This window comes from Acinetobacter sp. NEB149, from assembly GCF_012516415.1.
GTDB classification, from domain to species: Bacteria; Pseudomonadota; Gammaproteobacteria; order Pseudomonadales; family Moraxellaceae; genus Acinetobacter; species Acinetobacter lwoffii_V.
In genome coordinates this window covers 1,845,483-2,076,168 of sequence record NZ_CP051208.1, presented here as the reverse complement: position 1 = coordinate 2,076,168, position 230,686 = coordinate 1,845,483, and the positions used below count along the sequence as shown (strand labels likewise).

At 42.1% G+C, this 230,686-nt stretch carries 205 protein-coding genes, 1 tRNA gene, 16 pseudogenes and 2 other annotated features (1 of these 224 running past the window's edge); of the genes and pseudogenes, 129 read left to right on the top strand and 93 right to left on the bottom strand.

Annotation, left to right across the window (positions count from 1 at the left end; genetic code table 11):
• The 3 genes from HGD77_RS09905 to HGD77_RS09895 form a co-directional block, all read left to right on the top strand.
• On the top strand, nucleotides 1–647 hold the end of the coding sequence (locus HGD77_RS09905; protein WP_004278963.1) for an adenylosuccinate synthase. 673 nt of this gene lie to the left of the window's left edge; only the last 647 of its 1,320 coding nucleotides appear in the window; the start codon falls outside the window, past its left edge; it ends in the stop codon at nucleotides 645–647.
• Nucleotides 648–807: 160 nt separating this feature from the next.
• The gene (locus HGD77_RS09900) at nucleotides 808–1,116 is read left to right on the top strand and encodes a hypothetical protein (protein ID WP_005263419.1); all 309 of its coding nucleotides are present in this window, start codon (nucleotides 808–810) and stop codon (nucleotides 1,114–1,116) included.
• A 112-nt stretch (nucleotides 1,117–1,228) separates the two neighbouring features.
• The gene (locus HGD77_RS09895) at nucleotides 1,229–2,002 is read left to right on the top strand and encodes a M48 family metallopeptidase (protein WP_004278961.1); all 774 of its coding nucleotides are present in this window, start codon (nucleotides 1,229–1,231) and stop codon (nucleotides 2,000–2,002) included.
• A 166-nt stretch (nucleotides 2,003–2,168) separates the two neighbouring features.
• Here HGD77_RS09895 and slyD read toward each other — a convergent pair whose 3' ends face one another.
• Together slyD and HGD77_RS09885 are read right to left on the bottom strand one after the other, a co-directional pair.
• Nucleotides 2,169–2,651, bottom strand: coding sequence for a peptidylprolyl isomerase (slyD, locus tag HGD77_RS09890; protein ID WP_004278960.1), 483 nt, complete (start codon nucleotides 2,649–2,651; stop codon nucleotides 2,169–2,171).
• A 136-nt stretch (nucleotides 2,652–2,787) separates the two neighbouring features.
• On the bottom strand, nucleotides 2,788–4,074 hold the full coding sequence (locus HGD77_RS09885; protein WP_168730806.1) for an NAD(P)/FAD-dependent oxidoreductase: 1,287 nt from the start codon (nucleotides 4,072–4,074) through the stop codon (nucleotides 2,788–2,790).
• Nucleotides 4,075–4,157: 83 nt separating this feature from the next.
• Between HGD77_RS09885 and HGD77_RS09880 the strand changes: the two genes are divergently transcribed.
• The gene (locus HGD77_RS09880) at nucleotides 4,158–4,859 is read left to right on the top strand and encodes an IS1 family transposase (protein ID WP_004282341.1); all 702 of its coding nucleotides are present in this window, start codon (nucleotides 4,158–4,160) and stop codon (nucleotides 4,857–4,859) included.
• Nucleotides 4,860–5,110: 251 nt separating this feature from the next.
• On the opposite strand, the gene HGD77_RS09875 is transcribed toward HGD77_RS09880, so the two are convergent.
• On the bottom strand, nucleotides 5,111–6,424 hold the full coding sequence (locus HGD77_RS09875; RefSeq protein ID WP_168730805.1) for a D-alanyl-D-alanine carboxypeptidase family protein: 1,314 nt from the start codon (nucleotides 6,422–6,424) through the stop codon (nucleotides 5,111–5,113).
• A 175-nt stretch (nucleotides 6,425–6,599) separates the two neighbouring features.
• Between HGD77_RS09875 and HGD77_RS09870 the strand changes: the two genes are divergently transcribed.
• The gene (locus HGD77_RS09870; protein ID WP_153566973.1) at nucleotides 6,600–8,303 is read left to right on the top strand and encodes a M61 family metallopeptidase; all 1,704 of its coding nucleotides are present in this window, start codon (nucleotides 6,600–6,602) and stop codon (nucleotides 8,301–8,303) included.
• 77 nt (nucleotides 8,304–8,380) lie between these two features.
• On the opposite strand, the gene paaI is transcribed toward HGD77_RS09870, so the two are convergent.
• Nucleotides 8,381–8,773, bottom strand: a complete 393-nt coding sequence (paaI, locus tag HGD77_RS09865) for a hydroxyphenylacetyl-CoA thioesterase PaaI (protein ID WP_004278956.1) — start codon at nucleotides 8,771–8,773, stop codon at nucleotides 8,381–8,383.
• A 170-nt stretch (nucleotides 8,774–8,943) separates the two neighbouring features.
• Between paaI and HGD77_RS09860 the strand changes: the two genes are divergently transcribed.
• Nucleotides 8,944–9,657: a hypothetical protein gene (locus HGD77_RS09860; RefSeq protein WP_153566972.1), complete on the top strand. Its 714-nt coding sequence runs from the start codon at nucleotides 8,944–8,946 to the stop codon at nucleotides 9,655–9,657.
• Between the two features lie 5 nt (nucleotides 9,658–9,662).
• Here the strand turns inward: HGD77_RS09860 and uraH are convergent, their stop codons facing one another.
• Both uraH and HGD77_RS09850 read right to left on the bottom strand, forming a co-directional pair.
• Nucleotides 9,663–10,058 carry a hydroxyisourate hydrolase gene (gene uraH, locus HGD77_RS09855; protein WP_044113019.1) on the bottom strand — a complete coding sequence of 132 codons (396 nt, stop codon included), beginning with the start codon at nucleotides 10,056–10,058 and terminating at the stop codon, nucleotides 9,663–9,665.
• 117 nt (nucleotides 10,059–10,175) lie between these two features.
• Nucleotides 10,176–10,964 (bottom strand): rRNA large subunit pseudouridine synthase E, encoded by a 789-nt coding sequence (locus HGD77_RS09850; protein ID WP_004731551.1) that lies wholly within the window; start codon nucleotides 10,962–10,964, stop codon nucleotides 10,176–10,178.
• Between the two features lie 194 nt (nucleotides 10,965–11,158).
• Here HGD77_RS09850 and icd point away from each other — a divergent pair, with 194 nt between their 5' ends.
• The 3 genes from icd (at nucleotide 11,159) to HGD77_RS09840 (ending at nucleotide 13,549) form a co-directional block, all read left to right on the top strand.
• Entirely contained in the window at nucleotides 11,159–12,415 is a 1,257-nt protein-coding gene (icd, locus tag HGD77_RS09845; RefSeq protein ID WP_153566971.1) for an NADP-dependent isocitrate dehydrogenase, read from the top strand.
• A 301-nt stretch (nucleotides 12,416–12,716) separates the two neighbouring features.
• Entirely contained in the window at nucleotides 12,717–12,848 is a 132-nt protein-coding gene (locus tag HGD77_RS17155) for a hypothetical protein (RefSeq protein WP_004645538.1), read from the top strand.
• Nucleotides 12,849–12,991: 143 nt separating this feature from the next.
• Nucleotides 12,992–13,549: a M23 family metallopeptidase gene (locus HGD77_RS09840; protein ID WP_005103568.1), complete on the top strand. Its 558-nt coding sequence runs from the start codon at nucleotides 12,992–12,994 to the stop codon at nucleotides 13,547–13,549.
• Here the strand turns inward: HGD77_RS09840 and HGD77_RS09835 are convergent.
• Together HGD77_RS09835 and HGD77_RS09830 are read right to left on the bottom strand one after the other, a co-directional pair.
• Complete coding sequence (locus HGD77_RS09835; protein ID WP_168730804.1) at nucleotides 13,528–14,739, bottom strand: YbfB/YjiJ family MFS transporter; 1,212 nt, start codon at nucleotides 14,737–14,739, stop codon at nucleotides 13,528–13,530. The genes HGD77_RS09840 and HGD77_RS09835 overlap by 22 nt on opposite strands.
• A gap of 212 nt (nucleotides 14,740–14,951) precedes the next feature.
• Entirely contained in the window at nucleotides 14,952–16,382 is a 1,431-nt protein-coding gene (locus tag HGD77_RS09830; protein ID WP_168730803.1) for a pyridoxal phosphate-dependent aminotransferase, read from the bottom strand.
• 229 nt (nucleotides 16,383–16,611) lie between these two features.
• Here HGD77_RS09830 and msrB point away from each other — a divergent pair, with 229 nt between their 5' ends.
• Nucleotides 16,612–17,031 carry a peptide-methionine (R)-S-oxide reductase MsrB gene (gene msrB / locus HGD77_RS09825; protein WP_004645533.1) on the top strand — a complete coding sequence of 140 codons (420 nt, stop codon included), beginning with the start codon at nucleotides 16,612–16,614 and terminating at the stop codon, nucleotides 17,029–17,031.
• Nucleotides 17,028–17,504, top strand: coding sequence for a glutathione peroxidase (locus HGD77_RS09820; RefSeq protein WP_004278946.1), 477 nt, complete (start codon nucleotides 17,028–17,030; stop codon nucleotides 17,502–17,504). Before msrB ends, HGD77_RS09820 begins: the two co-directional genes overlap by 4 nt.
• Nucleotides 17,505–17,604: 100 nt before the next feature.
• On the opposite strand, the gene dapC is transcribed toward HGD77_RS09820, so the two are convergent.
• The 6 genes from dapC to HGD77_RS09790 form a co-directional block, all read right to left on the bottom strand.
• Entirely contained in the window at nucleotides 17,605–18,774 is a 1,170-nt protein-coding gene (gene dapC, locus HGD77_RS09815; protein ID WP_168730802.1) for a succinyldiaminopimelate transaminase, read from the bottom strand.
• A gap of 17 nt (nucleotides 18,775–18,791) precedes the next feature.
• On the bottom strand, nucleotides 18,792–21,464 hold the full coding sequence (gene glnD / locus HGD77_RS09810; RefSeq protein WP_004731539.1) for a [protein-PII] uridylyltransferase: 2,673 nt from the start codon (nucleotides 21,462–21,464) through the stop codon (nucleotides 18,792–18,794).
• A gap of 26 nt (nucleotides 21,465–21,490) precedes the next feature.
• Nucleotides 21,491–22,705, bottom strand: a complete 1,215-nt coding sequence (gene purT / locus HGD77_RS09805; RefSeq protein ID WP_171064269.1) for a formate-dependent phosphoribosylglycinamide formyltransferase — start codon at nucleotides 22,703–22,705, stop codon at nucleotides 21,491–21,493.
• Nucleotides 22,706–22,820: 115 nt separating this feature from the next.
• On the bottom strand, nucleotides 22,821–23,465 hold the full coding sequence (locus HGD77_RS09800; RefSeq protein WP_004731534.1) for a hypothetical protein: 645 nt from the start codon (nucleotides 23,463–23,465) through the stop codon (nucleotides 22,821–22,823).
• Nucleotides 23,466–23,558: 93 nt separating this feature from the next.
• Nucleotides 23,559–23,906 (bottom strand): L-valine transporter subunit YgaH, encoded by a 348-nt coding sequence (gene ygaH, locus HGD77_RS09795; protein WP_004278941.1) that lies wholly within the window; start codon nucleotides 23,904–23,906, stop codon nucleotides 23,559–23,561.
• A complete protein-coding gene (locus tag HGD77_RS09790; protein ID WP_004278940.1) occupies nucleotides 23,903–24,655 on the bottom strand; it encodes an AzlC family ABC transporter permease in 753 nt (250 codons plus the stop codon). The genes ygaH and HGD77_RS09790 overlap by 4 nt, the downstream gene beginning before the upstream one ends.
• A 103-nt stretch (nucleotides 24,656–24,758) precedes the next feature.
• Here HGD77_RS09790 and HGD77_RS09785 point away from each other — a divergent pair, with 103 nt between their 5' ends.
• Entirely contained in the window at nucleotides 24,759–25,256 is a 498-nt protein-coding gene (locus tag HGD77_RS09785; RefSeq protein WP_004645527.1) for a hypothetical protein, read from the top strand.
• 76 nt (nucleotides 25,257–25,332) lie between these two features.
• Here the strand turns inward: HGD77_RS09785 and HGD77_RS09780 are convergent.
• Both HGD77_RS09780 and ychF read right to left on the bottom strand, forming a co-directional pair.
• A pseudogene (locus HGD77_RS09780) lies at nucleotides 25,333–25,461 on the bottom strand (superoxide dismutase); the annotation flags it as partial.
• A 210-nt stretch (nucleotides 25,462–25,671) separates the two neighbouring features.
• Nucleotides 25,672–26,763 carry a redox-regulated ATPase YchF gene (gene ychF, locus HGD77_RS09775; RefSeq protein ID WP_168730801.1) on the bottom strand — a complete coding sequence of 364 codons (1,092 nt, stop codon included), beginning with the start codon at nucleotides 26,761–26,763 and terminating at the stop codon, nucleotides 25,672–25,674.
• Between the two features lie 294 nt (nucleotides 26,764–27,057).
• Between ychF and HGD77_RS09770 the strand changes: the two genes are divergently transcribed.
• Nucleotides 27,058–27,822: a glutathione S-transferase family protein gene (locus HGD77_RS09770; protein ID WP_004645522.1), complete on the top strand. Its 765-nt coding sequence runs from the start codon at nucleotides 27,058–27,060 to the stop codon at nucleotides 27,820–27,822.
• A 64-nt stretch (nucleotides 27,823–27,886) separates the two neighbouring features.
• On the opposite strand, the pseudogene HGD77_RS09765 reads toward HGD77_RS09770, so the two are convergent.
• A pseudogene (locus HGD77_RS09765) lies at nucleotides 27,887–29,284 on the bottom strand (hypothetical protein).
• 204 nt (nucleotides 29,285–29,488) lie between these two features.
• Nucleotides 29,489–30,038: pseudogene (locus HGD77_RS09760) on the bottom strand (IS5-like element ISAba31 family transposase); the annotation flags it as partial.
• Between the two features lie 92 nt (nucleotides 30,039–30,130).
• Here HGD77_RS09760 and HGD77_RS09755 point away from each other — a divergent pair.
• Nucleotides 30,131–30,993, top strand: a pseudogene (locus HGD77_RS09755) (IS982 family transposase).
• 21 nt (nucleotides 30,994–31,014) lie between these two features.
• On the opposite strand, the pseudogene HGD77_RS09750 reads toward HGD77_RS09755, so the two are convergent.
• Nucleotides 31,015–31,239 (bottom strand): annotated as a pseudogene (locus HGD77_RS09750) (transposase); the annotation flags it as partial.
• 279 nt (nucleotides 31,240–31,518) lie between these two features.
• Here HGD77_RS09750 and HGD77_RS09745 point away from each other — a divergent pair.
• On the top strand, nucleotides 31,519–31,989 hold the full coding sequence (locus HGD77_RS09745) for an Lrp/AsnC family transcriptional regulator (RefSeq protein WP_004645518.1): 471 nt from the start codon (nucleotides 31,519–31,521) through the stop codon (nucleotides 31,987–31,989).
• Between the two features lie 68 nt (nucleotides 31,990–32,057).
• On the opposite strand, the gene HGD77_RS09740 is transcribed toward HGD77_RS09745, so the two are convergent.
• The gene (locus HGD77_RS09740; RefSeq protein WP_004731522.1) at nucleotides 32,058–32,807 is read right to left on the bottom strand and encodes a YebC/PmpR family DNA-binding transcriptional regulator; all 750 of its coding nucleotides are present in this window, start codon (nucleotides 32,805–32,807) and stop codon (nucleotides 32,058–32,060) included.
• 248 nt (nucleotides 32,808–33,055) lie between these two features.
• Nucleotides 33,056–33,610 carry a 1-acyl-sn-glycerol-3-phosphate acyltransferase gene (locus tag HGD77_RS09735; protein ID WP_004278932.1) on the bottom strand — a complete coding sequence of 185 codons (555 nt, stop codon included), beginning with the start codon at nucleotides 33,608–33,610 and terminating at the stop codon, nucleotides 33,056–33,058.
• Nucleotides 33,611–34,409: 799 nt separating this feature from the next.
• Here HGD77_RS09735 and HGD77_RS09730 point away from each other — a divergent pair.
• Nucleotides 34,410–34,486: transfer RNA gene (locus HGD77_RS09730), tRNA-Ile, on the top strand.
• A gap of 666 nt (nucleotides 34,487–35,152) precedes the next feature.
• On the opposite strand, the gene HGD77_RS09725 is transcribed toward HGD77_RS09730, so the two are convergent.
• Entirely contained in the window at nucleotides 35,153–36,025 is an 873-nt protein-coding gene (locus tag HGD77_RS09725; RefSeq protein WP_168730800.1) for a hypothetical protein, read from the bottom strand.
• 109 nt (nucleotides 36,026–36,134) lie between these two features.
• On the opposite strand from HGD77_RS09725, the gene HGD77_RS09720 reads away from it, so the two are divergent.
• Both HGD77_RS09720 and HGD77_RS09715 read left to right on the top strand, forming a co-directional pair.
• Nucleotides 36,135–36,314, top strand: a complete 180-nt coding sequence (locus tag HGD77_RS09720; RefSeq protein ID WP_168730997.1) for a helix-turn-helix domain-containing protein — start codon at nucleotides 36,135–36,137, stop codon at nucleotides 36,312–36,314.
• A 146-nt stretch (nucleotides 36,315–36,460) separates the two neighbouring features.
• A complete protein-coding gene (locus HGD77_RS09715; RefSeq protein ID WP_228761432.1) occupies nucleotides 36,461–38,638 on the top strand; it encodes a DUF3987 domain-containing protein in 2,178 nt (725 codons plus the stop codon).
• Here the strand turns inward: HGD77_RS09715 and HGD77_RS09710 are convergent.
• Both HGD77_RS09710 and HGD77_RS09705 read right to left on the bottom strand, forming a co-directional pair.
• A pseudogene (locus HGD77_RS09710) lies at nucleotides 38,631–39,378 on the bottom strand (IS5 family transposase). The gene HGD77_RS09715 and the pseudogene HGD77_RS09710 overlap by 8 nt on opposite strands.
• Before the next feature lie 315 nt (nucleotides 39,379–39,693).
• Nucleotides 39,694–40,014 carry a hypothetical protein gene (locus tag HGD77_RS09705; protein WP_168730799.1) on the bottom strand — a complete coding sequence of 107 codons (321 nt, stop codon included), beginning with the start codon at nucleotides 40,012–40,014 and terminating at the stop codon, nucleotides 39,694–39,696.
• A 396-nt stretch (nucleotides 40,015–40,410) separates the two neighbouring features.
• Between HGD77_RS09705 and HGD77_RS09700 the strand changes: the two genes are divergently transcribed.
• The 3 genes from HGD77_RS09700 (at nucleotide 40,411) to HGD77_RS17150 (ending at nucleotide 42,273) form a co-directional block, all read left to right on the top strand.
• Nucleotides 40,411–41,501, top strand: a protein-coding gene (locus HGD77_RS09700; protein ID WP_155118356.1) for an IS4-like element ISAba33 family transposase whose coding sequence is annotated in 2 segments (ribosomal slippage) — nucleotides 40,411–40,951 and nucleotides 40,951–41,501 — 1,092 coding nt in all. Because the reading frame shifts where the segments join, the coding sequence is not laid out codon by codon here.
• 51 nt (nucleotides 41,502–41,552) lie between these two features.
• Nucleotides 41,553–41,810 (top strand): helix-turn-helix domain-containing protein, encoded by a 258-nt coding sequence (locus HGD77_RS09695; RefSeq protein ID WP_228761431.1) that lies wholly within the window; start codon nucleotides 41,553–41,555, stop codon nucleotides 41,808–41,810.
• A 340-nt stretch (nucleotides 41,811–42,150) separates the two neighbouring features.
• Nucleotides 42,151–42,273, top strand: a complete 123-nt coding sequence (locus HGD77_RS17150) for a hypothetical protein (protein WP_267463973.1) — start codon at nucleotides 42,151–42,153, stop codon at nucleotides 42,271–42,273.
• 37 nt (nucleotides 42,274–42,310) lie between these two features.
• On the opposite strand, the gene HGD77_RS09690 is transcribed toward HGD77_RS17150, so the two are convergent.
• Nucleotides 42,311–43,243 (bottom strand): IS5 family transposase, encoded by a 933-nt coding sequence (locus HGD77_RS09690; RefSeq protein ID WP_168730797.1) that lies wholly within the window; start codon nucleotides 43,241–43,243, stop codon nucleotides 42,311–42,313.
• 211 nt (nucleotides 43,244–43,454) lie between these two features.
• Between HGD77_RS09690 and HGD77_RS09685 the strand changes: the two genes are divergently transcribed.
• The 8 genes and pseudogenes from HGD77_RS09685 to HGD77_RS09650 all read left to right on the top strand — a co-directional run bounded on the left by HGD77_RS09685 (nucleotide 43,455) and on the right by HGD77_RS09650 (nucleotide 51,057).
• Complete coding sequence (locus tag HGD77_RS09685) at nucleotides 43,455–44,390, top strand: ABC transporter substrate-binding protein (RefSeq protein ID WP_168730796.1); 936 nt, start codon at nucleotides 43,455–43,457, stop codon at nucleotides 44,388–44,390.
• A 32-nt stretch (nucleotides 44,391–44,422) separates the two neighbouring features.
• The gene (locus tag HGD77_RS09680; protein WP_168730795.1) at nucleotides 44,423–45,286 is read left to right on the top strand and encodes an ABC transporter permease; all 864 of its coding nucleotides are present in this window, start codon (nucleotides 44,423–44,425) and stop codon (nucleotides 45,284–45,286) included.
• On the top strand, nucleotides 45,279–46,079 hold the full coding sequence (locus HGD77_RS09675) for an ABC transporter ATP-binding protein (RefSeq protein ID WP_168730794.1): 801 nt from the start codon (nucleotides 45,279–45,281) through the stop codon (nucleotides 46,077–46,079). The genes HGD77_RS09680 and HGD77_RS09675 overlap by 8 nt, the downstream gene beginning before the upstream one ends.
• Nucleotides 46,080–46,428: 349 nt before the next feature.
• Nucleotides 46,429–46,581 (top strand): annotated as a pseudogene (locus HGD77_RS09670) (RNA 2'-phosphotransferase); the annotation flags it as partial.
• Between the two features lie 53 nt (nucleotides 46,582–46,634).
• Nucleotides 46,635–47,854 (top strand): IS3 family transposase gene (locus HGD77_RS09665; RefSeq protein ID WP_153566658.1). Its coding sequence is split into 2 segments (ribosomal slippage): nucleotides 46,635–46,911 and nucleotides 46,911–47,854, totalling 1,221 coding nucleotides; the frame shifts between segments, so codons are not numbered across the junction.
• Nucleotides 46,910–47,026: a sequence feature (AL1L pseudoknot), on the top strand. Its footprint overlaps the gene before it by 117 nt.
• Nucleotides 47,855–48,135: 281 nt before the next feature.
• Nucleotides 48,136–48,459 carry a helix-turn-helix domain-containing protein gene (locus HGD77_RS09660; protein ID WP_168730792.1) on the top strand — a complete coding sequence of 108 codons (324 nt, stop codon included), beginning with the start codon at nucleotides 48,136–48,138 and terminating at the stop codon, nucleotides 48,457–48,459.
• A gap of 37 nt (nucleotides 48,460–48,496) precedes the next feature.
• Nucleotides 48,497–50,083: a type I restriction-modification system subunit M gene (locus HGD77_RS09655; protein ID WP_168730791.1), complete on the top strand. Its 1,587-nt coding sequence runs from the start codon at nucleotides 48,497–48,499 to the stop codon at nucleotides 50,081–50,083.
• A gap of 5 nt (nucleotides 50,084–50,088) precedes the next feature.
• Nucleotides 50,089–51,057: a type I restriction-modification system subunit M gene (locus HGD77_RS09650; RefSeq protein ID WP_228761430.1), complete on the top strand. Its 969-nt coding sequence runs from the start codon at nucleotides 50,089–50,091 to the stop codon at nucleotides 51,055–51,057.
• Here HGD77_RS09650 and HGD77_RS09645 read toward each other — a convergent pair.
• Nucleotides 51,048–52,076, bottom strand: a complete 1,029-nt coding sequence (locus tag HGD77_RS09645; RefSeq protein ID WP_080591915.1) for a transposase — start codon at nucleotides 52,074–52,076, stop codon at nucleotides 51,048–51,050. The two genes, HGD77_RS09650 and HGD77_RS09645, sit on opposite strands and share 10 nt — an antisense overlap.
• Before the next feature lie 42 nt (nucleotides 52,077–52,118).
• Here HGD77_RS09645 and HGD77_RS09640 point away from each other — a divergent pair, with 42 nt between their 5' ends.
• From HGD77_RS09640 to HGD77_RS09620, 5 genes are all read left to right on the top strand, one after another.
• Nucleotides 52,119–52,682 (top strand): N-6 DNA methylase, encoded by a 564-nt coding sequence (locus HGD77_RS09640; RefSeq protein ID WP_228761429.1) that lies wholly within the window; start codon nucleotides 52,119–52,121, stop codon nucleotides 52,680–52,682.
• A complete protein-coding gene (locus HGD77_RS09635) occupies nucleotides 52,679–53,782 on the top strand; it encodes a restriction endonuclease subunit S (RefSeq protein ID WP_168730790.1) in 1,104 nt (367 codons plus the stop codon). The genes HGD77_RS09640 and HGD77_RS09635 overlap by 4 nt, the downstream gene beginning before the upstream one ends.
• Nucleotides 53,783–53,795: 13 nt before the next feature.
• Nucleotides 53,796–56,858: a type I restriction endonuclease subunit R gene (locus tag HGD77_RS09630; RefSeq protein WP_168730789.1), complete on the top strand. Its 3,063-nt coding sequence runs from the start codon at nucleotides 53,796–53,798 to the stop codon at nucleotides 56,856–56,858.
• A gap of 185 nt (nucleotides 56,859–57,043) precedes the next feature.
• On the top strand, nucleotides 57,044–58,450 hold the full coding sequence (locus tag HGD77_RS09625; RefSeq protein ID WP_228761428.1) for a DUF262 domain-containing protein: 1,407 nt from the start codon (nucleotides 57,044–57,046) through the stop codon (nucleotides 58,448–58,450).
• A complete protein-coding gene (locus tag HGD77_RS09620; RefSeq protein ID WP_168730788.1) occupies nucleotides 58,443–60,437 on the top strand; it encodes a DUF262 domain-containing protein in 1,995 nt (664 codons plus the stop codon). The genes HGD77_RS09625 and HGD77_RS09620 overlap by 8 nt, the downstream gene beginning before the upstream one ends.
• A 161-nt stretch (nucleotides 60,438–60,598) precedes the next feature.
• On the opposite strand, the pseudogene HGD77_RS09615 reads toward HGD77_RS09620, so the two are convergent.
• From HGD77_RS09615 to HGD77_RS09590, 6 genes and pseudogenes are all read right to left on the bottom strand, one after another.
• A pseudogene (locus tag HGD77_RS09615) lies at nucleotides 60,599–60,949 on the bottom strand (DNA mismatch repair protein MutS); the annotation flags it as partial.
• 251 nt (nucleotides 60,950–61,200) lie between these two features.
• On the bottom strand, nucleotides 61,201–63,207 hold the full coding sequence (locus HGD77_RS09610; protein ID WP_168730786.1) for an esterase/lipase family protein: 2,007 nt from the start codon (nucleotides 63,205–63,207) through the stop codon (nucleotides 61,201–61,203).
• A gap of 96 nt (nucleotides 63,208–63,303) precedes the next feature.
• On the bottom strand, nucleotides 63,304–64,950 hold the full coding sequence (locus HGD77_RS09605) for an IS66-like element ISAba17 family transposase (RefSeq protein ID WP_001094416.1): 1,647 nt from the start codon (nucleotides 64,948–64,950) through the stop codon (nucleotides 63,304–63,306).
• Nucleotides 64,951–65,024: 74 nt separating this feature from the next.
• Nucleotides 65,025–65,360, bottom strand: a complete 336-nt coding sequence (gene tnpB, locus HGD77_RS09600) for an IS66 family insertion sequence element accessory protein TnpB (protein ID WP_000618090.1) — start codon at nucleotides 65,358–65,360, stop codon at nucleotides 65,025–65,027.
• Nucleotides 65,357–65,785, bottom strand: coding sequence for an IS66-like element accessory protein TnpA (tnpA, locus tag HGD77_RS09595; RefSeq protein WP_000364662.1), 429 nt, complete (start codon nucleotides 65,783–65,785; stop codon nucleotides 65,357–65,359). Before tnpA ends, tnpB begins: the two co-directional genes overlap by 4 nt.
• 77 nt (nucleotides 65,786–65,862) lie before the next feature.
• Nucleotides 65,863–67,605, bottom strand: a complete 1,743-nt coding sequence (locus HGD77_RS09590; RefSeq protein ID WP_228761427.1) for an ankyrin repeat domain-containing protein — start codon at nucleotides 67,603–67,605, stop codon at nucleotides 65,863–65,865.
• 125 nt (nucleotides 67,606–67,730) lie between these two features.
• On the opposite strand from HGD77_RS09590, the gene HGD77_RS09585 reads away from it, so the two are divergent.
• Complete coding sequence (locus tag HGD77_RS09585; protein WP_004282326.1) at nucleotides 67,731–68,612, top strand: IS982-like element ISAba9 family transposase; 882 nt, start codon at nucleotides 67,731–67,733, stop codon at nucleotides 68,610–68,612.
• A gap of 8 nt (nucleotides 68,613–68,620) precedes the next feature.
• On the opposite strand, the gene HGD77_RS09580 is transcribed toward HGD77_RS09585, so the two are convergent.
• Nucleotides 68,621–69,040, bottom strand: coding sequence for a hypothetical protein (locus tag HGD77_RS09580; RefSeq protein ID WP_228761426.1), 420 nt, complete (start codon nucleotides 69,038–69,040; stop codon nucleotides 68,621–68,623).
• A 438-nt stretch (nucleotides 69,041–69,478) separates the two neighbouring features.
• Complete coding sequence (locus tag HGD77_RS09575) at nucleotides 69,479–70,723, bottom strand: tyrosine-type recombinase/integrase (RefSeq protein WP_168730785.1); 1,245 nt, start codon at nucleotides 70,721–70,723, stop codon at nucleotides 69,479–69,481.
• An 867-nt stretch (nucleotides 70,724–71,590) separates the two neighbouring features.
• Here HGD77_RS09575 and HGD77_RS09570 point away from each other — a divergent pair.
• Nucleotides 71,591–71,827 carry a hypothetical protein gene (locus HGD77_RS09570; RefSeq protein ID WP_017397818.1) on the top strand — a complete coding sequence of 79 codons (237 nt, stop codon included), beginning with the start codon at nucleotides 71,591–71,593 and terminating at the stop codon, nucleotides 71,825–71,827.
• A gap of 7 nt (nucleotides 71,828–71,834) precedes the next feature.
• On the opposite strand, the gene bioB is transcribed toward HGD77_RS09570, so the two are convergent.
• The 3 genes from bioB to queG form a co-directional block, all read right to left on the bottom strand.
• Complete coding sequence (gene bioB, locus HGD77_RS09565; protein WP_004731515.1) at nucleotides 71,835–72,836, bottom strand: biotin synthase BioB; 1,002 nt, start codon at nucleotides 72,834–72,836, stop codon at nucleotides 71,835–71,837.
• A gap of 133 nt (nucleotides 72,837–72,969) precedes the next feature.
• Nucleotides 72,970–73,188 carry a hypothetical protein gene (locus tag HGD77_RS09560; protein ID WP_168730784.1) on the bottom strand — a complete coding sequence of 73 codons (219 nt, stop codon included), beginning with the start codon at nucleotides 73,186–73,188 and terminating at the stop codon, nucleotides 72,970–72,972.
• Between the two features lie 109 nt (nucleotides 73,189–73,297).
• Nucleotides 73,298–74,392: a tRNA epoxyqueuosine(34) reductase QueG gene (gene queG / locus HGD77_RS09555; RefSeq protein WP_168730994.1), complete on the bottom strand. Its 1,095-nt coding sequence runs from the start codon at nucleotides 74,390–74,392 to the stop codon at nucleotides 73,298–73,300.
• Nucleotides 74,393–74,415: 23 nt separating this feature from the next.
• Here queG and HGD77_RS09550 point away from each other — a divergent pair.
• Together HGD77_RS09550 and HGD77_RS09545 are read left to right on the top strand one after the other, a co-directional pair.
• Nucleotides 74,416–75,872: pseudogene (locus tag HGD77_RS09550) on the top strand (NAD(P)H-hydrate dehydratase).
• 10 nt (nucleotides 75,873–75,882) lie between these two features.
• Complete coding sequence (locus tag HGD77_RS09545; protein WP_004278926.1) at nucleotides 75,883–76,155, top strand: acylphosphatase; 273 nt, start codon at nucleotides 75,883–75,885, stop codon at nucleotides 76,153–76,155.
• A 3-nt stretch (nucleotides 76,156–76,158) separates the two neighbouring features.
• Here HGD77_RS09545 and ruvC read toward each other — a convergent pair whose 3' ends face one another.
• On the bottom strand, nucleotides 76,159–76,704 hold the full coding sequence (ruvC, locus tag HGD77_RS09540; RefSeq protein WP_004278925.1) for a crossover junction endodeoxyribonuclease RuvC: 546 nt from the start codon (nucleotides 76,702–76,704) through the stop codon (nucleotides 76,159–76,161).
• 125 nt (nucleotides 76,705–76,829) lie between these two features.
• Between ruvC and HGD77_RS09535 the strand changes: the two genes are divergently transcribed.
• A complete protein-coding gene (locus HGD77_RS09535) occupies nucleotides 76,830–77,396 on the top strand; it encodes an FxsA family protein (RefSeq protein WP_004278924.1) in 567 nt (188 codons plus the stop codon).
• A gap of 116 nt (nucleotides 77,397–77,512) precedes the next feature.
• Nucleotides 77,513–78,151, top strand: coding sequence for a LysE family transporter (locus HGD77_RS09530; protein WP_004278923.1), 639 nt, complete (start codon nucleotides 77,513–77,515; stop codon nucleotides 78,149–78,151).
• Here the strand turns inward: HGD77_RS09530 and HGD77_RS09525 are convergent.
• From HGD77_RS09525 to ahpF, 3 genes are all read right to left on the bottom strand, one after another.
• Nucleotides 78,135–78,341 carry a hypothetical protein gene (locus tag HGD77_RS09525; protein ID WP_004731506.1) on the bottom strand — a complete coding sequence of 69 codons (207 nt, stop codon included), beginning with the start codon at nucleotides 78,339–78,341 and terminating at the stop codon, nucleotides 78,135–78,137. The two genes, HGD77_RS09530 and HGD77_RS09525, sit on opposite strands and share 17 nt — an antisense overlap.
• Before the next feature lie 144 nt (nucleotides 78,342–78,485).
• On the bottom strand, nucleotides 78,486–78,731 hold the full coding sequence (locus HGD77_RS09520) for a hypothetical protein (RefSeq protein ID WP_004278921.1): 246 nt from the start codon (nucleotides 78,729–78,731) through the stop codon (nucleotides 78,486–78,488).
• Nucleotides 78,732–79,017: 286 nt separating this feature from the next.
• Nucleotides 79,018–80,583: an alkyl hydroperoxide reductase subunit F gene (ahpF, locus tag HGD77_RS09515; RefSeq protein ID WP_138742514.1), complete on the bottom strand. Its 1,566-nt coding sequence runs from the start codon at nucleotides 80,581–80,583 to the stop codon at nucleotides 79,018–79,020.
• 233 nt (nucleotides 80,584–80,816) lie between these two features.
• Here ahpF and HGD77_RS09510 point away from each other — a divergent pair, with 233 nt between their 5' ends.
• Nucleotides 80,817–81,035, top strand: a complete 219-nt coding sequence (locus HGD77_RS09510; protein WP_138742535.1) for a DUF1653 domain-containing protein — start codon at nucleotides 80,817–80,819, stop codon at nucleotides 81,033–81,035.
• Between the two features lie 24 nt (nucleotides 81,036–81,059).
• The gene (locus HGD77_RS09505; RefSeq protein ID WP_138742515.1) at nucleotides 81,060–81,650 is read left to right on the top strand and encodes an O-methyltransferase; all 591 of its coding nucleotides are present in this window, start codon (nucleotides 81,060–81,062) and stop codon (nucleotides 81,648–81,650) included.
• A gap of 11 nt (nucleotides 81,651–81,661) precedes the next feature.
• Here the strand turns inward: HGD77_RS09505 and HGD77_RS09500 are convergent, their stop codons facing one another.
• Both HGD77_RS09500 and ahpC read right to left on the bottom strand, forming a co-directional pair.
• The gene (locus tag HGD77_RS09500; protein WP_004278917.1) at nucleotides 81,662–81,868 is read right to left on the bottom strand and encodes a KTSC domain-containing protein; all 207 of its coding nucleotides are present in this window, start codon (nucleotides 81,866–81,868) and stop codon (nucleotides 81,662–81,664) included.
• Nucleotides 81,869–82,159: 291 nt separating this feature from the next.
• Nucleotides 82,160–82,723: an alkyl hydroperoxide reductase subunit C gene (gene ahpC, locus HGD77_RS09495; RefSeq protein ID WP_004278916.1), complete on the bottom strand. Its 564-nt coding sequence runs from the start codon at nucleotides 82,721–82,723 to the stop codon at nucleotides 82,160–82,162.
• 489 nt (nucleotides 82,724–83,212) lie between these two features.
• Between ahpC and HGD77_RS09490 the strand changes: the two genes are divergently transcribed.
• The 6 genes from HGD77_RS09490 to HGD77_RS09465 all read left to right on the top strand — a co-directional run bounded on the left by HGD77_RS09490 (nucleotide 83,213) and on the right by HGD77_RS09465 (nucleotide 93,454).
• A complete protein-coding gene (locus HGD77_RS09490; RefSeq protein ID WP_034618976.1) occupies nucleotides 83,213–87,169 on the top strand; it encodes a DUF3418 domain-containing protein in 3,957 nt (1,318 codons plus the stop codon).
• Between the two features lie 30 nt (nucleotides 87,170–87,199).
• The gene (locus HGD77_RS09485; protein ID WP_004278914.1) at nucleotides 87,200–88,309 is read left to right on the top strand and encodes a beta-ketoacyl-ACP synthase III; all 1,110 of its coding nucleotides are present in this window, start codon (nucleotides 87,200–87,202) and stop codon (nucleotides 88,307–88,309) included.
• A 26-nt stretch (nucleotides 88,310–88,335) separates the two neighbouring features.
• Complete coding sequence (locus HGD77_RS09480) at nucleotides 88,336–89,088, top strand: 1-acyl-sn-glycerol-3-phosphate acyltransferase (protein WP_004278913.1); 753 nt, start codon at nucleotides 88,336–88,338, stop codon at nucleotides 89,086–89,088.
• A 196-nt stretch (nucleotides 89,089–89,284) separates the two neighbouring features.
• The gene (locus tag HGD77_RS09475) at nucleotides 89,285–91,291 is read left to right on the top strand and encodes a hypothetical protein (RefSeq protein WP_138742516.1); all 2,007 of its coding nucleotides are present in this window, start codon (nucleotides 89,285–89,287) and stop codon (nucleotides 91,289–91,291) included.
• A 90-nt stretch (nucleotides 91,292–91,381) separates the two neighbouring features.
• Nucleotides 91,382–93,097 carry an AAA family ATPase gene (locus tag HGD77_RS09470; protein WP_129716622.1) on the top strand — a complete coding sequence of 572 codons (1,716 nt, stop codon included), beginning with the start codon at nucleotides 91,382–91,384 and terminating at the stop codon, nucleotides 93,095–93,097.
• A gap of 30 nt (nucleotides 93,098–93,127) precedes the next feature.
• Nucleotides 93,128–93,454, top strand: a complete 327-nt coding sequence (locus HGD77_RS09465) for a gamma-glutamylcyclotransferase family protein (protein ID WP_071851983.1) — start codon at nucleotides 93,128–93,130, stop codon at nucleotides 93,452–93,454.
• A 258-nt stretch (nucleotides 93,455–93,712) separates the two neighbouring features.
• Here HGD77_RS09465 and HGD77_RS09460 read toward each other — a convergent pair whose 3' ends face one another.
• Nucleotides 93,713–94,165, bottom strand: a complete 453-nt coding sequence (locus tag HGD77_RS09460; RefSeq protein WP_114542515.1) for a DUF441 domain-containing protein — start codon at nucleotides 94,163–94,165, stop codon at nucleotides 93,713–93,715.
• Nucleotides 94,166–94,305: 140 nt separating this feature from the next.
• Here HGD77_RS09460 and HGD77_RS09455 point away from each other — a divergent pair, with 140 nt between their 5' ends.
• Nucleotides 94,306–95,013: a pseudouridine synthase gene (locus tag HGD77_RS09455; RefSeq protein ID WP_138742517.1), complete on the top strand. Its 708-nt coding sequence runs from the start codon at nucleotides 94,306–94,308 to the stop codon at nucleotides 95,011–95,013.
• 43 nt (nucleotides 95,014–95,056) lie between these two features.
• Here HGD77_RS09455 and HGD77_RS09450 read toward each other — a convergent pair whose 3' ends face one another.
• The 3 genes from HGD77_RS09450 to HGD77_RS09440 all read right to left on the bottom strand — a co-directional run bounded on the left by HGD77_RS09450 (nucleotide 95,057) and on the right by HGD77_RS09440 (nucleotide 96,968).
• Nucleotides 95,057–95,500: a GNAT family N-acetyltransferase gene (locus tag HGD77_RS09450; RefSeq protein WP_138742518.1), complete on the bottom strand. Its 444-nt coding sequence runs from the start codon at nucleotides 95,498–95,500 to the stop codon at nucleotides 95,057–95,059.
• A 97-nt stretch (nucleotides 95,501–95,597) separates the two neighbouring features.
• Nucleotides 95,598–95,945 (bottom strand): type II toxin-antitoxin system RelB/DinJ family antitoxin, encoded by a 348-nt coding sequence (locus HGD77_RS09445; protein ID WP_004278906.1) that lies wholly within the window; start codon nucleotides 95,943–95,945, stop codon nucleotides 95,598–95,600.
• A 114-nt stretch (nucleotides 95,946–96,059) separates the two neighbouring features.
• Nucleotides 96,060–96,968 (bottom strand): pseudouridine synthase, encoded by a 909-nt coding sequence (locus HGD77_RS09440; RefSeq protein WP_138742519.1) that lies wholly within the window; start codon nucleotides 96,966–96,968, stop codon nucleotides 96,060–96,062.
• Between the two features lie 126 nt (nucleotides 96,969–97,094).
• On the opposite strand from HGD77_RS09440, the gene tsaE reads away from it, so the two are divergent.
• The 4 genes from tsaE (at nucleotide 97,095) to hfq (ending at nucleotide 101,102) form a co-directional block, all read left to right on the top strand.
• Nucleotides 97,095–97,574 (top strand): tRNA (adenosine(37)-N6)-threonylcarbamoyltransferase complex ATPase subunit type 1 TsaE, encoded by a 480-nt coding sequence (gene tsaE, locus HGD77_RS09435; RefSeq protein ID WP_004645485.1) that lies wholly within the window; start codon nucleotides 97,095–97,097, stop codon nucleotides 97,572–97,574.
• A complete protein-coding gene (gene mutL, locus HGD77_RS09430; RefSeq protein ID WP_138742520.1) occupies nucleotides 97,564–99,531 on the top strand; it encodes a DNA mismatch repair endonuclease MutL in 1,968 nt (655 codons plus the stop codon). The genes tsaE and mutL overlap by 11 nt, the downstream gene beginning before the upstream one ends.
• Nucleotides 99,532–99,537: 6 nt before the next feature.
• A complete protein-coding gene (gene miaA / locus HGD77_RS09425) occupies nucleotides 99,538–100,482 on the top strand; it encodes a tRNA (adenosine(37)-N6)-dimethylallyltransferase MiaA (protein ID WP_004645483.1) in 945 nt (314 codons plus the stop codon).
• Nucleotides 100,483–100,574: 92 nt separating this feature from the next.
• The gene (gene hfq, locus HGD77_RS09420; RefSeq protein ID WP_004278899.1) at nucleotides 100,575–101,102 is read left to right on the top strand and encodes an RNA chaperone Hfq; all 528 of its coding nucleotides are present in this window, start codon (nucleotides 100,575–100,577) and stop codon (nucleotides 101,100–101,102) included.
• Between the two features lie 119 nt (nucleotides 101,103–101,221).
• Here the strand turns inward: hfq and HGD77_RS09415 are convergent, their stop codons facing one another.
• Complete coding sequence (locus tag HGD77_RS09415) at nucleotides 101,222–102,529, bottom strand: peptidylprolyl isomerase (RefSeq protein ID WP_044109557.1); 1,308 nt, start codon at nucleotides 102,527–102,529, stop codon at nucleotides 101,222–101,224.
• Nucleotides 102,529–104,982, bottom strand: a complete 2,454-nt coding sequence (locus HGD77_RS09410; RefSeq protein ID WP_138742521.1) for an LPS-assembly protein LptD — start codon at nucleotides 104,980–104,982, stop codon at nucleotides 102,529–102,531. Before HGD77_RS09410 ends, HGD77_RS09415 begins: the two co-directional genes overlap by 1 nt.
• Nucleotides 104,983–105,103: 121 nt before the next feature.
• On the opposite strand from HGD77_RS09410, the gene HGD77_RS09405 reads away from it, so the two are divergent.
• From HGD77_RS09405 to pyrF, 28 genes and pseudogenes are all read left to right on the top strand, one after another.
• Nucleotides 105,104–106,117, top strand: coding sequence for an aminoglycoside phosphotransferase family protein (locus tag HGD77_RS09405; RefSeq protein ID WP_138742522.1), 1,014 nt, complete (start codon nucleotides 105,104–105,106; stop codon nucleotides 106,115–106,117).
• Complete coding sequence (gene murU, locus HGD77_RS09400; RefSeq protein ID WP_138742523.1) at nucleotides 106,118–106,807, top strand: N-acetylmuramate alpha-1-phosphate uridylyltransferase MurU; 690 nt, start codon at nucleotides 106,118–106,120, stop codon at nucleotides 106,805–106,807.
• An 85-nt stretch (nucleotides 106,808–106,892) separates the two neighbouring features.
• Nucleotides 106,893–107,525, top strand: coding sequence for a 16S rRNA (guanine(527)-N(7))-methyltransferase RsmG (gene rsmG, locus HGD77_RS09395; protein ID WP_129716636.1), 633 nt, complete (start codon nucleotides 106,893–106,895; stop codon nucleotides 107,523–107,525).
• A 25-nt stretch (nucleotides 107,526–107,550) separates the two neighbouring features.
• A pseudogene (locus tag HGD77_RS09390) lies at nucleotides 107,551–108,332 on the top strand (ParA family protein).
• Nucleotides 108,329–109,216, top strand: a complete 888-nt coding sequence (locus HGD77_RS09385) for a ParB/RepB/Spo0J family partition protein (RefSeq protein ID WP_004645475.1) — start codon at nucleotides 108,329–108,331, stop codon at nucleotides 109,214–109,216. Before HGD77_RS09390 ends, HGD77_RS09385 begins: the two are co-directional and overlap by 4 nt.
• Nucleotides 109,217–109,247: 31 nt before the next feature.
• A pseudogene (locus HGD77_RS09380) lies at nucleotides 109,248–109,885 on the top strand (MotA/TolQ/ExbB proton channel family protein).
• A 10-nt stretch (nucleotides 109,886–109,895) separates the two neighbouring features.
• Nucleotides 109,896–110,318 carry an ExbD/TolR family protein gene (locus HGD77_RS09375; RefSeq protein WP_004278885.1) on the top strand — a complete coding sequence of 141 codons (423 nt, stop codon included), beginning with the start codon at nucleotides 109,896–109,898 and terminating at the stop codon, nucleotides 110,316–110,318.
• Nucleotides 110,318–112,044 (top strand): annotated as a pseudogene (gene msbA / locus HGD77_RS09370) (lipid A export permease/ATP-binding protein MsbA). The gene HGD77_RS09375 and the pseudogene msbA overlap by 1 nt, the downstream one beginning before the upstream one ends.
• A gap of 3 nt (nucleotides 112,045–112,047) precedes the next feature.
• On the top strand, nucleotides 112,048–113,052 hold the full coding sequence (gene lpxK / locus HGD77_RS09365; RefSeq protein WP_138742526.1) for a tetraacyldisaccharide 4'-kinase: 1,005 nt from the start codon (nucleotides 112,048–112,050) through the stop codon (nucleotides 113,050–113,052).
• Nucleotides 113,053–113,064: 12 nt separating this feature from the next.
• Nucleotides 113,065–113,826, top strand: a complete 762-nt coding sequence (kdsB, locus tag HGD77_RS09360; protein WP_138742527.1) for a 3-deoxy-manno-octulosonate cytidylyltransferase — start codon at nucleotides 113,065–113,067, stop codon at nucleotides 113,824–113,826.
• Between the two features lie 14 nt (nucleotides 113,827–113,840).
• Complete coding sequence (locus HGD77_RS09355; RefSeq protein WP_138742528.1) at nucleotides 113,841–114,821, top strand: DNA polymerase III subunit delta' C-terminal domain-containing protein; 981 nt, start codon at nucleotides 113,841–113,843, stop codon at nucleotides 114,819–114,821.
• 15 nt (nucleotides 114,822–114,836) lie between these two features.
• The gene (locus HGD77_RS09350; protein ID WP_004278877.1) at nucleotides 114,837–115,178 is read left to right on the top strand and encodes a PilZ domain-containing protein; all 342 of its coding nucleotides are present in this window, start codon (nucleotides 114,837–114,839) and stop codon (nucleotides 115,176–115,178) included.
• 27 nt (nucleotides 115,179–115,205) lie between these two features.
• Nucleotides 115,206–115,979 carry a TatD family hydrolase gene (locus HGD77_RS09345; protein WP_004278875.1) on the top strand — a complete coding sequence of 258 codons (774 nt, stop codon included), beginning with the start codon at nucleotides 115,206–115,208 and terminating at the stop codon, nucleotides 115,977–115,979.
• A gap of 41 nt (nucleotides 115,980–116,020) precedes the next feature.
• Nucleotides 116,021–116,635 carry a TetR/AcrR family transcriptional regulator gene (locus tag HGD77_RS09340; protein ID WP_004278873.1) on the top strand — a complete coding sequence of 205 codons (615 nt, stop codon included), beginning with the start codon at nucleotides 116,021–116,023 and terminating at the stop codon, nucleotides 116,633–116,635.
• A gap of 9 nt (nucleotides 116,636–116,644) precedes the next feature.
• Complete coding sequence (locus HGD77_RS09335) at nucleotides 116,645–117,196, top strand: type II secretion system protein (RefSeq protein WP_004278872.1); 552 nt, start codon at nucleotides 116,645–116,647, stop codon at nucleotides 117,194–117,196.
• 133 nt (nucleotides 117,197–117,329) lie between these two features.
• Nucleotides 117,330–117,755, top strand: coding sequence for a type II secretion system minor pseudopilin GspI (gspI, locus tag HGD77_RS17005; RefSeq protein ID WP_392389738.1), 426 nt, complete (start codon nucleotides 117,330–117,332; stop codon nucleotides 117,753–117,755).
• Nucleotides 117,752–118,393 carry a type II secretion system minor pseudopilin GspJ gene (gspJ, locus tag HGD77_RS09325; protein WP_004278869.1) on the top strand — a complete coding sequence of 214 codons (642 nt, stop codon included), beginning with the start codon at nucleotides 117,752–117,754 and terminating at the stop codon, nucleotides 118,391–118,393. The genes gspI and gspJ overlap by 4 nt, the downstream gene beginning before the upstream one ends.
• 6 nt (nucleotides 118,394–118,399) lie before the next feature.
• The gene (gspK, locus tag HGD77_RS09320; RefSeq protein WP_138742529.1) at nucleotides 118,400–119,371 is read left to right on the top strand and encodes a type II secretion system minor pseudopilin GspK; all 972 of its coding nucleotides are present in this window, start codon (nucleotides 118,400–118,402) and stop codon (nucleotides 119,369–119,371) included.
• Between the two features lie 152 nt (nucleotides 119,372–119,523).
• Entirely contained in the window at nucleotides 119,524–120,120 is a 597-nt protein-coding gene (locus HGD77_RS09315; RefSeq protein ID WP_004278864.1) for a 6-pyruvoyl trahydropterin synthase family protein, read from the top strand.
• Between the two features lie 46 nt (nucleotides 120,121–120,166).
• Nucleotides 120,167–120,879: pseudogene (gene ung / locus HGD77_RS09310) on the top strand (uracil-DNA glycosylase).
• Nucleotides 120,876–121,997 (top strand): enoyl-CoA hydratase/isomerase family protein, encoded by a 1,122-nt coding sequence (locus HGD77_RS09305; RefSeq protein WP_004278862.1) that lies wholly within the window; start codon nucleotides 120,876–120,878, stop codon nucleotides 121,995–121,997. Before ung ends, HGD77_RS09305 begins: the two are co-directional and overlap by 4 nt.
• A 6-nt stretch (nucleotides 121,998–122,003) precedes the next feature.
• Nucleotides 122,004–122,519, top strand: coding sequence for a tRNA adenosine(34) deaminase TadA (gene tadA, locus HGD77_RS09300; protein WP_004278860.1), 516 nt, complete (start codon nucleotides 122,004–122,006; stop codon nucleotides 122,517–122,519).
• Between the two features lie 60 nt (nucleotides 122,520–122,579).
• Complete coding sequence (locus tag HGD77_RS09295; RefSeq protein ID WP_004278856.1) at nucleotides 122,580–123,011, top strand: SRPBCC family protein; 432 nt, start codon at nucleotides 122,580–122,582, stop codon at nucleotides 123,009–123,011.
• A 17-nt stretch (nucleotides 123,012–123,028) separates the two neighbouring features.
• A complete protein-coding gene (gene cmk / locus HGD77_RS09290; protein WP_004278855.1) occupies nucleotides 123,029–123,712 on the top strand; it encodes a (d)CMP kinase in 684 nt (227 codons plus the stop codon).
• Between the two features lie 110 nt (nucleotides 123,713–123,822).
• Nucleotides 123,823–125,499, top strand: a complete 1,677-nt coding sequence (rpsA, locus tag HGD77_RS09285; protein ID WP_004278854.1) for a 30S ribosomal protein S1 — start codon at nucleotides 123,823–123,825, stop codon at nucleotides 125,497–125,499.
• A 163-nt stretch (nucleotides 125,500–125,662) separates the two neighbouring features.
• Nucleotides 125,663–125,968 (top strand): integration host factor subunit beta, encoded by a 306-nt coding sequence (locus HGD77_RS09280; protein ID WP_004278853.1) that lies wholly within the window; start codon nucleotides 125,663–125,665, stop codon nucleotides 125,966–125,968.
• Between the two features lie 24 nt (nucleotides 125,969–125,992).
• A complete protein-coding gene (locus tag HGD77_RS09275; protein ID WP_004278852.1) occupies nucleotides 125,993–126,352 on the top strand; it encodes a lipopolysaccharide assembly protein LapA domain-containing protein in 360 nt (119 codons plus the stop codon).
• A gap of 36 nt (nucleotides 126,353–126,388) precedes the next feature.
• A complete protein-coding gene (gene pyrF / locus HGD77_RS09270) occupies nucleotides 126,389–127,069 on the top strand; it encodes an orotidine-5'-phosphate decarboxylase (RefSeq protein ID WP_004278851.1) in 681 nt (226 codons plus the stop codon).
• A 435-nt stretch (nucleotides 127,070–127,504) separates the two neighbouring features.
• Here pyrF and HGD77_RS09265 read toward each other — a convergent pair whose 3' ends face one another.
• Together HGD77_RS09265 and HGD77_RS09260 are read right to left on the bottom strand one after the other, a co-directional pair.
• On the bottom strand, nucleotides 127,505–128,413 hold the full coding sequence (locus HGD77_RS09265) for a lysine exporter LysO family protein (protein WP_138742530.1): 909 nt from the start codon (nucleotides 128,411–128,413) through the stop codon (nucleotides 127,505–127,507).
• A 67-nt stretch (nucleotides 128,414–128,480) separates the two neighbouring features.
• A pseudogene (locus HGD77_RS09260) lies at nucleotides 128,481–129,999 on the bottom strand (flavin-containing monooxygenase).
• Nucleotides 130,000–130,143: 144 nt separating this feature from the next.
• Here HGD77_RS09260 and HGD77_RS09255 point away from each other — a divergent pair.
• From HGD77_RS09255 to HGD77_RS09235, 5 genes are all read left to right on the top strand, one after another.
• The gene (locus HGD77_RS09255; protein WP_004645451.1) at nucleotides 130,144–131,151 is read left to right on the top strand and encodes a helix-turn-helix domain-containing protein; all 1,008 of its coding nucleotides are present in this window, start codon (nucleotides 130,144–130,146) and stop codon (nucleotides 131,149–131,151) included.
• 84 nt (nucleotides 131,152–131,235) lie between these two features.
• Nucleotides 131,236–132,387 (top strand): cell division protein ZapE, encoded by a 1,152-nt coding sequence (gene zapE / locus HGD77_RS09250; RefSeq protein ID WP_138742531.1) that lies wholly within the window; start codon nucleotides 131,236–131,238, stop codon nucleotides 132,385–132,387.
• Nucleotides 132,388–132,753: 366 nt separating this feature from the next.
• Nucleotides 132,754–134,919: a malate synthase G gene (locus HGD77_RS09245; RefSeq protein ID WP_004278846.1), complete on the top strand. Its 2,166-nt coding sequence runs from the start codon at nucleotides 132,754–132,756 to the stop codon at nucleotides 134,917–134,919.
• 128 nt (nucleotides 134,920–135,047) lie between these two features.
• Complete coding sequence (locus HGD77_RS09240) at nucleotides 135,048–136,496, top strand: aldehyde dehydrogenase family protein (protein ID WP_138742532.1); 1,449 nt, start codon at nucleotides 135,048–135,050, stop codon at nucleotides 136,494–136,496.
• A 92-nt stretch (nucleotides 136,497–136,588) separates the two neighbouring features.
• Complete coding sequence (locus HGD77_RS09235) at nucleotides 136,589–137,251, top strand: SOS response-associated peptidase family protein (protein ID WP_005247305.1); 663 nt, start codon at nucleotides 136,589–136,591, stop codon at nucleotides 137,249–137,251.
• A 77-nt stretch (nucleotides 137,252–137,328) separates the two neighbouring features.
• Here the strand turns inward: HGD77_RS09235 and HGD77_RS09230 are convergent, their stop codons facing one another.
• Complete coding sequence (locus tag HGD77_RS09230; RefSeq protein WP_004278843.1) at nucleotides 137,329–137,793, bottom strand: MarR family winged helix-turn-helix transcriptional regulator; 465 nt, start codon at nucleotides 137,791–137,793, stop codon at nucleotides 137,329–137,331.
• A gap of 742 nt (nucleotides 137,794–138,535) precedes the next feature.
• On the opposite strand from HGD77_RS09230, the gene HGD77_RS09225 reads away from it, so the two are divergent.
• The gene (locus HGD77_RS09225; RefSeq protein ID WP_005247303.1) at nucleotides 138,536–140,059 is read left to right on the top strand and encodes a TerC family protein; all 1,524 of its coding nucleotides are present in this window, start codon (nucleotides 138,536–138,538) and stop codon (nucleotides 140,057–140,059) included.
• Between the two features lie 615 nt (nucleotides 140,060–140,674).
• Nucleotides 140,675–141,426 (top strand): IS5 family transposase gene (locus tag HGD77_RS09220; RefSeq protein WP_138742533.1). Its coding sequence is split into 2 segments (ribosomal slippage): nucleotides 140,675–141,011 and nucleotides 141,011–141,426, totalling 753 coding nucleotides; the frame shifts between segments, so codons are not numbered across the junction.
• Between the two features lie 21 nt (nucleotides 141,427–141,447).
• On the opposite strand, the gene thiM is transcribed toward HGD77_RS09220, so the two are convergent.
• The 3 genes from thiM to HGD77_RS09205 all read right to left on the bottom strand — a co-directional run bounded on the left by thiM (nucleotide 141,448) and on the right by HGD77_RS09205 (nucleotide 143,907).
• Complete coding sequence (gene thiM, locus HGD77_RS09215; RefSeq protein WP_138742534.1) at nucleotides 141,448–142,296, bottom strand: hydroxyethylthiazole kinase; 849 nt, start codon at nucleotides 142,294–142,296, stop codon at nucleotides 141,448–141,450.
• 31 nt (nucleotides 142,297–142,327) lie between these two features.
• Nucleotides 142,328–143,488, bottom strand: coding sequence for a hypothetical protein (locus tag HGD77_RS09210; protein ID WP_005106588.1), 1,161 nt, complete (start codon nucleotides 143,486–143,488; stop codon nucleotides 142,328–142,330).
• A 161-nt stretch (nucleotides 143,489–143,649) separates the two neighbouring features.
• Nucleotides 143,650–143,907 carry a hypothetical protein gene (locus HGD77_RS09205; RefSeq protein ID WP_004278839.1) on the bottom strand — a complete coding sequence of 86 codons (258 nt, stop codon included), beginning with the start codon at nucleotides 143,905–143,907 and terminating at the stop codon, nucleotides 143,650–143,652.
• Nucleotides 143,908–144,268: 361 nt separating this feature from the next.
• Between HGD77_RS09205 and pepN the strand changes: the two genes are divergently transcribed.
• On the top strand, nucleotides 144,269–146,875 hold the full coding sequence (gene pepN / locus HGD77_RS09200; RefSeq protein ID WP_138742536.1) for an aminopeptidase N: 2,607 nt from the start codon (nucleotides 144,269–144,271) through the stop codon (nucleotides 146,873–146,875).
• 215 nt (nucleotides 146,876–147,090) lie between these two features.
• Nucleotides 147,091–147,300 (top strand): hypothetical protein, encoded by a 210-nt coding sequence (locus tag HGD77_RS09195; RefSeq protein WP_004278836.1) that lies wholly within the window; start codon nucleotides 147,091–147,093, stop codon nucleotides 147,298–147,300.
• Between the two features lie 33 nt (nucleotides 147,301–147,333).
• Here the strand turns inward: HGD77_RS09195 and HGD77_RS09190 are convergent, their stop codons facing one another.
• Nucleotides 147,334–147,780: a universal stress protein gene (locus HGD77_RS09190; protein ID WP_004278835.1), complete on the bottom strand. Its 447-nt coding sequence runs from the start codon at nucleotides 147,778–147,780 to the stop codon at nucleotides 147,334–147,336.
• Nucleotides 147,781–147,915: 135 nt separating this feature from the next.
• Nucleotides 147,916–148,359, bottom strand: coding sequence for a universal stress protein (locus HGD77_RS09185; RefSeq protein WP_004731460.1), 444 nt, complete (start codon nucleotides 148,357–148,359; stop codon nucleotides 147,916–147,918).
• Between the two features lie 280 nt (nucleotides 148,360–148,639).
• On the opposite strand from HGD77_RS09185, the gene HGD77_RS09180 reads away from it, so the two are divergent.
• Together HGD77_RS09180 and HGD77_RS09175 are read left to right on the top strand one after the other, a co-directional pair.
• Complete coding sequence (locus HGD77_RS09180) at nucleotides 148,640–149,611, top strand: alpha/beta hydrolase (protein ID WP_228761476.1); 972 nt, start codon at nucleotides 148,640–148,642, stop codon at nucleotides 149,609–149,611.
• Between the two features lie 145 nt (nucleotides 149,612–149,756).
• Nucleotides 149,757–150,689 (top strand): IS5-like element IS17 family transposase, encoded by a 933-nt coding sequence (locus HGD77_RS09175; protein ID WP_000743272.1) that lies wholly within the window; start codon nucleotides 149,757–149,759, stop codon nucleotides 150,687–150,689.
• Nucleotides 150,690–150,731: 42 nt separating this feature from the next.
• Here HGD77_RS09175 and HGD77_RS09170 read toward each other — a convergent pair.
• The 4 genes and pseudogenes from HGD77_RS09170 to HGD77_RS09155 all read right to left on the bottom strand — a co-directional run.
• Nucleotides 150,732–151,109, bottom strand: a pseudogene (locus tag HGD77_RS09170) (benzoate/H(+) symporter BenE family transporter); the annotation flags it as partial.
• A gap of 109 nt (nucleotides 151,110–151,218) precedes the next feature.
• Nucleotides 151,219–151,878: a leucine efflux protein LeuE gene (leuE, locus tag HGD77_RS09165; protein ID WP_004278829.1), complete on the bottom strand. Its 660-nt coding sequence runs from the start codon at nucleotides 151,876–151,878 to the stop codon at nucleotides 151,219–151,221.
• A gap of 75 nt (nucleotides 151,879–151,953) precedes the next feature.
• Entirely contained in the window at nucleotides 151,954–152,931 is a 978-nt protein-coding gene (gene tal / locus HGD77_RS09160) for a transaldolase (protein WP_004645437.1), read from the bottom strand.
• Between the two features lie 89 nt (nucleotides 152,932–153,020).
• Nucleotides 153,021–153,911, bottom strand: coding sequence for a LysR family transcriptional regulator (locus HGD77_RS09155; protein ID WP_004278827.1), 891 nt, complete (start codon nucleotides 153,909–153,911; stop codon nucleotides 153,021–153,023).
• Between the two features lie 98 nt (nucleotides 153,912–154,009).
• On the opposite strand from HGD77_RS09155, the gene aceI reads away from it, so the two are divergent.
• Both aceI and HGD77_RS09145 read left to right on the top strand, forming a co-directional pair.
• Nucleotides 154,010–154,447, top strand: a complete 438-nt coding sequence (gene aceI, locus HGD77_RS09150; protein WP_004278825.1) for a chlorhexidine efflux PACE transporter AceI — start codon at nucleotides 154,010–154,012, stop codon at nucleotides 154,445–154,447.
• A 175-nt stretch (nucleotides 154,448–154,622) separates the two neighbouring features.
• A pseudogene (locus HGD77_RS09145) lies at nucleotides 154,623–156,805 on the top strand (hypothetical protein).
• 53 nt (nucleotides 156,806–156,858) lie between these two features.
• Here HGD77_RS09145 and HGD77_RS09140 read toward each other — a convergent pair.
• Nucleotides 156,859–158,376: an acetyl-CoA C-acetyltransferase gene (locus HGD77_RS09140; protein ID WP_004278822.1), complete on the bottom strand. Its 1,518-nt coding sequence runs from the start codon at nucleotides 158,374–158,376 to the stop codon at nucleotides 156,859–156,861.
• A 240-nt stretch (nucleotides 158,377–158,616) separates the two neighbouring features.
• Between HGD77_RS09140 and HGD77_RS09135 the strand changes: the two genes are divergently transcribed.
• The 5 genes from HGD77_RS09135 to dnaX all read left to right on the top strand — a co-directional run bounded on the left by HGD77_RS09135 (nucleotide 158,617) and on the right by dnaX (nucleotide 165,173).
• A complete protein-coding gene (locus tag HGD77_RS09135; protein WP_004278820.1) occupies nucleotides 158,617–160,008 on the top strand; it encodes a 3-oxoacyl-ACP reductase in 1,392 nt (463 codons plus the stop codon).
• Nucleotides 160,009–160,205: 197 nt separating this feature from the next.
• Nucleotides 160,206–161,060, top strand: coding sequence for a MaoC family dehydratase (locus HGD77_RS09130; protein ID WP_004278819.1), 855 nt, complete (start codon nucleotides 160,206–160,208; stop codon nucleotides 161,058–161,060).
• A gap of 59 nt (nucleotides 161,061–161,119) precedes the next feature.
• A complete protein-coding gene (locus tag HGD77_RS09125; protein WP_005103470.1) occupies nucleotides 161,120–162,385 on the top strand; it encodes a serine hydrolase domain-containing protein in 1,266 nt (421 codons plus the stop codon).
• Nucleotides 162,386–162,463: 78 nt separating this feature from the next.
• Nucleotides 162,464–162,907, top strand: coding sequence for a copper resistance protein NlpE N-terminal domain-containing protein (locus HGD77_RS09120; RefSeq protein ID WP_004278816.1), 444 nt, complete (start codon nucleotides 162,464–162,466; stop codon nucleotides 162,905–162,907).
• A 133-nt stretch (nucleotides 162,908–163,040) separates the two neighbouring features.
• On the top strand, nucleotides 163,041–165,173 hold the full coding sequence (gene dnaX / locus HGD77_RS09115) for a DNA polymerase III subunit gamma/tau (RefSeq protein WP_004278814.1): 2,133 nt from the start codon (nucleotides 163,041–163,043) through the stop codon (nucleotides 165,171–165,173).
• A gap of 8 nt (nucleotides 165,174–165,181) precedes the next feature.
• Here the strand turns inward: dnaX and HGD77_RS09110 are convergent, their stop codons facing one another.
• Both HGD77_RS09110 and HGD77_RS09105 read right to left on the bottom strand, forming a co-directional pair.
• Nucleotides 165,182–165,616, bottom strand: a complete 435-nt coding sequence (locus tag HGD77_RS09110; RefSeq protein ID WP_004645428.1) for an acyl-CoA thioesterase — start codon at nucleotides 165,614–165,616, stop codon at nucleotides 165,182–165,184.
• A 44-nt stretch (nucleotides 165,617–165,660) separates the two neighbouring features.
• On the bottom strand, nucleotides 165,661–166,821 hold the full coding sequence (locus tag HGD77_RS09105; protein WP_004278811.1) for an iron-containing alcohol dehydrogenase: 1,161 nt from the start codon (nucleotides 166,819–166,821) through the stop codon (nucleotides 165,661–165,663).
• 120 nt (nucleotides 166,822–166,941) lie between these two features.
• On the opposite strand from HGD77_RS09105, the gene HGD77_RS09100 reads away from it, so the two are divergent.
• Genes HGD77_RS09100 through HGD77_RS09085 form a run of 4 tightly spaced genes read left to right on the top strand, consistent with a single transcriptional unit; the run spans nucleotide 166,942 to nucleotide 170,676 of the window.
• Nucleotides 166,942–167,448: a low molecular weight protein-tyrosine-phosphatase gene (locus HGD77_RS09100; RefSeq protein ID WP_004278810.1), complete on the top strand. Its 507-nt coding sequence runs from the start codon at nucleotides 166,942–166,944 to the stop codon at nucleotides 167,446–167,448.
• Between the two features lie 3 nt (nucleotides 167,449–167,451).
• Nucleotides 167,452–168,492: a UDP-N-acetylmuramate dehydrogenase gene (gene murB / locus HGD77_RS09095; RefSeq protein WP_004278808.1), complete on the top strand. Its 1,041-nt coding sequence runs from the start codon at nucleotides 167,452–167,454 to the stop codon at nucleotides 168,490–168,492.
• A gap of 1 nt (nucleotide 168,493) precedes the next feature.
• Complete coding sequence (locus HGD77_RS09090) at nucleotides 168,494–169,633, top strand: YdcF family protein (RefSeq protein WP_168730782.1); 1,140 nt, start codon at nucleotides 168,494–168,496, stop codon at nucleotides 169,631–169,633.
• Nucleotides 169,633–170,676, top strand: a complete 1,044-nt coding sequence (locus HGD77_RS09085; protein WP_004278806.1) for an alpha/beta hydrolase — start codon at nucleotides 169,633–169,635, stop codon at nucleotides 170,674–170,676. The genes HGD77_RS09090 and HGD77_RS09085 overlap by 1 nt, the downstream gene beginning before the upstream one ends.
• Nucleotides 170,677–170,744: 68 nt before the next feature.
• Here HGD77_RS09085 and HGD77_RS09080 read toward each other — a convergent pair whose 3' ends face one another.
• Both HGD77_RS09080 and HGD77_RS09075 read right to left on the bottom strand, forming a co-directional pair.
• A complete protein-coding gene (locus HGD77_RS09080) occupies nucleotides 170,745–172,415 on the bottom strand; it encodes an FMN-binding glutamate synthase family protein (RefSeq protein WP_004278804.1) in 1,671 nt (556 codons plus the stop codon).
• A 501-nt stretch (nucleotides 172,416–172,916) separates the two neighbouring features.
• Nucleotides 172,917–173,924 carry a helix-turn-helix transcriptional regulator gene (locus tag HGD77_RS09075; protein ID WP_004278803.1) on the bottom strand — a complete coding sequence of 336 codons (1,008 nt, stop codon included), beginning with the start codon at nucleotides 173,922–173,924 and terminating at the stop codon, nucleotides 172,917–172,919.
• A gap of 240 nt (nucleotides 173,925–174,164) precedes the next feature.
• Here HGD77_RS09075 and HGD77_RS09070 point away from each other — a divergent pair, with 240 nt between their 5' ends.
• The 5 genes from HGD77_RS09070 to HGD77_RS09050 all read left to right on the top strand — a co-directional run bounded on the left by HGD77_RS09070 (nucleotide 174,165) and on the right by HGD77_RS09050 (nucleotide 178,386).
• Nucleotides 174,165–175,724, top strand: a complete 1,560-nt coding sequence (locus tag HGD77_RS09070; RefSeq protein WP_004278802.1) for a circularly permuted type 2 ATP-grasp protein — start codon at nucleotides 174,165–174,167, stop codon at nucleotides 175,722–175,724.
• A 22-nt stretch (nucleotides 175,725–175,746) separates the two neighbouring features.
• The gene (locus HGD77_RS09065) at nucleotides 175,747–176,349 is read left to right on the top strand and encodes an alpha-E domain-containing protein (RefSeq protein WP_004278801.1); all 603 of its coding nucleotides are present in this window, start codon (nucleotides 175,747–175,749) and stop codon (nucleotides 176,347–176,349) included.
• The gene (locus tag HGD77_RS09060; RefSeq protein ID WP_004278799.1) at nucleotides 176,346–177,125 is read left to right on the top strand and encodes a transglutaminase family protein; all 780 of its coding nucleotides are present in this window, start codon (nucleotides 176,346–176,348) and stop codon (nucleotides 177,123–177,125) included. Before HGD77_RS09065 ends, HGD77_RS09060 begins: the two co-directional genes overlap by 4 nt.
• 13 nt (nucleotides 177,126–177,138) lie before the next feature.
• Complete coding sequence (locus HGD77_RS09055) at nucleotides 177,139–177,873, top strand: proteasome-type protease (protein WP_004278798.1); 735 nt, start codon at nucleotides 177,139–177,141, stop codon at nucleotides 177,871–177,873.
• A gap of 81 nt (nucleotides 177,874–177,954) precedes the next feature.
• Complete coding sequence (locus HGD77_RS09050; RefSeq protein WP_004278796.1) at nucleotides 177,955–178,386, top strand: BLUF domain-containing protein; 432 nt, start codon at nucleotides 177,955–177,957, stop codon at nucleotides 178,384–178,386.
• A gap of 47 nt (nucleotides 178,387–178,433) precedes the next feature.
• Here HGD77_RS09050 and alr read toward each other — a convergent pair whose 3' ends face one another.
• The 12 genes from alr to ppsA all read right to left on the bottom strand — a co-directional run bounded on the left by alr (nucleotide 178,434) and on the right by ppsA (nucleotide 191,552).
• Complete coding sequence (gene alr / locus HGD77_RS09045; RefSeq protein WP_004278795.1) at nucleotides 178,434–179,504, bottom strand: alanine racemase; 1,071 nt, start codon at nucleotides 179,502–179,504, stop codon at nucleotides 178,434–178,436.
• A gap of 49 nt (nucleotides 179,505–179,553) precedes the next feature.
• The gene (gene dnaB, locus HGD77_RS09040; protein WP_004278794.1) at nucleotides 179,554–180,996 is read right to left on the bottom strand and encodes a replicative DNA helicase; all 1,443 of its coding nucleotides are present in this window, start codon (nucleotides 180,994–180,996) and stop codon (nucleotides 179,554–179,556) included.
• A gap of 216 nt (nucleotides 180,997–181,212) precedes the next feature.
• Nucleotides 181,213–181,659 (bottom strand): 50S ribosomal protein L9, encoded by a 447-nt coding sequence (rplI, locus tag HGD77_RS09035; RefSeq protein ID WP_004278793.1) that lies wholly within the window; start codon nucleotides 181,657–181,659, stop codon nucleotides 181,213–181,215.
• A gap of 9 nt (nucleotides 181,660–181,668) precedes the next feature.
• Nucleotides 181,669–181,896: a 30S ribosomal protein S18 gene (rpsR, locus tag HGD77_RS09030; protein WP_004278792.1), complete on the bottom strand. Its 228-nt coding sequence runs from the start codon at nucleotides 181,894–181,896 to the stop codon at nucleotides 181,669–181,671.
• A 12-nt stretch (nucleotides 181,897–181,908) separates the two neighbouring features.
• Complete coding sequence (gene rpsF, locus HGD77_RS09025; protein WP_004278789.1) at nucleotides 181,909–182,295, bottom strand: 30S ribosomal protein S6; 387 nt, start codon at nucleotides 182,293–182,295, stop codon at nucleotides 181,909–181,911.
• Nucleotides 182,296–182,731: 436 nt separating this feature from the next.
• Nucleotides 182,732–183,610, bottom strand: a complete 879-nt coding sequence (cyoE, locus tag HGD77_RS09020) for a heme o synthase (RefSeq protein ID WP_004278788.1) — start codon at nucleotides 183,608–183,610, stop codon at nucleotides 182,732–182,734.
• A 10-nt stretch (nucleotides 183,611–183,620) separates the two neighbouring features.
• Nucleotides 183,621–183,947, bottom strand: a complete 327-nt coding sequence (locus HGD77_RS09015; protein ID WP_004645410.1) for a cytochrome o ubiquinol oxidase subunit IV — start codon at nucleotides 183,945–183,947, stop codon at nucleotides 183,621–183,623.
• Complete coding sequence (gene cyoC / locus HGD77_RS09010) at nucleotides 183,947–184,567, bottom strand: cytochrome o ubiquinol oxidase subunit III (protein WP_004278786.1); 621 nt, start codon at nucleotides 184,565–184,567, stop codon at nucleotides 183,947–183,949. Before cyoC ends, HGD77_RS09015 begins: the two co-directional genes overlap by 1 nt.
• A 4-nt stretch (nucleotides 184,568–184,571) precedes the next feature.
• Nucleotides 184,572–186,560: a cytochrome o ubiquinol oxidase subunit I gene (gene cyoB, locus HGD77_RS09005; protein WP_004278785.1), complete on the bottom strand. Its 1,989-nt coding sequence runs from the start codon at nucleotides 186,558–186,560 to the stop codon at nucleotides 184,572–184,574.
• Between the two features lie 3 nt (nucleotides 186,561–186,563).
• Nucleotides 186,564–187,658: a ubiquinol oxidase subunit II gene (gene cyoA, locus HGD77_RS09000; RefSeq protein WP_004278784.1), complete on the bottom strand. Its 1,095-nt coding sequence runs from the start codon at nucleotides 187,656–187,658 to the stop codon at nucleotides 186,564–186,566.
• A gap of 298 nt (nucleotides 187,659–187,956) precedes the next feature.
• A complete protein-coding gene (locus HGD77_RS08995) occupies nucleotides 187,957–188,754 on the bottom strand; it encodes an RDD family protein (protein WP_004278783.1) in 798 nt (265 codons plus the stop codon).
• Nucleotides 188,755–189,173: 419 nt separating this feature from the next.
• Nucleotides 189,174–191,552, bottom strand: a complete 2,379-nt coding sequence (ppsA, locus tag HGD77_RS08990; protein ID WP_004278782.1) for a phosphoenolpyruvate synthase — start codon at nucleotides 191,550–191,552, stop codon at nucleotides 189,174–189,176.
• A 154-nt stretch (nucleotides 191,553–191,706) separates the two neighbouring features.
• Between ppsA and HGD77_RS08985 the strand changes: the two genes are divergently transcribed.
• A complete protein-coding gene (locus tag HGD77_RS08985; protein WP_004278781.1) occupies nucleotides 191,707–192,543 on the top strand; it encodes a pyruvate, water dikinase regulatory protein in 837 nt (278 codons plus the stop codon).
• Nucleotides 192,544–192,789: 246 nt separating this feature from the next.
• Here HGD77_RS08985 and HGD77_RS08980 read toward each other — a convergent pair whose 3' ends face one another.
• From HGD77_RS08980 to HGD77_RS08965, 4 genes are all read right to left on the bottom strand, one after another.
• Nucleotides 192,790–193,353 (bottom strand): hypothetical protein, encoded by a 564-nt coding sequence (locus HGD77_RS08980; protein WP_004278780.1) that lies wholly within the window; start codon nucleotides 193,351–193,353, stop codon nucleotides 192,790–192,792.
• Nucleotides 193,354–193,701: 348 nt separating this feature from the next.
• On the bottom strand, nucleotides 193,702–194,706 hold the full coding sequence (locus HGD77_RS08975) for an LLM class flavin-dependent oxidoreductase (protein WP_004278779.1): 1,005 nt from the start codon (nucleotides 194,704–194,706) through the stop codon (nucleotides 193,702–193,704).
• Nucleotides 194,707–194,875: 169 nt separating this feature from the next.
• The gene (locus HGD77_RS08970; protein ID WP_004278778.1) at nucleotides 194,876–195,331 is read right to left on the bottom strand and encodes a hypothetical protein; all 456 of its coding nucleotides are present in this window, start codon (nucleotides 195,329–195,331) and stop codon (nucleotides 194,876–194,878) included.
• A 245-nt stretch (nucleotides 195,332–195,576) separates the two neighbouring features.
• The gene (locus HGD77_RS08965; protein ID WP_004278777.1) at nucleotides 195,577–195,993 is read right to left on the bottom strand and encodes a glycine zipper domain-containing protein; all 417 of its coding nucleotides are present in this window, start codon (nucleotides 195,991–195,993) and stop codon (nucleotides 195,577–195,579) included.
• Nucleotides 195,994–196,338: 345 nt separating this feature from the next.
• Here HGD77_RS08965 and prfA point away from each other — a divergent pair, with 345 nt between their 5' ends.
• Nucleotides 196,339–197,427: a peptide chain release factor 1 gene (prfA, locus tag HGD77_RS08960; RefSeq protein ID WP_004278776.1), complete on the top strand. Its 1,089-nt coding sequence runs from the start codon at nucleotides 196,339–196,341 to the stop codon at nucleotides 197,425–197,427.
• Entirely contained in the window at nucleotides 197,427–198,245 is an 819-nt protein-coding gene (gene prmC / locus HGD77_RS08955) for a peptide chain release factor N(5)-glutamine methyltransferase (protein WP_004278775.1), read from the top strand. The genes prfA and prmC overlap by 1 nt, the downstream gene beginning before the upstream one ends.
• A 182-nt stretch (nucleotides 198,246–198,427) precedes the next feature.
• On the opposite strand, the gene HGD77_RS08950 is transcribed toward prmC, so the two are convergent.
• Nucleotides 198,428–198,781, bottom strand: a complete 354-nt coding sequence (locus tag HGD77_RS08950; protein ID WP_004278774.1) for a hypothetical protein — start codon at nucleotides 198,779–198,781, stop codon at nucleotides 198,428–198,430.
• A 228-nt stretch (nucleotides 198,782–199,009) separates the two neighbouring features.
• A complete protein-coding gene (locus HGD77_RS08945) occupies nucleotides 199,010–200,032 on the bottom strand; it encodes an AraC family transcriptional regulator (RefSeq protein WP_174893667.1) in 1,023 nt (340 codons plus the stop codon).
• Nucleotides 200,033–200,170: 138 nt separating this feature from the next.
• Between HGD77_RS08945 and HGD77_RS08940 the strand changes: the two genes are divergently transcribed.
• The 3 genes from HGD77_RS08940 to HGD77_RS08930 all read left to right on the top strand — a co-directional run bounded on the left by HGD77_RS08940 (nucleotide 200,171) and on the right by HGD77_RS08930 (nucleotide 204,156).
• Nucleotides 200,171–200,941 (top strand): SDR family NAD(P)-dependent oxidoreductase, encoded by a 771-nt coding sequence (locus tag HGD77_RS08940; RefSeq protein WP_004278772.1) that lies wholly within the window; start codon nucleotides 200,171–200,173, stop codon nucleotides 200,939–200,941.
• Nucleotides 200,942–201,105: 164 nt separating this feature from the next.
• Nucleotides 201,106–202,242 (top strand): acyl-CoA dehydrogenase family protein, encoded by a 1,137-nt coding sequence (locus HGD77_RS08935; protein ID WP_004278771.1) that lies wholly within the window; start codon nucleotides 201,106–201,108, stop codon nucleotides 202,240–202,242.
• A 267-nt stretch (nucleotides 202,243–202,509) separates the two neighbouring features.
• On the top strand, nucleotides 202,510–204,156 hold the full coding sequence (locus tag HGD77_RS08930; protein WP_004731435.1) for an AMP-binding protein: 1,647 nt from the start codon (nucleotides 202,510–202,512) through the stop codon (nucleotides 204,154–204,156).
• 254 nt (nucleotides 204,157–204,410) lie between these two features.
• On the opposite strand, the gene HGD77_RS08925 is transcribed toward HGD77_RS08930, so the two are convergent.
• Nucleotides 204,411–204,941 carry a pyridoxamine 5'-phosphate oxidase family protein gene (locus HGD77_RS08925; protein ID WP_004731434.1) on the bottom strand — a complete coding sequence of 177 codons (531 nt, stop codon included), beginning with the start codon at nucleotides 204,939–204,941 and terminating at the stop codon, nucleotides 204,411–204,413.
• 483 nt (nucleotides 204,942–205,424) lie between these two features.
• Here HGD77_RS08925 and HGD77_RS08920 point away from each other — a divergent pair, with 483 nt between their 5' ends.
• The 6 genes from HGD77_RS08920 to HGD77_RS08895 all read left to right on the top strand — a co-directional run bounded on the left by HGD77_RS08920 (nucleotide 205,425) and on the right by HGD77_RS08895 (nucleotide 210,013).
• Nucleotides 205,425–206,195: a HesA/MoeB/ThiF family protein gene (locus HGD77_RS08920; RefSeq protein WP_138743055.1), complete on the top strand. Its 771-nt coding sequence runs from the start codon at nucleotides 205,425–205,427 to the stop codon at nucleotides 206,193–206,195.
• Between the two features lie 58 nt (nucleotides 206,196–206,253).
• On the top strand, nucleotides 206,254–207,552 hold the full coding sequence (locus tag HGD77_RS08915; protein WP_004731431.1) for an ABC1 kinase family protein: 1,299 nt from the start codon (nucleotides 206,254–206,256) through the stop codon (nucleotides 207,550–207,552).
• A gap of 124 nt (nucleotides 207,553–207,676) precedes the next feature.
• Nucleotides 207,677–208,057: a dihydroneopterin aldolase gene (folB, locus tag HGD77_RS08910; protein ID WP_004645388.1), complete on the top strand. Its 381-nt coding sequence runs from the start codon at nucleotides 207,677–207,679 to the stop codon at nucleotides 208,055–208,057.
• Nucleotides 208,014–208,451, top strand: a complete 438-nt coding sequence (locus HGD77_RS08905) for a 2-amino-4-hydroxy-6-hydroxymethyldihydropteridine diphosphokinase (RefSeq protein ID WP_004731425.1) — start codon at nucleotides 208,014–208,016, stop codon at nucleotides 208,449–208,451. The genes folB and HGD77_RS08905 overlap by 44 nt, the downstream gene beginning before the upstream one ends.
• A gap of 83 nt (nucleotides 208,452–208,534) precedes the next feature.
• Nucleotides 208,535–208,708, top strand: a complete 174-nt coding sequence (locus HGD77_RS08900) for a hypothetical protein (protein WP_004731424.1) — start codon at nucleotides 208,535–208,537, stop codon at nucleotides 208,706–208,708.
• Nucleotides 208,709–208,984: 276 nt separating this feature from the next.
• Nucleotides 208,985–210,013: a transposase gene (locus HGD77_RS08895; protein WP_080591915.1), complete on the top strand. Its 1,029-nt coding sequence runs from the start codon at nucleotides 208,985–208,987 to the stop codon at nucleotides 210,011–210,013.
• A gap of 137 nt (nucleotides 210,014–210,150) precedes the next feature.
• Here HGD77_RS08895 and HGD77_RS08890 read toward each other — a convergent pair whose 3' ends face one another.
• Nucleotides 210,151–210,852 (bottom strand): VIT family protein, encoded by a 702-nt coding sequence (locus HGD77_RS08890; protein WP_004645386.1) that lies wholly within the window; start codon nucleotides 210,850–210,852, stop codon nucleotides 210,151–210,153.
• 297 nt (nucleotides 210,853–211,149) lie between these two features.
• On the opposite strand from HGD77_RS08890, the gene HGD77_RS08885 reads away from it, so the two are divergent.
• Together HGD77_RS08885 and HGD77_RS08880 are read left to right on the top strand one after the other, a co-directional pair.
• Nucleotides 211,150–211,896 (top strand): IS5-like element ISAba31 family transposase, encoded by a 747-nt coding sequence (locus tag HGD77_RS08885; RefSeq protein ID WP_004645384.1) that lies wholly within the window; start codon nucleotides 211,150–211,152, stop codon nucleotides 211,894–211,896.
• Nucleotides 211,897–211,994: 98 nt separating this feature from the next.
• The gene (locus HGD77_RS08880; protein WP_004645383.1) at nucleotides 211,995–212,696 is read left to right on the top strand and encodes a DUF1003 domain-containing protein; all 702 of its coding nucleotides are present in this window, start codon (nucleotides 211,995–211,997) and stop codon (nucleotides 212,694–212,696) included.
• Nucleotides 212,697–212,842: 146 nt separating this feature from the next.
• On the opposite strand, the gene coq7 is transcribed toward HGD77_RS08880, so the two are convergent.
• A complete protein-coding gene (gene coq7 / locus HGD77_RS08875; RefSeq protein ID WP_004645382.1) occupies nucleotides 212,843–213,478 on the bottom strand; it encodes a 2-polyprenyl-3-methyl-6-methoxy-1,4-benzoquinone monooxygenase in 636 nt (211 codons plus the stop codon).
• Between the two features lie 3 nt (nucleotides 213,479–213,481).
• Nucleotides 213,482–214,801, bottom strand: coding sequence for an MFS transporter (locus tag HGD77_RS08870; protein WP_004645381.1), 1,320 nt, complete (start codon nucleotides 214,799–214,801; stop codon nucleotides 213,482–213,484).
• 174 nt (nucleotides 214,802–214,975) lie between these two features.
• On the opposite strand from HGD77_RS08870, the gene HGD77_RS08865 reads away from it, so the two are divergent.
• The 6 genes from HGD77_RS08865 to HGD77_RS08840 all read left to right on the top strand — a co-directional run bounded on the left by HGD77_RS08865 (nucleotide 214,976) and on the right by HGD77_RS08840 (nucleotide 224,141).
• Complete coding sequence (locus HGD77_RS08865) at nucleotides 214,976–217,732, top strand: autotransporter assembly complex protein TamA (RefSeq protein WP_004645380.1); 2,757 nt, start codon at nucleotides 214,976–214,978, stop codon at nucleotides 217,730–217,732.
• 35 nt (nucleotides 217,733–217,767) lie between these two features.
• Complete coding sequence (locus tag HGD77_RS08860; protein WP_004731420.1) at nucleotides 217,768–222,288, top strand: translocation/assembly module TamB domain-containing protein; 4,521 nt, start codon at nucleotides 217,768–217,770, stop codon at nucleotides 222,286–222,288.
• 325 nt (nucleotides 222,289–222,613) lie between these two features.
• Nucleotides 222,614–222,817: a hypothetical protein gene (locus HGD77_RS08855; RefSeq protein ID WP_004278758.1), complete on the top strand. Its 204-nt coding sequence runs from the start codon at nucleotides 222,614–222,616 to the stop codon at nucleotides 222,815–222,817.
• A 309-nt stretch (nucleotides 222,818–223,126) separates the two neighbouring features.
• Complete coding sequence (locus HGD77_RS08850) at nucleotides 223,127–223,396, top strand: hypothetical protein (protein WP_004278756.1); 270 nt, start codon at nucleotides 223,127–223,129, stop codon at nucleotides 223,394–223,396.
• A 157-nt stretch (nucleotides 223,397–223,553) separates the two neighbouring features.
• The gene (locus HGD77_RS08845) at nucleotides 223,554–223,694 is read left to right on the top strand and encodes a hypothetical protein (protein WP_004645377.1); all 141 of its coding nucleotides are present in this window, start codon (nucleotides 223,554–223,556) and stop codon (nucleotides 223,692–223,694) included.
• 159 nt (nucleotides 223,695–223,853) lie between these two features.
• Complete coding sequence (locus tag HGD77_RS08840; protein ID WP_004278754.1) at nucleotides 223,854–224,141, top strand: hypothetical protein; 288 nt, start codon at nucleotides 223,854–223,856, stop codon at nucleotides 224,139–224,141.
• A 458-nt stretch (nucleotides 224,142–224,599) separates the two neighbouring features.
• Here HGD77_RS08840 and HGD77_RS08835 read toward each other — a convergent pair whose 3' ends face one another.
• Nucleotides 224,600–225,628 (bottom strand): transposase, encoded by a 1,029-nt coding sequence (locus tag HGD77_RS08835; protein ID WP_080591915.1) that lies wholly within the window; start codon nucleotides 225,626–225,628, stop codon nucleotides 224,600–224,602.
• 270 nt (nucleotides 225,629–225,898) lie between these two features.
• Here HGD77_RS08835 and HGD77_RS08830 point away from each other — a divergent pair, with 270 nt between their 5' ends.
• Nucleotides 225,899–226,132 (top strand): hypothetical protein, encoded by a 234-nt coding sequence (locus HGD77_RS08830; protein WP_168730781.1) that lies wholly within the window; start codon nucleotides 225,899–225,901, stop codon nucleotides 226,130–226,132.
• 1 nt (nucleotide 226,133) lies between these two features.
• Here the strand turns inward: HGD77_RS08830 and HGD77_RS08825 are convergent.
• From HGD77_RS08825 to xseA, 4 genes are all read right to left on the bottom strand, one after another.
• Nucleotides 226,134–227,353, bottom strand: a protein-coding gene (locus HGD77_RS08825) for an IS3 family transposase (RefSeq protein WP_121980446.1) whose coding sequence is annotated in 2 segments (ribosomal slippage) — nucleotides 226,134–227,077 and nucleotides 227,077–227,353 — 1,221 coding nt in all. Because the reading frame shifts where the segments join, the coding sequence is not laid out codon by codon here.
• Nucleotides 226,962–227,078, bottom strand: a sequence feature (AL1L pseudoknot). It overlaps the preceding gene by 117 nt.
• Nucleotides 227,354–227,593: 240 nt before the next feature.
• Nucleotides 227,594–228,898, bottom strand: coding sequence for an IS4 family transposase (locus HGD77_RS08820; RefSeq protein ID WP_004729329.1), 1,305 nt, complete (start codon nucleotides 228,896–228,898; stop codon nucleotides 227,594–227,596).
• A gap of 147 nt (nucleotides 228,899–229,045) precedes the next feature.
• A complete protein-coding gene (gene xseB, locus HGD77_RS08815) occupies nucleotides 229,046–229,240 on the bottom strand; it encodes an exodeoxyribonuclease VII small subunit (RefSeq protein WP_004278752.1) in 195 nt (64 codons plus the stop codon).
• The gene (gene xseA, locus HGD77_RS08810; protein ID WP_004645376.1) at nucleotides 229,230–230,501 is read right to left on the bottom strand and encodes an exodeoxyribonuclease VII large subunit; all 1,272 of its coding nucleotides are present in this window, start codon (nucleotides 230,499–230,501) and stop codon (nucleotides 229,230–229,232) included. The genes xseB and xseA overlap by 11 nt, the downstream gene beginning before the upstream one ends.
• Nucleotides 230,502–230,686 lie beyond the last annotated feature (185 nt).

Sequence of the window (230,686 nt, the reverse complement as noted above, 5' to 3'; positions counted from 1 at the left end):
CGCAAGGTTCACTTCTTGACGTTGACCACGGTACATATCCGTATGTGACTTCTTCGAATACCACTGCTGGTGGCGTAAGCTCTGGTTCAGGTCTGGGTCCTTTGCATCTTGACTATGTACTGGGTATTACCAAAGCGTATACAACGCGTGTAGGTGCAGGTCCATTCCCAACTGAGTTGGTGTATGACGCTGCAAATGACACGGGTGATGCGATTGGTAAACACCTCGGTACGATTGGTAATGAATTTGGTGCCTCTACTGGCCGTCAACGTCGTTGTGGCTGGTTCGATGCTGAAATCCTACGCCGTTCAGTTGATGTAAACTCACTTTCTGGTATTTGCCTGACTAAACTTGACGTTCTTGACGGTTTAGAAGAAGTGAAAATCTGTGTGGGTTATGAAGCTGCAGATTCTGGTTGTGTCGGTTCTTCTGATGCGCTTGCATTCGAAACTTTAAAACCGATTTACGAAACTATGCCAGGCTGGTCTGAGTCAACTTTCGGTGCGAAATCACTGGATCAATTGCCAGAAGCTGCATTGAACTATGTAAAACGTCTTGAGCAATTGATTGAATGTCCAATCGACATCATTTCAACAGGTCCAGACCGTGAAGAAACGATTGTTCTTCGCCACCCGTTTGATGCTTAATCTTCATTTGATTAAAGCTTGAATGATAAAAACCCATTTCCGGATGGGTTTTTTTATATCCTGAATTTATGCAGCTATTTCAAGACTAAAGTTGCATCGGTAATACCACGTGATGTGCTTTAACATAGCGGTATATAAAGAAAGAAAAATGAGCAGCAGGATGCAAAAAAATATATCGGCGACCATGTTTTATTCATTGTTATTCGCGATGGGCGGGGCGCCAACAATGGCCATGATGATTATTCGTGCGCAAACCCAAAACCCCGAAGTGATTTATGCGGTGCTGATTGGTCTGAGTGTCATTATTGCATGTATATTAGTGCCTATTATTTTATTGCAAAATGCTTTTTTATATTTCAAACGTAAAGACGAAGTGCTTGAACAGAAAATCAAACCACTGAGTCAGGTTTACTTGGGCCTCAATATTATTTGTCTGATTTATTGGTTGGCGATACAGTATTTGGCTTAAAAATTACATAATTTATAAGAAGATGAATGAATTAAGCGTTTAGCTGCTGCGCGCTTTCACTTATAATTTTTACAATGTAAATTGCCCTTGAGCTAAGGCGGAGTAAATTATAATGAAGAATAAACTTTTATTGAGTATGGCGGCTGCTACAGTCGTAACATTATCAGGTTGTACCACCATTGCCGATATGGCAGGGGCAGATACTGCGACCTTAAATGCATCTGCGAGCCAAAGCTATAATGCCATGGTCAATGATGCGAAGAACAAAGGTCAACTGGATACCAGTTCAGCGACCTATAAACGGATTAATAATGTATTTAACCGTTTGAAACCGGTTGCTAACCAGATGAATCAAACCGGTACGGCATTCCAGTGGCAATTGGCTGTGCTCAAATCTGACCAGGTTAACGCCTTTGTTGCGCCAGGTGGTAAGGTTGTATTCTATACGGGTATCGTGAATAAACTGAATCTGACCGATGCTGAAATTGCAGCGATTATGGGTCATGAAATGGTGCATGCTTTAGAAGAGCATTCTAAGCAGAAAATCGGTGCTCAGGCCCTGACTGATCTGGCCTTGGGTATTGGCTTAAATGCAGCAGGTGTGGGTCAAGGTGGTGCTGCAGCCGCACAATTGGGTAGTCAAATCGGGATTGGCTTGCCATACTCGCGTAATCTGGAAAGCCGTGCTGACCAAGGCGGTTTAATGCTGATGGCGCGCGCAGGTTATAACCCAAATGCAGCCATTACCTTGTGGGAAAAAATGAACAAACTCGGTGGCGGCAGTGGTGCAACCTTCCTGTCTACGCATCCATCGAATAGCCAGCGTATTGGGCAAATGCGTCAACAGTTGCCAGCAGCTATGCAGATTTATAACCAAAACAAATAATCCAGTGATCATCCTCTGAAAGGAGATCTTGATCGGATTGAAAAGGCAGGGCAATGGCTCTGCTTTTTTTATAGCTAATTGGATGGTTAATATTCTGCGGGCTATTTTCAGGCAATAAAAAAGGCAAAGTCTGACTTTGCCTTTTTTCACTCAAGATCAGAAGATCTTAGTGCTGGTGACCGCCTACACCGTGTACGTGGCCGTGATCTAATTCTTCTTGAGAAGCTTCACGAACAGATACGATTTCAACTTCGAAAGTCAGGTCTTGACCAGCAAGTGGGAAGTTAGCATCAACAACAACATTGTCGCCTTCAACTGCTTTAACAGTTACGATTTGCACGCCGTCATCAGTTTGAGCTTGGAACTGCATACCTGCCTGAATGTTGTCTACGCCTTGGAACATTTGCGCAGGAACTTCTTGAACTAGGTCAGGGTTGTATTCGCCATAACCTTCAGCAGCAGGAACGTTTACAGTGAATTTTTCACCTACAGTTTTGCCTTCTAACGCATTTTCTAAACCTGGGATGATGTTACCTGCACCGTGCAAATAGGCAAGTGGTTCACCTTGAGATTGGTCGAGAGTTTCACCCTCTGCGTTAGTCAATGTGTAGTGGAAAGAAACCACGAGGTTATTTGCAATAGCAGTCATGTTAATTGATCCATTCAATTTTTTAAGGGTACATCATAAAGTGAAATTGCATTTTTGTAGACTAAAATTAGCAAAAAAACGCAATTTGACAATTTTGTTGACGATTTTTTCATTGATTGGGCCAAATTCTGGAATTTCAATGCAATTTCAGCTTTGGAGAAATTTTTCGTGTAACAAAATCTTTTGCGGTGAGAATGCCAGCATGCGCATAACCATGAATGGTCGCCTGATGAATTCGATATAAAGAAACATACATCGATTTGGCAACAAAGCCTTGCACATTGACCTGACCGAGCAACTCGCCGACGGCTTTATTCTGGCTTAAGGAAATCAGTGAACCTTTGTCAGAAAATTTAAACATCGGTAAATAACTTTCTTCATTGACACGTGCTTTCAAGGCATTGGCCAGGAAATTGGCCTGTTGGCTAGCCACTTGTGCGCGTGGACCCAAGACCGGTTCATCTGCAGCAGGCTGGCAGTGAGCACAATCACCAAAAGCAAAAATGTCTGGATCAGATTTGGTTTGCAGGGTGGAGAAGACTTTCAAGCGGTGAATATTGTCCTTTTCCATATCTTGCAGTTGTGCCAAGACTTCAGGTGCTTTGATACCTGCGGCCCAGACTTTAATCTCGGCATCCAGACTTGAGCCATCTGCAAAATAAATTTTGTCTTCATCTACCTTGGCCACACGATGACTGGTAAGGACTTCAATACCGAATTTTTCCAGCTGTTGCATGGTATGTTCAGCAACTTTCGGCGAGAGCGCAGTCAAAATACGATCCGCCGCTTCAATTAAGGTAATTTTGACTTTATTTGGATCGACCTTGTTTAAGCCATATTTAAAGAAATTGTGTTTGGCCTCCACCAACTCGGCAGCCAATTCTACTCCAGTCGCACCGGCGCCAATAATCGCGATATTCAGTTCACGGCTCGAAGCTTCATGTTGAGCATTCAAGTAGAGATGCAACAGATCCTGCTGAAAGATATCAGCTTGTGGACGGCTGTCGAGAAAATGACAGAACTGTTTGACGCCTTCGGTATTAAAGTCATTCGAGGTAGAACCCAAGGCCAGTACCAGGGTGTCATAGTCGATGCGCTGGTTCTTCTTGGCTTGGGCTTTTTTGGAGAAATATTCTGTTTCTACCACAATCTGTTTCGCTTCACGATCCAGACCGGTAAATGTCCCCAAGACAAATTCATAATGATGTGTGGCTGAATGGGCAAAATAATTAGTTTCTTCTTCATGTGGATTTAAGGTGCCTGCGGCAACTTCATGCAGCAGCGGTTTCCAGATATGCGTCAGTTTTTGATCGACTAAAACAATCTGCGCTTTGCCGCTTTTACCCAAGCTCTCACCCAGCTGAGTTGCCAGTTCCAGACCACCGGCACCACCACCCACAATCACGATTTTATGAGCTGTCATATATGATTAACCTGTTTATTTTTTGGTGGTGTTTCAAAAAGTATGCTGAAAAAAAGCAGGTTGGATTTTGATAAAATAGAGAAATGCGAATAACTCTAGAAATCAAGTGTCCAGCCTGCCTAAGTGACAGTATAAAGAAAAATGGCACAAAAGTAGATGGTAAGCAAAATTACCAATGTAAAATATGCAGACGTCAATTTATTGGTGATCATGCTCTCAGTTATCAAGGCTGTCACTCAGGTATCAAAACCAAAATATTACACCTCATGGTGCGAGGCAGTGGTGTCAGGGATATAGCAGAAATTGAAAGAGTAAGTATCGGTAAAGTTCTACGGACACTTAGCCAATCAAAATATCAACTTCGAGCACAGCAAAGTCATTATGAAACCCTTGAAGTAGATGAGTTTTGGACTTTTGTTGGTCATAAGCAAAATAAACAATGGCTAATTTATGCCTATCATCGAGAAACAGGTGAAATTGTTGCTTATGTATGGGGTAACCGAGATTTAGCCACTGCAAAACGACTTAAATTAAAATTGAAGCAGTTAGGTGTAAGCTATACATGTATATCAAGTGACCATTGGGATAGCTTTGTTACGACCTTTAAAGAATGCAAACAGTTGATTGGTAAATTTTTCACTGTGGGTATAGAAGGCAATAATTGTCGATTACGGCATCGAATCAGGCGAGGCTTTAGGAGAAGCTGCAACTTCTCCAAAAAGCTTGAAAATCATTTCAAAGCCTTTGATTTAGTGTTCTTTTATATCAATAATGGATTCGTTTAATGCCAGCATACTTTTTGAAACACCACCTATTTTTTAATAAAAATAAGAGAAATAGAGAGAAAATATACTATGGCATGGGCCAGATCGCGTCTTGGTTAAAATTGTTATACACATTACAAAACGTAGCAATTCTGTGAGGGCAGGTAAGTTTCCCTGTCTTGGGGAGTGATGCAGGGAGAAAAGAAAATCTGCCAGAAGATCAGCGAGTAGATCTTCTAGCTTAAAGAAAAGTAACTTGAGATGTAGGGCTATTATCTATCTAAAGGATAAAGCTTTACGCTTGGCGTATTGTCTGAAAACAAACCGAATAAGCCTTGTAGCCAAGTAAAGAATTTCTGAAACAGGTTGGCTTCTTCAATTTCGACATGATCCTCAATCTGAATGGTACGAATCAACTGATTATTCTGATAAACCTGAATAGTCGCCAAAGGCATCATGGTCGCCAAAGGTGCAATGAGTTCAGATGCTTTCACTTCAACATTGATATGAGTTTGCGTTTCCTGTAAAGGCTCGATACTTTTTAAAACGCCATCACCTGTATTCAGCATGACACGCTGTTGGGTTTGATCAAACTGGTTCAGGTCAATACTGTAGCCCTGATCATATAAAGAAGTGGTAATGATCTGCGGTTGCTTGGTTTGCACCTTAAACATTTTTAAGGTGGATTTGATCACAGGCAATTCAGCCAGTAGCTGTTGATCTTTGATCGCTACTTCATTGCGGGTATAGGTATAAGCGAGATTCATCAGCTTATGTGATACATCAGCGCGTTTTGCGGCACTTTTAGTACCCAGCACCACCACAATCAGACGGCGATTTGGCATTTCAAAATCTGCTGTGACACGATTGGCCGTCAGCGCCAGATTGTAGCCTGCCGCACGGGTAAAACCGGTTTTTAAGCCATCTACGGTTGGATCGACCTGAAGCACACGGTTGGTCGCACGATGAAAATGCTGATTGTAGGTAAAGCTTGGCTGCTTGGAATAATACAGATAATCTGGAGTTTCATTCACCACCGCCATAGACAGTCTGGCCAAATCGGCGGCAGTCGAATAATGCTCAGGCATGGTAATGCCGGCCGGATTCTGGAAATTGGTATGCTGCATGCCCAGCGCTTTGGCTTCCTGATTCATACGTTCAACAAACTGCGGAATACCACCCGAAATTTTCTCAGCCAGCGTGACTGCGGCATCATTAGCAGACATGATAATTAAGCCCGCCATAAGCTGATCGATTGAAATCTGATCACCTTCTTTCAGGTACATTTGTGACTCATCCCACATCACAGTTTTCACCACAGAGGTCGCGGTTAAAACTTCATTTTTATCTAATTTTCCGGCCTCAATTTCCTTTAAGGCAATATAAGCCACCATCATTTTGGTCAGCGAAGCCGGAGCGCGTTGCACATCGGCATTATGCTCTGCAATGACTTGACCAGACTGTGAATCCAGAATGGTCCAGGCTTCAGCTTCAACGCTTTCAGGCACAATATTGAGTAGGGCAGCATGTGAAAATGCAGGAATAAATAAACTGAAAACCGCAATCAGTGAGATGATGTATTTCAATGGTGTTCCTTGATAACCCGGCGGGTGTTGAACGATTTAATTTTCACGCATGCTATGCCTTTTTTATACAGATAGCTAGTCGTAAATGTAGACAAATAAGACAGCTAAACCATACTGGCTTAAAAAATGCTAAGCTAAGCTATATCTCATTTATTTTAATTTTATATCGTTCATTATGTTGCATTATCAAATTGAATTTGACGATTATCGTCAGCATCTTATTCACGTGACTGTTCGTTTTCTTGCGGACCCGACTCAAGTCTTGTCATTACCGACCTGGATTCCGGGAAGCTATCTGATTCGAGAGTTTTCCAAGCACATTGAAGCGGTCAAAGCCTATGATGAAGATGGGCGCCAGTTACAGATCCAGAAATTTGAAAAGAACAAATGGCGTTTATTCAATACCGATCATGAGCTGATTACGGTGGAATATGATGTGTATGCCTATGATCTGTCCGTTCGTGGTGCATATGTGGATCAAAATCGTCTCTATGTGAATCCCGCTTGTGCATGTTTAGGGCTAGAAGGTCAGGAAAATAAAGAAATTGAACTGGAAATCTTCCTGCCAGATGAATTGAAGCATTTTCAATTGGCAACAGGAATGCAGGCTAAAAGTCTGGTCAAAGGCCGTTTCACCCTGAAAGCTAAAAACTATGCCGAACTGATTGATGCGCCATTTGAGCTGGCAGAACAAACCCGTTTCAGTTTTGAAGCAAATGGTATTCCACATGAGTTTGTGGTGTCAGGCAAACACGCGATGAATGCGGCGCGTATGCAGCAGGACATTGAAAAAATCTGTGCTACAGAAATTTCAATGTTTGGTTCGGCGCCGTTTACAGACTATACCTTTATGACCATGGCAACCGGCAATAGCTATGGCGGTCTGGAGCATCCAAATTCTACCAGCCTGATTTCACCACGTGATGACTTGCCGAAAGCCAATGAGCCAGAAGAGCCATCTAAAGATTATCAGCGTTTCTTGGGCTTATGTAGCCATGAATATTTCCATTCATGGTTGGTGAAATTCATTCGCCCTGAAAACTTCGTCAATTATGATTTAAACAGAGAAGGCTATACTTCTTTGTTGTGGATCTTTGAAGGTTTCACCTCGTATTATGACGATTTGATCTTGCTACGCAGCGGCGTGATTAATCAGGAATCATATATTACTTTGTTAAAAGCACAGATTGACCGCTATTTGCAAAATCCGGGACGTGCGATTCAGTCAGTCTCTGAATCCAGTTTTGATGCCTGGGTGAAATTCTATCGTCAGGATGAAAACTCGAATAATGCGGGTACCAGCTATTATAACAAAGGCTGTTTAGTTGCATTGTGCCTGGATTTGGGTCTGCGTTTACGTGGTTCAAGTCTGGATGCCCTGATGCGTCGTTTGTATGAAAACGCTCAGAAGGGTGTTCAGGTACATGAACGGACAATCTTTGAATTATGCAAAGAGCTGACAGGAGATGATTGGTCAGAACAGATTAATCACTTGATCAATACTACAGATGAATTGCCGCTCGATCAGCTATTCCCTGAATTTGGTATGGCTTATAGCCTGAGAAATGAAAAGTCTTTGCCATTCGGTTTAAAACTGGCAGATAAGCCGGAAGGTGTGCTGGTTCAATCTGCGCGTCGTGATGGGGTTGCTGTACTCGCTGGCCTTTCTGCCAATGATGTCATTATTGCAATTGATGGCTTAAAAGCAACGACCAAACTTGTTGAAAGCTATGCAAAACAGCAAGGTACTTTTACAGTGTATGCATTCCGTCGTGATGAGCTGATGACCTTCGAGGTTCAAGCTGCGGGTTCTGAACTGACCGAAGTTGAACTGAAAGTGGAAGATCCGGCTAAAGTCGAGAAATGGCTTAAAGTTTAAATCCGAAATTATTCTTAATTTAAAAAAACCGGTGCATCGTCACCGGTTTTTTATTGAAGTGCATGTTGAAAGAACATCTATTTAATGATCAGTCGTGATGTACCACGGAATTCTGCCACGATTTGATTATGTTGATTCATCACTTGAATGTCATAAATGCCACTACGGCCACTGCTGGTTTTGTGTTCGGCTACAGCAGTCAGCGTGTCGCCAAGCAATCCCGGTTTTAAATAATGAATACCGCAATGTTGACCGACTGCCGGATGTTCACCGGTATTGCAGGCAATTGCAAAAGCTGCATCTGCCAGTGCGAAAATCACGGCACCGTTACAGGTCTGATGACCTTGTAAATGTTGTTCAGTCACCTTTAATTCGATCTTTGCATAATTGTGATTATAAGAAACCAGATGAGCACCAAGATGCTGAATTAACCGGTCCTGATTAAACATCTGGTTGACTTGCTGATCCATTGCAAAACTCCTTATTTAGATATGTTTTATTTTAAATTATTAAATATATGAATCATAAATAACATCGGATAGTCAGAATGACAAGATGGAAGAGTTAGAAATCTTGTTTGCACACATAAGAAAAAGCAGGTAAAACCCATATTTAGGAATGGCTTTTTTATTATTAGAAGATGAATCAAAATAGTTTAAATTGGGGGATTAGAATTACAGTTGTATGGCTAGCTGTAATTTTTCTATTTTGGTTTTTTGGTGATTTGAAAAATCCAACATCTTTAAATGAATTAGGGGATTTTCTTGCAGGTATAGTTGCACCTATCGCTTTCTTATGGCTGATTTTAGGCTATGTGCAGCAAGGTAAGCAGCTAGAGCAAAATACAAAAGCATTAGAACAACAGGAAAGAGCATTACAGCTCCAAATCCAGGAAATGAAAGAAAGTGTTGAATATCAAAAACAACTTGGTGAAATTCAGAAAATTCAATTACAAGAAGTACAAAAAACATTAGAACCACGTTTTCTTATATTGAGTTCTAGAGTTAGGACTGTATTTTCAAATAAGGAAATGACTATTAATTGTTATGCGAACTTATATTTGATAATCGAAAACTTGGGTGAAGATGCGTTTGATTTTAAAATACAATCAGGTGAAAAAAACGCAGTTATAGCTAAAGAAAATAAATTTTTAGCTAGTGAGGTTAAACATATTAAGTTTGAACTAGACCAAACGAAATTAGATGAATTAAATAAGCATAAAGAAGTTGACGCTGATTTTATAATTGAGTATCAGAGTAAAAATGGAAGAGACTATAAGAAGTTACTAAAAACATATATTTATCAATCTAAGCATCCATTTTATGAACTTGAATCTAACATGATTGATAAGTAATAAACTCAATTCCCCCGATACGTTGAATAGCCATAAGAACTTAATAACAGTGGAATATGGTAATGCTCCAACGTGCCATCAATCACAAAAACTACCGGCACTTCAGGGAAGAACGTCCGTTGATTATTGGCCTTAAACCAATCACTCGTTTTAAACGTTACTTTATAAACGCCTTTTTGTAACGCGGTGTCTTTAGGATAAAATTCTTTAATACGACCATTACTGTCTGTCTTGGCTTCATTGAGCTTGACCCATTTCTCACCTTGTTGAGCTTCTAGGGTGACCGTGACATTAGCAGAGGGTAGGCCGGTTTCCTGATTAAGTACATGCACACTCAGCGGATTGGCAAAGCCAAAAGTTGAAAGGGAAGTCGCAGCTAAAGCGAAAATTATTTTTTTCATGAGACTCACATTAAAATGAATACTTTAATTAATTCTAATAGATTGAAAAATAAAAAAATATTTAAGTTATGTAATAAAAAAGCCCACCGAAGTGAGCTTGATTGAATCTATTCAAACTTAGCCACGACCGCGGCCGCGACCACGTGGTGCTTTGGTATTTGGACGAGTTGTGCCATTGGTCTTACGACGCGGCTTTTCACTTTCATCCATTTGCCAGATACGTTTGGTGCCAGACTTTTTCACAGAACCATCTTTGTTCTTGCGAACCATTGGCTTACCACCCGTACCACCCGGCTTTTTCACATAAGAGCGTGAACGGTATGGTTCTTCCGCAGGAACATTCTGGAAGTCTGGATAAAGTAATGGTTCAATTTCTCTGGTTTCACCCGGTTGCAATCCCATACGAACCAAATCAATCTCACCAATTTTGGTACGGATCAAACGCAGTGTAGGGAAGCCGACAGCAGATGTCATACGACGAACCTGACGGTTACGACCTTCACAGATTGAAATCTCAACCCAAGACGTCGGAACAGAGGCACGGAAACGTACAGGAGGATTACGCTCCCACAACCATTCCGGTTCAGACACTTTTTCAGCACGTGCAGGAAGCGTCATGCCATCTTTCAGTTCAACGCCTTTACGAAGCTGTTCAAGTGCTTCTTCGGTCACATCACCTTCCACTTGCACCATATAAGTTTTAAACTTTTTATTGGCAGGATTGGTGATATATTGGTTGAGACCACCGTGATCGGTGAGGAAAACCAGACCTTCTGAGTCCATGTCCAAACGACCCGCAAGACGTAAATCTTTGTCGTTGACAAAATCAGCCATGGTTGGGTGCTTTTCATCCGCACGGAATTGGGAGAGGACGTCATAAGGTTTGTTTAGAATGACGATTTTCATAGGAAATAACTTCTATAATTACATTAATTTAAAAAATGTAGAGGTTTATTTAAAAGGGAAATTTAGTTATTTCCCGTATAAATCTCAAAAACAACAAATCTGGATTAGAATATTATGCGTTAAGAACAGTTGAAAGTATTGCCTAATTGGCAATTATTTTAGATTTGTCAGCGGCATCCGGGAGAATACTAATAATGGGATATCAAAAAATCGTAGTACCTGTGGATGGTACCAAAATTACCGTTAATGCAGACCTGTCACTCAACGTACCAAATAATCCAATTATCCCATTTATCGAAGGGGATGGAATTGGTGCAGATATTACACCAACAATGCGAACTGTGGTAGATGCTGCTGTGCAAAAAGCATACGCCGGGAAGCGTTCCATCGAATGGATGGAAGTCTACTGCGGTGAAAAAGCTGACAAAATTTACGGCACCTATATGCCTGAAGAAACTCTCGAAGCACTGCGCGATTATGTGATATCGATTAAAGGTCCACTGACCACGCCAGTCGGTGGTGGTATTCGTTCCTTGAATGTGGCTTTACGTCAGGAACTGGATTTATATGTCTGTGTACGTCCGGTGCGCTGGTTTGAAGGGGTACCTTCGCCAGTACATAATCCGGAACTGACCGACATGGTGATTTTCCGTGAGAATTCAGAAGATATTTATGCCGGTATTGAATGGAAAGCAGATTCTCAGGAAGCGAAAAAGGTTATCAAGTTTTTGAAAGAAGAAATGGGTGTAACCAACATCCGCTTTGAAGACAATTGTGGAATCGGAATCAAACCTGTCTCCAAAGAAGGTAGCCAGCGTCTGGTACGTAAAGCGATTCAATTTGCCATTGAGAATGACAAGCCGAGTGTGACCTTGGTGCACAAAGGCAATATCATGAAATACACCGAAGGGGCATTTAAAGAGTGGGGCTATGAGGTCGCATTGGAACGTTTCGGCGGTGAGCTTTTAGATGGTGGTCCATGGGTTAAAATCAAAAATCCAAGAACAGGCAAAGACATTATTATTAAAGATGTCATTGCTGATGCCTTCTTGCAGCAAATCTTGATGCGTCCGGCGGATTATTCTGTAATTGCGACACTGAACTTAAATGGTGATTATATTTCTGATGCGCTGGCTGCGGAAGTCGGCGGGATCGGGATTGCACCGGGTGCCAATATCGGCGGTTCGATTGCAGTTTATGAAGCAACCCACGGTACAGCGCCTAAATATGCTGGACAAGATAAAGTAAATCCGGGTTCGATTATTCTGTCAGCAGAAATGATGTTGCGTGATATGGGCTGGACAGAAGCTGCCGACTTGATCATCAAGGGGATTTCGGGTGCGATTGCGGCAAAAACGGTGACCTACGATTTTGAGCGCTTAATGCCAGGGGCGACCTTGCTGCGTTGTTCCGAGTTTGGTGAAGCGATTATTGCCAATATGGATGCCTGAAATTGCGATGCAATTTATGAATAAAAAAACCCGCAATTACGGCGGGTTTTTTTATCACTTTATTGGGAAGCAAAGGCTGAACGGTTTAAGGTTAAACGTTAAAATAAGTATCAGGCTGCAAGATCATGTAAGAAGTGTAATGAGCCTAGAAATGATTCGTTCTAAGCTGAATAACTTAGTAAACACTGTATTACATTGACGTATTTGGATACAGCTCAGCGATTGGCTTATTTTGTATAAACGTTACAGTGATGAATGGAACTTCCAGTGATATAGAGACGTTTCTCCAAAGGAGTAAATCATGGCTAAAGCTAAAGCGAGACATAAGCAGGTCCAACAAAAAGACAAGCAGGACAATGCTCAGAATGAAGAGCAGCAACAGCAACAACAGCAACAACCATCGAAACCATCTCGTGCTAAAAAACGTAGATAATCTCCTATCCACCTAAAATAACAAAACCCTCATTTGAGGGTTTTGTTATTTGAACGCTTGTATAAAATCATCACTAAAAATAACAGGATTGTGACTTTAAATTAGGCGGTTGTGATTAAGATAAAAGTCATCTATTTAATTTAATGCGAATATTGGTGAAATTTCTCCGGATTATAAGCTTACTGTTATCTATAGGTTTTCTACTGACTGCCTGTCAACCACCGCCTTCAGGGGAGGCAGCAGGTTGGAAAAGCCCTTATCTGTATTGGCAATTACAGAGAGCCCAGTTGGAAGCTCCGCTACAGATTCCGGTTGAAGGCGTCAGAGTTGGTCAAATTAATGATACCTGGGGAGCAGCCCGTAGTGCCGGTCGTAAACATGAAGGGACGGATATTTTTGCCAAACGCGGTACGCCAGTATTCAGCGCGACCCCAGGTATTGTGCGTAGGATTGGTACCAACAATCTGGGTGGGAAAATTATCTGGGTGACTGGCCCCAATATGAGTCAGCATTATTATGCACATCTGGATGATTATGCAGCGGATATTCAGGAAGGCGACTGGGTCGAAGCAGGTGAAGTCATCGCTTATGTGGGTAATACGGGCAATGCTAAAAATACCCCACCGCATTTACATTATGGGATTTATCTGGGTGGGCAAGGAGCAACCAATCCTTATCCTTATTTAGTTCCTTCTCCATGAGCAGACACTGGCTGAGTTTGTTGTTCAGGCTTGAGTCTGGCAGGACGTGTACACCAGAACAATTGCAATGTTCCTAATAAAAGAACCAATGTGGCCAGTATGAACTGTTGATGATAGCTCAATCCAAAATATTGCAGCGCACTAAAGCTGAGTCCACCGATCAGCTGAATCGAGGCAAAACACAAGGTAGCAATACTCCAGAGCTTTTTATAAGCCAGTCCATACAGTTGCAAAATGGTATAGGAGGTCAGGAAGACCACAGCCGGATTTAGCATCCCAGTGAAAAAGGAAGAGCTAAAAGTGAGTAAGGGATAAGCATTTAGAGTCGCAATAAAAATAGCCCCAATATAAAGACTATAAAGAATTTTCAGGGCAGCAAAATTACCCCATTTTCTGGCCAGCACATAAGCACTAAAGGCACCCAAGGCACTGCCTATTCCATACAGAATCCAGTTGAAATTAATCCAGAACAAGCTCAATCCCAACTGCTGGCTTAAATAATCAATCCAGAAGAGTGAATGCGGTATATAGGCGAAAGCACTACAAGCATAAACTGTCAGTAAACTATAAAAGATGCTATTCAGAGATAGAGTAGAGATAACAGCAGGGGCTTGTACGGACAAATACGGCTTAAATTTCTGAATCAGTAAACTTAAAACGATACAGATGAGCAGGGCAAAACCACATAAGATCAGCCAGGCCGTCTGTATGGAAATTTGATCCAGATAAGGCAGAAACAGGGTAGCAATTAAAACGCCTAGTCCAATCCCACTAAAACCAATAAAGTTGATTTTAAGACGATCCTGAAGTTCACAACACTGCGCGACCACACTCGGCGATAAGATCATCATCAGTCCACCGCTGATCCCTGAAATGATACGCCAAGCGATATACCACGCTTCAGAAAAACCAGAAAACGCACAACACATCAGGCTGAACATGCCAGCAAAGGCTGAAATTTGAATATAGGTACTCATACTGCGGTCTTGAGGAAGACGCATCGCGGTAAAAGCACCGATTAAATAACCCAGCAAATTGGCACTGCTCAAGAGGCTGGCAAAATCTGTACTCCAGCCAAAGGCTTCTCGTGTGCCAGGTAACAGTGCAGTATAAGAAAAACGAAGAATGCCAATGCCCAAGCACATACTAAGACAAAGAAAAAGGCTGAGCTTGATTGTGTTTGAGGACATCCGTGCACTCATAGAATTTTATATTTGGTCAAAAAATAACATGAATCTTCATGATTGAGGGGAAATTGCCTGAGAAGAAACCATTGAGTGCAGAAATTTGCTCAAAGAAACCGGTATGATTTTTAAGATTTCATCAGTCAAAAGCCTGAATTTTTTCAGAGAAATAAAAAACCGCGTATCAACGCGGTTTTTTATATTGTCTATTTCAAGAATTAACGCATCTTGGCCAGGAAACGGCCAACACGGGTAATGGCTTCACGCAGTTCATTTTCAGCCGGCAGGAATACTACACGGAAATGATCCGGTGTCGGCCAGTTAAAGCCTGTACCTTGAACCAGAAGCACTTTCTCGGCACGTAACAAATCCAGCATCAGTTTTTCATCGTCCTGAATTGGATACACATTCGGATCCAGTTTCGGGAAACAGTACATTGCACCTTCAGGCTTGACACAAGATACACCTGGAATCTCGTTCAGCATTTCCCAGGCAATATTGCGCTGTTCATATAAACGCCCACCTGGGCGAATTAGGTCGTTAATTGACTGATAACCGCCCAGTGCAGTCTGAATCGCATATTGAGCCTGATGGTTGGCACACAAACGCATCGATGCCAGCATATCCAAACCTTCGATATAGTCTGCGGCACGTGCTTTATCGCCGGTAATGGCCATCCAGCCGGAACGGAAACCAGCAATACGATAGGCTTTAGATAAACCGTTAAACGAAACACAGAGCTGATCGCCAGCCAGAGCTGCTACAGCAACATGCTCGATTCCATCGTAAATAATTTTGTCGTAGATTTCATCAGCAAATAAAATCAGGTCATATTTCTTGGCCAAGTCGACGATTTGCTGCAACACATGACGTGGGTAAACCGAACCGGTCGGGTTATTCGGGTTAATAATCACAATACCACGGGTATTTGGCGTGATTTTGCTTTCCATGTCAGTAATATCTGGATACCAGTGATTTTCTTCATCACATTTATAGTGAATCGCTGTACCGCCAGACAGATTCACTGCTGCCGTCCAGAGTGGATAATCCGGCATTGGAATCAGCATTTCATCGCCATCATCCAGTAGACCTTGCATGGCCATCACGATCAGTTCAGACACACCATTGCCGATATAGACGTCATTGACGTGCATATCTAGAATGCCTTTTTGCTGATAATACTGACAGATCGCCTTACGCGCCGGGAAAATCCCTTTGGAATCCGTGTAGCCAATCGCATTCGGCAGGTTTAAAGCCACATCGTTGATAATTTCCTGCGGCGCTTCAAAACCGAATGGGGCAGGATTGCCAATATTTAATTTGATAATTTTGTGACCGGCTTCTTCCATCTCGATGGCCGCTCGTAACACAGGTCCGCGAATGTCGTAGCATACATGCTCGAGCTTAGATGATTTCTTGATCTCGCGAGGGGTTTGGAAAGTGTTCGGCATTTTGATGTTCTCGGAAGAAGTGGAGGTCACTTTTGCATAACGATATAAATAACTTTTAAATGTCTCAGTTGTGACTAGATCGAGATCATGTTCATCTCGAAGTAGTGCAACAATTTTTTCATGCGTAAATCCAAGCTGCTGATATTGTTTGATCACAGGCAGCAGATTTTTAAAAATTACGCTCTTTTTTTGCGACATTTTTTAATCCTGAGCAAATTTAGAGCTAAGAATACCATTAAATTTGCTCACTAAAAAACATTTAATGTAAAAATTGCTTACTTTTATTTTTATATTTGCTTTCTTTTTGCTTTTTTTCGGCATTATATGTCTTTTGTAAAATGTTGAATAAAGACTAGAATTTTTAAAATGAATCACGTAAATATAGGATTATCCTATTTTAAATAGCAAGATAAAAAGGTATGTGATCATGGGAAAACTCAATAAATCAGACCGGGAATGGCAAAGAGAGTTATCACCTGAGGAGTTTCGCATTACGCGCGAGAAGGGAACCGAGCCGGCATTTACTGGAAAATACTGGAATACCAAGCAAGATGGCACCTATGTATGCCGTTGCTGCGGCACGCCACTGTTCTCGTCTGAGACCAAGTATGACAGCGGCTGTGGCTGGCCAAGTTTCTACCGTCCTGTCAGCAGTTCAGTGGTAGAAGAATTACCTGATACTTCACACGGAATGGTCAGAACTGAGATTGTTTGTCATCATTGTGACGCACACTTAGGGCATGTTTTCCCGGATGGCCCAGAACCGACCGGTTTGCGTTATTGTGTCAACTCGGCTTCTTTGGACTTAGAAACACAAGAAAAAAATGATGAGGAAACCTATCCATGACTAACATTTATCAGTTTGAAGCTGAATTGTTAGATGGCAAAAGCAAGCCACTTGCAGATTACGAAGGCAAGGTACTTTTGATCGTCAATACAGCGAGTAAGTGTGGTTTTACCCCACAATTTTCAGGATTAGAAAAACTTTACGAAAAATATAAAGATCAAGGTCTGGAAATTTTGGGATTTCCATGCAATCAGTTTGGTGGTCAAGATCCAGGTTCCAATGAACAGATTGGTGAATTTTGCCAGAAGAATTACGGGGTATCTTTCCCGATGTTTTCCAAGGTGGATGTCAAAGGCCCTGAAGCGCACGCCATTTTTCGCTATTTGACTAACAATTCCAAAGGTATTTTAGGCAATGGAATTAAATGGAATTTTACCAAGTTTCTGATTGGCCGTGATGGCAAGGTATTGAACCGTTTTGCTCCGACCACCAAGCCTGAAGATCTTGAAGATGAAATTGCCAAAGTCTTGTAAGAATCAGCGTCATCTTCTCAGTATGAGATGAAGATAGAGCTCATCTGATTTCAATTAAAAACCCACTTATCTAAAGTGGGTTTTTAATCATGATTAAAATTTAGAGAATAGCTTTCAGGCGTTGGATAACTTCTTCACATTGCGCCAGATCGGCCACAAGTGCCAGACGTACATGATTTTCACCCGGATTACCCTGTTCAGTATCGCGGGATAAATAACGACCCGGAAGTACTTTAATATGTGCCTCTTCCATCAAACGTTTGGCAAAGGCTTCATCATTGTCAACTTTTAGCCAGTAGTAGAAACCGGCATCCGGTTTTTTGAGTGGCAGTAGGTGACCGAGTTCTTTCTGGAATAAATCAAACTTGGCACGGTATTGCACCCGGTTTTCTTCCACATGTGCTTCATCATCCCAGGCAGCGATTGAAGCCAGTTGATGTTGTACCGGCATCGCTGCACCGTGGTAAGTGCGGTATTGCAAATAAGGTTTTAACAGGCTGGCATCACCGGCAACAAAACCTGAACGCATGCCCGGAAGGTTAGAGCGCTTAGACAGTGAATGGAACACCACACAGTTTTTATAGTCATCCCGGCCAATTTCAGCACAAACTTCCAGTAAACCTACGGGTGCCTGATCAAACCACAGTTCCGAATAGCATTCGTCTGAAGCAATCACAAAGTTGTATTGATCCGACAGGGTAATCAGTTTTTTAAACTGCTCTTTTGATAATACTGCACCGGTTGGATTGCCCGGGGTACAGACAAATAGCAATGCCGTTTTTTCCCAGACTTCTGCCGGAACAGCATCAAAATCACCAAGGTAGTTATTTTCCTCAGTACAGTTGATGAAATAAGGTTTGGCACCTGCGAGCAGTGTTGCGCCTTCATAAATCTGATAAAACGGATTTGGCATCACCACATAAGGTGCATCTTCACGATTCACCAAAGCCTGTACAAACGAGAAAATCGCTTCACGTGTACCAGAAACAGGCAGGATATTGCTGTCTGCACTGATGCTATTTAGGTGAAAACGGCGCGTCAGCCAGTGAGCAATACTTTCACGTAGTTCCGGCAAGCCTTTACTGTTTGGATAGGTCGACAAATGTTTAAAGTTATCAATAATCGCTTGTTTCACAAACTCCGGTGCAGGATGCTTCGGTTCACCAATCGACAGGGGAATTAAGGGCATATTTGCAGGCTGGATATCCGCAAAAAGCTGATTTAACTTTTCAAACGGATAAGGATGCAGTAGAGACAAGCTAGAGTTCATGAATAAGTAACCGCGTTTTAATGTGAGTGTTGACTACAAACCTGATGAGAAGCTTCATCCAGCGCAGTTTTAAGTGCAGCTGCAAATTCGGCAGATTCTCCAGGTGTCATAGGGTTGCCATCTTTTTTGGTGACAAAGAATATATCTTCGGCACGTTCGCCAAGGGTGGCAATTTTGGCAGAGTGGATATCCAGCCCTTGCATCATAAATAAACCACCGATTTTGGCAAGTAAACCGGGATGATCGAGAGTGGCAATTTCGACCATATTCTGATTCAAGGCAGGATTGACACTGATATCGACTGTATTTTCAATATCAAAATGACGTAATTGACGCGGAATCCGGCGCTGCATCAAGCCCGGATATTCATCTGAATGACTCAAGGCATCTTTCAGAGCCTCAATCACTGTGGCCTCGCGTTCCGGATCGGTCAATAAGGTGCCAAAACGGTCCAGTACTACATAGGTATCCAGACTGAAGGCTTTAGTCGCTGTAATAATCCGTGCGTCTTGTACATCCAGATTCATACGATCCAGAATAGCCACGGTGGTGGCAAACAGGTTGGGTTGATCCTGCGTATAAATAAAGATCTGTACCGCATCCTGCGCATATTTACGGTGCGCCCGCATCAGCACCAGTGGGGCAGGATTATCGCCGTGTTGTAAAATGGCACGGGTATGCCAGGCAATTTCATCTGCTGTTTCTTTGAGGAAATAGTCATCACCAAGTTCCTGCCAGACTTTTTCTACCTCATCCAGTGAGAAGTCCTGAACCAGAAGTTCACTGGCTGCAAATTTAGTATCTTCAATCAGCATTTGATAATCAACCGGACGGCCCAGACCAGAACGGATTACATCGCGCGCCTGAGTGTACAGCTGACGCATCAGCGAGGCGCGCCAGGTATTCCATAGCTTCGGATTGGTGGCGTTAATATCGGCAACTGTCAGAGTGTATAAATAATCCAGATGTTCCATATCACCCATTTTTTCGGCGAATTCTTTGACCACATCCGGATCGGAGATATCTTTTTTCTGGGCGGTGACAGACATCACCAGATGATTCTGGATCAGCCAAGCCACCAGATTGCTTTCGCGTTCAGTAAAGCCATGGCTACGGCAGAATTTAATCGCATCGCTGGCACCGAGTTCACTGTGGTCACCGCCACGACCTTTAGCAATATCATGGAAAATTGCTGCCAGATAGACGATGTCACGACGGGTCAGACGCTGAAACACTGAACTGACCACTGGAAATTCCTTGGCAAATTCAGGTTCTTTAAAGCGGTTTAAGTTCCGCAGCAGCAATAAGGTATGCGCATCGACTGTATAGATATGGAACAGGTCATATTGCATTAGTCCCAGAATCTGTCCAAAGGCCGGAATGTAATTTCCAAGCACACCATAACGCTTCATGGCAACCATGGTGTCATAGAGTCGATGCGGTGAACGGATAATCGCCATAAACAGTGCCTGATGCACCGGATTATCACGGAAATCCTGATCAATACGTTTTCCAGCCAAGGTCAGCAGGCGTAAGGTACGCGCACGAATGCCTTCGATTTCAGGACGATTGGCCAGCAGATAGAAAATTTCCAGAATTGCGCTTGGATTTTCCGAGAAAATCTTATGATGTTGCACAGCCAGTTTGCCATCGACCAGTTTAAAGTTCTGGTTGATTTCTTCGATCTGGCGTTCATATTGCGGTAAACGTGGCGTAATGACCGATTCATTAAAATAGGCCAGCAGCATTTCGTTCAGTGTAGACACTTGCTGCGCACTGCGGTAATAGCGCTTCATGAACTGTTCAATTGGATAGTTCGGATGATGCGCCTCTTCACGTACATAGCCAAATTTGGCTGCAATGTCGCGCTGATAATCGAACAGTAAGCGGTTTTCATCGCGCTTGGTCAGGCGGTGCAGGTGATGACGGATTTCCCAGAGAAAACTCTCTGCTTCCTCGAGCACACCGAGTTCAAATTCTGAAATAAAACCGAGGTGCACCAGATCGTAAATGCGATTGACGCGGAAATGCCGTTTGGCAATCCATCCAATCTGGTTGATGTCACGAATACCGCCCGGCGCATTTTTAATATCCGGTTCCAGATTGCTTTCGGTATTGTTGTGCTGAGCATAGCGTTTATGCTGCTCATCCATCTTGGCATCAAAAAAGGTTTTGTCGGTCCAGGTACGTGACACGATGCGACGTGGCCATTTGCACAGGTTTTCATTGCCAATAATCAGACGGGCTTCAATCAGGGTCGTGGCAACGGTCAAATCACTGCTGGCCTGATTGACACATTCATTGATGGTGCGAACACTGATACCGGGTTTGAAATTCCCTACGTCCCAAAGCGATGAAATGAATGTAGAAATCAGTTGTTCCTGTTCCGGGTTAATCTCGTCTTCTGACAAGATCATGATGTCGACATCAGAATAAGGCAGCATTTCACGACGGCCATAGCCCCCGACAGCAAACAGGGCCAAATCAGTTTGATCCAGTTCGGCATGCTGCCAGAGAAACTGCAGGGCTTCATCGATCAGATTGGAACGCGCCAGAATAATATCCCGAATCGACTGCCCATTTTCAAAACTTTCCTGAAGCTGATTTTCGACATCACTGCGCCATTGATTGATGGCTTTAATGTCATGGTTGCTTTTAGCGTAATTCAGCAGTGGATGGGTGTTGATCATGTACAGTCGTCCGTTGGTATTTCAGCTTAGTTTTGGTTGACGCTAACTTGGTTTGCGACCTGTAGGGCTAGTTCACGTGCCTGTTCAATGTTTTCCGCACGTGATGTGGCAACGCCCATACGACGACGTTTAAAACCTTCAGGTTTGCCAAACAGGCGCAAATCGGTATTGCCGTCTGCTAAAGCAAGATTCAGGCCAGAAAATGAAAGATTACGGCCATCTACTCCAGCATAAATTACCGCACTGGCAGCCACACTATGTCGTGCAGTATTCACCGGCAAGCCTAAAATAGCACGTGCATGCAGCTCAAATTCACTTTGAAATTGGGAGGCTAAAGTCACCAGTCCAGTATCGTGTGGACGTGGGGAAACCTCACTAAACCATACTTTGTCGCCTTTTACAAAGAGTTCCACTCCAAAGATTCCGCAGCCACCAAGTGCTGTAGTGACCTTGTTGGCAATGCGCTTGGATTCTTCCAGCGCGGCTGGAGTCATCGGTTGAGGCTGCCAGCTTTCCACATAATCACCTGAGTCCTGACGATGTCCGATCGGGTCGCAATAAGACGTTTCGATTTCGCCGGTTTCTGGATTTTTTGCACGAACAGTCAATAAGGTAATTTCAAAATCAAAGTCAATTTGTGATTCTACAATCACAGTACCCTGATTGACCCGGCCACCGGTTTGCGCATATTCCCAGGCAGCATCGACTTCATCAAAACGGGTAACACGAGACTGACCTTTGCCTGAAGATGACATCACCGGTTTCACAAAGTTTGGATAGCCGACATCGTCACAGGCCGCGCGGAAGGATTCTAAACTGTCGGCAAAACGGTAAGCTGAAGTTGGCAGACCGAGTTCTTCCGCAGCCAGACGACGAATACCTTCACGGTTCATAGTCAGATTGACGGCTTTAGCAGAAGGAATGACTGTAGCAATGTTCTGGGCTTCTATTTCAAGCAGAACTTCGGTCGCAATCGCTTCAATTTCAGGAACAATTAAATGTGGCTGGATTTGATTGATGAGTTGTTTGAGTTCTACAGCATCTGCCATATTCAAGGTATAGGAATAATGCGCAACCTGCATGGCAGGGGCATGATCATAACGGTCAGCAGCATGAACTTCGACTCCAAGGCGTTGTAGTGAAATCACCACTTCCTTGCCCAGTTCACCAGAACCCAATAATAGAACTTTATAGGCAGAAGATTGAAGGGGAGTACCAATAGTCACGCTCATGTGGATCATCCATGCTTGATTTTATGGACTTTTAGCATAGCAGAACTGAGCCGACAGTTAAGCTAAGATTCATACAAAATTGTGATATTGACCAACAGTTTTATTTATAAAGTTTTTCTAGATTTTAATAAGGAGGCGCTGTCATTTTCACATCGCTGTCAGACTGCGTTTGCAGAAGATAAATCCCGCTTTGAGACTTGAGCTTTTCTATTTGTGCAACTTGTTCAGTATTGATATTTAGCATCTTTAACAGACGTAATGTACGAACATGCAGGAAATACGCATAGGGCAATACAAAAGGCAGTACAAAGCACAGCAAAAATAACAGTAGCCCAAAAACTGTGAATTGAATGCAGTCTCGCAAGATGGTGGTGAGCTGGAACTGATCTGCTGAAAAGGCGGTAGCTGAAAAAAGAATAAAAAGGAGCGCAAATAAACCAGCAAAAATTTTTAGAGTATTCGGCAGGACACGATGTCTGAAGCTCCATTTACCCAAAATCAATGTCAAAGGATGAAGATGCAGCACGTGTTGGCTCTGATTAAGCATAGCAATAATTTGATGGGTGCTATTCTTTTTAATATAAACCACCCGAACTTGATCTGCTGGTTGAGCATGTATTTCGACAAAATGTCCGGTAAAATTTTGAGCATTGATAAAACATTCAAAATATTGTGCCGGCACTTCATGTCGATGGAATACGGTTAACATTTCATCGCGCCGATGATGAATAAAGATTTTGCCTTCAATCACCTGTTTGACCTCAAACATGCGCATCCTTCCTTGTTTTTATTGTTATATAAAAAAGACCTATACTATGAGTTTAGCATAAGTCTTTGTTTCGATTGATCAACGAGTTAAAGCTTAAAAGGGTACTGGAACATAGGTGTAAACCAGGCCATAGGTGAGCGCTGCGGTCAGTGTCGCCATCACAATACGTTTAAACTTAAAGTACAAAACCGTGAGCACAATAAAGCCAACCAGCATCGCAAAACTTTTATTCGGCGTTTCTAATAAAGGTGGCAGGGTAGCAACTACCAACATGGAGCTGATCGCAGCGATGCCAATTGAACCCAAGGCAATTTTTAGCCACAACGCTCCGCGTTTTTGCGAACCTTGCTGAAATTTTTGAATGACAAAAAAAGGACCAAAGCGCGAGGCAAAATTGGCAATCCCGACTAAAATCCCGACCAGAATAATCTCTAGATTCATGCTTGATCTCCTGCGTGTTCAGGATCTGGCTGTTTCAAAATATAGTGCTTGAACAGGCCTGCGAAAATACCAGAACTGATACCGATAAAGATCGCGGCAGACAGGTCGATAAAATAACAGGCAATCGCAGACACCAGAATTGTGACAGCTACAACAAAAGTATGTTTTTTCTCAAAAGCGGCTAACAAGAAGCTCAGGAACAGCGCAGGTAACAAGAAATCCAGCGCAGCCTGTAAGAATTGCGGCAGGTTGCTGACCTGATCGGCAAACAATCCACCGAGGAAAGATCCGAGTGCCCAAGACATCCAGCTAAACAGGCTTAAACCGAGCATCCAGGATTCTGACCATTCCTGTCGCCGTTGCGAGAGCTTGATCATGCCGGAGGCAAAAACTTCATCGGTCAAACCCCAAGACCAGATTGCCGTTTTCTTTAAATTCAGCCGGTCTTGAATCAGATTTTGTAACGCAGGGCCATAAAGCAGATGACGAATGTCCAAGGCAATCACGGTTAATGCCGTCATCCAGATAGATGTTCCACTACCTAAGAGAGCGACCACCAGGAACTGGCTGGCACCTGCATACATCGAGCAGGACAGGAACAGTGCTTCCCAGGCGGTAAAGCCAAACTGAGTAGCTGACACACCAAAAGCAAACGACACTGGTAAATAAGTGAAGATAATCGCTTGGCTATCTTTTGCACCTTGCCAGAAGCCAGCAGGTTGCGTAGCGAGTTGATTCGGTTCAGACACGACACACCTTGAAGGAGAGTTGAACGATGGGTCAAATGAAGATTGTGTATTCTACGTGAATTTAATAGCATAGTGCCGAAATGTTTAAATTGGCGAGCCTGATATGTGGATGTTCAAGACACGTGCGATGCTGATTGCTGCTTTAATAAGCACGGCAATATTGTTACAAGCGTGTGGGAATGACAGTCAATCGACTGATAAGCCAGAAATTAAACCGGCACCTAAATTGACTAATGATGCGACGACTTATGCCAATGCCGCATGGCAACTGATCAATGAAGTGGATCCACTGGTCTATAATAAAGAAGTGGATCAGCTGGAAACACAGGTACGTCAACCAGCACGTAAATTGAGTACAGACTGGCGTATTAATGTCAAAATGACCGATTCGGTGACCGAAGGCAAATATGCTCTGTGTCGTAAAGCTTTGACCAGTCTGGAAATCTGGGCGCGGACGACCATGGAAAATGGCAACAGCCTGCAACAAAAACAGGCGGATTATGAGCGGGATAAACTGCAATGTCAGAATGCCATTGCCCATCCTGCACTCGGAAATACCGATCCTAAGCAAAAAGGTACTGCAATTGCCAATATGCAATAAACCTTTGCCCATTTAAATGTACTTATAAAAAGCCAGTCTGAATGACTGGCTTTTTTAGCAAAATAAGCTTTAAAAATAGGGCATCCACGATATTATTGATATAGGTTTGATGATGCTTGCTATGATGAATTTCCATAGTCTTGCTATCGATATGAGGCTCTAGCGCATCATAAGCATAAGGCAGTGCAGGCAAGGTGTAGCTCATTGGCAGGATTCCTTGGTGAGAATGGAATTAGGTTATTTTTCATTAGATTTAAGATACGCTCTAATTCAATATTTTTATATGAGAATAGTTATCATTATTGTTGATATGTATTGATCTTATGCGCTTCTAGCAAGCCTGTTATACGTATGAATCCTCTTTTTATAAGCAATAAAAAAGCCCCAAGAAGGGACTTTTTCAAACAGCAAATACTTAGACGTTAAAACGGAAGTGTAAAACATCGCCATCCTGAACGATGTAAGTTTTACCTTCTAGACGCCATTTACCTGCTTCTTTCGCACCGGCTTCGCCGTTGTACTGCACGAAATCATCATAAGCGATACATTCTGCACGGATAAAGCCTTTTTCAAAGTCGGTATGAATCACGCCTGCTGCCTGTGGTGCAGTTGCGCCAACTTTTACGGTCCAGGCACGAACTTCTTGCACGCCCGCGGTGAAGTAAGTTTGTAGGCCCAGTAATGAATAACCTACACGAATTACGACGTTTAAACCCGGCTCTTCCATGCCCATTGCTTCAAGGAATTCAGCACGGTCTTCATCTTCAAGCAATGAAATTTCAGCTTCAATCTGGTTGCAAAGTGGAACTACAATCGCATTTTCTTCAGCGGCCAATTTTCTCACTGCATCTAAATGCGGGTTATTTTCAAAACCGTCTTCAGCAACGTTGGCAATATACATGGTTGGTTTAAGCGTCATTAAACCAAAGCCACGTACCAGTTTACGCTCGTCATCATCTAGGTCCGCTGCGCGTGCCGGTTTACCTTCATCCAGTAAAGGCTGGATTTTTTCCAGAACGGCTTTAGTCGCTAAAGCTTCTTTGTCGCCACCTTTGGCAGATTTGGCCAAACGGGTAATCGCTTTTGCTACTGCATCCAAGTCTGCAAGCGCAAGTTCGGTATTAATCGTGGCAATATCATCTAATGGATCAATACGACCATTCACATGAATAACGTTTTCATCTTCAAAACAACGTACCACATGAGCGATTGCATCAGTTTCACGAATGTTGGCCAAGAACTGGTTACCCAAGCCCTCACCCTTAGAAGCACCCGCTACCAGGCCTGCGATGTCTACAAATTCCATAGAAGTCGGAATAACACGTTGCGGTTTAACAATTGCAGTCAATTTGTCTAAACGTGGATCAGGAACAGGTACAATTCCGGTGTTTGGTTCGATCGTACAGAAAGGGAAGTTTTCTGCAGCAATAGCAGCTTTGGTTAAGGCATTGAAAAGTGTAGATTTACCAACGTTCGGCAAGCCGACAATACCGCAATTAAAACCCATGAAATAACTCACAAAAGCGTTATATAAAAATTGCCCCCGATTTTACATGAAAGCACGACTAAAGTCAGGTCATGCGCTTGTGGTTTATTGCAATCAAATGCTTCTGGCGACCTAAAATGACTCGCTGAGCTTTCCGGGATGTGTAGTGAGTCCACCAACCATAGAGGAATAATCAGCCAGTATTTTACTTTTGAATAAAAATCACATTGTTTTTCTAAAAGTGAGTGACTAAAGTATCTGAATAAAACAGCGGCCTACACGCCCTGATCCAATAACGATAAACATGGAGCATACATGCGAACTTTATACCAGTTTCCTTTATCTCACTTTTGCGAAAAAGCACGTTGGATGCTGGACCATAAAGAGCTGTACTATGTTGCTCACAATCTGATACCCGGGGTACACCGCGCTTTTGCCCGCCTGAAAACAGGCCAGAATCGTCTGCCTATTTTGCGTGATCAGGATCGATGGATCGCAGATTCCACCCAGATTGCTCTGTATTTGGATGATACTTATCCAGAACATCGTTTACTGCACGCAGAAGGGTATTTTCGAAATAAAGCTTTAGAAATTAATGAAATTACTTTGGAATTGGGTCGTCATGTCCGTCGCTGGATGCTCTCTCAAGCACTGACTTCTGATCATGAATCTCTGGATATTTTAATTGGTGAGCAGGGCTATCTGCGCCAGTTTGAAAAATTTTCTAAACCTTTATTGAAAGCGATGGTGGCCAAGGGTTATGCATTGAATGAGGAAACCGTGGCGGAATCTAAACAACACATCGATGTTGCTGTACAGCAGCTCAATCAGATGCTGGTCAGCCAAGGTGGGCATTATTTTGTCGGAAATCGTTTAGGTCTGGCGGATATTGCAGTCTGTTCCATGTTGGCACCGCTTCTGGCGATTCCAGGTACGCCGTGGGAAAAAGAAAATTTTGAAACCTTGTCCGAAGAATATCGCGACTATCAGCAGTATTTGAATGAGCTACCACTGGGTGAATATATTTGCCGTATTTACCGAACCGAACGCAATGCACGGGTAGACTGGCGTGGTGTATAAGTTTAAATGCTAATTCAAGAATTAAAAAAACGCGCATGAAGTGCGTTTTTTAATGAGATTATGATTAACCCCAAGGATTAGGCTGGTCGATATCAATATTTTTAGTAAAATTATTGAGGAGTGAACCAAAATCAAATCCGGATGAAGAACCGCCACTGCCGATATTCTGAATTGTATCTTTAATGCCCGGCAGGATAGCAGACAGATTAATATTGGAATCAGTCGTACCCACACCTTGGACAAGATCACCGAGGTCAGGCAATTCAATCGAAGAGCCACTACCAACCAACTGACCAACACCTTCGGCAATACTGCCTAAGTCAAAGCCGTTTGAAGCAGAGGAAATACCTTCGATCATACCACCCAGATCCAGATCGCTACCGAGATTGAGATTGCCTAATAATCCACCTAAATCTATGCCATTTGAACCATTCGCAATCAGACCGCTCAGTAAGTCAGTGAAGCCACCGACATCAAAACCACCTGTTGCATTTCCGCCTACAAAGCCGCTAATTAAATCGGTAATAGCACCAAGATCAAAATCACCGCCTGCATTGCCACCGATTAAGCCACCTACCAGACCTGCAATTGCTCCAATATCTATATCACCTAAACCGTCAGAACCATCGATCAGACTACCGACCAATTCAGCAATTTGTGCGATATCAATTTCACCATTACCGCCAATCAGGTTGCCGACCAGACCTGCGATGGCACCAATATCTACACCGCCCAATCCGCCAGAACCACCGATCAGGCCACCAACGAGCTGAGCAATTTGTGCAATATCAATCTCGCCATTGCCACCGATTAAGCCACCCACCAGACCTGCAATTGCTCCAATATCTATATCACCTAAACCGCCAGAACCACCGATCAGACCACCGACCAATTCAGCAATTTGTGCGATATTAATCTCGCCATTACCACCAATCAGGTTGCTGACCAGACCCGCGATCGCACCGATATCAATATTGCTTGAACCGCCGATCAGGCCACCGACCAGTTGAGAAATTTTACCAATATCAATATTGCCTGTACTGCCGCTCAATAAGCCGCCCACCAGTTTAGAAATAGCCCCAAGATCCAGGCTGCTGCTATTGCTCCCCATTAAGCTCTTTAATAAGTTGGTGACCTGGGTAATATTAAAGCTACTGCCATTGGATTGAGTTAAGCTACTGATCAGGCTTTAAATATTTAAATTTGAGGCATTCGAACCAGAAAACTGAGTTAATAAATTGCTGAGATTTGTCGTACTCAGGCTGCTTCCAGAAAGGAGATTATTTAATAATGAGCTGACTGAAGGTTGAGTATTGGATCCGGTGAGATTGCCAATAAGATTGGTGAGGGTGCCTGATGTCGTTCCACCGAATAAGCCGCCCAATAAGCTCTTCGTTTGGGTTTCGACGGTTAAAACAGGACTCACTTTTGTTTTTATCAAGCTTAAAAGTTTAGAAGCCATGACCGTTCCTTGTGTAATATTTTTGAAATGCGCTATTTTTGTTTTTAAAGCGCCTTTGTTTTAATCTATTTCTATACACTTGTAAAAGATGGACGGTTAATTCGTGTAGGGGCTGAGAGGAATAGCCTATCTGTTGTCGTGTTTACCCAATTTAAATAATTTAAATAATTTAAAAATAAAGATTTAATTAGGGTCTGTTGACACTTACTGTTCATAATTAACCCTATAAAGGTAGCCATAAAAATATACAGGCTAAAGCAACAGAACTTTGATAATTTCTCTTGAGCTTGTCATATCGAGTAGCTATTCCTCTAAATTGCTTTAATCTACAAAACATATTTTCAACTAAATGCCTGATTTTATATAAATACCAGTCCATATGGTCATTGTTCGATTGGCTATTTGTTTTCTTTGGTATATTCGCTTTAGTTCCTGTTTTCCTGATCTGTTCACGCAGTGGTTCTGAATCATAGCCTTTATCTGCGCATACCACTTTTGTCTCTTTTAAATCTAATGTTGATATTAAATCAGGCGCAACTTTAACATCATGTGTGGTTCCATCGGTAATCATGAAATCAATAGGGTTGCCATGTGCATCAACAATCAAATGTATTTTTGAGGAGTTTCCTCCTACACTTTTAGAAATAGATTGATTCGCTATGCCGGCAGAATGTTGATGAGCACGTACATGAGAGCCATCGATAAAAATCCACTCCATATCGGGGCATGAGGCTAGTAATTTGAATAATCTAACCTGAGTTCGACATAAAAAATAAATAAAAAAAAGCCTTAGCATCTGTAATATCTTGGTTACGAAGACAAAACATTTCAGAGCAAGGCTTTTTCATGGACTATATTACCGAATTATTTTGTATCTTGGATGATTTCTGCAAAAAGTTTAATGAATCTTTAGAGAAAGCTCTAATTTCTGATCAAAAAACAACAATGAAAAAGTCAGCTTTAAGCTTGTCTGAAGTCATGACCATTGTCATTTTATTTCATAAATCCGGGTTTAGATTTTTCAAATATTTTATTGTCATATGATCATCCCATTTTGGAAATCAGCTTTTCCCAAGCTTCTTAGTTACAATCGTTTTATTGAAATTATGCCGCGTTGTTTGCAAGCTTTGAGTAGTTTCTTCCATCAAGTTAAAGGAGAAGATACCGGAATTTGTATTATTGATTCGACTAAATTGGTCGTTTGCCATAATCTTAGAATTAAAAGACATCGTGTATTTAAAGGCTTAGCTGGTCGTGGTAAAAGTAGCACAGGTTGGTTTTATGGATTTAAAGTCCATATTGTTATCAACAACTTGGGTGAAATTATTAATCTCAAGATTACATCGGGAAGTGTTCATGATGTTGCTGTACTTGAATCTTTAACCCAAGAGTTAAAAGGTATTTTACTGGGCGATAAAGGCTATCTGAGTAAAGCAAAAACTGAAGCTTTAGCAGCAAGGGGGCTCAGACTATTAACCCCGTCACGCAAGAATATGAAAAATAAACCCATCCAAACTGAAGAAGAAAAACAATTGCTTTGCAGAAGAGGATTGATCGAAACAGTGAATGATCAGTTAAAAAACTTACATCAAATTGACCATTCACGTCATCGTTCGGTGAATAACTTTATGGTGAATATTATGGCTGCTATAGTGGCTTATTGCTTAAATCCAAATAAGCCAACTTTCCAAAACTTGCTAAAAAGCTAAAATATTTCATCGAACTCAGGTTAATCTAAGTAACTTACCGCTACTTGACCAACGATTAAAACGTTTGAAAATAGAGTTTGAATAACCAAAATAGGAAGGAATATCTCGCCACGGACAGCCTGTTCTAATTCTATAGAGAATAGCTTCAATAAAATTGCGTAAATTTGAGTTGTGGTGAATGGATAAATTACGCAGAATAACTTTCAACTTTTGCCAGTGTTGATCTGTCAGCATGGTACGAGGCATAGCGAATAGTAAAATTGGGTTTGGCGATTTGATTTTACTACTTCGCTATTTTTTTAAGCTAAAAGTGTCAACACACCCTAAAAATACCATTGGTCATATTTTTAATTAATGCGATTAACGGTCATTTAAACCCTCCTGAAAACCGTATTTATAAAATGAAATCCCATTTGGAAAAAAATTTCAGAATATGAAAATTTTGTGAAAAATAAATAAATATTGTATAACAGAGATGGCGCAAAATTTTCTGCATCTATTGATTATTGATATAAGAGTATAAAAATGGAACTGGATCGTTTCGATAAACATATTCTAGAAATATTGACCCATGAAGATGTCAATCTGAATGAACTGTCCGAGCGGGTGAATTTATCTGTCAGTTCGGTGCATCGCAGGATCAAACACTTAATCGATCATAATATTATCAGTGGCTTAAAACGTGAAATCAATTACCAGAAATTAGGTTTCAGCCTGCATGTGCTGTTACAGGTATCCTTAAGCAAACATGATAGCGATACTTTTGCTAAATTCCTGGAAGAACTGGAAAGTATTCCCGAAGTGATTAATGCCTTTTTGGTCACCGGTCAGTCTGCGGACTTTATTGTCGAAGTGGTGGCAAGGGATATGGAAAATTATAGTGAAATCCTGCTTAAGCGGATTGGAAAAATTGAGCATGTGGTGGCACTGCATTCCAGCTTTGTCATTAAAGAATATAATGTCTTTAACTGTAGCGGATTACTCAATAAAGTTTAATCAAAGCTAGGGTGGTCGACAGCCACAAAAAAACGCACCCTAAGGTGCGTTTTTTGAATCAGTGACAGTTAAGCATCAAGTTCTGCTAAAACAGCATCTGAGAATTCAACGTTGGTATATACGTTCTGTACATCATCCAGATCTTCAAGCATATCAATCATTTTCATGATTTTTTTCGCTTGATCGATGTCGGTGATTTCTGCTTTGGTTGAAGGACTCATCACCACTTCAGCATTGTCAGATTTTAAACCTGCAGCAGTTAAAGCATCTTGAACATCACCGAAAGCTTCAGGTGTAGTAATCACCAGGATTTCATCTTCAGTGACTTCGATGTCTTCCGCACCTGCTTCTAATGCCACTTCCATGATTTGATCTTCCAAAGAAACATCTTCAAAAGTAATCTCGCCACGTTTCGTGAACAGGAATGCCACCGAACCGTTAGTGCCTAGGTTACCATCAGTTTTAGAGAAGCAATGACGTACGTCAGGCACAGTACGGTTCAAGTTGTCAGTCATGGTTTCAACAATAACCGCAACACCACCTACACCATAACCTTCGTAGGTCACTTCTTTCAGGTCGTCGTTATCTTCGCCACCAGCACCACGTTGAATGGCACGGTTGATCACGTCACGTGTCATATTCACTGATAATGCTTTTTCAACCACAGCACGTAGACGAGGGTTGCTTGCAGTATCTGGACCACCAAGCTTTGCAGCAGTGGTTAATTCACGAATGTATTTGGTAAAAACTTTACCACGACTCGCATCTTGTTTTGCTTTGCGATGTTTAATATTGGCCCACTTGGAATGACCCGCCATGCGAACTATGCTCCTTGTAGATTGGCTGTATGCCTATCAGAATGCCGAAATTCTACCATAAGCGTTTTTTTAAAAAAAAGTGCCTGGATTTGAGATTTCAGGATAAAAACAAAAAAAGTGCAATATCGAGGAAAAATAGAAAGAGGATAGGGGGATTTATAATTCTATTTATACATTTATATGGACAGATGACTTGGACATAAACAGCAGAATCGCTGATTATGTCCGTGCTTTTATTTTTAAAAAGCTTATTCTGGAATAACGATATCCAGGCCAACCTTGTCTTTATATAGTTGCTTGATCAAAGCCAGGTCATGCGCAAGGTCTGTCGGATAGATCTTGCCAAGAATGCCACCTTGCTTGGTTTTGGAATTGGCGTATAACAACACGATTGGTACATTGGCAGCCTTGGCAATATGCCAGAAACCGGTACGGATTGGTTTGCGTGCTTCACCTTGTTTAGCCCGTGTTGCTTCGGGAGCAATCACCAGATTGAACTTTTCATTGTTCTGAAAATGTTCCACCATCTGGGTCACGATATCTTTACTGGCCTTGCGGTCAACCGGAATACCACCCACAGCGTTCAATAGCGGTTTAAACGGTCCTTTAAATAATTCTTTTTTAATCAAGGTATGAACCTTGAGGTCATAAATCTGGAACAGGGCAATTGACAGTACCGCATCCATCATTGAGGTATGTTCAAACCCAATAATGACCTGTTTATCTTCAAGCACATCGGGTTCGACATGATATTGCCAACCTGCAAGTTTAAATGCAGATTCGCCAAGGAATTTATTTAGCATAAGTACGGAGAAGTAAAAGCTGTATGTAGAGAACTGCATAATTTCATCTTGTTCGCCCATACAGTCAATAGGCTTTCCAATAAAATCAGCGAATAATGTAAAAATCTATGATTTATTCATCTTTTTAAGCTGCAAGATTAAGAGTTAATATATATAAATAAAACAATATTAATATCTTAAAAATATTAGTAGATACAAAAAAAGTCTTAAAATGATGAAAAAATGACTATCCAGAGCACACTTTAGTTATTAGACTTTTGTCGAAGAAGAAGACTGATACAGGTCTTTTCTATTTTCTTATTCTTTCTACTCTGAGATTGAAAAGTATGACGTACATGACAGCCTTCGTAGTCTCCCTATTGATTTTTGCGCTTATAATTGTATGGTCTTTGATCGAAATTAAGCAGGATTTACATAAAGACGAAGAAATGAAGTCTGAATTCTAGTCATTCTATCTTCTTGAGCTCAAGGCTATTCCTTTAACAGTGCTGCCTGAGCAATAAAGAATTTTAATACCTTATAGATATACTAAGACCTTAAATCTATCGGTTTTACCCTTAGTAGACCGGATTAAATTCAAGATGGCAGGCTCATTTGTCTTAAATGATGCAGCATGTATCTCATTTTTCTATATGCCTCCTATACTGAAGTCTTAAGTAACTGAATTTTGACTAAGACAAGTCGCCCATGATTGCTGCCTAAATGTTCAAGCAGTTATAAAAGCACTTGTCTTTCCAAAAAATCTTAGCTAGTATTCATGGCGCCTGAACTTATTGATAAATAAAGTTTTCAGCATATAGGGCCTATAGCTCAGTTGGTTAGAGCAGCGGACTCATAATCCGTTGGTCGACAGTTCAAGTCTGTCTGGGCCCACCATATAAAACAACCACTTACGTGTACTAATCGTAAGTGGTTTTTTTGTTTTTGGATTTTAGTAAGCACATGGTAAGCAAAATAGATCAACTATTACATCTCGAGGGTTTTGTTTCGAAAATATATGAAAGACAAGCCTTTATTGCATTCATAGCAGTTAGGGCATAACTTTTACATGATGTACATCTCATTCGGTAAATCTTAGACTACTAAAAGCCTTTTGGTATTAACTAAGAATTGGCAAGGGTATCTGAGACATCGACTTACTAGAGTATGGAGCGACGTTTCGGTGTGGTTTCTCATCAGTTGCACACAGTGGAGTAGCTTACAGATAATGGCAGTTGTTTATTGTTCGTCCAACAGTACGTGTGCTTAGTCACAGGGATTTCATATTTGTACAACACCGATTCGCAGTCCACAAAGTTGATGGAATAGCTGAAGCTTTTGTTAAAAAGTTTAAACGCGATTATATGTATATTTGAATGATGTGCCTAATGCACAAGCCGTGATGAAGTGCTTACCTATTTGGATTAAAGATTACAATTGCAATCATCTGTATAGTGGGCTAAAAATGAAATCCCTTCGGGAGTTTCGATCGTTAAAATTAGCAAGTTAACTGTCCGTTTTACGGGGGTAATACAAGTATGGCTTGGTTGTTTAGTAAATTTTTTATTTTAACAATTGAAGTACCTCTAAACTAACATAGAAACATCCATTATCTTCGATATCAATATAAACTTTAGAACCTTGATATTGTTCACCATCGAGTCGAAAATTCTTGAATCTGCTTTCTAAGGGATTATATTTTAGTGGGTTTTTTGTAATAGCATTCACTATGTGTTCTAGTAAACCTATTTCCCTTAGACAATTTTCAGCATCTATATTCTTGAGATTTAGTTCTTTAGGTGGAGTGAAATGTAGAAAAAGTAATTTTAAAAAGTAATATCCAATTGCACCAAATTGATCGATTATTGGATTTGTGTTTATTTCAAAATATTTTATTACATGTTTTATCATTGGGGTATTTAATTCAAATTTAGCCTTATAGTATTGATAAACAATAAAACAATAAAACAATAAAACAATAAAACTATAAAACTCTAATACGTTTTCAAACATTGAAAAATCATGATTAAAATTAATATTTGTTTTTTCAATAATTTTCTGTGTTTGGTAACTTAACTGATTGTAAAAGTTGTGAAGGTCTATTTTTCCCCTTGGCAATATTTCTAAGAAATTCCATATTGGGTGATTGAAATAAGTAGAGGAGTTAGGGATTTTATGGTTTACAAACTCTACAGTCTTTTTACTTGGAGTATGTGATGCTATCGAATATGTGTACCAAGTGTTGGATCCTTCTTGATCAAAATAATCATCTAATTTTTTCGTGCTTGCCTGCAAATTAAGTATTTCATTCTCTGAAGGGTGAATATTTCTTGTTAGATTAGAGAATAAAACTTTTTCACTTACGTATTCGTACCAAATTAAGGTTTTTAGAGTAACTATAAAAGTTTTTTTGGGACGACCTGATTTTTGATTCATGTTTTTTACTATTAGTCAAGTGTGAAGAAATTCAATTATATCATTACACTTATTAAAACAACTAAAAAATATTAAAAAGTACTCAATTTATTCAAAAAGGTACTTCATGATGAAGCAAGAAAGCTTATTACTTACAACAGTCGAAGCAGCAAAACTTCTCGGTATGCAACCGCAAACTTTGCGAAAGTGGGCTATTTATGAAAATGGACCTATTGTTCCTAGACGCCATGGTCGTCTGTTACGTTGGAATCGGAATGAAATTTTGAAATTTGCTGGAGAAATTAAATAATTTTCTCCTGAAAATCACGATTTTTTGAAATTAATTCCCTAGCATAGATCTCTCTTAAAAATTTTATATAAAGTGTTCTACTTGTTAATTTTATAAGTGGAGGGGAGGGATTTTGCTTTAATTTAAGATTTAATAGGCAGTATAGAATGCTTAAAGATGATTCTAAAAAAATTAAAGTTATTGTTAATCGAAGCGAATGTGATGATCGTGTCTTCTATGTTGAAGATGCTGACCCTTTGGTTGTTAACACTGATCCAATGACGTGTTTCAAAACCGAATATTTTTCTTTAGAAGAATTTTCTAAAGATTGTCTTGATTTAATAAGATTTGTTGTTAAACAAGAGTGCTATATTTATTCAAAATATCCCTTTCATGATTGTGCGGGTTGTATTGTTTTACCTTTAGTTAATCCTAAAAAATTAATAGAAGTAACAGGTTATCAAATTTCAGGAACTATCCATAAATATGACATGGCAAAAGAGCCATTTAAATTGATAGATTCTCAAAAAGTATCCTTTTCAATTGGAAGGGGTGAAATAGCGGCAAATATTAATAAGAAATATATGCCTCATGTAATAAGTACTGACAACATGGATCTATTCCTTCAAATCGCTAAAGCTGGTGAGGCTGTTCTATTTCATAAAAATATTGATGTGGCTTATCAAATTATAAATAGGGGGATGCCTGAATCGATGTTTCGTATGATGGTAGGCCTTAATGAGCCTAAGCACAACCAAGATCTATTTATAAAACTGGATGCTAGCTTTAAGGCGCTTTCAAGAGCTGGTATCAAGAAACTCTTTATAGAAAAAGTTAATTATCTCAAAAAGGCAATTGATGCTGATACATTTAAACAGTATTCAACAGAGGAAGTAGAAGAGCGGCATAAAGTTTACTGGGGTGACTTAATCCCTTTGGTACAGGCAGATGCATCTACCACAATTCCCTACCCAATACATGCACTACCCCCAATGGCGAGAGGAGCTATGTACGCTATTGCTGAGCATGTGCAAGCACCTATTGCCATGACTGCCCAATGTGTCATCGGTGCAATGTCACATATCGCACAGGCACACGTAAATGCACCCCACCCATTCAATGATAAGGGCGAACCGTGTGGACTGTTTTTACTGACTGAGGGGCAAAGCGGAAGCCGTAAAAGCACCAGCAGAAGCCTAGCAGATAAAGCCATTATTGAGTATGAGCGCAAGCTGTACGAAGAATATCGCCGTGAGCTTGAACAATGGAAAAGTATGGTGGCTGGATTGGATAAAAAAGAGAAAACCGAATTTTTAATTACCAACCCACCACCAGCCGACCCCATTACACGGTTCAGCGACATAACGCTCGAATCACTGGCAGGGTTATATGTGGACGGCGTTATTAAAAATGCCTCAATCTCAAGCGATGAAGCGGCTCAATTCTTTGGTGGTCACACCATGAAGTCAGACACGCGTAACCAAGCACTAGGCGGTTATGCAAAGTTATTTGATGATGGAACGGTAGAGCGTACACGCTCAAAGTCAAACCTCAATGGAAGTGGTCGAGCGTATGACGTTCGATTAACTTTCAATTTACAAGGTCAGCGCGAAGTATTGGCTGATGCGCTCAAAGACCCAGTGTTAAGGGGGCAAGGTTTTTTACCTCGATTTATTTTGACCATTCCAGAAAACCTAGCTGGAACGCGCCTACAGGATGAAACGCACAAAACCAATGATGCTAACCACGACCAGAGATTAGTTGCTTACTGGGCAAGATGCGCTTACTTGCTCGATGAATGTCCCCTACCACGTACAGCAGAGCATCCTCATGGTGAGCGTTACGTCATTCCAATGAATAAGGAAGCCGAAAGTTTAGACTTGGAGTTCTACAACGAAATCGAGCGTTTACAGGCCAAAGGTCAACGTTATGAATATCTACAGGCCTTTGCTAGTCGTGCAAGCCAATTGGCACGCCGTGTGGCGACTGTATTTGCATTCTTTGAGGGATTGACTGAGATAGACAGTAAAACATTATCAGGTGCATGCGAGGTTATCCGTTATTCATTAGGTGAATGGGAGAGATATTCAGAGATTGAACGCGCTAAAGAAAGTGAAGCTGAAAAACTCTTTAAAAATATTTTAGCTAAATGCATCAAAGCTAAAACAAATCGCATCTTAAAAACTTTAGCTTTAAAAGGTGCGCCATCAAACTTGCGAAAAGTTAGACAATTTGACTCATGTTTAAATGAGTTGATTGATTTTCATTATGTTCGAATGGTGACTGTGAACCGATCGATCTACATCGAGTTAAATCCTTTATTGCTAGGGCGTGTCATTAATTAAGCCATATCATGATTGAGGCAAGGTAGATCGCTGACAGGAAGTTTTGAGCTAATTTATCGTAGCGCGTAGCAATACCTCGATATTGCTTGAGCTTAGCGAAGAAATTCTCGATCAGATATCTTGCCTTGTAGAGATCTTGGTCGTAATCACGCTGATCAATCGCATTACTTTTGGACGGCATCACGATCTGACTATCGATCTTATGGATCGGATTAATCACCCGATCCTTGGAATTGTAGGCTTTATCCATGAGCCAAGTCTGACTTAATGATAAGTCCAGCAGCACATCAGCACCATTTAAGTCATGAACCTGCCCAGCAGTGAGATAAAATCCAGTTGGGTTACCCAAGGCATCAGTACGGGCATGAATTTTGGTACTTAAGCCACCTTTACTGCGTCCGATCGCCTGTTCTTTTTTTTCCGGCACTATGTTGATGAGCGCGTACAATGGTTGAGTCCAGCATGGCATATTCATTATCACTGTCATGTGATAGCACTTCAAAAACTCTCTGCCACACGCCTGTTTTAGCCCAACGGCTAAAACGAGTATGTACGACTCTAAAATCACCGAACCGTTCGGGTAAGTCTCGCCACGGAATACCTGAACGATAACGAAAGAGTAGTGCTTCAACAAATAATCGGTTGTCTTTAGCGGTTACACCAACAGTACCCACCCGTCCAGGCAACAGATTCTTAATCCGTTCCCACTGATCATCTCTTAATGCATAGCGTTTAGTCATGAAAAAATAATGAGGACAAGTTAGGTTTTCTCAAGCTAATTGATGACAGGCCCTAAAATAGCCGCGATTTTTAGATTTTTGGTTGTAATGTTTATTTACTAAGGCCTTTTATGTCGCAAAGTGATTGCGACACGATTGCGAAACTATGGTTTAAATTGCGACAGTCAAAGTAAATCGCAATACAGTGCAAAGATATTGCGAAGCAAAAAGCCTTGCAGTGCAAGGCTTGCAGAGGTAATCGCAGAATCGCAGGGAACTGCACGACAAGACGTCATGTAACATTGTAAGCTTTGAATCGAAATATGGTCACGTAAGTTACGTTATATAGGTATCAAGATGAACTGTGGTGGAAAAATCAGAAAAAAGTTGTTTATATACAGTTTGTATATTAATTAACGTGAATTGCTGAAAACCATACTTTTCAAAATACCGATTATCAACGTAATAAGCTAAAGCTTCATACGTGTTCAGGTCTGTAGCAACATTGAGCTGCCTGCAAAATGATGAGTTATATTGCAAATTTAATTCAGTTTTTTCAATAATCTTCGTTGCAATTATTTTAGAAATATGACGTACATTCAGATTTTTAATTGCTGGATGGATAAAAATAGGGATATGGCTAGGTGAGTTGCTCATAATAGACTCCAAGCGAATTTACTTAAATCGTCTGTTATGAAAGAATGTAAATGTAAAAGTTCGAAATTTTACATCTTTCATTTCAGTGTATTGAGATGAAAAGCATGAGTGCTTTATTGTCGAGATAAGGCACTCATGCATATACAATACTATTCATATAATTTTCCTCCTTAAATTTCTTTTAAAGATGTCTTTTTATCGAAATAGACAATAAAATACTGTCAATATATATATGAAAACTTGTCTATATAGTCAAGTTTTTATTGTCGATTTATGGTGTTTTATGTTGATTGAGATGGATTCTGAGCTGTTTTGTAAAAGGCTTCTTTGTACACGACAAAAAAAGATAACTCATTGAAATAATGGCATAATACTTGTTTTCTGAAGACGAATATAATGACACATTTCAATGAGTTATATCTCATCTTAAACAAATATCTAAAGTGGAACAAGTCACATGCAAAATGTTTTACACTGATTATGCTTGCATTAATTGTAAAACAGACATGTAATCTTTCTTCTGCATCTAAAGCCTTACCCATCAAGTGCTTACCACAATCATTTTATCGACGTATACAACGCTTCTTTGCAGATCAGTATTTCGATTATCGTCAAATTTCTCAGTTAATTTTCAATATATTTTCATTCGATAAAGTCCAATTAACTTTGGATAGAACTAATTGGAAATGGGGAAAACGAGATATCAATATCTTGATGTTAGCCATCGTCTATCGTGGAATAGCGATACCTATTGTTTGGACATTGCTCAATAAACGTGGAAATTCAGATACAAAAGAGCGTATTGCTTTGATTCAACGCTTTATCTCCATTTTTGGTAAAGATCGTATTGTGAAAGTGTTTGCAGACAGAGAATTTATCGGTGAGAAATGGTTTACATGGTTAATTGAAAATGACATTAACTTCTGTATACGTGTTAAAAAAACTTTATTGTGACCAATCACTTGGCCAAGAATCATAAAATTAGTGATTTATTTCGTCATCTTCAAGTTGGTCAAACTGAATGTCGTAAACGACGTATTTGGGTTGGTCGAGTGAAACTGTATATTAGTGCGCTACGATTAGAAGATGGAGAACTTTTACTTGTTGTTTCTCCTATGTTTAATGCTTCTGCTATTCGTGATTATGCATTACGCTGGGAAATCGAAACGTTATTTAGTTGTCTCAAAGGACGTGGATTCAATCTTGAAAATACTCGTTTAACAGACCCTAGACGAGTCAAGAAATTGATAGCAGTGCTAGCTATGGGTTTCTGTTGGTGCTATTTAACAGGTGAATGGCAACATGATCGGAAAAAAGCGATAAAAATAAAGAAGCATGGACGACTTTCAGTAAGTTTATTTCGCTACGGTTTGGACTATGTTCAAATGGCTATTCTACGTTTGATTGGTTTTGGAAAAAAAGAAGAATTTAAGAAAGTGCTAGCAATTTTAAGAAAGAAAAAGCCTGATAGGACAAGGGTCCTATGAAATTTGTCGTGTACAGAGAAAAGGCTTAAAGAAATAAGAGCACAAAGGAAAATGACACAGCAGGATATTTCTGAAAAAACAGGGATTCCATCGACCTCAATTTCCCATATTGAAGCTGGCTCTCGAAAGCCATCTTTGGAAAATTTTTATAAGCTTATTGTTGTTCTGAATGTGTCTGGTGATTATCTCTTAGGGCGTACAGATCAATACTCAGATTTAGGCACCGATCCTATTTCAAAATCAATTCAAGGTTTACCAGAGTCTGAGCGAGAGATAATCGAGAAATTTATCTTATCTCTACGTTCTTGAGAGAAAGTCCTGATGAAAAAATTAGAATATTCTAGTTAAAATTATGAGTAAATTGCTTAAAATTCATGACAAAGTATTTAATAATGAGAAATATCTCACGGTCTTTTGATTAAGCTCGAAGTGGAATTTACTATTATTTTACTATTGCTGTAATTAACAGGTTAAAAGACTGCTCAAGCAGAAATTGCTGGGTATTTATTACGAAAGTGGAATGTTGATTGTTTAGTAGGTTATCAGATAAAAAGCAGAGATTTATTCATGACTAAAAAAACGAAACAATTTATAGTCTTTCAAGCACAAGCCTAGCACTTGGCTATGAAATGTTAAGAGGAATAAAATAATGGAAAATGTATTCAACTTTAGAGATGAATTAATAGATGAATACAGTTCGTTTTCCAGAAGCTTTGTATCTATTGCTGCCAGCGACATAAAACAATTAGTTGAGCAGGGCTTTGTTGCATAAAGGTTTGAAAGGCTGAGTTCCCTTAAGCTACTCAAATTTAAGAGACAACTTGGGTATGAGGGCGACCTAATTCTGTGAATTTATTCAAGACTGCCATGCGTGCATGGATCTCATTCACCTGACTTGGAAAACTCCGCGCTGTTAATTTATCGCCTAATAATTTGATGCAATGCATCTTGGTTTCAACCAAACTTCGACGGTGATAACCAGACCACTTTTTCCAAAGCGATCTGCCTAGCCGTTTGACTGTCTTTAATAATTCGTTCCGCTCTATAGACCTCGCTTGCTGATCCTTCCAAGGCTTTGCATTCTTTCTAGGTGGAATGATCGCATGTGCATCTCGATCTAAAATGACTTGTCGGCAGTGCTTTGTGTCATAAGCACCATCTGTATAAACAGAATCAATTGGTTCATCCAAGGGAATTTGAGCAAGTAAATCTTCGAGTACTTGAGAATCACTGACATTATTTGTGGTGAGTTGTACTGCACGTATTTGCAGGGTTTTAGCATCTATAGCAATGTGAAGCTTACGCCATTGGCGACGATATTCAGCCCCATGTTTCTTGCGTTTCCATTCACCTTCACCAAGAAACTTCAAACCAGTAGAGTCTACGAGTAGATGCAGTCCATCACTACTTTTTTGATAGCTAATCGCAATATCAATATGCTTTTGTCTACGACAAAGGGTGGAATAATCCGGAGCTGTCCAATCTAATCCGGAGAGTTTAATCAGACTTTGAACAAAACCTGTGACCATACGTAAAGAGAGTCGGAATAGTAATTTGATCATTGAGCAGCATTGAATCGCTGTATCGGAGTAGGTTTGATTTCGACCTTGCTTGCCTTGTGATTGTGCATACCACTGAGTCTTTGGATCAAACCAAATGGAAATATTACCTCGGTTAATTAAGGCTCGGTTATAGGATGACCAATTGGTTGTACGGTAGATTTTAGAGGCAGGCTTATTCATTTTGAAATTATATTGCTGAATAAGCTTTTGATGCTAGGTTTGTGCAACAAAGCCCCAAAATAATAATAATATTTTCTTAACATACCATTATGATGTTTAATTTATTTAAAATAAGTGCAAATAATTGGCATAAATCATGCTTTAACCCAAGTGATTGAAAAATCTTGTATACAACAAAGTGTACAAAAACTATAGCTTTGGGGGTCAAACCATGTCTTTACGTAAATATTTAATGCCATCTTTATTTATTTCTAGCGTTATTTTATCTCCTGCAAGTTATGCAGCCGATCAAGTAATTAAAGTAGGCACCTTAAAAGTGATTAACTCCATTGTGCCGCATTTTTATGAAAAATTTACCCCACCAGGTTACAAGATTCAGGTCATCCCTTTTGAAACCCCTACAGATGGTAAAAATGCGGTTGTCACCAAATCGGTAGACTTTGGAACTTATGGTGTGGCAGCGGCTATTTTGGGTGCCAGCGTTGGTGAACCTGTAAAAGTAATTGCACCAAGCGGTAATGGTGGTGTTGGCATTGTGGTTGCTAAAAATTCAACTGTGCAGAAGTTTAAAGATCTCAAAGGCAAGAAAGTAGGGATTTTACCCGGTTCAACTCAGGAAGCTATTTTTCTTGAACGCCTAAAAGAAGAAGGCATGACACTAAAAGACATTAAACCTGTCCGCCTAGCGTTTAGTGAAATGGCAGGTGCATTAGAACGTCATGATATTGATGCCTATGCAGGTTCAGAACCAGGACCTTCTGTCAATATTACACGTGGCACAGGCAGAGTGCTTGAATATCCCTACAAAACAGGAGTGGGTAATTTAAATACTGTCATGACTACACATGCCAATACCCTTAAAACCAATCCTGAACTGGTTAAAGTTTTCTTACAGGTTCATAAAAAAGCCACCGAATATGCCAATAACAACCGTCAGGCAGTGGCAGAAATGGCCAGCAAAAGATTGGGGTTATCTGCACCTGTGGCTGATTTAGCTTCTAAAAACGTATCTTTTAGTTGGAAAGCAGATGCAACATGGAATAAACGTGTTCAGTACTACAGCACCATGATGCTTGAGCGCAAACAAATCCGTAAATTACCGACCTTTAACCAGTTTGTAGATACCAGATTTATTCCTGCAAATTAATTGAATTTAATCAAAATCGAGGGGATATTCTCATGGGAAAATCAAATTCTGGTGCGATCACAGCAGATACAGCAGTGAGTTTCTCAGCGCCTGCACAGCAAAAACGTAAATTTAAAAATTGGGCGTTTACTTGGTTAGTTCCTATTATTTTGCCAATTCTTTTATTAATCGCTTGGGACATGACTGTACGGGCAACAGGAACCATGTTAGTGCCATCACCCAAAGAAGTGGTGCTAATGATTTGGGATTATGCTTTTGGTGGTATTTATGATGATGCCTTCAGTGGCAGTCTTGCCACCAACTGGATTCATTCTATCAGTCGAGTATATGGCGCATTTGCGCTTGCTGCATTGGTTGCCATTCCACTTGGCTTACTGATTGGTAAAAATGCAAAAGTTCGTCAGTTTATAGATCCAACCTTACAAATTTTACGCCCTATTCCTGTCACAGCATGGCTTCCGCTTTCTATGATTTTCTTTGGTGTGGGACCAAATGCAGCAATTTTCATTGTATTTCTTGGCGCGTTTTTCCCCATCGTCATTAATACGACTTTTGGTGTGAAATCCGTAGAAGGACGTCTTTTTGAAGCAGCAGCTATGTTGGGTTGTAAAGGTCCATCCATGTTCCACCAAGTGATTTTACCTGCATCTTTACCCTCTATTTTTAATGGTTTACGTCTAGGACATGGCATTGCATGGTTTTTAATTGTCGTAGGTGAAATGACAGGTGTCCAAGAAGGCTTAGGCGCCTCAATTATGGATGCCCGTATGTTGTCACGTACGGATGTGGTGATTGCCGGCATGATCGTCATTGGTGTAAGTGGTTATATCACTGATCGCTTATTGGTTGCACTCAATAACTATTTATTAAAATGGAGCCCACAACATAATGTCTAATCTCTCTAATTCAACAACTGCAAAACCGATTTTAGATATCCAACATGTCAGCAAAGTGTTTGATTTAAATGGTCAATCTATCCATGCCCTTAAAGATGTTGATCTTAAAATTCAAAAGGGGGAATTTATTTGCTTGATTGGTGCTTCAGGCTGTGGCAAATCGACTTTACTCCGCATTATGGGTGGTTTTGAAACGGTTTCAACAGGCAGTGCCACCATGTATGGTGCAGAAATTACCGAACCTGATTCTCAACGTGGTATGGTGTTTCAGGATTATGGTTTATTCCCATGGCTCACTGTCCGTCAAAATATTGCTTTTGGCCCCAAACAACGTGGCTTATCTGAAGCAAAATTAAAAGAACTGACCGACCATTATCTTGAAATGGTCGGACTCACCAAATTTGCCAATCACTTCCCGAATCAATTATCAGGTGGGATGAAACAACGTGTATCCATTGCACGTGTACTTGCCAATGATTGTGAAGTGTTATTAATGGACGAACCTTTTGGTGCCTTGGATGCTTTAACTCGAGAAAGTCTACAAAATGAATTATTAGATATTTGGGAAAAAACCAATTTAACGGTGATTTTTGTGACGCATGCGGTTGAAGAAGCTGTTCTGCTTGCCGATCGTGTGGTGGTCATGACTGCAGGACCAGGGCGAATCGAACGCGATTATTCGATCCCGCTTGCGCGACCACGACAAATTACTTCACCTGAATTTAACCAAGTCCGCCAAGAATTAACTGATATGCTCAGTAGTCATGTCGGTCATCATGGCAAATCCCATTAACTGATTAAACCTATTTTGCCACGGTTTAAAGGCTATCAAATTTACCTGTGATGATATGGGTCATAGGTAAATTGATACCCTTAAAGAACGGCTATGCTTCTATCTTATTTAAAAATTCAGAAAAATAAATAGTGTAAAATCTAAACATTATCTTAAAGCAACACAGGTTTCTTTTGATATTTCCTCACCCTCTTATAAGGCCACTACGGTAAACAAATTTAAACATTTAAGTCAAACAACAAATGATAAGCTTTTCAAACAACATATAGACAACATATAGATGTTCATTTTAATCTCCATATATCCTAACAAAGTACAACGCTTACGCCACAAAACCGATTAAAGAACCATGAATACAATTGAAATCAGTAAATATCTAAGTTTTATTTTAAGACATAAACCCGAAGAAATTGGTTTAACCCTAGATGCCGAAGGCTGGGCAAATATCAATGAACTTCTCGAAAAATCACCACCTATTAAGAACGTTCATCTTACTACTGAAACTTGAACCGTACCGGGTTTGTCGGAGACCAACTTTCCTGAGAGAATGTTCCGATGAAAAAACCAAAATATACCCCTGAAATCCGAGATAGAGCGGTTCAATTATTGATTGAATCCGAAAAAGATTATCCATCGAATTGGGCTGCAATCACTGCTATTGCGCCTAAGATAGGTTGTACTCCTGAAACACTGCGTGTTTGGTATTTAAAACATCTCGATCAACAAAATCCTATCAAAGTACAACAGGCATCAGATCAAGAAAAAATGAAGCAGATGGAACGTGAAATCAAAGAATTAAAGCGTACCAATGAAATTCTACGTAAAGCAGCTGCTTTTTTCGCCCAGGCGGAGCTCGACCGCCCACACAAATAATGGTGGATTTCATCCATAACAATAAAGACTTATATGGTGTTGATGCGATTTGTAGGATTTTACCGATCGCAGCTTCAACCTATTACCGAACTTTAGATCTCGCGGACAATCCAGAACATCGAGCGAAGCGAAATTTACATGACTTGCATCATGCTGAACAAATTAAACGAATTTGGAAGGAAAGTTCAGGTCGATATGGTGTACGTAAAGTCTGGCAAAAACTGAAACGTGAAGGCTATATTATTGCACGCTGTACTGTTGCTCGATTAATGAAAAAGCTAGGTATACAAGGTGTTTGGCGTGGTAAGAACAAACAAACCACCCGTAGCCGAGATGACCAAAAACGAGCAGATGATTTAGTGAAACGGAATTTTAGTGCTGATCGACCTGACCAATTATGGGTCAGTGACTTTACGTATATTCAAACAAATTCAGGCTGGGTCTATACCGCCTTTATTATTGATGTGTTTTCACGAGCAATTGTTGGATGGAAAGTATCTACACGGATGAATACAGATATGGTGCTCGATGCATTGGAGCAAGCATTGCATGATCGCGGCATGCCAAAGAATGTGATTCATCATTCCGACAGAGGTGTGCAATATCTTTCCATTCGCTATACCAATCGTTTAGAAGCAGCAAATTTACGAGCATCAGTCGGTACGACTGGTGATTCATACGATAATGCTTTGGCTGAAACGGTGAATGGCTTATACAAAACAGAGGTGATTGAATATCTAAAAGCAGATTGGCAAGGTTTAGCAGATGTACAACTTGCGACACTAAACTGGGTAGATTGGTTCAATAAAAAGCGTGTACACAGTGCACTGGGTTATGTATCGCCTTTTGAGTTTGAAGCAATGTACTATGATAAGATTAACCCGTTAGGTCAGGTGGCCTAACTTAAATAAAAAAGTCTCCGACAAACCCGGTACGGTTCAGAATGTAGTAGTAAAACGTCGAAATTTTACATCTTTCATTTCAGTAACTTGAGATGAAAAGCATGAGTGTTTTATTGTCGATATAAGACACTCATGCACATACACTATTCTTCATATTAAATTTCCTCTTTTAATTTCGTCTGATGATGTCTTTTTGTCGAAATAGACAATAAAATACTGTCAATATATATATGAAAACTTGTCGATATAGTCAAGTTCTTATTGTCGATTTATGGTGTTTTATGTTGATTGAGATGGATTCTGAGCTGTTTTGTACACGGCTCAAAGAAATAAGAACCCAAAGAAAAATGACACAGCAGGATATTTCTGAAAAAACGGGTATTCCTTCAACATCTATTTCACATATTGAAGCAGGCTCTCGAAAGCCGTCTTTAGAAAATTTTTATAAATTGGTGGTGGTACTGAATGTTTCAAGTGATTACTTGCTTGGGCGTACCGATCAATACTCAGATCTAGGTACAGACCCAATTGCTAAATCGATTCAAGCGTTACCAGAGACCGAAAGAGAGATGATTCAGAAATTCATCCTGTCTTTGCAAAAGTAACCTATCCATATTCATATAAATTAAATGTAGTAAACCTATGACTCTTCTTGATTTAAAAGACTTAGAAACCCATTTATGGGAAGCGGCACATATTATTACCGGTCCGATTGATGCCTCAGACTATAAGACCTATATTTTCCCGATTCTGTTCTTCAAGCGTATTTGTGATGTTTACGATGAAGAATTAGTAGATGCGATTAAAGAAATAGGCGATGAAGAGCTTGCTCGTGGGCCCATGTTTCACCGTATTGATATTCCTGAAGGCTGTCATTGGAATGATGTCATCGCACATACGCAAGATGTAGGTCAGCATTTAAAAGACGCCTTCAACAAAATTGAACAGGCAAATGAAAACTTATATGGCATTTTTGGTGATGCTAGCTGGACCAATAAAGATCGTCTATCTGACGAGCTTTTAATTACCTTGCTTGGGCATTTCAATAAATATCATCTCGGTGTGAGTAAAGTACGTAATGATGATATGGGCCGTGCGTACGAATATCTGATTAAACGCTTTGCTGATAAAGCTAATAAAAAAGCAGGGGAATTCTATACGCCACGTTCAATTGTACGCTTACTGGTTAATATTCTTGATCCAAAGCAAGGTGAAAGTATATATGACCCAGCTTGTGGTACTGGTGGTATGTTATTGGAAACGATTCACCACGTTGCAGAGAATGGTGGTGATCCGCGATCCTTAACTTTAAAAGGACAAGAAAAAAACCTGACTACTGAAGCGATTGCCCGCATGAACTTGTTCTTGCATGGACAAGAAGACTTTCAAATAGTCCGTGGTGATACTCTACTTGAACCTAAATTCCTTAAAAACGATCAGCTTGAGCAATTTGACTGTGTAATTGCGAACCCGCCATTTAGCTTAAAAGAATGGGGCTATAACAAGTGGTCTTCAGACCCGTATGCACGCAATGTCTATATGGTAGAAGAGCCTGATTTAAGCAGTGAAGACCCTGAAAAAACCAAATTAGTACGTAAGACGTTCTTAGCACCAAAAACCAACGGCGATTTTGCTTGGATTCAACATATGTTGGCTTCAGTTAAAGATGATGGTCGTATGGCTGTGGTATTGCCCCACGGCGTATTGTTCCGAGGTGGTTCTGAGCTTGAAATACGTAAACAGCTTTTATTGTTGAATCAGCTTGAAGCAGTGATTGGTGTTGCGCAAAACCTCTTCTATGGGACAACTATTGCGGCCTGTATCTTAGTCCTTCGTAAAGATAGAGCACCAACGCAGCAAAAAAATGGAACAGTATTAAATGCACCTGTGTTGTTCATCAATGCTGAAGAGATCTTTACCAAAGGCCGTGCGCAAAACACATTGAGTAATGAACAATCTGATGAAATTTATGATCTTTACATCAAAGCAAAAAACGAAGGGCAGGAAATAATTGGTCAATCTCGTTGGGTGCCATTTTCTGAAATTGAAGAAAATGAATTTAACTTAAATATTGCACGCTATGTTCAAAAGCCTTTAGAACAAGAGACCATGACACTCGAACAGGCTTTAAGTGATTTCATCAACAAAATGGCAGATTTAGAAAAAGCTGAGCTAGAGTTAGAAATGTTGCTAAAAGCCCAAGGTTTTAAGTTTAAGGATGTAGGTTAAGTCAAATGGCAAATGAAAATGCAAAATTAGAAGACCTACTTTGGGGTGCTGCTGAGTTCCTCCGTGGGCAAATTGATGCTTCTGACTATAAACAATATGTGTTTCCGCTTTTGTTCTTTAAACGGTTGTCAGATGTGTATGATGACGAGCTTGAAGATGCCAAAAAAGAAATGGGTACGGATGAACTATTTGATGCCGAGTATTTTCATCGTTTTCAAATTCCTGTTGAAGCAAGTTGGCAAACCGTAAAAGAAACGACGCAGGATATCGGTAAGGCCATTCAAACGGCGCTACGAACCATTGAAGCGAGAAATGAACGCTTAGCAGGTGTTTTTGGTGATGCGCAGTGGACCAATAAAGAACGTCTGCCAGACCATCTATTGAAAGACCTGATTGGGCACTTTAGTAAGATTGATTTGGGTTTACATAAGGTCAAGCAAGACGATCTTGGTCAGGCTTATGAATACTTGATTAAGAAATTTGCGGATGACTCAGGTCATACGGCGGCTGAATTCTATACCAATCGTACTGTGGTGCATTTCATGACCCGTATCATGGAATTAAAACCAGGTGAAACCGCTTACGATCCAACTTGTGGTACAGGTGGAATGTTACTGAATGCAGTCATGGATTTGCGTGAGAAAGGTGAAGAATGGCGTAGCGTGAAGCTCTATGGCCAAGAGGTGAATTTACTCACCTCTGCGATTGCCCGTATGAATATGTTCCTGCATGACATTGAAGAGTTTGATATACGCCGTGGTGATACTTTAGGTGAGCCGAAGTTTATTGAAAACGATCAGCTCAAACAGTTTGATGTGATTTTGGCTAACCCGCCGTACTCGATTAAAAAATGGGATCGTAAGAAATTCTCAGCAGATCCTTTCCATCGCAATATGTATGGTGTACCGCCACAAGGCTGTGCCGATTATGGTTTCTATACACATATCATAGGACTTACGCACTGTTATTTATAGACTCTCTGTGGTAGCAGATGATTTTTATCGAGAATAAAGTCATCAATGAAGTTTTTGATCATTGGTCTAAATAATTTCTTCTGCCAACGATATACATTTTCAAAGATCCCCTCAAACTGGTTCTTTTGTATCTCAACGTAGGCCATTAAGGCTGAAAAAATATGATTCAAAATCAGTTTAGACCGTCTTACTTGAAACTTTTCAATATGACAAACCTGTTTAATCACTCGGTGATATTGTTCTATTTTCCAATGACTTGAATGTAATTCATGAAAACCCTCAAAGGACAATAAATCATCTTCATCTTGATACACAATATAAAACCTCTGCTGTTCTTTTAACTGAGTCTTAAATAATTGTACAAAGCCAAAATCTTTGAGCCAGACCACTTGACCCTGATGGAAATTCGGCAATAAACGCAGTTGAAACCATTGTCCTTTTTCAGGGGAAACCTTACGGTTACAGTCGATACCAAACATAAATCGAATACCATGTTTTCTTATGGTTTTTAGATTTGCAGTCGATGAATACCAACTATCACCTGTAATAAATTGAATCTTTGCACCCCAACTAAGTACTTCACTTAACATATCCATAAAGTAATCATTCTTGGTTTTACCCTCAGATTTGTCATAAATTCGGAAATTAATTGGAATATTTTGACCATTCTGATCTGTCGCATACAAGGTAATGAGATTAATCCCCTTGACGGATCGGTGGTGTTTGCCTGACCAAAAATAGCTAACCAAGTCCATATGTTGACTATATGGTTTATCTAAAACAGTATCATCAATACTGACTATAAGTTTATTATTATCAATATGTTGAATTGCTTCTTGATATAGGTCGTGAGGTGTGTAGTCTTCACGCTCTAGAAAGCGATTTACACTATCATGCGAGATATTATAAGTCTCGGCAAGTTGTGTGCAGCTAATAGAGTTCGGTTCTGTCATGAGAAAGCCCATATAAATGGGTAATGTACAAGTTGCTGTAGAAGCATGTTTAGTTCGTCTGATCACAGATACTTTATAAACTATTTTAATACTTTTTTGAATCCGTCAATGCGTAAGTCCTATATCATTAAGAGTTTAAAGCCGGATACAGGTCGTGGTGCGATGTTATGGCCACACGGTGTATTGTTCCGTGATTCAGAGTTTGAAATTCGTAAGCAAGTGATTGAATCAGACATTATTGATGCCGTCATTGGTTTAGGTCCAAACCTGTTCTATAACTCGCCAATGGAGTCTTGTATTGTTGTTTTGGGAACTAATAAGCCCAAAGAGCGTAAGAATAAGATTCTCTTTATCAATGGTGTAGAGCATGTGACACGAGAGCGTGCGCATAGCCGTCTTTCTGAAAAAGACTTAGAAGTATTGATGAATGCTTACTTTAAGCCTGAAGAGAGTGAAATTGCACGCTTGGTGGATTTAGATGAGGTTCGTCAAAACAACCATAACCTTTCTATTCCCTTATATGTGTCTTTAAAGAAAGAACAAGAAACGGTATCTATGGATCAGCTTTTGGGTGATTGGGTAGATAATCGTAAACAGTTAAAAGATTTAGTTGCAGATTTGATGAAAGATTTAAAAAGCTTAGATGTTCAATCAGTGGAGCAAGATGTATGAGTACTGATTTGAATATGGAATACAAAGAAGTAAAGTTTGGTGATATTTGTCGTGAAGTGAAATTGACGACCAAAGACCCGATTGCAGATGGCTACGATAAATATATTGGTTTAGAACATTTAGACTCAGGTTCGTTAAAAATTAAACGTTGGGGATTAATTGCTGAAGATAAGCCAACTTTTACACGTGTATTCAAAAAAGGACATATCTTAATTGGTAAACGCCGTCCTTATCTTAAAAAAGCGGCAATTGCTGAGTTTGATGGTGTTTGCAGTGGGGATATTATTGTTATAGATAAAAAGGATAATGTTATTGATAATATAGTAATTTTATTGATTATTCATACTGATAGATTCTGGGAGCATGCAGTACAGACATCATCAGGTTCCTTATCACCACGTACTAAATTTTCATTATTAAATGAGTTTATAGTTTCACTTAATCCAATTGATGCTCAAAAAAGGATTCTGAATTTATACGACTCTTATCAGAAAATTGATAAAGCCCACGATGAGCTGATAGCTTCAATTTACAATCTTAAAAACAACATCGTTCATAAATGTCTAATTGGTGATTATGAAAAATTTAGTAATGTAGAATTTAGTATAAGTAACAAAAAGCTGAAAGATCTTATTAGTATCAATTATGGGAAATCACCATTAGGCATTAAAAAAGATAATGGTGAATATCCTATTTTAGGATCAAGTGGTGTTGTTGGTTATTCTGATGAATATTTGGTTGATTCAGATGAGCTTATCTTGTTAGGTCGGAAAGGTACGATTGATAAACCAATTTATTTTAAAGGTGCCTGTTGGCCAATTGATACAACTTTTTACTGTTTAAGTAAAAAAAGTGAAAGATTAAATTTAAAGTGGCTTTTCTTTTTTCTAGAAGGTATCGATCTTCGGTCATTGAATGAGGGGTCTGGGGTACCTTCATTATCTAGAGCTACATTGGAGAAAATTGACATTTCAGTACCTGATAAATTTGTTCAAGATGTAATTGTTAATATTCTTGAAAAAATAGAAGCAGTAGAAGCTACGTCATTAAATAAAATTATCAATGTCTTGAATATATTAAAAACATTTAAATTTATATAGAGGGTATCTTGCATTGTTTAATGAAGCAAATGGACCAGAAGAAGCAATTGTCCAAAAACTACAAAATTTAGATGGGGTGAAGTGGGAATATGTATCGGGGGATACAATTCCTAAATCTCCACAAGATGTCTTGGTTGGTACTTGGCTCAAGCAGGCATTGATGAAACTCAACCCTGCTATCCATGCCAATCCAGACTATGCGGATGAAGTGATCTACAAACTTCGTGCGGTATTCTTAGATGCAAAACATACAGGTTTGGTCAAAGCCAATGAAAACTTCTACGAATGGCTAAAAGCAGAGAAGTCATTACCTTTTGGTGAGAATGGTGAGCATGTCACCATTCATATGATTGACTACAACAATCTCGAAAACAACCATTGTGTGGTATCAAAACAAGTCCATTTTATTGCAACGACTGAAGCATATTTCGACATAGTTTTATACGTAAATGGTATACCGCTTGTGGTTGGTGAAATGAAAACGGCAACCCGTCCTGCTATAAGCTGGGAAGACGGCGCTGCTGATTTCTGTGGTGGAGCAAAAAATTATTGGAGTAACGTTGCTCCTTTTTTTGTGCCTAACTTACTGTGTTTTGCATCAGAAGGGAAAACATTTGCCTACGGCGCAATCAACGCACGCTTAAAAGATTGGGGCCCATGGCATAAAACTGAACAGCGAGATGAAATTTTACCGGGCTTGGCATCAGTTCTTGAAAGTGCAGCAGGCCTACTCAATCCGAATACACTGTTAAAGCTACTACAATCATTCACGCTATATTCATCGGTGAAAATTGGTAAGAACTTAGTACCGACAAAAATTAAGATTTTGCCACGTTACCCACAGTTTGAAGCCGCATCGCAAATTGTAGACCGTGTAAAAGCAGGCTATCCAAAGAAAGGCTTAATCTGGCACTTCCAAGGTTCAGGTAAATCCTTACTCATGCTGTACGCAGCGCAAATGCTACGTGCCGATGCAAAGCTGAAGAATCCAACTGTATTGGTAGTAGTAGACCGTAAAGACTTAGATGGTCAGATCAATGACACCTTTGGTGGTGCAGATATTAAAAATCTTGTGCCTGTAAAAAGTTGTAAAAAGCTTGGTCAGCATATTGAACAGGACAGTCGTGGCATTCTCATTACCACCATCTTTAAATTCCAAGATGTTGAGATTGAACAAGACAATGCCAAAGGCTTAAATGACCGAAGTAATATTATTGTGCTTGTGGATGAAGCACACCGTACTCAAGAAGGCTCATTGGGTGAGAAAATGCGTTGGGCTTTACCAAACGCATTCTTCTTCGGTTTGACGGGCACACCAATTTCAGGACTAGAAAAGAATACCTTTAAGCTCTTTGGTGCAGAAGAGGATGAAGGTCGCTATATGAATAAATACAGCTATAAACAGTCTATTCGTGATGCTGCAACCAATCCTGTGAAGTTTGAGCCTCGTTTGGCTGAGTTGCGAGTAGATCGTGAAACCATTGATGCTGAATTCGAAAAGCTTGCTCAAGAAAATGATTTAAGTGAAGAACAAAAAGCTCAGCTTTCACGCCGTGCGGGTAAATTGGCACTGATGCTCAAAGCACCTAAACGTATGGCACGTATTAGTGAAGATATTGTTGAGCACTTTAATGCTCACGTAAAACCGAAAAAGCTCAAAGCAATGGTGGTAGTCTATGACCGTGATGCTTGTGTGCAAATGTACTACTTACTGAAAGAAAAACTGGGTAAGGACAGTATTGAAGTCATTATGAATGTGGACCGTGCCCCAATTGAAGTGACTGATGGTGATAAGAAAGGAAAGTTCAATAAAGACTGGCGCCGTTGGAAAGAAGAGCTTAAGTTGCCGGTAGAAAAGGATGATTTTGAGCGTTGGCAAAAAATTGATGCTGATAGCCAAACACAGAAAGATATTTTAGAAGGTTATAAAGATTCAGAGAATCCATTACAAATCATTATTGTGACGGCAAAGTTGCTGACTGGTTTTGATGCACCAATCTGCTATTGCATGTATTTGGATAAACCACTTCGGGATCACACTTTACTCCAGGCAATGTGCAGAACGAACCGTCTCTATGAAAAAGACGGATTTAAAAAAGAGATGGGCTTAATTGTCGATTATCTTGGTGTGTTTGAAAACTTACGTACGGCGCTTGCTTATGACCCTGAAGATATTGATAAGGTGGTTGAAGCAATTGAGAGTTTTAAAGAACTATTCCAACCAGCCTTACAGAAGTGTTTAGATTTCTTCCCGGGAGTAGATCGGGCAGTAGAGGGCTTTGAAGGCATTATGGCTGCACAGGAATGCCTACCTACCAATGAAAAGCGAGACAATTTTGCTCGTGCATTTGGTGTAGTCAATAAATTATGGACAGCGATTTACCCAGATAACTTCTTAAATCCGCATCGACAAGATTTTAGATGGCTTGCACAGATTTATGAAAGCATTCGTCCTGCAACAGGTACAGGTTCGTTAATCTGGGCAGCACTTGGTCCTCAAGTGATTCAGATGATTCATGAAAATACGGATGTAAACCGTATTCGTGATGATATTAGTTCATTGACCATGGATGAGCATGCAATCTTTACCCTTACAGAAAAAGAGCAAGAGCGTAAAGCAAGACAGCTTGAAATCAATTTACTTGGTCGCTTACGTGGTCATGATGATCCGCGTTTTGTGCAACTTGGTGAGCGGTTAGAAAAGCTCCGTCAAGACTATGAAGCAGGGGTAATCAAGGCTATTGATTGGTTGAAAGGCTTGCTTGAAACAGCTAAAGAAACGGTTCAGGCTGAGCGTGAAACAGGGGAGGCACCTGTGACACAGCTTGATAACAAAGAAGCATTAACGAAGCTATTTATTGAAACCCGACCTGAAAAAACACCAGATATTATCCGTCAGATTGTTGAGCAGATTGATGAGATTGTGAAAGTCACTCGTTTTGATGGATGGCAGACTTCGGTAAGTGGTCCGCGTGAGGTGCAAAAGGCCTTGATTATTACCCTGAATAAGTTTGGTTTAGGGAAAGATAAAGAGCTTTTTGATAAGGCTTATGGGTATATCAAGGAGCATTATTGATAAGTTAGATAGAGACGCTTTATTACAAGGTGTCTTTAATAACTTGATTAACCTAAATTAAAGTCTTTCATTTACCCTTGTGGATATGAGCGATTAAATTTATGCAAGAGTTCGATATAGTTTTTACAATATGGGGAATTAAATGCTTGAAAAAAATAATTTGAGCAAAATTGAGGATATTTTTAGTGTCACTCGATAAAACTATTCTATCTGTTAAACAATTATTAACCTTACCTAATTTAGGTATTCCAGCTTATCAAAGGCCATATAAATGGACACAAAAAAATCTAAATTTATTATTTAATGACTTACGTGAATATCGAGATAAATCAGCATATCGGCTAGGTTCGGTCGTATTTCACCAACATTCTGATCAAGAAAAAATGCAACTTGATATTGTTGATGGTCAACAACGTACTTTAACTCTGCTTTTGATTGTACAAGCAATTATTGAGGAGAAATCAGCAAAATTACAAAGAAACAATCTAAAACAAACTCTTTCTGAATTAAATCCGATTCTTCAAGATTTTATGAAGCGTCAATATTTCTCAAATGTAATAACTCATAAAAATTTACATGAAAATTACTTAGCAGCTAAACGGATAGTATCACGTTCAGATTTTACTGAAGCTGATATAGATTTTTTATTAAATAGATGTCAAATCGTTATTTTTGTTTTGGATGATGTTTCTGAGGCATTCCAGTTTTTTGACTCTCAAAATGCACGTGGTCGTGACCTTGAACCTCACGATTTATTGAAGGCATATCATTTACGAGAGTTTACAGATGTAGATAATCACTTAAAGGCTCTCTCGGTTGCACATTGGGAAGGCTTAAACAGTGATGATTTAGCACGATTGTTTGCTAATTATTTATATCGTATTCGCCAATGGACACGTGGAAAGTCTGCTCGTTACTTTGGTAAAAATGAAATTTCTATATTTAAAGGCGTTAATCTAGATCAAGTGGGACATTACCCATACGTAGAGTCACTTCGTATTGCTCATCACTATGTAGATGATTACAACAATCAGTATCACCGAAAAATCGATCATCAGATCCTTGATTTTCCTTTTCATCTCGATCAAATGGTTATAAATGGGCGCCGTTTCTTTGAGATGGCTAAGCACTATCATCAGCAGATTTCAGCTATTGTTTCAAAAGACTATTCTTTTAATGATAAACATCCAGTTCAGATACTAGGTATAACACTTGAACCACTATCAAGTAGGATTGTAAATACTCTCAACAGTTATTCGAGTCGCAACAGAACTGGAGATAGATATATTCGAGTTATATTTGATTGCGCAGTCGTATTTTATTTGGACAAATTTGGATCAGAACTGCTCTCACAAGCGATCGAGAAAATATTTATATGGGCATATAGTTGCCGACTTCGTCAGCAAGTAGTACAACTTGCAACTATTGATAATTATGTACTTCAAAATAATGTATTTAGTCTGATTAAGCATGCTGTGACACCAAATGAATTATTGGTATGGTCATTAGAATCGATTACAGTCTCTGAAAGTCGAAATAAAAAAGGAGATGAGCTAATTACGCTGTTTAAAGAGATGAAATATTATGAATGAAATATTACAAGCCTTAACTGTAAAAGAGTTACTAAGTGACGTTTGTCGTTATGTGGTGCCAATGTATCAACGGAATTATGCTTGGGGTGAAGGCGAAATTAATCAACTTATTCAGGATATTCATGATTATCAGAAAAAAAATAATAAAAAGAGACCTGAAAATATATCAACTTACTACATAGGTACTCTGGTCGTATTCAAACGTCTTGACCATAGTTTTGAAGTTATTGATGGTCAACAAAGATTCACAACTTTGTCCCTGTTGGCAAATTGTTTAAAAGTGTTGGCGAAAAATAATGAATCAATCCCAGATATGAGTTGGTATCAAAAATCAAATATAGACTTTGAAAGCCGCCCCAAATCTACTGCAACTTTCTCTGCACTTACGAATGGAATAGAAACCTATAACTTGAAGGGTGATGAATATAATCATGATCTAATAAATGGCTTTGACTTATTGTGCAAAGGATTGCTTGGTTTGGGCAATCATTTGACTGATTTTTGTGAATATCTATTCAATCATGTGCAAATTACTCGTGTGCATGTGCCAAAAGATACTGATCTTAATCATTATTTCGAGGTAATGAACAATCGAGGTGAACAATTAGAAAAGCATGAAATCGTAAAAGCTCGCTTGATGTCCGAACTCAATATGATTCAAAGTGATTCTGAAAAAGAAGCCTGCACTCAAGTTCTAACTACAGTTTGGGATGCTACAGCGAATATGGAAAGATATGTGCAGTATGGATTCTCACCTAAAGAGAGACACTCTATTTTTGGAATCAATGATTGGGGAGTTTTTGTACCTAAAAATTTTAATGAATTGATGCGTTGTGTTGATATAAGTTCGAAATCTTCGCAAGATACGGATGAGACTCATATAAGTTTGATGCAAATGCTCAAACAACCACCTAATATTATTCGTGATAATAATACCGAATTAACTTCAGAGCGCTTTAGCAGCGTTATAAACTTTTCTAATTTCTTATTACATGTATTACGTATATGGGCCAAAAAAGATATTCCGTTAGATGATAAGCGCCTTATTGAACAGTTTGAAGAGCATATTCTAAAAACTGAAAACCCTATTGAGAAAATAAAAGAGTTCACATTCACCTTGCTGAAATGTAAGTTTATGTTTGATCAGTTTATTATTAAGCGAGATTTTGCAACTGATAAAGACAGCTGGAGTCTAAAACGACTGCATTGGTATTCTGAAAAAAGTAGTAGCTATAGTAATACCTTTAGTGAAGACGAAGATGGTTACAAAGGAATCAATCGCCGTATTTTAATGTTGCTCAGTGCTTTTCACGTATCTACCCCAACATTAGTTTATAAACATTGGTTAAATGGGACTCTTTATTATTTATATCAACAAGAAGAGGTTAATGCACAAGACTATTTAGCGGCTTTAGAAAAATTAGCAAGACAGTTCATATTCTTAAGGTTTTTAAAATTTGGTGTCGGAACTGATTACTTTGCAATGATTTATGAAAATCTAGAAAGTGGCTCAAATGAAATTAATTTTTCTAAATTAGAGTTTGAGAATATTGAGAATAACTTTGTATTTAACTATCTCGATTATTTAATTTGGTGTAAAGAACTTAATTCTCCAAACAATGAGAAGATAGAAATTATAGAAAAATTTGAATTTACATTCCGAAGTTCTGTTGAACATTTTTATCCGCAACATCCTATAGAAGGTCATACTGCTCTATCAAAAAATTCTTTAAACAGCTTTGGGAACCTTTGTTTAATTAGCCATAGTAAAAATTCACGCTTAAGTAATTTTCAACCTAATGCTAAACGAGAACATTTTAAATCCTCTATCGCTGATAAAAAAATCGATACACTTAAACTATTTAGAATGATTCAACTGCTTGAGATTGATGGGACATGGTGGGAAGAGCAAATTAAAAAACATGAATCAGAAATGTTTAATTTACTGGTAAATGACAGGGCTTTGCTAGAAAATGAAAAATTATAAAAAGGCTTAATATTTAAATACTTGGTTGTTAAATCTAAAATTCCCCACTACATAATTACTTGTAATGGGGAACATTAATTAAGAAACTCCAATCAAAGTTTTAACTTGATTAGCATTAAAGTAATCAGCTATTTCCTGTAAAAAAACACGGCGTCCTTCATCGTAATAATCCGGACAACGCCACGTTCAACAGGGGCCTTACCTGTGACTTCACCAATTTGCTCGCAAATAACGACGGTTTCGCCTTTTTTCACCAAGCGAGCAAGGTAGCCTTCAGCTGCATGGTAAGGAACACCTGCCATAGGGATGGGTTCACCATTGGCTTTGCCACGATGGGTCAGGGTAATCCCGAGAAGTTTAGCGGCCTTGTGTGCATCTTCAAAAAATAGCTCGTAGAAGTCACCCATACGATAGAACATCAAAGAGTGCGGATGTTGCATTTTGACGCCCATGTACTGTTGCATCATGGGAGTGAGGGTGGACAAATCAGTTATGATTCCCGAATTGCTCATGTAGGTGAAATCCTTAAATCTTTGAAAATACACAATATAAAAATAGACCGAGCGACACCGCTTACCGTGTGTATTTATGCGCTATGAACAGCTATTGTATGAATGGCAATATCTTAGCAAAATTGAAAACGACTAAACAATAAATCATCTATAAAGCGAACAGTTGTTAAACAGCCAAGTGATTATTGTTGTAGGCGTTAGGTGTAAAGCAAAAATAAAAAGCCTAAACATCTGTTTAGGCTTTTTAAGATTTAAGGCTTATACAGACCGAGTTCAGTCAGGTGCAACCGCAGGATACGACGTAACTCAAGAACGGCTTCAGGCGTTTCTTGAATAGAATGTCCACCTTTAATAATCTTCTCAGACAATGCACCATCTAGATGGGCACTCGTATAAGGCACGACATCGTCTGTAATGATATTGAGGTCATCACTTTTGGTCGCATTCCCCATGATGCTGTGGAATTTCATGCCTTTGTATGGAACGACGTTTTTAGTTAACCGAGTAAAATTAGAGTTTTTGCTGAGATCACTTGGTCCATTTTGAATGAGTCCATTATCGACATCTTTAATGAAGGCTTGTAGGTCAGGGTCACTACTTTGTATAACATCGGTCAGTGCCCCCAAAAACGCACCTGGTAGACGAATAACTTTACGTGCCGCAAGAGTAAACCAGCGGTCAGCAAACTCTGTCCCACGATGTGGCGCTGCTAAGAAAATGGCCCGACTGAAGTTTGGAATCGGTTGAATGTCGAGACGTGATTTAAACAGAGGGTCATTTTTAAATTGTTGCACACGTCGATTGGGTAGCAGTTTCATTGCCGCAGGGGTTAAGTCAGCATCGCTTACCAAAAGCCGTGCAATAATGCCGCCCATACTATGTCCCACTAGTACAGCATGCTTTTTGGCAGGCGCTTTGCTGTCGATCAAATTAAAACTTTGTTGAATGATTGCATAGATTTGGAAACGACTTTCCAAAATTGGCATATTGGTCGAGTAGAACACTTGCCAGACTTGATAGTGTTCACGTAGCACGGGATCGCCCATGACATCATTCGTCAGGCGAATCCATGCTTCTGGACTACTGGCTAGTCCGTGAACGAGCACCACCACTTTTTTATTTGGGTTGTACGGCTCAAGCATGTATAGGTGCGGCATGGTGAGGCGTGCATCACGATCAATCAGTGATAAATACGCGGCTTTACCTAAATTGTTTTGTGCCAACCATAAGCCATAAGGTGCAGAAAAGTTTGCAGCAAGAGGGTAACTTTTGCCTGCAATTTTCGCAGATTCAAACTTATAGGGATCATAAGCTGAGATTTCAAACTCAGGGTTGTTTAAGATCTCATCGATACTGGATGCAGAGCGTGGCTGTGCGGTAATGGTTGCCGCCAAATAACGGGCATTGTGAATGTTGGGATTACGACCATTGGTATACTGATAATGCAGTGGATCGACAATATATTTGGCTTTTTCGGGTGAGGTGTCGTTGTGCTCAGGTGGGAGGACAATCAGAAACTCTGAACCAAAACCATCGCGACGTGTGATAGAGCGCAGGCCGGAAAAGTTCATATTGTAAGTTGACATCAGTTGTTCAACTTGACGGTTTTTTAAAAGTGGGTAGTTATCATAATTTATGCGGTAAATACTTTGTCCCACTTTGATTTGATTACCGACTTCAGAAGGTCTATGGCGTAGTCCATAACTATGTACAAGTTTAGCGATAGCTTGGTTATAAAAGTCACGGAGTTGGACTTGTCGGTTATCAAAAATACGATCTTGGGGGCCACGTTTGGTGTTAAACATGTAGGCGTAACTATAACGAATACTTTTATCTAGCATGCCGAGTTGCTGATCTAGGCAGCTTTGGTAGTTTTGTTTTTGTAGCGCTTTTTTTTCTGCAGACTGGGTCTTGGCTAAAATACTCACTTTACAGGCAGATGATTTTTCTAAGGAAATTGCTTTAGCGAGATACAGTTCGCTGGCAGTAGAGAGAAGTTGTTCATCCTGAATTTGTGGAATTTGTCTGAGTTCGCTGACACATTCTTCAGGTTGCTCTGAACAGATTTTGGCTTCTCGACCTGTCATAGACAGTACGTTTAGACTCGCTTCACTGAGCTTATCCCGCGTTAAAATACTCTCACGCTCATTGGTAATTGTGACGTTCAGTGATTGATTTTTCACACTGACCACTTGGCAACCACTCAAAAGCGAAACGAGAGTGGTCATCATCAAGGTGCTACGGATGTATTTAGGCATAAAAAGCGTCGACTACCGTTTATTCTTTTGAATTTTTTAAATCATACGATAATTCTCGGATTTATGTAAGCATCCGCTGAACGCCATCGCCAAGTTTTAACGGGGTTCAGGTTTCCAGCGGTGAGGTAGTAATTCTTCTATTTGGGGCACTTTATGTGTTGGCAACCTTTTCAGCACATCACTTAAATAGGCATACGGATCCAAGCCATTCAGCTTTGCTGACTGGATTAAAGTCATGATATTGGCAGCTCGTTGACCACTGCGCAGCGAACCTGCAAATAGCCAGTTCTTACGCCCCAAGGCCCAGGGACGCATTTGGTTCTCTATCCAATTATTGTCAATGGGTAGATTGCCATCATCCAGATAGCGGCTTAAAGCAGTCCAACGTTTTAGGCTGTAATTGATCGCCCGGGCGGTTGGAGAACTCGATGGCACCGTCAGCTGATGTTGGTTGAGCCATTCATATAGTTGTTGCATGACCGGTTGACTATGCTGTTGTCGGTATTCGCAGCGGTCTTCCGCTGTACCATCCGTCTTTTTTCTTAATTCTGCTTCTATCGCATATAATTTCTGAATCAGCACTAATGCCTGTTCAGCGACCTGACTTTTCTTGGTCACATGTAGTTCATGGAATTTACGACGTGCATGTGCCATGCAGCCCACCTCAATGACCTGACCTGATCTAAAGCGTGCTTTATAACCACTGTAATCATCACAGACCAAATGACCCTGCCAGCCTTTCAGGAAGTCTTCAGCATGCTGGCCAGAACGGCTATCTTGAAAGTCATAGATCACTGCCTGAACTGGATTGTACTGTGTGCTGGCATAGGCCCAGACATAACCTTTTTTGGGCTTTTTCTCATTTTCACCCATCTGCATGACCGTCACCGGTGTTTCATCTGCATGGATCACCTGCTGTTGCAGTACCACCTGTTTTAAGGCATTGGCCAGAGGTTCCAGTTCCACCCCACAGCGGCCAATCCAGTCAGATAACGTTGATCTAGACAGATCAACACCTGCGCGTAGAAAGATTTGACGTTGACGGTACAAAGGCAAATGATCGGCATACTTTGACACCAGCACATGGCTAAGCAATTCAGGTGAAGCAATGCCTTTATCAATCACATAGGCTGGCATCGCTTGCTGAGTCAGAGTGTCACACTGATCACAGACCCATTTACCACGCACATGCTGTTCCTTATAGAACTGTGCCGGTCTGAAATTCAGTTTTTCACTGACATCTTCACCGATACGACGCAAGGTACAGCCACAACTGCATTGTGTTGATTCAGGTTCATGCTCAATACGGAGGGTGTGTAGATGATCTGGCAACAGCCGACGTTTAGGTTTGTTGACTGGGGCTTTCTGTGCAGCTGCATTGGTTTTATCTGCATTCAGTCGTTCCAGTTCCAGATCAACCGCTGCAATATCTTCTTCAACCGCTTCATCCCAGAGATGGATTTGTTTTGCGGTTAGATGTTCGTTTTTACTGCCGAATTTATGCTGTTTAAATAGTGCAAGCTCATGCTCGTATTTTTGATTGAGAATAGAAAGATGTTGAACTTTAGAATCTAATTGCTGATTGGTGACTTCAAGATGTTGAACTCTGGCATCTAATTGCTGATTTGATTGTTCCAGTTGTTGTTTAGATTGTGCCAGAGACTGATGCTGCATCGCCAACTGTCTGGTAAATTCCAGCAGTTGTTCATGGGTCAGTTGGCTTAAATCAGGCAGCGTATTCATGACCGCAGTATGCCTGAGGTCATGATGCAGAGGAAATAGAACGTTTGGAGAATAGCAGAATGGATGAGCCTGGTTTAGAGCATTGTTACCACTTGCTGCAGTCCGATTCTTTGCCAGGGCAAACCCTGGATCAGTGCCTGTAACTGCTCCGGGCTGATCGCCATACTTTCACCCTGGTGAACTTTAGCCCAGTGGAATTTCCCCTGTTCCAGCCGCCGGGCACACAGCCAGATACCCAGTCCATCATGCACCAGCACTTTCATACGATGGCCACGCTTATTACAGAACAGGTAAGCGCAATGCGGTTTGATGTAGCCAAAGGCTCTCAGCACCTGAGCCATGGCTGTATCCATCCCTGCACGCATGTCCATCGGCTGGGTAGACAACCAGATCTCATCAATACGAATCATTGAGTCAAACCCTGGATCAGCAACAGTAATTCAGTTACTGACTCCACCGGCCAGTCGATCTCGATCATCTGATCCCTTGCGGAACTTGGTGCCTCATGTAATGGAATCCTGATATGAGCGACAGCTTTCTTCTCTGGCACAGGTGGTAGAGGTGCTTCTTGTTTGACTGGAGTCGGGTGAAGAATGACCGGAAGAAAGTCAGTCTGTGGAATGGATGGGGTTTTTAATGCAGGGGGCATTGATCTGGACTGACGAATCCATTTATGTAGCAGATTGGCATTGATCTGATGTTGCATTGCTACCTTGGCCACTGATGTATCTGGCTGCTGGCATTGCTGAATAAGTTGATGTTTAAATTCAGCTGTGAAGGTTCGACGGGGCTTTTTTAGCGTTGGTGCACTGTCTATAACTGTCTTTAAATCCATAAATAGGTGTCCACTTAAATTTAAGTGGACACTATCGCGGTATTAATGAGTTAGAAAAAGTGGGGTTCAGCGGACGCTTACCCTTCATCAGCTTTTACATAGCTTTGTTCCAATTGAGCGCCGTGCTTGAGCATAAGATCGACAGCATAAGCATTATCTTTTTCAACGGCTAGCATGAAGGGTGTATAGCCTTTGATTGGATACTGAGCTGTATTTTGATTTGGATCGGCACCATATTGTAAAAGTAACTCGAAAATCTCGTAGGCATCGCAAACTTTCTTGTCTCCAAGAGAGATTCGCTTCACCTCCTCAAATAATACCTTTCTAGGGTCATGGCTTGGTAGGCTCTGGAGTTGCTTATAACTTTCGATATCGCTACCACCGTTAGAATGACGTCTAATCGAATCTGCAAGATATTTATCATTGGCTTGTTCAACTTTATGACCATTCAATAGACCAATCACACCTAAGTTTTGGTAAAGCATGGAAATACCATAAAGACCAGTAATATTAGGATTAGCCCCATTTTCCAATAAGAGTTTTACTAGTTTTGGCAGATTTTCTTCAATAGCGAGGTTTAATGGGGAAGTCTGCTTTTTCGCTGTGCATTCATTTAAAAGCTCTTTATCAAAACCACATTCGAATACATATTGGATGAATGCGTATGTTTCATCGAATTTAGCAGCAATGTGGTTCAATGCCAAAAGCACAATACTTTCTTTATTTGAAGTTAATGCATTTATGTTTGCACCAGCTTCAATGAGCTTTCTAGCCGTAGAAAAATCTCCGATAGCGACAAAGTAGTGAGGTTGAGGCCATTTACGTCTTTGTTCAATATCAATGTAAATGCTTACATTTACTTTTTTAAAGTTAGGGCTAATATCCATAGGAACTGCTAGTTTGCTGATTTTTGGAATTAATTTCTTAATTTCCATACCGTTGTCACTAAAAGTCTCGGTAGTAAAATATTTAAAGAATCCAACTAGGGTTGCTTCTTTTTCCCATTCTTCAAAAACAAAGTCGGTTTTAAAGCGGTCAGGGCGCTCAATTGGATCAAAGATTCCAACTTTAAGGTCAAATTGGATCGCTAAATTTGAAATCTTTCCAATGAGTTTATTTTGGCTCTCCACAAGTGAAGCAATACAAAGTATCTCATTCAGCAGTACTTCTAAATAACGCATATCACGATATAACAAACCATCTAGGCATAGTTCATATTCAGCGAGTGCTTCCTTAAATTGATATTGATATACCAAATTAATTGCTTTAGCCCAATGAATATATGGCAGGAGATGACTTACTTCTTGGTGCTCAGTAAGGTACTTATCTATTTGGTTTATCATCAATGTATTTAGTTGAAAAGTAGTCTCACCTGTTGAGCTATATACCATTGATGCTAAGCGAGTGTCGGTTTGATCAATACGTTTAACATGCGTTTTATCAAAAAACACTTGAGTCAACTTCTGATATGAAAGAGGGATCTCCATCAAAAAAGGAAAATGTGTTTGTGCATTGGCACTAGCCATCGCTCTAAATGTAAGTGCTTGGGTGTCATGTTGCGAAATACGATGAGACTTCAATTTTTGGTTGTGTTGTTCGGCCAAAAACTGGATAAAGTTTCCATGTTGCAAGGAGAACCCATATTTAATTTTTAAGGCTTGTAGTAATCGCGCAAAACACAACAGCTCATAATGTGCCTGCGATGCTTCTGTATCGGTCAAAAATAGGCGTTTTAAGGTCGACGGCGTAGGTAATGCATCTGGGCGACCAAATTTACTAATGTAATTTTTGTCATCAGGACTTAAAACGTCACTTTCCAAAAAGTGAGCAAAGTTTTGGTCAGTATTTTTTAGGTAATCTAAACCCCAATCTCAACTTTTTAAGTGATTGAAATAAAAAGGACATAACCCTATTTTAGTTTCCACCAAGAAATTAAAGCAAAGTTATGTCCATTGAAGAATTTATCATTTTTGTCTATGTAATCATAGAAGAACTTTATCCCATTGTTGTTACTCAGCCCCTGAGAACTCGTGGTTTTCCGCCTGCTGTTACTGATGCAGAAATCATCACTATGCAAATAGTAGGTGAATTTCTTGGTTTAGATACAGACAAAAATATTTGGATGTATTTCAAAAACAATTGGTTAGAATGGTTTCCAAAATTAGGATCTTATCCCAATTTCTGTAAACATTGTGCAAACCTGTGGCATGTCAGTCAATCCATTATGGCACAGCTCATTCAGCGTTATGGTTCAGATAACATTCACTTTATTGATGGCTTCCCACTCCCTGTCTGTAGTTATACCAGAGCTAGAAAGCATAAAAACTTTAAAGAATACGCAGGTTTTAGTTATTGTGCTGCAAAACAAGAAAAATATTATGGTTTCAAAGCTCATATCGTCATTAATCTTTCAGGCATGATTTCGGGTTATACCTTTGCACCTGCTCATTGTGATGAGCGAGATGTTGCACCTGAAATTACGAATGATATTTACGGTTTACTGGGAGCAGATAAGGGCTATTTAAGACCAGAATTGAAACGATATTATGAATATCAGGGTATTGATTTACAAACACCCTTTAGAAAAAACATGATAGATTTCAGACCTAAAGAGACACTGCAAATACTGATGAAAGCCAGAAGAAAGATTGAAACAGTGATTGGTCAATTAACAGATCGCTTTCACATTCAGAAAGTGAGGGCAAAAGATCTATGGCATTTAACCCACCGCATAACTCGTAAAATTCTGTCGCATACAATTTGTGTGGTGCTAAATAAAAAGCTTGGTCATTCACCAATTCAATTCGAAAATCTTATTTTAAGTTGAGATTGGCGTTAATCTAAGCTTTCTTTAATAAAGTTTTGACCTTTCCAGTGCTTGGCGATCCCCATTTGTGTAATGCAAAACGTTATGAGTTGATGTAGTGATGGAACTAAGTAATTTGACCAGAGAGAGGTACGAATAGACTCAACATTCATCAATGAGGTTAAGCGAGCGTGTAATAGCATTGCCTTATAGCGGTCTAAAACATTACGTTTAAGCAATGTTATGAATTGTAAATCTGTACGATCAGAAAATTCTTTTGGGCATAACTGATCTAAAAATAAGTCTACATCATAGTGTGAAGTGAATAGTTTGTTTGATGAACCATCTAAGTGTTTAGAGTCTGTCTCCGAGAGTTGGCTCTTGGTATCCATGTGACTAAATAAATCACGAACAATTTCTATAGTTGTTGGAAAGGTATTCTTTGGCATTGTAAAGCTCTGCGTATATCTGTCTTAAAGTTTAAATAGGCTTTTCGGTCACTAGGTGTACCTGGTATCGTAATCTTCTGTATTTGGTTTACAAGCAAAAAATCATGTTTTTTGCCAGGTCTAAAAGATGCGACACCATCCTTAATAAGTTGCCGAATAAATTTGTTCAGCTCTTTGTCATTACTGTACTTTTTCATCGGTAATCCTGGATTAAGGGGATTGCTCCCCTTAATGATTATTTGGCATTACCACGACCACCACCTGATGGGCGACCTGTTGTACTTGGCCAATTGCCACCAGGGCCAGGATGGGATGATGGTGGGCGGTTGTATTGAATGTGCATGAAGTATTATCCTTCGTGTGCATAGCGAAATTGCTATGAATCGAAGAATATAGAAATGCAAGATTTTCTTCCTCTGAGAGAATGGAGTTTAATTTTTAAAAACTAATTTTGGCTTGTTCTAATACCCAGTTTTCATACTTCTGTAGATGCCCTCGCAACATATCCATGGGGCGAACGGTATAGTGCTTTTCTGCTAAAGCACTTGGTTTATGTCCAGATATTTGTGCAGTGACACCTACAGGAATATCTACCCATTCTGCCAATGATTTAAATGAACGTCTAAGACCATGTATTGTTAGCTGAATATCTATTTCATTACAGATTTTCTTAAACTCTTTGTAAGGATTAACGATGTATCCCGTCGCAGAGGTATTACTGCTAAATATATAAGATGAATCGCTGGTTTTTTTTAAGTCACGTAGTAATTTTTCTACGTATTTTGTCATAGGTATAATACGCCCATTATCTTCAACTTTATCCTTCAGATGGATCGTTTTCCACCTAAAATCTAAGTCTTCCCATGTAAGTGATAGAAACTCATCTTTTCTGGCCCCAGTTAATAGACAACAAATATAAAATGTGGCCAAGGCCTTATTTTGAGAAGTGAGAACGGTAGAGAACCATATGTCTAACTGTTCTCTTAGGAGGCAATCTTTTCTTGCTTGAACTGGCTTTACTTTGGATCTTACTTTTTTAGATTTAATTGCATTTGTAGGTGCTATTCCTTGGAATCTATCATCTTCTTCACACCAATTTAAAAAGGCTCTAACGAGACGGAAAGCTTTACTAGCTGTAGTTTCTCGGTAATTATTATTCTGAAGCCATTCAGAAAAAAAGTTGTTATCAAGATCTGATAACCTTTTTTCTAATAATTCAAAAATAGGCTGAGGTTTATAGTGAAATTTTTTGATTTCATCAAATCCACCTTTTGATAGTAATAAATGATCGAGATAGGTGCGTTCTCTCCATCTTTCTTTATTTTCTTCAAGATAAATATTCCAAGCTTCTTTGAATAAAGTTTCTTTTCGTTTTTCAGTCTTAAGATATTCTTGGTCTGATTGAATGCGCTTATTTTTTTCAACTTTGGGGTCGATCCCTTGCGTACACATTACAGCAAGCTCTTTAGCTTTTTCACGAGCTTCAGTTAGTCGCCAATCTTTAATATTCCCAATAGTTATACGTCGTGTTGTAGACCCTACACGTCCCTGAAAGATATATGTCTTTTTATTGTTTGGGGTTACTTTTACCCCAAAACCACTGGTAGAGCTATCCCAATAGAAAGAAGGCTTTGAGTCAGATCGGCATTCTAGTTTTTCAATTGCTGGTTTTGTAAAATTCATATAGATACCAAAAAAATAAGCAATTAGTAAGCATATTTAAGATACTATAATCAACTTTAAAGGCCAATGGTTTAAAGAAACAGTTTCGTATCTTATTGTATATAAAAATATATTTGATTTTTTTCTTGTGTGTCATTGTGTAGGTTGTAGAACTCATAATCCGTTGGTCGACAGTTCAAGTCTGTCTGGGCCCACCATATAAAACAACCCCTTACGTGCATTAATCGTAAGGGGTTTTTTGTTTTTGGATATTATGAAATCTGAAGTAAGCAATTCACTTAATTGATCGTCGTTCTTATCTCGAAGGACTTAAAATGGGTTGCCTCCACTGATAATGAACTTTTCTAGTTTGCCTTTCAATAAAGATTCTTCGTTACCAGCTTAATAAAAAAGCATCTCCCTCAGATATTACTTTTGTTATCTAAATTCCATAAACATCTTCTTTAATCAAAAAAAAAGTTCATATTTATGAAATAATTGTGATGTAGTTCAAAGAATATCTGCAAAAAAAGTGAAAAGTAGATGAAATGCATTTTACAACTGAAAAAATTATGCTAATTAATATGAGATGATTTTTTAGTCAAAAATCATGATGTTTCAGGACGGAATATCTTAAGAAGCGTATTAAAAAATGATTAAACAGGAGTTTCAATGATGCTTCAGCTTTTAAGAAAATTGTTTTGTTTGCATATTTATGAGTATGAGCAAATGCAAGAGATCGGGGAACACAGGGAGTGTCGTAAGTGCGGTACGAATAAGGATTAAAGTTTTTGCAAGAAAAGTGAGCAATGGCTCACTTTTTTTATGCTTGTTATGGGCTAATTTCCGTTAAAATTAAAGGGAAATTTCATCACGATGAACAGGCATATGAGTAAAGATTTTCATGCAGATACCTATATCGTAGACAGCAAGCTGGCAGATACGCTGCACTGGCTCAGCCTGCATCAAGATAGTTATGACTCCTTTAGTTATGATGCAGTCACGCAAGCGCTGATGGTGCATCATGCTAATGGAGTAGATCAAATCCGAGTCGGAGATTATCTGAATACCCGTTATGGTATTTTAATTACTGCACATAACTTTTCTGCAAGTTCATCAAGTTAAACAGTTGTTAGCTTGCCATGGCATCTGTAGCCAGACTGCGAACACTCGGTTTTGGCTGTTCTGCAACTAAACCTAATTTTGCAAAAAGTTGCTGATCTCGACCTTGGGATGTATTAGGGGTCGTCAGCAGTTTTTCACCAGAGAAAATAGAATTGGCACCAGCCATAAATGCCAAAGCCTGATCCGAATCGCTTAAGGATTCACGCCCTGCAGAAAGGCGAATATAGCTTTTAGGCATCAACAACCGTGCTACTGCAATGGTACGAATCCACTCAATCACATCCAGTTTTTCTACATCTGCCATCGGTGTACCTTCAATCGGCACTAACATATTAATCGGCACAGATTCAGGATGAATTACCAGAGTTGCAAGCTCATATAACAAACCAATCCGGTCATCACGACTTTCGCCCAGACCCACAATACCGCCACTACAGACTTTCATACCAGCTTGACGCACATGATCCAGAGTATCCAGACGATCATCAAAGCTACGCGTGCTGATGATATGTGAATAGTATTCACGAGAAGTGTCCAGATTATGGTTGTAATAATCCAGTCCTGCATCTTTCAAGCGTTCAGCCTGTGATCCATTTAGCATCCCCAGTGTCATGCAGGTTTCCAGACCGAGTGCTTTAACTTCACGTACCATTTCCAGCACATAAGGCATATCGCGTTCATGCGGGTTGCGCCATGCAGCCCCCATACAAAAGCGTGAACTGCCTGATGCCAGCGCCTGTTTGGCTTCCTGAATCACTTTATCGACTGCAATGCGTTTTTCAGCTTCCAGTTTGGAATCATAATGCGCTGATTGTGAACAGTATTTACAGTCTTCAGGACATTTACCGGTTTTAATCGAAAGCAGGGTGCTCACCTGAACGGTATTCGCAGTGAAATGTTCACGATGAACCTGTTGCGCCTGGAACACTAAATCCATTAAAGGCTGTTGATATAGAGCTTGTATTTCTTCACGTGACCAATCATTACGTACCGCATCACTACTGTTCATCTCTTTCCCTATCTGTGCTTATTTATCATTCGGTTCATCTTAATAAAAATAAGCTTTTGCTTCACTAGCAAAATATGACCTTATATAAATGGCAAAGCCCACACGAGGTGAGCTTATTTTTTCAGTTGCCAGATTATTTATTACTGTGATTTCCATGAATATCCTGGCCATGCAGATCACTACGGTGCTGCTTGTTAAACACGCGCTGATCCTGTTCATGCTGATTGTTTTTTGGGGAATTAATCGGGCCATGTTGCGGCTGCTGTTGTTGTTGCTTCTGCTGGTCATGCTGAAGCTGCTCAAGCAGTTCTTGATTTGGATTTTTGATGACATCATCTTTCCTCCACTTCATTTCTGACTATTTTTATTTATGCCATAGTCTGAAACACGGGTGTGTAAGGCTTTTAAGTGAAACTGTGAATCTAGGTAAAGTTGAAATATATTTCAATAGTGAGAGAAAATTAGCTGGATTTTGCCAGTTGTTCTTGAACGGCCCAATCGATATGTACCTGCACAATTTCATCATGCTGATTACGCTGTTGCTGAAGAGCCTGAATAATCTGCCCATCAAAGGGCGCATTGCCCAAACCAATGGCGACATTGCGCATAAAGCTTTGATAACCTGTACGACGCATCGGGCTGCCTTCAGTCGCACTTAAAAAGATGGCTTCATCCCATTGCCATAAATCCAGTAAACTCATCTGATCCAGACCATGACGCGGATGAAAATCCTCTATCGAGGTGACTTGGGCAAAACTGTTCCAGGGACAAATCAGTTGGCAGTCATCACAACCAAAAACACGGTTGCCAATTCCGCGTCGTAAATCTTCTGGAATAATGCCTTTATATTCGATCGTCAGATAGGCGATACAGCGTCGTGCATCCAGCATGTACGGTTCGACAATCGCTTGAGTCGGACAGATGTCGATACAGGCGGTACAGGAGCCACAATGTTTAGTCGCGGGTTCATCAAAGGGCAGTTCGAGTGAAGTAAACAGTTCACCCAAAACAAAGAATGAGCCTGATGTTTTATGAATCAGCAAGGTATGTTTCCCTGTCCAGCCCATACCGGCAGTTTCAGCCAGCGATTTTTCAAAAATGGGCGCAGAATCGGCAAATGGGCGTGATTCAAAATCTCCGACTTTTTCCCGGATTTTTGTCGCCAGAGTTTTCAGGCGACCCCGCATGGTTTTGTGATAATCTCGGCCACGGGCATAACGCGCGATAATGGCAGAGTTGGGTGCATAAGAGATATAACGTGGTTCTGGTACCTCGACCAGATAATCCATACGCACACAGATAATGCTGCGTGTGCCGGGAACTAGCAAAGTGGGATTGGCACGTTTTTCCAAATTCTCTTCCAGAAACTTCATGTCACCATGATAACCACGATCCAGATATTCCTGTAAGCGTGCTAATTCTGCTTGAGCATCCGGTTTGGCAATGACACAATCAGAAAAACCCAATTCTAAAGCCTGCGCTTTAATCCATGCTTTTAGCTCAGCTGGATCTTGTTGATAAACTTTAATTTGCGCTTGAGAATCGGGAGTTGCCATAAACCAAAGACAGGGAATAAGAAATGCAGCAACAAGTTTACCATAGCCGTGATCTACAAGCATGGGAGCAGCGCTGGTTTCAACAGCAAAATAGTTCCTACGGTTTAATGCAACAAGTCGCCTGGGGGATTAGTCAGCGGCTGATCACTTTATTTTCCCAGCAAAAAATAAAAAAAATCGCTGTCTGCTGTGGTCAGGGTAATAATGCCGGCGATGGCTATCTTGTGGCCAAATATCTCAAACAGGCGGGCTTCAGTGTTGATATTTATGCAGTTGAGTTGGGTAATTCCAAAGATTTAGCATCGGCTGTGCAGGAAGCTCAGCAAGCTGGCTTGCAGCCTTATTCGCATTTTGATTTTCAATCTGAATGTGAGGTCTATATCGATGCATTATTCGGAATTGGTCTGAACCGTCAGCTGGACTTTGACTGGCAAAATGTTATTCAAACGATCAATCAGCAAACTGGATTAAAAATCTCAATTGATATTCCGAGTGGATTGGATGCCAATACCGGCCAGCCTTTGCCTGTTGCGATTAAAGCTGACTACACTTTCACGGGTTTAGGGCTTAAGGCAGGACTGTTTACCGGACAAGGCAAAGAATATGCGGGCAAGATCGAACTGATTTCTGCTATCCCGACAGATACTGAGCTTCAACCAATTGCTTGTCTTTCATCACATCAGATTCAATTGCCGAAGCGTGAAGCCTTTGGTCATAAAGGCAGTTATGGTCATGTCTTGGTTGTAGGTGGTCATGCCGATATGGGGGGGCAGTGATCATGGCAGCAGAGGCAGCATTTGCTGCCGGAGCAGGTAAAGTGACGATCGTCTGTGATGCAAAACACCATACTGCGATTTTGTCACGTGCACCGAATATCATGCTGCGTGATATCAATCTTTTAACTCAGGAGCAACGCCAAGCACTGATTCAGCAGGTCGATGCAGTCTGTTTTGGCATGGGATTAGGTCGTGATTCTTGGTCAGAGCAACAATATACAGCTTGGTTTGAGCTGACTCAGCAATCTGATCTGGAGGTTGTTTTGGATGCGGATGCCTTATGGTTTCTGGCCAAGCAGCCTCAAGTTTTGAATTCCCAGACTTATGCCACACCACATCCAGGAGAAGCTGCAACTTTGCTAGCATGTAGCACTGCGGAAGTTGAAATGGATCGGATTGCAGCCATTCATGCCCTGCAACAAAAATATCAGGGACAGTGGGTGCTAAAAGGTTCAGGTAGCCTGATTCTGGAAGAAAGGCTTTACATCTGCAATGCCGGGAATGCCGGTATGGGAACTGGCGGAATGGGGGATGTGCTGGCCGGCATGATTGCCAGTCTAAAGGCGCAATTTGCGCAAAAAATTTATTTGCATGAAATTGTGACGCTGCATGCACTTGCAGGTGATGAACTGGCCAAAAATGGCGAACGTGGCTTGCAGGCACAGGATATGAAACATGCGATTTATCAGGTCGTGAATCGCTAAGGAGAATAGTGTGCCAGTCATCAAACTGAATATTTCAGGCCAAGTTCAAGGAGTCGGATACCGTTACTGGTTTGCCGAGCAGGCTCAGGCGCTTGGACTGAAAGGATATGTGAAGAACTTGAGCACAGGTGAGGTGGAGGCCGTTATTGCTGGAACAGACTCCCAACTTCAGGAAATGATTACACGAAGTTGGAAAGGGCCTGCTCGTGCAATCGTACAAGCGGTTATTCAAGAGTATCTGGAATCTGAGCTAGATGCTCAAGACTTTATAATATTGCGTTAAACCTTATCGACGACGGCTACTGACGCGACTCCGGCCGCGTGCCATACCACCCAACGCATTTAATACCGCCATTTTACTCATACTGCCTGAGGCGTGGGCATGACAAATAGCAGCAGCTAAAGCATCGGCGGCATCCTGTTGCGGTTTGATGCTGAGTTTTAGAATATTCATTACCATCATCTGCACCTGTTCTTTATCGGCAGCGCCATAACCCACTACCGACTGCTTGATCTGGCGCGCAGTATATTCAGCGACTTTCAAATCCAGATTGACCAATGCCGCAACAGCAGCACCACGAGCCTGACCGAGTTTTAAGGCAGAATCCGGATTTTGTGCCATAAAGACTTGTTCGACCGCAGCTTCAGTGGGGCCATAAAATTTTACAATACGCTCCACCCCGGCAAAGATGCGTTTTAAACGTTCAGGCATTTCTGTCGTTTCTGTTCTGATGGTGCCGGCATCAACAAAAGTCAGTTTGGAGCCGTCTTTTTCGATAATTCCGTAACCGGTTAAACGAGAACCGGGGTCAATCCCAATAATTAATGACATGCCCGCACTTTAAAAATAGAATAATGCCCATATTGTTACATAAGCGTATCAAAAAAGCTTGATCCTGATGAAGCAGTTGATTCCAGCATCCTATTATTTATTTTACTGAGATTAGATTAATTTTCATGAAATTATTTCTTATTATCCTTGCAGGCTTAATCCTAGAAGTATTTGTCTGGATTGGCGTGGGTGACCTCGTCGGGAGCATGTGGTACGTATTTTTCTGGTTTGTGGCCGCATTTTTTATTGGTATGAATCTGATCCGTAAATACTCGGCCGGTGTAATGCCACAAATGCAGCAAATGCAGATGGGACAGATGAGTGCAGATCCTGCATTAACAGGAAATTTACCTAAAATTCTGGCAGGTTTCTTTCTGCTTATTCCTGGATTGATTACCGACGTATTGGCCGTATTGATGCTCATTCCAGCGGTTCAGCAGGTTTTTAAGGCTGCCATAATGAAAGCGATGATGAAGCGTCAGCAACTCATGATGGAAAAAATGATGGGGGGCATGATGGGCGATATGGGTGGGGCACAAGGCCAGAATCCATTTGCCGAAATGATGCGTCAAATGCAGGATATGCAAAATCAGCAATCAGGTCGCGGCGATTCCACCATTATTGATGGTGAAGCACGTGAAGTGAGACCTGAGGCGAAAAAAATTGAAATGAAAGATATCAATCCGAAATAATTGTTTTATTAAAAAACTCTATTTAAGCCGAATCTGATGATTCGGTTTTTTATTGGAACTTTCTAATATCTTTGAACAAACGCTATAATATATTTTTATAAATTTACCTGATTTTAATGTCTCTGCTTTTTACGATCTGTCTCCTGCATTTTGTTGCTCAACTCAGTCCCGGTCCCGATGTTTTGCTCATTGCCAAAAGTGCCGCATCCACCACACGCCAGAATGCCCTGAAAGTTATTGCAGGGATCTCTGCCGGTATCGTGGTTTGGGTAATACTGACACTTGCGGGTTTTACCGTGTTAATTGACCAGTTTCCATGGATTCAACAGGTATTGATGGTGCTCGGTGGTGTGTTCCTGGCTAAAATGGGATGGGCCATGTTAAAGGGTGGTGTGCATAGCTTTAAACATAGACATCAGACCGACGACGATACAAATGGACAGGTGCAAGCTAAAAACTATTTTATGTTGGGCTTATGGACCAACCTTTCTAATCCCAAAACACTGATCTATTTTAGTAGCGTATTTTCACTGGCCTTAAGTTCATCTGCTTCAGATTATTTGAAAACACAGCTGGCAGTGATTATTCCTTTGCAGACCTTTATCACCTTTGCTTTATTGATGCTGTTGATTTCCCAACCAAAAATTAAAACCTTGTACCAGCGTTCGGGGAGTTATATTGATATGATTTCAGGCGGACTATTTCTGCTATTTGCATTGTGGTTATGGTATGACGCACTTATTCTGATGAATTAAGTGGTACATCTTCATTTAATGCTGGAGATATTGGTGAGGTCGAGGCAGGAGAGGCTGAGTTGTCTGGTGTTTTAACCGCCGTTTGATAACGATTAGGCTTTAAGGTGGTTTCAGTATTTTCAGAGCCTTGATAACTGCGACTACGGTTAGCGCGCTCACGCAATCCACCTTTTTTAATTAACTGAACCATGGCACATCTCTCATTCAAATCCACAGCTATTGTAAATCAAAGCTGGATTTGATGAGGTTATTTTCCGCATCTCTATTTGAATTATTTAAGAGTAATAAAAAGACTTGTTTGAACTAACAGGTCTTTGCTGTGAGATGCATGAAATTAGCGAAGTCTTTTATCTTCTTCTTTTAAAACATCCAGTATAGAGTGTTGTATAGGAACTTCTTGTTGTGATTGCACATACAAATGCACGACTTTAAATACGATTGCTGTAACGAGGCAGGCCACAAGACAAAAAATCCAGAAACCAAAAGGGCTGCGAATATGATGTGAGCCACAGTTTGAGCATGATTTTTCTGTAGAGTCGACTACTTTTTCGCAGCAAGCACAATGATATTGATACTGCATTGTTCTTCTCCCAGGATGTTATCCTTTTTATTCTTCGATCATGAAAGATGATTCAATTGGTTTTTTATCATAGGTAGAGCAGCATCAGCTTGCAATAAGCAATTGCTGATAATTACATAGAGACAATAGAGTATAAAAATTCATTACACAAGCAGTAGGATTTTCTTAAAATGTAAGAAATATTTTCATTAATCAAATAATAATCAATGAATTAAGAGTTAATTCTCTTGAAAATATACATAATAAAGCCCGCATCAAGCGGGCTTTATTTGAGCTAGTCTAAAACTTACTGCCCAGAACGGATGATGTAATCAAAAGCAGACAGTGATGCCTTGGCACCTTCACCGGTGGCAATGATGATCTGCTTGTACGGCACTGTGGTACAGTCACCTGCAGCAAATACGCCTTTCACATTGGTTTCGTTGCGGTCGTTAATCACAATCTCGCCACGGTTGGTTAGCTCAACAGCTGTTTCTTTCAGGAAATCCGTGTTTGGCAACAAACCGATCTGCACGAAGATCCCCGCAAGTTCTACCGTATGCTCTTCATCAGTCGCACGGTCTTTATATTTCAGACCGGTCACCTGTGAACCATCACCCAGCACTTCAGTCGACAAGGCATTCTTGATCACGGTGGTATTCGGCAAGCTGTTCAGCTTGTCTTGCAACACCTGATCCGCACGCAATTTGGTATCAAACTCCACCAGGGTGACATGCTCCACAATCCCCGCCAGGTCAATCGCCGCTTCGACACCCGAGTTACCGCCACCGATGACCGCAACACGTTTACCCTTGAACAAAGGACCATCACAGTGCGGGCAGTAGGCTACACCACGAGTTTTATATTCCTGCTCACCCGGAACGTTCATCTCTCTCCAGCGTGCGCCGGTCGACAGAATCACGGTTTTAGATTCCAGTTTGGCACCATTCGCTAAAGTCACTTCCACCAGACCATTGGCCGTTTCGTCTGCCCCTTTGATATCAGACACACGTTGCAGGTTCATGATGTCGACACCATATTCACGCACGTGGGCTTCCATCTCGGCTGCAAATTTAGGACCTTGGGTCTTCTGTACAGACGTAAAGTTTTCAATGTCCATGGTATCCATGACCTGACCGCCCATGCGCTCCGCCACGATCCCGGTCTTAATGCCTTTACGCGCTGCATAGATGGCTGAAGTATTGCCTGCAGGTCCACCACCAATCACCAGGACATCAAAGGTGTCTTTGGCATTCAGCTTTTCCGCATCTTTGGCAGCGGCATTGCTATCCAGCTTGGCAATGATTTCTTCCAGTGTCATACGACCCTGACCGATATGCTGGTTGTCCTGGAATACCATCGGCACCGCCATGATCTTGCGTTCTTCCACTTCTTCCTGGAAGAAAGCACCATCAATCATGGTCGCTGTAGTGCCCGGGTTATAGATGGCGATCAGGTTGAGTGCCTGAACCACATCCGGACAGTTATGGCAACTTAATGATACGAACACGTCAAAGTTAGATTGAACACCCAGGCTCTTGATATTCGCCAGCACTTCATCAGAGACTTTCGGTGCATAACCTGAAGTTTGCAGCAATGCCAGAATCAGCGAAGTGAACTCATGGCCCATTGGCAAGCCTGCAAAGAATACACGTGGTTCTTCACCAGCTTTAGCAATACCAAAGCTTGGCGCACGTGCATTGTTCCCGTCAAAGCGTGCAGTCACCAGGTCAGACAGTGCAGCCACTTCGGACACCAATTCCTGGATTTTGGCTGATTTGTCAGAGCCATCTAAAGTCGCGACCAGTTCAATCGGGCCTTCTAGGCGTTCTAATAGGGTTTTAAGTTGAGCTGAAGTATTTTGGTCTAACATTGCTAACGTCTCCAAAGGAGTAAATGTTTATTTGATAAGAGGATATTAAATGAATTGAAAAAATAGGTAAAACAGTTTGTTTTTATTTTATTGATCGGATTTACAGATTTGTTGAAAAATTCATTATTAATTTCAAAGTCCTATATGGGGTCGAAAGATTAATCTTCAAGTAGTTTAGAGCAAGAATAAGGATTTTCAGCTAAGATTAAAACAAGATATTTGAGAATTGAATGATGGAATTACAACGCGGTATTTATCAACATTATAAGGGACAGCTTTATCAGGTGTTTCATGTTGCCACGCACAGTGAAACTGAAGAAAAGCTGGTGGTTTATCAATGTCTCTACGGTGATTATTCAATTTGGGTACGTCCTTTAACGATGTTCATTGAAACCATTACCACTAACGATGATCGTGAAGTAGAGCGTTTTAAATTGATTCAGGCACTTTAAGCCCAACAGACTCAGGGAAGAGTGATGCAAAACTCAGATGAATTTGAAAGATTCATGCAGGAATTATATGAAAAGTTTCATAGGCATGATCTTAAGCAGGCAGATCGCCTGCACCGATATCGCAATATAGAACCAGAATCCGGTCGATTTTTATCTATGCTGATTCGTGCGCAACAATCGAAAAATATTCTGGAAATTGGGACTTCTACTGGTTATTCCACTTTATGGCTGGCAGAAGCGGCTCGGCAGACTCAAGCCATGATTACAACACTTGAAGTTGATGCAGAACGGGTTGCTCAGGCAAAGCAATATGCGACAGAAATAGATCTTGCAGATTTAATCAATTTTAAAGTGATTGATGCACAAGTTTATCTGAAGGAAGAACAGGAAATATTTGATTTTATCCTGTTAGATGCTGAACGAGATGCTTATGTCAGTTACTGGCCACATTTGAGTCGATTACTTAAAGCAAAGGGCGGGTTACTGGTAGTTGATAATGTCATTTCACATGCAGCAGAAGTCGAAGAGTTTATTGCCTTAATTCAGCAAGACCCACGTTTTATCATGAGTACTGTACCCATAGGCGCAGGTTTGCTGATGGTGGGATTTCGTTAATTTGATTCGCTCTAATCCATGCAAATTTTATTAAAATGTAAATTATATTCGAGATACTTTTCTACAAATGCAGCTTTATCTTGGCGTCTTAACAGGTTGTCATAAATAAATTCAGGTACGGGATGATACAGTTCAGTATGACCATTACTGTATACAATTTTCAGGTGGCGGCTTGAGGGATTGTATTTCCAAGAAATCACGGTAAGCAGTTTTTGCATATGCGTTCCTCCACTGAATATTTCTTATCTTATCATTTGAACTTATGCCATATGGCTCTGCAGATGTATAGCTCAATTGTAAGAATGGGTAAGGATTATGAGAAAGCGAAGCAAAAGATATGCCTGAATTTTTATATGATGGATCAAGAAAAAAATAGGACTGCAATATTTAAAGTCCTAACAAAATCATTTTAAAAAATAAAATCCCGTATTGCGCTGAGATAAAAGCTTAAACCATAAAAAACCACGCTAAAAAGCGTGGTTTTTTGAATCAGTTCAATCTAATTAAAATTAGATTTTACCTACTAGGTCGATTGAAGGAGCAAGAGTTGCATCGCCTTCTTTCCATTTAGCTGGGCAAACTTCGCCTGGGTGAGCGTGTACATACTGAGCTGCTTTAACTTTACGAAGAAGTTCTTGAGCGTCACGGCCGATACCACCAGCGTTGATTTCAACGATTTGGATTTTACCTTCTGGATCGATCACGAAAGTACCACGATCAGCAAGGCCGTCAGCTTCGATTAATACGTCAAAGTTTTTAGCAAGAGTCCAGTTTGCATCACCAACCATTACATACTGGATTTTTTTGATTTCTTCTGAAGAATCGTGCCAAGCTTTGTGAGTGAAATGCGTGTCAGTAGAAACTGAGTAGATTTCAACGCCTAGTTTTTGGAATTCAGCGTAGTTGTCAGCAAGGTCACCAAGTTCAGTCGGGCAAACGAAAGTGAAGTCAGCTGGGTAGAAGAATACAACAGACCATTTGCCTTTCAGGTCAGCTTCAGTAACTTCAATGAATTTGCCGTTTTGGAATGCAGTTGCTTTAAATGGTTTAACTTCAGTATTAATTAAGCTCATCATTGTCTCCATGATTGAGGTAGTCTTTGATTTTGAATAAGAGTATCGAAATTTTGGTTGATGCTAAAATGGTATTTTTACATTACAAACATCGGAAAAACCGAATTAAGTAAAAATGCGCCACTTCGGCAAAATCGCTTTGTTCATTCAGCAGCATCAAGATGATGGCCTGATGACAAAATTATCTCTTTTTCCTCGTGCTAGCAAACATGATGTTGAAACCAAAAAATTCAAGGGTGAATCAGGAAAAAAGCATGTTTTCCGCAAAATAATTTAAATATCAATTTCAAAATTAAACTGATGATTAAATCTACTCAGGAAAATTCAAGCGTGTCATATAGATATTTTGATAGGTTTATGGCGCTGAATTGAGGGAAATCAGGCAGCCAAAGCCAATTTGTCCGGCACTTAACAGAACTACGACTATCTGAAATCTAATGAACCAAGTAAAATAAACCTTTCCTGTTTTTTGATGTGGGTGTTTTCTCTGTGCAGAGTCATTTAAATGTAGATCAATGGATAATGGCGCGTGACCGTCACCGTTTAAATCGACTGAAAAAGGGGAAAGACGCAGATGCCAAGCAGTATCAGGAATTATTTGAAAAATCCAATCTGAAAGTACGGCAACGGCTTGAACGTCTTCCGAACATCAAGCTGAATCAGGATCTACCGGTTACTCAGTACACTGATAAGCTGATTGCCGCGATTCAAAAGCATCAGGTGATTATTGTGGCTGGCGAAACCGGTTCTGGTAAAACCACCCAGTTACCGCAAATTGCTATGCTGGCTGGATGTGGCCTGACCGGAATGATCGGACATACCCAGCCGCGTCGACTGGCAGCCCGTAGCGTATCACAGCGTATTGCCGAAGAAGTTGGCGAAAAACTCGGTGAATCAATTTCCTTTAAAGTACGTTTTACGGAACAGGGTTCACAAGACTCAATTGTGCGTTTGATGACTGACGGTATTTTACTGGCCGAACTGACGCATGACCGCTACCTGACCAAATATGACACGATTATTATTGATGAAGCGCATGAACGCTCACTGAATATCGACTTCATTATGGGTTATCTGAAGCAACTGTTGCCGCGTCGTCCCGATCTGAAAGTCATCATTACTTCTGCAACCCTGGATGTAAACCGTTTTAGCAGTTACTTCAATGGTGCACCAATTTTTGAAGTAGAAGGCCGCAGTTTCCCAGTCGAGCTACGTTATCGCCCGATCTCGGAAATGAGCATTGGCGGTAGTGATGATGACGAGTTTGATGACTTTGAAGAAAATCTGCCTCGCGCTGTGGTCAAAGCAGTCGAAGAATGCTTTCAGGATGCACAGGAAAAAGGCCATCCTGAACATGCCGACATCCTTATTTTTGCCAGTACTGAACAGGAAATTCGCGAGCTACAGGAAACCCTGATCAAACATGGGCCACGCCATACGGAAGTATTAACTTTATATGCGCGTCTGGCGCTGGCTGAACAGCAGAAAATCTTTAATCCTTCTGGTGGTGGGCGACGCATTATTATTGCCACCAACGTGGCAGAAACGGCTTTAACCGTTCCGAATATCCGTTATGTAATTGATAGCGGTTTTGCGCGTATTTCACGTTATAACTATCGTTCACGGGTGCAACGCCTGCCGATTGAAGCTGTTTCTCAGGCAGCCGCGAACCAACGTAAAGGTCGTTGTGGCCGTATAGCGCCGGGTGTCTGTATCCGTTTGTATAGCGAAGATGATTTTCTGAGCCGTCCTGAATTTACTGAACCGGAGATTAAACGGACCAACCTGGCATCGGTGATTTTGCAGATGCAAAGTCTGGGCTTGGGTTCACTGGAAGACTTCGATTTCATTGAGCCACCAGATCATCGTCTGGTAAATGATGGTCGTAAATTGCTGATTGAACTCGGGGCAATGAGTGAAAAGAAAGCGTCTCATTCTCAAGATAATTCCCCTGAAGTTACAGATGAAAAGCAATCTCAATCTGCAACTTCTGCCCCCTTAAAAAAAGGGGGAAATGTTAAGGTGGGAGATGCACTAACCAAAATTGGTCAGCAAATGGCGAAAATGCCGATCGATCCACGTCTGGCCCGCATGATTCTTGGTGGTGCACATTTTGGCGTGCTGAACGAAGTTCTGGTGATTGTGGCAGCGCTTGCAGTTCAGGATCCGCGTGAACGCCCTGCGGACAAGCAGATGCAGGCAGATCAGAAACATGCACTATTCCGTGAAGCTGATTCTGATTTCCTGTTCTATATCAAGCTCTGGGAGACGCTGCACAATAACCGCGAAAGCATGAGTGAAAATAAGCGCCGTACTTTTGCGCGTAATCACTTCCTGAGCTGGCTGCGTCTGCGTGAATGGAAGAAAACTCATGAGCAGCTGGTGGAGTTGGCTAAGGGTTTAAAACTGTCATTTAATGAAAAGAAAGCCAGTTATGAAAATCTGCACCGTGCCTTGTTGACCGGTCTCTTATCGTTTATCGCCAACAAGACCGATGAGCGTAATGTTTTTATGGCGGTGCGTCAGCAAAAAGCACGGATTTTCCCGGCTTCTACCTTGCACAAGACCAATACGCCGTGGGTGATGGCTTTTGAGATGGTGGAAACCTCTCAGGTATATTTACGTACCCTGGCCAAGATTGAGCCGGAATGGATTCTGCTGGCCGCGCGTGACCTGCTCAAGCATCATTATTTTGAACCGCACTGGTCGAAAAAAGCCGGTGTGGTGAATGCCTATGATCAGATTTCATTATTTGGTCTGATTATTGAGCCGAAACGCCCAATCAATTATGAAAAAGTAGATCAGGCGGCCGCACATGAAATTTTCTTGCGGGATGCTTTAACCACTGGGCATTTAGGCATTACTCCACCATTTTTAAAGCATAACTTGCTTAAACTGGAAGAAGTCGAGCGAGTAGAAGACAAATTACGCCGTCGTGATCTGGTGGTTGATGAAGAAACCATTTACCAGTTCTATGCCTCGAAAGTGCCGCCTGAAGTGGCTAGCCGGCGTAGTTTTGAAGACTGGCGTGCCACAGTAGAGCCTCAGAATCCGCGTTATTTATTTGTTGATGATGATGCGCTGTGGCTGAATGACCGTCCGACGACACAGCAATTCCCAGACTATTTGCAGAATGGTAGCCTGCATCTGGCTGCAACCTATCGTTTTGACCCGAGTCATGATGAAGATGGCGCGACAGTTAAAATTCCACTGCAAGCTTTGGCCCAGGTCGATGAAGGTATCTGGTCATGGGGAATTCCGGGATGGCGTCTGGATCTGATTGAAGCATTGCTAAAAGCTTTGCCGAAGGACAAGCGCCGTAATCTGGTGCCGATTCCGGATACTGCACGAAAACTCATGGCAAAAGTAGATGCGCAGGATTTACAGAAGCATATTTTTAGTTTTTTGGCATTCCAGTTGCGTGGTGATCAAATCACTGAGAAAGATTTCAGTTTTGACCGGGTCGATCAGTATCTGTTGCCATTTATTAAAGTGACTGATGAAAAAGGCCGTGTCATTGAACAGGGGCGTGATCTGGCGGAGCTGAAAGCACGCTGCCGCACTGAAACGCATAGTCCGGTTAAACAGCTTAAAGGTGAATTTAAAACCTTCCCGGAAAGTTTCGTATTTGAAGCCTCGCAAAAAGTCACCGGTGTCGTGGTCAAGCAGTATCAGGCGCTGGTTCCGACCAAAGCTTTTGCTGCCCTGGAGCAGAAAGATGAATCGGGTGTAGTGATCCAGACTTTTAATGATCAGGCTGAAGCGATCAAAAAACATCGTGAAGGGGTGATCCGACTGGTGCATATGCAACTCGGAGACTTGACTCGTCAGTTGAAAAAACAGATTTCCAAACCTCTGGCGCTGGCTTATTCGCCACTCGGTGATAAGGCACAACTGGAACAAATGTTAGTTTATGCCACACTACACATGTCCATAAATGAGCTGCCTGTCAATGCGCAAGAGTTCCAAAAGCTAGTTGAAGATGTAAAAAAATCTTTCCTGACTTATGGCCAAATTGCCCTGAAAGAGATCACGGATATTTACATCCAGTGGCAGGAAATTCGCCGGAAATTATTGGTTTTAGACCATTCTGTGTTTGAAAAAAATATCAATGATATTGAAGATCAGCTTGATTTAATGAGCCTTTCTGACTTTGTATATCGTAAACCTTCCGATGTGTGGAGCGAATTTCCACGTTATTTAAAAGCCTTGATATTGCGTTTAGAGCGCTTGCCCAATAATCTACAAAGGGACAATTCCGCCATTGACCAAATTGATCAATGGATGGAAAAATTATTCAAGTTTAAAGATGACCCTCGCCTGAAAGAATTGTATTTCATGGTCGAGGAGTTAAGAATCTCATTGTTTTCACAACCGATGAAAACAAAAGCACCCGTGTCTCCAACTCGCTTGCAAAAAGTATGGGATCGTCTTGGAATCAGTTAAGATATAGGTAATTCAGATAAGGAATTTTACATGGGCATCCGCATTACGGGTACGGGCTTATTCCATCCGGAACACGTCATCACCAATGAAGAATTAGTTGAAAGTTTAAATGCTTATGTGGAACTGTTTAATCACGAAAATGCTGACAAAATCGCTGCAGGCGAAGTTGAAGCGCGTCGTGGTTCTAGTGCAGACTTTATTGAAAAAGCATCTGGCGTACAACGCCGTTATGTCGTAGAAAAATCAGGTATTCTTGATCCAAAACGCTTACGTCCAAATTTACGTGAACGTGCAGATGATGAAATTTCACTGCAGGCAGAATGGGGCGTAATTGCAGCCAAACAGGCAATGGAAAATGCCGGTGTGACTGCCGAAGACATTGATATCGTGATTTTGTCATGCTCGAATTTGCAACGTGCTTATCCTGCTGTCGCCATCGAAATTCAGACTGCTTTAGGCATCAAAGGCTATGCCTATGACATGAATGTGGCCTGCTCGGCAGCAACATTTGGTCTGAAACAGGCTTATGATGCGATCAAAGCTGGCGCGCGCCGTGTGTTATTGGTGAATGTGGAAATTACTTCTGCACATACCGATTTCCGTTCACGTGATTGTCACTTTATTTTTGGTGATGTGGCAACCGCTTCAATTATTGAAAATACTGACAGCAAAACCGGTTTTGAAATTCTGGATTCTGAGTTGTTTACCCAGTTCTCGAATAACATCCGCAATAACTTTGGTTTCTTGAATACTTCTGAAAATGCTGACATTGACGACAAACGTTTCCGTCAGGATGGTCGTAAGGTATTTAAAGAAGTCTGTCCACTGGTTGCGAAAATGATTACTGCGCAACTGGAGAAGAACCAGATTGAGCCGACAGGTGTTAAACGCTTCTGGTTACACCAGGCCAATGCCAGTATGAATGAACTGATCCTGAAACTGGTGGTTGGTAAAGAAAATGCCAAACCTGGTCTGGTACCGATCATTCTGAACGAGTTTGCCAACACGTCTTCTGCCGGGGTGATCATTGCCTTGCATCGTACTGCACATGAAGTTGAAGATGGTGAATACGGCGTGTTGTGTTCATTTGGTGCGGGTTATTCAGTAGGTTCGATTCTGGTCCAAAAACGCGTGGCATAATCCGGAGTAGATAGGGAGCAGACAGCTTGCAGGTCAAACATGATGGGCAATGGATTAGACGCTTAAGTGCCTTATCCAAATTATATTTTACCCCTACCTTTTTAGGGGCTGAATATATTGATGCCAGTCGGCCTGCAATGTATGTCGGTAATCATTCCATGTACGGCATCTTTGATTCGCCGATGCTGATTGATTACCTCTATAACGAACATAAAGTGGCTGTGGTCAGCATTGCGGATCATAGCCATTTTTATGTGCCCTTATGGCGTGAAGCCGTGAAGAAGTTTGGGGCAGTTGATGGCATCCAGCATTATGTACGTGCTGTGATGCAGCAGGGTTATTCTATTCTGGTCTTTCCGGGAGGTGGACGCGAAGTACTCAAACGTCAGGGTGAACAGTATCAACTGATCTGGAAGCAACGCTACGGATTTTTAAAGCTGGCTCAGGAATTCAACTATGATATTGTCCCTTTTGCTGCGCTTGGTGGGGATGAAGTCTATGAGATTGGCTTTGATGCCAATAAGATCATCCAGCATAAATATTTTCAAAAACTCCTCAAAGTACCACAACTCAATAAATTATTACGTCAGGGCGATGTGATTCCATCTTTGCCTAAACGATTATTCCCAAAACGCCTGCCATTTTATTTTCAGTTTATGCCGCGACAATCGATTGCTCAGGTTCAGACTCAGGAAGAGCTGATTGCATTTCGACACAGCTTGCAGCAACATATTTATACCGGCTTGGCCGAGCTTAAGGCGCTACGTCAGCAAGACTAAAAAAGAAAAATTCTTCCTGTAAAATCTAGGCTATGATCTATTGAAATGTTCTATTTTTAGCAATGAGGATGCATGGACGGTTTTATAGTGCAAGTGATGCCATAATGTATTTTTAAGTGTTCACTGATTGGCGATCAAGGACTCAGCATGATCCAATATAAAAATAAGATGATTCTAAGATGACCGAGGTGTACGTATGGAACAGGAAAGCTTGGTAGCATCTTTAAGGTTATTGGCACAACAATGTTTACGGATTTCTCTGGAGCTCAACCAGCTTTATCTTGATCAGATGGCAATAATTGGTCATCTGAATGCACAAAATTTAATAAAAATTCAGCAGGATCAGCATCGGATTGAATTGCTGGATGGCCTGTTTTATATCCAGTTTTGTACTCCACGTGCATTAGACTCTGGAACTGCGCCTGCTTTGGTCGACAGTCATTTTTACTTCCAGAAGTACAAAGCAGAAGCGCTAGAGGAATTCTTTTTACAGGACATCTATTTCCTGACCGGGGATTTAAAACCGCAGCATTCGCTATATTTACGCGACAAAGCCAAACAGTTGCGTCAGCTTATCCTGGCTCAGGTTTATGCGTGGGTTAATGGCCCGGAACGGGTGTCCGAATTTTTGCGACAGATGTCGGTTGTTCAGGCTGAGATTATCGACCACCAGCTGATCAAGGCCGGGTTGTATACAACACCTATCATGCAAAACTTTGTTCAGAATGAACAAGAGATTCCACAGCAGATTCTTGAAAGCTTGCAACAGGCTTTTTCTTTGGAGTGCCTGCAGCAGGATGAATTCTTTTCGATCCAGTCATTGATGGATAGTCTGGATGAGTTCTGTTTTAGCGCCGCACAGTTTTTGCCTCCGGCGATGTTCCGGATTATGTCGCTGTCTTTTGAAGAGCGCTTTAATCTGCATGAATTGAAAGATCACACTGATGATATCTGTTTGCTATATCGGCATGCTGAGGAGCAAAGTAATCTGCTCGGTTTTGTCCGATTGATGAACCGGGACGTGTGGCATCGGGATGATTTATTATCCAAACGGAATTTCCTGGAAAATCATCCGTATTTATGGCAGAAAAAAGTAGCCCGATTGCCACTATTTGACTGTCATCGTGCCGTGAATTGGATCTTCAAGCAACCGGCCGAGGTACTGGACTGGATCAGTAATAATATCCAGCATAGCAGTGTGCGGGTCGCAGTAACGGCCCTAAGTTTTATAGACAGCCACCATATTCATCCACAGATTATTCTGGCGACTCTACAATATTTTCAATATGTCTCAGCGCGACTGTTTATTCATAGCATGCATGAATATGCAATCCAGCATGACTGGTTTCAGCATCAGTATAATCAGGCGGTGGTATTAAAAGGCACACGTCAATCAATTGAGGATCAACGGATTGCGATTAGTCCCTCAATTCTGTATCTGGACGAATGGATGGAGCTGCTGCGCAATGTGGTTAAAATGGATGATCAGCTGACTAAAAAGGTTTATCTGAACTTGAGCCGGATGATGCAGGCTTATATGCAGCATTTATATAAAATTACGGCGCATTTACCCGATGAGGTTCTGGTGTATATTCAGCCTCAAAGCCAGCAGAATCGTGATTTCTATAATGTTCTGCACCGCTATCGCATTCCTTTTACTGAGTTCAGGCAGCTGTTTTATTTGCAAAGCGGGCATGTACGTGAGTCGCTATTTGACAGTTATGTGCGTGACTATCTGGTAGAGTATTTTTCCAGCCATACAGAAATACCGAAAAATCTGAGCTGGACCAGTTTGTTTAATCAGGCGGTCGTCTGGCATGATCAGGTTCAAAAGCAGGAAATGATCGCCAAGCTGAAAAAACAGTTCGCACTGGTGAACTGGACACCAATCACTCAGGTTTCATTTTTACTGTATTTCAACTGGCGTTTTGAAGAACTTAAAACTTTGGATCGGATTTTAGAGGAATCTAAAATTTTCAGGAACTGTCTGGCGGCAAGCTATGCTCAGCAAATTTTGGAAGGGCAGTATGTGGCCTTTCGTATGTCTCATCCTGCTGTGCGCCTACCCTTGATCTTGGGGTGTCAATTAGTGAATGGACAGGTGATTTTTGATCAGCTGGAATATCCGAATAACCACAAAGCAGAAGCTGAATACAGCAATATCGCCATGCATTTTATTAACTGGCTCAACTTGCAGGCCTGACAGTTCAATACAGCTTGTTTTCCGCTATGACGCTTAACTTTTCCGCTAAAAATCGTTAGGCTATAGCCGTTCTTTTACGGTATTGCTCTTATGAAACAGGAAACTGCCCTTAAGTTACTCAAAGCAGGAGAAAATGTCTTTTTAACCGGTTCTGCCGGTGCGGGAAAAACCTATACGCTGAATCAATATATTAATTATTTAAAGGCACGTAAGGTCGCCGTCGCGATTACCGCATCGACCGGTATTGCAGCCACACACATGAATGGTATGACTATTCATACCTGGGCAGGCATTGGCATTAAAGACTTTTTGTCTGAAGAAGACTTAAAGCGGATGAAAGAGCGCAAATACTTAAAAGAACATCTGGAAAATGCGCAAGTCCTGATTATTGACGAAATTTCAATGCTGCATGCCAAGCAGCTGAATCTGGTCAATCAGGTATTGAAATATTTCAAGGAAAGTGATGAAGCTTTCGGTGGTATTCAGGTGATTGTAGCAGGGGACTTTTTCCAGTTACCGCCAGTCGGTAAAAATGATGAGCGCAACCGCGACAAATTCTGCTTTATGTCGGATGCCTGGGTCGAAGCCAAGTTTCGCGTTTGCTACCTAACTGAGCAGCATCGTCAGGGCAATGATTATTTGAATGACATTCTGAATGCGATCCGTGCGCAGGCGATTAGCCATGAACACCGCACTGCTTTACAGGCCACGCGACATCAAGAAATTGGTGATACCTATACGCGCCTGTATACGCATAATATGGATGTGGACAGTATTAACTTTAAACATCTGAATGAAATTGACAATGATCCGCGCCAGTTTGATGCGCAGTGTGATGGCAATGAAAAGCTGATCGAGACTTTAAAATCGTCAGTGCGAGCGCCTGAAGCCTTAACCCTGAAAAAACATGCCAAAGTCATGTTTGTGAAAAACAACTTTGATATGGGTTATATCAACGGCAGTTTGGGCGAAGTGATCAGTTTTGAAGAAGATGATGAATATGGTGTGCTGCCTAAAGTCAAACTGACCGATGGCACTACATTGGTGGTTGAGCCTGAAACCTGGTCGGTAGACAATGAGGCCGGTAAAACCATTGCCAGTTTCCAGCAGATTCCATTGCGTCTGGCCTGGGCGATTACCATTCATAAATCACAAGGCATGACCCTGGAAGCTGCCGAGATTGACCTGAGCCATACTTTTGAAAAAGGACAGGGCTATGTCGCGTTGTCCCGTTTGAAAAGCTTAAATGGCCTACGATTAAAAGGTTTTAATGAGCAGGCTTTGGAACTCGATAGTCTGGCAATTAAAGCCGATCGCCGTTTTCAAGAACTTTCTGATGAAGCCGAAGCGAATTTTGAAAATGTCGATTTGACGGCACAGCATAAGGCCTTTATCCGACATTGTGGCGGGACTTTGAATGAAGTTGAAATCCAGCGCAATGAGAAGAAAATTTCCAAGAATGGGGGTAAGCAAAGCTATGCCGCTGCAACGCTAGACGAAACGCGTGAACTGTTTGAAGAAGGTTATGAAATTGCCGATATCGCGACTGAACGTGGTTTGACCCCGGCAACCATCATCAATCATTTGGGGCGTTTGCATAAAGAGCAGGGGCTGGATATCTCGCTGGCACATCCGGGTGAGGAAGTGGTGGAGCAGGTTCGCAAGATTTATAAACGCCTGACCAAGCGTCAAAACTCGGAGCATTTTAATGATGACGGTTCTATTAAGTTGCGTCCGATTGTGGAATTGACTACGCCTAAAATGGCTTATGACCAGGTGCGTCTAGCACTACTATTTGTAGAGTAATCATCAAAATGATGTTTAAGAGTTCTTAAGATGCACAGTTTATTCGTATACGGCACGCTTCGTCCGCAGCAACCCAATGCCCATGTGATGGAACGGATTGGGGGAAGCTGGAAAGCCGGTTATATTCGTGGGCATTTGCAGCAGCGCGGTTGGGGTGCTGAGCTGGGCAGTCCGGGTATTCAGCTCAGTGATTCGGGAGAGACTGTTACCGGTTATGTATTCATATCCGAGAATCTCCCTAAATATTGGAATGAGCTGGATGTATTTGAAGGCGATGAATATCAACGTATTCCGGTTAAAGTATATTTGGAAAATGGTCAGATGGTAGAAAGTTTGGTCTATGCTTTGAAAGATTAGACTGGTAGGTGTCATTTATTGAATTTCTGATTTTTATCAGGTCACCGCTTTTAAAAATCATTCACTTTCCTTTGCTTGAATTTTGAAAGATCGAATTAATAAATATTCCGTTGATTTGATAGTATCTTCTGAGCAAGCCTGACGTACTGCGTTAGAGATTAGCGCAAGATAATCATCGGGCGATCTGCATATTTCCCGTTATATGATTATTTTTGAGAAATCTTTGCATACTGGTGAAGGGCGCTGATGATTTGAACATTATTGTGTACTAATCAATAAGGATAAAATCCCAGCCGCAATTAAAGGACCGACTGGAACACCGCGTAATACTGCTACACCTGCTACTGTGCCTAATAACAGTCCGGCCACTACATCTGGCTGATTGGACATCAGCTTCACTCCACGTCCTCCCAGCCAAGCGACAAAGACCCCAATCGCGATTGCCAGCAAAGACTTCCAGCTCAGGAAAGATTTGAGAATACTTTCCCCTGAAATTTTGCCACTGGCAATCGGTGTCAGAACACCAATGGTCAGAATAATAATGCCGATATTTAAACCGTGCGCCTGTACATAAGGCAATAAACTGTTGAGTGGCGTGATTTTTAAAACAATTAACACCGCTGCAGCAATGGTGACGGCACTATTGTGACTGAAAATACCGCAAGCCAGTAAAACCAAAAGAACAATCAGATTCAGATCAAGTTGCGACATAAGGGGGAGAGATAGAGTGAAAAATAAAGCTATTGTAGAGCTTTTCAACGCATGATACCTAGAAAACAGCGGAAGAAACCAAATTCATGACTGATTCAGGATAGAATGCACAGGTCTTCACTCGATACAGGTATAAACAGATGCTATTGGAAAAAATGTTGCAGTCACAAGGTTTCGGCTCCCGCAAGCATTGTCAGCAACTGATTAAAAATGGTGCTGTTTCAATTCAAGATGAAGTGATTGATAATCCCAAACATAAACTGGATTTGAATAACTTAAATTTCGAGGTGTATGGGAAAAGTCATACCTATCGGGAAAAAGTCTATATCGCCTTAAACAAGCCACAAGGCTATGAGTGTTCGCATCAGGCGACGCATCATTTTAGTGTGTTTGACCTGTTTGATGACATTCTGTTGAATCGGGGGATTCAGTGTGTGGGGCGTCTGGATCAGGATACCACCGGACTGTTATTGCTGACCGATGATGGACAGTTCCTGCAAGCGCTAACCCATCCGAAAAAGCATGTCGCCAAAGTTTATCAGATGCAAACTGCAGATCCAGTCACGGATGAACAGATTCAGCAACTAGAACAAGGTGTTGAATTAAGAAATGAAAAAGGCATTTTTGCAGCTACTGAAGTAATTCGTTTGGCTGAGAACCGTCTGCAAATGACTATCCATCAAGGGGTCTATCATCAGGTAAAGCGCATGCTGGCTGCCGTAGGCAATAAAGTTGAACAGTTGCACCGTGCAAAAATAGGTGCTTTGGCCTTGCCTGAATTGGCTGAAGGAGAGTGGCTGTATTTAAATGTGGAACAGGTAGCGCAGGCCAAATTCCGCTCGGAATAATAAATTTTTTATTCGCTTGAAATGTGATTAAAAAGTTCAGGACTTATTTCAGGAAACAGTGATAGGTCTGAAATTCATCATCCTTGATAAATCCCATAGATTCATACAATTTATGCGATTGATAATTATTTTTTTGGGTTTCCAGGGTAATTCTTAAGGCCTGTTCATGTTTGGCAAATAAAATTGCGGTATCAATCAGTTGTTTGGCTGCGCCCTGACGCCGAAAAACCGGGGTGATATAGACATCATCCAGAATATAATAGGTCGAGCAGGCTACCGAAGAAAAACCCAGATACAGGATAATAAAGCCGGCAAAGGTATCATTTTTGGTATTGATAAAAATAACAGTCTGCCCATCTTCAAAACGCTGTTTTAAAAATTGGTAAGAGAGTTCAGGATTGGAAGACGTACCATAAAACTGTCGATATTCATCAAATAATATCGCCAGCTGATTCAGGTCTGCTGACTGGGCGCGTCGTACGAGCATTGCATACTCCATGCTAATTTTTTATTGATTATCAGCATCAAGCATAGCGAAGTTTGGGAGTGGCAGGTTTTAGAAATTGTTCGGAAATGCAACAATGTTAAATTTTGTCGCTTTCACCCAAAATGGCATTCAGTTCTTCAAATAAATCAAGATGATCATCATCCAATGCAATCTCCTGATCATCGAGTAGATTCAGGGCAGAACTGGAAAGCGCATTTTGCTCGGTTTTAGCTTCATTTTGTTTTAGCTTGCGCAGCCGGATCAGTTGTTCCAGATTGATATTCTGGTTTTCAATCGAGAAGGGGATCGATTTGGTAATCACCACTTGCTTGAAAAAAAGACGCACGGCCTGAGCTGGCGTAATCCCCAATTGCTTAAATACCGCAAAGGCTTGTTTCTTCTCTTGCGAGTCCAAGCGAATTTGATAAACTTCAGTTTTTCTCATAATATTTTTAAAGCTTTAAATTACTTAACTTTTCGCCTTTATTCTAATCAATTACGTTTGAAATTCAATCTTAAAGCGACCGATTTTAGAAAATAATCTGTAATGACAAGCGATTTACAGTGTCAATTCAAGTTGGGAGCTGAAATTCATGCTTTTCTGCGTGATCGGATCGATGAATTGAATATGTTTGGCCAATAAACTTAAAGGTGTAGAAAAATCATCTTCCACCTTGTGCGCTACTCGAGGGTAAAAGGGATCATGACGGATCGGAATACCTAGATGATTCAAGTGCACCCGTAATTGATGCTGCTTGCCAGTATGTGGTTTTAGCTCATATTTGGCCCATTCTGTGTTGTGTTCCAGCAGATCAATAGCCGTCTCGCTATTCGGCGTTCCGTCTAGGACTTGCATGGTATAAAAAGGCTGACCTTTTTGCATTCTCAATCGTGTGACCAATGGGAATTTTAAACTAGGATTATACGCCGCAATCGCATGATAGGTTTTTTGCACCTGCCGTGTAGCAAATAACTGCTGGTACAGGCCACGTGATTCAACGCATTTGGAAATCAGGACCACACCTGCCGTTTCACGATCCAGCCGGTGAATGGGCGTTAAATGCTCATTGCCGGTTTGCTTTTTAAGACGAACCAGTAGCGTTTCCTGCACATATTGTCCGGTCGGGCTCATGGTCAAAAAATGCGGTTTATCGACCACCATGAAATGCTCATTTTCAAATAAAATCTGATGTTGAAAAGGAATATGCACTTCATGTGCCAAAAAGCGATAATAGAAACAATGGCTATTGGGCTGAAATGGACTTTCTGTTGATAATTGATTGCCCTGAGCGTCATAGACCAGACCTTTGGCGAAACGGGACTGCCATTCATCTGCTGTGATATGCGCGAATTGTGTGCATAAATAAGCAAAAACTGTCGGGGGAGCATCCGGACTGGCTGGCAAAAACACTTTACTGGCACTGACCCCATTCAGCATGGGCGGGTTAAAATCAACAGTTGGTTGCATGGCAGGCAGATTAACCTCTTAAGGAGCAGATGCTGTGAAAAAATACAGTTTCTCACACGGGTGAATAGGCTTTTAAAGCGTGGCGATGCTATCATATTTATTCTTTTGCATCATGTCGTGAGTAATATGCCTTATTCATTTAATGTCACTTTAAATCATGAAGACGATACCCAAAAACTGGCCAAGGTTCTGGCGGAGAATTTCCCTGCGGGGGTCGTGTATCTGATTGGTGACCTAGGGGCAGGAAAAACGACGTTAACACGTTATTATTTGCAACAGCTGGGTCATAAAGGTTCAGTGAAAAGTCCAACTTATACACTGGTCGAACCCTATCAAATTAATGGTCAGGATATTTTTCATTTTGACTTGTATCGTCTGAATGATCCGTATGAACTGGAACTGATGGGCATCCGGGATTACCTGGAAACACCGAATGCGCTATTTTTATTTGAATGGCCATCTAAAGGTGGTGATGAAATTCCGCAAGCTGACCTGATTATTGAAATTTTAAAATCTGAAGATGAACTTACCCGTACTGCAAGCCTGATTTCATCGAATCTTGCTTTACGAGAGGCTCTGGAGCGTCAATTTTCACATGTCGAATGATTTAAGTCTGCGCCGTATTCGTGCCCTTGATCCTGCACTTGCCAACCAGATTGCCGCAGGTGAGGTGATTGAACGTCCGGCTTCTGTGGTCAAGGAGTTACTGGAAAACTCGATTGATGCGGGGGCGACAGAACTGATCATTCGGGTCGAACAGGGCGGCAGTACTTTAATTGAAATCATCGACAATGGACGCGGAATTCATCCTGAAGATCTAGCTTTGGCCGTGATGCGCCATGCCACCAGCAAAATCCAGAGCGCCGATGAGCTGTATGCGATTAGCAGTCTGGGCTTTCGTGGTGAGGCACTGGCGTCGATAGCAGCAGTTTCACGCCTGACCATGATCAGCAGTCAAAGTGACGAGGGCATCGGTTATCAGGTCGAAGTCAATGGCACGGCTTTTGATCATCAGGAAATTCAGGCTGTTGCGGCCTCAAAAGGGACGCATATCCGGGTTCAGGATTTGTTTTTTAATGTGCCTGCACGGCGTAAATTCCTGAAAAAACCGGGCACTGAATTTGGTCATATCGAAGAAATTGTGCGCCGTATGGCACTGACGCATTTTGATATCCGTTTTGTGCTAGAACATAATGAAAGCATCAAACTGAATTTACCCGTGGCGGATAGCGGCGCTTTGCGTTTTCAGCGGGTACAGCAATTGCTTGGCCGCCAGTTTACTGAAAATGCCTACTGGATGGATGCAGACAGTATCAACATGCGTTTGTCTGGCTGGCTTGGCCATCCTTCAGATGCACGTGCACAGGCTGATTTGCAGTATGTCTATGTAAATGGCCGGATTGTCAAAGACAAAACCATTTCCCATGCCTTACGGATGGCCTATGACGGCATCCTGCATGGGCATCAGCATGCGGCTTATTTACTGTTTTTAGAAGTTGATCCAGAAAATGTGGATGTAAACGTCCATCCGACCAAGCATGAAATTCGCTTCCTGAATCAACGTGAAGTACATGAGTTCGTACGGCATTATGCCAAAGAAACGTTGGCACAATTCCAGACCGCAACTGCAGATTTAGCCGAGGCAATGAAACAGGATGAGCAGCCTGGCTTGACGGCCCCGCAACCGCGTTATCAGGAACAGTTCAGCCTGCATCAGACTGCGCATTCTCAGCCACAGGTGGTGAGAACGACATCTGCCTTAAGTGAAAATGAAACTTCAGATGTGCTGGCCGATTTTGCATCTTCAGGTCCACAAACAGTGCATTATTCCCAAGATTACCGTAAATCTTATTCTGGTTCACAGCAGCTGAATAATGCCTTGCAAAGTTATTTAGCACCGCTCAGAGAAAGTTCGGAAACCGAAATATTCAGCCCTGAGCAGTCTTTTCAGACACATGTAAACACTAAAGTGGATGAGCATCCATTGGGCATTGCTATTGCCCAGTTACATGGCATTTATATTCTGGCGCAAAATACCGAAGGTCTGATTATTGTGGATATGCATGCGGCGCATGAGCGTATTGTCTTGCAGCAAATGAAATCGGCTTGGGATAAACCTGAATTCTGGACATCACAGCAATTGCTCATTCCAAAAGTCGTGAATATTAGCCGGATGCAGGCCATGCGTGTCGAAGAGCTGAAAGAGCAGTTGGCACGTTTGGGGCTGGAAATCGATCAGTATGGTGATGAGCAAGTTATCGTACGTGGTGTACCGGCTATTCTACACAAGGCCGATTTCGATGCCCTGATTCCTGAATTATTGAATGATTTAGATCCGGGGGATCAAGCACAAAGCCTATTGCAGAAGCGTGACCAAATTTTGGCGGGAATGGCCTGTCATGGTGCAGTGCGAGCGCATCGTATCCTAAGTTTGTCTGAAATGAATGCTTTATTACGGCAGATGGAACAAACCGAATTTGCCAGTCAATGTAATCATGGTCGTCCGACTTGGCGCGCCTTTCCATTGGCTCAACTAGATAAACTTTTTGCTCGAGGAGAGTAGTTTTACATGTCCAATCAATTGCCGGTCATCAATTTAATGGGGCCAACTGCAAGTGGTAAAACCGCTTTGGCATGTGAACTGTATGAGCAAGGGGGATTTGAGCTGATTTCGGTCGATTCTGCACTGGTTTATCGGGAAATGGACATTGGTACAGCCAAACCTTCTAAAGAGGAACTGGCGCGCTATCCGCATCATCTGATTGATATTATTAGTCCACTTGAAGTGTATTCTGCAGCCAACTTTGTCGAAGATGCTTGCCGCCTGATTGATGATATTCATGTGCGTGGTAAAACCCCGATTCTGGTTGGCGGAACCATGCTGTATTTTAAGGCCTTGCTTGAAGGTTTGTCAGATAACCTACCAAGTGCAGACTATGCTATCCGGGCAGAGATTGAAGCCAAGGGTGAGCAGGAGGGCTGGGAAGCGGTTTATGCAGAATTATGTGCAGTCGATCCGATTGCCGGTGAAAAATTCAAGGTTAGCGACAAGCAGCGCATTATTCGAGCCTTGGAAGTTTTTAAATTGACTGGTGAGCCGATTACAAAACTACAGGCAGAACAACCTAAAAACTTACCATATCGTTACAGTTTCCATAATTATGCACTGATGCCAGATCGGTTAGAATTACATGGGCGTATTGAACAACGTCTGGAAATTATGTGGAAAAGCGGTTTTTTAAATGAAGTTGTGAATTTAATTGAAAAATACGATTTTAATGAAAATTTACCTTCCATGCGTTCAGTGGGTTATCGTCAGGCTATGGAATTCTTAAAAAATGCTGATAAAACCAAGGAAAAGCAACGGGAAATGGAGGATAAAGCTTTATTTGCGACACGACAACTTGCAAAACGTCAATATACGTGGTTAAGGTCTTTGCAAGAAAAGCATAAATTTACAACATATTTTACGCTACAGCAGGCTCAAGAAGACTTGCGAAACTGTCACGGATAAAGCAAAATTTAGGGACTATCTTTTTTATAATTTTTAATTGAAAAATAGAGATAGTTTTTGCGCTGATTTTTAATTTTTTTTGGAGTTATAACATGTCTAAAGGTCAAACTTTACAAGATCCATTCTTGAATTCTCTCCGTAAGGAACGTATCCCAGTATCTATCTTCCTAGTAAACGGTATTAAATTACAAGGTCATATCGAATCTTTTGACCAATACGTGGTTTTATTAAAAAATACAGTAAGCCAAATGGTTTATAAGCATGCAATTTCAACTGTAGTACCTGCACGTAATCCACGTCCTGCTGGCGCGCCTGCTGGTCCACAAGGTGCGGGCTTCGGTGGTCAAGGTGCTGCAGGTGGCTTTGGTGGCGGTCAAGGTGCTGGCGGCTTCGGTGGTCAAGGTGGTTTTGGCGGTCAAGGCGGCGGCTTCGGTGGTCAAGGTGGCTTCGGCGGTCAAGGCGGTGGCTTTGGTGGTCAAGGCGGCTTTGGTGGTCAAGGTGCCGGCTTCGGTGGTCAAGGTGGCTTCGGTGGTCAAGGTGCTGGCTTTGGTGGTCAAGGCACTGGTTTTGACAACGACACTAAATTTGAAGACTCTTCAGACGATGAAAACAATCGTTAATCGAGTTTGAAAATTAAAAAACCTCTCTATATGAGAGGTTTTTTTATATCTGTACGTTTTAAGTTTTTTAAATAAAAAGCCAACGAGATGTCGTTGGCTTTTTAGGATTATGGTAAGGCTTAACGGTTACGTTTAGGATCCAGTTGAGGATCTTTGATTTCTACATAAGCATTATTGCGCGTTTCACGTAACCAGCTATCTAATTCGGCATCAAATTGACGTTCACCAAGCAATTGGCGAGCCATACGTTCCTGATATTCCTGTGTCATATCTTGTTGGCGTGTTTCACTCACTTGCAGAATATGCCAGCCAAACTGGGATTGAAATGGTTTACTGAACTGACCTACTGGGGTGCTTTTCATCTGCTGTTCAAATTCAGGTACCATTACCCCTGGGCTAACCCAGCCAAGACTTCCGCCATCACGAGCCGAGCCAGTATCATTGGAGAACGTTGAAGCTAAAACAGTAAAATCTTCACCTTGTTTGAGGCGGTTATACAGACTATCAATCATTTGTTTGGCATTTTCAGGACTGACCACTTCAGACGGTTGAATCAGAATGTGTCGTGTTAAATATTGAGGAACAAGGGCTTTCTGTTCGCCACCTTTACGTTCCAAGAGCTTCAGAACATGTACACCATCAGCGACAGGAATCAGTTCAGAAGTTTGACCTGGTTGCAGGGTGGTCACGCGTGCAGCCAGTTCTGCTGGAATTTCTGACAGGTTTCTCACACCCATATCAGCAGCTTCGACTTTAACGCCGCCAGTGCTGTACTTTTTGCTGATCGCCTGAATGTCATTGCTGCTATTTAATTCTTGCTTTACCTTTGTTGCAATTTGTTCAGCATTTTCACCGCTTACCCGTAAATGCAGTACATGGACCTGACTGCCAAGCAAAGCTTGACCTTGCGGGGTATTTAGGAAGTTTTTAACATCTTGATCTGTAATTTGAATACGTGAAGTCACGATTTGTTGACGTAAACGATTCAGTGCTAAATCTTCAGCGATACGGTTACGTAAAGAAGCATAGGTATTGGGCGCCATGGCATCCAGTTTCTGCTGGAATGCTTCCAGACTCGGTGAACCAGAATCACGGGCAACTTTCAGGACGGCTTCATTTAAAGCTTTTTCATCTGGACGAATATTATAACGTTTAACTTGTTCAAGCTGTGCCTGACGAATAATCAGTTGCTCTAAAGCTTGTTGCTCAAGATATTGTTGTGGTGGAACTGCCTTTTTCTGTTTTTGCAGCTGATGTGAGATTTCGGCTACACCTTGAGCCAGGTCACTACGTAGAATGATACTATTGTCGACTACAGCTACAACTTCATCTTTAGGTTGGGCAACAGCAAAAGTCGTCATCGCTGAAGAAAGGCATAGCGCAAGTGCGGTTGCTTTAAAAATTTGTTTTAACTGTTTTGTCTTCATTAACGTTCTGTCCAAGTTTGATTGATATTGTTAAAACCTAGAATACGATTTTCTAGTAATGAGGTGAGTTTGCTGCTTAACCCACCTAAGCCTTTCAGGCTGACTTCGGCCATAATAGCGCGTTTGGCTTTGACGCTTGAATCATTAACGTCGTCTAAGTCATTGTAATATGAGCGACCGTAAACAGAAACTCCCCAACAGCATGACTCATAGTTCACGCCAAGTAAATATTCCCGTGCGACACTATTATCGAGGTCAAACTGGGCATGTCCAACCAGACGCCAGTTGTTGGCAATCGGCTGGATAAATGAACCCACCACATGATCATAGCTCTTTTGACGGTTCGGAATATCTTTGCGATAGAAATAGCCTAGGTTATAAAGATTGCCTTGCTCACCGGTATAATAAACCTGCAAATCTCGTTGGGCATTCGATCCATTCGACATCCAGCTTGAGTTCAGATTAACGTGAACATTATTTGACAGCTGGCTGGTCAGTTGAATTACAGGGCCAGTATGACTTTCACGGTCGAATTCATCTGCATCATTTTCCAACGTTACACGGCGATCTTCAAAGAAAAAGCTCTGTCCAACGCTGGCACGCAGGCGCTCCAGACCTTCTTCATTAAATAGGCTATAGCTCAGACCTAAGGAGGCAAAGTTATTGTCTTCCAGGCGGTCATTACCATAAAAGCGACGCGCACTGAAAAGTTGATCATAATTAATCGAAGCGACGACTGAATCAAAGTTTGGCTGATTCTGCTGGTTCTCATAAGGTGAATACGCATAGAACAGACGAGGCGTTAAGGTCTGTAGATACGTACCTTCTTTTTCAAAAATTAAGCCGGTGTCCAGCGTGAATTGTGGCACCACAATTGAATTATTTTCACTAGACGCGCTACGGCTTTGGGTTTTTTCATCATAGAAAGTATTGATGTTGCGTACAGTTGCCTGAGGAATGAAGAATGACCACGGGGTAAAATGATTATAACGCACGGAAAAGTCATTATAGATCCGTGTACCACTCGGTTGATATACCTTCTTACCCGTTGGATCAGTATCAGCGAAATTTCTCAGATCCTTCTGGAAATATGCTGTGTCGTTATTAAACTCAAGCTGTAATCCCAATGGATTGCCAGTTTTGTAATTGACTAAAAGCTGCGGCAGACGTGCATAAGGACGATCTTCATCCAGTACGGTTGGATCTAGGGTTTGGAAGTCTTCGACTTTGAATTGTGCCTTTAAGCCAGGAATACCATTTTTATAATTGACTTCCCAGGCACGGCGTAAGTTCAGGTCAGTTTTAGAGTTCGGGTTATTATCCAGATCGGCAAAGTAATCTTTGTCTGAAGCGTAGTTATATTCAAGGTTGGTTGATAGTTGATTATTGATCTGCCAGTTATGTAAGAAATGCAGGCTTTTACGGTCTTCATCGCTATAGCTTTCATCGGAAGGTAAATAACCTCCCCAAATACGGCCTTCACCATAATTCTCAGTCAGATAGCGAAACTCACCGTCTAACATCGTACCACGATCGCCAATATAACGCGGCGTAATCGTCGCATCATATTGCGGCGCTAAATTCAGGTAAACTGGAACACCTAGTTCCAGACCACCATCATTGGTAAAGCCAAATGTCGGCGTCAGAATACCGGTAGTGCGGCGGTCATCAATCGGGAAGTTGAAATAGGGAACTGCCAAGACCGGAACATCTTTAACATATAGCTTGGTATTGCGGGTTTCACCACGTCCAGTTTCCTGGTTCAGCTTGATCTTTTCTGCCTGGATTTTCCAGGTTGGTTTTTGCTCAGGTGGACAGGTGGTATAGGTCGCATTTTCCAGTTCTACCGTCTCGGTCGAGGTTCTGGCGATCTTTTCTGCCCGACCATGCGCATGTTGCTGCTCGGCAATATAGAAGCTGTTATTTAGGTCGCCTTCTTGGGTCTTTAAATTATAATTAATATCATCGCTTTGTGAGAGCAGGCCACCCTGAGCAAGTTGTACCCGACCTTCTGCTTTGGCATAGGTCTGGGTTTGATCAATCGTTACGCGTTCAGCACGAATCTGGCGACCTTGCTGGTCAATGATGACATTGCCTTCTAAATAAGAGTCACCTGCTGGATTGTAGTGTCCATAATCTGCAGTAATGGTGGATGTAGCCTGATCTGGCGCAACGGTTGCTGCATCTGGGGCAATCGGGGTCACCCAGGTGCCTTCACAATAAGCCGAACTTAAGTATTTTTCCTGCCGCTGCTGTGCTTCAGCTGAGGATTTGTCGACATAGTATTGCGAAAAGAATGCTTCACCTGGATAGGTCTCATTTATGCGCTGTTTGAGTTGTTCTGCATTTACATCGGACGAGACATTTGATGCAGCATAGCCGGAGGCTGAGCTGCCACATAAAAGGGTTAAGATCGCAGTCGCTAGAGGATTTATTTTAAAGTGATGCTTCATTTGTCTCATTAACCAATCATGCTTTTATCGCAATTAATTATTGTCGCATCATAGAGAAAAAGTTGATAAGTAGCTACACTTAGCACTTTAAAAACTCAGCCTGTATTAGAATTAATTGCAAATGAATACACAACGCGAACAATTGATACAATCTTGGATTGCCTCTGTACTCGGTTCAGATCAATTTGAAACTCATTTTTTAGCAGGTGATGCCAGCTTCCGTCGTTATGCACGAATCAAACTGAATAATAAAACATTTATGCTGATGGATGCACCACCAGAAAAAGAAGATTGTGTGCCTTTTGTGACGATAGATGAGTTTTTTGATGCACATGACGTGCGTGTTCCGCATATCGTGGCAAAAGACCTGGAAAATGGCTTTTTACTGCTCGAAGACTTTGGTGATGTGCTGCTGTCGAATCTGCTGAATGACGAGACTGTAGATGCCTATTATGAGCAAAGCTTTAAGCAGCTCATTCAACTACAATCGATTGCTGGAGAAGGGCATTTCCCGGCATATTCTTATGAAAAACTGATCTCGGAAATGGAATTGCTGACTGACTGGATGTTACCAGCGTTAAAGGTTCAACTGACTGAATCAGAAAGCGCCTTGATCAAACGCACTTTTGCGATTTTGGCGAATGCCGCATTGGCACAGCCACAGGTGATCGTGCATCGGGATTTCCATAGTCGTAACTTGATGAAAATCGACAATGAAACCGAACTCGGTGTGATTGATTTTCAGGATGCTGTGATTGGTGCGGATACTTATGACTTGATCTCGATTACCCGTGATGCCTATGTACAGTGGAATGCCGATCGTGTGTATCGCTGGTTCAAAAACTTTTATGACTTGTTGCCAGCATCTGCTAAAGAAGAGCGTGACTTTGAACAGTTTAAAAAAGACGCCGACATGATGGCGATTCAGCGTCATATCAAGATTTTAGGTATTTTTGTGCGTCTGTTTGAACGTGATGGCAAGTCGGGTTATCTGAAAGATTTACCACGTGTGATGTGGTATCTGCTTGAAGAATCTAAGGCTTATGCAGAACTAGAGCCATTCATGCAGTTTATGCGTGACAGAGTGATGCCTGCATTTGAAGCTAAATATGGCTCATATGAGGTGGCTGCCTGAATGAAAGCGATGATTTTGGCCGCAGGACTCGGTAATCGTATGCGGCCGCTAACGCTGCATACGCCAAAGCCTTTGCTGGAAGTTGGGGGCAAGCCCTTAATTGTCTGGCATATAGAGAAACTGGCTGCGATCGGTGTTACTGAAATTGTCATCAATACGGCTTGGCTCGGTGAAAAACTCGCAGAAGCTTTGGGCGATGGTTCACGATTTGGCATTAACATCCTTTGGTCACATGAGGGTGAAGGTCTGGAAACCGCTGGTGGAATCATTAATGCCTTGCCGCTACTCGGTGATGAACCTTTTATTCTGTTAAATGGTGATGTCTGGACCACGATGGATTTTGCACCTTTACTGGATATTGATCTAAAGGATAATTTGGCGCATCTCGTACTTGTGCAGAACCCTGAACAACATCCAGAGGGTGATTTCACGCTTGCAGAAGGGAGAGCTTATACTTTTGATCAGCAAATCGAAGGTGAAAACCTGACGTTTAGCGGTATATCTGTACTTGATCCGAAGATGTTCCAAGGCTTAGACACTGGCAAGCGTCCTTTAGCCCCATTGCTAAAAGCGGCAATGCAGAATCAGCAGGTTCGCGCTTCTAAACTGGCAGGCATTTGGGTAGATGTGGGGACCCCGGAGCGTTTAACGGCACTGGATACAGCGATCCATGAAGGGAAGTTTGCTTAAGTGAATATTCGCTAAGCACTGCCTACTGTGCCAATATAGAGAAAACGGTATACTTCCACCTAACTTTTTCGAGCGTAGATTGTTTATGCACATGTTTTTTCAAGAACTAAAGCAGGGTAGCCAGGCTTTGGGTTTAGAGCTATCTGATGAAGCTTTAAATTTATTACTCAAGTATCAGGATGCTTTGGTGTTGTGGAACAAAGCATACAATTTGACTGCAATCCGTGATCCTAAGGAAATGCTGGTCAAGCATCTGCTCGATAGTCTGAGCATTCTGAAAGATCTTCCAGCGGGTCGATTATTGGATATCGGCACAGGTGGTGGTATGCCGGGCATGATCATTGCTTTATGTCAGCCTGAGCGTGAATGTGTATTGCTGGACTCAAACGGTAAAAAAATTCGTTTCCTCAAGCAGTTTATTGCTGACCTGAAACTTAAAAATGTCATTGCCGTGCAAACGCGTGTAGAAAACGAAGACAGCATCAATGAACTGGGTCAATTTGATGTAATTACCAGTCGTGCCTTTGCATCATTAACAGACTTCGTTGATGCTTCTAAGCCATATATGCATGAGCAAACAATTATTGCCTCAATGAAAGGCTTAATTCCTGAAGATGAAGTTGTTACTTTAAAAAATGAATTTAGTTGTGAGATTATTGAACTTAAAGTTCCGCGCTTAGACGAACAGCGTCATTTACTTCTATTAAAACGTATTTAAGATTTTTAAAGGGATTGGGGGCAACATGGCACAAATTATTGCGATTGCAAACCAAAAAGGTGGTGTCGGTAAAACCACAACCGCAGTAAATTTGGCGGCATCTTTAGCTGTGTTAAAAAAACGTGTTTTGCTGGTTGATATGGATTCGCAAGGCAATGCGACCATGGGGTCTGGCATTCAGAAGAATGACCTACTTTATTCGGTTACTGATGTGTTGCTGGGTGAAGTGCCGATTGAAACGGCGATCTCTAAGGCGGAAGTCGGCTACAAGGTTCTTGGGGCAAACCGTGATCTGGCTGGGGTTGAGTTGGCGATTGCAGAGCAGGAAGGGCGCGAGTTCATTTTGCGGGATGCATTGCAGGAAATTGAAGCTTCATTCGACTATATCATTGTCGATTGTGCACCGAGTCTTAGCCTGATTACTGTCAATGCTTTGGCAGCCGTGGATGGTGTGCTGATTCCAATGCAGTGTGAATATTATGCACTGGAAGGTCTGGCGGATTTAACCCAAACCATCGACCGGATTCAGCAAGCCTTGAATCCGGACCTGCAAATTGTGGGTGTATTACGCACCATGTACGATGCACGCAATGCCTTGACTCGTGATGTCTCTGAAGAATTAGAACAATATTTTGGTAAAAAACTGTATGAAACCGTGATTCCACGGAATATCCGTCTGGCTGAAGCGCCGGCGCACGGTTTGCCAGTGATTTATTTTGAAAAAGTTCAAAGGGTGCGGTTGCTTACTTAAATCTGGCAGCTGAAGTATTAAAGAAAAGCAAAGTGAAAAAAGGAAGTAAAGCATGACCGTCAAGAAACGTGGACTCGCCAAAGGTCGTGGCTTGGATGCCTTGCTGGGATCAATTCAAAAAGAAAAATTACAGATGGAAGCCCAAGGCATTGATCATGGTCAGCTAAAACAGATCGATGTAAACTTGCTCAAGCGCGGTGAATACCAGCCACGCCGTTATATTAACGAGCAGGATTTGCAAGAACTGGCGGCATCGATTGAAAAGCATGGCATCATGCAGCCCATCGTGATCCGACCGGTTGACGATGAGCGCTATCCGTATGAAATTATTGCAGGTGAGCGTCGCTGGCGTGCGGCACAGTTAGCGGGTTTAACCGAAATTCCTGCGATTGTACGGGATCTGAATGATCAGGTTGCCATTGCACTGGCGCTGATTGAAAACATTCAGCGTCAAGATCTGAATCCGATTGATCAGGCGCTGGCCTTACAGCGTTTCCATGAAGAATTTGGTTTAAGCCATCAGGAGATTGCAGATACCGTTGGTAAAGCGCGTACGACAGTGAGTAACCTGCTTCGTTTGCTCAGCTTGGCTGAAGAAGTGAAAGACTTTATGCAACAAGGTTTGCTGGATATGGGGCATGCACGTGCGATCTTAACCTTAAAAGCTAAAGATCAGCTCAAAGTTGCAGATATCGTAATTGAAAAAAGTCTGTCTGTGCGTCAAACCGAGCAGTTAGTCCGTGATTTCAATACACCTAAACAAGAAAAAGTAAAGGAAGCGGTAGCACCAGATATTCAGCAATTGACCCAGCGCCTTTCAGAGCGTTTCAGTGCAGATGTTAAAATTGACTATAACAAGCAAGGTAAAGGGAAACTGGTTATTAGCTATCACTCTTTAGAAGAACTTGATGGCATTCTTTCTATTTTAGAAGATGAATAATTTATCTATTTTTTATTGGGGAATAAATTAGATGTGGGAATTGGTTAAAGCAGGTGGCTGGCTTATGCTGCCCCTGGTCTTGTGTTCTATCTTTATGCTGGCGATTTCGATCGAGCGTCTGATTCGTCTGAAAAAGAATGCAGTGCTTCCGTTGACCCTGCTGATGGGGCCTTCGCAAAATACAGCACAAGTCATGCAAAAAATGAATCAAAGTGCGGCCTTAAAGCAAAGCACTTTGGGCCGGGTATTTACCGCAGGTTATGCGACTAAACAGCAGGGTGAGCAGTATGCTCGCGCGCAGATGGAAGTAGCGGCTTCACAGGAAATCGGGTATCTGGAAAAAATATTAATTTTCTGGGTACGCTGAGTGCAGTTGCACCCTTACTCGGTTTGTTGGGGACTGTACTTGGGATTATTGAGTCTTTCCTGATGATCGATGTGGGGACCGGGAGTGATCCGGTATTGATGATGCCGGGTATTTCCAAGGCGTTGATTACCACAGCAGCCGGTATGCTGATTGCAATTCCTGCACTGTTTGCGCACCGTTATTTTCAGCGTCTTGTTCAGGAATATGTGGCTGAACTTGAGCAGCAAGCGACTTTGTTTCATGCGGATCTTTTTTATCGCAATCATGCAGACATAGACCAAGACATGCAAAAAGCCAGCTAGGAGGCGGATGATGAAATTCAAACGCAACCAGGTGGAAGATGTGCATATTAATCTGACACCAATGATTGACTGTCTGCTGTTTATTCTGGTCTTTTTGCTTTTGTCGACGACTTTTAGTCAAATGAGCCGAATGAATCTAACCTTGCCTGACGCGCAAGGGGTACCGCCTAAAAGCTATGATCAGAAAGTTGAAGTGATTGTGGATGCTAATGGTCATTATGCAGTCAATGGTCAATCCTTGGCCAGCAAGGAAGTTGCGGATTTAAATACTGCAATTAAACAGATTTCAAATGAACGCCGTGATTTAATGTTTGTCATCGCAGCTGACGCAAAAGCCAGTCATCAGGACGTGATTCGTGTCATGGATGTGGCCGGGCAGCTCGGCTTTGTGAATATCAATATCAGTACCAAAGTACCTACCCGAGGTTATTAGTGAAGCACGATTTTAAGGTCTATCTTCGCCTTTTAAGTTATTTAAAACCATTTTGGGGCATCGCATTACTTGTCCTGGTAGGTTTTTCTATTAATGCGGCCACAGAAGTTTCTGTCGCCAAATTGCTGGAATATATTATTGAGGCGATTCAAAATAAAGACCAGAGTTTCACTTCACTTTTCCCGTTTTTGGTGGTCATCCTCATGTTCTTCCGGGGCCTGGGTTTATTCATGGGTGGATATTTTACTGCGGTAATTTCCCGGAATCTGGTATTTAATATCCGTCAGGAAGTTTTTGCAAAATTGCTGCGTTTACCGTCCCAGTATTATCTGGACAATACCAGCGGGCATATTACTGCCAAAATTATGTATAACGTTGAACAGTTGACGGCTGCTTCAACTGAAGCTTTAAGAACCTTGTTGCAACAAGGTTTGATCACCCTGGCATTATTAGGCTACCTGTTGTATACCAACTGGCGTCTGACCATGTGTATCCTGATTTTTGCGCCAGTCATTGGCTTTATTATCAGTAAAGCTGCAAGACGGATGCGTAAATTATCGCAGCAAGTACAAGACACCATGGGTGATGTAAACCATGTGGTTCAGGAAACGGTGAATGCCAACCTGATTGTCAAGGGTTTTGGCGGGCAAAGTTCTGAGCAGGAACGCTTTAAACAGAACTCGCTTGAAAACTTGCGTCGTGGCTTGAAAATGGTCGCTGTGCAACAGTTGAATAGTCCTGTCGTTCAGTTGATCATGTCCATTTCACTGAGTATCGTGATGTTTATTGCCTTGCGCCCACAAATCTTGGGTGACACCTCTGCCGGTGAATTTGTTGCTTATATTACTGCGGCGGGTATGCTGGCAAGACCAATCAAAGCCTTGACGGATATCAATGAAAAGATTCAACGGGGTATGGCCGCAGCACATTCAGTATTTGAATTGCTGGATATGCCTGAGGAAAAAATACCGGGACGTTGACTGATAGCCTAAAAGGCGATATCGAGTTTAAAGATGTTAACTTGATTTATGATGATGGCCATCATGCCATTCATGAATTTAATTTACAGGTCAAGGCCGGTGAAACAGTAGCGCTGGTAGGACGTTCTGGTGCAGGAAAAAGTTCTCTGGTGAATCTGCTGGTGCGTTATCAGGATGCAACTTCTGGGCAGATCCTGCTGGATCAGAAACCGATTGAAGATTTTGAAATTACCGCCTTGCGAACCCAAATTGCCATGGTGAACCAGCAAGTAGTACTGTTTAACCGAACTGTGCGGGAAAATATTGCTTATGGTCAGCTTGAAGGTGCCTCCGATGAAGATATTATCGCGGCAGCAAAGGCAGCCTATGCGCATGATTTTATTATGGCATTGCCGCAAGGTTATGATACTCAGCTGGGTGCCCAGGGTTTAAACCTGTCTGGTGGCCAGCGTCAGCGCATCGCGATCGCACGCGCAATTTTGAAAAATGCCTCTATCCTGATTCTGGATGAAGCGACCAGTGCGCTGGATAACGAGTCGGAATACTTTATTCAGCGTGCCTTTGATAAAGCCATGCAGGACCGTACGACCATCGTAATTGCACATCGTCTATCGACGATTGAAAACGCGGATCGTATTGTGGTTATGGATCAGGGCCGTATTGTTGAGCAGGGCAGTCATGCCGAACTGATTACGCTACATGGTGCTTATTATCAGTTGCATCAGCGTAACTTTGAGGAACAGTAACTCATGGCATTAGCACAAATCATTCAGGATGCTTGGAATGCACAGGCAAAGTGGCTGGTGGTGCTGCGTCCTTTGTCATGGTTGTATCGCCTGGGTTTTGTCAGCAATCACTGGCTTTATCAAAAAGGCATTAAAAAAAGTTATAGTGCACCAATTCCCGTTATGGTAATTGGTAACATCACAGTCGGTGGTAGCGGTAAAACACCTTTGTTGATTCATCTGGTGGATTATTTAACCGAGAAAAATGTTCGGGTAGGCGTGATCAGTCGAGGCTATGGCGGCCAAGGTCCATTTCCTGCCTATGTCGACTTTAATACCTTGCCGGAGATTGTCGGAGATGAGCCTGCCTTGATTGTACAGGCAACAGGCGTGCCGATGGCAGTTGGTCCCAACCGGCAGAAAAGTATCGAGTTATTGCTGCAGAAACATGAACTGGATCTGATTATCTGTGATGATGGATTACAGCACTGGGCCTTGAACCGCCAGATTGAGTGGATTGTGCTGGATAATAATCGCGGTCTGGGTAATCAGAAACTGCTTCCAGAAGGTTATCTACGTGAACCAGTGACCCGTTTGAAAACGGGAACCGTAATTGAGCATGCAGCCCATCCAGGTTCTGAACTGAATATGCATCTGGCTGCATCACAGCCTTATTTGCTCAATCAGGACGGCACTAAAATCTTTAATCCTCAAGCGGCTTTTTATGCGGTAGTCGGCATTGGCTTTCCACAGCGGTTTTATCAGACCTTGCAAAATTTAGGCATAGAACAATTTCAGTGTCATGAGTTTCCAGACCATCATGACTATGACATTGAAGATTTACAGTTCGATGATAACAATCCGATTATTACCACTGAAAAAGACGCAGTAAAAATTATGGCGCTACTTAAACAATATCCAGATTTTAAACAGGATATCTGGGTGGTGCCAGTCGATGCAGTCCTATCGCCAGCCTGCTATACAGTCTTGCAGCAACAGTTACAACAATACGGTATTCAAATTTCTTAAGGCTCATTCATTATGAAACACATTGTTATTCCTGCACGTTTCGCCAGTTCACGTTTACCGGGTAAACCTTTGCTGGACATTCATGGTCGTCCCATGATTCTGCGGGTAGTGGACCAAGCCAAAAAAGTGCAAGGTTTTGACGATCTGTGTGTGGCAACTGATGATGAGCGTATTGCAGCCGTTTGCCGTGCTGAAGGCATTGATGTGGTGATTACCTCAGCGGATCATCCTTCAGGCACAGACCGCTTGAGTGAAGTGGCTCGAACTAAAGGCTGGGCCAGTGATGACATCATTGTCAATGTACAGGGGGATGAACCTTTACTGCCGGCGCAACTGGTAAAACAGGTTGCTCAACTCTTGGAAGATCAGCCTGAATCTTCCATGTCGACGCTATGTGAGCCGATCCATCAACTGGATGAATTCAAACGCGACAGCATTGTAAAAGTCGTAATGTCAAAACAGCAGCAGGCACTGTATTTTAGCCGTGCTACCATTCCTTATGACCGTGATGGCGCTAAACTCGCTGAACCGAAGCTGCATGATCAGGCCTATCGTCATTTAGGTCTATATGCCTATCGGGTAAAACTGTTGCAAGAATATGTGACCTGGGAAATGGGTGTGCTGGAGAAACTGGAATCTCTAGAACAGTTACGGGTACTGGAAAATGGACACCGTATTGCCATTGCGGTGGCTGAAGCCAATTTGCCGCCAGGGGTAGATACTCAGGAAGATCTAGATCGCCTGAATCAGATGGATCTTTCCCATTTTGCCTAAGAAGAGTCAAATACATGCCTTTTGATGTCAATGCACATATCTATCCATGGCAGCAACAGGTTTGGGAAACCCTGACCGGGCGCTTTCCCAAGCTTGGACATGGTTTATTGTTTTATGGAAAAAAAGGCTGTGGTAAAGAAGCGTTTACCCAACAGTTTCTGGCTTGGGTGTTATGCCTGAATCGTCAGCCTGCCGGGCCATGTGGTGAATGCAGTAGCTGTCAATGGTTAAAGGCAGACACCCATCCCAACTATGTGCATATCAGTACCGATGACGACAATAAAAAACAGAATGCCAAAATCAAGATCGAGAAGATTCGCGATCTGCTGCCTTTTGTGCAACAGACTGTAGATGGCTGGCGCGTGATTGTGATTGAGCCGGCAGAAGCCTTGAATATTGCCTCTGCCAATGCCTTACTCAAAACACTGGAAGAACCCGGTGATAATACGGTCATTATTTTACTGGCGAATCATTATTTAAAATTGCCCGCGACTATACGCAGTCGTTTGCAGCATTTTGCTTTGGACCGGATTTCCGCAGAACAATTTAGCGATTATGTCCAGAATCAGCTCCCAGATGCAGGTGCTAGCCAACAACAGTTATTGATGAACCTGTCCAATCAGATGCCGTTACAGGCACTAGAGGTTGCACAAAGTGCCTGGCTGCCACTACGTCAGGAATTCCTGCAAGACTGGCAAAAACTGGTCATGCAAAAAAATATGCCGATGGCAATTGCGACCAAATGGAATAAAAACCTGAATTTTGGTGACTTTGCTCAAATGTTTGAATACTTGTTGTCCGATTTAATTTGTGTCAAGCTAAATCAGACGGTGAAAAACATTGACCTTGAATTCAATGTGCTTGCCGAACAATATTCATTAGAAGCACTTTTTAAAATTTATGAGGATTTTCAGCAAGCCAAGCAATACCTCGAGCAGAATGTCCAAAGCAATCTGGTTATTGATGAATTGTTTATCAAGCTGATGAATCTTTAATTAAAGGGAAATCACATGCAACCACGTATGGGCGGTATTATTCAGGCCAATATTCCTGACATAGAAACACTGTTTGCCAGCTATATGCCTTATGTTGTGGGTGGTGGGCTTTTTATTCCTTCCAAGCAGCCGGTCAAACTGGGCGAAGAAGTTTTTGTATTGACAACTTTGCCTGACCAGACCCAGAAAATTCCTTTAACTGGTAAAGTCATCTGGGTCTCGCAAAAGCAGAATGGCATCAAGCCCCAAGGCTTTGGCATCCAGTTAAGCGGTGAAAAAGGCGTTTATTTCAAAAATGAAGCAGATCGTCTGGTTGCGGGTCTTAAATCTGAAGGACGTAAAAGTTACACTATGTAGTTAATTTACCCTTGGTAGGAACGCATCGTGTTTGTAGATACTCATTGTCATTTAACCCTGCTTGATTTGACACCATATCATGGTGATCTGGACCAAGCATTGGCTCAGGCTCGTGAAGCCGGTGTTTCCAAATTCATGAGTATCTCGGTCGATCTGGATGATCATATCGAGCTGGCCAAAATTGCCGCGCGTCATGCAGATGTCGGCTATACCGTTGGCGTACATCCTTGCGAAGATGCTGCAACCATGGCGCGTGCCACGACTGAATATCTGGTCGAGCTGGCACAACCGGAGAAAGTCTGGGCGCTCGGTGAAACAGGTCTTGATTATTATCACAGTACCGATTTTATTGCAGAGCAAAAGGCCTGTTTCGCCCGGCATATTCATGCGTCACAAATCACCAAAAAACCTGTAGTTGTTCATACCCGTTCCGCCAAGCATGATACCGTCGATATTATTCGCGCGGAAAAATCTACGCATGGCATTCTGCACTGTTTTACCGAGGACTGGGAAACCGCTAAAGCGGTACTGGATTGCGGCTATTATGTGTCATTTTCCGGAATTGTTTCATTTAAAAATGCGCAGGATCTGCGTGATGTCGCCAAACAGGTTCCGCTGGATCGTGTGCTGATTGAAACCGATAGTCCTTATCTTGCGCCAATGCCGTATCGTGGCAAATCTAATGAGCCTAAATACGTTCCTTATGTAGCCAAAGCGCTTTGCGATGTATATGATAAGTCACTGGAAGAAATGGCTTATATCACAAAGCAGAACTTTGAAAATCTTCTGAATTTAAAGTAAATAAAGTTATATAAAGTACAAAGAGAGTTTATAGGGTGAAGATGGATCGTCAAGCTCAGTTTCGAGCAAGAGAAACCTTGATTTTTCAAGTAGCAGAGCAACTCCTGTTAGAAAATGGTGAAGCAGGAATGACGCTTGATGCGCTTGCCGCCGAGCTTGATCTGGCCAAAGGGACACTTTATAAACATTTCCAGAGTAAAGATGAACTATACATGCTGCTGATTATCCGAAATGAGCGCATGTTGCTGGAAATGATTCAGGATAGCGATAAAGCCTTTCCTGAACATCTGGCCTTCTTTATGCTGCATCATTTGCATCATCCTGAACGTACTGTGCTGTTTCATCAAATTGAAGAACGCCTGTCGACGACTGGGGTTGGAATCCAGCACCTGTTTAGCGAACTTTATCAGGTGCGCAAACAGCGCTTACGCCTGATTATCCGTATGACAGAAACTTATCTGGCATCGATCAACAGCCGCATGTCGGTACGCGATTATCTAGCGTCGATCTGGTCGCTGACCCATGGTGCAGCCGCAATTCTCAATTCCAGTTTCTATCAGCGTTACTTGGGTTCACGCGATACCTTGCGTGTGGCCTATATCGATCAGGCGCTGGCTTTGCCCAAGCAGGTGCATTCTGCCGACCAGTTTGTCTAAGGTTGTCCTATGATCAGATCACCTCACAGTGCAGTTCGTGGCTTTACCTTAATCGAATTGATGGTGGTGATTGTGATTATGGGGATTATGGCTTCACTAGTGCTGCTCAATACCAGTGGTGTCGATCAGCGCAAAGCAATGCAGGCACGGGAAATTTTATTAGTAGACTTGCAACGGGTGCTACGCGAGGCCAATGACCAGTCTAGAATACTCGCGCTTGACGTTCGGCCAGCAACAGATGTCACGCCATTTCGTTATGGAATTATAGAATATCGTTCAGCAGCGCAGACTGAACAGAACCTGCAAAATGAGAAATGGCAGAGTTATGCAGATTTCAAATTGCGTAATTTACCTGATCATGTGTCCTTTCAGATGCAGGCGCTGGAACAGCAGCGTTATACCAATGCACAAAATCGTGATCTGACTCAGGCTAATGCACCTAAACTGATCTGGCTCGGCAATGGTGAAGTCAAACCGGTGCGGATTCAATTCTTTTTGGAAGACCGTGAAGTGGGTGCTGCGATTGAGATTGATCATCTGGGTAAAATCAATGAAATCTAGATATTTCAAGCAGAATACTGGATTTGGTGCTATCAGGCCGAGTATTACTCGGCTTAATCGTGTGCACTCTGAACAGAGTTCTTCATCTTGCGCTCGGACGAAACGTTGTTTCGTTTATCGCTGCTCCTCAAGCATAGCTTTCGGACTTGCGGCACGGTCGAGTGTTACTCGACTTAATCGTGCCTCAGGTTTTACCTTATTGGAAGTCATGGTGGCCTTGGCAATTTTTGCGACCGCAGCCATGACCCTGACCAAAGTCGCGATTCAATATACCCAGTCGACCTCGAATGCCATTCTACGTACCAAAGCACAGTTTGTTGCCTTAAATGAAGTGGCACAAATGGAAATTAATCAGGAATGGATGGAAGGGACGGCTTCCAAACAGCTGACCCAGCAAGGTGAAACCTGGCAGATTGACAAGCGCAGCGAACCGACGGTCAGTCCGAATGTACAACGGATCGAGCTGCAGGTGAGTCTGGTTAATCAGGACAGTGGTCAGGTGGAATCTGGTATCACCAGCCTGATGTTCTTTAATCATCGTATGAACAATACTCCATGAAGCCTAAAGGATTTACCCTGGTTGAATTAATGGTCGCAATTGCGATCTTTGCGGTGCTGTCTGCTTTGGGCTGGAAAGTTTTTGATTATATTGTCAAAACCAAAGATCAGAATGTGATTCATGAACAGCGTTTAGGTCAGTTACAGCAAACCTATCAGCAGATTCTGCGAGATACCGTACAGGCAGTACCCTTAACGGCCAATATCAATGGCGATATTCAGCCGGCTCTAGTGCTACAGAACGGACGCTTTAATTTCAGTAAAACTGGAGTGACTGACCCTTTGGAAGAGGGGATTTCCCCAGATGAGCGCATTGAATATCAGTATCGAGCTGATGAGCAGAAACTTTATCGCTTGAAATACCGGAACCTGAATCAGACAGGTCAAGATCAGCCCGAATCCAGTGTTTTATTGTCGGAAGTGGAACAATTCCAGATCGTCGTACTCAATCCGAATGAGCTCACGCAATGGCCAGATGCTTCTACTGATCTGAATCAGTTAGAGCAGAAGCAAAGGTTGCCTAAAGGGGTTAAAATCAATTTAACCGTGAATGGCGTCAGTTATGAATGGATGTTTAGTTTATTAAATACGGACTTTTTGCTTGATACTCAGAACACCGGTCAACCCAGCTCAGAATAATAAGAAATGAAAATGAATAAAACGATCATGATCAAGCAGCAGCAGGGCATTGCACTGATTACCATTCTGGTGATGGTAGCGCTAGCGACTATTTTGGCTGCCACGATTGCCCAGCGTCAGGCTGCAACTGCTGAAAGCACTGCCTATTTGATGCGACAAAACCAGTCCTTAATGTATGCCAAAAGTGCTGAGGCCTTTTTTTCTGAATTGCTGGTCGATGATGCTGAAAATGCCGCAGAGGTCGACCATCTGCAGGAAACCTGGGCGCAGCCCATGCCAGCTTTTCCGGTAGATGACGGTTATGTCTCCGGAATAATACAGGATGAATCAGGCAAGTTTAATTTAAATAGCCTGATTACTGCCGAAGGCGCAGTCAATGAAAATGCCAAAGCATGGTTCGAGCTGATTCTAAAACGTGCCGGTTTGCCGGTACAGCTCAGTGAAGCAGTCATTGATTGGCAGGATGCAGACGAGCTGGTTAGTGGAGGCATGGGTGCTGAATCTAATTATTATCAAGGTTTGCCGAATGCCGCTTTGCCACCAAATGCAAAATTTCACAGCGTAGAAGAATTAAAGCTAGTACGCGGTTTTGAAGAGAATAAATATAAGCTGATAGCACCTTATCTGAGTACTGCACCGGTGCAGGAGAGCCTGGTCAATATTAATACCGCTTCAGCTTTTCTTTTGGCTAGTATGGATGAAAAGCTGGATGTGAATGCAGTGCAGCAATTGCTGGATCAGCGTCAGGCCAATTTGGAGCACTTTTCCAATGTGACTGATCTGTGGTCACTGGAGCCTTTCGCTCAGGTCGATGCGGACAGGCGTAATTTGTTTAACAGTCTGCTTGGGGTGCAATCCAATTATTTTAAAGCCCGAATCGAAGTGGTTTTAAGTGAGCGTAAGCGCCAGTTTAGCAGCGATCTGGTTCGTCAGGACAAACAGGTTTATGTCGCTTACCGTAGCATGGCGCCATTTTAATTTTAGCTCATGAATTGTACAGGCTGGATAAGCGCAAATGCCGGGCTGATGCCTTTTCCCTATCATGCTAAACAGCAAAATTAATCCTCAAAGCTTTACTTTTGCTTTATAATCAAAATTAATTCACCTATTTTTTGACGACATTACGGCATATGTTAATTCGTAAGTTATTTAAGTTTGAGAATGCTCATATTGTGCGTAACTGCACGTCAGATCGCTGTAAGCGTTCGATCCATGGCCATAGTTATAAAGTCGAGTTATTGCTAAAAGCCTCGAAGCTAGATCATGGTCAAATGGTCTATGACTTTGGTCTGCTTAAAGGTGTGATTAAGGATTTCTTTGATTCTTTCGATCATGCCATCTGCTTTTGGCAAAATGACGATCCGGAATATATTCAGGCCTGCAAGAATTTCAGTGCGCGCTGGGTGTCTTTGCCGGTATCGCCATCAGCAGAACAGTTTTCACGTATTTTCTTCTTTCTGGCACAGCAGGTGCTGGCATCGACCGTGACTCAAAATGGTGAAGGCGATGTCGAAGTCTATTCTGTGATTGTGCATGAAACCGATACCGGCTATGCACAAAGCTTTTTAGAAGATATTCAAAATGAACAGATGGGAATTTTGAGTCTGGAGCAACTTGAGTTCTCTGAACAGGTGCAAGCTGAATGGACAGATCCGGACATGTTTGCCAAGCTCAAACAGGGCACACCATTTCATAACCCTACAGTAGATTTACAGGTACAGATTTAAAGTCTGCGTGACTTTAAATCCATTGACATAGATTTAGGATTGAAGAATGTCTTTAAATGAACAGCAACTGGCCAAGCTGAATAAAGTTCAGTTGGATGAAAGCTGGAAATATGGATTGAGTGAGTTTTTGCTCAGTCCGAAAATGGATGAATTAAAAGCATTTCTTGTTGAAGAAAAAAAAGCAGATAAAATCATTTATCCTCCCAATCATCTGATTTTTAATGCTTTGAATACCACACCGCTAGATCGGGTGAAAGTGGTAATTTTAGGGCAAGACCCTTATCATGGCCCAAATCAGGCGCATGGATTAAGCTTTTCCGTGCAAAAGGGGTTGCATTACCACCATCTTTGCGTAATATTTTTCATGAGTTACATGCTGATCTCGGGGTTGAAAGACCGAAGCATGGTGACTTGACGCATTGGGCAGAGCAGGGTGTGCTTCTGTTAAATGCAGTACTGACCGTCGAAGCAGGTCAGCCGACTTCGCATCAGAAGCGCGGTTGGGAAGAATTTACCGATCACGTCATTGATGTATTAAATGAACAGCGTGAACATATTGTCTTTATTCTTTGGGGCGCATACGCACAGCGTAAAGGACAGCGCATTAATCAAGACAAGCATCTCGTGTTAAAGGCAGCACATCCATCGCCTTTGGCAGCAAACCGTGGTGGTTTTTTTGGTTGTAAAGTATTTTCAAAATCGAATAACTACCTCAAACAACATGGCATTGAGCCTATAGATTGGCAGCTGGACGCATGAAATATTCTCCCCTTACTAAACATTATCATCCGGATTTGATTGTTGAAGAAGCGCACAATGGTTGGCGTATCGTTCGTTTAAATCGCCCGAAATCTTTGCATGCTCTCGATGAATCGATTGCTTCCGCACTTCTGGAAGTATTTCAGGACTTTCATCATGATGATAGCGTCAAAGCCATCTGGCTGGATTCAACCACACCGAAAGCGTTCTGTGCGGGTGGGGATGTGCGTAAGCTGCGTCAGTTAGTGATTAATGATGAAGTCGCGGCTGCCAATAAATTCTTTGAACAAGAATATGCACTCGATCTGTTACTGCATAATTATGCCAAACCCGTTTTAGTCTGGGGTGAAGGTTATGTGATGGGCGGTGGCCTGGGCTTGTTTATGGCAGCACCTTTCCGTTTAGTGACGCCATATTCACGTTTGGCCATGCCTGAAATCAATATCGGTTTGTATCCAGATGTGGGTGCAACCCGCTTTCTGGCGGATCGTGGTGCGATTGGTTTATTCACAGGCTTGACTGGTTCGATTATGACTGCTGCGGGTGCTTATGGGATTGGTTGGGCAACGCATATTTGTGATGCACAGCGTGATTCAGTGTTGGATAAAGTCATTAATATCGACTGGGAGCATTATCCTGCGGGTGACTTCCGTGCCATTGATGACACCCTGAACAGTATGCACCGTCCGGTAGGCCCGGGACCGCTACAAAACTCTCTGGACGTGATTCATAGTGTTTGCCGTGGCATCAACTTTGAGCATGATTATGAGTCGATTATTGGCCTGAGTGACGCACGCAGTGACTGGTTGCGTCAGGCCAGTGAAAACCTGAAAAAAGGTTCGCCAACTACTGCAGCCTTGACCTGGCTATTGTGGCAATGGGGTAAGCAGATACATTCCTGGAATGAAGTTTTCGAACTGGAAGTTCAGATCTCAGACTGGAAAATTCGTCATCATGACTTTGTTGAGGGTGTACGAGCACGTCTGGTCGACAAAGACCTTAGTCCTGAGTGGAAAAAAGGTGCAGATATGAGCTTGAAAGGGATCCTGTCTGGGAATCCTCCAGTTACGACTATTGAAAGCTGGAATGAGCTGCTCAAGCATTATGGTGTGATTTAAGCTTCAATGTCCGAAACACAATTTACAGATGAATACTGGATGCAGCGTGCTTACGAGCAGGCTGCACTTGCTGCTGCACAGGGAGAAATTCCTGTGGGGGCAATTATCGTCAGTCAGAATCAGATCATTGGCCAAGGATTTAATGCGCCCATCTCGTTGAATGATCCGACTGCGCATGCCGAAATTGTTGCACTACGTGATGCCTGTCAAAACATCCAAAATTATCGGTTACCTGATGATGCGGTGCTCTATGTGACTCTTGAGCCGTGCACCATGTGTGTCGGTGCACTGGTGCATTCGCGGGTTTCGCGAGTGGTATTTGGTGCATTTGAAGCGAAAGCGGGTTCATTGGTGAGTGCGCGTCAACTGTTTGAAACCGGTTATTATAATCACGTATTTCCTTTCCAGGCAGGCTGCATGCAGCAGCAATGTTCTGAACAGCTGAGTGCATTTTTTAAGTTGCGCCGCGAGCAGAAACGAGAACTCAAGTTACAAGAAAAGTTATTAAATACGCAGAAATAAATCTGCTTTATCCGCTAAAATTTGCTTACTTTCAAATATCTGCAATCTTCAGGAACAATAATGAACAGCATTCAAGTAAAAAAAGAATTTCCGGCAGCGCTTGATGATGTCTTTGATTTAATGTCTAAGCATGCCACCTATAATATTGCCTTCGCGCCGATGCAGGTTGAGCGGATCAAGGATTCTGCGGATGCTGAATATCCTGATGGACTTGGTTCAGTACGTGCAATGGGTGTGGGTCCAGTGAAGCCGCTGAAAGAACAAATTACCTTGTTCGAGCCAAATAATCGCATCGAATATCAGATTATTAAAAATCCATTGATCAAGCATCATTTAGGCATTATTGAATTTGAAGCACTGGCTGATGACAAAACGTTAGTAACTTATACGATTGAATTGCAGGCACGTGCGCCTTTTGTGAGTAAATTAATCCTTGCACAGTTACAGGCAGCGATTAAACTAGGCCTGACAAAACTCGCAAAATCTGTTTAAACAACAACGGGAAAGCAATGACAGTTCAAATTATTACCATTGATGGTCCAAGTGGGTCTGGCAAGGGCACGTTAGCAGCGAAACTGGCTGCACATTATCAGTTTCACTTATTGGATTCTGGTGCTTTATACCGCCTTTTGGGTTTGTCATTGCATCACCATGATTTGCTGGATTCGCTAGACACGAAATTGCCAGAATGCGTACAAATCGCAACAAATTTAGATATCCAGTTTGTCAGTACCGACACCGGGGTGCAGGTGTGGCTGGATGGTGAAGATGTGTCCCAAACTATTCGAACTGAACGGGTAGGAGAGTTTGCTTCAAAAGTTGCAGCAATTCCTGAGCTTAGAACAGCGATGGTTTCACGTCAGCATGCCTTTGCACAGGCGCCTGGTCTGGTAGCAGACGGACGTGATATGGCGACAAGTATCTTCCCGAATGCTCAGGCAAAAATATATTTGACGGCCTCGGCTGAATCACGCGCGCAAAGACGTGTAAAGCAGTTGCAGGGCATGGGGCTGGATGTTAAAATAAGCGACATTTTAGCTAATATCATCGCTCGCGATAAACGAGATACGGAACGCGCTGTCGCTCCACTCAAGCCTGCGGATGATGCTTACATTATCGATAGTTCAGATTTGAATATCGATGAAGTATTCCAGCTGATGACCACTTATGTGGATCAGCAGTTAGCAAATTAACCCAATTTTATCAGCAAACGCATAGCTTGATCAGTTTTATATGGACTATGTAGATGCTTAATTAAACCGGCCTTGTCTGATCCAAGACCGCTGACTTTATCGGAAATATCATGACCGAATCTTTTGCAGCCCTCTTTGAAGCAAGCGAATTAAACCTCAACGTTGAAAAGGGTGCAGTTATCCAGGGCGTTGTAGTAAGCATTGACTCTGATTGGGTAACTGTTGACACTGGCCTTAAATCTGAAGGCGTTGTTGACCGTGCTGAGTTCTTAAATGAACAGCGCGAACTTGAAGTTCAAGTTGGCGACACTGTAGACGTAGTTGTTGAAGCACTTGACAACGGTATGGGTCAAACAGTTCTTTCTCGCGAAAAAGCTAAACGCGCAGAAACTTGGACTAAACTTGAAAAAATCTTTGAAGACGGCGAAATCGTTACTGGTGTTATCTCTGGTAAAGTTAAAGGTGGTTTCACTGTTGACATCGGTCCAGTACGTGCGTTCCTTCCAGGTTCTTTAGTTGATACTCGTCCTATTCGTGATACTACTCACCTAGAAGGCAAAGAGTTAGAATTCAAAGTAATCAAACTTGACGCTAAACGTAACAACGTTGTTGTTTCACGTCGTGCTGTTATGGAAGCTGAATCTTCAGCTGACCGTGAAGCTCTTCTTGCTCAGCTTGAGGAAGGTCAAACAGTTACTGGTACGATCAAAAATCTTACTGACTACGGCGCATTCGTTGACCTTGGCGGTATTGATGGTCTTCTTCACATCACTGACATGGCTTGGAAACGTATCAAGCACCCTTCAGAAGTTGTTGAAGTGGGTCAAGAAGTTACTGTTAAAGTACTTAAATTCGACCGCGAACGTAACCGTGTTTCTCTAGGTCTTAAACAGCTTGGCGAAGATCCATGGTTAGCGATCATGAACCGTTACCCTAAAGGTTCAATCGTTAAAGCGCGCGTAACTAACCTGACTGACTACGGTTGTTTCGCTGAAATCGCTGAAGGCGTTGAAGGTTTAGTACACGTTTCAGAAATGGATCACACGAACAAAAACATCCACCCATCTAAAGTTGTTCAGATTGGTGACGAAGTTGATGTTATGGTTCTTGAAGTTGATGAAGAACGTCGTCGTATTTCTCTTGGTATCAAACAAACTCGTGCTAACCCATGGGAAGAGTTTGCTAAAGATCACGACAAAGGCGAAAAAGTTTCTGGTACGATCAAATCTATCACTGACTTCGGTATCTTCATCGGTTTGCCAGGCGGTATCGACGGTCTAGTTCACTTGTCTGATATTTCTTGGAACGAACAAGGCGAAGAAGCGATTCGTCGTTACAAGAAAGGCGACACTGTTGAAGCAGTTATCCTTTCTGTAGACGCTGAAGGCAACCGTATCAGCCTTGGCATCAAGCAAATGAACAACGATCCGTTCAATGACTTCCTTGCTGCTAACGAACGCGGTGCGTTGGTTAAAGGTACTGTAACTGCAGTTGACGCTAAAGGCGCGACTGTTAAGTTAGCTGACGAAGTTGAAGCGACTCTGAAAGCATCTGAAATCAACCGCGACCGCGTTGAAGATGCAACTAAGTTCCTTGAAGTTGGTCAAGAAGTTGAAGCGAAGATCATCAACGTAGATCGTAAATCTCGCGCAATCAACTTGTCTATCAAAGCGAAAGACGAAGCTGAAGAGAAAGAAGCAGTTGCTAACTTGAAAACAGCTCCTGCTGGTCAAGACAATGGTCCTAAGACGATTGGTGACCTGATCAAAGCTCAAATGGGCAACTAAGTAAGCGTTTGAATTGTATTGTTAATGTAAGTTAACTAATACTTTTTATACAAATACTGTAAACGGTAGCGTAGTATTTAATTATTGCGCTACCGTTTTGTATTTAAACAGGTTATTATCGGGAAATAGATCCCAAGTAGCTTGATAATTAAAGAGGTCGCAGATGACTACTGAAGCACTTAATAAGTCTGACTTAATAGAGCGTATTGCGTTAAAAAATCCGCATTTGGCTGAGCCTTTAGTGGAAGAAGCAGTTAAAATTATGATTGATCAAATGATAGAAGCATTATCAACTGACAATCGTATCGAGATTCGTGGATTTGGTAGTTTTGCATTGCATCACCGTGAACCGCGCGTAGGTCGTAACCCTAAAACTGGTAAATCAGTAGAAGTGGCTGCAAAAGCAGTTCCGCACTTTAAACCAGGCAAGGCACTTCGTGACGCTGTGAACGAGTCTGCACAAAAATAATTGTAAATATTTTGCGGGGTGTTCATGCGTTACGTTCTGGTCATTCTTTTATTGGTACTGTTTGGTTATTCATTAGCTTTGGTTTTGCAAAACGGTACCGAATTGTCAGTGGACTTGTTATTTACTCAAGTTCCCGCAATGCGCCTGGGATTATTACTTCTCCTCACGTTATCTTTAGGTGTCGTTTTGGGCCTGTTATTGGGCGTTCAGATCTTCCGGGTTTTTCAGACGAATTGGGAAATTAAACGACTGCGTAAAGACATTGAACATCTACGTAAGGAACAGTTGAATACAGCCAAGTTAATGGCCGCTGAAGCAGCAGCCCATACCCGGCATGAAAAAACTGTATTAGATATTACCAATGAAAATCAAAGCCCATTATAATGGGCTTATTTTTTGCCTATATGAAGGGGTAATCTCTTGAGTATCATCGTCGCACTAGATGCCAAAAGCCAATTTGATGCCTTAGCCATTGCAGAACAGTTAGATCCTGCCTTGTGTCGACTTAAAGTTGGTAAAGAGTTATTTACCCATGAAGGTCCAATCATTGTCAAAGCGCTTCAAGATAGAGGCTTTGATGTATTTTTGGATCTGAAATTTCATGATATTCCAAATACAACAGCACAGGCAGTATGCGCGGCAGCAGATTTGGGTGTGTGGATGGTCAATGTGCATGCCTCAGGTGGCCGCAAGATGATGGAAACCTGTGTAGAGCGTTTACAAGCGGGTAATTATAAAACTCAGTTGATTGCAGTGACTGTATTGACGTCAATGGGCCGTGAAGACTTGAAAGATATTGGTCTGGATATTGAGCCAAATGAGCATGTAAAACGTCTGGCACAACTGACAAAAGACAGTGGTCTAGATGGGGTGGTTTGCTCAGCTCAAGAAGCGAAAATGTTACGTGAAACGATTGGAAAAGACTTTGCATTAGTGACACCCGGCATTCGTCCAGAAGGGTCGAATGCAGATGACCAGAAACGTATTGTGACACCGAAACAGGCAATGCTAGATGGCTCAACACATCTGGTAATTGGTCGCCCGATTACCCAGTCTAAAAATATGCGTCAGACTTTGAAAGATATTTTGGCAACGCTTTAATACGGTTTGAATGACAAAAAGCCTTTCAGTCGAAAGGCTTTTTTTATATATTGAAAAAATGGTTATAAAATAAAAAGGAAAAATGATGACTTCATCTGAACCACAATTATAAAAAGTACAGAATGACGTGATTCAAAATATTCAACAGGCAGAACAGCTTAAGCAACAAGAATAGCAACAACAGCAGGCAAGCTCAGCAGATCGGACAGCGGGGATCGATGTGGTCAGTTTGGCATCTGATGCCATCAGTCTTGCTTCGGATGTTATTGAAACAGTAGGCGATGCCTTAAGTGATATTGATTTAAGTTTTTAGTCAGCCCTCTCGGCCTACTTGCTTGTGCTTCGTTTTAAAATTCTGCTTTTAAACTGAATCAGGGAGGAGAGTTCCTCTTTATAAAAGAGGAATTTAGTGAGATTGAGAAAGTGATAAAGTAATTAAATCGCTGCCAGTACACTCACCATGACTGGTGCTAACAGTGACAAAATAAAACCACTGACCATGGCATGTGGAATAAAATCATGCCCACAGGCCTGTTTAACCATCGGTAGAGTCACATCCATCGCAGTTGCACCCGCTGCGGAAATGGCGGATCTTGGGTATCTCCAGCCCATACAATACATGAGTAAGATGGCAAAAATTTCTCTAAACAGGTCATTCATTAGCGCGATACTGCCGAGTTCTGCATTTCTGAGTTCTGTTACGACAACACCTGACATTGAGTAAAATCCATAGCCTTGTGACAGCATGATCAAATCTTTTAGACTGATGTCTGTATTCCAGAATGAATAAAGCATGACTGCAAATAATGAACCAAAAATACAACCAATCGGAACTAAGAGAATTTTAAAATTTAACCAGGAACGATCTAAAGGTGAATAAGCCAGATCCAGGCCAATCATGAACATAAATACCAGCAACAAATGCCAGGTGCTGATTTGCATGGATAGATCAAATAGATTCAAGCCCGTATGTAAACAATATCCGCCTGCGAGAGCCAAAAAGGCATAGCTCATGTTCAGTAGGGATTTAAGCACCAGGTCGACGGATACCCGACCGGAACTAGGAGGATAACCTGCCCATTTAAATAGTAGATAGCAAAATGCAAAAGCACCGAGCGAGGTCAGAAAGGCAATGCTGATCGACGTACTCAAAATCTGGAGAGGATGCTGCAATTCATCTACCAATTGTGAAAATTCAAAGGCAATTGCAATCAATAAAACATAGCTAAAATAGGGCAATAGCTTGAAACAGATTTTAATAATCGAAAGCGGAATTTGTTTTGCCATGGCAAAACCGAGTGCTAGACAGAATAGAAGCTGAAAGATAAGCCAAAGCGATTGCATAAATTTAATGGATTGAAAAAATTACCTATAAATTATGCCACCGCTTGATGTCAGATGGTAAAAGCTTTTAGGCGACTTTATTCAATAATCGATAATCTGTGGCATTTGGCATTTGGCATTTGGCATTTGGCTTTTTGGTTTTGAGCCAGTATTTCCAGGTATAAGTTGGCCATAAGGCAAAGTTCTTGCCACCTTCCTGCTGATACCAGTTGACACAGCCAGATTGCCACACGGTCTTTTCAAACATATGTTGCACCTGCTGATTAAATGTATCTTGTGCCTGGTCTTTAACCATAATGGCATCGCTTTGGGATTGATCGACCAGTTGCATCAATTGCAAAATATATTCAACTTGTGCCTCAATCATAAAAATGACAGAGTTGTGTGCCAATAGGGTATTTGGCCCCAGTAACTGAAACAGGTTTGGAAAGTCTTTCACGCAAATTCCATAATAGCTTTCAGCACCTTGTTTCCACATTTCATTCAGTTCTACGCCATCAAGCCCGGTACATTGAAAATTCTTCATATAGATACGTGGATCGGTAATGAATCCGGTGCCATAAATCAGACAGTCAATCGGCCGCTCTTTTCCATCTTGTGTAATGATACTGTGTTCAGTCAGTTCCTGAATCTTCTCGGTCACCAGTTCCACATTATGGCGGTTAAACGTCGGGAAGTATTTATTTGAAACCAGAATACGTTTGCAGCCCATGATGTAATCGGGAGTTAGTTTTTTGGCCAATTCAGGGTTTTTGACCTCATATTTAATGAATAGTTCTGCCAGTTTTTGGGTGAATTTCATAATGCCCGGTTTGGCAATTGGTACGACACGCGATTCATTTGACCAATACAGGCGGGCACGGTGTAGCTTTCTAAACCAGTCATATTTTTTGAAGAGTTTCTTCTCAAGGTCGGGGTAGGCACGTTCATCACGAGGAATGACCCAGGCCGCAGTACGTTGCATGACATACAGATGTTTGCATTGCGGGGCAATTTCCGGAATATATTGAATGGCGCTGCCACCTGTTCCAATCGATGCGACATTTTTGCCAGTCGGGTCATAAGTGTGATCCCATTGCGCAGAATGAAAGACTTTGCCTTGGAATTTCTCAATACCGAGAATATCTGGGATTTGCGGAATATGTAAAGGTCCGGAAGCGAATATAACAAACTGGGCTTCAAGGATACTTTGATCCTGTAGCTGTAATTGCCATAGACAGCGTTCTGCCTGGTAATGTGCTGCCAGTACTTCGGTATTTAAACGGCAAAAAGCACGCAGGTTATAATCGGTCACCAGATCCTGAATATAAGAAAATATCTCGGGTGCTTCCGCATAACGTTTGGATCAATTACTTTTTGGAGCAAATGACAAGGAATATAAATGTGATTGCACATCACAGGCTGCTCCAGGGTACTGATTGTCCCGCCAGGTTCCGCCAAAATCGCTACCTTTTTCAAGAATAATAAAATCATAAATACCATGCTGTTGTAAACGTATTGCCATGGCAATCCCTCCGCAACCAGCTCCAATAATGGCAACTTTGGTATGAGGGGGGGGAGCGTGTAGCGGTGGCATGATCTAGCATCACTACATTCCTTACTTATTTTAATGTTGGATATTTATCGTAATTTGCTCCCTGGTGATTAGACAGAAAATTGATCTAAACGGCAATAGCCGACACATTATTTTTATAGTACAACTAGAGCAATCACATTGTATTTGTATGGTTATGAAACGTTCTGTTCTCAGTCTGATGTATTTGATTCAAGGAATGCGCAAGGCTGGCATGGAGGTCGATCAGAAACTGCAAAACATTGGGCTGCGTGTAGATGCCTTTGATCCAAGCTCGGTGATCCATCCGAGTCTGGAACATGATGTGCTTAAGGTGGTGGGACAGGAAATCCAACCTGAACAGGGATTATTGATTGGCCAGCATTATGCTTTGGCAGGTTATGGTCCCTTACTCATGTTGCTGGTGACCAGTCCTACGGTACGTGATGCATTGAATCAGGTGATCCGTTTTCAGCAGTTGACGCATTTGACCGGTCAGTTGGCCTTGCAGCAAAGCGAGCATCATAGCGCGCTATGTTATCGAGCCAAGCAGCAGGATGATCATTTGAGAATGTTGCTGGCACAGGCAGAGATTTCCGGAACGTTTAAGTTTATCCGGGAAATCTACAAATTGATGGGCTTATCCAAACCTGATTTGCGGATCGAGTTGCCATTTGCCTATCCAGAAGATCTGAATACCTTAAAGGTCTATCATGATTATTATGGAACACAGGTACAGTTTGATGCATCTCGGGCAGCATTCTGGTTTGATGAAGCAGTGTTGGATATTAAAATTCCTTCTGCAGATGCGGTCACTTTTGCTGTCTATGAAGCCAAATGTCTGGCTGAACTGGAGCGTTTGCAACAGGATGAGCAGACGCCGACTGTGGTGCAGCGTGTGCAGGATTATCTGGAAATCCAAAGCGGCCTGATGCCGAGCATGGCTGAAACGGCACAGGCGTTGAATATTCCGGAACGAACCTTGCGGCATCAGTTACAGCAGTGTGATACCAGTTATAAGCAGATTCGCGAAGAAATTATTAAAGATAAGGCTTTGCGACTGATTGAATATAAACAGTATTCGATTGAAATGATTGCAGAATTATTAGGCTATTCCGAGCCGGCCGCTTTTAACCATGCCTTTAAACGCTGGTTTGGGCAAAGTCCTCGGCAATATATAAAATAGCCTAAGTTAGTTTATGCCAAAGTGTTATAGCGTGTTGATTAAACTCCGCTATAATTAAATTGATCCCAAATAGTACGAAATTCTATGTCCGATTTTAATTCACAGCACAGCACCGCTTTTAGTCCGATGTCTCCTGCAGAACGTTATGCACAAGCGATCTCTTCGGGACAGTTTATGCCTGATGAAGCACAGGCAATGGCAGTACATGAACTGAATCGTGTCTGGCTGGAATTGATTCAGCGTTTTAAGGCATCGAAAAAAGCATTTCGCCGCTTTCGCCGTCAGACATCTCCGAAAGGGGTGTACATGTGGGGTGGTGTGGGGCGTGGAAAAACTTGGTTAATGGATCAGTTTTACGATTCGATTCCGTTTCGCCGTAAAACCCGGATGCATTTTCACCATTTTATGCAGCATGTGCATCGTGAGTTAAACAAATTATCCGGACAGCGTAATCCGCTAGATATCGTGGCGGATCGAATTTATAAAGAAGCGGTCATCATCTGTTTTGATGAATTTTTTGTGTCTAACGTGACGGATGCAATGATCCTGAGCGATCTGTTCCAGAAGCTGTTTGAACGTGGTATCACCTTGGTCGCTACTTCGAATATCGCACCGGACGGTTTATATAAGAACGGCATTCACCGTGACCGTTTTATGCCTACCATCGAACTGGTCAAGAAAAACTGTGTGGTCTTAAATGTTGATGCCGGAGTCGATTACCGTCTACGGGTTCTAAAACAGGCACAATTGTTTAAATTCCCGTTAACGCATGATCATAAAAACTGGATTGCTCAACGTTTTAGCGCTTTGACCCAGACTCAGACCTGTTCTGAAGAGCCGATTATTATCAACAACCGTATTGTTGAAACCGTGTCACATACTGAAGATGTATTGTGGTGTGAATTTTCTGAACTGTGTTTAAAGCCACGCAGTCCGGCTGATTTTATTGAAATCGCCAATATTTATAATACGGTTTTGGTGAGTAATGTGCCACACCTGACCGATTTCCTGAATGATGGAACGCGCCGTTTTATTTATCTGGTCGATGAATTTTATGACCGTGGCGTCAAGTTACTCTTAACCTCAGAAGATAATATCGTGGATATTTACCAGGGTGAAAAACTGGCCTTTGAAATTGAACGGACCCGTTCCCGTTTGCTGGAAATGCAGTCGGATGAATACCTGAATTCTGAACATCGCCAGATTGAGAAAATCGCCTCCGTGAACGGAGACTAAGAATAAAAGCGCTGGTCATTTACCAGCGCTTTTTTTATAAAAATAGGGACTTAAATTATCGACAAGCCTGATTAAACATGGCTTAATCTTGGTCTAAATGTGATCGTGTATAACTAGAATGCATAATTTTTACTCGAAAATCTGAACTTAAGTCTAATTTCTACATTTCGAAAACTTTATACACTGTCATTAGGGTATTTAGCAGAATGATATCTATTTGTAACTGAGAAAGATCAAATATGTTTATGAGGGTATTCATATTAGAAAAAATGCTCAGTATTTAGCAATGTGATAATACTATTCAGCTAGATTTTAATCGGTATACTAGAATCTCTTGTATAAAAAGTAGCAATATCAGGAAAGACAATGACTGCACGTATTCAAAAAGGCAAGTTAGCGATTGCTAAAGAACTTTACGATTTCATCGAAAATGAAGCACTACCAGGTTCTGGTTTAGACAGCGAAACATACTGGAAAAACTTTGAACAAGTCGTTGTTGATCTTAGCCCTAAAAATAAAGCACTTTTGGCTAAGCGTGATGACATTCAGGCGAAAATTGATGAATGGCACCGCAATAACACATTTGAATTACAAGCTTACAAAGCTTTCTTGACTGAAATTGGCTACTTGTTACCAGAAGTAGAAGATTTTCAAATCAGCACTGAAAATGTAGATGAAGAAATTGCAATACTGGCAGGTCCACAGTTGGTGGTACCAGTACGTAATGCACGTTACTGCTTGAACGCTGCAAACGCACGTTGGGGTTCTTTGTACGATGCACTTTATGGCTTCGATGTCATCTCTGAAGAAGATGGCGCGGAAAAAGGCAAAGGCTATAACCCGAAACGTGGTGAAAAAGTTGTCGCATTTGCAAAGAATTTCCTCGACGAAACTTTCCCATTGGCACAAGGTTCGCATGCAGATGCAACTCAATACGCAGTTGAAGCTAATGCACTGGTTGTTACCCTAAAAGACGGTTCAAAAACAACTGTGGCAGATGCAGCTAAATTCGTTGGCTACAATGGCGAAGCTTCAGCACCGACTGAAATCGTATTTAAAAATAATGGCCTGCACGCTATTGTGCAAATTGATGCCAGCAGCCCGATTGGCCAAACTGATGCCGCTGGTGTAAAAGATGTAGTTCTTGAAGCTGCGGTTACGACCATTCAGGACTTGGAAGACTCGATTGCAGCCGTTGACGCTGAAGAAAAAGTGGAAGGCTACCGTAACTGGTTAGGCCTAATGAAAGGTACTTTAGAGGAGTCTATTGAGAAAAACGGTAAAACTGTTACCCGTAAACTGAATGAAGACCGTACTTTCAAAAATGTAGAAGGTGGTGAAACTAAAGTTCACGGCCGTTCATTGATGTTGCTGCGTAATGTTGGTCATTTAATGACAAACCCTGCGATTCTGGTAGATGGCGCAGAAATCTATGAAGGCATCATGGATGCATTGGTTACGCCATTGTTGTCTTTTGCAGACATCAAAGGTGAAAACACGATCAAGAACTCGCGTCAAGGTTCAATGTATATCGTTAAGCCGAAAATGCATGGTCCTGAAGAAGTGGCATTTGCCGTTGAATTGTTTGAACGTGCAGAACAGGCACTTGGCTTACCTGCAAAAACTTTAAAAATCGGGATTATGGATGAAGAACGCCGTACTTCTGTGAACTTGAAGAACTGTATTGCACAAGCCAAAGATCGTACGATCTTCATCAATACAGGTTTCATGGACCGTACCGGCGATGAAATCCATACCTTTATGGAAGCTGGTCCATTCGTTCGTAAAGGCGAAGTAAAAGGCCAAATCTGGTTCCCGGCTTATGAAAACCGTAACGTGATGATTGGTCTGCAAGCAGGTTTACGTGGTAAAGCACAAATCGGTAAAGGCATGTGGCCAAAGCCAGACATGCTGCTTGACATGTACAAAACCAAAACTGAACATCCTGAAGCGGGTGCGAGCTGTGCATGGGTTCCATCACCTACAGGTGCGGTGATTCACGCGATTCACTATCACCAGATTAATGTTGCAGACCGTCAGCAAGAATTATTGTCGACTCAGCCTTTATCTCTAGATGATTTGTTGACACCACCATTGGCGAAAGACACTAACTGGTCTGAAGAAGAAAAAACCAAAGAACTCGAAAATAACTGTCAAGGTATTTTAGGTTATGTGGTTCGCTGGGTAGATTTGGGTGTAGGTTGTTCTAAAGTTCCAGACATCAATGATGTCGGTTTAATGGAAGACCGTGCGACTTTACGTATTTCTTCACAACATGTTGCGAACTGGTTGCGTCACGGTATCGTAAGTCGTGAACAGGTAGAAGAAGTCATGCAACGTATGGCGAAAATTGTGGATGAGCAAAATGCCAATGATCCACTGTATACACCAATGTCTGCTGACTTTGCCAACAATATTGCATTCCAGGCAGCATCTGACCTGATCTTTAAAGGTGGTGAGCAGCCATCAGGTTATACCGAGCCGCTTCTACATGCAGCGCGTTTAAAGTTAAAAGGTTATACAGGTGATTAATCCTGTCTAGCTTAAAAAAGCCTCTTCGGAGGCTTTTTTATTGTCTAATGGTAAGCCGCTGTCGTTCTGACTAGAAATTTTCCAGCCGAACTTTTAAAGTGGGGCAAAGCATGCGAGGAAACAATAAAATGACAACGGTATATCAAAATTTAGACCAGCAGTTTATTCATGGTCAGTGGCAAGCCGGTACTTCAACCAGAACAATAAAAAATATCAACCCCTATACCCAGAGCGAAATTTTTAGTATGCCAGCTGCCAGTTCTGTCGATGTCGACAGTGCTTATACCGCAGCAGAGCAGGCTTTCCAGCAGGGGGGCTTGAAATCCATTGAAGTACGTAAAACAGTGCTGCAAAATTTAATCGCGATCATTCAGCAGCGTCGGGACGAAATCATTGACTGGCTCATTATTGAATCAGGCAGTACGCGCATTAAAGCCGGCGTTGAGGTGGATGCTGCTCTGGGCATCATTCAGGAAAGTCTGGCTTTTCCAGACTGGATCCAAACAGAACAGCTGGAAAGTAAGGATCCGGCACGTAAAAGTATGGTTTTGCGCAAGCCCTTAGGCGTGATTGCTGTCATTAGTCCATGGAACTTTCCATTTCATTTATCCTTACGTTCAGTGGCAACTGCAATTGCCTGTGGTAATACCGTTGTGCTGAAGCCAGCCAGTGATACACCAGTGACTGGCGGCACCTTAATCGGTAAATTATTTGAAGAGGCAGGTTTGCCTGCAGGTGCACTGAATATTGTTGCCGGTGCTGGCAGTGAAATCGGGGATTATTTTGTTGAGCATTCAGTGCCGAAAATGATTTCATTTACCGGTTCGACTGAAGTGGGGAAAAGTGTAGGCAGTAAAGCCTTGGCCAGTTCCCGAATCAAGCGTCTGGCACTCGAACTGGGTGGCAATGCACCTTTGGTCATTCTGGATGATGCCGATCTTGATCTTGCGGTTGAACTAACGCTGATGGGGCGTTTTATGCATCAGGGACAAATTTGCATGAGTACTAACCGGGTCATTGTCGATGCCTCTATCCATGATGCTTATGTAGATAAGCTCCTGGATCGGATCAAAATGATTCCGGTGGGTGATCCAAATCTGGAAGATACCGTGATCGGTCCGATCATTAATCAGAGTCAGGTTGAAAAGCATCAACAGATCATTCAAACAGGCAGTGAGCAGAGCGCGCAACTGGTGTATGAAGGAGGAATTGAAGGGAATCTGGTCTATCCACATATTTTTATTGATGTCGCGGAAGATTCCGATCTGGCGCAGCAAGAAAGCTTCGGTCCAATTTTACCTATCTTAAAAGCCCGGGATGAAGCACATGCTTTAAATCTGGCCAATGCGACCGAGTTTGGTTTATCCAGCGCAGTATGTACTTCAAACATCGAGCGAGGCACTGCTTTTGCCGCACAACTGGATATTGGTATGACGCATATTAATGGTATTAGTGTTGCAGATCAGTCAAATGCACCCTTTGGCGGCGAGAAAAATTCAGGATTGGGTCGTTTTAATGGCCGCTGGATTTTTGAGGAATTTACCCGGACACATTGGTTGACTGTCCCGAATTCATAACAGTCAACGCGCCTAACACTATAGAAATACGACAGGCTTCGACTTGGCATCACGGTATAATCTGATGGTCGAATGATTTACATATATGAACCATGTGCGCCAATTTTAAGCCTTTAACCTTAGAGCAGTTGCATAATCTGGGATTGCCAGAAATTCCTTTTGAATATCCAGAGGAGGTCTATCCCAATTATGCTACACCGCTTTTATTTCATTCAGCTCAAGGACTGGAATGGCGTTCTGTGAATTTTGGACTCATTCCGAAATGGGCAGAAGACAAAACTATAGGCACCAAGACCTATAACGCCAGAAATGAAACCTTACTGCAAAAGCCCACTTTTGCTGAGGCCACTGCCAAATGTCATTTTGGCGTCATTCCGGTATCGGAATTTTATGAGTCCAAATATTTTGACAATAAACCGCAGCGTTGGGGTGTAAGACGTAAAGATGGTCAGGCGACTTTTATTGCAGCTGTGTATGAGATTGCTCGGGTACAAGGGGAAATTGTACGCTCTGCCAGTATGATTACCATGGATGCAATTGACCATCCCATGATGAAGGAGTTTCATGAGCCGGGTAATATCAAACGCTCGGTTATTGTGATTCCACAGCAGCGACTGCAAGAATGGCTAACGCTAAGGCATCCGGATATTCGTAGCTTTGTAGAGGGCTTTCCGGTAGAAGATTTTGAATGCTCACATGTACCAAAAGAAAAAATCAAAAAAGTCAGTCCACAACTGAACTTTTTTGATTTTTAGAAAGCTCTGGCGAATTATTTATTATTATAAAGTATGCGCCAATTCGCCAGCGTCTATTTAAAATAAAAAGTAGGTCTTTAACGAGCTAAATTTTTGAAAATATGACGTAAACTTTCCATGGTTTTTTCAATTTGCAAAGGCGTCAGGCCTTCAAATGACTGTTCCAGTACGACATTGGTCAGATCATTGATCTTATGTGTCATTTGCATGCCTTTGTCAGTCAAAAATACTCGGGTAATCCGTGCGTCATCCTCACATGAATAGGTTTCAACCAGACCTTCGTCTTTTAAGCGGTAGACAATTTTAGTCGTGGTCGACATTTTAGAAACAACCATCTCTGACAAATCAGAAACACTGGCATGCGGTTTGGCTTTTAGTGCAAGAAGGATGCGGCGGCGGGAATTGTCAACACCATACTTTTTTAGTGCATGATCGACATTAACGACGTATTGAGCATGAACCTGAGTTACCCAATAATATGGAAAGTTTTCTAAATTAAATTCTTCCGTACACGGCAAAAATTTTGCATATTTCTTAGTCATGAAATGTTCCTTGTATTTATTTTTCTAGGGCCCGTTCATTTTATGAAAAAGTTTATGCATATTTCAACCTTTATTTTAAAAATGTTAAAGCGCTAACACTTTTTAGTTTTGCTTAACATCCCAAGGAGTTGATCAGTTCTGCATGTGAGCCTTATCTGGCGCGAAGATTGTTCTTTAAAATCGGATGAAAGGCGATAATATTTTGTATAAATTTAATTCCTCATTATGTATTTCGTGAGTAGAAATGTTTTCCAAGACTTTTTATTGTTCTTAAGCAGCCTGTCTGAATAGGTTTTAATGCAAATAATTGTATTTCAATAAATTAATCGATTTAAGAAATATAGGGTGATTGAGTGGTTTTAGTCAATATAGTAAATGATTATTTACAGCTATATTTTTAAGTGATTGTTCTTTCAATAAAAAAATAGTTTATGCTCTAATCTTTAAGTGACCTTAAAAGTAATGGTCTAATCAAACTAAATTCTGTTTATTTTTAATTCAATTCGAATAAATGATGTAGAAAAAATTAAAATTAATCAGTTTCAGCATCAATCAGTTGATCATAAAAGTCTCAATAAAATCATGATCATGTAATTTTTTTGTAAATTAATACATTACAAAATACTCAGTTTATGCATAATGGAATAGTCTTAAGTTGCATAGGTTAAATTTTAATGGATCCCTCGCCGTGCGTTGATCTTCCATCTCTATTTCTAGCTTACTCGAACGGGGTCATTCTCTAATGGAATTTTTATTAGATCCCGGAATCTGGGTAGGTTTAATTACTCTTATTATTCTTGAAATTGTTTTAGGTATTGATAACCTAGTCTTCATTGCCATTCTGGCTGAAAAACTTCCTCCTGAACAACGCGATAAAGCACGTGTTATTGGTTTGTCTCTCGCATTATTCATGCGTCTAGGCCTGTTATTTGCCATTGCCTGGTTGGTCACTTTGACACAACCATTGATTACTGTGTTTGACTGGACCTTCTCCGGTCGGGACCTGATCTTGTTATTTGGTGGCTTGTTCCTGGTGTATAAGGCCGTTACTGAGCTGCATGAAAAGATTGAAGGTAAACCTGAAGTCACAGTGTCTACCAATGTGGTATATGCAAGTTTCACTGCTGTTGTTGCACAGATTGTTGTTTTAGATGCTGTTTTCTCTTTAGATTCAGTGATTACCGCCATTGGTATGGTCGACAATATTTATGTCATGATGGCTGCCATGATTGTCGCAATGGGCGTGATGCTACTGGCATCGAAACCATTGACCAACTTTGTGAATCGCCATCCAACCGTGGTGATTCTGTGTTTAAGCTTCCTACTTTTGATTGGTATCAGCCTGATTGCAGAAGGTTTTGGTTTCCATATTCCAAAAGGCTATATCTATTCAGGTATTGGTGTTGCGATCATAATCGAAGCATTCAACCAGTTCGGTCAGCGTAATGCTGCTAAACATGAATCCAAGATTCCTTTGCGTCATCGTACGGCTGACTCGATCCTGAAGTTAATGGGTGGCAAGCTAGAGACGACCGACAGTCAAAATAATCAGGCACAAGAAACCTTTGCAGATGAAGAACGCTATATGATTGGTGGGGTGCTTACCCTTGCAGAGCGTTCAGTCGCTTCGATCATGACGCCGCGCGGTCAGATTTCATGGGTTGATCTGGAAGATAGCCCAGAACAGATCCGTGAAAAAATTCTGTCTGTTCCACACAGTCTGTTCCCGGTATGTCGCGGTAGCCTAGATAAGGTGATTAGCGTAGTACGTGCCAAAGAATTATTAGATGTACTGGAAGAGCCGGAAGAATTAAAAGCACTGATTAAACGTCATCGCCCAATTTATATCTTTGAAAAGATGAAAGTTATTGACGCGATTAATACCTTGCGTACTTCTAAAGGTTCTTTGGTCTTGGTGAGTGACGAGTTTGGTAATGTACAGGGTCTGATTTCACCGCTAGATGTATTTGAAGCAATTGCTGGTGAATTCCCGGATGCAGACGAACAGCTAGATCTAGTTAAAATCGATGATACGCACTGGATTGCATCGGGCATGTTAGATCTTTATCAGCTTGAGCTTGAGCTTGGCATGATTGATCTGATTGATGAAGATGCCGGTTATATCAGTGTGGCGGGTTTGATTCTGGATAAAACCAACAGTACGGTTGAAGTGGGCACCGAGTTAAATTATCAAGGTGTGCAGTTCAAAGTCACTGAAATTGAAAGCAATCGTATCAAGTCGGTCAGCATTCATTACGTAGGTTAAACAGGTGTTTTAAACACGTTATTTGTTCAAATTCTAAAAGTCAGTTGCTTTAGTGGCAGCTGGCTTTTTTAATGCATGTCTGTTGAATGTGGCTCATTAAAATAATATGAGCCTTCGTTTAAACTGATTTTTATCAGTTTATTCATACTATTAGTCATGTTCCCGATTGAGCTGAATATCCGGATATTGCAGTGAGATTTTGAAGCCGAAAAAGTCAAGTCAGCAATCGAAAATAAGCATGATCAAGCATCAAATATTGATTCATGTAACCTGTTAATCAAAACTTAAAAGTCATATTTAAATACTGACAAAAAATTGAACTACAATTCACATGAACTAGATTTGCATGATGCAAACAGATCTTAAGTAAAATGGAAATCGTTTGTGTGGAAATCATTAGATAAGTTGTATGAAGCCTACTCAGTTCAGAATAAAACTACTCAAAAATGATCTCCGAAAGAGCTAGACAGAACATTTTTAAGGAGATCAATAGAGCAAATGAGCAGGATCAATATAAAGAGGGGCGTTTAGCTATTCAAGAGAACAAACACCCTGTGAAGCGACTAGGGCTTGTTGAGAATTAACAAAGGCTACTGATTAATTTATAATAGTACTATGGATAGATACATACTTACTGATGCCCAATGGGCAAAAATGGAACCTTTTTGCCTAGGTAAAGTGACCGATCGAGGTCGTACTGGAAAAGATAATCGATTATTTTTAGAAGCAGTCCTATGGATTGCCCGTACAGGCAGTCCATGGCGTGATCTACCTCCTCATTTTGGTAAATGGAATACCGTCTTTAAAAGATACCGTGATTGGGTGAAAGCTGGTGTATTTGAAAATATTTTTGCATCTGTAAATGAAGATGTTGATTTGGAATACGCCATGATTGATGGAACGATTGTTAAAGTTCATCGACATGGGCAAGGTGCAAAAGGGGGACTTTCAAACAGTCTATAGGTAAATCTCGAGGTGGAATGACCTGTAAAATTCTTGCCTTAGTGGATAGTCTAGGCAACCTTATTAAGTTTCGATTAATGCCTGGTCAATATCACGATTTAGTAGAAACCAAACCTTTAATTGAAGATGTTGATTTTCAAGCATTACTAGCGGATAAAGCATTTGATGCAGATTGGCTCATCCAAGAACTCAATGAACGTAAAGTGAAAGTGGTGATCCCACCCAAATCTAATCGAAAAGTAATGAGAGCATTTGATACGATTATGTATAAATGGCGTCATCTCATTGAAAACTATTTCTGTAAGTTAAAAGAATTTAAACGTATAGCGATGCGTAGTTGTAAAACAGATACGAGTTTTGAAGCCATGATTCAACTGTGCGCGAGTTTAATTAACTCTCGGTAATTCTCAACAGACCCTAGTAAACTAAATGGATTCTGGCAGAATTTTAAAGTTGGCGTATTGTCGGATTATTTCAGTATTGAGTTGATGGATTTCATCCAGAAAGGCGACATTAAAACTGCCTAATTGTTGCGCACGTTCAAATGCCAATTGCCCAGCAATAGCAAAATGTACATGTGCCGTTAATGCAGCAAGGGCTGGAGAGGTTACTGCGCTATATGCAGCGATCAGTGCACCAAGTGCACATCCCATCGCCGTGATTCGGGGCTGTAAAGCAGAACCGCCTGACACCTGTATCACAGGATAGTCTTTTGAAATAATGTAATCAGATTCACCGGAGATTGCGATACATTCACAATGATCCAGCAAACTTCGCGCCTGTAAATAAACATCCGCACTGTCTACTGTGCTGTCTACACCCTTGGACTCGATCTGCTTGCCAGCCAAAGCACCAATTTCAGAAGCATTGCCTCGTAAAATCGTAGGCTGGGAATGCATCAACTGATCTACGACGCCAGAACGCCAGCGCAGAACTGTTCCATAACCGACCGGATCAAGCACCCACGGTTTTTGCAATTGATGTGCAGTTTTCGCAGCAATCTGCATCGCCTGAACCTGCTCGGTAGTTGGTGTACCCAGATTCAGACTGATTGCTGCTGCAATCTTGGCAAAACTTTCAGCTTCAAAAGGATTGTCGATCATGGCCGGAGAAGCATGTGCAGCCAGTACAATATTGGCGACATAGTTGCTGGCCACCGTATTGGTCATGATATGCACCAGGGGTTGCTGTTGCTGAAGTTTCAACCAGGCTTCACAGATCTGGTCCAGAAGTGTTTGCTGTAATGCTTGCATCGAAGTAGTCATCGTGGTCATTTAGAATAGGAGAAAGATTCGTTGTATTCGGTCAGCGGGTAAAATAATGGTCTTGATGCTTGCAGCTACGACAGAACAGGCTGACATAGTCACTGGCATCATAATCCACCGACAGTTCCTGTGAGCCGCAATGCATACAACGTTTTTGGGAATAGAATTTCAGGCGAGGTTCGATCTTGTGCCACGAACGCCACACCGGCTGAAAGAAGATATTTTCATCATAGCCCAAAAACCGATAAAACAGGATTTCGCTCATCTTGCTGAATGCCAGTTGCGGTGGACGCGGCAGGGTAGAGGTTTCCCATTTTTCTGTAACTGAACGTTCGCGGTACTGCTGCAAGGTTTTTTTCAGCAGATTGGTATTAATAAAGTTTTCATTGCGGGGCTTGAGGGCTTTTTGTTTATATAGATATTCCAGCCCGGTCTGCACCAGATAATAAATCTGACCCACAGCCAGTACATCCAAAAGACGATAGCAAAAGGTCTGAAAGCTCTGATTTCCGGCAATTTGCACATTCCAGCTACGGCAATAGAATTGGGCAAACTGAATGATTTCTTCATATAGCAGGCAATAGAGTGCATCTTTGACTTCATCTGCACTTTTAAAGGGCACACCTTGGCTCAGGTTTTGATAAAACCAGTTGCGCAGCTGCTGGGTGATACTGAACAGGGTCGGTTCAGAATAACCATCCAGTCGCACATTAATATAATAATGCTGATTTTCCTGCTGGAGATCTTTGGGAATCAGAACCTGATCCCGGATCAGGCTTTTCACCAGACCATGTTGGAACAGATAATTGGGACTGATGGAATAATATCGAATTTGATGCCAGTCAATATATTCACGGTGTTGGCTATATTCCTGCACCTGTTCATCCAGAATCGCAAGTAAAAACAGTTTATTGATAAAACTGAGCTGATTCAGCTCAAGAACCGGCCGATCCTGCTTTTTATGATATTGACGGTTTTCCTGTAAACGGACTTCCTTGAGCATGCGTTTACGCTGCGCCAGACATTGTTCGCAATAACAATTGTGCTTTTGATCGGAGTAAAGCTGATGCTGGCAATGGCTGCATTCATGATAGCTCAGCTCCTGATCATATTGTTCTGCCTCAATCCAATACATCGATGCCTTACACAATGGGCAGTGAGTACTTTCATCAAGCTGTTTTTGCAGAACACTGAATACCATGGTCGCGAGCAACTCTAGAATGGAAGGGCATTTGATTATACACGGCTGATGAGATGCAAACGTAGTGGACTGGTGCAATTTTTCTAAATCAGAAATAGTCACCCAAACAGGAGAAGAGCTACCGAAGTAGCTCTGATTTTAAAAACATGAAATGACGTTTTTTAAACCGGGCAGGGTAATGTGTCGTCCTCCTCGCCGCGGTGTTTGGCATGAATTAAGGCCTGAACCTTTTTAGAGGGCACTTTTTTGGCACCGAGTGCATCGTAGGTGTTGAGAATGGCAGTCACTTCATGGGCCTGAAGCGGAATGCCTTCACAGCTCATCAACAGGGCAATCACTTTATGATCAATATTGGCCTGATCCAGGGTCTGCAAAGTTTTGATATTTTCGATCCGTACAACATGCTGTTTTAAATACATGGCTCACCTCATCATCGTTATCATTATTCTTTCATTGGAAGTGTGGAAAAACACAGTTTAACTGTAGCAAGAAGTGTGCTCATTTATTAATCAGAATTTATTCGTTACTCAGCAAATAAAATTATATATTTTTAAATCAGTTATTTATGAAAATGTCAGAAATTATGATCCTGACTATTTTTATGGCACAGATATTTCTTATGTAGAGTCGAGTGCTGCTCAATTAGGCAGAATGCATTGAAAGTGGTGCATGAAATGCCCATATTAGATCTAACAATACAAATGCACAGACAGCGTTTAAAACTTGGCGTATGATTTTGACATGAACAATGTCGAACACGATAAAAGATTAGGACAGGACATGAATATTGCGGCAAACCCGGTGATCGAAGCGGATCAAACCATTTATTTAAAAGACTATCAAAAACCTTGCTTTATTGTTGATTCCATCGACCTGAATATTCAAGTCTATAGTGACCACAGTCTGGTCAGCAGCAAGCTGGAGATGCAGCGCCAAACTGCTGGCGATCTGGTTCTGCTTGGCCGCGATCTAGAGCTGCAATCGATTAAGTTAAATGGTCAAACCCTGAATGCCAGTGACTACCACTTGGATGCTGAACAGCTGGTCATTGCCAATGCACCTGATCAAGTGTTGCTTGAAATTGTGGTTAAAATCCACCCTGAAAGTAATACGATGCTGGAAGGTTTATATCAGGCCAGTTCAGATCTGTTTGTGACCCAAAATGAACCAGAAGGGTTCCGTAAAATTACTTTCTATCCAGACCGTCCAGATGTGTTGTCGGTCTTTACGACGCGTGTCGAAGCAGATAAGAAATATCCGGTTTTGCTTGCAAATGGTAACCTGCTGGAAACAGGTGAAGTCGATGCCAATCGTCACTATGCCGTGTGGCAGGATCCGACCAAGAAACCGAGCTATTTGTTCGCCTGTGTCATTGGTGATTTGGCAGTGATGAAAGATTCCTATGTCACATCGGAAGGCCGCAATGTAGCTCTGGAAATCTACGCAGAAGAAAAAGATATTCCAAAATGCAAGATCGCCATGGAAGCGCTCAAACATTCCATGCGCTGGGATGAGGAGCATTATGGTCTGCCTTATGATCTGGATAACTACATGATCGTGGCGACCAGTGCATTCAACATGGGTGCCATGGAAAATAAAGGTCTGAATATCTTCAATACTTCATGTGTGCTGGCCGATGAAGAGTACACCACTGATGCTGCTATCATGCGAGTGCAGTCAGTCATTGCGCATGAATATTTCCATAACTGGACTGGTAACCGGATTACCTGTCGTGACTGGTTCCAGTTGTGTCTGAAAGAAGGCTTGACCGTATTCCGTGATCAGTCTTTCTCGGAAGATTTACAGTCGGCTGCAGTACAGCGTATTGATGATGTTGCAGTTCTGAAAGCACATCAGTTCCCGGAAGATTCAGGCCCATTGTCACATCCACCGCGTCCGGATCATTTTGTAGAAATTAACAACTTCTATACCGCCACCGTTTATGAAAAAGGTGCGGAAATTAACCGCATGATGGCGACCTTGCTTGGCAAGGAAAAATTCCGTCAGGGAACCGATGAATATTTCCGCCGTCATGATGGTCAGGCGGTAACGGTTGAGGATTGGGTGGCTGCACTAACAGCAGGTTCAGGTGTGGATCTTTCAAATTTCCTGACCTGGTATAACCAGCCGGGTACGCCTAAACTTCAAGCAAAAGCTGAATATGATGTAGAGACCCAAATCTATCGCCTCAGCTTTAAGCAAAGCCTGAAAACCCATGCTAAATATCCAAATCTGAAAGCAGTACCCATTCCAGTCGCTTTGGCATTGTTTGATGCTGAAACAGGTAAGCAGCTAACGTTGAACTCTGAGGCACTCTTTGAAAATGGCGTGAAAGATGGCGTGTATCTGTTTGATCAGGATGAGGCAACGATCGAATTTAGCGGTGTGACAGCAAAACCAGTGGTGTCCTTGCTGCGTAATTTCTCTGCACCAGTGAATCTGGACTTTGACTATTCAGAAAAAGAGCTGGCTTTCCTGTTGCAATATGAAACGAATGGTTTTAACCAGTGGCAAGCAACTCAGACCTTACTCGAGCGTATCTTGCTGGATGACCAGCCTGCAGAAATTTATATCGAGGCTATGCTCAATACCTTGCCGGATGTGATTGAGAAAGATCCGCTGTTGGCATCACGTCTGTTTGATATTCCGTCGGAAGGTTATTTAGGTAGCCGTATTGATCAGGATTATAATCCAGTCATGATTCAGGAAAAACGTGAGGCTTTGCTGCATACCTTGGCACGCGCATTTGGGGAAACAGCGAAAGAAACTTATCTCAATCTGGATCCTGATCTGCAATCTGAATTCTCGCAAGCAATGGGCGTGCGCGCCTTAAGAAACATCATGCTGACGATGATTGCTCGTCAGGGAGATGCATTTGCCTTTGATTTAGCCCATGAGCAATATCACACAGGCAATATGTCTGAACGTTTGGGTGCGCTGAAAGTCTTGGTCTGGAATGATGCACCACAAGCAGAAGAAGCTTTGGCAGATTTCTATAGCCGCTTTGAAGATGAAGCCTTGTCTTTAGACCAATGGTTTATGGTTCAGGCAGCACATCCAAAAGCAACGGATGCAACGATTGCGTATCTGACCCAGCATCCGGATTATGATCTGGCTGTGCCTAACCGTATCCGTGCAGTGAGCGGGGGGCTGAATGCTAATCCGGTCAATACCTGGAGCTTTGGCGTGCAGCATTTTATTGGACTGGCAAAATATCTGGACGAGAAAAATCCGATTGTAGGCTCACGTTTGCTACAGGTATTGTCACGCTGGTATACCTTGGCAGAACCGCAACGCAGTGAAGTGAAAGCACAACTTGAAACCTTAAAGCCACTGGTTAAATCTAAAAATGTGTCTGAGACACTCAATAGTATGCTCAGCGTATAACATCAATATTCATAAAAAACCGGATCGACCTGATCCGGTTTTTTATTTCCTGTTTATTTCAAACGCTGGCTTTAAATACAGTTGAATTTCTCTAAAGGCTTAGGTAAGTACTAAAGGGTGTTACAGTATGATTATACGGAAAAGAGTATTTGTTTATTAAGCTGTAAGCTAGGTAAAGGGATCTACAGATTCGCTTACTAGAGGTTGTCCAAGATATGTTAGTGAAAATTGAAGATGGTTTTTATTTAAATAGCCAGCATATTATTGCCGTACATGTCAGCAAGAATCCTGAAAATGGCTTACTTGAAATCTCCATTCAATATACGCCGCATTCCATTCAGCAGGTCGGAGAATACAAAAAAGTATTTCAAAGCCAGCTTGATGCTGAAATTTTCTTAAGTGAGTTAAATCAAAAGCTTCGCTAAAAGCCTGCATCATGCAGGCTTTGATCAAGCATCTTATTGTCTGACGATGAGGACTGGAATGGAAGAAAGTGCCAGAACATTCTGAGCGACACTGCCCAGCATGAGTTTTTGCAGACCCTTACGACCATGTGAACCCATAATGATCATATCAGTCGGGGATTCATTTGCAGCCTGCATAATGCCTTCTGACGGTGCCATGCCATGCAGGATTTTTGTCGTCACCTGGATGCCATCACGAACAAAGTTCAGTTTTAGTTCATTTAAACGATCCAGTGCATTTTGTTCTGCATGCATAAAATAGTCTGTGACTGCAGGAGCAACTTTGTAAAAATCTACGCCCTTAAAGGGATCCACCGCAATCACACTGAGTAAAGTGACATGGCTATGAAATACTTTGGCCAGTTCCAGGGCATGATCTGCGGCAGCATAGGAAATCGAGGACTCATCGAGTGCTACGAGAAGATGATCATAGTTATTCATGGTGCTTCCTCATATTTATTATTGCAGTAAAGGGGAGTGTGGTTTAAGCGAGTAAATCTCCACAGCATGTTTTGTTAGACTTCCAAATGTAAAAGTAGCAAGTACTGCACATCTTGAAGATGCGCAGCATCAGGATTATTTTTTCACGATCAGTACGGGAATTTCACTCGCACCCAATACATCTTGTGCAAAGCTGCCCAGAATCATTTTCTGGAAGCCTTTACGGCCATGAGAACCCATGACGATCAGGTCGGCTTTCACCTCACCCGCGGTTTCAGCAATATGTTCTGCATTGACTAAACCTGTGACAATGCGGGATTGCGCTTCAATACCTTCACCGGCTGCGATGGCAGTGGCTTCTTTCAAGGCCTTTTTGGCATTGGCATGTGCCTCGATAAAATATTCCTTCATGATAGAGGAGCTGTAATAGAAATCAGCCTCGGTAAAAGGATCTTCTGCGATCAGGCTGATCAGGGAAAGCTGACTACCAAATGCCTTGGCAATTTTGGCAGCATGTCGTACTGCAGAAAAGGAAATTTCTGAACCGTCCACTGGGACTAAAATATGTTGATAGACCATGGCTTTTCTCCGCAGGTTGTCTGATTTTTAGGCTTGGTTTATTGATAGCACAGTGCTGTGGCGGGTGCAATTGCAAAAAAGCGGTAAAATTGAAAAAACTCATTAAATTACAAATATTTTTCATGTAAAAGTGATGAAAAAAACAGAGTAAAAAACTCGGAATTGCAGTTTTAGTGATCAAAAATAAGAGGATGAATAGTCCTTGTTTGCAGCAGGATAGTTTAAACTGCCGTAGCCTGTTTTTAGATCATGTATAGGGGACAGTTTTGAGGTTTTTGCCATTCATCTTTTGCTCATAGGTTCAGTTATTCTTTCCGGCTGTCAGACCACACAGAACAGTAAAGTCATTGCCGGTGCTTTTAACCTGACCACAGGCTTGCAGCAAAAAGTGATGGATCGTTATGCGCCTGGTGCGGTTATCGTCCAGCAAAATATTACCTATGCGCCGCAACAGAAATTATCTCTGGATCTGTATCAGCCGCAGAATATTGCCAGTATTGGCCCGCGACCGACTATTGTCTGGATTCATGGCGGCGGCTGGATTTCAGGTTCTAAAGAACATGCACGCGGTTATTTCAAGCTGCTGGCGGCACAGGGCTATAATGTGGTATCCGTACAATACCAGTTTGCGCCACAAGTGACCTATCCAAGCCAGTTACACCAGATCAATCAGGCACTTGAATTTCTAGATACCTATGCAGACACCTACCAAATTGATGCCCAGAACTTATATCTGGCCGGAGATTCTGCCGGGGCGAATATAGCTAGCCATTACGCCGCGCTTTTGACCAATCCTGTATTTGCCAACCAATCCGGTATTCAGCCTCATCTGCAACCTACGCAGCTTAAAGGTTTAATCTTGCATTGTGGAATTTATGACTTGGAAGCATTTGCCAGCACAGCACCTGAAGAAATGAAAATTATCGAATGGGGTGTCTTTAACCTGATTCAGGCTTATACCAGCGAGCGTAAACATGATGCCGAGTTTTTAAAGCAGATTTCTCCGATTCAGTATATTACGCCGTCTTATCCACCTGTCCTGATCAGTGGTGGGAATAAGGATTTTCTGACCGATACTCAGTCACTACCATTTGTAAAAGCTTTGAAGGAACAGCAGGTTCCTGTGACTGAAATATTTTATCCAGAGTCTAAAGCCTGGCTCATTCATGAATATCAGTTTTTTATGGGCAAAAAGGAAAGTCAGCAAACCTTTGTCAAAACCCTGGATTTTTTACATCAGCTTTCACCTTGAAGAGAAAATTGTGAAAAATAAATCTTTCAAGATTGATCATGTCAGATCGTCCCGACAGCAATCATTGAAAAATTGTTTGGAGTTTAAAAAAGGCTTTGTTGCACAAACCTATCTGTAAAGGCTTTTTCAGCGATATAATTTTCAAATGAAGAAGCCTACACACAAAATCTACCGCACAACCAATTGGCCCGCATATAACCGAGCACTCATGAGTCGCGGAAATATTGCCATTTGGTTTGATCCTGCTACGCAATGGTATGCTCCATCAAAAGGCAAACAAGGGCGAAATCAAACCTACTCCGACGCAGCTATCCAATGCTGCTTAATGATTAAATCCTTATTCCGTCTATCTTTACGTATGGTCACTGGCTTTGTGCAAAGTCTGATTAAACTTTGCGGATTAAATTGGACCGCACCAGATTACAGTACGCTTTGTAGAAGACAAAAGCATATTGATATTGCAATCAGCTACCAAAAAAGTAGCGATGGGCTGCATCTACTCGTAGACTCTACAGGCATGAAGTTTCTAGGTGAGGGCGAATGGAAACGCAAGAAACATGGAGCTGAATATCGTCGCCAATGGCGTAAACTACATATTGGTATAGATGCCAAAACCCTACAAATACGCGCTATTCAGCTCACAACCAATAATGTCAGTGATTCACAGGTGCTTGGTGATTTACTTAATCAGATTCCACAAGATGAGCAGATTGACTCTGTTTATACCGATGGAGCTTATGACACCAAGCAATGCCGTCAGGTCATTGCAGATCGGCAAGCACATGCGGTGATTCCACCTAGAAAAAATGCGAAACCATGGAAAGATACAAAGAGTAGCTCGCTAGAGCGAAATGAATTACTTCGAACAGTTAAACGTTTAGGCAGGACATTATGGAAAAAATGGTCAGGCTATCATCGCCGCAGTTTGGTGGAAACCAAGATGCATTGCATCAAATTATTAGGCGATAAATTAATGGCAAGAAGCTTTCCTAGTCAGGTGAATGAAATTCATGCACGTGTAGCAGTCCTCAACAGATTTACGGAATTAGGTCGACCACTTACCCAAGTTACGCCCTAAATTTGGCTCAATTAGGGGCGCTTTGCATTTCAAATCTTTGTGCAACAAAGCCGGAATAAACTGGAAAATTCGCTCGAAAATTCCAAAAAATCCCAGACAGGCAATCAGGATGCCAGAAATCAGAAAAGCGCCAATTGCTTCACCCAGACTATAGTGACCGGCAGAAGCAATGACCAGTGCCAGACCGGCAGTCGACCAGGCGGTTGAAATCGGATAACGATATTTCCAGGAAAGCAAAAATCCAGAAACTCCAATACCTATACCCAGTGCCCATAACCAGGAGCTAATTTGTGCCTGATTAGCACCTAGGCTTTGAGCGGCTTCAATGACCAGTACGGCGGAAACACTAATACCAATCATGCAGGTAATAAAACCGGCCATGACGGCAGGAAAGGAGAAATCTTGTAAAAGTTTTGGCATCATCCATGACACTATTTTTAAATGCGTTTAAATCATACGCTTTTCACGTATCAACACAATGTTTTTAACAATTTTATCCAAAGGTCTACTGGTTTGAAGCCGATCATTGCTAGAAAGTTGAAGTCGCCAGTTTAAGGCCAAAACCGCAAAACAGGATCCCGACCGCTGCGACACAGCTGGCAGTCACTTTATAATTTTGGTTGAAATAGGACGCCAGTTTTACACCAGAAAAAATCAGGATCGACAGATAGGTCATACTGATCAATTGCAAGATTACAGCCAGAAGCGTGAATGTCAGGGCTGGATAAGGATAGGCAGGATCGACAAACTGCACAAAAAAAGACAGATAAAACAGAATCGCTTTGGGATTTAAAATACTGATTGTGAGCGCTGTACGAAAGGGCTGAACAGATTCTACCGTATCTGGAGTCGTCTTTTTAATCTGGACGCGTTGTGATGACTTTTCCGGAAAGAAAGTCTGGTAGGCCGCAATGATTAGCTTGATACCCAAGTAACTGAGATAGATCGCTCCAATAACTTTCAGTGCAATAAACAGTACCGGAAAGGCATGCAGTAAAGAAGCTGCTCCCAATGCTGTACATATAATCAGGATCAGATCGCCCGTATAAACCCCCAAGGCACCCATATATCCCGTCTTAATCCCAAAGCGCGAAGCAATCGACATGACATACAGGGAATTCGGCCCGGGCAGTAGCACAATCAACGTGGTTCCAATGATAAAGGTCGTTAGATCTGTGATACCAAACACGAAAAACTCGCATGAACAAAAAAGCCGATGCGGCATTATAGCAACATCGGCTTGGAGAAATTTGCTAAATTTTCTTTAAATCTCAGTGGTACTCAGGAAAGTTTCACGTAATAAAGCAGCCAGTTGCTCACGGGCTTTAATGAAACCGTCAATGCCGCCTTGCAATAATTCACTGGCCATCGGATCCTGTTTCAGTTGTGCTTCAAAATCGGCAGGGCTGATTGGGCTGAGTTCACCTTGAACTTTAATATCTTTGGCTGAGAGTTGGGCCTGCACTTCACGCTGATCATTTTCCAGTTCGGCCAGCAGGTTTGGTGCTACCGTGAGCAGGTCACAGCCGCTCAAGCCTAGAACCTGATCAATACTGCGGAAGCTGGCACCCATGATTTCAGTCTGAATACCATGCGCTTTATAAAATTCATAAATACGCTTAACCGAAAGTACACCCGGATCTTTTTCAATCGGGTAAGACTCAACGCCTTCAGCTTTTTTGTACCAGTCCAGAATACGGCCGACAAAAGGCGAGATTAATGTTACTTTGGCATCAGCACAGGCATGGGCCTGATGCTGACCAAACAATAAAGTCAGATTGGTATGAATGCCTTGTTCTTCCAGTGCTTTCGCTGCCTGAATGCCTTCCCAGGTAGACGCGATCTTGATCAGAATGCGGTCTGAGTCAATTCCATATTGCGCATAAAGTGCCAGTAACTCTTTGGCTTTGGCAATGGTAGCTTCAGTATTAAAGGACAGCGAAGCATCGACTTCCGTTGAAACACGACCTTCAATCAGTTTTAAGATTTCTACACCAAATTTGACCGTTAAAATATCAATAGTCCGTTCAATCAGAGCGTCATCTGCATAGCCTTCTTGCTGGGCTTGCTGAAAAGCAGCTTCAATCAAGGCCTGATTTTCAGGTTGTTTTGCTGCTGCAGTAATCAGCGATGGATTGGTGGTTGCATCAAGCGGACGAAATTTTTCAATGGCACTCAAATCACTGCTGTCTGCCACAATGGTCGTCAAGTTTTTTAATTGGTTTAATGCAGTTAATGTCATTACGATCTAGTTCTATGGTTATTGCTTATGCTTTCTTATATATCATAAATGGCCGGTTTACCAAGTAGACTGTCGTTGAATTTCTGTGATTAATGCCCGGTTTTACGTTGTTTGCGCAAGTGATTAATCAAAAAATGAGCAGCTGTGCCTAATCGGGTTTCTCTGCTCCAGACCAGATCAACAAAATATTCAAACTTTGGGGTGAAATCGAGCAGGTTGAGAACCTGTAACTGATCTTGCAAATGTGGCTGCTCATTCAGCATTTCGAGTGGCAGAACCCCCCAGCCCAGTCCTTGCTGAATCATGCTGCAAGCCGAATGATGATTGTCGGTGCGCCAGTAATTTCGTGAAAAGAGTAGTTCCGGCTTGATGGTGCGATCCCGACTGGCCACCACAATCTGCCTGTTTTGCAAAATCTGTTCATAACTGACTTGATCGAATTGACTTAGGGGATGCTGTTTGGCGATTACAGCGACCAGTACCTCACGTTTCAATTCCACAAACTGTTCCCGTGTTTCCAGTTGTTCGCGTTCAAACATCAGGGCCAGCTGCGCTGAACCTTCGAACAGCATACGATGTGCATCTTCCTGAGGTGCACTAAATACATTGACTTGCAGTGCAGGAAATTCCTGTTCCAGTAACACGATATAATCGGTCCAACGCGTATGCAGTAATTCTGAAACCACCACAATATTCAGTTCAGATTCCAGGCCTGAACTTAGGGCTTGAGCATGCTGTTTCCACTGATTCATTTCGACCAGAAGTTGCTGGGTTTTTTCATACAATACCTGCGCCTGTGCGGTCGGTTTTGGTTCACGACCTATACGCTGAAACAGTTCTAGATTCAGGTCAATTTCCAGATTGGCAATGGCCATGCTGACTGCGGAAGGTACTTTACCTAGTTGACGGGCAGCCGCAGAGAAAGAACCGGTTTCCATCACAGTTTTAAACATCAGTAGCTGTTCTTGATTAACATTCATAATTTTATCTTTCATTTTTATTGATAGATTCTAACTCGAATAGTCAGATTTAAAGAAATAAAATTCTTGCATCATGTAATGAATTGAGCTGATTTGATATGTTAATTTCCAAAAGAAGGTTGATTCATGCCGCTTTATATGAAGGCATTTTACTGGTCGTGATCGCTGTCCTGCTAAGTACTTTGATGCATATGCCGCTTGAGGTCACAGGTATGCTAGGAATTGCCATGGCTCTGACCTCAGTACTCTGGAACATGTTGTTTAATCACTATTTTGAAAAGTTTGAAGCCAGACATCATTTGAAAAGAACCATTAAAGTGCGAATTGCTCATGCAATTGGCTTTGAAGGCGGTTTGATGCTGGCGACCATTCCGATGGTGGCTTATGCCTTACACATGAGTCTGGCTCAGGCCTTTTTGCTGGACTTAGCTCTAACCCTTTGTATTCTCCTATATACCTTTATTTTTCAGTGGGTTTATGATCATTTAGAAGCCAGACTGGGGCTACAGCCGGATTATCGGAAAATCTCATCATAAAATACGCCATAAAAAATACCACACAGTTCAGACTCCCTTTTCAGAATGCGAAAGGTGAAATATTCAGCGATGAGGACTTGATCAAGTCCTCATTTTTTATGCTCGAACCCAACTGAAAATTAAGCTATAAGACTTTGATTTTTTATTTTAATTTTTAAATTTATTGGGGAATTCAATGCTATTTAGACGAGCGATCTTGTCAGTGTCCATCGTGTTGCTGATGTGGGGTTGTGGGGGTGGAGGAGGTGAGAGCAGTACGCCACAGCAGACGCTGCCGGATCCAGTGACACCCCCCGGTTCGGGTGAGCAACTGAGCAAAATTGCGGAATTTAAGGTTCTGGATGTGGGTTCAGAATTAATAGCAGGGAATTTTGGTCTGAAAACCTGGAATCCCACCGCCATGGTGGTAGAGGGCGATGTTCTTTATATTGCCAACAGCCAGGCAGAATCGAATATTTTGCGTTATGACTTAAAACAAAAACGTGCACTCAGTGCGATTGATCCTACGAAAATTTCGGGTCTGGCCAGAAAATGGGATAGCCTGAATGATCTGGAAATTCAAGCAGGGCGTTTGTATGTGGCCAATTATGGCTCGAACCGAATTGATGTTTTAGATATTAATAGCGAGCAACCGAACTTCATTATGGCACTCGGCACAGGTGTATGGTGGGGCGATGCGCTTAATTACGCGCTGGTACATAGCAATGCGGTGACTGCTGACGATCGCTATGTTTATGTACCTGATATTGAAGGCCGCATTAATGTGTGGCGTCAAAGTGATGTAACGGCGCAAAACCATTTAAAAGCGCGGAAATTTGCACGGCTCAGCTTGCCGGGCTGTGCGCGCAACTGTAATGCACGCATGGAAGTCATAGGTGATTATCTGTATACCAGCCTGCCGGATGGTATGACCTATGTCCACGATATCAATCAGATTCAGGAAAATGGAAATAATATTGCACCCATTTTAACAGAAACCAATTTGTCGGCAGTCATGCATCGCCATAATGATGGCTTGGTTTATGTGTCACGGAATGATGGCACTGTAGAAAGCTACCGGGAAAAATCTTTTAACTTGGAGTCTATCTTACCCAATAAAAGTGTGGATACCTTCCGAGATTATATTTTAAAAGGGCAAAACCAGAGCAGCCAACTGGCCAAGGCCAGTGATCTTTATATTTATGGTCAGAATTTGCTGCACATGGCCAATCAGAAAATTTATATTCTGCCAATGCTGACCCTGCAACAGAATAAATCCACCCAGCTAAACCAAGCTATGATTTTAACCGAATCTAAAGCACGCGAGAGAAGCCGTGTCTTGCAGGATGGTGAATCATGGGAAACCTTGACCAATAGCAGCCAGCGTTATGTCTATATGGACAAGATTTTATCGGCAACCCTAAATGGCAATCGCCTGCATTTGAAAAGCTACAGTGCTGTCCCTGTACGTGATTTGCAGATTCGTGCCAAGATTAAAAACTCAGAAGACTGGGTGATTCTGGCGAAGCTGGATCAGTTGACGCCATTTTCGAATGCCAGCTTTGATCTCAAGTTGACCGATCAATCCCGTTTCCCGTTGCTCGATGGCACAGGCTCGATCCAGCTAGCAGGTCTGAGTCAGACCACGCAAAATCCAAGCAATATTTTTGATCTGAAAATTAGCTCTGAGACTGATGAGCACGTCAAAAAGCTGAACCAGATTAAAGCCAAATGGAAAATTTATTTCGGTACCTATGATGAACCGAACAAATGGTGTCGTATTACGCCGGTCTATGCCCGGGAATGGGTCATGATGATGACCAATCTGGCCTATATGCTGAGTACTCCAGAATTTGAAACCTTATGGTTTAACCATAAAGCAGTCATGGGACACGATTTTTTTGGCAATCATGGTCAGGTAGAAGGACCGAATGGTTTCTTTCAGCCAGAAGATTATGTCCGGATCTATCGGGAAATTCTTAACCGCAATGAAATTAATCTTGGTATTACCAATATGGGCGGTGGTCTAGGTGGGGGTGCAGTCTTGGGGTAGATACATGGTTGTTCTATGGCCATTACAGATTATCTGGCTATCGAATTGTTGCACATGAATTTGGTCATCATTGGGGCGGGCATAATAGTGCATGGGCCATGTCGAATTATGGCTTTGAAGCTATGGTCGATTGGTTAAACTTCTATTTCCAGCGCCGTCCAGGTTCAATTCCTTATATGGACCCAAATGTGAATGCTTTTCACTTGACGCCGGACAGCGCACTTTGTCAGGGTGTGAACCAGAATATGGTGAAAGGCGTGGCATCGACTGCACCATGGAATAAAGTAGATGAGTATTTTAAAAATAACCCGATGCCAAATCAATAAGTCATAAAAAAGCCCCTCATTTGAGGGGCTTTTTAATTAGATCGGTCAACGGATTATTTTTCAATAATCGCCGTTACACCTTGACCACCGGCTGCACAGATCGACACCAGTACGCGGCCTGAACCTTTCTGGTTAATCAGTTTTGCTGCTGTCGCAATGATACGACCGCCAGTTGCTGCAAACGGGTGACCGGCAGCAAGTGATGAACCTTTCACGTTCAGTTTGGCACGGTCAATTGAACCCAGTGGAGCGTCTAAACCTAAACGCTCTTTACAGAATTTCGGATCTTCCCAAGCTTTCAGCGTAGACAATACTTGAGATGCAAAAGCTTCATGAATTTCATAATAGTCGAAGTCTTGCAGTTTCAGACCGGCACGCTCTAGCATACGTGGTACTGCATAAGCAGGCGCCATCAACAGGCCTTCTTTTTTCTCGACAAAGTCAACTGCAGCAGTTTCCTGGAAAGTCAGGTAAGCCAATACTTCATGACCATTTGCCTTCGCCCATTCTTCAGAAGCCAAGAGCACGCAAGAAGCACCATCTGTTAGCGGCGTAGAGTTACCCGCAGTCATGGTACGGGCATCGCCCTTACCAAAGGCCGGCTTTAATTTCGCCAGTTTTTCAACACTTGAGTCCGCACGCAGGTTATTGTCACGTTGAAGACCCAAGAATGGTGTGATCAGGTCATCAAAGAAACCTTCTTCATACGCTGCAGCCATTTTCTGGTGTGAAGATGCAGCAAGTTCATCCTGTGCTTCACGGGAAATTCCCCATTCCAGTGTAGTAATCGCCTGATGATCACCCATAGACAGACCTGTACGCGGCTCACCATTTTTTGGTGCATCCATAAGGTCTTTCACATTGATTTTGGTCAGTGCTTTCAAACGGTCTTTTGCAGTTTTCGCAATGTTTAGCTCAAGTAATGCTTTACGTAAACCGTCACCAAAAGCAATCGGTGCATCAGAAGTCGTATCTACACCACCTGCAATGCCTACTTCGATTTGACCTAAAGCAATCTTGTTGGCAACAAGAAATGCCGCTTGCAAACCAGTACCACATGCCTGCTGGATGTCATAAGCAGGCGTTTCAGGTGCAAGGGCAGTATTTAGTACACATTCACGGGTCATATTGAAGTCACGGCTGTGTTTCAGTACTGCACCCGCAACCACTTCACCTAAGCGTTGACCTTGCAGATTAAAGCGTTCAACTAGGCCGTTCAGGGTTGCTGTAAACATGTCAGTATTGGATGCCGTAAAGTAAGCACCATTAGAACGTGCAAATGGAATGCGGTTACCACCGATAATCGCAACGCGGCGAACTGTATTTTGGCTCATGTTTGGTTCCTGTAGAACAGAAGTCTGTGTTGTAGAGGTTGAATCTTTTTCAGATGAAGTCGTATTTTTGGCACGGGCAGGTGTGCTCCGTGTACGCGTGGTTTTAGTCGGACTTTTTTCTGTCCCAGTGGCTGTGTCAGTATTTTTAGTGCTACGCTTAGCGCGCGTTGATGGTTTTGACACAGTTTCTGTCGCAGAGTTCTCGACTGCTGGATTTTCTTGAGTTGTTTTGCTCATAAGGCTTTACCAGGCAAATAGATCGTCTTCTTGGTGTTTACATTAGCATAGAAGAGGATAGGCTGTATTGACTACAATGACATTACAGACTGCGCTCAGGTCAAGTCATCTGCCTGTTATCTCAAGTATGATTGGGCGGAATCTGGCGGATCTATTGAAATATATGTGTCTGGCATCATATTGAAGTTTAAGGATAACTTTAGATCAACCAAAAATTAATTTGTATGAGAGATAATAAACATGACTGATCAGTACCAAACTTTTGCAAAATCTCCTATTGGTAAATTTGTCATTAAAAATTTGGGTCTGCCATCCCCAACTTCTTTAGACCGTTTTGAGTCTGCTACGCCAGTGGTAAAAGGCGCAGTATTATTGGGTGCAGCACCAGCAAGTCCATTGACGGGTGCTATTGCTCAGGTTCTGGCAAATATTCATGCCAACAGCTATGCAGGTAATAATGCTGAGTTGCAACAGGCGGCTGCAGCATCCGGGCTGAATCTGGGTGCATTTAACCCGGGCGATAAAGAATCAAAATTCAAGGTCGTTATTTTTGATGCTTCAGGGATCGAAAATTCAGAACAGTTAAAATCACTTTATGATTTCTTTAACCCGATTGCACGCCAGATCCAGAGTTCGGGCCGTGTGGTGATTGTGGGGACTACACCTGAAACAGCAAAATCGGTGAGCCAGGCGATTGCTCAACGTGCACTGGAAGGTTTCGTGAAATCAGTGGCTAAAGAATTCAAAAAAGGTATCGCAGCAAACCTGATCTATGTCGATGCAGGTGCTGAAGCAAATCTTGAATCTGCATTACGTTTTACGATTTCGCCGCGTTCTGCCTATGTTTCTGGTCAGGTGATCCGTGTTTCACCAGCTGAAAAAGTAGACGTAGACTGGACCAAGCCATTAGCGGGTAAAACTGCGGTTGTGACAGGCGCAAGCCGTGGTATTGGTGAAGCGATTGCCCATGTATTGGCACGTGATGGCGCACATGTCATCTGTCTGGATGTTCTACAACAGCAGGCTGACCTTGATCGTGTAGCTAGTGAGATCGGCGGTTCTACCTTGGCTATTGACATTACAGCTGCAGATGCAGGTGAAAAGATCAAGGCAGCGGCAGTTGAGCATGGTGGTCTGGATATTATTGTACATAATGCCGGAATTACCCGTGACAAGACCTTAGCCAATATGAAGCCTGAGCTGTGGGATCTGGTGATTAATATCAACTTGTCTGCAATAGAACGCGTGAATGATTATTTAATTTCCCACGATGGTCTAAATGCCAATGGCCGTATTATCTGTGTATCCTCAATTTCAGGGATTGCAGGTAACCTGGGTCAAACCAACTATGCAGCGTCTAAAGCGGGTGTGATTGGTGTGGTGAAATTCACAGCACCAACTTTAAAAAATGGTATAACCATTAATGCCGTTGCACCGGGCTTTATCGAAACACAAATGACGGCTGCGATTCCATTTGCGATCCGTGAAGCGGGCCGCCGTATGAATTCGATGAGTCAAGGCGGTCTACCTGTCGATGTTGCAGAAACGATTGCAATGTTTGCTGCTACTGCATCAACAGGTTTAAATGGCAACGTGATACGTGTATGTGGTCAAAGTCTTTTAGGGGCTTAATTTAAAATCCCCCTAAATCCCCCTTTGAAAAGGGGGAGATATCCCTCTCCTTTAATGGAGAGGGTTAGGGAGAGGTAAAAATTAAATTAAAAAGGGGATGAATTGACCCTCATCCCAGCCTTCTCCCTGAGCCATATATGGTGCAAGAGAAGGCGCTTTTAGACAAATTGAAATAATAAAATTTCCAAAGGTTCAGTATGAATACGCGCCATTTTAGTCAACTTCCAAAACCTTATTTAGCCTATCCAAAAGTGATTCAAGGCTTGATTTTTAAAAAGCCGAAAGCTGAAAAAGTTCTACCGCAAGTTGAATATGTGGTGGATTCATTCAAGGTCGATCAAAAACATCTTAAAGCTTATAATGAAGTCTGCGGCTTTAAAAATAATGGTTATATTCCAGCAATCTATCTGACGGTGCTTTCACAAAGTCTGCAAATGCACATGATGACTTCAGAAGCATTTCCGTTTCCGATTTTGGGTTTGGTACATATCCGCAATCAAGTCAAGCAATACCGTAAAGTCGGTGTGAATGAGACTTTGACGCTGTCATGTAAGTTTGGCGAATTGCAGCCGCACGATAAAGGCGTGCAGTTTGATTTCATTACTACAGTCAAAGTGGGAGACGAGGTCGTAGTTGAAGCATTGACGACTTATCTGTCACGTCAAAAGACCAATGCTAAAGCTGCTGCCAAACCTGCAGAAAGCCAAGCACCAGAATATACACTCAATAATGAATGGAACATCTCGGAAAATACTGGTCGCCGTTATGCCATGACCTCAGGTGATTTTAACCTGATCCATATTCATGCAGTCACAGCGAAAGCCTTTGGCTTTAAACAGGCAATTGCACATGGTATGTGGAGCAAGGCCAAAGCACTGGCGAATCTGTCATTGCCAGATGCCTATGAAGCTGATGTTTGGTTCAAGTTGCCGATGTACTTGCCATCTAAAGTCGAGTTCCTGACGGCACAGGCAGCGAATGAGACAGATTTCCTGATTCGAAACAGTAAGAATCAAAAACCGCATGTCACCGGTCATATTAAAGCGATTTAAATCTGAATCAAAAGCCTAAACCCGATTTAGGCTTTTTCATTTTAAGGGATCAATATTCTATGGATAGAATGATGCAGCCAATTAAAGATTATCTGTTTGCTGATCAGCACAATTATCAGGGCAATGTCGATGAGCATTTTAGCGATCTTGCCCGTCAGTTTAGCCGTTTGCAGGATGCACGTACCGAACAGGGTGGTGCTGCTCTGGTAGTGTATTTTGAAGGACAGAAAGTCGTTGATATTTATACCGGTAAAAAATCTTTAACTGAAAATTGGCAACCCGATACCATGTCGCTGTGTTACTCCACAGGCAAAGGTGTGCTAGCGACTTTGGCGCACATTCTGGTGAGTCAAGGTTATCTGGATTATGATCGACCGGTTGCAGAATACTGGCCTGAATTTGCACAAAAGGGTAAAGAAAATATTACTCTGGCGCATATGCTCAGTCATCAAAGCGGACTGTTTGATATCCGTAATCTCATTGATGATGCCACTGAAATGGCCGACTGGTCACAGATGCTGGACCGGATTGCGGCAGCTGAACCACGATTTCAGGTTGCAACCGATGCTGCTTACCAACCGCTGACTTTTGGCTGGCAAGTAGGTGGTGTACTGGAAAAAGCGACTGGTAAAAAACTGGGTGAACTGATGCAGGAATATCTGGTACAGCCACTACAGTTAAATGGTGCTTATTTTAGCGTACCGACGCATGAGTTAGCTCGGGTGGCCTTACCTATTTTAAAGCCTAAAACAACTAAGTCTCAAACACAAACTGCGAAAAAAACTGTGTCAAGGCAACCCAGCCTGATGGAACGAGCATTGGTATGGAGTGGTCAGAGTCCACAGGATTTTCAGGATGCCATGATTCCTAAGGGCATGAAGAACTTTAGTTTCTTTAGTCATGAGGGTCTACAGGCCATTATTCCGTCTGCTAATGGAGTATTTACCGCAGAGAGTCTGGCAAAAATCTATGCCATGCTGGCCAGTCGTGGTGAATGGCAAGGACAGCAACTGATCTCGCAGGAGGTATTCCAGCGACTTAGTCAGGTGCAATACAAAACAAGAGATCGGGTCATGCCTTTACCGATGCACTGGCGCTTGGGTTACCACCGTGTTCTCACTTTAGGAAAAGCCTCTAAAGGTTTTGGTCATATGGGCTTTAATGGCTCTGGTGCCTGGTGTGACCCTGAACGGAATTTAAGTTTTGCCTATACGCATAATTTCCCGACAGGTTCATTAACCGGAGATTACCGTCTTTGGGGCCTGACGCAGGAAACCTTGCGCTGTGCGGATGCGGTACTGACCGGCCGCAAAGGCTGGCGCTAAATATCCCTGATTTGGGAGTTTAGCCCGTCAGACAAATATGCTATTTTGTCGCGCAGTCCATGGCTATGGTGTGAAGTAATGAAAAAAGTGCTGGTGATTCCTTTGGTCGCAAGCAGTGCGTTGTTCGGATGTCAGGATCCGAATCAGCCGGCTGCAAAAACGGTGATGGAAGCCAAAGCTCAGATTCCTGCCTGGGTCGGGAGTTATCAGGGCACGACGCCATGTATGGGATGTTTTTCAAGTTGTGAAGATTGTCCAGGCATGGCAGTGGCCTTGACCTTGAATGAAGATCAGACCTTTACTTTACAGCGTGAAAGTTTAAGTGGACATAATGAAATTGAAACGATGAGCGGGCAGATTCGGTTTCAGGATGAATCACAACAAAAGATTGAACTACTGAATGTCGATACCCGAAATCTGCTCTATGTCGATCTGAAAAAGCATGTTTTGGAAATTCGTGAAGATCAAACAGGCAAACGCTACCAAATGCAAAGTGACTTTATCCTGTTTGAATCGGTCTAATTTTAAAAAAGCATCTGTTTTATATCCCTTTTTCAATGATTTTGATCAAGGGATTTTTATTCTTTATAAACCGGCATTCATTTCACTATTTTATAAAAAAACAGTATGCTTAGACCTGTAAAAAGGAGCATACATGTATCAAGTACTTGCGCGAAAATACCGTCCTCGTAATTTTAATGAATTGGTGGGGCAAAACCATGTATCACGTGCTTTAACCAGCGCGCTCGAACGTGGCCGTTTGCATCATGCCTATTTGTTTACGGGAACGCGTGGTGTCGGAAAAACCACGATTGCACGTATTTTGGCGAAGTGCTTGAACTGCGAGACCGGTATTACCTCGACGCCTTGTGAGGTCTGTGCGACCTGTACCGCAGTCAATGAAGGTCGTTTTATTGATTTAATCGAAATCGATGCAGCATCACGCACCAAGGTCGAAGATACCCGCGAGCTGCTCGACAATGTTCCTTATGCACCGACTCAAGGCCGCTTTAAGGTCTACCTGATCGATGAAGTGCACATGCTGTCCACGCATTCTTTCAATGCGCTGTTAAAGACGCTGGAAGAACCGCCAGAACATGTCAAATTTCTGTTTGCAACCACTGATCCGCAAAAACTGCCAATTACCGTAATTTCTCGCTGTCTGCAATTTACTTTGCGTCCATTGGCAGTCGATGAAATTACCGAACATCTGGGCAATATTCTTAGCAAAGAAAGCATTCAGTCTGATCAGGATGCGATCTGGCAGATTGCTGAATCTGCGCAAGGTTCTCTGCGTGATGCCTTGTCTCTGACCGATCAGGCGATTGCCTATGGTCAGGGTGTGATTCAGCATCAGGATGTCAAAGACATGCTCGGTCTGATTGACCGCACCATTATTTATGACCTGATTCTGGCGATTCACCAGAACCAGAAAGCGCATGTCAGTCAGTTATTGCTACAGTTCCGTCAGCAAGCTCTGGATGTGTCACTAGTGCTCGATCAGTTGATTTCGACGTTGCATGAACTAGCCTTATTGCAGTACCTGCCAGATCTGAGTCTGAAATATAGTGCTGAGATCAATCAAAAAATTATGCAATTATCCGGTCTGATTTCTGCTCAGGATCTGCAACTTTATTATCAGATTGCCTATAAGGGTCGTGCCGATTTACAGCTTGCAGTTACGCAGGAACAAGGCTTTGAGATGACGGTGCTACGCTTACTGGCTTTCCGTCCATTACAACCAAGTGAAATTCCAGTAATGCAGGAGACTGCATCGCAACAGGCAACAACCCATACAACACGTCTACAGCCACCTGTTCAGACACAACTTCAATCTGAATCAATAGAAACACAATCATTGGAGGCAGAACCGGTATTTGATGATTTCTCTCTGGACGATGGGACAGATGAGGAGATTGATGTTGCATCAGCGTCTGGGCCTTCTTCGGATGATTTTCTCGATGAAGAAGAGCCAACCAGCATCACTGCACCTGAATCTGTCCAGCCCGTAGTAATTCAGACCACCATTGAAGAAGTGCAGTCTAGTGATCAAATTGTTTTTGATCCAAATGATGATAAAGGCCTATTTGGTTTTGATGAAATCGAGAGTACGCCAGAAGCACCGGCTACTAGCAACAGTTCGGATGATTTCCTGCTTGAAGAGTTTATTCCTGCAGATGCCGTCATTCCTGCTGAGCCAGTACAAGAGACCATGTCTGCTGATGAGGAATTTAGTCTTGCTGCACCGGAAATAGAGCTTTCACAGGAAACAACCGATCAGCCTGCTCTTGAAAATACAGCGTCGGTTCAGCCAGTTGCACAGACAGCTTTGCTGGAAGATATTTCCCAAGATGTAAATACGCAGAATCTGATGCCACAGGATATTTTAAAAATACCTGAGCAAACCTTAGAAGGCGAGTGGAGCGTAGAAAAATGGGAATACTGGTTCCGTAATAGCCAACTTTCTCCAGCGGTACAGGAACTGGCACAGTATGGCGTCATGACTGGCCAGATGAATGGAGAATCCGTTTTCCATATTCCTGAACAGTACCAGCAGTTGCTGACCCAGTTGCAACATAATCTGGAAGCTGCTTTGCAACAGCAATGGCCGCAAACTAACTTCCAGGTGAAATTTGAAAATGTGGACCAGTTAACACCATATACCATGCAGCATCAGCGTAAGGCACGTGCCTTTAAACGTGCCGAAGAATTGTTACATGCTGAACCGGCCGTACGTGATCTGCTACAGCAGTTTGACGGTGAACTGCAAAATATTCAGCTGAAATAGGCTGGATGTTAAGTCACAACAAATCGAGATAAAGCATCCCGCATTTCAACTGGAATCGGGGTGCTTTTTCGTGTCTCACGATCGACAAATACATGGACAAAATTGCCTTGTGCAGCGGCTGTATCCGAGTTGCGTTTAAAAATAGCCAGATCATAGCTGAGCGATGAATTTCCCATGCTTTCAATGGCTACGCCCACTTCAATAATTTCCGGATAAGACAGTTCCTGATTAAACTGACAGTTGGAGCTGACGACCAGTCCAATCATGGGTGAATATTTTGGGTCAAAAGCAGCTTCCTGAATCAGCAGGGCATTGGCGGCGGTATCAAAATAACTGTAATAAGTCACATTGTTGACATGGCCGTACAGATCATTGTCTGCCCAACGGGTTTGAATGGGCAGGAAAAAAGTATAGTGTTCACGCTGTTTGATGGTGGCTTTCATCACTATTCAGTCCTCAGCTAGATAAGGCTTAGGTGGAAATTGATCTAGGAATAGATCGCCTGATAAATCTGATAAGCATCCTCCACCTTGAGTTCACGTGGATTATTCTGCAACAGCCGGCTTTGTTGCATCGCATCTTCTGCCATCACCTGCAGTATATGTTCTGGAACATTCAACTGATTTAGTTTTAGAGTCAAACCGCTTTGCATCAGATGATTATTAAAATGATCAATAAACAGATCGGTCAGGCCATCATGGCAACCTTTACTACGGGGATCCAGCCAGGTCATCAATTCCGCATAGAGCTGTTTGGCCGCTGGCGCATTAAACTTTAATACTTCAGTTAGAACCAGTGCATTGCTATGCCCATGCGAAAGATGAAAATGTCCACCCAGTGGATAAGCCAGCGCATGTACGGCAGCGACTGGTGCATTGGCAAAGGCTTGTCCGGCCAGCATGGAACCGACCAGCATATTTTGGCGGGCATCTAAATCATGACCGTTTTGCAGTACACGTTGCAGATTGGCATTCAGTAATCTTAAAGCCTGTTTGGCCAGCATATCCGAATAAGGATTTTTCTTGTGTTTTGAGGTATAGGCTTCAATGGCATGTACCATGGCATCAATGCCGGTGGCGGCAGTGATCTGTGCTGGAAGATTCTGGGTAAATGTTGCATCCAGAATGGCAATATCTGCAAAAAGGATCGGTGCCACAATACCGGTTTTAGTGGTTTCACCTGTGGTGACAATCGAAATCGGCGTCACTTCTGAACCTGTTCCAGCCGTAGTTGGTACCAGAATTAAAGCTAAACGCGGTCCGGTGGCATTATCAACGCCATACAGATCAGACAATGTCTGATGCTGTTCAGGATGCGCCAAAATTGCAATGAGTTTGGCCACATCCATCGAGCTGCCACCACCAAAGCCCAGCACCACATCAATATTTTCCTGTTTTGCAAAAGCCACCGCTTCAAGCACCACTGTATCGGGCGGATCGGCCTGAACATCCGAGTAAATCACATACTCCAGTCCGGCAGATTCAATAATATCCAGAATCGGCAGATGTAATTGCTCCTTCAGCATACCCGGGTCAGTCACCAGTAGAAGACGGCGATAACGGCCATTTTTTAGAATTTTAAATAATTCCTGAATCGTGCCTAGTCCGGCAATGATATTGGGGACGGTTTGAAACTGAAAACGATTCATGGCGATATCCTTGATTTTTTTATTGCAAATACGAGATTATTCTATGGTTGTAAGATAGGAATCAGTATATAAATAACTTAACATAAGAATCCTTAAAATAAAGTAGCTCTGAGGTTGTTTATGTCATCCAGAACGCCATACAAGGTGTTATGTGTTTGTTTGGGAAATATTTGCCGCTCTCCCACGGCAGAAGTTGTACTCAGACATTATTGTGATGAACAGCAACTGAATATTGTGGTCGATTCTGCCGGAACCAGTAATTATCATCCGGGCAAGGCACCGGACTTGCGTAGCCAGCAGCATGCGCTGAAACGTGGCTATGACCTTTCAGCACTTCGCGCACGTCAACTTATTCCGCATGATTTTATTGATTATGATCTGATTCTGGCGATGGATCTGGAGAATTTATCCAATATCCAGAACATACAGCGTCTGGCAGAAACTCAGTTTGGTCATGTACGTGCACGTGTGGCATTGATGAGTGAACATGATCAGACCTATCCGAAACAGGCCTTACCGGATCCCTATTATGGCGAAGCGGATGGCTTTGAACGGGTGCTTGATCAGTGTGAGTCCAGCAGCCAGGCCTGGATTGAGATTTTTAAACAGAATTTACACAAGGTTTAAGCGATGCAGATTCAAACCCAGGTTCAACTTAAACCTTTTAATACCTTAAATTTAGAAGCAGTTGCTTCGCACTATGCTCAGATTCAATCCACCGCTGATCTGCTAACTGCACTGGATTTTGCGGAACAGCAGCAACTCAATTTGCTGATCCTGTCAGGCGGCAGTAATATGTTGTTGCCGGAGCAGATTGATGCGCTAGTTCTGCATATGGATATTCAAGGCATTGAAATGCTGGATGCTGATGATCAGTCGCAACGTTTACGTGTAGGCGGCGGACAAGGCTGGCATGACTTCGTGCTCTGGACTACAGCACAAGGTCTGTATGGTTTACAAAATTTGGCCCTGATTCCTGGACGTGTCGGTGCTTCGCCAGTACAGAATATTGGCGCTTATGGCGTCGAAGTTGGCGAGTTTATCGATTCAGTTGAGGTCTATGACCGTCAGTTGAAACAGTTTGCTTCGATTGGCGCAGCAGATTGCCAATTTGCCTATCGGCATAGTATTTTTAAAGATGATCCTAATCGTTATGTGATTACCCATGTGATTTTTAGATTACTTAAACAGCCAGATTTGAAACTGAATTATGGTGATCTGAAGACTGCGGTCGGTGATCAGCTCACAGCAGAAAACTTGCAGCAACAGGTCATCCAGATTCGCCAGAGTAAATTGCCTGATCCACAAGAATTTCCCAACGTGGGCAGCTTCTTTAAAAATCCGGTGGTTGATCAGGCGGTCTTTGACCAAATTGCTGTATCTTTCCCGAATTTACCCCATTACCAGCAAACGAATGCTCAAGTTAAACTGGCAGCAGGCTGGTTGATTGATCAGGCGGGCTGGAAGGGTAAACAGTTGGGGCCTGTCGGCATGTTTCATAAACAGGCGCTGGTGTTGGTGAATTATGGTCAGGCCTCTCTCACCGATGTCCGTAAAACGTATCGTGCAGTACAACAGTCAGTTTGGGAAAAATTTAGTCTAATGCTGGAGCCTGAACCTGTATTGTTCGATAAAAATGGCTTGATCCGTTCTCATCAGGAAGAGGAATAACATGAAAAACACCCATTGGATGGTACGTTTGCTACAAATTGTCACTGGACTGTTTGTGCTATGCGGCTGTCTACTGGTGTTGGTTTATACGCCTTTTTACTCAAAAATGATCGTCAAGGGCTTAAACCAGTTTGTCTCCTTAGAGCTAAATGAAGTCGCGGCTCAAAGCCAGAAAATGGCTGCACTCAGCGAACATGAAAATCTGGAACCTGGCTCTGATTTATGGATTGCCCGTCAGGCGTATTTAAAGGTCATGGAACAGGATATCCAGCAAAATAACTCGGCCAACCTGATGCTGATTCAGGCACGTTATAAAGCACTGCAGCAGGTGATTGAAGAATATCAACGCGAACAGCAAGATCAAAAAGCAGAGCAAAGTCCACCTGCTCAGGTGCCCTTATTGTCCTCTCAGGAAGAAGCAGAACCAGCCGATCCGAAAGCCAATGTCCGGGAATTGCTGGAGTGGGACAGTAGTGAAAATAAGGAACGCATTGAGCAATATATGGAGTTTTTGACGACGCATCCACTTGAGCAGGGTGAAGCCAGTTCGGTACAGGAAACCGATGGAGAGGAAATCCAGCAGGACTTGGCTTTACTACAAGAGCAACAGCAGGCTAAACCGGCGAATAGCTCCCAACCTTATGCCATTGTGGTATTGGGTGGTGGCTTAACCCTAGATGACCAAGGCAAAGAGATCATCGTCAATAACTATACGCGACTACGTCTGGAAACTACGCTGGCAGTAGAGAAACATTATCAGTTGCCGATTGTTCTGAGTGGGGTCGAAGCGCCGTATATGCAGCGCTGGTTAAAAAATCATGGTGTCGATGCCAAATTACTGGAAGATCGCAGCATGAACACCTGTGAAAATACCCGTTTCAGTTCATTATTATTACAAAAGAAAGGTGGAGCGCCTACAGTGATTCTGATTACGGATCGTTATCATATGCCGCGTACCCGCCGTTTATTTGCGTTAAATGGCATACAAACCATTCCGGTAGAAGCGCCGATGCCAACGCCATTGACACGATGGCGTCCAAGTGCACAAAATTATGATCACAGTCGTCGTGCCAATTATGAAATGTTGGCGACCATGCGCGATATGTGGTTTGGATCCAGTGACTGTCGGGAGGTGCCATAATGTCTGATATCCCATTTTTAAATCCCACCATTCTGAAACAGCTGGATTTACCCATTCCGAGTCGGGATGTTACGCCTCAACTCTTGCCACCTTTAAACCTGAATCGTAGTGATGAACCGCCGATTGATCTGCAGTCCTATCGAAAGCTTTATGGTTTTGATTTACTGGACTGCAAACACTGGCAGGGCTATGTACAGATGCCATTATTCAAGTTGCATGTACAGGTGTTTGAACCGAATCTGGAAAATACCCGCTTTGACAAGATTCAGGGAACTGCTTTTCTGTTGCATGGTTATCTGGAACATAGCGGCATTTATCAGCCGATTGTCAAAGAGCTTTTAGAACAGGGTTTTAGTGTGTTGACCTATGATCTGCCTGGACATGGTCTGAGTGATGGTTCACCTGCCAGCATTCAGAATTTTGATCATTATCAGCAGGTTTTGCATGCCGTACATCGTTATGTGCAACATGCCTCACAATTACCGAAACCTTGGGTTGGCATCGGGCAGAGTACCGGCGGTGCGATCTGGATGCACCATTTACTGGAATTTGCAGAACGTCGTGAAAATCCTTTTGTTGAGCGGGTCTTGCTATTATCACCATTGATTCGTCCCGCCAAAACTGCCTGGTGGCATAATTCGGTCGGATTGGGCATTATTAGCCGAATCAAACGTGAAGTTCCCCGGCATTTCAGACGCAATAATCATAATCCGGAGTTTCTGCGTTTTATCCGGCTTAAAGATCCATTACAACCACGAATGATGGGCATGGACTGGATTTTAGCGATGTCACGCTGGATGCTGGAAATGGAAGCGCGTCCGGCTTGTCGTATTCCAGTCTGGCTAGCACAGGGTGCACAGGATCAGACTGTGGACTGGCGTTATAATATCGAATTTATCCGACGTAAATTCAGACTCCAGACTTTGCTTATGCTAGAAGAGGGTTCGCATCAGTTAATCAATGAGCGTGCTGATATTCGTGCTGCATTGACGGGTTTGATTCCTGCCTTTCTGCATGCACACGGCAGCAAAACTTATTATTAATAGATTGAAAATTTAATATTTAAAAAGGCGTTTATGAAAACGCCTTTTTTAGTTCTAATGCTATTGATTTAAAATTTTTCTAATTGGGCCAAATTCCACATCCGGAAGTAGAAGTTCTCCTCATCCTTATTTTCACAGGACAATAATTCACCTTCTTTGAGCCAAAAATGAATCTGCGCAAAGTTCTTTATTTCGTGATTATTCACGCGTTGTGCCAGATGATGCGCCTTAATAGCGGAAGGGTGTTTGAGACCTGCGGAAGCTATTAATTCAGACAGGGCATGTAAGGTGTTTTTATGAAAATGAAACACCCGTTCGGCCTTGGTCGGCACATGTAAGGCTTTCTGGCGATCTTTGTCTTGGGTGGTGACTCCGACAGGGCATTGATTGGTATGACAACTTTGTGCCTGAATACAGCCCACTGCAAACATAAAACCACGGGCAGAGTTCACCCAATCCGCACCAATGGCAAGCGTGCTGGCAATATCGAATGCACTAATTATTTTACCACTTGCACCAATTTTGATCTTATCTCTCAAACCTGCACCAACCAGGGTATTGTGTACAAACAGCAAACCTTCTCTTAATGGGGCACCAACATAGTCAATTAATTCAATGGGTGCAGCTCCCGTTCCACCTTCAGAGCCATCAACCACAATAAAATCTGGGTAAATCTGGGTATGTAACATAGCTTTGACCATGCTCATAAACTGCCACGGCTGGCCCAGACATAGCTTAAATCCGACCGGTTTTCCGTTGGAAAGTTCACGTAATTTTTGTATGAAATGCATCATTTCAATCGGTGTGCTAAATGCCGGATGACTCGAAGGTGAAACACAATCATGATCACGGCTGATGCCTCGAATTTGGGCAATTTCTTCCGAAATTTTACTTTTAGGTAAAATACCGCCGTGGCCAGGTTTTGCGCCTTGCGAAAGCTTGATTTCAATCATCTTCACTTGGGGTAATTTGGCTTGTGCAGCAAAACGTTCCGGATCAAATTGCCCATCTAAAGTACGGCAGCCAAAATAACCACTGCCAATTTCCCAGACCAGATCACCGCCATATTCCAGATGGTAGGGGCTGATACTGCCTTCGCCTGTATCATGGAAAAAATCACCTTTTTTAGCGCCGAGATTAAGGGCTCTTATTGCATTGGCACTCATGCTGCCAAAGCTCATGGCTGAAATATTTAAAATAGAAGCTGAAAAGGGCTGGGTACATTGCTCATTTCCAATCAGGATGCGAAAAGTCTGCGGATCGGCAACTTTGCAGGGCGTGATGGAATGACTAACAAAACGGTAATTATCTTCATAGACATTCAGGATCGAGCCGAAAGGTTTATCAGAATTTTCATTTTTTGCCCGCTGATACACCAGACTGCGCTGCATACGGGAAAAAGGCAGTGCGTCCCGGTCGGCTTCAATAAAATACTGACGAATCTCGGGACGGAATTCCTCAAAGATAAAGCGGAAATGTCCCATAATGGGATAATTTTTCAGAATGGAATGCTTATTTTGTAGTACATCATACAAACCCAGCAAACTCAGCAGAATGCTCAGGATCCATAGGGTATTCACTAACGTTTGCGGCATAAAATAATAGATATAACGCGGTGAATAACCGATATGAAATGTAGTAAAAATCACTGCAATCAGAATGCAGGCAAACCAGACCGAATGGCGGGAAAAGAAAGTATTGAGCAGCTTGTGACGTACTAATTGAGCAGGGTTAGCCATTGTAAAATTAAGTCCCTATTTCTACTTCTATAGGGCTTTATGATGTGCAGAGCGAGGTATCTTATACAAGCAGAGAATTGTTATTCGATTTTATAAACTTGCCGAAAATGCTATTAAGCCAGACAATGAATCGGCAGCGATTACAGATAAATTTTACGGAAAAAGTTCTATAGAAAAAATCTGCAAAAGACATGCATTCTATTTATTTCACAAGTAAGGCGGATGACTTTATAGTCGGTTTATTCACTACATAGGAGTCTTAAACCATGACCAAAAAATCCATTCGCTTTAATGATGCTGAGCTGGCTTGCTCATGTCTCAGTCATTTTTAAATATTGATGTTTCATTCAAGCTGCATTTCGGGGTGTCAAAGAAAAGCAGATTGGCACAGCGGCAGATCACCACAACAAGAATAAAAATATAAGCATAATTCTCCAGTCCCCAATTTGGGGATTTTTTTATTCTGGAATACCTAAAAGAATCTGGATGAAGCCTGTGTAGTTAAGGGTTTTCCTCATCCAGTTGAGCGACTGCATTGGCCACAATACTCGGTTCAATATGTTTAATCTTTTTACCAAAGCTACGCAGCCACCAGACCAGTTGAGAGGTAAATGGCACGGTAGCAGTGATCAGCGACATGCCATCTTCCATTTTTTCAATTTTCTGGTCTTTACTGAGCTGGCTTTCCTCAAAGTAATGCGCATCCGACTCTGACATGCTGAGTTTAAGCGTGACATTTTCGGTGGGATGGTTGAAGTCCACCCGGAAGCCCAGTGCACCAGAATCAATATAATCATCAATATCGAAATTGACCGGATGCAAGGCACGTGAATTCAGCACGACGGCCGATTTAAAGCGGTGCAGTGCAAAGGTCTGGATATCCGATTTGTCATGACGGGTACACACCAGATAAATGATTGACCCTTTTTGTACCAATGCCAGAGGATTGAGAATATAGGTTTTTTCTTCGCTGTTATGACCACGGCCCTGATACACACATTCCAGTTGTTTGTCCTGTAACAGGCCTTCATACACCGCTTGCTGCGCGGCCTTATCTACCACAGGTGGAATCAGCGGTTGGGTGGCCGGAACAATGCGTACGCGGTTAATCCATTGCCGGACATTGTTCTGGGAAGAAAGACTGCGTCGTGCCAGATCAAACCACGGATTCATTTCCTCGATCAGGCTCGGTGGCAGCAGATGTTTTAAATGTTCTTCGACCATCATGAAAGTGACCGCTTGCGAGCTGGTCATATGCGGCAAACTTTGCAGCGGCGCATCTGAACGCCAACGCCAGCCTTGCGGCGTGGTTTTACTGCTTTCAATTGGAAAGCGTTGCGCAATCTGATTCAGGTCACGCTGAATGGTACGTAGACTGATATCAATGCCTTCGCGATTCAGGATTTCCTGTAATTCACGTGTTCCCATCCATTTGCCGGTAGAAAGACGCGACAAAATTTGCCATTGGCGATACAGACTGTTTGAAGTTTCTTTTTCTTGTGCTGACATAATTTATTTTGCTGGCAATAAAGAAGAGGGGATTTAGGCTTAGCTTAACACAATAAAAAAACTCTCATTTTTTCGCAAGTCCCTCTGTGCAACATTTGTCCTACAATTCTAAAACAACTTGGTCGAAAATAGCATTGAGTTCATTGGGCATTTATTAGATTAATGGTAATTGAAATGCAGATGTCATGGCATGGATATTGCTTTGATTTAATTATAATAGATGATAATACGAGGGTTTGTATGCTTAAAGGAAATCGGGATACAAATGTGATTGAAACAATTGATAAATTTAGTTCCCAGAATATTGGAAAAAATTTTATAGACACTAAAACTACAGCGGTATCTACTACAACAAACCCACAACTTTTACTGCAGCAGTTATCTTCAAAGTTCTTTAATGAAATGCAGGATGAACATGTGCTGTCCAGTCAGGCAGGTCAAAGACTGGAAGAATGGTTATCTCAACATACGCTGGATGAACTCAATGCACTGAATCAGGTAGCAAAAGAACATTTTTTAAATCATGGTATTACCTTTACCGTTTATGGCGATGAAGAAGGCGTAGAACGCACTATTCCCTACGATATCATTCCGCGAGTCATAGACCGGAAACAGTGGAATATGGTGGCTTTAGGCTCGGCACAACGAGTACGGGCGCTAAATTTATTCTTACATGATATTTATCATCAACAGGACATTTTAAAAGCCAATATCATTCCTGAGTTGCAGATTTTAACTCATGAAGCCTATCAGCCGCATATGTATCAACATAGCTTGAAAGGCGGGATTTATAGCCAGATTAGCGGGATCGATGTGATCCGTGATTCCAAGGGCGAGTTTTATGTCTTAGAAGATAATCTCAGAACGCCATCTGGCGTGTCTTATATGCTGGAATGCCGCAAGATCAGTGAAAAACTGATGCCGAAAGTATTCGAGCAGTCCAAGATTGCCGGAATCGAGCAATATCCACAATTATTAAAAGAAATCCTGATCGAAAATGCTTATGTCGATAAGCCATTTGTGGTGGTACTGACCCCAGGACGTTTTAATAGTGCTTACTATGAACATTCTTTCCTTGCAAGAGAGATGGATGTGCCATTAGTAACATCACGTGACCTTTTTGTTGATGACTCGAAGGTTTATGTAAAAACCATACGTGGTCGCCAACGAGTCGATGTTATTTATAGACGGGTCGATGATGCGTTTCTTGATCCTTTATGCTTTAAACCGGATAGCACTTTGGGTGTCGCTGGCTTGATGTCAGCTTATTTGCAAAATAATGTTGTGATTGCCAATGCACCGGGAACCGGTGTGGCAGATGACAAATCGGTTTATCCATATGTCGACAAAATGATTCGTTTTTATTTGGGCGAGCAGTCAATTCTAAAAAATGTTCCGACTTATCAATGTCGTAATTCTGAAGAATTAGACTATGTCGTGGCTCATCTGGATCAGCTGGTGGTGAAAGAAGCGCAGGGTTCGGGCGGTTATGGCATGCTCATTGGACCACAAGCGTCTAAACAGCAAATTGAAACTTTCAGGGAGAAAATTTTAGCTGCGCCGCATTTATATATTGCGCAGCCAACTTTGGACTTATCGGTTAGTCCGACTTTGACCAATTTTGGTATTGCTGAACGTCATATCGACTTACGCCCATTTGTATTAAGTTCGCCTTATCGTACTGAAATCGTACAGGGTGGCTTGACACGCGTGGCGATGCAGCCCGGTTCACTGGTGGTGAATTCATCACAAGGTGGCGGTATCAAAGATACCTGGGTAGTCGACAATTTACATTCATAAGATTCCAAAGAAGGAAAATGTCATGGTTTTGCTGAATAGCAATGCACAACATATTTTTTGGTTAGGGCGTTATTTATCTCGCACTCATTTTTTATGTGCGCGCTTTCCATTTTTAGAAGACGAAGCGGCAGTAGCGTATGCCCATGCTTTCTGTTTGCCTGCCTTTGATGCCAGTTCCCTAAATGAGCTGGTACTTGATCCTACGCAAGTGGCGTCTTTTAGCCAGCAGTTTAAAGTAGCTAAAGACAATATTCAGGAATTACGCGGGGTGCTGTCTGCTTCAGGCTATGCGGAACTGATGAAATTGATCAAAACCGCAGACAAAAATGCTGGTTATATCTGTGAAGTGGTGACGGAATGTGAAGATATTCTGGAAGCCGAATCTTCCGATATTTTTCTGTTTTTTAGTCTAGGGCAATGTGTCGAACAGCTCGATCATCAGTTACGTCTGGGTGAAGAAACCAGTACTACACTCTGCAAGATTGATTATGTGGTCAGAATTTTGGTAGAGATGGGCTGGAATGATCTGGAACAGTACTGGGAGCAGTTGCGTACAGAACCGAACCGGATTCAGTTTTACCAGTTTAGCGACCATATTCATCAACTGTTTGAGGCAGATGTATGAAATTGATGGTGAATCACCAAACGCATTATATGTACACGGCCGAGGTGAGGAACAGTATTCAGTACATTAAAATGATGCCTTCGAGCAATGCGCATCAGCGGGTGCATTCCTGGGATATTAGTGTGCCGGGTAATAAAGAAATCCGGAAAGATGCATTTCATAATCTGTGGATGACCTGTAGCCAGCGGGAGCCTTATTATTCCCTGACTATCATGGCGCAAGGGATTGTTGAACTGAATCCTGCGCATCAGAGTGGACTGAATGATTCAATCAATCCCAATCTTTTTCTACAGCCGACCGAATCGACACAATGTAATGCAGCAATGAAAGACTTTGCACAACGTCATGTTCCTGCATTAACCCGTCAGCATTTGATTGGACTGGCACAGGCCTTGCTGGAGCATGTGCCTTATATTTCCAACAGTACTTCAGTGCAAGGCTCTGCAATAGATGCCTTTGAGTCCAGACAGGGCGTCTGTCAGGACCATAGTCATATTTTTATTGCCATGTGCAAATATCTAGGTTTGCCTGCACGCTATGTTTCTGGTTATTTATATGCACAAAATGCTTCGCATCTGGCCAGTCACGCTTGGGCAGAGGTGTTTGTAGACCAGACATGGTATTGTTTTGATGTCAGTAATCTGTTGTTTACTCCAAGTTCGCATGTTTATGTGGCGATTGGACGGGATTATTGGGATGTGGCGCCGGTACGCGGTGTCAGAGAAAAGGGCGGTGTGGAATCCATGCATTCCATCGTTCAAGTGCTAGGATGTTAATAAGGACGAATGAATGACGTATTGTTGTGCACTACGTTTAGAGCAAGGTATGCTTTTTATCAGTGATACCCGGACCAATGCCGGAGTAGATCACATTTCTGTATTTCGAAAGTTGTATACCTTTGGTATTCCTGGTGAACGTATGATCGTCATACAGGCATCCGGAAATCTGGCAACCACACAAGCCGTGATTGGGCATATCAAAAATCAGCTCGAACTGAAGCAGGAACCCAATATCTTGAGTCTGCACACCATGTTTGATGTCGCTGAGCTGGTGGGTAGTATGCTGAAAAAAGTGATTGCCAATGTTACGAGCGATATTTCGGAACAAAGTAATTATTATTGCAATCTGCTGGTCGGGGGGCAACTTAAAGATCAGGATATGCAGCTTTATCATGTTTATCCGCAAGGGAACTTTATCTGTGCCACACGCGATACGCCGTATTTCCAGATTGGCGAAAGTAAATATGGCAAGCCAATCTTGGATCGTGCGCTGACTTATGATATGCCGCTGGATGAAGCTTTGCGCTGTTCCCTGATTTCATTTGCATCGACCCTACGTTCCAATGTATCGGTCGGCATGCCCCTCGATGTGCTGGTCTATAAAAAAGACAGTCTGATCATGCCAAGAGGCAAGCGTATTGCCGAAGATGATGAGTATTTCACGTCAATCAGCCGGCAATGGTCAGAGACCTTAAAAAAAGGACTGGCAGAACTTCCTGTTCCCTCTAATGAGTATTTCTTATAAAAACCTATCGTGATTCAGGCTTTTCGCGTACAGTATTAACTTCTATGCAGTCCAGCATAATAAAAATAGAGAAGTTAGCGCATGTACCAATTTTGTTACGCCAGTAAAAGTACTTCTCCCAAAACTGATTTGCTTGAAGATTTAGCGAATATTTTGAAAGAAGCCCGTGATTTTAATTACCAGCATCAAGTGACAGGTGTACTTTATTTCGCAGATGGTCATTTTTTTCAATGTCTGGAAGGTGAATGTCCCACTTTAAAAAGTCTGCTGGTGGAGCGACTGAATAAAGATCCTCGCCATCAGGACATTAAACTATTTGAAACCAAGGAAATTGAATATCCAAGTTTCCCGGACTGGTCCATGAAATATATTTCCAAACGTAGTCAGATCCAACAATTCTGTCGGGAAATGGGATTTGATGACTTTAATCCTTTTGCCTTTCAGCAAACTCATGTCGATGCCTTATTAATGCAATTATGCATAGAGCAGGGCGAGGAACAAAAGTCAGCCTAAAGAAAAAGCCCAACATAGATTGGGCTTTTTTAACTCTTAAGATTAGATCAAACTACTTTGCGTAGTGGACGATTGCTCAGTCGGCATAATAGTTCATAACCAATCGTGCCATTCGCTTCTGCAACATCGTCAATCAGACGGGTTTTACCCCAAAGTTCAACTTCTGTGCCCAATTGCACATCTAATCCTGTGACATCAATAGCGATCATATCCATCGCTACGCGGCCAATCACGCGAGTTTGCTGACCATTGATTGCGACATAGTTCTGTTTAGGGAAAGCGCGAGGATAACCGTCACCATAGCCAATTGAAACAATGGCCAAAGTCATGTTTTGGTCTGCGGTGAACGTCGAACCATAACCGACATGCTCACCTGCTTGAATCTCATTCAAGGCAATAATCTCGGCAGTAAAGGTCATGACCGGTTTCAAATCCAGGTCATGTACATCACGGTCTGCAAAAGGCGTCGCGCCGTAGAGCATGATCCCGGGACGGACATAGTCAAAATGCAATTCTGGATATTTATAGATTGCAGCCGAGTTACAGCAAGAGGCTAAAATTGGAGCGCAGTCATTTTTAATTTCCAGGAATTGACGGATTTGTTCATCATTCAGTGGATGCTCGGCATCGGCATTGGCAAAATGCATGGCTAGCACGCAACTAAAGCCTTCAGCTTTTAGCGTATGAATTACATCTTTGATCACATCAATCTTAAAACCTAATCGGTTCATGCCGCTGTTCAGTTTGACCCAGACTTTAAGATCTTTGGCGATATAGGTCTCTTTATGAGCCAGTAACCAGTCGAGTTGGGCCTGATGATGTACCACAACTTCAATATTCTGTTCGATTACGATTGGCATCTCATCTGCAGAAAAAACACCTTCGATGAGCGTGATCGGCTGTAGATAGCCCAATTCACGAATTTCCAGGGCTTCTTGCAGGCAGGCGACACCAAAGGCATCGGTTTCGCTTAAGGCTGCTAAGCAGTCTTTAACTCCGTGTCCATAAGCATTGGCCTTTACCATGCTGACTATTTTCGCGGTTGGGGCAAGTTGTTTGACACGGTTTAAATTATATTGCAGCGCAGCGCTGTCAATATAAACTGTAGCTTGACGCACCCTAAATTACTCCTAGAGGGACGATGGAAATGTGATGACGAGAGTCTGATTACTCTTCATCATCATACTGAGCATAGAACTCAGGTGAGAGATTACTAAAGCGGGTATATTGACCTTCGAATGCCAGACGTACGGTACCAATCGGGCCGTTACGCTGTTTGCCGATAATGATTTCGGCGGTGCCAGCTTCCTTGGATTCCTTGTTATAAACCTCATCACGGTAAATAAACATGATCAAGTCGGCATCCTGCTCGATCGCACCAGATTCACGCAAGTCGGACATCACCGGACGTTTGTTTGGACGGTTCTCCAGCGATCGGTTGAGCTGTGACAGGGCAATCACTGGACACTGCATTTCCTTCGCCAAGGCTTTTAAGCTTCGGGAAATTTCCGAGATCTCGCCAACACGGTTATCACCCATGCCAGGGACTTTCATCAGCTGCAGGTAATCGACCATGATGCAGCCCAGCTTTCCGCCATGCATTTTGGCAATACGACGCGCACGGGCACGTAATTCTGTCGGCGGCAGTGCAGAAGAATCATCGATATACAGATTTTTTTCTTGTAAATGCACAATGGTACTGGTGACTTTTGACCATTCATCACTGTCCATTTTACCAGAACGTAAATGTCCTTGATGCACGCGACCAAATGATGAAATCAAACGCATGGCGATCGAGTCGGCTGGCATCTCCATTGAATAGACCAGAGCAGGCAGGTTGTTATTGAATAAAACACTTTCGACCAGATTCATGGCAAAGGTGGTTTTACCCATGGATGGACGCGCTGCGACAATAATCAGGTCACCGGATTGCATGCCGGAAGTTTTGTTATCCAGTTCCACAAAACCAGTAGTTAAACCGGTAATGCTACCTTCCATTTGTGACAGTTCATTTAATTTATCAAATACGTCCGCAACCACCGAGTTGATCGGCTTAGGGCCTTGCGCTTTGGCATTGTTATTATGCTGTTCGGCAATCGAGAAAATATTGGTCTCAGCCAGATCCAGAATTTCACTGACGGTACGGCCTTTGGTGTCATAGGCATTTTGTAAAATTTCAGAGCTGACTTTAATCATGCTGCGCAGGGTAGCAAACTCTTTAATTTTCCCAGCATAAGTTTCCAGGTTATAGAAACTTGAGGGTGAGTCTGCCATCAGCTGCATCAAATACTCTTCGCCACCAATTGCGTCGAGCAAGTTTTGTTTAATGAGCCAGTCATGCACCAGAACCGCATCATAAGGCGAGTTTTCTTTAGAGAGTTGCTCAATGGCACGGAAGATATATTTATGTCGGGTGGCATAGAAATCATTTTCGGTCAGCACATCACCGACCTGCTCAAAAGATTCAGCCACAGTCATAAGGGCAGCAAGTACAGCCTGTTCAATTGCTAAATTGTGGGGTGGAGTACGGAACTCCTTGAGATTGCTATTTTCAGTAACAATTTCTGGTTTAGCAGTAGCTACCTTTTTGCTGGCATTCGCCTGTGACATATAAATCCCTGATTTTAAATACAATGGTTAAATATCGTCGGAGATGAATAGCGTTTATTCACTACGAGATGAAATGATACGCGCTCTGATCAAAAATGCGAAGTGCAATTTTTTGTAAACACGAATAATAAAATGAATTTGACAGTGTTGGCTAGATTATATTTTTTAGAGATAAAAAAAGAGCATGCTTTCGCATGCTCTTTTTGAGGCGAGAAATTACTCAGCTACGATAGTAACTAGAACTTCTGCAGTAACATCATGGTGCAATTGGATTGCGATGTTAAATTCGCCAGTGTGACGAAGCGCGCCATTTGGAAGACGTACTTCAGCACGGTCTACTTCTAGACCAGCATTTGTCAACGCGTCAGCGATGTCACGAGTACCGATAGAACCGAATAGTTTACCTTCATCACCAGCTTTCGCAGTGATAACGATGTTCACTTCGTTCAATTGGTCAGCACGTGCTTGAGCAGCAGCCAAGATAGCAGCTTCTTCTTTCTCAAGTTCAGCACGACGAGCTTCAAAAGCAGCAGTGTTTGCTTCAGTTGCAGCAACAGCCTTACCTTGAGGGATAAGGAAGTTACGGCCGTAACCAGCTTTAACTGAAACTTTATCGCCTAGTTTACCTAGGTTTTTAATGCGTTGTAATAAGATAATATCCACAGCTCAACCTCACTTATGATTGTCAGTGTAAGGGATCAAAGACAAGTAGCGAGCTTGTTTGATAGCTAACGCTAATTGACGTTGGTAACGAGCTTTAGTACCTGTAATACGGCTAGGAACAATCTTGCCGTTTTCAGTAATGTACTGTTTTAAAGTGTCGATATCTTTGTAGTCGATGTACGTAACGTTCTCAGCTGTAAAGCGGCAGAACTTGCGACGACGGTAAAAACGTGCCATGTTATGTTCTCCTTAAGCTTCAGCAGAGTCTTGAGCGTGTTGTGCTTCTTCACGTTGAGCTTTACGCGCACGTTTTTCTTCAGCACTCTTCGCCAATAGTGACTCTTCAGTGATAGCGTTTTCACGACGGATGATAAGGCTACGAATGATTGCGTCGTTATAACGGAACAATTCTTCAAGCTCATCAAGAGTAGTTTGACCACACTCAACATTCATAAGAATGTAGTGAGCTTTGTGGATCTTGTTGATTGGGTAAGCCAATTGACGACGGCCCCAGTCTTCAAGACGGTGGATTTGACCTTCAGCTTCTTTGATGTGAGTTAGGTAGCGTTCTACCATACCAACTACTTGATCGCTTTGATCAGGGTGTACTAAAAGTACGATTTCGTAATGACGCATTGTCAGCTCCTTACGGTTTGGACAGCCCCAATTTAAGTAAATTGAAGCAAGGAGTCACAACCAAAGTTGTGTCGCAGTGTTTGCGAAGGGGGAATTGTAGTGATCTTTAGGGATAATTTCAACCAAATAAGACATTTTTGCGAAATTATATCTATAGTCAGATCTTTTAATAGAAAACCACATTAACTTTAAAACAGCAGGGTTCGACTGCTTAAATTCAGCAAATGTACTATTGAGAATATCAAGTGGCTTTCTCTAACTTAAAATCTGCATACACATTATCAATGTCAGGCTAAAACCAAAAAACGGTAAATTTATCAGAGATAAGAAAAGAGAGGGAGGTTCTAAAGCAGAGATTTTGATTCTGCTCTACAGATACTCGGAATGGGGGATAGGAAAATCAAAATAAAAAAAGATAGAGACTAACTCTATCTTTTTAAAAAAACACAATCTGTGTAGATGGCGTAGTTGAGGTAAAGCTAAAGATAATACTGATGACAGTAATCAGGATCACCGAGAACAAGAAATATTTCTTTGCCCAAAGTTGATCATTTTCAGCTTTAAATCCAATGACACCGATATACAACCAGTAAATGCACAGTAAGTTTAAAATCACTGCATAAAACCAGTTAGCATAACCAAAGACAAATAATGCATTCATGGTCAGTGTGAATAACACCACATAAACCAGTGATTCAATCTTGGTACGATGAATCGAACGCGCCACAGGCAAGATCGGAATACCTGCATTTTTGTAATCATCAAAGCGGTAAATCGCAATCGCCCATGAGTGAGGCATTTGCCAGAGCGCATAACCTAAAAAGATCAGTAACGCACCGAGGTCAAATTGATTGGCTACTGCGGTATAACCAATAACAGGCGGAGCTGCACCAGAAATACTGCCGACTACAGTTTGATGAATTGTAGTTCGTTTTGTCCATAGGCTGTAGAAACCAACATATACGACAAAACCAATCACCGCGAATAAGAAAGCGTACGCATTTATCCAGAACCATAAAAGACTAAAACCAGCGATGCCTAATACCAGGGCAAAGGCCAGGGCAACAGGTTCGGAAATGGCTTTGGTGACCAGAGCACGGTTTTGTGTACGCTGCATTTTTTGGTCGATGTCTTGGTCAATCACGTTGTTGACCACACATCCTGATGCTACGACAAGCGTAGTACCGAGAAGGGTAATAAGCAGGAGAAGGAAATCTACAGAACCTTGGGTGGCTACGAAGTAGCCACCCAAAGTGGTAACAAAGTTACCGAAGAGAATTCCTGGCTTAGTCAGGAATAAATACTTTTTCAGCATGACGACCAGTTTAGATCATCATGTTGTAGTGTAGGTAATTCATGATCCATACAGAACCCACTAAAAGAATAGCGATAGTTAAGATGGTATACACGAATGCAATCACGTTCCAGCGTTGCTCTGAAGAAGAGTTCATATGCAGGAAGTAAATTAACTGCACAAGAATCTGAGCAACCGCAGTAATCGCGATGACAGTAATCAAGATACCACGGCCAAAACCGCCTGCCATCACCATACCGAATGGAATTACGGTAAGGATGACAGAAAGGATGAAGCCAACGGTATATTGCTTAACGTTACCGTGTGATTCGCCAGCAGCGTTATGATCGTGACTCATTACAGAACTCCCATCAAGTAAACTACGCTGAATACACAGATCCAAACGATGTCAAGGAAGTGCCAGAACAAGCTTAGGCAAGCTAGACGACGCGTGTTTGCAAGAGTCAAACCATATTTCTTGATTTGAACCATAAGCACGATCATCCAGACCAGACCAGAAGTTACGTGAATACCGTGCGTACCTACCAAAGTAAAGAACGCAGATAAGAACGCACTTGTGCTTGGACCGTGACCAGCATGAACTAAGTGATTGAACTCATATAGTTCCATGCCGATGAAGATAGCACCGAATACCCAAGTAATCGCTAACCAAGTCAGTACTTTTGCAACGTCTTTTTTGTATGCAGCAAGAACTGCAAAACCAAAGGTTACAGAAGAGATCAAGAGGGCGAAGGTTTCAGTAAGAACGAAACCTAAAGAATCGCCAAACAGGTCTCTCGCACTTGGAGTACCCACAGGAATGTGGCTACTCAAAACAGCGAACGCAATGAAGAGTGTACCGAACAGGACAAGGTCACTCATCAAGTAAGTCCAGAAACCAAAGACGGTGATGTCAGTATCATCGTGATGATGATGCTCATCGTGTCCGTGGTTATCGTGATGAAGTACTTCAGCCATTGTCTTAGTCCTTCTTCAAGTGTTTTTCAAGAATCGCATAGCGTTCGTTTTCAATACGTTCAACTTCAGCAGCTGGAACATAGTAATCCACTTTCTTGGTGAAAGAAGACACGATGAAGCTAATGATAGAAGCAATGAACGTAACAACTACTAACCACCAGATGTGCCAGATTAAACCGAAGCCCATAACAGTGATGAACATCGCGATAACGAAACCGGCAGCACGGTTAGTCGGCATGTGGATATCTTCGTACTTCGTTGGTTTTGCATACGCAACACCATTTTCTTTCTCGATCCAGAAAGTATCAATACCATTGATCTTTGGAAGATGAGCAAAGTTATAGAACGGAGCAGGAGAAGATGTCGCCCATTCAAGGGTACGACCATCCCATGGATCGCCAGTCAAATCTAGACGTTGGTCACGTTGTAGGAAACCAACCACGATTTGCATGATGAAACATAGAATACCCAGTGCAACTAGAACCGCACCAAACATCGCGATATCTACATACGGGTCCCATTCTGGGTTGTCAAATGTATTCAAACGACGTGTCATACCCATGAAACCAAGGATATAAAGTGGCATGAATGCAAAATAGAAACCGAAGAACCAGAACCAGAACGCTGCTTTACCCCAAGTCTCATTCAGTCTCCAACCGAACATTTTCGGCCAGTAGAAGATGATACCTGCGAACATACCGAATACCACACCACCAATAATTACGTTATGGAAGTGAGCAATCAGGAATAAAGAGTTGTGTACCAGGAAGTCCGCTGGTGGAACTGCCATCAATACACCTGTTAAACCACCGATACCGAAAGTTACCAGGAAGCCTAGTGTCCATAGCATTGGAGTGGTGAAAACAATACGACCCTTGTACATGGTGAACAACCAAGAGAAGATCTTCACACCTGTAGGAATCGCAATAATCATGGTCATGATACCGAAGAACGCGTTAACGTTGGCACCTGCACCCATGGTAAAGAAGTGGTGAACCCACACAACGAATGACAATACTGTGATTGCTACTGTTGCATACACCATTGATTTGTAACCGAACAATGCTTTGCGCGAGAAAGTCGCAACAACTTCTGAGTAAATACCAAATGCTGGTAAAATCAGAATGTATACTTCTGGGTGACCCCAAGTCCAAATCAAGTTCACGTACAACATTGGACTACCGCCCAAGTCATTGGTGAAGAAGTGGAAACCAAAGTAACGGTCAAGCGTTAACATTGCAATTGTTGCAGTCAACACTGGGAACGCCGCAATAATCAATACTGCTGTACATAAAGATGTCCAGGTAAAGATTGGCATTTCCATAAGTTTCATGCCAGGCGCACGCATTTTGATGATGGTAACGAAGAAGTTAACACCCGTTAATAGCGTACCTAGACCTGAAATTTGCAGTGCCCAGATATAGTAGTCCATACCTACGCCTGGAGAATATTCGATACCAGACAGTGGAGGGTATGCCATCCAACCTGTTGCAGCGAATTCACCTAACGCAAGTGAAACCATCATCAGACCCGCAGCGCCGGCGAATAACCAGAAGCTTAAAGAGTTTAATAATGGGAATGCAACGTCACGTGCACCGATTTGAAGCGGTACAGAGATGTTCATTAAACCAACTACAAGACCCATTGCCACGAAGAAGATCATGATCACGCCATGCGCGGTAAAGATCTGGTCGTAATGCTCAGGGTGTAGATAACCTTCGCCGCCACCTTTTGCAAGGAACTGCTGAAGACGCATCATGATCGCATCGGCGAAACCACGCAAAAGCATGATCACAGATACGAAGATATACATGATACCAATTTTTTTATGGTCTACAGATGTGAACCATTCGTTCCACAGGTAGCCCCATTTTTTGAAGTAGGTAATACCAGCAAAAACTGCGATACCACCCAGGATCATCATTGCAACAGTTGCCAATACGATTGGATCGTAAGGAATTGCATCTGGACCTAACTTACCTAAGAAGCTCATGTCTTATTCTCCTTGAGAAGCAGTCGCATGTTCACCAGCTACATGAGCTTCAGAAGCAGCCGCTTCGTGAGCAACAGCATCAGTCGCTGCAGCTTCTACAGGAGCTGAATGGTCAGCACCGTGATAGTTACTCATATACTTGTGAATCACAGATTCAAACAAACCTTGCTCTACAGAAGAGTAGTAAGTCACAGGATGTGGCTTAGTAGGGTAAGGCTTCATTGCTTCAGCAGCAGCCTTCTCTTCAGGAGTTTCAGCTTTTGCAATAATCGCTTCGATCTGGTGTTTACCACGGTTGCCGTCACGTAAAGTTGCAAATTCAGCTTGGTCTAGAACAGTTTTTTGTACTGCATTAGGGTTAACTGAAGTACCGTTTCCTGCCTGAACAGCAGAAATCCATTCAGCGAATTGAGCATCAGTCACAGAATGTGCACGGAAGCGCATTTGTGAGAAGCCATAGCCTGAATAGTTTGAAGAGAAACCACGATAACCTTCAGCTGGACTAGTTTCATCAGCTAAGAAGTTAAGGTGAGTTTGCATACCTGCCATTGCATAAATCTGACCACTTAACGCCGGGATGAAGAACGAGTTCATCGTGAAGTTAGAGGTTAAACGAAGGCTTACCGGAGTTTGCTCTGGGAAACGTAATTCGTTAACAGTTGCAATGCCTTGCTCAGGATAGATGAAGATCCATTTAAATTGCTCAGCAATAACCTGAACAGTTAAAGGTGCTTTATCTGCTTCAATTGGACGGTATGGGTCATACTTGTGGGAACCCCACCAAGTTAACCAAGCTAAAATACCAATAATAATGACAGGGATACCCCATACCACAATTTCAATCGCAGTAGAGTGTGCCCATGTAGGTTTATAGTCTGCGTCTTTATTCGATGCACGATATTTCCAACCGAACCATAATGCCATGATGATTGATGGAATAACCACCAAAAGCATTAAGTAAATCGCAGTCATCATCAGGTTACTTTGACCTGCTGCAACTGGACCTTTAGAGTTCAGAAGTACCATATCACCACCACACCCGGTCAAGAGTGCAGTCATCGCAGATAAAGACAATACAGCTAAAATCGTTTGTCTCATTTTACAACCTCGGTGAAGAGTCCCATTCCCTAATTTAATATGGGATAGCGATTAAAGTGCATATGACAAAAAAGGCTGAATTTTACAAAACATCCTATTAATCACAATACACCGCTACGTTGTAGGGCATTATGCCTGAGATTCACGAACTAAGCTATATCTAGGGCGCTTTAAATGCCTGTAATAAAAACCGATTTTGCTGGTCTGGATTGGGGAGGATTTATGGGAATTTTATTTCAATTTCAAAGTTCTGTAATCAAAATGGGATGATATTCATCCCATTTTGTGTATTCCTGCACTATTGTTTCACAACTTGCGTTTTTGCGAGTTTATCGTGCAAGGTTTGACGTTTTTTGCCCAATCCGAAGGCCCAGTCAATAATTAAACTCAGTGGCATAAATACAATATTTAAAAATATGAAAAATACGCTACGAATAGTAAAGGCGCGCAACAGGCTGGTCTTTTCACCTGATTCTACATCTACAATTTTGATTTTCGTGAGCTTTTTACCAATACTTTGGCCTGATTTGGCAATCAGAAAGGCTTGAATGGCCAGCATGATAATCAAATAGACCGCTGTGGCAAGCCACGCCTGCTGAGAAAACATCTCAAACATTTGAGTCTGTAATTGCTGAGCCATTGCAGGATCTGCATCGCTACTCAGCACAACATTCATGAATTCTTCATTCAGTTGAGCAAACCGGGTTTCCTGTTCAGGCGTAAAAAAAGCAGTCAAAATGAAGGTTGCTGGTAGCCACAGTAATACGTCTACAATTTTGGCCAGGATACGGCTTGGAATACTGGCAAGTTCATTTTTTTGAGTTGCTGTTTGAGTATGAGGCTGTGAGTAGGCCGAAGTCGTTGGTTGGCTATTCTGGAATACCGGCGTTTCAGGTGTGACTGCTGGAGCGACATAACCTTCGGGTTGATATACCGATTTTCCTTGGGTAAGTTCACCTAAGGCTTTCCACTCGGTCATGCCTTGATGCCATGCCAGGTCAGTCAGCATGACTTGTTGATTCGCCAGCATCTGATTCAATTGCTCGAGCGTATATGGACCAGCTTGTTGATTGTTTCGGGCCAAGTAAATCTGCATATAGACTGAATCTCAATATATAAATGTGAACTGATAATAGCTTTGATCAAGATTGTATTGAATTCTGTTTTGAAAACAAACATCCTCTCATCGTAAGATATAGATTAATTGAGGATTTTCAATCATATTTGTCATTAAAAATGAGCCCATACAAAATTGCAAGGATCTGCATTCTTAAAAATATCTTCCTGAACATTCGATGGTTATTTATTATTATTGCCATTTTGATATGACTTTACTGTTGGTATTTGTTTGTCATTACAGTCTTTATGTGTTGATAAGCGTTGATTTAATTATATTTATAAATTCAATTGTTTAGCTTGTGATTGGGTCTTTAGTTATCAATTTTCAAACAATAAATCATAATATCTATCTCATAAAAAAGACCCTATCAAAGGGTCTTTTTTATTCACAATTGCTTATGCTTTTTGCACTTTTTCTTCAGCCAGGAAGAACCAAGTTTCAAGTACCGAGTCTGGGTTTAAAGACACAGAGTCGATACCTTGTTCCATTAACCATTGTGCAAGATCTGGATGATCAGAAGGACCTTGACCACAAATACCGACATATTTGCCAGCTTTACGACATGCTTGAATTGCAAGAGAAAGCAACGCCTTAACTGCAGGGTCGCGCTCATCAAATAGGTGAGAGACAATACCCGAGTCACGGTCAAGACCAAGCGTTAATTGTGTCAAGTCGTTTGAACCAATAGAGAAACCATCGAAATGTTCAAGGAATTGATCTGCCAATAAAGCATTGGTTGGAAGTTCACACATCATGATCACTTTAAGGCCGTTTTCACCGCGCTTAAGACCATTTAATGCAAGAAGTTCAATTACACGTTTCGCTTCAGCAACAGTACGAACAAATGGAATCATGATCTGGATATTGGTTAAACCCATTTCATCACGTGCCTTTTTCAATGCACGACATTCAAGTTCGAAGCAATCACGAAAGTTATCAGAAACGTAGCGACTTGCACCACGGAAACCTAGCATCGGGTTTTCTTCTTCTGGCTCGTATAACTTACCACCGATCAAGTTTGCATATTCGTTAGACTTGAAGTCTGACATACGAACAATGACTGGCTTGTCTGCAAATGCAGCAGCAAGTGTCGAGATACCTTCAACCAGTTTCTCTACATAGAATTCAATTGGAGATGCATAACCTGCAGTACGCGCCATGACTGCTGCACGTGTTTCACGTGGAAGGCTGTCAATATTGATTAATGCTTTCGGGTGAACACCAATCATACGGTTAATAATGAATTCAAGACGCGCCAGACCAATACCTGCGTTTGGAATTTGAGCAAAGTCAAATGCACGATCCGGGTTACCCACGTTCATCATTACTTTAAATGGAAGAGCAGGCATAGACTCAATTGAATTCTTTTGAATTTCAAAATCTAGTGCGCCTTCATAGATAAAGCCAGTATCACCTTCAGCACAAGACACAGTCACTTCCTGACCGTCTACAAGAACTTCAGTTGCATTACCACAACCCACGATTGCAGGAACACCAAGCTCACGTGCAATAATTGCTGCGTGACAAGTACGACCACCACGGTTTGTTACAATCGCAGCTGCACGTTTCATGACTGGTTCCCAATCCGGGTCAGTCATATCAGATACAAGAACATCACCGTCTTGTACTTTGTCCATTTCTTTAATAGACGTCACAATGCGGACTTTACCAGAACCAATGCGTTGACCGATTGAACGGCCTTCACAGATCACAGTACCGCGTTGTTTCAACAGGTAGCGTTCCATGGTGCCGACATTTTCACGGCTTTTTACAGTTTCAGGACGCGCCTGAACGATGTAAATCTTGCCATCATCGCCATCTTTTGCCCACTCGATGTCCATTGGTGCACCGTAGTGGTTTTCAATGATCAGCGCTTGTTTAGCAAGTTCTTGTAATTCCTGGTCGTTTAAAGCGAACTGTTGGCGTTCAGCTTTTTCAACATCCACGACAACGACAGATTTACCTGCAGATGCTTCTTCACCATAAATCATTTTCTGGTGCTTAGAACCCAGGTTGCGACGAAGGATCGCGTGTCGGCCTGCATTTAAAAGCGGTTTAGAAATATAGAATTCGTCCGGGTTAACTGCACCTTGAACGACCATTTCACCCAAACCATAAGATGCAGTAATGAATACTGCATCACGGAAGCCTGATTCAGTATCTAGCGTAAACATCACACCTGCAGCGCCAGTTTCTGAACGAACCATGCGTTGTACACCAGCAGACAGGGCAACTACATCATGGGCAAAGTTTTGGTGTACACGGTATGAGATTGCGCGGTCGTTGTACAAAGATGCAAACACTTCTTTGATTGCGATCAGAACGTTATCGATACCACGAATGTTCAAGAAAGTTTCTTGCTGGCCGGCAAAAGAAGCATCCGGCAAATCTTCTGCAGTTGCAGAAGAACGAACGGCAACCGCGATGTCAGGGTTGCCGTTAGAAAGTTCTGCAAATGCTGTACGAACTTCTTGTTCTAATGCAGGCGTAAGTGGAGTATCCACAATCCATTGACGAATTTTTGCGCCAGTTTCAGCAAGTGCATTTACATCATCAACATTGAGTGCAGCAAGCTCTGCATTGATTTTAGCGTTTAGGCCACTTTGCTCGAGAAATTCACGGTAGGCATCGGCAGTCGTTGCGAAACCACCTGGCACAGATACACCAGCATTTGATAAGTGGCTGATCATTTCGCCTAGTGATGAGTTTTTCCCACCGACCAGCTCAACGTCGTGCTTCCCTAATTTTTCCAGACCAATTACGCGCGCTTCCAAAGTTGTTACTCCACTTTTGCAGTATTAATCACTATCTCGGCATGAGAGTATAGCAAATCATCTAGGTTTTTGATTTTACTAAGCGACAGTCATGTAAGATCGGTTTACTATAAAGATTATATAGCACTAAGACAAATGTTGGAGGAGAATTTTAATGTCGGAAGGTAAACAAATTCAGCGTAGTGTTTTCTTTATTTCAGATGGTACCGCCATCACCGCTGAAACCCTTGGACACTCGCTGTTAGCGCAGTTTCCGCATGTGAAATTTGACATTCATATTATCCCTTACATTAGTTCCGAAGAAGCGGCTACAAATGTGGTGGCAGAGATCAATGCAAGAGCTCAAATCGACGGTGAAAAACCGCTGGTATTTGATACCCTAGTTGATCCCTATGTGCGCGACATTATTAATACTGCAAATGCAGTAAATCTCGATGTATTTGAAGGGCTTATTAGTAAGTTGGCTGATGAATTAGGCACGATTCCTACAACTTTAGTCGGGCAGACCCACGCGGTGACCGACTCTGAGTCTTATAAGGCCCGTATTGATGCTGTTCATTTTGCTTTAGATAACGACGACGGCGCACGTACCCGTCATTATGATAAAGCTGACCTGATCCTGATTGGTGTATCGCGTTCAGGTAAAACCCCGACCTCTATTTATCTGTCTTTGCAGTTCGGTATTCGCGTGGCGAACTATCCACTGACTGAAGAAGATTTGGATGATAACCGACTGCCAGCCGTGCTGCGACCGCATAAAAACAAGCTGTTTGGCCTGATGATTGATGCGGAACGCCTTGTGGCCATTCGTTCTGAGCGTAAGGCCAATAGCCGTTATGCCAGCTTTAGTCAGTGTCAGATGGAGTTGCGTGCGATTGAAGGAATTTATATTTCGGAAGGCATCAAGTACCTGAATGTGTCTGAAATGTCGATTGAAGAAATCTCAACACGTGTGTTGCAAATGACCGGTTTAAAACGTCGAATCGGTTAAGAAACCAGCCAGAGCCAAACTGCGGTTTGGCTTTGATTTATAGCTAAAAATTACAAGTAAGCATTGATTAATCGAAATAATGTATGAATTTTATAATTCTAAGAAAATACCAACTATCATATTCTGAAATATAAAAGAGTCTTCTTTGCTCATTCTGTTGAATAAATCATCATGTCGGTTCTTGATACGTAAATAAAAATCTCATTATCAGCTTACCAATTTTTCATTTTTACTCGCCAGCGTGAGTTATTTTTCTGCTAAATAAGTATGAATAATGATATCGACCGGATGCTGTTCACCATTAATACAATGAATTGTATTTTCCGAAATTTTCAGAATCGGCCAGGTAATCAGGCGGCAATTTTCACGTTGTAGGGCAGCATAATAATGATCTGATTTCAGATAAATTTTACGGGAAGATGCAAGATTTGGCATTAACTGGCGTCTTAGCCACAAATTCTGCACCTGATTTTCTAAAAACCGCAGAGAAAGCAAGCTTTTAATGCGGTTGTTAAATAAGCGGCGATTTTTACCAATCAATGGGTGATTAATAATTCGTTGCAGAATTCGGTCGGAACCGGGCAGTACAAAAGCAGGATTAATCTGGAAAACTTTTACCGAACGGGCATGTTGACTGATTTTATCCAGCTGGCTCACGGTAAACTGATCCGTGCCAATAATCGCAATATCTTTATCTGCATAACCCAATTTTAACAGTTCGGAAGAGGGCACTTTAATTCCATTAAACTGCTGAAAATGTTCGGGGCGATTTTCAAAAATACCAGCGTGTGGATCATGCTTGGTAGACATTAGAATTCCTTGAATTTATTTAATAATTAATTTTCTTTGTATGAGATATAAACAAAAACTCAAGCCAGGGTAAAGTGAAAAATTTAACTTAGACAGTCATCTATTTGAGCAAAATATAAAATCTGATTTTATTGAAGACTGAATGGATTTACAGGCGATCCAAAAGGAATGACTTTTAACTTGCTGAGATGGATGAAGGAAAAGAAGTGAAGTATTCGTTCAAGAAAGAAGCTTTTTAATAGAAAAGGTCAATAAAAATGATTTTACTGGGATGTTTCTTTTAGTCATTTATCTTTAAAGATGAAAAACATCTACCCATTGCTGAGAATAGGTAGATGCAACTCTTATTTACTGACCATTTTTAATTTGCATCAACAGCTCAAAGTTATGTAGGCGTTTGTCAGTGTCATAGATGTCGCAAGTAAAGATAAACTCATCCACGTCATATTTGGCTAAAAGCGATGCCAGACCGGCTTTAACGGTTTCTTTGGAACCGACCTGAGCCATGGCAAAGAAATTATCGACTGACATTTTTTCCGGCGGCGACCACAGACCTTCCATCGAATCAATTGGTGCTTTAAGTTTTAGGCTTTGCCCACGAATCAGTGATAAAACCCGCTGATAGGCACTGGTCGACAGATATTGTGCTTCTTCATCGGTATCTGCGACACAGGTCGGTACGCCCATCGATACATAAGGACGATCGAGATATTCAGACGGTTCAAAGTTTTCACGATATAATTGAATGGCCTGACCCAGCATACGCGGGGCAAAATGCGAAGCGAAGGAATAAGGTAGGCCGAGTTTTGCTGCCAATTGCGCACTAAACAGACTGGACCCTAATAACCATACAGGTACATGCGTGCTTTGACCCGGCGTTGCCACAATACGCTGTCCTGGAATTGGATCTTTAAAATATTGCAGAATTTCCAGAACATCCTGCGGAAATTGATCTTCGGTTTCCTGACGGCCACGACGCAGGGCACGCATGGTCATTTGATCTGTACCGGGTGCGCGGCCCAGACCCAGTTCAATCCGGTCCGGATAGAGCGTTGCCAAGGTGCCGAACTGTTCTGCTACTACTAGTGGAGCATGATTCGGCAGCATAATTCCACCAGAGCCTAAAGTTAGGGTTTTGGTATTCGCCAGTAAATAGCCTAAGAGAACTGCGGTTGCTGAACTGGCAATGCCATCCATATTATGATGTTCTGCCAGCCACATCCGGCGATAACCCAATTTTTCTGCTGCTTGGGCAAGTTCCAGCGCATGGTTTAGCGCGAATTGAATAGTCTTGTCGTCACGAACAGGAACCAGTTCGAGTATAGAGAACTGGGTATCGTTAAGCGTACGCATAGTATTACTCTTAAATAGACATCTCTAAAAGCATACGACTTTAGAAGGCGTTTGTATATCGAAAAAAATCGATATAAGTGTAAACCAAAAGATAAAGATAAAAAATAAAGGCAAAAAAATAAGCATCCGAAGATGCTTATAAAGGAGGAAAGAATAAGGGGAGAGAATCTTAACGACGACGGTTGTTATAGCGATAATCGTTATAACGGTAGTTACGAGAAGAGTTATAGCGACGTTCGCTGCGGTCATCATAACGACGGTCTTCGCTAACTTTTTTACCTAAAGCTGAACCACCTGCTGAACCCAGTGCCGCACCGATATAACCACCGTTGGTGCCTGCCATGTTTCGGCCAACTGCATAACCTGCACCGCCACCTAAAGCACCACCGATAATCGCACCATTACGGTCACGTTTATTTGCTGCTACTGCGGCACCCGCACCACCACCAATCGCTGAACCGATTGTTGCACCAGTAGTACCGCCCATTTTATTGCCTACTGCGGCACCAACGACACCACCCAAAGCAGAAGCTAAAGCTGTATTGGTTGTATTGCCTGCATTGGCAGCTGTCATACCCATGGCTGAGGTTGCTACGACAGCGATCATTAGAGATTTATAGTTCATGAGGACACCTTTTATATATCTAGCTATATTTTGTTGATGAGATAAATTTAATCTAGCAAGCGCAAAACAGCATGAAGGCAGTGTTGGCGAATTGTGATTTTTATCTCCTTAATTTATTCATGATGTGGACAGGATAATTCCATGTATTAATTGAAAATTCACGTATTAAAGCCACAATAAAAAAAGCACCAAAAGGTGCTTTTCATGTTAAATGTAGCGTCTGGTCTAAACTGCCTGAGCGCAAATTAACGGTAACGTTTTTTCCAGTGTTTAGAGCGTTTTTCCACCGCTTTATCTTTGGCAATCTTGTTACCCAGTGCCGCACCACCGGCAGCACCTAAGGCTGAACCGATATAACCACCGTTAGTACCGCCCATATTTTTACCTACGGTATAACCGGCACCGCCACCTAGGGCACCACCAATGGCAGATTCAGTACGGTTTTTCTTGCTGCTTGCAACTGCTGCACCGCCAGCACCACCTAAAGCAGCACCAATGGTTGCGCCGGTGTTACCGCCCATGTTTTTACCTAATGCTGTACCTGCAACACTACCTAAAGCACTTGCTGCTGCAACACGCGCTGTACTGTCGGCATGTGCGTTTACGGTCATCATTGAACCAGCAGCTAAAACTGTACTCATTAAAAGTGCGTTGAGTTTCATGTCATCACTCCGTGTCCATCAACAGGACTGTAATTATTTCGATGCGGAAAATGTAACAAATCATGCCCAAAACAATATGAAGATGTTTCTTCATAATTCCCTGCTTTATTTGGCGAATTGTAAAATCGGCAAGAAATAAGAATAAGATCGACTATAAAAAAGGCAATTCCACTGTTTTTAATCATATTTGTTAACAAATGCTGTAGAGCACGAATGATAGCAACGCGGACTTACTCAATAATGATGTTCATTAGAAGCCAGAGTCGTTAAACTAGGCGCAATTTTTTGATTTCGCTGTGCTAAATCGGTTTTTAGTCCCAGCCTATGTTTGAGATTTTTTAGAAAATGAAAGAATCGTTACGTTTACGATTAGACCAACTCTCTGACCGCCATGAAGAATTGACCGCATTACTGGCTGATGTAGAAGTCATTTCTGATAATAAGCGCTTCCGTCAATTGTCACGTGAGCATAATGACTTAACAGAAATCACTAATGTCTGGACCAAGTACAGACAGGCGGAAGAAGACATTGAAACGGCTCAGGCCATGCTGTCAGATCCGGACTTTAAGGAAATGGCGCAGGAAGAGATTAAAGAGAATAAAGCTTTAATTGAATCGCTTGAAGCTGATCTGAACATCTTGATGATTCCGAAAGATCCGAATGATGCCAACTCGGCTTATCTTGAGATTCGTGCCGGAACCGGTGGCGATGAAGCTGCGATTTTCTCAGGCGATTTATTCCGTATGTATAGTAAATATGCGGAAAACCAAGGCTGGCGTATTGAAATCCTCTCTGAAAATGAAGGCGAACATGGCGGCTATAAAGAAGTCATCTGCCTGATTAATGGTGACGGTGTTTACGGTCGTCTAAAATTTGAAAGTGGTGCGCATCGTGTACAGCGTGTACCAGCGACCGAATCACAAGGCCGTGTGCATACCTCAGCATGTACCGTTGCGATTCTTCCTGAAATTGATGTTGATACCTCGGTCGACATTAACCCGGCGGATTTGCGCATTGATACCTATCGTGCTTCAGGTGCAGGCGGTCAGCACGTTAACAAAACCGATTCTGCAGTACGTATTACCCACATTCCAACTGGCACCGTAGTGGAATGTCAGGAAGAGCGTTCACAGCATAAGAACAAGGCCAAAGCGATGGCACTGCTGGTATCACGTTTGGAAAATGCCAAACGTGCAGCAGCAGATGCAGCAACCTCGGAAATGCGTCGTGACCTGGTGGGATCGGGTGATCGTTCGGAACGTATCCGTACTTATAACTATCCGCAAGGTCGTATGACCGATCACCGCATTAACCTGACTTTATACAAGCTGGATGCCGTGATGGAAGGTGATTTGACCGAATTGCTGGATAGTCTGCACCGCGAATATCAGGCGGATCAGTTGGCCATGCTTGCACAGCAGAATGGTGGATAATGAATATTTTACAAGCCTTGGCTTTACGCGGCGAAGCTGAAAGTTACGAACGTCAGGAAAATGCCTGGTTATTGGAACACATCACCAAGATTGATTCATTTGATCTGCTGATGAAAAAGGATCAGGAGTTAACGCCGGAACAGGAACAAGCGTATAAAGACGGGTTGGCGCGTATTGCTGCCGGTGAGCCTTTGGCTTATGTCACTGGTTCACAGCCATTCTGGACACTGGATCTAAAAGTGACCAAAGATACCTTGGTGCCACGTCCGGATACTGAAGTACTGGTTGAGACGGTATTGAAGTTAGACCTGCCTGAAGATGCCCGTGTAGTAGATTTGGGTACAGGTACTGGCGCAATTGCCTTATCACTGGCATCTGAACGTTCTAACTGGACAGTAACGGCTTCCGATATCTACGAGCCTACGCTTGAGGTGGCGAAATATAATGCGGAACAACACGATATTGAGAATGTAGAATTTGTTCTGGGTTCATGGCTGAAGCCATTTGGCCGTCAATTCTTTGACGCCATTGTATCGAATCCACCTTATATCGACGCTGATGATGTGCATATGCAGAATCTGGCGACTGAACCAGAACGTGCGCTGGTGGCAGATAAAAAGGGGCTGGCCGATATTGAAATGATTATTCTGCAAGCCAAGAAGCATTTGACCGTGAATGGTTGGGTGGTGCTTGAGCATGGTTATAATCAGGCAGACGCCGTACAACATCTATTTAAACAGGCGGGTTATAAGCAAGTCCGCACGGTTAAAGATTATGGCGGGAATGATCGCGTAACTTTGGGTCAATGGCCACATTAATCTGTCATCTATCTTTATAAAAAAGCGACCGATGTGGTCGCTTTTTTATTGGATTTTTTCTTTATAAATTCCTGACTGCATCTGAAACCTTAAGTATTTTGAATGACATGATGCCAACGCAGTATAACTAAAAACAAAAAAGCGATGCCAGAGCACCGCTTTCGAGGAATTTTTAAAAATAATTACATTGGATAGTCTTGTAGACAGTCATAGACTTCTACCTGATCCAGACTACCAGTTTCCATTGCCAGACAAAGTGCCACAACTTTTAAAGTATCTGCCAGAGATTTTTCATCTTTCAAGGCAATACCTTGTTGTAATTCATTGATACGTTCTGCCGGAATTTCAAGGGCCTGAGCCGCTTCCACAGCATCTACCTGGTTAAAGAAGTGCAGAATTGCATCTTTCAGTTCTGCATCCGATGCATTTAAAATCCCTTGATTCAACTGTTCTGTAATGAGATCAGTCGAAGAAAATAAAGCTTTAGAGAAGTTTTGGACAAGATTTTGCCCAAGCACATCAGTCATCTTTAACATGGAGATACCTTCAACTAGAAAGGAAAATGGAGAGTACAGCCAATAGCAAAAGTGCTATAAATTGAATGAAAAATAATCTATTTCCGGGTGAATTGCAAAGCTTTCTGGGTGACTGTGTAGTCCTGCTAATATATGTTTTAGGGCTTGAAATATATAATCATAATAAAAATAAATGCTTAGAATCTAAGTATTTTTCGGTAATATCTTTGAAGTCTAAGTTTATATAAATTATCTAATGTTATTTTGTCGATATGCGCCTGGACTGACGCCAGTCCACTTTTTGAATGCACGATGAAATGCACTGGATTCCTGAAAATTAAGCTGATCGCTAATCTCTTGTAAACTTTGTTCAGTACGGGTCAGCAATTCAATGGCGGTATCCCGGCGTATCTCATTTTTTAACTGTTGATAGCTGACACCTTCACTTTTTAAACGCCGTTGCATGGTCGCTTCAGACATATTCATTTTTAAGGCCAGTTCATTCAGTTCCAGCCATTCTGCCGGTGAAACTTGCAGTAATTGACGGCGAATCTGGGTGCTCAAGGCATAGGGGTTTTTAAAACGCACCAATAAATTTTGTGGGGTTTGCTGAATAAACTGATACCAGGACTGAGCATCCTGTTTAATCGGCAATTGCAGATAGCTTGCATCAAATTGCACGTAATTTTCGCTGGCCTGATATTCAATCTGTTCACAAAAACGGACTTTGTAATCAAAATCATCTAGGGGTGCTGCGCATTTCAATTGAATCTGATTAAGCAAAATCCGTTGTCCACTTAACCAGCAGATCAGGGTATGAATCAGCATCAGATAAGTCGCATAACTAAACATGCGTTTAGTCTGTTGTAGATCATAAATCACGATATAGGCATAGTGTTCCTCAACCATGAGCGTGCTTTGCAGATCGTCCAAAACCAGGTTGAGAAATTGCAAAATATGTTGCAGCGCTTTTTCCAGTGTATCTGCCTGCATGACCATTTTCGAAAGTAATTTAAAACTACCACGACGCATGGCATGGCTGTCCATACCAAAAAATTCGTCATTCATGCTGTCTGCAAGCACAGTCCATAACTGGGCAAATTGGCTAACGGATACGCGTGCCTTGGGAGCATTCAATACTTCTGCTGGGATATTGGCTTTTTTTAGAATGTCAGAGATATCAAATTGCAGCCGTTTGGCATCCAGCAATGCTTCGTTCACCAGATCAATCGAGATGGTGCCTTTGCTATATTCCGGTGCAGGCTTATGCATATTCAGTCTGACATCCTTGTTTTCATTGTCCAAATACATCATGCAAGATGCAATATTTGGAAATTGTACAGAATAAAAACTCTGTTTACTCTGCATATTAAGTCGTATCTGAAATATAAAAATCGTTAGGAAATAAACATGAACATTCAGGGAAAAGTTGTTGTCGTTACAGGTGGTGCATCAGGTTTGGGTGCGGCTACGGCGACGCATCTGGTTGAACAAGGTGCCAAAGTAATTCTGGTCGATATGAATCAGGAGCAGGGTCAGGCATTACAACAACAACTGGGCGCACAGGCTGAATTTTTTCAGCTGGATGTCACCAATGAACAAGCCGTTGAAGCTTTCTTTGCTGAGGTCGAAAAGACTTATGGTCAACTGAATGGCCTGGTGAACTGTGCCGGTGTGGCACCTTCTGCCAAAGTCTTGGGTCGTAATGGTATCCATGAGTTGGCGATGTTTCAAAAAGTGCTGAATATTAATGTAAATGGTACGTTTAATATGCTGCGTCATGCGGCGGCTTTAATCGCAAAATATGAGCTGCAAGCCGGTGAAGAAGAACGTGGGGTGATTGTGAATACTGCCTCTGTGGCTGCTTATGATGGTCAGATTGGCCAGACTGCTTATGCTGCTTCAAAAGGTGCTGTGGTCGCAATGACCTTACCTTTGGCACGTGAACTGGCTCGTGAGGCAATTCGTGTCATGACTATCGCGCCGGGCATTATGGAAACTCCGATGCTGAAAGGCATGCCGCAAAATGTCCAGGATGCTTTGGGGCAAATGGTGCCATTTCCATCGCGTCTGGCCAAACCACAGGAATTTGCCCAGCTGGTGGGACATATCTTTGAAAATGGTTATTTGAATGGTGAAGTGATTCGTCTAGATGGTGCAATCCGTATGGCGCCAAAATAATTTTTTAAATAAACACATTTTCTCTGATTCATCAAAATGGCAATGACGTATCAGGGAAAGTTGCATGCTGAATTTGCCGAATATATCCAGAAAGCATCACATTTCTGGCAGTTAAAAAGTCCTTGCTAATGCTGGATAGAAAAAAATAAAGAAGGGAAATACCCGTGATTTTAAATGATGAACAAAAAATGATTCAGGACATGATGCGTAACTATTCGCAGCAGAAACTGAAACCGACAGCGGCCTTACGCGACAAAACGGCACAATTCCCAGCACAAGAACTTAAAGAACTCGGTGAGCTTGGCGCATTGGGTATGACAGTGGCTGAAGAATGGGGCGGTGCAGGTCTGGATTATGTGTCACTGGTCTTGGCGCTTGAGGAAATTGCCGCAGGTGATGGTGCAATCTCGACGATTGTCAGTGTGCAGAATTCTTTGCCTTGTGGCATTACTCAGCGTTATGGTACAGAGGAACAAAAACAGCAGTATTTAACTAAGCTGGCGACAGGTGAATGGCTCGGCTGTTTCTGTTTGACAGAACCTCAGGCTGGTTCGGATGCCAGTTCGCTGGAGTGTAAAGCCGAACGCGATGGCGATGAATGGGTGCTAAATGGTACCAAGCAGTTTATCACGACAGGTAAACACGCACAGATTGCACTAGTCTTTGCTGTGACTGATAAATCTGCAGGGAAAAAGGGTATTTCATGCTTTCTGGTGCCGACCGATGCACCGGGTTATATCGTGTCACGCCTAGAAGAGAAAATGGGTCAGCATTGTTCCGATACCGCGACCATCGTTCTGGATAACTGCCGGATTCCGGCTGCCAACCTGCTGGGCCAGGAAGGTGAAGGCTATAAAATTGCCTTGTCGAATCTTGAATCGGGTCGGATCGGCATTGCAGCACAATCAGTCGGTATGGCGCGGGCTGCACTAGATGCTGCAGTGGAATATGCCAATGACCGTAAAGCCTTTGGTGTAGAAATTGTGCAACATCAGGCTGTAGCGTTCAGGCTTGCAGATATGGCGACACAAATTGAAGCCGCACGTCAGCTCGTTTTGCATGCTGCAACATTAAAAGATGCAGGCTTGGCGTGTTTAAAAGAAGCATCGATGGCAAAACTGTTTGCATCGACTATTGCAGAAAGAGTCTGCTCGGATGCGATCCAGATTCATGGTGGCTACGGTTATGTCTCTGATTTTCCGGTCGAGCGAATTTATCGTGATGTACGAGTGAGCCAGATTTATGAAGGTGCATCGGATATTCAACGTCTGGTGATTGCACGTGAAGTATGTCAGCGCTGATTTTTAATTTAAAAAACAGACTTTGATTGATGTTCAAATCTGGCACTTACGTTGATGGATATGGAAATTGCAGGATTCAACTGAACATGATGATCTAAAGACATACAGTACGAATAATCGAAAAATAAGCCTTATTCATGTTCTAGCCCTAGGGCATGAATGCAGATTTGAGAAAGTATGCTGATGGAATCAGCAGGAACAACAAATACAAATGGACAAACTCAGGCAAGGTCGCCTGAAAACTACAACAGGAAAGAGGTTGTCGTCATGAAGACACTAGAACAGGCATATGCTGATTTTAATTTTGAAAATATGGTTCAAGAACATCTGGTTGGAAACGCAGAGAACATCAATGCGTATACCGAATGCTGTGGTCGCTACTTGGGTCAAAACCGAACTGCACTGATTTGGGAAGGCAAAAACGGAGACGCAGAGCAGTGGACCTTTGAACAACTGGCCGTGGCTTCAGGACAGCTGGCCAATTATATGCATTCTCTGGGTTTAAAGGCTGGTGACTGTATTGCAGGGTTGCTGCCAAGAACGCCAGCACTCTTAATTACTATATTGGCCACTTGGCGGATTGGTGCCATTTACCAACCTTTATTTACTGCCTTTGAAAGCAAAGCCATTGAACATCGTATCAGTACCGCCAATACCCAGTTGATCGTTACTGATGAAGAACAACGACTGAAACTCCATGATCTCAATGTTCCTAATATTCTGACTGTGCATCAGGCAGCAGCGGATAATTATCAAGATGCTGATTTCTGGACAGCCTTACAGCAACAACCGGAAGAGTTTGAACCGGTAAATTGCCAGTTTAATGATATTTTCCTGATGATGTTTACTTCAGGCACCACAGGTCTGGCGAAATCGGTTCCTGTGCCTTTAAAAGCGTTATTGGCCTTTAAAGGCTATATGCTGCACGCCGTAGATCTGCGAGATGAAGATTCCTTCTGGAATCTGGCAGATCCGGGCTGGGCGTATGGACTGTATTATGGCATTGCAGGGCCGCTCAGTTTAGGGCACAGCATCATCATGGATGAACGTGGCTTTAGTGTCGATAACGCCGTACAAATCATTCAAAAATATCAGGTCAGCAACCTGACTGGTTCGCCAACCGCATTTCGCATGTTCTTTGGCTTTAAAGAAAAATTTGATGCAGGCATCAGTTCGCATTTACGCGTGGTAAGCAGTGCTGGTGAGCCGCTCACGCCTGAAGTGATTCAATGGTTCAATCATGATTTAAATGTGAATATCTATGATCAATATGGACAGACTGAACTGGGTATGGTGATCGCCAATCATCATGGCCTGGAGCATTATAAAAAAGTCGGTTCAGCTGGTTTTGCCATTCCTGGGCATCGTTTTGCTGTATTGAACAAAGAACATCAGGAAGTAGAAAAAGGCGAGATTGGAACCTTGGCAATTGACTGTTCAGCTTCACCGTTGATGTGGTTTGAAGGCTATGCAGGTCACAACCGCAAGTCATTTGTCGTGCAGTATTATCTCACTGGTGATACCGTGAAGCTGAATGAATATGGCGGTATTGATTTTATTGGACGTGCGGACGATGTCATTACAACCTCGGGATATCGGGTTGGACCTTTTGATGTAGAAAGTACCTTGCTGGAATGTGAAGAAGTACTTGAATCCGCAGTCGTTGGTAAGCCAGATCTAGAACGAACTGAAATTGTGAAAGCCTTTGTGGTGCTTAAATCGGCTTATCCTGCTACTGAAGATTTAATGTTAAAATTGCAAAGTTATGTACGTTCACGTTTATCCAAACATGCCTATCCGAAAGAGATTGAGTTTGTGACATCTTTACCGAAGACATCGAGTGGCAAGATTCAGCGCAATTTACTCAAACAGCAGGAAGTTGCTAAACTTCAAGAGATAAAGCGAGTCAGCTAATTTTTCAAAATTCATCTTTTGATTGAATACTAAAAGGCTGCCATGGCAGCCTTTTGGTTTTTTAAGAAATAAATCTTCTACTCAAATTTTAGTTAGATATTGCGTCGATTTTCCCAAGTTTATATTTTTAAGAAAGCAGATTGAGGTAAGCAAAATTATATTTTTTATGTCATTACAGTAAAATTACATGAATATTTAAAATGAAATATATCAAAAATTTAGCCTCTTAAGATAAAGAGGCTAAATTTCATTCATTACCAGATATTGCCTTGTAGATTCACTTTTTGATGTTCTGCATGCGGTTCGCCCGCTTCACCAGTTACGCCGCCTTTTAAGGCTTTAAAAAGCTGGGTGACTTTGTTGTCTGTCACATTCCAATATTCTGCGCTGACTGCTTCAGCAATCAATACCCGTACGGTAGGATCATCTTTGCCTTCAAACCAGTTTTCAGCCCACGGATTCCACAACTGTTCAATCAGAATACGGTCAGTACTGATCTGGGCATGAGCACTGATCGATACATAAATACCATCTGATGGTTTTGCAAAGGACAGACCGATCTGACCACGGCCTGTTTCTGCTGCTTTGACCAGATCATTCGTGTTACGCAGAATAAAATATAAATTTTGACGTTCGTTCATCTGCTCGGAGTTCAGCATGGTCATCGGCTGGGAGTGTATTTCATGTGTGTCGGTTAAATGGCTGATCATGGTGTAACGGACATCCTTGATCAATTCCCATAATTTTTCACGATTATCATGTTGAGTATTGTTATGCTCGGTCACGTATGTTCTCCAGACGATTTTATGAAAGCTGAAAAGATTGCTTGGTATTTTCAGATTAATCATATTTGGAGACAGATGCCTTAGGTCTCACTGAACTCATACATTTTCATACTCAAATATAGGCAGAGACTACAGAATTGCTAAACAAGACAGCTCGATTTACAGGGAAATTCAATAACAAAGATTTTAAAAAACTTCAGGTCTGACACCTTTTATAAATGAGAAAGAGCTGTTTGCCGGAACCATTCAATTGAAGTGATTCAAAAAATCTTGCCAAGCCATAGCGGCTGCAGCTTGATACCGAGCGTTTAGCTGATATGCTATTTGCCTTAACGAGTGCCGAACCATTTATTGATATGCTGTAAATTGACTGTGAGATTGATATTCCAGAAATTTATCAGTACTTAAAAACTTCAGTAAAGTTAATTTTACGATCATTGTTAAAAATTTTTGAAACAAGGAAAGACGTTGTCTACATTTAACATGGATGCCATCTCCCCAGAATTTGAACTTACCGATGCTGAATTGCATCTATATAGCCGTCAGATTCTTCTGGATGGCTGGGATATTGACGCTCAAGAACGGTTAAAATTTTCTAATGTCTGCATTATTGGTTGTGGCGGGATTGGCTGTGCACTGGCAGAACTTCTGGCACGTGCAGGTGTGGGGAAAATTACCCTGATCGATCCAGATACCATCGAGATGAGTAATTTACAGCGACAACTGGCATTTATGCCGCAGGATATTGGATTTTATAAGGCAGAAACTCTGGCCAAAAGACTAAGTCAGGTTAATCCGAACGTACAGGTTGAATATGTGAATCAGGCCTTAACGGCTGAGAATGCAGCGCACTTGATTGAACATCAGGATCTGGTGCTGGATGGCTGTGACCAGTTTGCCACACGTTATCTGGTCAATCAGATCTGTGTTGAGCTGAATGTGCCATTATTGAGTGCTTCTGCGATTGGCTTGCAAGGCCAGCTGTTTATGGTCGAAGGGGATTCCGCCTGTTATGCCTGCCTGTTTCCGCCAGAAAATCAGGCCGATGAAAGTCTGCGCTGTGCAGATTCCGGTGTATTGGCGACCACACCGAATGTGATGGCCAGTTTGCAGGCACATCATGCCTTGTTATATCTGGGATTGGGCCAGATGCCACTCAGACAAAAGCTGTTGTTGTGGGATGGACTGAGCTTTAAGCAGCGGATTCTCGCTTTCGAAAAAGATACAGATTGCCCAATCTGTCAGGCAAGATAAGCCTGCAAAGTGAATTTTTTTTGCTACACTGCGTTTAATTAATTTTTCCTAAGACATTATGAAAAACAATATTTGGTTAGATGGAATACGTTCAGTTGCCCGTATGGGGGAAACAGCAGTCGTTGCGGCAAAGGCGGGCTTTAAATATGCCACTGAAAAGCCGAGCAATGCCAAACTCATGCGTGAAACTTTTGAATCCTTAGGTTCAACTTATATCAAGCTGGGTCAGTTTATTGCCAGCACACCGTCGCTGTTTCCACGTGAATATGTTGAAGAATTTCAGGGTTGTCTGGATCAAACTCCACGCTTGCCGTTTAGCTATATCCAGCAAGTATTGGCTTCTGAATTTACAGGACGTAATCTGGATGAAATCTTTGCATCGATTGATAAAACGCCGTTAGCTTCTGCATCTATTGCACAGGTGCATGCGGCCAAACTGGTGTCTGGCGAAGATGTCGTGATTAAAGTACAAAAACCGGGCGTAGAAACCATTTTGTACACTGACTTGAATGTGCTGCATTGGGCAACCAAGTTGCTGGAAAAAGCAGTCCCGAAAGTTAAGTTTGCTTCACTGGCTGACATTGTCGAAGAAATCAAAACCCGTATGGTGCGTGAAGTCGATTTTATCGAAGAAGCACAGAATCTGGATGATTTCGTTAATTACCTGAATATCACCAACAATCAGGCAGCCACTGCACCTAAGGTTTATCATCAATATTCGACCCGTCGTGTGCTCACCATGCAGCGTTTATACGGTGTGCCTTTGACAGATTTTGAAGTGGTCAAAAAAGTATCCAAAGATCCATCTCAAGTACTTATCACTGCGATGAATACCTGGTTTGGTAGCTTGATGATGTGTAACAGCTTCCATGCCGATTTACATGCAGGCAACCTGATGCTCCTTGAAGATGGACGTGTCGGTTTTATTGATTTCGGTATTGTCGGTCAGCTTAAACCTGAGGTATGGACGGCATGTATGGCATTTATGGATTCATTGCAACATACCAATTATGAGCTGATGGCACAAAACATGCTGAAAATGGGCATGACTGCTGTGCAGATTGACACCAAAGTCTTGGCTGCTGATCTGGAACGCTTATTTAGCGGTGTATTGATGGCGGATCCGCAGGAATTATTAACGTCCAATCCTGCTGACCTGAACGATATCATGATGGATATGGTGGCTGTGGGTGAACGTCACGGGATCCGGTTCCCGCGTGACTTTGCCTTGCTATTCAAGCAAATGCTGTATTTCGATCGTTTCATGCGAATTCTGGCGCCGTATACCGATATCTATGCCGATCAGCGTTTGCAAATGGTGCAAAGCATGGATCCGAACCTGCTGTTAAAGCATTAAAACCCTATCTAGACTTGGAAAAATCCCCCTAAATCCCCCTTTTAAAAGGGGGACTTTAAAAGCTCCTCCTTTTGTAAAGGGGCTTGAGAGGGATTTGGTTAGTACTAAATTCTCGAGCAATCCAATGGACGCCATTATTATTGAAGGTTTAAAGGTTGAGACAGTCGTGGGCTGCTTTAACTGGGAGCGTCAAATTATTCAGCCTCTAATGCTGGATTTGACCATTCAAACCGATTTAGAACAGGCATCAAACTCAGATGCACTTGCAGATACGCTGAATTATGCAGAAATTTGTGAGATTTCCAGCAAAGTCATTCAAGACGCCAAGCCTGAATTGATTGAACATGCAGCAAAGTTAGTGCTGAATGCACTTTTTACTACCTTTACAGCAATTGAATCGATTAATATTACGATCCGTAAGCCTGCCATTATCGCGCAAGCCAATTCTGTAGGAATACGTCTTGAACGACACCGAAACGATTTTCGCCCTAGCATTAGCGAGTAATTGTCATCCTCAGCAACATTTTCAAGCTGCACAGCAACGTATTTCTGAATGGGGAGAAGTTCAGTTTTCTCCCATTTATATGATTCCTTGCCGCGATGGCATCGGCGCAGATTACTGGAATGCAGCGTGTTTATTGCGAAGTTCGGTGTCTAGTGAAGGCCTGATTGAGCTGCTCAAACAGCTGGAACAGGCATCAGGGCGAGTACGTCCATCTCATCAGATTACTTTGGATGTTGATTTGATTGCCTGGGGATTAGATCTTCAACATATGCAGTTTAATGAAAAAAAGTTGCCCTTGGCTCTGGATGTGAAAGTGCCTATGTTTGATATCTGGCATGATGCCATGTTCGAACATGGATCACATAGCTTCCCAACAGTTGAACAGCTGATTTAAATCAAATCACCTAATTTTTTGCTAATACATTTTATCCAGTAAGAATAATTAACCCGCCTGATCAAGCCAGATCAGGCTTTTTTATGCTTCAGTTTTTTGTTTTAGATGAAAAGAAAAATTCAGATAAGATGGCTCAGGCGGAGTTTAGGAATCCTTTAAAAATGAAAATATTAGAAATCTTGGTTTCGGTGATTTTAATTCTTGGGATTCTTTATGTCATCCAATGGGGGGTTCATAGTTTTCCAACAGGCAATTAATGTTTGATTGATTTAAGGCTCTGGAATTTATTTTAAGTTCGATAAAAATCCTCAAAGCAGTAAAAATGCCTCATCGCTCTTTCACTTTTTCTTGTTATAAAAAATGATCAGCAATACGATAATGATCGCCAAGATGGCAAGAATGATCGTAGTTTCCATAACAATACCTCTCAGACATAGATCTTAGGTTTTAAACATCTAAATTAAAACCGAACATATATAGGACTTACGCATTGACGGATTCAAAAAAGTATTAAAATAGTTTATAAAGTATCTGTGATCAGACGAACTAAACATGCTTCTACAGCAACTTGTACATTACCCATTTATATGGGCTTTCTCATGACAGAACCGAACTCTATTAGCTGCACACAACTTGCCGAGACTTATAATATCTCGCATGATAGTGTAAATCGCTTTCTAGAGCGTGAAGACTACACACCTCACGACCTATATCAAGAAGCAATTCAACATATTGATAATAATAAACTTATAGTCAGTATTGATGATACTGTTTTAGATAAACCATATAGTCAACATATGGACTTGGTTAGCTATTTTTGGTCAGGCAAACACCACCGATCCGTCAAGGGGATTAATCTCATTACCTTGTATGCGACAGATCAGAATGGTCAAAATATTCCAATTAATTTCCGAATTTATGACAAATCTGAGGGTAAAACCAAGAATGATTACTTTATGGATATGTTAAGTGAAGTACTTAGTTGGGGTGCAAAGATTCAATTTATTACAGGTGATAGTTGGTATTCATCGACTGCAAATCTAAAAACCATAAGAAAACATGGTATTCGATTTATGTTTGGTATCGACTGTAACCGTAAGGTTTCCCCTGAAAAAGGACAATGGTTTCAACTGCGTTTATTGCCGAATTTCCATCAGGGTCAAGTGGTCTGGCTCAAAGATTTTGGCTTTGTACAATTATTTAAGACTCAGTTAAAAGAACAGCAGAGGTTTTATATTGTGTATCAAGATGAAGATGATTTATTGTCCTTTGAGGGTTTTCATGAATTACATTCAAGTCATTGGAAAATAGAACAATATCACCGAGTGATTAAACAGGTTTGTCATATTGAAAAGTTTCAAGTAAGACGGTCTAAACTGATTTTGAATCATATTTTTTCAGCCTTAATGGCCTACGTTGAGATACAAAAGAACCAGTTTGAGGGGATCTTTGAAAATGTATATCGTTGGCAGAAGAAATTATTTAGACCAATGATCAAAAACTTCATTGATGACTTTATTCTCGATAAAAATCATCTGCTACCACAGAGAGTCTATAAATAACAGTGCGTAAGTCCTAATATATTAATTAAACTCAAGTTTTGTTAGAGCGGCTAGTTTTTGAAAAAACATTTTTCAGTGATGTTAATACAAGAGCCGCTCAATCCTATTCTTTGTCTAGCTAAAAAATAAACACATATTTAGGCAACAGACACATTAAATAATGATCCGATCCATGCACTGAATAACATGGCGATAATTCCCCAGAGCATCACCCGAACAGCACCTCTCCAGACACTTACTCCACCGGCATAGCTTGCCAGTGCACCCATCATCCCCAAACTTAAAACGCCAATCAGCATGACGCCTTTATCCAGATAGTGTTCCGGTAAAATCATGATTGAAATTAAAGGGAATAATGAACCTACCGTAAAGGCCATGGCGGAAGAAAATGCAGCGAGAAAAGGTTGGGCAGAGGTATGTGCTGAAATACCAATTTCGTCTCGAGCATGGGCATCCAAGGCATTATGGTTGGTCAGCTGTTCAGCGACCTGTTGTGCCAAAGCAGGTTCCAACCCACGCTGTATATAAATCGTTTTGAGCTCATTTAACTCATGGGTGGGATGGCGCTGGAGTTCGCGCTCTTCCATGAGTAGATCATTGGTTTCAATATCTTGCTGGGATTTAACCGAAATATATTCACCGGCCGCCATTGATGCGGCTCCAGAAATCAATCCGGCAACACAGGTCACCAATAAAATTTCTGTGGATGCTCCACTGGCTGCAATACCCACCACCAGACTGGTGACCGAAATAATCCCGTCATTTGCCCCCAGTACAGCTGCACGAAGCCAGCCCGCGCGTTCGATATAATGTTTTTCAAGATGGTATGAATGGCGCACAATGAAGCCCCTTTTTTATTATCATCATGATTATATTAAATTTAAGTCATGTATAGATAGTAGGATTGAATCGATCTGAAAATTATCTTGAATGATCAGCTCATCGTGCGCTTGGCTGAGCATTTTATCAATCCAAGATAAAATCGAAGTGAGATTCATAAGTTCAAGAAATCAGACGCACTTGATACATAATTGATTTACGAATGGTAAAAATGACTAGGGTGTGTTGACACTTTTAGCTTAAAAAAATAGCGAAGTAGTAAAATCAAATCGCCAAACCCAATTTTACTATTCGCTATGCCTCGTACCATGCTGACAGATCAACACTGGCAAAAGTTGAAAGTTATTCTGCGTAATTTATCCATTCACCACAACTCAAATTTACGCAATTTTATTGAAGCTATTCTCTATAGAATTAGAACAGGCTGTCCGTGGCGAGATATTCCTTGTTGTTTTGGTCATTCAAACTCTATTTTCAAACGTTTTAATCGTTGGTCAAGCAGCGGTAAGTTACTTAGATTATTCAAATTACTAGCCTCATGCCCCGATATGGAGTGGATTTTTATTGATGGCTCTCATGTACGTGCTCATCAACATTCTGCCGGTATAGCGAATCAATCTATTTCTAAAAGTGTAGGAGGAAACTCCTCAAAAATACATTTGATTGTTGATGCACATGGCAATCCTATTGATTTCATGATTACCGATGGAACCACACATGATGTTAAAGTTGCACCTGATTTAATATCAACATTAGATTTAAAAGAGACAAAAGTGGTATGTGCAGATAAAGGCTATGATTCAGAACCACTGCGTGAACAGATCAGGAAAACAGGGACTAAAGCGAATATACCAAAGAAAACAAATAGCCAATCGAACAATGACCATATGGACTGGTATTTATATAAAATCAGGCATTTAGTTGAAAATATGTTTTGTAGATTAAAGCAATTTAGAGGAATAGCTACTCGATATGACAAGCTCAAAAGAAATTATCAAAGTTCTGTTGCTTTAGCCTGTATATTTTTATGGCTACCTTTATAGGGTTAATTATGAACAGTAAATGTCAACAGACCCTAAAGCAAATCAAACATATCGAACAAAATAATAGCTGAGTGAGTTGGTTTAAAAAGAGAATTATCATGAAAGAAAAACATGAAAGCCATAAATGCTTGGTATGCGGCAAGCACTTTCTTCTGAAAAATCTCACCCCGATGGGAACAGTCAGACAAGTCATTACCGAAGAGATTGCCAAAGATATTCCAGGCTGGACACCGCAAGATTATATTTGCCAGGCAGATTTAACCCAGTACCGTATACAGTATGTACATTCATTATTAAGTTCGGAAAAGGGTGAAGTGACTGATCTTGAGTTTGAAGTGATTGATAGCATGCATCAGCATGAACTGATTACCAAAAATGTGGAAACGACCTTAGAGCAAAAGTGGACCTTGGGAGAAAGGCTCGCCGATAAAATTGCAACTTTTGGTGGAAGCTGGACCTTTTTGATTTGTTTTGCAATCTTCTTGGGCCTGTGGATTACGATAAATACTGTGGTGATGGTGACACGACCTGCTGATCCTTATCCTTTTATTCTGTTGAATTTAATCCTATCCTGTCTTGCGGCGATTCAGGCACCTATTATTATGATGAGCCAGAACAGACAGGAAGCAAAAGACCGCTTACGTTCGCAAAATGATTATCAGATCAATTTAAAAGCCGAGCTGGAAATCCAATACTTGCATGAAAAATTAGATCATCTGCTGCTACATCAATGGGAACGGCTGGCGCAAATTCAGGAAATCCAGCTGGACCTGCTTTCTGAAATGAGCAAAAAAGATTAAAGGATGCTGTGGGGGAATCTCTATTATTTTATAGAGCTTATAAGTAATAAGATCGCCATATGCCTTGAGTTGTTATTATCTCGCTCAAGATTTGACCCATATTAAAAAGCCCACAAATGAGTGGGCTCAAACTAAAACCGTCTTATTTAAATAAAATAACTGGTTTTGGTCATCAACTTGGAAATGCCTGTCATGGCGATCTTAACTGGAACGGGTAGATCTACACCGCCAGCATTTAACGCTGTATCCCGATGATGCAGTTCATCTTCATTCATCTGTTCTAGAATACGACGAGAACGTTCATCCTGCGGTGGCAACTGGCTAATATGATGCTGTAAATGCATGCTGACCTGACGTTCTGTTTCAGCCACAAAACCCAAGCTGTATTTGTCACCTGCGATTCCGGCAATCGCGCCCATACCAAAGGAAAGACCGTACCAGACCGGATTGAGTAGGCTGGTATGGCTATCCAGTTCTTTTAAGCGGTCTTCACACCAGGCCAGATGATCCTGTTCTTCAATCGCTGCCTGTTCCATTTCACGACGTACATTCGGGAGTTTAGCCGTCATCGCCTGACCATGGTACAGTGCCTGTGCGCAAACCTCACCACTATGATTGACCCGCATTAAACCTGCTACATGACGTGCATCACTGACCGTTAATTGTGTTTCTACCGGTTGGGCCGGATTTTCACGTCGTGCCGATGTCGTGCCCGGGACGAGACTGCGTAATGCCTGATCAAAAGAATGAATCAGCTTATCGACACCTGTATATTGACGCATGAATTAATCCTCCAAGGGTGCTTTCGCAGTTTTGATCATAGGTTTGAGTCGGAAAAGCAGCCATAAGGTAAACAGGCCACTCAATACTGCGGTAATACAAAAAAGTATTTTAAGATCAAGCTCTAAAACACTTAAAATAATAATCGAGAATATAGCAGAAGATACCATGAAAACGGCATTCAAAATGTTATTTGCTGCAACCACCCGCGCACGATGTGAGCGAGGCGAATGCGCCTGCATCATCGCATAGAGCGGAACAATATAAAAACCACCACTTATTCCGAGCAAGGTGACGGCCAGCATCACATGATAATAGCTCCAGCCTTGCTGAAAGACATCTGCCAAGCCGATTAATGCACCTGTACGCTCCGGAACAAAGGCCAGACTCGCGGCCAGATACAGGGCAAAGATCACCAGACCGATCGCGCCAAAAGGCACCATCTTGATATTGACCTGGCTGCCACCAATTTTACGGCATAAGTATGAACCCAGACCAATTCCGACAGAAAAAAAGGTTAAGAGCAGACTGGCGACATTTTCAGATGCATGCAGATTTTGTAATGTCAGCTGAGGAATCTGGGTCAGATAGGTTGCACCATAAAACCAGTACCATGAGTTGCCCAGTAAAATGGTAAAAATCAGAGGTAAGCTTTTGGCATATTTCAAGGTCTGCAAGCTGGTGCGGAAGAAATTCCAGTCAACTTGCAGCTCAGGCGCGGGAATACTTTGTTTCAGGATATAGCGACTGGATATATAACCAATCAAGGCGATGCTGATGACGGTTAAACTGATCCAGATCAGGTTGCCGGCGGAAGCTGCAATGACTGCACCGCCCAGAATCATACCGAATAGGATTGCCAGAGAAGTTCCGGACTGAAACAGGGCATTGCCGGACATCAGTTCATTCGGTTTCAGGACTTCAGGTAAAATCGCATATTTGATCGGGCCAAAGAAAGTGGAATGGGTGCCCATCAGGAACAGGGCAAATAACAGAATCCATAAATTGCCCATGAGGAAACCGACAGTTCCCAGCAACATAATGGCAATTTCCAGAAGCTTGAGATAGCGAATCAGCTGTGAACGTTCGTATTTGTCGGCAATCTGACCGGCCGTGGCTGAAAAAATAAAATAGGGCAAGATAAACAGTAAAGCCGCCAGATTATTTAAAGTGCTGATGCTGGCCGATTGCTGTTGAATCCAGCCATAAGTAATGACCAGCAGTAACGCCTGTTTAAATACATTATCGTTTAATGCACCAAAAAACTGCGTCAGAAACATCGGTAAAAAGCGCCGAGAAGCTAACAAATGTTCATTTTTGTTCATATAGGCCGTGCTACATTAAGTTTTATTAAGAAATGTCAGTTATGCGTAAACATTGAGAAAAATCATGTAAGATACTTTCAGCCATGTAAAGGTAAAAACCAATTAATTAAGCTCCTTAGCTTATATTTTTCGGTCAAATAATCAATTAAAGAATGTATTCGTTTAGAGTTTGCTATGCCTGCAAAGAAAAATTTTAAAAAAACGATGCTAAATCGCAGTATGGGGCCTCTCATACCACAGCATAGTGGTATGCAGCTGTGTATGAGCATCTTTTTTATGATGTTATCCCATCAGAGCATGGCACAAACCGAACAGCCAGAAACACCCGTAGCCATTTCTCAGGCAGAAATGGTGGACGAGCTATCTAAAGAAGCGATTCGTCAGGGGGTGGCCACGTCTGAAACTGAAGCAGAAGAAAAAATCGAAGAAGCCTTGGAGCCGGAAGTACCAGTTGACAGCATGTTGATGCTGGAACAACAGCAAAATGCAGGATCTGGTCTGGGTGAATTTACGCCGATCGAGTTTGATGATCTGGAAGATCTGCCAGTACAGACTATTGATCAGAACATGGCGAATGAAATTTACCAGGTAGCCGAGCAAGCCAAACAGGAAGCACAAAACTATCGCAATACTCAGACCAGCGAAACGGTGGTGGCCGATATCAGCCAGCAAGAACTGCTGGAAATCAATCAGGCGCCGGTTAATGTCGATCAGTTGATGCAATCGATTCAGGCTGACAGCCAGATTATTGTACAAAATAATGAAGCCGGATTGACCTTGCCAGAAGTGCCAGGTCAGCTTGTCGCTGAGGATGATAAACGTCCGAATCTGTTCAAACGACTATTTTATAAAATCCGTCCTCCACGTCAGATCATGACCGCAAGAGTTCCCCGCATTAGTGCAGATGTGGTGATCATAAATGGGCAAGGTGTGGCGCAAAGTAACGGTATGCTGAATCGTAAAGATGTGCCTGAAGGCCATCTGAATTTAAGAAATAATGTCAAAGCCAAATTATCCAGTTTTACCCAAGAGTCTTTTGGCGACTTTAATTCGGCTTTGCCGCAATTACGCACCTTGTCCAGACAGGCAGCGCAAGCGGTGGGCTATTATAATGCTCAGTTCAGATTTGAAAAACTCTCTGACAGTCGGGTTCGGGTTTTTGTGACCCCGAATGAACCTGTCCTGATTAGCAGTCAAAATATTGAATTTACTGGAGAGGGCGCCGAACAGCCGCAATTCCAGGTCATCAGTCTTTTACCTGAACAGGAAGAAGGCGATATTTTCAATCATGGCAATTATGAAAAAACCAAGACACGCATTACCACAGCAGCCAATAACAATGGTTATTTTGATTCATTCTGGCGTCTGCATGATGTAAAGATTGCTCAGCCACAAAACACCGCCGATGTGAATCTGCGTTTTGAAACGGGTGAACGTTATAAATTAGGCAATGTCGAGTTCAGAATGAGCGATCCTGAAAAGGAATTTCCGCTGGATCGAGACGTACTGGAAAGTCTGGTCACCTGGACAGATGGTGCAGATTATACCTTCTGGCGGGTGAATGGCTTGGCCAATAACCTGACCAACTCACGTTATTTTAACTATACTCTGGTGGATGCGATTCGCCCTGATCCGCTTGATAAAGAGCTGGAACTGGCACCCGATATTCAAAGCCTGATTGAAGAACAGAAACGGACTGAAGATCAGGCTGCTACTATGCAACCAGCTCGCTCGGTATCCTCTTCTCAGGAAGTGACCCAGAATGTCGTAGATGAAGACCAGTTTGCCGGTAGCCGCGATCAGGAAAGCGCAAATTTAAGAACTTTACGGGTTGAGCAGCAAACCAAAGAGAATGAACAGGACCGTTTAAAAGTACAGGCACGGGAAGAGAAAAAGATTCCAGTGATTGTGACTTTAAATGCAGACCGTTTAAATAGTGCTGAAGTGGGTTTGGGTTATGGCACAGATACCGATATCCGCTTACGTGGTCAATATCGTCGTGCCATTGTGAACAAGCGCGGACATTCGTTTGATGCCAACATGGAGTTATCTGGCATCCGTCAGTCGATTGATGGACGTTATAATATTCCCTATCACCATCCGCTGAATGATTATGTCAGTATTGTGGGTGGTTATGAGCGTGAAGAGCGTGAAGGCGTCGCACAGGGTGAAGGCCTGTTGATTGAATCGGCAGTCTTAGGTGCAGACCGGATTATCAAGAATCCACGTGGTAGCTGGCAGCGGACTTTTGGCGCACGTTATCGTCTGGATCGTTTGAAGCAGGATGGTTCTGTCGATTTTAACCAGATTCCAGAAGCTTTTCGCTTTAATACCGAAGATGAGCAGCAATCGCTATTAGTCGGTTATGAAGTTTCACGTACCGAGAGCGATCGTCGGGTCAACCCAACCAAAGGTTTTAAGCAGACCTATAAGATTGAACTGGGCAGTGAGGCTTTACTCTCTGATGCCGATATGGCCATTGTGAATGCAGGTTGGCGGTTTATCTATTCATTGGGTGAAAATGCAGACCATCAGTTTGTGGGTCGTGCCGATGCAGGCTATATCTTTACTGAAGATTTTGCCAAAGTGCCGTATAACCTGAGATATTTTACCGGGGGTGACCAGAGTATCCGCGGTTTTGATTATAAGAGCCTTTCTCCGGAAATTGACGGTTTTAAAGTAGGTGGTCAGGCCTTGGGCGTGGCTTCATTAGAATATAATTATCAGTTTAAGGAAGGCTGGCGTGCTGCGGTCTTTGCAGATGCCGGAAATGCCTATAATAAAGAATTCAGTAATCCGACCGAATATGGCGCGGGTGTGGGTGTGCGTTGGGCTTCACCGATTGGGCCAATACGTATAGATGTTGCGACTGGACTGTCTGATGACAATTATCCGATTCGTTTACATTTCTTTATTGGATCACAGTTATAAAACATCATTTTAAAAAATAGTTATTTGGGTAGATCATGGTCGAGAACCAACCACAGCCAGAACAAGAACCACAAGATAGCGTTGTGCCGAAAAAGCGCCGTATATTCAGAAGCATCCTATTGTCGGTGCTTTTTTCGCTGATTTTTCTGCTGTCTGTGTTGGCTCTACTGTTTTCGACCAATCAGGGCAGTAAATTTCTGCTGGATCAGGTGCTGGAACGCCAGCAAATTATTCAATATGAATATGAAGGCGGCAATTTATGGCGCGGAATTATTCTTAAAAATGTGCTGGTCAGCCTGAAACCAGTCGATGTCAAAATTGATCGTGCTGATGTCAAGCTGGGTTGGCGCGCGATTGTCAAAAAAGAAATTCATCTGACTGAAGCCGATGTCCTCAATCTGCAAATTATTAACAAGCGACCTTCAACGGGCGAACCGTTCAAGTTTAATGCTATCCGTTTGCCTTTTATCTTGCGCGTTGATCATCTATTACTCGATCATCTGGTGATTAAAACCCAGACCAATGCAGTCGATTTCTATAATATTGAACTAAATGAGGCACTCTGGTCTGGTACCGAATTAAATTTTGAAGATTCCCGTATGGACATGGGCTATCTGTCGGTACGTGAAGCCACGGGTAAAATGCAGTTTGAAGGCAAATATCCTCTAGATGCCACAGGCATCGTCAATCTGCCTTCTTTAAGAGACAGCTTGAATATTCATGATATTCAGGTGCGGGCACGCGGAACACTGGACACGATTCAGGCTGGCGTAGCGACCAATACACCTGATTTATTAACGGGTTGGGTTATCGTGCATCCGATGCGTCCTCAGGTACCGATGCGCGGCGAGTTGAAGTTCAAGGATTATCACTGGCCTATTCTGGCCGAACAGAAACTGTTTACCAAAGACGGTATTGCCGAGTTTAATGGCGATATCAAGCGTCTGAACCTGAACGTCCAGACTGACCTGATTGGGGAAAATATTCCACAAGGTCAGTATAGTGCGGTGATGTATACCGATCTGGTCAATCAGCTGAATATTACCGACCTAAATGGTCAGTTGATGAAAGGCGCAGTTAGCCTTGCCGGGACAGTGGGCTGGAAAGATCGGGTCAGCTGGGATCTGGCTGGGCGTTTGAACGGGATTGATCCTAAACATGAGCGCATTCCGCAAGTCGTACAAGATTTCTTGCCGCCAAGTCTGGATGCGAATATTGCTTCTGCGGGTAACCTGGAAAATGGCCTGCACCTTACTGGACTGGTTGATTTCGACCGTTATGAAAGCTGGAAGCTGAAGTTGGATCAAAACCCGGTCAAAGACAATAAAGCGCAGCCGATGCTGCTGGATGTTGCCTGGAAAAATATTGATCGCGCCGTACCTTATGTGGGCTGGCTCAGCAGTGAGTCTGGCGATGTTAAATTGGCATTGGTTGAAGGTCAGCAGAATATTCATGTGGCCACTAAAGTCGAGCAGCATGAAGAAGGACTTCTGCCTGCAGGTATGTACCAAGCCAAGCTCAATCTGAACAAAAATATCCTGAATGTCCCAAGCTTTAATTACAGCGCCAATGCAGCAGGCAGCTTAAGCGGCAATGCACGGATTGAACTGCCACAGGAAAAACGTCAGTTAAAATGGACCGCGGTATTAAATGCCAAAAATTTGAATACTCAAAGTATTGCCGCAGCTTCACCGGTAGATCGTTTGAATGGCCAGGTTAAAGCCAATGGTTATGCGCAACCGAATCAGCAGATTATTAAACTGAATAGTGTCGACCTGACCGGACGACTAGCGGAGCAAAATGAAACCGTACGTTTGACCGGAAACAGCACCATTGCCTTGTTATTCCATAATGAAAAAGCGGGTGGTGGTTTTAAAGGTTATGCGGTCAATTATGATGGTGCTTTAAATGCCAGCCAGCTTAAAGCCAGTCAGGGTATGCTGAAACTGCGCGTTTCAGGCACACCAGAAATGTTGAAGATAAATGAATTTCGTCATGATGGTGTGGCTGGCAAGATTAATGCCAACGGTCTGGTCAATCTGGCGAATGGCATTGGCTGGGATATCAACGCATCCTTAATCCGCTTTAAGCCGCAATATTTTAATGCCAAACTGAAAGGTGAATTGTCAGGCAATGTGCAAACTCAAGGGGTGTGGTCAGATGCCTTAAAACGCATTCAGATTCAACGCTTGAATCTGGCCGGTATGCTGAATAACAAACCGGTACGTGGCAAGGGTAATTTATCGGTCATCATTAATTCAAACCAGCGTGGTTTTGTCCCAGAGCAGTTTGAAGCCAATAACTTGTTCCTGTCTTATGCCAGCAACCAGATTCAGGCGACTGGTAATGCGCAGAATCTGCAACTCAAAGTCAATGCACCGGCGCTGTTTGAGCTGTATCCAGGCTTAAGAGGTCGGGCGCAGGGCTATATCAATATGCAGGCACAGCCTCGCTTACAGGCTTCGGCTAACCTGTCTATTGATAATTTTGCCTTTAAAAACTTGTTTAGCGTGCAGAAAGTTCGTGTTCGCGGCCAGTTGCCGACATCGCAAAGCACACCAACCTTATTGACTGCAACCATGGATCGTCTGCGTAGCGGTTCACGCGAGATTGTACGTGGTGAGATCTCACTGGCCGGTACCCGTGCTGCACACATTCTCAAAGTGCAGGCCGAAAACCGCTTGTCCGAATTCTTTGTGCAGCTTGCCGGCGGTTTTAATGCCCAGAATAACTGGCTGGGTCAAATTCAAAGAGGTGATTTCGACTCTTTACGTGCCCGTCTGGTACAGCGTCAGAATGCAGCCGTGATTTATAACAGTGCTCAATCGGATCTGTTCATCGGTGCTCATTGCTGGATGAGTCAGCAAAGCCAGTTGTGTTTTGATCAGCCGATTCGGGTCAACAAAAACCGTGGCAGTGCCTCTTTTATTACCCAAAACCTTGATCTGGAAGATTTCAGTGCATTCTTGCCTGATGGATTGGCGTTGACGGGTAAAGTCAATGGTTATGCCAAGGCTGCCTGGGCGCAAGGTGCCAAACCTAAAATTGACGCACGTCTGGTGACGCGTAATGGTGTGGTGGGCTTATCTTCTGAAGATCCGGATTATTTGGGTTATACACTGAAATATGATGAAGTCGGTCTGGTGGCAAAAAGTGTGGCAGATGGCTTGCAACTTCGGCTAGATGTTAAAACACCAGATATTGGAACCGGCTATGCCAATGTCATCATTGATCCATACCGTGACAGTAAACCGATGCGTGGCGAAATTGCCTTTAACCAGGTACGGCTCAAAGTCTTTAAGCCATTTATTCAGGACATCCGTAATCTGGACGGGATTTTATCTTATGCCGGAAAAATTAGCGGAACTTTAACGGATCCTTTGCTTGAAGGTGAGGTTCGTGTCAAAGATGCTTCAATCAGCATGATCTCCCTACCGGTGAATTTGACCAATGTACAGCTCTATTCATCCATACGTCAGAATTCGGCCAGCATCAATGGCGCATTTAACAGTGGTCGTGGTGTGGGTAAATTAACCGGATCGGTCGACTGGAAAGGCGATCCGCGAGTGCAGTTAAAACTGCAAGGTGACAATCTGCTGATTCGTCAGGCCCCATTAATTACTGCTGTGGTGACACCTGATTTGACTCTGGACATGTATCCATTTAATAAAAAACTGAGTCTGAGTGGCACAGTTGATGTACCGCGTGCGCTGATTTCAATGCCTGAAGCCTCAGAACCTGTAGTCGGTTTATCTTCAGATGTACGGGTCGTACGTGAAGGTGATGATCAGCTGGCGATCTTGAAGTCGGCACGTCCTTGGGATATCCGGGCAGATGTCGCTGTTTCTTTAGGGAACCAGGTGATTTTCCAAGGCTTTGACAGTCGTATTCCACTCTTAGGTCGAGTCAATCTGTCACAGCGTGGTCTGGAAACTGCAATGCGTGCCAATGGTGCAATCGGGGTATCACAACGAGTAAAAATCGAAGCCTATGGCCAAAGTCTGGACCTGAATCGTGCTATCGCACGTTTTAATGGTGAACTCACCAATCCGACACTGGACATTGATGCCAATAAATCGGTTCAGGGTAGTACAGTGGGAGTGCGCGTAACAGGGACTGCATCGAGTCCCAGTATTCAGATTTATAATGATGCGGGCTTGTCAGAACAGGAAGCCTTGAATGCCTTGATTACCGGTCGTGTCAATGAAGGTGTATCTGGTTTAAGCCAGGCTGAAGGATTTAGATCTGATGTAAATAATACGATCGCTGCTGCGGGGATCAGTCTGGGCTTGGGTGGCACCCGCGCACTGACCAACCAGATCGGGCGCAGTTTTGGCTTAACTGGTCTAGCTCTGGATGCCCAAGGTACAGGAGATGATACCCAGGTTTCTGTGACTGGTTATATTACGCCTGATTTATATCTTCGTTATGGAGTCGGCGTGTTTACACCGGTGAATAAGCTGACTTTACGTTATCAGGTAAATCAGCGTCTGTATTTAGAAGCGAGTCAGTCTTTAGAACGTGCGATTGACTTGTTCTATAACTGGCGATTCTAATCCGAATAAAAAAGCCCTAAAATTTTAGGGCTTTTTTATGATGAGACAGGACAAAGATTTTATTGGCTATAAAGTAGATTGATTTATAGGCCAGCAGAAGCATTGATGTCTGAATCCAATCTCTATACATATACGACAATAAATCGCGAGTAGAGAAAGAATTTAGGGTTAGCTTTTATGCTGAAGAAAACTGCTCGTCGCATAAGTCAGCTATCACATATAGAAAATCAATTAAAACATGCAATAACAGACTGAAAATCAATAAACCCATAATAAAAATAGGTGTATATTGAAAATACGATTTCACGCATAAGAGCATCTTCGCATGTCGACTAAATTTATCATCCGTTTTGCTGCGATTCTATTTTCTGTACTTATTTTGACTGCATTAGCCATTCAATTTTTCTTTAAACCGGACGTAACCGTAGTTCTATGGATTTTCGCTGTACCTTTCATTTTGGGCATCCCAATTTTGGCTTCTGTTGTATTGACCACCAATGATGAACTTGATATTCATAGCGTTAATTAGGCTTGAACCTTAAACTGGCGCATTTAAAGTGCATCTAATCTTTGCTGATAGAGCAGCCGGCATTTGCACTTAGTTCAAAAAAACAGGCCTTATTTTAAAGCAATGCCAGTCAGTTAAGCATGCACTAGAAAATGTAGTAAAAATGAGTGTATGTTTACGCTCATTTTTTTATCAGGTTATTCCAGAATTTGGATTTAACTCTCAAATCATCATGATTTACATAAACTCTAAGAAATAAGGGAATATTCTTATCATTATTCATTCAAAATAGGTCTTCATCATAAAACTCATCATTTTAGAGAAAACAGAATGCCTAAAAATAATTATCTATCAGCTCTAGAACAAGTTTATGACTTTTTAAAGGAACGACCAGGTTTTAAGGATAAAAGTGAATTTGATAAAGCGGTAGAATATTTTAGAACTCTACATGAAAGTGATCCTCTGGATTTCAGAGTTCAAGCACCGAATACTGTCGCTGGAAAATTTGGGGCTAAAGAGACTATAAATTTAGGGTCTATGCCAGAATTCAGTAATAAGGAAAATTTCCTTAACTGGATAGATACGCAAATTAACCACTAGTTGAAGGACTTTAAGCAAACGCATCATGCGGCAGGTTTTCATTTATTATTCATACATTCATTAACATGTAGTACAGAAAACAATCGAAACTGAGTTGGAAAACTACAAATTTGAATGATAACTTTATATTCAAATCTTCCCAGTAAAGAGGTGAGCAATGAAGTTGTTGACTTTGGTTGGTATGGGAGTAGCAGCGAGTTATTGTTATAAAACTATGAAAAATGGCAAGCTTGCTCTTTCAAAACCTGACTTTGATGAAAGTGTAAAACGATTTGTACTGCAAGAATTTGCAGCTTAGTTCTTCACGATATATTTTCCAAAAAGGCTCATCGGAAGATGGGCTTTTTTATTTTCTAAAAATTTATAATTCTAATATTCAGATTAAAAGCAGTTTAATTATAGCCACCATGTTATAAACCTACCTCGTGATCTATTTTAAATAATTAAATGAGAGCTAATGGATGATGAAGATGGAAATGAATGGTGCGAGCTTATATATTCTGAAGCCTTGAGAATATATAAACCAACAAAATACAACACAGTCAACAAACTGAGATTCTTTGCGCTGATTTTAGAATTATTCGCAGAAATGCAGCATGAGGATGTAATAATTCAAGTAAAGGCCGTGAATGTAAAACTTAAATTGAGATCTAAAAATTACATTTTTTGGGTGTTTGAAATGCCTGATTTTCAGGATAAGACGTTATTTTTAACTTATATGTCTAGCAAATTAAGTCAGCTATAAGGTGTCGTTGAAAGCTAAAATCGCCAATTACTTCAACAAGTATAGTTATTTTTTATAAAACTATAATTTTTTATATGTTAATGGTGTATTTATATATTTTTATCAATAGCTTGCTTATTCTCTAGTCGTTGCTCACTTTGACAACATACCTGAATCAGCGCAAAAGTGAAAAGGGGAAGACCTATCGAAAGATGGGCTTTTTTAATATGTATAGCTTATTGAACGAAAAGTAACTTAAAGCAAATGTAAGAAAACAGTTTATTAATACTCTCTATACTTTATTGGTAAATTCACAGTGCTATATTCGTTTTGCGAAAACAAGAAAACGCAAATAATATGAAGAAAATGACTACAGCACTAGCCCGCTTATTTGAAAAAGTAAGTGGGCTTTTTAATTGAAAAATTAATGTAATATTATGCTAATGTATAAATTATAAGTTTATAGGACTTACGCACTGTTATTTATAGACTCTCTGTGGTAGCAGATGATTTTTATCGAGAATAAAGTCATCAATGAAGTTTTTGATCATTGGTCTAAATAATTTCTTCTGCCAACGATATACATTTTCAAAGATCCCCTCAAACTGGTTCTTTTGTATCTCAACGTAGGCCATTAAGGCTGAAAAAATATGATTCAAAATCAGTTTAGACCGTCTTACTTGAAACTTTTCAATATGACAAACCTGTTTAATCACTCGGTGATATTGTTCTATTTTCCAATGACTTGAATGTAATTCATGAAAACCCTCAAAGGACAATAAATCATCTTCATCTTGATACACAATATAAAACCTCTGCTGTTCTTTTAACTGAGTCTTAAATAATTGTACAAAGCCAAAATCTTTGAGCCAGACCACTTGACCCTGATGGAAATTCGGCAATAAACGCAGTTGAAACCATTGTCCTTTTTCAGGGGAAACCTTACGGTTACAGTCGATACCAAACATAAATCGAATACCATGTTTTCTTATGGTTTTTAGATTTGCAGTCGATGAATACCAACTATCACCTGTAATAAATTGAATCTTTGCACCCCAACTAAGTACTTCACTTAACATATCCATAAAGTAATCATTCTTGGTTTTACCCTCAGATTTGTCATAAATTCGGAAATTAATTGGAATATTTTGACCATTCTGATCTGTCGCATACAAGGTAATGAGATTAATCCCCTTGACGGATCGGTGGTGTTTGCCTGACCAAAAATAGCTAACCAAGTCCATATGTTGACTATATGGTTTATCTAAAACAGTATCATCAATACTGACTATAAGTTTATTATTATCAATATGTTGAATTGCTTCTTGATATAGGTCGTGAGGTGTGTAGTCTTCACGCTCTAGAAAGCGATTTACACTATCATGCGAGATATTATAAGTCTCGGCAAGTTGTGTGCAGCTAATAGAGTTCGGTTCTGTCATGAGAAAGCCCATATAAATGGGTAATGTACAAGTTGCTGTAGAAGCATGTTTAGTTCGTCTGATCACAGATACTTTATAAACTATTTTAATACTTTTTTGAATCCGTCAATGCGTAAGTCCTAGTTTATATATAATGCATGAATAGATTCTATCGCTGTAGTTTCTTTCCAATTTCAGCCTCCTTCCCTAAGGAGGCATTTTTTTTGTCGGTAGAAAATAATGTTCCAATGACTATTGTGTTTATTCAGTTACACAAATGATCATCGTTGACTATTGAATGAATCTTTCAAATATTTGAGCATGATATTTTATTAGTTAAATAAGTGATGGATCGCCATGATAGATGAAGAAAAGCCTTTAAACTTCGACAACGATAGTGAACCTCAAGATTTCGAAGATGAAGAATTTATCGATGATAAGAAAGAGGATGAAATGTACAATGCTATTACCAAAGATGGTTCTAGTGTTGATCCTGCGGATGATGGGACGCGTCATATTCGCCCTGAAGACGGTGATCCGATAGAAGTTGAAGTGAACCGTACCGGGTTTGTCGGAGACTTTTTTATTTAAGTTAGGCCACCTGACCTAACGGGTTAATCTTATCATAGTACATTGCTTCAAACTCAAAAGGCGATACATAACCCAGTGCACTGTGTACACGCTTTTTATTGAACCAATCTACCCAGTTTAGTGTCGCAAGTTGTACATCTGCTAAACCTTGCCAATCTGCTTTTAAATATTCAATCACCTCTGTTTTGTATAAGCCATTCACCGTTTCAGCCAGAGCATTATCGTATGAATCACCAGTTGTACCGACTGATGCTCGTAAATTTGCTGCTTCTAAACGATTGGTATAGCGAATAGAAAGATATTGCACACCTCTATCGGAATGATGAATCACATTCTTTGGCATGCCTCGATCGTGCAAGGCTTGCTCTAATGCATCGAGCACCATATCTGTATTCATCCGTGTCGATACTTTCCATCCAACAATTGCTCGTGAGAACACATCAATAATAAAGGCGGTATAGACCCAGCCTGAATGAGTTTGAATATACGTAAAGTCACTGACCCATAATTGGTCAGGTCGATCAGCACTAAAATTACGTTTCACTAAATCATCTGCTCGTTTTTGGTCATCTCGGCTACGGGTGGTTTGTTTGTTCTTACCTCGCCAAACACCTTGTATACCTAGCTTTTTCATTAATCGAGCAACAGTACAGCGTGCAATAATATAGCCTTCACGTTTCAGTTTTTGCCAGACTTTACGTACACCATATCGACCTGAACTTTCCTTCCAAATTCGTTTAATTTGTTCAGCATGATGCTCATCATGTAAATCTCGCTTTGCTCGATGTTCTGGATTTTCGCAGAGATCTAGAGTCCGGTAATAGGTTGAAGCTGCGATCGGTAAAATCCTACAAATCGCATCAACACCATATAAGTCTTTATTGTTATGGATGAAATCCACCATTATTTGTGTGGGCGGTCGAGCTCCGCCTGGGCGAAAAAAGCGGCTGCTTTACGTAGAATTTCATTGGCACGCTTTAATTCTTTAATTTCACGTTCCATTTGCTTCATTTTTTCTTGATCAGATATCTGTTGTACTTTAATAGGATTTTGCTGATCTAAATGCTTTTGATGCCAGGCACGAAGTGTTTCAGGAGTACAACCAATCTTAGGCGCAATTGCTGTGATTGCAGCCCAAGTAGAAGGATAATCTTTTTCAGATTCAATCAATAATTGAACCGCTCTTTCTCTGATTTCAGGGGTATATTTTAATTTTGTCATCGGGGTAGTCTCTCAGAATATTGACTCTCCGACAAACCCGGTACGGTTCAAAGAGTAATAAAAAGCCCAATTTAATATTGGGCTTTTTTATCGTCTGGTGGATGAGAATGAAAATACAATTTTTCCCATATGGAATTGAGCGGATTTATCAAAAACCCCATCTAGAAAATTTAATTATTCATTGAAATGATTTTTTTTCACTTAATAAAAAAGCCCTCATTAATGAGTAATGCCAGTCAGTTAAGAAATTGACTGGCATTTTCTTGGGTATTTCTGTGGTTTTCCTTTCACAACTCGTGGGCAACTTCTAACCCTCCTCTCAGGCAACACATACCTCTTAGATTTCTCCAGTAAACTTTCTAGATGTTTGGGTAAATTCCCTGCGGAGTCTAAAGAGTCAAATCTTAATATATTCAGGATACCGATAGATGCAATATGAAAGCTGATTCTCAAAGGACTGACTTTTGCTCGTTGAGCCATATGTTTCATTTGTCTTCTTAGAATATTATAGGCAATGAAGACCCCCCATAATTCTTGATAAATTAAATCAGGTTGCTTGCTCCTCAAATGCTTGCCTTCCTGTAAATCACTTTTGATTTCTCGGTAACACATTTCTATTTCCCAGCGCTGGGCATAAAGCTTCGCCAAGCCTATCAGTGGATATGCCTTTGAATCCATTAATGAAGTGATATAACGTCTAATTTTCCCTGCCTGCTCAACTTCAATCAAACGCGCTTCCCAATATTCTCCTAATGATGGATTTAGCTTCCTGGCTCTAGCTGAAAGAGGCATTTTGATTTGAAAGTCATGCGGGGAATTACGTTTAATGATCTCATAGCGTAAATTATCTTTTGCTCTCATTAACCAATGACTGGCTTCTACTCGTGTTTGCCAGTCAATCAAGAAATCAGCAGAGAAATAGGCTCGATCAAACAAGGTAATACTATGCGATGGAGGACATAATCGATTTGCCAGTGTAAGTTCACCCTGATCCATGCTACCTATTTGGGCATCAATGATTTCATGGGTGCTGGTATTTACCAGGCAGGTTGCTCTCACTTGTGGATAAGGGGCTGCAGCGGTTTTACCCTTAGATGAGCCAAAGTGTTCAAAATTCTCGTCTGTATAAGGCATAGACCAAACCACCCCGTCAACAGCACATACACTAAGGCCATGAAAGTTTGAGTATTGCTGTTGGGATTCTTCAAACCAGGCTTGGCTGAGTAGAGAAAACAAGGTATTCAAGGGCTCTCGTCCTAAACGTTGTCGTGCTTGCACTGCTGCACTGGGGACACAATATTCTGTTGTACCAAACACAAGTTTTAGTTGCTCTACGACATACCCGATCGGTTGATCTCGAAATAGGGCAAGCCCAATTACCAGCCATACCACATGTTCGGCAGGTAATTTTCTTCTCCTGATAGAAGCCTTACCTGTTTGATGTAGGCTTTCTTTAATCCAGTTTAAATCAATGAGTTCACTGAAATGGCTGAGTGAAGGCAAAGAATGTTGAAGGGTGCAATCTAAATTTTCAGATAAAGTCATAAAAAAAATGAGCGTATTGGCATACACTCATTTTTACTACATTTTTCTAATGTCTGCTTAACTGACTGGCATTACTCATTAATGAGAGCTTTTATGTCAATTCAATCTAGCAAAATAGCCTAATAAGATATTTAAAATGGGGTGCAATTAATCGTTAAACGTCTCATTTAAAGCAGTTTGAACCGCTTCAACCCGGGCCTTGCAAGCTTTATAGGCAGTCATGGATTCTTCCACGATTTTCATCAAGTTATCAATATCCGGTTCTTGCTGAGATTCGAGCAGTTCCGCATTCTTTTTCAAGATGTCATAGCCTTGTTGGAAGCTCAAAGTATCATGATTCATGAGGAAGTACCTGTATAAGTTGTGCTGAAAAAATGCCGTCATGTAATTCGACTTCAACCAGATCGCTGGACTGAATCTGTTGAATAGAGGCAACCATATGTTCTTGCTGGCGCACGATGGCATAACCCTTGGATAAAACATGTTTAGGATTTTGTAGTAGCGTTTCCCGCATCAGGGCATCGAGCTGTTGATTGATGAGCAGGGTATGCTGTTGGGCCAGACTGGCAGTATTGGCCTTGATCTGTTGCAGACGTTGCAGCGCATCCATAATCTGGTTATTGGCCAGACTTTGAATCAGTTTCAAAAATTGATCATTCTGATTTTGATAAGCCTGAATCTGTTGCTGAGATAAACGCTGAATGCGCTGTAGATAATTCAGGACATCCTGGGTTAGTTCAAAGATATGATTGCGGATTCCTGCAATGACTTTACTCGGAGTATCAAAGGAGCGATGCGCAATCTCATCCAGAATGGTGCGGTCTTTTTCATGTCCGATGCCGACCCAGACCGGCACCGAACGCTTGCAAAGCAGTGCAGCCAGATCATAATCATTCAAATAAGCCAGATCATTGACTGCGCCACCACCTCGTATAATCACAATCAGATCCGGTGCTGTACTATAAGTCTGTGCCCATTGTTTAAGTGCTTGTGCCAGACTGTACATAATACTTTGCGGGGCAGTATTTCCCTGAAAAGTCGCACTGTAATAGATAAACTCACACACTTGCGCACGCTGCAGTGCATCGGCATCTTTTTTAAAATCTCCCAGGCCTGCTGCATTTTCGGGAGCAATCACCAGAATCCGGTTCAGGTCAAAAGGGCTGGGCAAGTTTCTATTGCGCTGAATCAGTCCTTCAGTCGCCAACCGCTCAACAATCTGCTGATAACGCCGGGCAATATCCCCAAGGGTATAGCCCGAATCAATCTCGACAATATTTAAAGAAAAGCCATATTGCGGATCGAAATTGGCTTTGACTTTAATCAGCACTTTCAGATCGCGACTTAACTCAATTCCGCTTTCACGTTCAAACTGCGTGACAATTTTCTGGGCACTAAATTTCCAGATGGTCGCTCGGCAACTGGCAATCACCTGATCGCTATCTGCTTCTTTTTCTGCCAGCTCCAGATAATAATGGCCGGCTTTAATGCTTAGATTACGAATCTCGGCTTTGACCCATACTGGTGTATCGAAAGTGAGTTTGACTACTTCCTGAACCGTAGCAAGATATTCCTTGAGGGAGAGTTGAGGGTCGTTTGTCATGCCAATAGAAAGTTTAAAATTCAATCAAATATTAAATCAATCCAGCACAGATCACAAATCTAAAAATGAAGTCATATTTGATTTGTGTAATGACAATGCAATGCTATTGAAATGCATAATCACTTAGTTCAGGCGATTCGTCTGGGATTTTCGTATTTTGGAGAGGTTCTTCTCTTCTGTTTATC

What these genes read in the sequence shown, in the direction of transcription:
- ahpC (WP_004278916.1), bottom strand. Translation starts at nt 82,723, where the DNA reads ATGAGCTTAATTAATACTGAAGTTAAACCATTTAAAGCAACTGCATTC.
- cyoB (WP_004278785.1), bottom strand. Translation starts at nt 186,560, where the DNA reads ATGAGCTTCTTAGGTAAGTTAGGTCCAGATGCAATTCCTTACGATCCA.
- HGD77_RS09230 (WP_004278843.1), bottom strand. Translation starts at nt 137,793, where the DNA reads ATGACTAAGAAATATGCAAAATTTTTGCCGTGTACGGAAGAATTTAAT.
- ahpF (WP_138742514.1), bottom strand. Translation starts at nt 80,583, where the DNA reads ATGTTAGACCAAAATACTTCAGCTCAACTTAAAACCCTATTAGAACGC.
- ygaH (WP_004278941.1), bottom strand. Translation starts at nt 23,906, where the DNA reads ATGAATCTAGAGATTATTCTGGTCGGGATTTTAGTCGGGATTGCCAAT.
- HGD77_RS09140 (WP_004278822.1), bottom strand. Translation starts at nt 158,376, where the DNA reads ATGAGCAAAACAACTCAAGAAAATCCAGCAGTCGAGAACTCTGCGACA.
- HGD77_RS09405 (WP_138742522.1), top strand. Translation starts at nt 105,104, where the DNA reads ATGAATACACAACGCGAACAATTGATACAATCTTGGATTGCCTCTGTA.
- HGD77_RS09680 (WP_168730795.1), top strand. Translation starts at nt 44,423, where the DNA reads ATGGGAAAATCAAATTCTGGTGCGATCACAGCAGATACAGCAGTGAGT.
- miaA (WP_004645483.1), top strand. Translation starts at nt 99,538, where the DNA reads ATGTCCAATCAATTGCCGGTCATCAATTTAATGGGGCCAACTGCAAGT.
- HGD77_RS09820 (WP_004278946.1), top strand. Translation starts at nt 17,028, where the DNA reads ATGACTAACATTTATCAGTTTGAAGCTGAATTGTTAGATGGCAAAAGC.
- HGD77_RS09895 (WP_004278961.1), top strand. Translation starts at nt 1,229, where the DNA reads ATGAAGAATAAACTTTTATTGAGTATGGCGGCTGCTACAGTCGTAACA.
- HGD77_RS09275 (WP_004278852.1), top strand. Translation starts at nt 125,993, where the DNA reads ATGCGTTACGTTCTGGTCATTCTTTTATTGGTACTGTTTGGTTATTCA.
- HGD77_RS09225 (WP_005247303.1), top strand. Translation starts at nt 138,536, where the DNA reads ATGGAATTTTTATTAGATCCCGGAATCTGGGTAGGTTTAATTACTCTT.
- HGD77_RS09690 (WP_168730797.1), bottom strand. Translation starts at nt 43,243, where the DNA reads ATGAATAAGCCTGCCTCTAAAATCTACCGTACAACCAATTGGTCATCC.
- HGD77_RS09850 (WP_004731551.1), bottom strand. Translation starts at nt 10,964, where the DNA reads ATGAAAATCGTCATTCTAAACAAACCTTATGACGTCCTCTCCCAATTC.
- rpsF (WP_004278789.1), bottom strand. Translation starts at nt 182,295, where the DNA reads ATGCGTCATTACGAAATCGTACTTTTAGTACACCCTGATCAAAGCGAT.
- HGD77_RS09650 (WP_228761430.1), top strand. Translation starts at nt 50,089, where the DNA reads ATGGCAAATGAAAATGCAAAATTAGAAGACCTACTTTGGGGTGCTGCT.
- HGD77_RS09620 (WP_168730788.1), top strand. Translation starts at nt 58,443, where the DNA reads ATGAATGAAATATTACAAGCCTTAACTGTAAAAGAGTTACTAAGTGAC.
- HGD77_RS09705 (WP_168730799.1), bottom strand. Translation starts at nt 40,014, where the DNA reads ATGAGCAACTCACCTAGCCATATCCCTATTTTTATCCATCCAGCAATT.
- HGD77_RS08900 (WP_004731424.1), top strand. Translation starts at nt 208,535, where the DNA reads ATGCTTCAGTTTTTTGTTTTAGATGAAAAGAAAAATTCAGATAAGATG.
- gspK (WP_138742529.1), top strand. Translation starts at nt 118,400, where the DNA reads ATGAAAATGAATAAAACGATCATGATCAAGCAGCAGCAGGGCATTGCA.
- cyoE (WP_004278788.1), bottom strand. Translation starts at nt 183,610, where the DNA reads ATGCTGAAAAAGTATTTATTCCTGACTAAGCCAGGAATTCTCTTCGGT.
- slyD (WP_004278960.1), bottom strand. Translation starts at nt 2,651, where the DNA reads ATGACTGCTATTGCAAATAACCTCGTGGTTTCTTTCCACTACACATTG.
- HGD77_RS09505 (WP_138742515.1), top strand. Translation starts at nt 81,060, where the DNA reads ATGCAAAACTCAGATGAATTTGAAAGATTCATGCAGGAATTATATGAA.
- dnaX (WP_004278814.1), top strand. Translation starts at nt 163,041, where the DNA reads ATGTATCAAGTACTTGCGCGAAAATACCGTCCTCGTAATTTTAATGAA.
- HGD77_RS08915 (WP_004731431.1), top strand. Translation starts at nt 206,254, where the DNA reads ATGAAAAACAATATTTGGTTAGATGGAATACGTTCAGTTGCCCGTATG.
- HGD77_RS09575 (WP_168730785.1), bottom strand. Translation starts at nt 70,723, where the DNA reads ATGAATTTTACAAAACCAGCAATTGAAAAACTAGAATGCCGATCTGAC.
- HGD77_RS09240 (WP_138742532.1), top strand. Translation starts at nt 135,048, where the DNA reads ATGACAACGGTATATCAAAATTTAGACCAGCAGTTTATTCATGGTCAG.
- HGD77_RS09460 (WP_114542515.1), bottom strand. Translation starts at nt 94,165, where the DNA reads ATGTCGCAACTTGATCTGAATCTGATTGTTCTTTTGGTTTTACTGGCT.
- HGD77_RS09525 (WP_004731506.1), bottom strand. Translation starts at nt 78,341, where the DNA reads ATGGTTCAGTTAATTAAAAAAGGTGGATTGCGTGAGCGCGCTAACCGT.
- HGD77_RS17150 (WP_267463973.1), top strand. Translation starts at nt 42,151, where the DNA reads ATGGAAAATGTATTCAACTTTAGAGATGAATTAATAGATGAATACAGT.
- HGD77_RS08995 (WP_004278783.1), bottom strand. Translation starts at nt 188,754, where the DNA reads ATGCAGATTTACTTGGCCCGAAACAATCAACAAGCTGGTCCATATACG.
- queG (WP_168730994.1), bottom strand. Translation starts at nt 74,392, where the DNA reads ATGGCAACTCCCGATTCTCAAGCGCAAATTAAAGTTTATCAACAAGAT.
- HGD77_RS09725 (WP_168730800.1), bottom strand. Translation starts at nt 36,025, where the DNA reads ATGAATCAAAAATCAGGTCGTCCCAAAAAAACTTTTATAGTTACTCTA.
- HGD77_RS08830 (WP_168730781.1), top strand. Translation starts at nt 225,899, where the DNA reads ATGATAGATGAAGAAAAGCCTTTAAACTTCGACAACGATAGTGAACCT.
- murU (WP_138742523.1), top strand. Translation starts at nt 106,118, where the DNA reads ATGAAAGCGATGATTTTGGCCGCAGGACTCGGTAATCGTATGCGGCCG.
- HGD77_RS09100 (WP_004278810.1), top strand. Translation starts at nt 166,942, where the DNA reads ATGTCATCCAGAACGCCATACAAGGTGTTATGTGTTTGTTTGGGAAAT.
- HGD77_RS08840 (WP_004278754.1), top strand. Translation starts at nt 223,854, where the DNA reads ATGGATGATGAAGATGGAAATGAATGGTGCGAGCTTATATATTCTGAA.
- HGD77_RS08950 (WP_004278774.1), bottom strand. Translation starts at nt 198,781, where the DNA reads ATGTTAAAGATGACTGATGTGCTTGGGCAAAATCTTGTCCAAAACTTC.
- msrB (WP_004645533.1), top strand. Translation starts at nt 16,612, where the DNA reads ATGGGAAAACTCAATAAATCAGACCGGGAATGGCAAAGAGAGTTATCA.
- HGD77_RS09605 (WP_001094416.1), bottom strand. Translation starts at nt 64,950, where the DNA reads ATGAATACGCTGCCTGATTTAAGCCAACTGACCCATGAACAACTGCTG.
- HGD77_RS09195 (WP_004278836.1), top strand. Translation starts at nt 147,091, where the DNA reads ATGTTAGTGAAAATTGAAGATGGTTTTTATTTAAATAGCCAGCATATT.
- HGD77_RS09155 (WP_004278827.1), bottom strand. Translation starts at nt 153,911, where the DNA reads ATGAATGTTAATCAAGAACAGCTACTGATGTTTAAAACTGTGATGGAA.
- HGD77_RS09655 (WP_168730791.1), top strand. Translation starts at nt 48,497, where the DNA reads ATGACTCTTCTTGATTTAAAAGACTTAGAAACCCATTTATGGGAAGCG.
- HGD77_RS09870 (WP_153566973.1), top strand. Translation starts at nt 6,600, where the DNA reads ATGTTGCATTATCAAATTGAATTTGACGATTATCGTCAGCATCTTATT.
- HGD77_RS09075 (WP_004278803.1), bottom strand. Translation starts at nt 173,924, where the DNA reads ATGTCAGCACAAGAAAAAGAAACTTCAAACAGTCTGTATCGCCAATGG.
- thiM (WP_138742534.1), bottom strand. Translation starts at nt 142,296, where the DNA reads ATGACCACGATGACTACTTCGATGCAAGCATTACAGCAAACACTTCTG.
- HGD77_RS08845 (WP_004645377.1), top strand. Translation starts at nt 223,554, where the DNA reads ATGAAGTTGTTGACTTTGGTTGGTATGGGAGTAGCAGCGAGTTATTGT.
- HGD77_RS08965 (WP_004278777.1), bottom strand. Translation starts at nt 195,993, where the DNA reads ATGAAACTCAACGCACTTTTAATGAGTACAGTTTTAGCTGCTGGTTCA.
- HGD77_RS09255 (WP_004645451.1), top strand. Translation starts at nt 130,144, where the DNA reads ATGAAACGTTCTGTTCTCAGTCTGATGTATTTGATTCAAGGAATGCGC.
- HGD77_RS09485 (WP_004278914.1), top strand. Translation starts at nt 87,200, where the DNA reads ATGGGCATCCGCATTACGGGTACGGGCTTATTCCATCCGGAACACGTC.
- HGD77_RS09685 (WP_168730796.1), top strand. Translation starts at nt 43,455, where the DNA reads ATGTCTTTACGTAAATATTTAATGCCATCTTTATTTATTTCTAGCGTT.
- HGD77_RS08940 (WP_004278772.1), top strand. Translation starts at nt 200,171, where the DNA reads ATGAACATTCAGGGAAAAGTTGTTGTCGTTACAGGTGGTGCATCAGGT.
- HGD77_RS08820 (WP_004729329.1), bottom strand. Translation starts at nt 228,898, where the DNA reads ATGACTTTATCTGAAAATTTAGATTGCACCCTTCAACATTCTTTGCCT.
- HGD77_RS08885 (WP_004645384.1), top strand. Translation starts at nt 211,150, where the DNA reads ATGCCTCGTACCATGCTGACAGATCAACACTGGCAAAAGTTGAAAGTT.
- HGD77_RS08920 (WP_138743055.1), top strand. Translation starts at nt 205,425, where the DNA reads ATGGATGCCATCTCCCCAGAATTTGAACTTACCGATGCTGAATTGCAT.
- HGD77_RS08865 (WP_004645380.1), top strand. Translation starts at nt 214,976, where the DNA reads ATGCCTGCAAAGAAAAATTTTAAAAAAACGATGCTAAATCGCAGTATG.
- HGD77_RS09110 (WP_004645428.1), bottom strand. Translation starts at nt 165,616, where the DNA reads ATGAAAGCCACCATCAAACAGCGTGAACACTATACTTTTTTCCTGCCC.
- ruvC (WP_004278925.1), bottom strand. Translation starts at nt 76,704, where the DNA reads ATGTCATTAATTATTGGGATTGACCCCGGTTCTCGTTTAACCGGTTAC.
- HGD77_RS09800 (WP_004731534.1), bottom strand. Translation starts at nt 23,465, where the DNA reads ATGTTTGAGGTCAAACAGGTGATTGAAGGCAAAATCTTTATTCATCAT.
- HGD77_RS09745 (WP_004645518.1), top strand. Translation starts at nt 31,519, where the DNA reads ATGGAACTGGATCGTTTCGATAAACATATTCTAGAAATATTGACCCAT.
- HGD77_RS09880 (WP_004282341.1), top strand. Translation starts at nt 4,158, where the DNA reads ATGCGAATAACTCTAGAAATCAAGTGTCCAGCCTGCCTAAGTGACAGT.
- xseB (WP_004278752.1), bottom strand. Translation starts at nt 229,240, where the DNA reads ATGAATCATGATACTTTGAGCTTCCAACAAGGCTATGACATCTTGAAA.
- HGD77_RS08880 (WP_004645383.1), top strand. Translation starts at nt 211,995, where the DNA reads ATGAAAGAAAAACATGAAAGCCATAAATGCTTGGTATGCGGCAAGCAC.
- kdsB (WP_138742527.1), top strand. Translation starts at nt 113,065, where the DNA reads ATGAAACACATTGTTATTCCTGCACGTTTCGCCAGTTCACGTTTACCG.
- HGD77_RS09660 (WP_168730792.1), top strand. Translation starts at nt 48,136, where the DNA reads ATGTTGATTGAGATGGATTCTGAGCTGTTTTGTACACGGCTCAAAGAA.
- paaI (WP_004278956.1), bottom strand. Translation starts at nt 8,773, where the DNA reads ATGGATCAGCAAGTCAACCAGATGTTTAATCAGGACCGGTTAATTCAG.
- hfq (WP_004278899.1), top strand. Translation starts at nt 100,575, where the DNA reads ATGTCTAAAGGTCAAACTTTACAAGATCCATTCTTGAATTCTCTCCGT.
- HGD77_RS09015 (WP_004645410.1), bottom strand. Translation starts at nt 183,947, where the DNA reads ATGAGTCACGATCATAACGCTGCTGGCGAATCACACGGTAACGTTAAG.
- HGD77_RS09835 (WP_168730804.1), bottom strand. Translation starts at nt 14,739, where the DNA reads ATGTCCTCAAACACAATCAAGCTCAGCCTTTTTCTTTGTCTTAGTATG.
- HGD77_RS08975 (WP_004278779.1), bottom strand. Translation starts at nt 194,706, where the DNA reads ATGCGTACGCTTAACGATACCCAGTTCTCTATACTCGAACTGGTTCCT.
- cyoA (WP_004278784.1), bottom strand. Translation starts at nt 187,658, where the DNA reads ATGAGACAAACGATTTTAGCTGTATTGTCTTTATCTGCGATGACTGCA.
- HGD77_RS09245 (WP_004278846.1), top strand. Translation starts at nt 132,754, where the DNA reads ATGACTGCACGTATTCAAAAAGGCAAGTTAGCGATTGCTAAAGAACTT.
- cmk (WP_004278855.1), top strand. Translation starts at nt 123,029, where the DNA reads ATGACAGTTCAAATTATTACCATTGATGGTCCAAGTGGGTCTGGCAAG.
- purT (WP_171064269.1), bottom strand. Translation starts at nt 22,705, where the DNA reads ATGATCCACATGAGCGTGACTATTGGTACTCCCCTTCAATCTTCTGCC.
- HGD77_RS09470 (WP_129716622.1), top strand. Translation starts at nt 91,382, where the DNA reads ATGAAACAGGAAACTGCCCTTAAGTTACTCAAAGCAGGAGAAAATGTC.
- prfA (WP_004278776.1), top strand. Translation starts at nt 196,339, where the DNA reads ATGAAAGAATCGTTACGTTTACGATTAGACCAACTCTCTGACCGCCAT.
- HGD77_RS09315 (WP_004278864.1), top strand. Translation starts at nt 119,524, where the DNA reads ATGTTAATTCGTAAGTTATTTAAGTTTGAGAATGCTCATATTGTGCGT.
- rsmG (WP_129716636.1), top strand. Translation starts at nt 106,893, where the DNA reads ATGCACATGTTTTTTCAAGAACTAAAGCAGGGTAGCCAGGCTTTGGGT.
- HGD77_RS09715 (WP_228761432.1), top strand. Translation starts at nt 36,461, where the DNA reads ATGCTTAAAGATGATTCTAAAAAAATTAAAGTTATTGTTAATCGAAGC.
- HGD77_RS09510 (WP_138742535.1), top strand. Translation starts at nt 80,817, where the DNA reads ATGGAATTACAACGCGGTATTTATCAACATTATAAGGGACAGCTTTAT.
- HGD77_RS09210 (WP_005106588.1), bottom strand. Translation starts at nt 143,488, where the DNA reads ATGGTATTCAGTGTTCTGCAAAAACAGCTTGATGAAAGTACTCACTGC.
- HGD77_RS09280 (WP_004278853.1), top strand. Translation starts at nt 125,663, where the DNA reads ATGACTACTGAAGCACTTAATAAGTCTGACTTAATAGAGCGTATTGCG.
- HGD77_RS09080 (WP_004278804.1), bottom strand. Translation starts at nt 172,415, where the DNA reads ATGGCTAACCCTGCTCAATTAGTACGTCACAAGCTGCTCAATACTTTC.
- HGD77_RS09410 (WP_138742521.1), bottom strand. Translation starts at nt 104,982, where the DNA reads ATGAAGCATCACTTTAAAATAAATCCTCTAGCGACTGCGATCTTAACC.
- HGD77_RS09060 (WP_004278799.1), top strand. Translation starts at nt 176,346, where the DNA reads ATGAAATTGATGGTGAATCACCAAACGCATTATATGTACACGGCCGAG.
- zapE (WP_138742531.1), top strand. Translation starts at nt 131,236, where the DNA reads ATGTCCGATTTTAATTCACAGCACAGCACCGCTTTTAGTCCGATGTCT.
- HGD77_RS09585 (WP_004282326.1), top strand. Translation starts at nt 67,731, where the DNA reads ATGTCCATTGAAGAATTTATCATTTTTGTCTATGTAATCATAGAAGAA.
- xseA (WP_004645376.1), bottom strand. Translation starts at nt 230,501, where the DNA reads ATGACAAACGACCCTCAACTCTCCCTCAAGGAATATCTTGCTACGGTT.
- HGD77_RS09335 (WP_004278872.1), top strand. Translation starts at nt 116,645, where the DNA reads ATGATCAGATCACCTCACAGTGCAGTTCGTGGCTTTACCTTAATCGAA.
- folB (WP_004645388.1), top strand. Translation starts at nt 207,677, where the DNA reads ATGGACGCCATTATTATTGAAGGTTTAAAGGTTGAGACAGTCGTGGGC.
- HGD77_RS09520 (WP_004278921.1), bottom strand. Translation starts at nt 78,731, where the DNA reads ATGCAGTATCAATATCATTGTGCTTGCTGCGAAAAAGTAGTCGACTCT.
- lpxK (WP_138742526.1), top strand. Translation starts at nt 112,048, where the DNA reads ATGGCATTAGCACAAATCATTCAGGATGCTTGGAATGCACAGGCAAAG.
- tadA (WP_004278860.1), top strand. Translation starts at nt 122,004, where the DNA reads ATGTCCGAAACACAATTTACAGATGAATACTGGATGCAGCGTGCTTAC.
- HGD77_RS09530 (WP_004278923.1), top strand. Translation starts at nt 77,513, where the DNA reads ATGTCTCTGCTTTTTACGATCTGTCTCCTGCATTTTGTTGCTCAACTC.
- HGD77_RS09560 (WP_168730784.1), bottom strand. Translation starts at nt 73,188, where the DNA reads ATGAAGTGGAGGAAAGATGATGTCATCAAAAATCCAAATCAAGAACTG.
- HGD77_RS09205 (WP_004278839.1), bottom strand. Translation starts at nt 143,907, where the DNA reads ATGTATTTAAAACAGCATGTTGTACGGATCGAAAATATCAAAACTTTG.
- HGD77_RS09340 (WP_004278873.1), top strand. Translation starts at nt 116,021, where the DNA reads ATGGATCGTCAAGCTCAGTTTCGAGCAAGAGAAACCTTGATTTTTCAA.
- mutL (WP_138742520.1), top strand. Translation starts at nt 97,564, where the DNA reads ATGTCGAATGATTTAAGTCTGCGCCGTATTCGTGCCCTTGATCCTGCA.
- HGD77_RS09130 (WP_004278819.1), top strand. Translation starts at nt 160,206, where the DNA reads ATGAATACGCGCCATTTTAGTCAACTTCCAAAACCTTATTTAGCCTAT.
- HGD77_RS09090 (WP_168730782.1), top strand. Translation starts at nt 168,494, where the DNA reads ATGAAAAACACCCATTGGATGGTACGTTTGCTACAAATTGTCACTGGA.
- HGD77_RS09860 (WP_153566972.1), top strand. Translation starts at nt 8,944, where the DNA reads ATGAATCAAAATAGTTTAAATTGGGGGATTAGAATTACAGTTGTATGG.
- HGD77_RS09350 (WP_004278877.1), top strand. Translation starts at nt 114,837, where the DNA reads ATGCAACCACGTATGGGCGGTATTATTCAGGCCAATATTCCTGACATA.
- HGD77_RS09455 (WP_138742517.1), top strand. Translation starts at nt 94,306, where the DNA reads ATGCTATTGGAAAAAATGTTGCAGTCACAAGGTTTCGGCTCCCGCAAG.
- HGD77_RS09305 (WP_004278862.1), top strand. Translation starts at nt 120,876, where the DNA reads ATGAAATATTCTCCCCTTACTAAACATTATCATCCGGATTTGATTGTT.
- cyoC (WP_004278786.1), bottom strand. Translation starts at nt 184,567, where the DNA reads ATGGCTGAAGTACTTCATCACGATAACCACGGACACGATGAGCATCAT.
- HGD77_RS09065 (WP_004278801.1), top strand. Translation starts at nt 175,747, where the DNA reads ATGGTTTTGCTGAATAGCAATGCACAACATATTTTTTGGTTAGGGCGT.
- HGD77_RS08870 (WP_004645381.1), bottom strand. Translation starts at nt 214,801, where the DNA reads ATGAACAAAAATGAACATTTGTTAGCTTCTCGGCGCTTTTTACCGATG.
- HGD77_RS09770 (WP_004645522.1), top strand. Translation starts at nt 27,058, where the DNA reads ATGCGAACTTTATACCAGTTTCCTTTATCTCACTTTTGCGAAAAAGCA.
- HGD77_RS09500 (WP_004278917.1), bottom strand. Translation starts at nt 81,868, where the DNA reads ATGCAAAAACTGCTTACCGTGATTTCTTGGAAATACAATCCCTCAAGC.
- HGD77_RS08945 (WP_174893667.1), bottom strand. Translation starts at nt 200,032, where the DNA reads ATGCATAAGCCTGCACCGGAATATAGCAAAGGCACCATCTCGATTGAT.
- tsaE (WP_004645485.1), top strand. Translation starts at nt 97,095, where the DNA reads ATGCCTTATTCATTTAATGTCACTTTAAATCATGAAGACGATACCCAA.
- rpsR (WP_004278792.1), bottom strand. Translation starts at nt 181,896, where the DNA reads ATGGCACGTTTTTACCGTCGTCGCAAGTTCTGCCGCTTTACAGCTGAG.
- prmC (WP_004278775.1), top strand. Translation starts at nt 197,427, where the DNA reads ATGAATATTTTACAAGCCTTGGCTTTACGCGGCGAAGCTGAAAGTTAC.
- HGD77_RS08850 (WP_004278756.1), top strand. Translation starts at nt 223,127, where the DNA reads ATGCCTAAAAATAATTATCTATCAGCTCTAGAACAAGTTTATGACTTT.
- rpsA (WP_004278854.1), top strand. Translation starts at nt 123,823, where the DNA reads ATGACCGAATCTTTTGCAGCCCTCTTTGAAGCAAGCGAATTAAACCTC.
- HGD77_RS09085 (WP_004278806.1), top strand. Translation starts at nt 169,633, where the DNA reads ATGTCTGATATCCCATTTTTAAATCCCACCATTCTGAAACAGCTGGAT.
- HGD77_RS09125 (WP_005103470.1), top strand. Translation starts at nt 161,120, where the DNA reads ATGGATAGAATGATGCAGCCAATTAAAGATTATCTGTTTGCTGATCAG.
- aceI (WP_004278825.1), top strand. Translation starts at nt 154,010, where the DNA reads ATGTTAATTTCCAAAAGAAGGTTGATTCATGCCGCTTTATATGAAGGC.
- HGD77_RS09235 (WP_005247305.1), top strand. Translation starts at nt 136,589, where the DNA reads ATGTGCGCCAATTTTAAGCCTTTAACCTTAGAGCAGTTGCATAATCTG.
- HGD77_RS09635 (WP_168730790.1), top strand. Translation starts at nt 52,679, where the DNA reads ATGAGTACTGATTTGAATATGGAATACAAAGAAGTAAAGTTTGGTGAT.
- HGD77_RS09120 (WP_004278816.1), top strand. Translation starts at nt 162,464, where the DNA reads ATGAAAAAAGTGCTGGTGATTCCTTTGGTCGCAAGCAGTGCGTTGTTC.
- HGD77_RS09610 (WP_168730786.1), bottom strand. Translation starts at nt 63,207, where the DNA reads ATGCCTAAATACATCCGTAGCACCTTGATGATGACCACTCTCGTTTCG.
- HGD77_RS09050 (WP_004278796.1), top strand. Translation starts at nt 177,955, where the DNA reads ATGTACCAATTTTGTTACGCCAGTAAAAGTACTTCTCCCAAAACTGAT.
- HGD77_RS09840 (WP_005103568.1), top strand. Translation starts at nt 12,992, where the DNA reads ATGCGAATATTGGTGAAATTTCTCCGGATTATAAGCTTACTGTTATCT.
- HGD77_RS09070 (WP_004278802.1), top strand. Translation starts at nt 174,165, where the DNA reads ATGCTTAAAGGAAATCGGGATACAAATGTGATTGAAACAATTGATAAA.
- icd (WP_153566971.1), top strand. Translation starts at nt 11,159, where the DNA reads ATGGGATATCAAAAAATCGTAGTACCTGTGGATGGTACCAAAATTACC.
- HGD77_RS09135 (WP_004278820.1), top strand. Translation starts at nt 158,617, where the DNA reads ATGACTGATCAGTACCAAACTTTTGCAAAATCTCCTATTGGTAAATTT.
- HGD77_RS09175 (WP_000743272.1), top strand. Translation starts at nt 149,757, where the DNA reads ATGAAGAAGCCTACACACAAAATCTACCGCACAACCAATTGGCCCGCA.
- HGD77_RS09830 (WP_168730803.1), bottom strand. Translation starts at nt 16,382, where the DNA reads ATGTCGCAAAAAAAGAGCGTAATTTTTAAAAATCTGCTGCCTGTGATC.
- HGD77_RS09450 (WP_138742518.1), bottom strand. Translation starts at nt 95,500, where the DNA reads ATGCTCGTACGACGCGCCCAGTCAGCAGACCTGAATCAGCTGGCGATA.
- HGD77_RS09885 (WP_168730806.1), bottom strand. Translation starts at nt 4,074, where the DNA reads ATGACAGCTCATAAAATCGTGATTGTGGGTGGTGGTGCCGGTGGTCTG.
- dnaB (WP_004278794.1), bottom strand. Translation starts at nt 180,996, where the DNA reads ATGTCACAGGCGAATGCCAGCAAAAAGGTAGCTACTGCTAAACCAGAA.
- HGD77_RS09735 (WP_004278932.1), bottom strand. Translation starts at nt 33,610, where the DNA reads ATGCTAAATAAATTCCTTGGCGAATCTGCATTTAAACTTGCAGGTTGG.
- HGD77_RS08980 (WP_004278780.1), bottom strand. Translation starts at nt 193,353, where the DNA reads ATGTCTACCAAGCATGATCCACACGCTGGTATTTTTGAAAATCGCCCC.
- HGD77_RS09185 (WP_004731460.1), bottom strand. Translation starts at nt 148,359, where the DNA reads ATGGTCTATCAACATATTTTAGTCCCAGTGGACGGTTCAGAAATTTCC.
- ychF (WP_168730801.1), bottom strand. Translation starts at nt 26,763, where the DNA reads ATGGGTTTTAATTGCGGTATTGTCGGCTTGCCGAACGTTGGTAAATCT.
- murB (WP_004278808.1), top strand. Translation starts at nt 167,452, where the DNA reads ATGCAGATTCAAACCCAGGTTCAACTTAAACCTTTTAATACCTTAAAT.
- HGD77_RS09675 (WP_168730794.1), top strand. Translation starts at nt 45,279, where the DNA reads ATGTCTAATCTCTCTAATTCAACAACTGCAAAACCGATTTTAGATATC.
- HGD77_RS09445 (WP_004278906.1), bottom strand. Translation starts at nt 95,945, where the DNA reads ATGAGAAAAACTGAAGTTTATCAAATTCGCTTGGACTCGCAAGAGAAG.
- pepN (WP_138742536.1), top strand. Translation starts at nt 144,269, where the DNA reads ATGAATATTGCGGCAAACCCGGTGATCGAAGCGGATCAAACCATTTAT.
- HGD77_RS08970 (WP_004278778.1), bottom strand. Translation starts at nt 195,331, where the DNA reads ATGAACTATAAATCTCTAATGATCGCTGTCGTAGCAACCTCAGCCATG.
- HGD77_RS09055 (WP_004278798.1), top strand. Translation starts at nt 177,139, where the DNA reads ATGACGTATTGTTGTGCACTACGTTTAGAGCAAGGTATGCTTTTTATC.
- HGD77_RS09265 (WP_138742530.1), bottom strand. Translation starts at nt 128,413, where the DNA reads ATGCAATCGCTTTGGCTTATCTTTCAGCTTCTATTCTGTCTAGCACTC.
- HGD77_RS09440 (WP_138742519.1), bottom strand. Translation starts at nt 96,968, where the DNA reads ATGCAACCAACTGTTGATTTTAACCCGCCCATGCTGAATGGGGTCAGT.
- HGD77_RS08855 (WP_004278758.1), top strand. Translation starts at nt 222,614, where the DNA reads ATGTCGACTAAATTTATCATCCGTTTTGCTGCGATTCTATTTTCTGTA.
- dapC (WP_168730802.1), bottom strand. Translation starts at nt 18,774, where the DNA reads ATGAACTCTAGCTTGTCTCTACTGCATCCTTATCCGTTTGAAAAGTTA.
- bioB (WP_004731515.1), bottom strand. Translation starts at nt 72,836, where the DNA reads ATGAACAGTAGTGATGCGGTACGTAATGATTGGTCACGTGAAGAAATA.
- HGD77_RS09740 (WP_004731522.1), bottom strand. Translation starts at nt 32,807, where the DNA reads ATGGCGGGTCATTCCAAGTGGGCCAATATTAAACATCGCAAAGCAAAA.
- HGD77_RS09415 (WP_044109557.1), bottom strand. Translation starts at nt 102,529, where the DNA reads ATGAAGACAAAACAGTTAAAACAAATTTTTAAAGCAACCGCACTTGCG.
- HGD77_RS09190 (WP_004278835.1), bottom strand. Translation starts at nt 147,780, where the DNA reads ATGAATAACTATGATCATCTTCTCGTAGCACTCGATGAGTCCTCGATT.
- coq7 (WP_004645382.1), bottom strand. Translation starts at nt 213,478, where the DNA reads ATGCGTCAATATACAGGTGTCGATAAGCTGATTCATTCTTTTGATCAG.
- tnpB (WP_000618090.1), bottom strand. Translation starts at nt 65,360, where the DNA reads ATGATTCGTATTGATGAGATCTGGTTGTCTACCCAGCCGATGGACATG.
- HGD77_RS09385 (WP_004645475.1), top strand. Translation starts at nt 108,329, where the DNA reads ATGACCGTCAAGAAACGTGGACTCGCCAAAGGTCGTGGCTTGGATGCC.
- HGD77_RS09295 (WP_004278856.1), top strand. Translation starts at nt 122,580, where the DNA reads ATGAACAGCATTCAAGTAAAAAAAGAATTTCCGGCAGCGCTTGATGAT.
- uraH (WP_044113019.1), bottom strand. Translation starts at nt 10,058, where the DNA reads ATGAAAAAAATAATTTTCGCTTTAGCTGCGACTTCCCTTTCAACTTTT.
- HGD77_RS09720 (WP_168730997.1), top strand. Translation starts at nt 36,135, where the DNA reads ATGAAGCAAGAAAGCTTATTACTTACAACAGTCGAAGCAGCAAAACTT.
- HGD77_RS08985 (WP_004278781.1), top strand. Translation starts at nt 191,707, where the DNA reads ATGTCGGAAGGTAAACAAATTCAGCGTAGTGTTTTCTTTATTTCAGAT.
- HGD77_RS09105 (WP_004278811.1), bottom strand. Translation starts at nt 166,821, where the DNA reads ATGAATCGTTTTCAGTTTCAAACCGTCCCCAATATCATTGCCGGACTA.
- HGD77_RS09695 (WP_228761431.1), top strand. Translation starts at nt 41,553, where the DNA reads ATGACACAGCAGGATATTTCTGAAAAAACAGGGATTCCATCGACCTCA.
- HGD77_RS08930 (WP_004731435.1), top strand. Translation starts at nt 202,510, where the DNA reads ATGAAGACACTAGAACAGGCATATGCTGATTTTAATTTTGAAAATATG.
- tnpA (WP_000364662.1), bottom strand. Translation starts at nt 65,785, where the DNA reads ATGGATTTAAAGACAGTTATAGACAGTGCACCAACGCTAAAAAAGCCC.
- HGD77_RS09475 (WP_138742516.1), top strand. Translation starts at nt 89,285, where the DNA reads ATGGAACAGGAAAGCTTGGTAGCATCTTTAAGGTTATTGGCACAACAA.
- HGD77_RS09570 (WP_017397818.1), top strand. Translation starts at nt 71,591, where the DNA reads ATGAGTAAAGATTTTCATGCAGATACCTATATCGTAGACAGCAAGCTG.
- HGD77_RS09535 (WP_004278924.1), top strand. Translation starts at nt 76,830, where the DNA reads ATGAAATTATTTCTTATTATCCTTGCAGGCTTAATCCTAGAAGTATTT.
- gspJ (WP_004278869.1), top strand. Translation starts at nt 117,752, where the DNA reads ATGAAGCCTAAAGGATTTACCCTGGTTGAATTAATGGTCGCAATTGCG.
- HGD77_RS08860 (WP_004731420.1), top strand. Translation starts at nt 217,768, where the DNA reads ATGGTCGAGAACCAACCACAGCCAGAACAAGAACCACAAGATAGCGTT.
- HGD77_RS09900 (WP_005263419.1), top strand. Translation starts at nt 808, where the DNA reads ATGCAAAAAAATATATCGGCGACCATGTTTTATTCATTGTTATTCGCG.
- HGD77_RS09640 (WP_228761429.1), top strand. Translation starts at nt 52,119, where the DNA reads ATGCGTAAGTCCTATATCATTAAGAGTTTAAAGCCGGATACAGGTCGT.
- HGD77_RS09785 (WP_004645527.1), top strand. Translation starts at nt 24,759, where the DNA reads ATGTGGATGTTCAAGACACGTGCGATGCTGATTGCTGCTTTAATAAGC.
- tal (WP_004645437.1), bottom strand. Translation starts at nt 152,931, where the DNA reads ATGACATTAACTGCATTAAACCAATTAAAAAACTTGACGACCATTGTG.
- HGD77_RS09580 (WP_228761426.1), bottom strand. Translation starts at nt 69,040, where the DNA reads ATGCCAAAGAATACCTTTCCAACAACTATAGAAATTGTTCGTGATTTA.
- HGD77_RS17155 (WP_004645538.1), top strand. Translation starts at nt 12,717, where the DNA reads ATGGCTAAAGCTAAAGCGAGACATAAGCAGGTCCAACAAAAAGACAAG.
- HGD77_RS09355 (WP_138742528.1), top strand. Translation starts at nt 113,841, where the DNA reads ATGCCTTTTGATGTCAATGCACATATCTATCCATGGCAGCAACAGGTT.
- glnD (WP_004731539.1), bottom strand. Translation starts at nt 21,464, where the DNA reads ATGATCAACACCCATCCACTGCTGAATTACGCTAAAAGCAACCATGAC.
- HGD77_RS09375 (WP_004278885.1), top strand. Translation starts at nt 109,896, where the DNA reads ATGAAATTCAAACGCAACCAGGTGGAAGATGTGCATATTAATCTGACA.
- HGD77_RS09465 (WP_071851983.1), top strand. Translation starts at nt 93,128, where the DNA reads ATGCACAGTTTATTCGTATACGGCACGCTTCGTCCGCAGCAACCCAAT.